Origin of the sequence: Paracandidimonas soli (genome assembly GCF_004342005.1) — a bacterium.
GTDB classification, from domain to species: domain Bacteria; phylum Pseudomonadota; class Gammaproteobacteria; order Burkholderiales; family Burkholderiaceae_B; genus Paracandidimonas; species Paracandidimonas soli.
This window is the reverse complement of record NZ_SMBX01000005.1, coordinates 57,672-277,244: the sequence shown is the minus strand read 5'-3', so window position 1 is coordinate 277,244 and position 219,573 is coordinate 57,672. Positions and strand designations below refer to the sequence as shown.

Sequence of the window (219,573 nt, the reverse complement as noted above, 5' to 3'; positions counted from 1 at the left end):
CTGTTAAATTGTTAAAGAGCAGTGACATCAAGCAGTAACACTCAACATCGTAAACTTCGCCCCAACCTTTCGGTTGGTCGCCGACAACAAACTTGTTTGTCATCAGCAGAGAAACGAGATTATGAAGGAATTTTTTTTGTTTGTCAAGTCAGCCAAACTTCAAACCGACCCGAAAACCCCTTCATAACACCGCTTCGCACCGCCGCCACAGAAGATAACTTCTAAGGCCCTCCGCCACCAAAACCGCCGAAGCAATCTCAACAACAGAGAAGCGGAATTATGAAGCATTTTTTTAAGTTTGTCAAATCCGCCGAAGCCAACCTCAAACGAACCCAACCGCAAAAAACACCCACATCCACGCTCGCAGCGCCGCAAAACCTTTCGGCTTCACTCCGGGCTTGCCGCAGCGCCGTCGCTCTTGCGATCAAGCCTGCCGGGAGGTCCCGTCTTCAGTGCCCAAGCACCAAAGGAACGAGACTATAGCACGCCTTTTTATCTCCGTGCAAACCCTAGTGCACGAAAAATCCGGAAAACCACCGCATATCCATGACAACCCTATGAATCGATTGGGGAAATATTTTTTTTGCGGCCCCTGGTTTTTTTAAAGAACGCCTGAAGATAACCCACCTGAAGAGAGTGGATGCCCTGCGTTCTTCTGGCGCATTCGTGTCGTGGCCTGCGAGGGCTACGCCATCGGGCGGCCTGGCTTTCAGCCAGGCTTCCCGCGCCTTCTTCGTCCAGGCGGGCGGCGGGCGAACTCGCGCCGGCTGCGCCGGCACTCAGACACGCCCGCCGACAACCCCCGCCTTCCCTTCAGAAGCCCGCGGCGCCCTCAAGGTCTTCGCCCTCGCAGGCCACGACACGAATGCTGGTGACTGGGACACTCGGATGAGCGCAAGGAGGAAGGCGCTCTTTTCTCGCTCCTCTTCCCTTATTAATTAGTAATTAGCACGCTGAAGCAGTTTATTGGGAGTGCTCTGTTTTGTATCATCAACACATGAAATTTATTTCTCTTATTATTTCATGGCCATATCCCGCTTCTTTGTCCTGCATCAAATCAAAATAAAGAAAGCGCATCCGTCCCGGAAATTCCGTCCCGCCCCCTGATTTATATCAACGGCACCAGACCGGCCGAGGCATAGGATGGTTTGCATTACTCACATGCGAATGGCGGGATGTAATGCGGAGCACCTATTGTTTCAGCAAGCCATGCTGGCTCAACCCGACAGCATGGCTTGCATATGCAATCCTGCTGTTCTGCATGCTGGCGCCGCCCGCAATGGCTGCGTCGCGCCTGGCGGACTTCATGCCACGGATCAACCCGGCCGAGATATTCCCGGGAGCAGACCGCCTGGGGCCGGTCGAAGGCACTCCCCCCGTCGCCCGAGCCTATGCCGGCGACCAGGCGCTGGGCTACGTCTATATCACCTCCGATGTCGTCAATACGCGCGGCTACTCCAGCTTCCCTATCGACACACTGATCGCGCTGTCGAATGAAGGCACGATCGTCGGCGCAAAACTCATGGAGCATCATGAGCCCATCGTGCTGATCGGCATCCCGATCTCCAAGGTCGAGCATTTCATCAGCGAATACATAGGCATCAGCTATCTTGGAGAAAACGCGCCGCGACCAGGCTCGCCTCCCCCTGCGGACATCATCAGCGGCGCTACCGTTACCCTGCTGGTCATAGGCGACAGCATTACCCGCTCCGCCCACTCCATCATCCGCCACCATCGCATCGGACAGCCTGAAGGCGGAACAGCCGACGCACCCTCCGTCCAGGCCGCGCGCATCATCGACATGGAAAAGCAGGATGTCGCCGGCTGGAACGAGCTGCTGGACAGCGGCGCCGTATCGCGCATGCGCCTGACCATAGGACAGCTCAACCAGGCCTTTGCCGAAAGCGGCCGTCCCGAAGCTGCGCAGAACCCTCAGCCAGGCGAGCCGGACGGTACATTCATCGATCTATATACCGCCATCGTCAGCCAGCCAGCGATCGGCCGCAGCCTGCTGGGAGATGCCGAATACGATTATCTGCGGCAGCGCCTGAAACCGGGCCAGCAGGCCATCCTGATAGCAGGCAATGGCGTCTACTCATTCAAAGGCTCCGGCTACGTGCGTGGCGGCATCTTCGACCGCATCGAAATCGTCCAGGATCTCGAAAGCTTCCACTTTACCGACCTGAATCACCAGCGCCTGGCCGACATCATGGCCAAAGGCGCTCCCATGTTCAAGGAAATCGCGCTGTTCACCGTGCCGGAAACAGCGGCATTCGATCCTGTCATGCCCTGGCGGCTGCAACTGATGGTGCAGCGCGTACTGAGCGTCAGCGAAAAAGCGTTCATCACCTTCAATCTGAACTACGCCCTGCCCGAGACCTATACCAAGCCCGATCCGGATGCCCCGCCGCCCGCTCCCGCATCCCAGGCCGTCGCCGATACAGGCACAACCACGCAGCCCGTCGCTCTTCCTGGCGACGAAGCCGATCAGGCGCCGGCGCTATGGAAACAGATCTGGGCCGCCAAGTCGGGGCAGGTGGCCGTCCTCGCCGCCGCGCTGCTTTTGCTGGTGGGGGTATTTTTCTTCCAGGACCAACTGGTCCGGCGCGAGGTGTTCTATCAACGCTTCCGCATGGCCTACCTGACGTTCGCCCTGGTGTGGATAGGCTGGTACGCCTCGGCGCAGCTGTCCGTCGTCAACGTCCTGACCTTCACCTCAGCGCTGCGCACGGACTTCCGCTGGGAATATTTCCTGATGGATCCGCTGGTGTTCATCCTGTGGATCGCGACCGCCATCTCACTGGTCTTCTGGAACCGCGGCGCCTTCTGCGGCTGGCTATGCCCTTTCGGCGCCCTCCAGGAGCTGACCAACAAAATCGCCAAATTCTTCCACGTTCCCCAAGTCAAGCTCTCGTATGGCGTCAACAATCGCCTGGCCGCATTGAAGTATGTCATTTTCCTGGCGCTGTTCGGCGTCTCTTTCTATGAGATGGCCCTGGCCGAGAAGCTATCCGAAATCGAGCCCTTCAAGACAGCCATCATCCTGAAGTTCGTGCGCGACTGGCCTTTCGTGGTCTTTGCCATCCTGCTGCTGATCGCCGGATTGTTCATCGAGCGCTTCTTCTGCCGCTATCTCTGTCCGCTGGGCGCTGCGCTGGCGATTCCGACCCGGCTGCGCATTTTCGACTGGCTGCGGCGCTATCCAATGTGCGGCAATCCCTGTCAACGCTGCGCTGTCGACTGTCCGGTGCAGGCCATCGCACCCGAGGGAGATATCCACCCCAACGAGTGCATCCAATGCCTGAACTGCCAGATGCTGTATCACCACAACACGAAGTGCCCGCACCTCGTTCAAAAAAATGCCCGCCTGCGCCGCGACAAGGCGCCGCCGCCTGAGGCCGCCATTCAGGCAACACCCGTCGCCCGCCGGCCGACAGTCCGGTCGCGCGACACCGAACCCACAGAGTCACCTTCCTCAACCTGAGGTGTTCCGGTCCAGATAACGCTGAATCGCAACACAATCTTCACACTACGGAGAGCACACCATGTCCGAGCAAAAAACCGACAAGCATGGCATCAGTCGACGGACCTTCCTTGGCACCGCAGCCGCCGGAGGGGCCGCTGTGGTCGGCGTATCCCACCTGAGCGGCACGGCGGTCGCCGCCGCCGACAAAAAGGGCGGCCAGAACATACACGTCGAGCCCGGCGACCTCGACGAATACTATGCCTTCAATTCCGGCGGGCAATCGGGCGAAGTCCGCATCATGGGCCTGCCGTCGATGCGCGAGCTGATGCGCATCCCCGTCTTCAACATCTGCAGCGCCACCGGCTGGGGCATCACCAACGAAAGCCGCAAGATCATGAATGAGGGCTTGACCCCGGGCACACGGAAATTCGTCGAATCCATCGGCGGCGTCTTCCCCAACGGCGACCTGCACCATCCCCATATGTCGTTCACCGACGGGACATATGACGGCCGCTACATCTTCGTCAACGACAAGGCCAATACTCGCGTCGCCCGCATCCGCTGCGACGTCATGAAGTGCGACAAGATCATTGAAATCCCCAACGCCGACGGTATCCACGGGCTGCGTCCGCAACGCTATCCGCGCACCGGCTACGTGTTCGCCAATGGCGAGCATATCGTACCGCTGCCCAACGACGGCTCGGTCATGGACGACCCGGAGAAAAACTTCTGGGCCATCTTCACCGCCATCGACGGCGACACGATGGAAATCGCCTGGCAAGTCATGGTGGACGGCAACCTGGACAACATGGATGCCGATTACCAGGGGAAATATGCCTTCTCGACCTGCTACAACTCCGAAAAGGGCCTGGACGTCAACAGCATGGGCGCCAACGAGCAGGACTGGGCGGTCGTGTTCAACATCAAGCGCATCGAAGAGGGCATCAAGAGCGGCGACTACAAAGAGATGAACGGCGTCAAGGTCATCGACGGCCGCAAGGGCTCCAAGTACACCCGCTACATTCCCGTGCCTAACTCGCCCCACGGCTGCAACGCAGCGCCGGACGGCATCCACGTCGTATTCAACGGCAAGCTCTCTCCGACCGTCACCATGATCGACGTGCGCAAGCTCGACGATCTGTTCGACGACAAGATCAAGGAGCGCGACGTCGTCGTCGCCGAACCGCAACTGGGCCTGGGGCCCCTGCACACCGCGTTCGACGGCCGCGGCAACGCCTACACCACGCTGTTCATCGACAGCCAGATGGTGAAATGGAACATGGAAAAGGCCATCCGCGCTTTCAACGGCGAAAATGTCGACCCCATCATCCAGAAGCTGGACGTGCACTATCAGCCAGGACACAACCATTCCACCATGGGCGAAACCAAGGAAGCCGACGGCAAGTGGCTGGTATCGCTGAACAAGTTCTCGAAGGACCGCTTCCTGAACGTGGGCCCGCTCAAGCCGGAGAACGACCAGCTGATCGACATTTCCGGCGACGAGATGAAGCTGGTGCACGACGGCCCCAGCTTTGCCGAGCCGCACGACATGCTGCTGGTGCATCGCAGCAAGGTTCGCCCACGGCAGGTATGGGACCGCAACGACTCATGGTGGGACGATGCCCGCAAGCAGGCGGAAAAAGACGGCGTCACGCTGGAAGGCGCCTCTGAAGTCATCCGCGACGGCAACAAGGTGCGCGTCTACATGGCAGCCGTGGCGCCGATCTTCAGCGTACCCAGCTTCGAGGTCAACGAAGGCGATGAAGTCACTGTCGTGGTCACCAACATGGAAATGATCGAGGACCTGACGCACGGATGGACGCTGTCCGGCTACGGCATCGCCATGGAAGTCGGCCCGCAGCAGACATCCTCCGTCACCTTCGTGGCCTCGCGCCCCGGGGTGCATTGGTACTACTGCCAATGGTTCTGCCATGCCCTGCACATGGAAATGGCGGGTCAGATGTACGTCAAGCCCAAGGGAGCCGCCTGATCCAATGACCACGCGCCAAAGTGCAAGCCTCGCCGAGAACGGCGAGGCCAAGCGAGGCAAATTCGACTTGAAGCCGAAGACTTCCCCGTCTTGTGGCGAAGAAGCTTCGGCCTTCAGGCCGAAGCTCTTCACACGCATCGCCTCCCCTCTACGGCCGGCCCTGGCTGCCCTGTCGTTGATGGCTGCCGTGACAAGCGGGGCGGCGCATGCGGCCATTGTTCAGGTCATGCCCGGCAATGATCTGCAGTCCACCATTGCAGCGGCCGCCCCAGGCGACACGCTGCAATTGGCGGCCGGCGAATATCCGGGCAACATCGTCATCGATAAACCCCTGACGCTCCAGGGCCCGGACGACCGCGCGGCCGTCATCATCGGCGAGAGGCGGGGCCGCACCATATGGATACAAGCGCCGGATGTCGCCCTGCGGCAGTTGACGGTGCGCCACTCGGGCCTGAGCCTGCCCGACATGGATGCAGGAATTTTCCTGGACAAAAGCGCCCACCAGGCGCTGATAGAGCACAACGACATACTTGACAACTTGGTCGGTGTTTATGTCTGGGGCCCAAAGAACGCCATCGTGCACTCCAATCGCATCGTAGGCCAGACAGGCCTGCGCGTAAACGAACGCGGCAACGGCGTCACCATATGGAATTCCCCCGGTTCGAAAATCATCGGCAACGACATATCCGAAGGAAGGGACGGCATCTATTCGAATGCCAGCCGCCAGAATATCTTCAGCGGCAATACCTTCACCAAAGTGCGCTATGCGGTGCACTACATGTACACCGACAACAGTGAAGTCAGCGACAACATCTCCATCGGCAATGAAATCGCCTATGCGCTGATGTTCTCCCGCTTTCTGACCGTGCGCAACAACATCGGCATGGGCAACATGAACCAGGGCCTGCAGCTTAATGGCACTCAGCAATCCACCATCGAGAACAATGTGATCGATGGTGGGGAGAAAGCCGTTTTCCTCTACAACTCCAATTTCAACCGCATTGCCCACAATATCTTCAAGAACAGCGATATCGGCGTGCACTACACAGCGGGCTCGCAGGGCAACGAAATCACCGGGAATGCATTCATTTCCAACCAGAACCAGGTCAAGTATGTCGGCACGCGCTACCTTGAATGGTCCGTCGACGGCCACGGCAACTACTGGAGCGACCACAGCGCATTCGATCTGGACGGCGACGGCATAGGCGATACGGCCTACCGGCCCAACGGCATCATCGATCAGGTTCTCTGGCGCGCCCCGTCGGCCCGCCTGCTGCTGAACAGCCCGGCCGTGTCGATCGTCCGTTGGGCCCAAACCCAGTTTCCCGCCATTCTTCCCGGAGGAGTCATGGATAGCGCCCCCCTGATGGCGGTACCCGACACCCCCACATTGAAAAAGTACGAGTCCCTGAAATGAGCGCACGCCCCGACATGCCGTCCCGCAGCACAGGACCAGAAATCACCGGAGATCCGTTCACGCACACACAAACCGGTCATGTCGTCCGAACATCCTCCCGCACGCCGGCGTCCTCTCCAGCCCCGGTATCGCTGCAGGCAGTCACCAAGATATACGGCGATCAACGCGCGGTCGACGGAGTCAGCTTCGATCTGCACCCAGGCGAATGCGTGGCGCTGGCCGGACACAATGGCGCCGGGAAAAGCACTCTGATCAAACTGATCCTGGGCCTGATCCGCGCCGACGAAGGTCGTGTAATGGCGCTGGGCCACGACACCTGCAGCCCGGCCGCGGCGCAGCAGCGCCGCCATATCGGCTACCTGCCGGAGACCGTCGCGCTGCACCCGTCGCTGACCGGTATCGAAACCCTGGCTTTCTATGCAAAGCTCAAAGGCCTGCCAACCAAAGACAATGCCGCGCTGCTGTCACGCGTGGGCATTGCGCAGGCTGCCAAGCGTCGCGTGGGCGGCTATTCGAAAGGCATGCGCCAGCGCCTGGCCTTGGCGCAGGCGCTGCTCGGCCAGCCGCGCATATTGCTGCTAGACGAACCCACTACCGGCCTGGATCCCGCCTCGCGCCTGCTGTTCTACGAAATCCTGGACGAACTGCGCAGCCACGGCGCCGCCATCCTGCTCAGCACCCATGCCCTGGCCGAACTCGGCAGCCAGGCCGACCGCGTCATCGTCATGCAGAGCGGCCGCAAGATCGCCGACGGCTCGCTGGGAGACCTGCGCCGGCAGGCCGGACTGCCTGTGCGGATACGCGTCACGCTGGATACCGATCTCGATCCTTCCGTCATTCCCAACGGCTGGCGCCGCCTCACGCCACACCGCCTGGAATGCAGTTGCAGCGAAGCCGGCAAGCTGCCTGCACTGCGCGATGCGCAAACGCTGCCCGGCCTGATCGATATCGAACTGGAAGCCCCCGGGCTGGATGAAATGTATGCGCATCTCCTGCGCCGCGAGGACGTCTGAACATGAATCCCACCCTCATCATCATCGAAAAGGAAATACGCGACGGCCTGCGCAACCGCTGGGTGCTTGCAGTCACCCTGCTGCTGGCCGCGCTGGCCCTGTCGCTGGGGTTCCTGGGCAGCGCCCCCACAGGCACCGTCAAGGTCGACCCCCTGACCGTCACCGTCGTCAGCCTGTCGAGCCTCTCCATTTTCCTGGTGCCGCTGATCGCCATGCTGCTGTCCTACGATGCCATCGTCGGAGAGATCGAGCGGGGAACCATGGCATTGCTGCTCAGCCATCCCGTCGCACGCTGGCAGGTGGTCGTGGGGAAATTCTTCGGCCATCTGGCCATCCTGGCCATCGCTACCTTCTTCGGCTACGGCCTGGCCGGCCTTGCCCTGCAGATGGCGCATGGCGGCGTCGACTTCAGTACCTGGATGCCCTTCCTGTTCCTTATCCTGGCCAGCATCCTGCTCGGCGCCTGCTTCCTGTCGATCGGCTATCTCATCAGCGCAATCGTGCGCGAACGCGCAACCGCCGCGGGCATCGCCATCGGCGTATGGCTGTTCCTGGTCGTCATCTACGACATGGTCCTGCTTGGCGCACTGGTGGCGGACCAAGGCAAGCTGATCACCGCTCCCCTGCTCAATCTGATCCTGATGTTCAATCCGACCGACGTATACCGCCTGCTCAACCTGACCGGTTACGAAAACGTAGCGATGTTCGCGGGCATGGCGGGGTTGAGCGAACAGGCCCGCATCCCCATGCCGGTGCTGTTCGGCGTGCAGTCCCTATGGATCATCGTTCCATTCGCCCTGGCCGCTCTCGCCTTTCACCGGAGGGCCTTATGATGACCATCCGCATCCGGCTGGCCGGCGTCCTGCTCGCCATGGGAACTCTCCTGGCCGGCTGTGGCGACGGCGGCGGCGAACAGCCCGCCCCGCCGCCGCAAGCTGTCATCCCGCAAGATGCGGTCGGCCACTATTGCGGCATGTATCTCTTCGAACACAAAGGCCCCAAAGGACAGATATTGCTGCGCGATCGCGAAACACCCGTATGGTTCACCACGATACGCGAAGTGTTCGCCTACATCCAGCTTCCCGAAGAGCCAAAGACCATCGTTGCCGCCTACGTACAGGACATGGCTCGCATGCAGCCGGACGGTACGTTGCCCGATGATTCGTGGATGAGCATCCGCGATGCCTGGTACGTCATCCATAGTCGCTATGCGGGCGGCATGGGAACACTGGACGCGCTGCCGTTCAGCACGCAGGAAGCCGCCCAGGCTTTCCAGGAGCGCGAGGGCGGAAAAATCGTCCGTTTTGATGACATGCCGGACAACTATATCTTCGGCCTGCCTGAACTGCCGGCTTCCGACCAGCCGACCACGGCCGGTGCGCCGCCTTCTGAATTTGAACGGGCAGACGCGCTGCCCGCCGGAGCCCCTGAATGAATACCATCAAACACAATCGCCGCCGCTTCATCGGCATCTTGGCCTCAACCGCAACCTGGGGCGCCACCCCGTGGCTGATGCGCCAGGCAGCGGCGACAGTAACTCCGCATGCGGAAACCTTGACCTCCTGGCACGGTATCGCGCTTGGCGCCGACGCCGAACTGCACATACATCATCCCGACCGAAGCTTCGCCCGGCAACTGATCCAGCGCGCCATCACCGAAGTACGCCGGCTGGAACAGGTCTTCAGTCTTTACGACAGCGGCAGCGCGCTGGTGCGGCTGAATACCGAAGGCTACCTGGATGACGCGCCTACCGATCTGATACGCCTGCTGCATGCTGCGCGCGGCTTCGGCGATATGACCAAGGGGGCATTCGACCCGACGGTCCAGCCCTTATGGACGCTGTACGCCAAGACTGCCTCAGCCGGCCTTGCCGCTCCCGATCCGGCAGCCCTGCGGCAGGCATTGCGGCAAGTGGATTACCGCGCCATTGCGCTGGACGGGCGTTCCGTGCATCTGACCCGCCCCGGCATGGCCCTGACCCTGAACGGCATCGCGCAAGGCTACATCACCGATCGCGTGACGGAACTGCTGCGCGACGCCGGACTCGAGCACGCCCTGGTAGACATGGGCGAAATACGCGGCCTGGCCCTGAATCCCGACGATCGCGACTGGCGTGTCGGTCTCGCGGGCGAAGGCAGCGACCGCACGCCGCTGCGTATCATCGACATACGCAACCGGGCGGTCAGCACATCGTCCGGCGCCGGCACTCCGCTGGATGAGGCAGGCTCCATGACGCACCTGTTCGACCCCCGCACCGGCAAGGCGCAGCCGCGCTATCGCAGCGTATCCATCTCGGCAAGCGACGCCACGACAGCCGACGCCCTGTCGACCGCCTGCTCCCTGCTGGATGAGGCCGATATTCGCCGCCTGGCGGCCAGGTTGAACCTTCAGGCATGGATATTACGCGCCGGCGAATCCAGTCTGACGGCCATTGCCTGACGTTTCCTGGTCGCTCCGCCAGACATCTGGCCGGCATACCGCCCGGCGCCGGCACCGTGACTGGGAGGCTGGCGGCGGATCTCCCGCTCAGCCATCCTGGGGCTGCAGCGGCGTTTCCAGGTTGAGCTGATAGAAAGCCACGTCCAGCCAGCGCCCGAACTTGAAGCCCACCTGAGGGAACGTGCCCGAATGGGTGAACCCCAGGCTGGCATGCAGCTTGATGCTGCCGGTATTGCTGGCGTCGATGCAGCCCACCAGCGCATGCAGTTGCGCTTCGTGCGCACGGCGGATCAGATCCTGCATCAGGAGCCTGCCCAAGCCTCGGCCGCGCTGTTCCTGGTGCACGTATACGCTGTGCTCTACCGTGTATTTATAGGCGGGGAATGCGCGAAACGCCCCCCAGCTGGCGAATCCCAGCAGCCTGCCCGAGTCGTCGACCGCGCCGACGACGGGAAATCCGTTCGCCCGCTTTGTCGCGAACCAGCTCTCCATCGACTGCGGCGAGCGGGGCACATAATCGTATAGCGCGGTCGAATGGAGAATGGCGTCGTTCAGGATATCCAGGATGGCGGCGGCATGGTCTTCTTCGCTGCAATCGATCAGACGCACATCACCGCCGAGTACGACAGGCATCATGGGGGGTTCCTGGAGATTGAGAAGCAAGGGGGAAAATTTTCCGACATGGCAAAAGCGGCGTCAATACGAGATTGCCGCCGTCAGCCGCTGTTCTGGTCCAGCCAGAGATCCACCCTGGGGAAATACAGTGCGCCCCTCGCCGGCCGGCCGTCCAGTGCCGTCACCTGTTCGCAATAGCGTTCCAGCTGGCCGGCGTACCGCTCCCTCATGCGCTGGGCGAACCGGGCCTCGCTTTCGCCTTCCGCCGGCGCTCCCGTCTTGTAGTCCACCACCAGCCAGCCGGATTCGTCCGCAATGGCAAGGTCGATGACCGATACGCGGCCCGATATATCCAGCAGCGACCACTCCCGGTGGGCGTTCGCCAGCCCCAGCAGCCACCGTCCCCGTTCGCTGCGCACGGTCGCCAGCAGCGATGACATGACCAGTTCCACGCCCTGCTCCAGCGCATCTGCCACCAGCCCTGTGCGCGCCAGCTGGGTGCGCAGCAGCCCGCCGCTTTCCTGGAGCCGTTCGGGCGGCCACTGCGATACGCCGTCCCGGCCGATCCGTTCCAGCCATCCGTGCGCCACCGTGCCGGCCAGGCGCTCCAGGCCGGAGCCGTCCTGCCATTGCCATGGAACGCCATAAGCAGCAGGCAGCGGGATCTCTTCCGCCACCGGCAACAGGGACAGCGGCAGGCGTGCCAGCGGCGCAGCGGCAGGCCGCTGCGCCTGCCGGCTCTCTTCCTGCGGCGGCAGAGTCTCCGGCGAGGGGGGGTGCGGGATTTCCGGCAGGTGATCCCAAAGGCGCCCCAGCAGGCTGCCGGCGGCCGGCGGCCGGATACCGCCCGACGCGGTCAGCGCGACTTCACCCACCAGATGCAGTTGCCGCCGCGCACGCGTCGCTCCCACATACAGCAAGCGGTCCGTCTCATAGGCGCTGCGCTGCTTTTCGCGCTGCGCCAGATAGGCCGATACGGGATCGGGCGTTTCGGATGCGCGCGGCGTGATCGGGCCCAGCATGATGTCGCCGTCGCTTTGCTCGAAGCGGATCAGGGGCTGCGTGTCCGCGCGCGGCCTGCGATGCAGGCCAGCCAGAATCACTGTCTCGAACTCCAGCCCCTTGGATTTGTGGATCGTCATGACTTCCACGGCGCGCTCTGCGTTGCCAGGCGCGGCGAACAGCCGCTCCAATTGCTGTTCGAACGCGGCCAGATCCAGGTTGCCGTACGGAGCCAGGGTTTCGAGCAGGCGAAAGACCTGCTCGGTATCGGCCGCATCGCCGGGAGAAGGATAGGCTTCGCGTCCTCCCAGCCTCACCCAGCAATCCTGCAGCCAGGCAGGGAACGGGACGGCGCCGGAGGCATTGGTGCGATCCAGCAGCACCCGGCAGGCATGCCTTGCGCGCTGCGCCTCGTCTTCGTCCATCCCGCCATTGCCTTGCGCATCGCGCCGCAGCCATGCCGACAGCAGGACCGGCACCGCCGCTTGCAGATCACCGCCCGCAATCGCATGCAGGCTTTCCAGGCGCAGGCCGCACAATGGAGAGCGCAGGACGGACAGCCATGCCAGGCGGTCTCCGGGATGCGACAGCGCGCGCGCCAGCTGCACCAGGTCCGAAATGAGCTGGCGCTGGCGCAGCGGCTCGAGTTCGACGGCTCGGCAGGGGATGTTTTCTTCGGACAGCCTGCGGACGATACCTTCCAGGTGGGGACGCGCCCGGACCAGGATGGCCACGGGATGCGCATGTTCCCGGTTCTGCTCCAGCGCTTCCCGCGCAAGCTTCAGCATGATGCGCTCGGTCTCGTCCGCCGCCGCGTCGGGATCCGCCTCGTCGCCCGACATCGTCCAGACGGGATGCAGGGCCACGCCCAGGCCGTCCTCGCCCGGCTGGAATGCCTCCGAGGGCGTGTAAGTGATGGCACCCAGCACCGGATCGGACGCTGCCGGGAAGATGTGCTGGAACACACGGTTGACCCAGTCGACCACATTGGCCTGGGAGCGGAAGTTGGTAGTCAGTTGCAGCGCCGTCAACGGAAGTTCGCCCAACCCCTGCGACTGCACGCGCAGGAACCAGCCCACCTCCGCCTTGCGGAAGCGATAGATGGACTGCATGGGATCGCCCACCAGGAAAAGCGTCCTGCCGTCTCCCGGCATCCAGCCGGAAGTCAGCAAGCGCAGTAGTTCGATCTGGGACTGGCTCGTGTCCTGGAATTCGTCGACCAGGATATGGCGCAGTCGCGCATCCAGTTTCAGCAGCAGGTCGCCCGGATCGTCCGCCGAGCCCAGGGCCTGTGTCGCGCTTTGCGCGATCTCGATGAAATCTACCTCTCCCGCCTCGCCGAAACACAGCTTCAGTTGTGCCGCAGCCAGTTTCAGCACCTTGAGCAGCGCCCGCAGCGTGGCCCGTTGCACGGCGTCATATCCCTGGGGCGCCTGCCTTGCGCGGGCCAGAGCAACCACCCAGCCGGCCTGCGGATCGGCCGATTGCAGCCACTCCGTAAAGGCTTCCTTGTGCGCGGATTTCGCCTCGAAGCCCAGGGTTTTCGTCACCTGCTTGCGCAGGTCGTTCTGGCTCGTCAGCAATACATGGGCAAGCGCCTGCCAGCGCGGCAGATCCTCGATGGCTGCCGCGAACGGCGCTCCGTCCCAGCCCAGCAATGGCTCCAGCGCATGCGATGCCTGCTGCGCGGACAGGACTGCGGCCGCCGTGGACACGGGTCCCGCCAGCGAGACCGCCCATCCCCTCGGCATGAGAGCAGCCAGGCTGCGCAGGTCGGCTTCGACCGCATCCTGCAGGATATGCTCCAGGTAGTCGATGTCCTCGCCCGCGCCCAGCAGCGGCATCCATTGATCGCGGCTGCCCAGCATATCGGCGATGAGCGACTCCGCGATACGCATGTCCACGTCCAGATGCGCCACCAGTTCGGCCACTTCGGGGAATTCGTCGATCAGTTCCAGCGTGGCGCGCGCCGCCGCTTCGTAGTGGCCGCGGGCATCGTCGGTGACCGAGGGCATGCCGCCCAGCGCGCTGAGCCACGGCATGGAGCGCACCAAGTGCGCGCAATAGGCATCGATGGTGCGGATGCTCAGGCGCACGGGATGCTGCAGCAACTGCCATCCCTGCTGCTCGTCCCGCGCCAGCGCGGCGCGGGCGAGCTCCCAGCTGCGCATGCGGTGCGCCTCCTGCGGCGCAGGGCCCATGCCCGCCTGCAGCTTGCTCATGACGCGCGCATGCATCTCCGATGCCGCCTTGCGCGTAAAAGTAATGGCGACGATTTCCTCGGGCTGCCCGACGGTCGCCAGCAGGGCCAGAATGCGGTCCGTCAGCAGTTCCGTTTTCCCGGAGCCCGCAGGCGCCTGGATCAGGAAGGATTGCGCCGGGTCCAGCGCCTGCGCGCGCACATGGCTGTCGCTTGGTTGCCTATGCGTCATTTGCTTCGGATTCCTTCAATCGCAGAAACGGCAGTACATCGCAATAGTCCAGGTCGGACGGATTCCATATCCGGTTGGCGGCATGGCCGGCCGCATACTCGTCAGCCAGCGCCTCGATGGTATTGCGCCATTGCCGCATGACATCGGCCCAGGCGCTTTGCGCGTACATGGGCCAGTCGGCCAGCTGCGCCAGGCCTTCCATCCCCGTATCCGCATCGGCCAGGCCGCGCACCTCGATCTTCCTGGCATGCAGCCGCACCAGCGCCAGCGCATCGACCGAGGACTCGCCGCTGTCGCCAAGGACAGCGGCATAGAACGGCAACTGCAAATTGACAATCCGCTCGCGCATCCAGTGGCTCTTGGGGTCGATGGGTCCTATCCCCGTCTTGTAGTCGATGACAACCAGGCTGCCGTCGTCCAGCCTGTCGATGCGATCAAGGCGCACATTCAGCTCCAGGGCGCCATGCCGCCAGTTCGCCTCCCGCTCCAGGTCCTGCACATGGAACGGCCTGCGCTGCAACTCCGCGCCCAGCCATGCCTGGAGCACATCCCGCGCCCGCAAGGACTCGAGCCTGCGCAAGGTTTCAGGATAGCCGGATAGATATTCTTTGGCCGCCTGCTCGACAGCCTGCTGCAACAGTTCGTCCAGGCTATTGCGTTCGACCGCCGCTTTCAAAGCCTCCTGTCCGGGCAGCATGCGCCAGACCAGTTCGATGCAGCGGTGCAGGAAGCTCCCCCGGATGTTCGGATCGCTGGCTTGCGCGTAGGCGGGCAACTGGCTGGCTCCGAGGCGATACTTGACGAAGGCCCACAAGGGATTGCGCGCCTGCGTGTCCAGCACGCCAATGCCGCCGCGCACCGCCGCATGCGGGCCGGAAGCATCGTCGCGCTCCGGATCCGGCGCGGAACGGCCCGCCAGCAGCGCCGGCCCCCACTCGTCCTGCAGAGTTTCCAGCGCGGGCGACACGCCACCGTTTTCCCGAGCCAAGTCCATTTCCTGAACGGGCAGGCCTTGCAGAAAGGGACTTGGCCTCAGCATCTGCTCGCCCTGGAGCCGGGCATGGCTGAACCACATGTCCGGCGCGCAGCGCAAGAGGGCCGCATACATGGCCTGCGCCCATTGAAGCTCGCGCGCAGGCGTGGCGCGCGGCGCATTGGCCTGGCGCAGCACCTGCAATGGCAGCAGGGGATTCGGCTTTGCCATGGCCGGCAGCACATCGTCGGTCAGGCCCAGCACCCATACGCCGTCCCAGCGACCTCCTTCCGCCTCCAGCATGCCGAGCACATCCAGCCGCGACTGCGGATCGCGCTGAGGCTGGAACAGGGTTTGCGCCAGCAGGCGCTCCAGCGCCGACAGCGCGGCATCCCTGCGTATCCGGCCAAATACGAATGCCTGCGCGACCAGCCCGTCCATAGCCTGGTCCAGGGCTTCCAGCGTCTGATGCGCCGCGCTGTCCTGCACGCCCTCCCCCGGAAAACCCAGCAACGCGAGGCCTTGCCGGAAGCGATCCATCCAGGCGTCCAACGTGTCGGCGCGCGCTTCGGACTGCGCATGCCCGAAAGACTGCTCCCATGCCTGGGCCAATGCCGGCGCCATAAGAGACAAGCGTTCCTGCCATTCGGCCAGCGTCATGCGCAGGATGCCTCGCCTGCGCAGCCAGACATCCAATGCCGCCCTGCCCGACGCCTCGCCCAGGCTGCCTGCGCAAGCGCCGCCCAGCAAGGCCTGCCCCAGCGCATCCGCGCCGCATGCGCCCTGCCGCAGGAATTCGGACTGCACGCGCAGCCATGCCATGGCCGCGCGCACCAGCGGCCACTCCGACAAGGGCCGGGCGACAGCGATGTTGTATTGCGCGGGCGCATCCGGCCAGGCGAGCTTCCAGGCCTCGCGCAACACGCGATGCGCGAACGGGACGCTGGACTCCAGTTGCGCGGCAATGATGGCAAACCGCCCCTGGGGATTGCTTCGCAACTGCGCCACCGCCCATTGGGCGGCAAGCCGCCATTCCGCATCGGGGTCGGGCGCTTCCACCCGAACCGCGCTCCGCGCCTCCGGCTGCCGGTGCTCCAGCACCCGTACTTCGACGCCCCGCCGCTCCACCATGTCCGCCAGCGCTTGCAGGCGCGGAGACAGTTCCGCGAATCCCGACAGCAGCAGCATCCGGCAGGACAGATCCAGCCGTCCATCTTGCACCGCCTCGCAGACACGCTCGAACATCTGGTTGGCATCCTGCGCGTCCAGTTCGCGAAGCCGTTCATGGTAGGCCTGCCTCCAGACCAGCAGGCGTTCGTACTCCGCCGTGGCCATGGCCTGGGGCACGTCCAGGCGCCAGTCGGCCATCAGGCGGTCGGCATCCATGGCCAATGCCGCGGCCTGGCCCACATCCAGCAGGGGCCTGTGCGACTCCTGCTGCGCGATCACCTGCCGCCACAATTGCCGGGCGCCGAATCCATCGAGCACGTGCGCGGGGCCATCGTCCTGCGACAGGAAGGTCAGCGACTCTTCCGCCTGGCGTATCCAGGCGGACAGCGGCAGAATGCGGGGAGCCTGCCGGACGCGACGCTCTTCGGACAGTTCCGCCGCCAGATCGGTGATCAAGCGCCGCGACTGGCGGTTGTTGACCGTCAATACGAGCACATCCTGGCCCGGCAGGCTGGCGAATTCGGCAAAGGAAATTTCCGGGAATGGCATTTGGTTCTTGGAATCCGGGGATACGACGCTTACACTTAGGGCCTGTCAACAGGACCTAAGCCAAGGCTAGCGGCACGATTATGGACAATCCAGCATGAAGAAGAAAGAAGAGACCGACGACTCTCTGCAACTCGAAGGATCCATCTGGTTTCGCTCCGGCCAGCAGAACTGGGGAAACCCGCGCCGCATGGCGCTGCTCGCCGCCATCGACAGCCAGGGCTCCATCACCGGAGCCGCCAAGTACGTCGGCCTGAGCTACAAGGCAGCGTGGGATGCCGTCGACGCCATGAACAACCTTGCGGGCGAACCCCTGGTGCAGCGTACCACAGGCGGCCAGCGCGGTGGCGGAGCGCGCCTGACGGAGCGCGCCAGGGAACTGCTGGAGTTGTACCAGTCCCTGAGCCACGAGCACGAACGCTTCGTCGCCAAGCTAGCGGCCATCGAAAGCAGCCACAGCCGCAACCTGGAGCTGATACAGCACATGATGTTCCAGGTCTCCATCCGCAACAAGCTGACGTGCGCCGTGGAGTCCATAGCCGAAGGCAAGGTCAATTCGGTCGTCACGCTGGCGCTGGGAGACGCGCTGCGCATCCGCGCTTCGATCACCCAGGCCAGCGTCCACAATCTCCGGCTGGAGCCAGGCCGGCGCGTGATCGCGCTCATCAAGGCGTCGTCCCTTGCATTTGGCCTGCCCGACAGGAAAAAACCGAAGGCCGGCCAGAACCGCGTCAGCGGCCGCGTGTCGAACATCGTCCTGGACGACAGCTACGCCGAAGTCCAGCTCTCGCTGGATGAGGGCCGCACCCTGACGGGCACGATTCCGCGCGCTGACTTCGATAAGCTCGGTCTCGAAGAAGGCGACCAGGCCATCGCCCTGTTCGAGGAATCCAACGTCATGCTGGGAGTGCTGGATTGAACGTCGCGCCGGGACAGCTCGAAACCACGCTGCCGTCCACCAGTTCGAAAACCGTGTCGGCCAGCAGGCGCACATCCTGGGGATCGTGCGTAATGAGTACGGTAGGCACCGTCAGCCTGGCCTGAAGCTCTGCCAGCTCTTCGCGTAGCTTGCGCCGCAAGCTTTCCTGCAAGGCAGAGAATGGCTCGTCGAGCAGCAGGATGTCCGGCCTGGTTGCCAGGGCGCGCGCGAGCGCGACGCGCTGGCGCTGTCCTCCGGAAAGCTGGTCTGGGTAATTTCCCAGCAGCGGCTCCAGTTCGAAAGTACGCACCCAGTACATGGCCTCGTCCGGCAGGCCGGACCTCTTGCCCGGATTACATATCCCCGTGCTCAATCCGAAGCCGATATTCTGGCCCACGGTCAGGTGCGGGAACAAGGCATATTCCTGGAACAGGTAAGCCAGCCGGCGCTGCTGCGGCTTCAGGCAAATGCCCTGGCTCGAGTCGAACAGCACCCGCTCGCCGACCTTGACATGGCCGGAATCGGGACGAAGCAGCCCCGCGATCGATTTCAGGGTCAGTGTCTTGCCTGCGCCAGACGGTCCGAACAGCGCGATGCGCCGCGCTTGCGATGCAAACGCCATGTCCAGGTTGAATTGCCTGCCGCCGGAAGACAGCAGGAGTTTGATGGAAACGTCGATACTCATGCCGACCGTCCTCCGCTTTTCTGCTTTCTTGCGCCAGCCTGCAGCAAGTAGCTGGACACCCAGAGCACGATCACGCAGGTGACCGAAGTGATGGTGACCAACAGGCTGGCCATGGCATCGTTGCCCGCCTGCACCGCCTCGTAAATGGCGATGGAAAGCGTTTGCGTCTTGCCCGGAATGCTGCCCGCGATCATCAGGGTTGCGCCGAATTCGCCCAAAGCACGGGCGAATGCCAGCAGCACGCCAGCCAGGATGCCACGCGAAGCCAGCGGCAGAGTAACGCGGAAAAACAGGGCGACTTCGCTGACGCCCATGACCCGGCCGGCATCCTGGTATTGCCCGTCCACAGTCTGGAATGCCGCGCGCGCCGACTTGAGTACCAAGGGGAAGGCCACCACGGAAGCCGCCACGACCGCCCCCTGCCAGGTAAACACGAGCTCGATGCCGAAGTCGGCCAGGAACGGCCCCAGCCAGCCGCGCCGCCCCAGCAGCACCAGCAGGTAATAGCCGATGACCGTGGGCGGCAGCACCATGGGCAAGGTCAGGATGGAATCGATCAGGTCGAACCAGGTCGATTGCTTGCGCGATAGCCAATAGCCGATTGCCACTCCAAATACCGTGGCAAAGAAAGTGGCCCAGAGGGCCACCTTCAACGAGAGTAGCAGGGGTGTTGCTACACCAGACATGCGAAGCTTCCGTTTTTATGAGGTGTGAGAAATCTCAGGGCTTCTGAAAGCCGAAGCGCGCCAGGATCTCCTGGCCCTTGCCGGACAGGACGTAGTCCTTGAATTCCTGCGCTTTTTCGCTGCGCTTGTCGCGCGTGGTCAGCGAAATGGGATACAGCACGGGCTCGGGTGTTTCCACGCTGAGTACCTTGTTGACCTTGTCTGCGGCCACGGCGGCGTCGGTACCGAACACGAAGCCGGCATCGACTTCGCCGCGCACGACATAATCCAGGGCCTGGCGCACGTTTTGCGCCATCAGCAGCTTGGACTCTACCGCAGCCCAATCGCCGGATTTTTCGAGACTGGCCTTGGTGTAGCGGCCGACCGGAACGGTTTCCGGATTGCCGATGGTGATTCGGGTGACCTTTTCGTTCTTCAGGTCGGCCAGCGATTTGATTTCGACACTGGCATCCTTGGGAGTGATGAGAACCACTTCGTTGCGGACGAAGTCGGTGCGCGTGGCGGGATCGATGGCCTTGCCTTCCGCGGCCTTGTCCATGGACTTCTGGTCGGCGGAGGCGAAGATATCGATGGGCGCGCCGTTCAGGATTTGCTGCAGCACAACGTCGGAAGCGCCAAAGGTCAGGTTGACCTTGACATCAGGGTTCTCGGACTCATACTGCTCGGCCACGGCCTTGAAGGCATTGGTCAGGCTGGCGGCTGCGCCGACAGTCACTTCGGCGGCATGCGCCGCGGTCAGCGCGGCGAAGCTGAAAACCGTGGACAGTGCAAGACGTTTGAAATTCATGATTTTTCCTTTGCCCAAAACCGGGCCTTGTAAGCGCCATCCCTCGGACACGGCAGGCGGCATGTCTGCGAACATCGACGGGACGACCATTGAAAGCGATGCGGCATCGATCGAACAGACTCAAAATATATATACATACATAACGATAGTCAATGAAGCATATCAAGAAACCGGCGATAGTGTTCCGGCCGGCACTTTAGCCGGTGCCTGGATACAGACCGGTACATGCGCTAAGATGCCCAGAGCCTCACTCGCACTACGTATACGCATGCCCTCCTCCCCTGCCCCCGCCAAGCACGCATTGCAGCCATTCCTCGATGCGCTCTGGCTGGAAGACGGGCTGGCCGCCAACACCCTGCAGGCCTACCGGCGCGATCTGAGCGCATTTGCGGAATGGCTGACGGCGCACGGCGGCAAACAGCTGAACGACGTCCAAACCGCCGACATCCAGTCATGGCTGGCCGACGAGCACAAGCGCACAAAAGCATCCACGGCCAACCGTCGCCTGGCCGCGCTGAAACGCTACTACCTGTGGGCGCTGCGGCAGGGACACATCCATGCGGACCCCTGCCTTTCCCTGCATACCGTCAAGCAGGCCGCGCGATTCCCGAAGACACTGTCGGAAGGACAGGTCGAGGCCCTGCTGCAGGCGCCCGACACATCCTCCACCCTGGGCCTGCGCGACCGGGCCATGATCGAAACCCTATACGCCACGGGGCTGCGCGTCAGCGAACTGACGGGCCTCGGCATGGCCGACGTCAGCCTAACCGAAGGCGTCGCCAGGGTCGTCATGGGAAAGGGCGGAAAGGATCGCCTGGTTCCGCTGGGCGGAGAGGCGCTGCACTGGATCGAACACTACCTGGAGGAATCCCGGCCCGGACTGCTGGGCGCCAGGCGCTGCGACGCATTGTTCGTCACGAGCCGCGCCAGCGCAATGACGCGCCAGTCCTTCTGGCTGATCATCCGCAAATACGCCCTCGCAGCCGGCATCCATACTCCCCTGTCCCCGCACGTGCTGCGGCACGCCTTCGCTACCCACCTGCTCAACCACGGCGCGGACCTGCGCGTGGTGCAGATGCTGCTAGGCCATGCGGACATTTCCACCACCCAGATCTATACTCACGTGGCCCGCGAGCGGTTGAAACAACTGCACGCCACTCATCATCCACGCGCTTGATCGCACCACAGAACCCGTCATGGCCAAGGCAAAACACGTCTCGGAAACCCCGGCAACCAAACTACTGAAGCAGCACGGCATCGCTTTCAGCGAGCATCCGTACGACTATGTCGACCACGGCGGCGCCATGGAAGCCGCGCGTCAGCTCGGCCTGGACCTGCATGCCGTGGCCAAGACGCTGATCATGGAAGACGAGAATCGCCAGCCGCTGGTCGTGGTCATGCATGGCGACAAAGAAGTATCCACCCGCAACCTGGCCCGCCAGATCGGCTGCAAGCGGGTGGAGCCCTGCAAGCCGGAAACGGCCCAGCGCCACTCAGGCTATCTCGTCGGCGGCACGTCTCCTTTCGCCACGCGCAAGACCATGCCGGTGTGGATCGAGGAGGAACTCCTGCAACTGCCCGAGATCCACATCAACGGCGGCCGGCGCGGCTATCTCATCAGCCTGTCGCCGCAAGCGCTGGTGGATCTGCTGGACGCCAAGTCGGTTCAGGCCGCGCTGGATCGATAACCACGCGCCAAAGCGCAAGCCTCGTCGTTCAAGACGAGGTCAAGCGAGGCGGTGTTCATATGGCGCCGCAGGCGCCCCCGTATAGTGGCGAGGAAGCTCCCGGCTTCAGGCGGGAGTGACTCACAAAACAAGGCATAAATACAAATGGACAAGCCAAACTCATGGGCCACAACGGCCATACAGAAAATCGAACGCGATTTTCGCCGTTCCGCGGATACCCATCTCATCCCCCTGGAGCTTCCCGCGTTCCGCGACATTTCCCTGTATATCAAGGACGAATCCACCCACCCTACCGGCAGCCTCAAGCACAGGCTGGCGCGTTCGCTGTTCCTCTATGCCCTGTGCAATGGCTGGGTGACCGAAGGCACGACCATTATCGAAGCATCGTCCGGCAGCACCGCCGTTTCGGAAGCCTATTTCGCCCGTATGCTCGGACTGCCATTCATCGCCGTCATGCCGCGCAGCACTTCCGCGGCAAAGGTGGACCTGATCAAGTTCCACGGAGGGCGTTGCCACTTCGTCGACCGCTCGGACGAGGTCTACGAGGAGGCCAGGAGGCTGGCCGCGCAAACCGGCGGCCACTATATGGATCAATTCACTTATGCAGAGCGGGCGACCGACTGGCGCGGCAACAACAATATTGCGCAGTCGATCTTCGACCAGCTTCAGGACGAACCACATGCCGTGCCTCGCTGGATCGTCACAGGCGCGGGAACGGGGGGCACCTCGGCGACAATCGGCCGCTATATCCGATACCATGGCTATGAGACACAGCTTTGCGTGGTCGACCCCGAGAACTCCGTATTCCTGGATTTCCACCGCACCCGCGACGCAAGCCTGACGAATCGGGGCTCATCCCAGGTGGAAGGCATTGGCCGCCCCCGCGTGGAACCTTCCTTCATCCCCGACGTCATCGACCGCATGGTCCGCGTGAGCACCGCAGACTCCTATGCGGCGATGCATCATCTCGCAGCCTTGACCGGCAAGCGATACGGAGCGTCCACAGGCACCGATTTCTACGGAACGCTGATCCTCGCCAGCGAAATGTTGGCCGCCGGCCAATCAGGGTCCATTGTCTTCCTTGCCTGCGATTCGGGTGACCGCTATCTGGACTCGTACTATGATGAAGGCTGGCTCAAATCGCAAGGCTACGCCATCGACCCGAACCTGCGAACGATTGGAGGAGTATGCGAATCGGGTGCGTGGAGCTGATGGCGAAGACTGCCGCGCTTTGGCCGCTTTCACTTTGCCATACTCCCTCCGATACTGTTAGACTTACGCCCTGCCCGGAACCTGTTTCGGCGCTGTCCCCTTAGTTAAATGGATATAACTTTCCCCTCCTAAGGGAAGATTGCAGGTTCGATTCCTGCAGGGGACGCCAGCAGCCCGATCGTTCACCGCACTTCGATGGCATCCCCCAGCCGGGTTTCCCTTCTGAGAATATCCAGGACTTCCTGCCGCCTTGCTCCCGACAGCCGGCTTTTTACAGTCGCGACGCTGATGGCGGCGATCGGTTCGCCGGCCTGGTTGCAGATCGCAATGCCTATCGCGCACACCGAAGGAATGATCAGTTCGCTGTTATAGCCATAGCCGAGCGCGCGGGACTCGCGCAAAAGACGCTGGATGGCGATCATTCTTTCGGGGCCGAAACGCTCCAGGTAAGGAGCGCTGGCCCGCATCGCCCGCTCGACCTCCGCCTCGTCCATATGCGCCAGCATCGCGGCGCCACCGGCGGAAACGCATAGCGGACGCCTGGCGCCCACTTCGACAGTCAAGGCCTTCAACGGATACGCGCCTTCGCAGCGTGCGATGCAGATCGATTCGTGCCCGCTGCGCAAATTGAAGAACGCCGTATCGCCGGTGATTTCCGCCACCTGCTCGAGGATGGGCGTGCACAGGGTTTCCCAGTCGAACTCCTTGCGCACCGCCAGCCCCAGTTCGAACGCCAGCCTGCCCAGCCGATAGCGGCGGGTATCCGGATCCTGCATGACCATGCCTTCCCGTACCAGGCCGGCCAGCAGGCGGTGCGTGGTGGAATGGTTCAGGCCGCAGTAAGACGCCAGCTCCGACAGGCGCCACCCCGAATGAGAGCGGATCGAAATAGCCCGGACCAGCGTGAATACACGCTGTATGACTTGGGTGCCGTTATCCATTTTTCCATTATATGAACAATTGATCTGTGGCAATGACCTTATTTTTCAAGGATAAATCCATAATGAACCTGGCTATGCCAAGAATATGAAGGTCATGATTTCATTATGCAAACAGAAGGGCAAGAGATGAGAACAGATCAGATGCAAGCATGGGATACGGAAGTCCTCGTGATAGGCGCCGGCGCTGCCGGCGTCGCGGCCGCAGTCACAGCCGCGCGCCGCGGGCTGGATGTGACCCTGGTCGAATCAGGCTCCATGCCCGGCGGAGAATTGCTGACCGGGATGGCGATCGACGGCGCGCTCAATGGTTGCGGAGAATGGGTCGTGGGCGGCTTCGCCACCGAACTGCTGGACGAATGCAAGCGGCTGGGGGGGTACATCGGCGCGCTGAACGATTGGCGCCTGATCCATTACGTATGCTATGACCCGGAGATCATGAAACTGGCGGTGGCCAATCTGCTGGCTCGCCATGGCGTGAAACTGCTGCTCCACACGTTCGCCTATGACGTCGAACACGAGCACGGCCGCGTGAAAGCGGTGCATATCCTGAACAAGCAGGGCCGCACGCGCATCACGGCCCCGCTGTTCATCGACGCCTCCGGGGACGGCGACATCGCCGCCATGGCCGGGGCATCGTACCTAAGCGGCGAAAACGGCCAGTACCAGCCGCTGTCCCTGATGTTCCGCCTGGCCAATGTGAATACCGGCGATCTCCTGGATTTTCTCGCCCGCGAGCCGGAGCATTTCGCGCTGGGCGAAAGCGATGCCATCCGCGGCGGGCGCAGCGACCAGGAAATCGCCCAGGAAGTGAAAAAGCAGGGCCATCCAACCGTTTTCCTCAAGGGTGACGGGCCCCTGCTGGCACGCGCGATCGAAGCGGGCGAGCTCTATCCCACGGCACTGATCATGATCCAGCCCACATCGACGGAAAAGCGGGAGGTATGCCTGAACACCACCCGCGTGGCGAATATCGACGCCACGCGCACCAGCGAACTGAGCACCGTGCTCGAACCGCTGAGCAAGCAGATAGAAATCTGCACGAACTTCATGCGCAAGCGGGTACCCGGGTTCGAACATGCCGTACTGTCGGGGCTGGCCCAGCGTATCGGCATACGGGAGACACGGCGCATCGCCTGCGACGAGACGCTTTCACAGGAGGACGTGCTGTCGGCGCGAAAACGGCGGGACGGCATCGGCAAAGGCAGCCACCACGTCGACATCCATCAGGACGGCATCGGACAATTGCGCATCCCGGTGGAGGGCGGAGGCTCCTACGACATCCCCTGGGGCTGCCTGCTGCCGAAGGGACTCGACAACCTGGCCGTTGCCGGACGCTGCCTGTCCGCCGACCGTCCGGCGCACGGTTCGGTGCGCGTCATGGGCCCATGCATGGCGATGGGCCAGGCAGCGGCCACCGCCGCTTCGCTTCTGCTCGCGGAACAGGGACGGTCCGCGGAGACCGGCTTTCGCGCCATGGATATCGCACAGCTGCGCCAGGCGCTGGCCAGCGACGGCGCCATCCTCGAAGGCACGCATTGAACCAAGGGAGACAGGCTGCGAAGCTCCCCGGAACCAGCAACCTTCGGGACGGACCGCGGTCCACGCATCACATCATCAAACCACAGAGAGGGTCAAGCCATGATCAAAGCACAATCCAGGCCCAGCGCATTGACACGCATTTTCGGGCTGTCGGCATTCCTGTTCGCTCTCCTGCCCGGCATGGCCGCCTTCGGCAGTCCGGCGCAAGCCGCAGAATACCCGGAGCGCCCCATCCGCATCGTGGTGCCCTTCGGCGCCGGCGGCCTGACCGACATCCTGGCGCGGCTGATCGCCGATCGCCTGTCGCAGGATGCCGGCTGGCAAGTCATCGTCGAGAACAAGACCGGCGCGGGCGGCAACATCGGCGCCGCCGACGTCGCTCGCAGCAAGCCCGACGGCTACACGCTGCTGATGGGCTCCATCGGCACCAACGCCAGCAACCCGTTCCTCTACCGGAACATGCCTTACGATCCGAAAAAGGACTTCGCGCCGATCACGCTCGCCGCCACAGGTACGCTGCTGCTCGTCATGAATCCGGACCTGCCCATCCACTCGACCCAGGAACTGATCGATTACGCCAAGCAGCATCCGGGGGAATTGAGCTATGGTTCCGGCGGCATGGGCGCCTCGCAGCATCTGGCCGGAGAATTGCTCAAGTCCATGGCCGGCGTCGACATCCAGCACGTTCCGTACAAGGGACTCGCCCCCGCCATTCCCGATCTGCTGGCGGGCCGCATCGCCTTCACTTTCGACATGGCCACCGCCCTTCCCTATGTCAAGGAGGGCAAGCTACGGGCCATCGCGGTGGCCAACCCCGAACGCTCCCAGGCCTTGCCCGACGTTCCCACGATCGCCGAGTCCGGCGTGCCCGGATATGCCGCCAGCGCCTGGTACGGCATGTTCGCCCCGGCCGGAACTCCAGAACCCATCATCCGCCAGTTGAACGAAAGGATTTCGCATATTCTGCGGCAGGAAGACATTCGCCAGCGCCTGCTGGCCATGGGCGCCGAGCCAGCCGTGAGCACTCCGGAGGAACTCGCGGCGTACGTGGAGGAGGAATCGGGGAAATGGGGGAAAGTCCTGAAGACGCTCAACCTGCAATTGGACTGATCCGGCTCCGGGCATGAGCAGATCAACAGCATGGCCGGCAGCCCGGCGCCGTCGGCTACGCGTCACTTTCCCAGCAGCCACCCCCTGAAGGCCGCCAGCGAAGGCAAGGTCTCGTTCCTGGGCGGGTACACCAGGCAGTAGCTTCGCTGACTGGCAATCGTCTCGCCTGCCGCCGCCAGCTCGCCCCGCAGCAGCTCATCCTCCACCAGCATCCTGGGCACCAGCCCGACGCCGATGCCCGCCCTGACCGCCAGGATCAGATGCGATGTCAGCTCGAAACTGGGTCCTATCCGCATTTGCCTGTGATCCAGCCGGTGATGCGAAAACCACTGCGCCCAGGCCTGCGGATTGCTGGCGACCGTCAGCAAGGGCTGCTCCTGCATCCACTCCAGTGTCGGCGCATGCCCGTCGCGAACCGCCTCCCTGCGCACGACGGCGACCAGCGACTCGTGGTGCAGGCGGTGCGCGACCAGGCCCGGCCACTCGCCGAACCCCACCGTAATGGCGGCATCGATATCGCCGGCATTGAAATCGATGTCGCCGATACGGGAATGGATATGTATCGTCACGCCCGGGTACGCCGCATAGAAATCATTCAGGCGCGGCAACAGCCACTTGGCCCCGAACGTCGGGAGAATGGCCAGCCGCAGCGCGCCGATGCCGGACTGATGCGACATGGCCTGCAGCGTCGCGCTGCGGATCATGCCGAGCGCATCGCTCAGATCGTCGAAGTAACGCCTCCCCGCATCGGTCAGCCTGACCGAACGCCCTTCCCTGCTGAACAGACGGATTCCCAGTTGTGTCTCCAGCGTCTGGACCTGGCGGCTGATGGCGCTCTGGCTCAGCGACAGCTCGTCCGCCGCACGGGCATAGCTCTCGTGCCGGGCGGCCGACTCGAAAATCAGCAGCAGGGACATGGAAGGAGTCAAACGCCTATAATTCATGAGTTTTATGCAACATTCCCGGTAGAAAATTCCGTTTGTCAATCAGCGCTTACTGGAAGATACTTGAGCCAATCCATGCCTGCAACACAAATCATGCAGGAAACACAAGATTCGGCAGCGAAGTCCTGACTCATGAGCCATCGTAAACCCACGCAGATCGTCCCTCTTCCGGATGCCGCCAGCCCCCTGGCGCAGTCATACCGCGCATTTCTCGATGCCGCGAAGGCCGCGGGCTTCAAGGGCGAAGTCTGTACGGATCACGCCAACCGCACCGTCATCGCCACCGACAACTCCATCTACCAACGCCAGCCCCAGGCCGTCGTATACCCCACGCACGCCGAGGACCTCCAGATACTGGCGGCCCTGTTGTCCCGAGCCGAATACCGCGACGTCGTGCTGGCGCCGCGCGGCGGCGGCACCGGCACCAACGGGCAATCGCTGACCGACGGCATCTCCGTGGATCTCTCGCGGCACATGAACCGCATCCTGGAAATCAATGCCGAAGAACGCTGGGTGCGCGTGCAGGCGGGCGTGGTCAAGGACCAGCTCAACGCCGCGCTGAAACCGCACGGCCTGTTCTTCGCGCCCGAGCTGTCCACATCCAATCGCGCCACGATCGGCGGCATGATCAATACCGACGCCAGCGGCCAGGGCAGCTGTACCTATGGCAAGACCCGCGACCACGTGCTGGAGCTGGATTTCATCCTGCCAGGCGGCGAACGCCTGCAATCTCGTACTCTGACGGAAGACGAGCTGGAACAGGCCTGTGCCCGCCAGGACCGCATCGGCAAGGTTCATCGTACGGCGCGGCGCATCATCGACGAACAGGCCGCCCTGATCGACGCCAAGTTTCCCAAGCTGAACCGCTGCCTGACGGGCTACGACCTCGCCCATCTGCGCGAACCCGATGGCCGCTTCAACCTGAACAGCGTGCTGTGCGGCTCCGAAGGCTCGCTGGGCTTCGTCGCCGAAGCCAGGCTCAACGTGCTGCCCATCCCGAAGTACTCGGTGCTCGTCAACGTGCGCTATGCGGCCTTCATGGACGCGCTGCGCGACGCGCGCGCGCTGGTCGCGCATCAGCCGCTGTCGATCGAGACCGTGGACTCCAGGGTGCTGCTGCTGGCCATGAACGACTTTGTCTGGAGCAGCGTATCGGAATACTTTCCCAGCGACCCGTCGCGCCAGACACTGGGCATCAACCTGGTCGAGTTCAGCGGCGACGACAAGGACGAGGTCGACGCCAAGGTCGCCGGCTTCATCGAGCATTTGCAGCGGGATACGACGGTGGAACGCCTGGGCCACACGCTGGCCATGGGCTCGGCAGCGGTCAAGAACGTATACAACATGCGCAAGCGCGCCGTCGGCCTGCTGGGCAATGTGGAAGGCGAGGCCCGCCCGCTGCCGTTCGTCGAAGACACCGCCGTTCCGCCCGAGCACTTGGCGGACTTCATCGCCGAGTTCCGCGCATTGCTCGACTCCCACCAGTTGCAATACGGCATGTTCGGCCACGTGGATGCGGGCGTGCTGCACGTGCGGCCCGCGCTGGACATGAAAGACCCCTCCCAGGCCGCCCTGATACGCACCATCAGCGACGGCGTGGCCGGGCTGACGCACAAGTACGGCGGCCTGCTCTGGGGCGAGCACGGCAAAGGCGTGCGCTCGGAATATTCGCCAAAGTTCTTCGGCGAGCTGTATCCCTTCCTGCAGCAGTTGAAGGCCGCATTCGATCCGCACAATCAGTTCAATCCGGGCAAGATCGCCACGCCGGAAAACAGCCGGGCGGCGCTGCTCAGGATCGACGAAGTCCCCACGCGCGGCGAGCATGATCGCCAGATCGACGAGCGTGTCTGGCAAAGCTACGGCGCCGCCATGCACTGCAACGGCAACGGCGCCTGCTACAACTTCGATCCCGACGACGCCATGTGTCCTTCCTGGAAGGCGACGCGTCAGCGCATCCACTCGCCCAAGGGGCGCGCCTCGCTGATGCGCGAGTGGCTGCGCCTGCAGGGCCAGGCCGGCGTGGACGTATTGCAGGCTGCCGGGCAGTACACGCCGTTCAGCAAATCGCTGTGGCAGCGCTGGAAGAATTCCCGCGCCGCACGGCGCGGGGATCCCGATTTTTCCCATGAGGTCTATGACGCCATGGCGGGCTGCCTGGCCTGCAAGTCCTGTGCGGGACAATGCCCCGTCAAGGTCAACGTGCCGGAATTCCGCTCGCGCTTCCTGCAGCTTTACCACCAGCGCTATCTGCGGCCCCTGCGCGACTACATGATAGGTTCGCTGGAGTTCACGATTCCCTGGTTCGCCAAGGCGCCCGCCCTCTACAACGGCATCATGGATCAGCCCTGGGTGCGCAAGCTGCTGCAGACGCGCGTCGGCCTGGTCGACAGCCCTCTGATAGACCGGACCGACCTATCGCCCGCACTGAAGGCATGGCGAGTGCGCCCAGCCACCGCCGAAGCCCTGGCAAGCCTGTCGCCGGAGCAGAAAGCCCGCAGCATCGTCCTTGTGCAGGACAGCTTTACCCGTTACTTCGAAACCGGGCTGCTGGCCGACTTCATCGAGCTGGCGGCGCGCCTGGGCTTCCAGGTCTGGATGGCGCCTCTGCTGCCGAACGGCAAACCGCTGCACGTGCAAGGCTTCATGCGCGCCTTCGAAAAGGCGGCCGTCCGCAATGCGGCGCAGCTGCGCCGTCTGGCCGGCGCAGGCATTCCCCTGGTCGGCGTGGATCCCGCCATGACGCTGACCTACCGCCAGGAGTATCTCAAGGTCTCCGGGGCCGGCCAGGTTCCCCAGGTCATGATGCCGCACGAGTGGCTGCTGCAGGCATTGCCGGAAGGCAGCCAGCCGGCTGCGGACTCTCCCTCGTATCGCCTGCTTGCGCATTGCACCGAAAAGACCAATGCGCCGGACAGCTCGAAGCAATGGGAAGGGGTGTTCGCGCGCTGCGGGCTGCGCCTGCGCGTGCAGGCCACGGGCTGTTGCGGCATGTCCGGCACATACGGCCACGAGGCCCGCAATCTGGAAACCTCGAGAACCATCTACTCCCAGTCCTGGCAGGCGCACGTGGAAACCCTGGAAGAACAGGACGAGGCCCTCGCCACCGGCTATTCCTGCCGCAGCCAAGTCAAGCGACTGTCGGAGCGCACACTGCGGCATCCACTGCAGGTACTGCTGGAGCGGATGCGCGCCGGCGCACAGCAACACGCATAGCCAGGGCGAGCCGCGCCCCGCACAAGACAGCGCCCCGGGCGGAGGCGGACTCCGGCCGGGGCGTCGATGAATACGATTGCGCGAGGAAGGCGCGGTACCGTCCAACGACGGCTCCGCGCTTCATCCGATCAGTTCAGCGTGATCTTGCGCTTGGCCACGATGTCCTTGGCCCAGTCGTACTGCTCCTTGATTTCCTTGGCAAACTCTTCCGGCGTGTTGCCCGAAGGAGCCGCGCCCTGCTTCTCCAGCGTTTCGATGACGGCGGGATCCTTCAGCGCCACCACGGCGGCGTCGCGCAGCTTCTTCACGATTTCGTCAGGCGTGCCCTTGGGAGCCAGCAGGCCGTACCATGCGGGCTGGTTCAGCTCGGGATAGCCCTCTTCCGCCAGCGTGGGGACGTCCGGCAGCGCAGCCAGGCGCTCGGGCCATGCGATGGCCAGCGCGCGCAGATTGCCCGCCTGGATCTGAGCCATGGAAGAAGGCAGGTTGTCGAACATCAGGTCGATCTGGCCGCCCACCGCATCAGTGACTGCGGGACCCGAGCCCTTGTACGGTACGTGAATGGCATCGGTGCCTGTCGACAGCTTGAAGGCTTCGCCGAACAAGTGAAGAATCGAGCAGGTGCCCGAGCTGCCATGCGAGTACTTGCCCGGATTGTCCTTCAATATCTGGACCAGTTCCTTGAAGTTCTTGGCGGGGAACTTGGGATTGGCTTCGATGACGTTGGGAACGTTGGCGAAGTTGGTGACCGGGACGAAATCCTTCAGCGGATCGTATGGCAGATCGTTGGGTCGGCAGGCCGAGTTGACCGCCATGGTGGATACTGTGGCGATCGACAGGGTGTAGCCGTCCGGCTTGGCGCGCGCTGCTTCGGCCGCACCGATGGCCCCGCCTGCGCCGCCCTTGTTTTCCACGACCAGGGTCTGGCCCAGTTCCTGCGCCATGCGCTGCGTGACGATGCGGGCCACGATGTCAGTGGAGCCGCCCGGCGCAAACGGCACGATCACGCGGATGGGCTGGCTGGGATAGTCGGCAGCCTGCGCGGCTGTCGTGCCCAATGCAGTCGCAATACCTGCAGCCATCGTCAGTACAGCAAAGTTCTTTCGAATAATCGACATGTTTTTATCTCCGAAGATTATGTGGGGGCTTGCGCGGTCGGCGCAGAACCCACGTCATACATGCTTGAGGCGCCCCGGTCGGGCGCATCAGACATCTGCGGAGGGAAGCATAACAGCAAACGATAAATTCCACATAGCAAAGTAAGGTCAAAGATCGAGGCAAATGCGGGCCTGTCCGGTAAAGATCAGGGCAAATACGGAGTGGATGGAAAACCGGGCGGCCAATCGTTCGCGCCGCAACCCCGCTGTCACGTTCCCGGGCGATAATGCCGGACTCATCCTTGCATCCCCTCTTCCTCATGTCAAAGGCACACAGTATTTCCCGTTTCGCTTCCCTCGTCTTCGATCTTGACGGCACGCTGGTCGACAGCGCCGCAGACATCACGACCGCCATGAGCATGACAATGACGGCCCTGGGGCTCCCGCCCCTGCCGCAGGGCTACATCATGCCCAACCTGCACAGCACTGCCGACACCATCATCGGCGATGTCTTCCGCGACCTGGGACATCCGCCGCCCGAAGACATGCAGGCCACGCGCGCGCTGTTCTACGATCATTACGCGCGGTTCGGCCATGCCACGTCGGTACTGTATCCCGGCGCGCGAGAGTTCCTGCGGTCATGCGCCGACAGAGGGCAGAAGCTGGCGATCTGCACCAACAAGCGGGAAAACACGGCACGCGAAGTCCTGGCACTGCTGGACGTCCTCGATTGTTTCCAGGCCATCACGGGCTGCGATACTTATGAGGAGCCCAAGCCGTCGGCGGTCCCTCTGCTCAGGACGCTGGAACGAATGGGAGTGTCGCGCGATGAGGCCGTTTTCTTTGGCGATACGCAGGCGGATGCGGAATGCGCGCAGCGCAGCCAGGTGGGCTTCGCTCTGCACCGGCCCGGCTACGGAGCGCAAGCGGCAGCACGCTTCCCGCGCCTGCTGGCCTTCGATCATTATTCCGAGTTCGGCCTGCCGGCAAACGCCTGAGCCGGGCCGGACTCAAGCCCCCTGTGCGCCGTGCTTGCTGAAAACCGCGCCGAATTCCGCGGCGATGTCCTCGTGGTTCATGGCGCGCAGGCGCATGCAGACGATCTCGACACGTGCCCACGCCCTGCGCCGGATATCCGCCTGATCCAGCCAGGAGCGCCAGCGCTGCTGGTCATGCTCACTGGCATCGTCCCGTGTCAGCCGGGCGAACCAGGCGCTGGCCTGGCTGAGGCTGTCGTCGATCTGCTGCCTGGCGTAGGGGCAATTTCCGGGGCAGCATTTATCCAGCACCAGGCTATCATCGTAGCGGCAGCGCCGGATGCAGCCCAGCATGGCTTGCTCGACGCCCTTGCCGACCGCCGCGTCGGAAACGCCGAAATGCGAGGCGATCTCGCGCCTGCGCATGCCTTCGCGCTGCTGCAGCAACAGCGCCTGCGCCAGTTGCGGCGGTGGTCCGCTACGGAACAACCTCGACAGGAATTGCATGACAGAAGGCTCCGAAATCCAGGAAGCGCGATTCGCTTTCGACTGCCGGCGGCATGGCGCCGCCATAGGAAAATATAATGAGAACGATTCCTATTTTATATTGATAGCGTGAAAAAGCAAGTTTTTGATGTTGCGAGGAAACAATGGCAGAAACCGATATGCCTGACGGCCCTCGGCCGGTACCGCCGGAGCCTCCAGGGCCGAATGAATGCTGCGAAAGCGGGTGCGATCCCTGCGTGCACGACTTGTACGCCGACGCACTGCGTGAATACCGTGCCGCGCTGTCGGCCTGGGAGAAGCGGCGCGCGGGCGCCGCGGCGCCTCCCCGGCGGGATGCCGATCCCACAGACAAAACCTAGGACCTGTTAACCTTAAAAGGAGCCTCACATGCCCACGTTCACGCAGCGCGGCGAACCCCAGGAGCACAGGCCCGCTGCGCTGAAGCGGGTCATGCCGGCCATCTATTCGCATCCAGCGCGTGGTGAGTCACTCCCGCCTGAAGTCGGGAGCTTCCTCGCCACAATACGGGGGCGCCTGCGGCGCCACATGAACACTGCCTCGCTTGACCTCGTCGTGAACGACGAGGCTTGCGCTTGGGCGCGTGGTCAATCATCCTTGTGTTCCCAGGCCGGCTCGGAAAGCGGCTCGCGGTTCATGCGCCGGATGTGATTGTCGAAGATGGGAGCCATGCGCCTGACGCCTTCGGTGTCCGGGCCTTCCAGCACGACATCCAGGCCGTCGTCCACGACCCGCATCCGGCAGCGCACCGGATCGAACCACACTTCGCCCTGGCTATCGTCAAAACTGACTTCGAAGCGATGCCCCCAGTGCTTGCACAGGCGCAGGATGAGGCGGGCGGGTTCATTCGTGATGTAGCGGGCAATGGATTGCGGCATTGATGGCTCCAGCTTGCAGGCGATATCCGGCCTGCCTCGGGACCGCACACTATAGGCCATCCTCCGTCGCGCTGTCACCTTCCTTGCCGCCGTTTTTCCGCTACTGGGCCCGTCCATGGCATATACTTTCTACACTTACTCAGTTTCACAGGCAAATCAAATGCAAGGCAATCCTGACGTCATCGACTACCTGAAGCAGTTGCTGCGCGGCGAACTGGCGGCGCGAGACCAATACTTCATCCATTCCCGCTTCTATGAGCACCTGGGCTTCACGAAGCTCTACGAGCGCATCAATCACGAAATGGAAGAAGAAACCCAGCATGCCGACGCCCTGCTGCGCCGCATCCTGATGCTGGACGGCATCCCCGACATGCGTCCCAACGCATTCGAGCCGGGCACAGACGTACCTGGCATGCTGCGCAAGGATCTCGAACTGGAATACGAAGTGCGCGCCGCCTTGCGCAAGGGGATCGAGCTGGCCGAGAAAGCCAGCGATTTCGTCACGCGCGACATCATCCTGGCGCAATTGCGCGACACCGAGGAAGACCACGCCTACTGGCTGGAACAGCAGCTAGGCCTGATCGAGAAGGTGGGCCTGGAGAACTACCTGCAGTCCCAGCAGTAAGCATCGGCGCAGGTCCCGCCCCGAAGGCGGGACCCGTCTGAAATCAGGCTTTGCCCGCCATCTTGCTCAAGGTGCCATCGCGCATGACGAAGTGATGCACCAGCGCCATCGCCACATGGCCGACGATCAATGCCAGCAATGTCCAGCCGAGCAGGCCGTGCACGGCATTGGCCGGCGCCATCATCCATTCGATCTTCTCGCCCGTCTGCTCGAAAACCCGGATACCCCAGGGCGCAAATCCTCGTCCCGAGCCGTATGCGCGCAGCAGCGCCAGCGAGGGGATCAGGATCATCAGCAGATAGAGCGCGCCATGCCCCCAGCGTGCCAGGGTGCCCAGCGCCGAGGGCTCGTAGGCTGGACGACTGTTGCGGTTGGCGAATGCCCAGACCAGGCGCAGCACGGCCAGTAACAGCAGCAGGAATCCGATCGGTGTATGCGTCCTGACAAGGGCGCTGTCGGCCGGCGAAAGATCGAGCGTCACCTTGTAGATCATGATGGAGAGTTGCCATATGAGCAGCGCCGCCATGCTCCAGTGCAGAACCCGGCTGATACGCCCATAACGTTGCGAATCATCTTGCCATGAACTCGTCACTATGCACTCCTTGAGAATATAACCATGCTTACAGTAAGTTGAATAGTACATTGTTGCTTTGTGCATGGACAAATCAAGGCAAATCGCGCATCTTCCACCACGCATCGCCAGCCATCCCCCCATCCTCATGACCGACAGCCCATCCCTGCAGAATTTTCTGGAACGCCGCCAGATTCCGATCTATCTCGCCGGCATGCTGGCGGGCCTGCCCGCGGGGTGGCTGCTGCCCGCGCCGGCATCCATGGAAGCCATCCTGAATCCCGCACTGGCGCTCATGATGTTCGCCACATTCCTGCAAATACCGCTGGCCAGACTGCCCCAGGCGCTGCGGCAGGGCAGGTTCCTGTGCGCGCTGCTGCTGGCGAACTTCGTCTTCGTCCCGCTGCTGGCCTGGCTGCTGCTGCCCATGGCGCCAGCGGATCCGCACATACGCTTCGCCATCGCGCTGGTGCTGCTCGCGCCCTGCATCGACTACGTCGTCGTATTCTCGCACCTGGGCAAGGCGGATGCGCGCCTGCTGCTGGCGGTCACTCCCGTGCTGCTGATCGCACAGATGCTGGCGCTGCCCGTGTTGCTGCATTATGTCTTCGGCATCGGCGTCGCGGCCGCGCTGGATCCTGAGCCGGTCGTGCGCGCCTTCGCCTGGATCGTCGCCCTTCCCCTGCTGGCGGCCTTCCTGGCCCAATCGGCCGAGAAGCGCTTCCGGCCTGCCCGCGCCGCCTTCCAGCGCCTTGCGCTGCTGCCGGTTCCGGCGACGGCGCTGGTGCTGTTCATCGTCATCGCGATCGCCCTGCCCCAGGCAGGCGCGGCGCTACAGTTCGCCTGGCGGATCGTGCTGGTCTATGCGATTTATGCGGCGCTGGCGCCGCTGGCGGGATGGGCGGCCGCAAGGATGCTGGCGCTGCCTGTGCAGCAACAGCGCTCCGTCGCCTTCAGCGCCGCGACACGCAACTCGCTGGTGGTGCTGCCGGTGGCCGTCGCCATTCCAGAGGCCGGCCCCCTGGTCGCCTCCGTGATCGTCATGCAAACGCTGGTGGAACTGGTGAGCGAACTTCTTTATATACGCTGGGTCCCCCGGCTGATCCGGCAACGGCAAGACTGACCGCGTCGATGCGCGGATCGTTGCGCCCGCGGCGAGACAAGACGCTGCGCTACTTGGAGATCTTCGTCACCACGTAGCGGTCGTTCTCGCGCTTGGCCGTGAACTTGATCTTGTCGCCCGGACTCAAGCCCTGCAGCAGCGGCGGCTGCGCATGATAGACCAGCGTCATGGCCGGCAACTCCAGATCGGAGATTGCGCCATGCTTGATGGTGATCCTCCCGGCTTGCGCATCGACGCGGCGTACCTCGCCGGATGCCGTGGCCTCCTGCGCCGCGGCCGGCGCGGCCACGAATGCCGCCAGGGGAGCCGCCAGCAGAACAGACAGACATATCCTTCTGACCAGACTCATTGCCATACGCTACACTCCCGTGAAACCAGCCATGCCCGTCATGGCCGTCTCTTTACTTTACTACCATAAGGCATGCGATGGCGACCCGACTTTCCATCATCACCACGCGCACGGGCGACCAGGGCTCCACCGGACTGGCCGACGGCTCGCGCCGCGACAAGGATGACCTGCGCATCGCAGCCCTGGGAGACGTCGATGAGCTGAACAGCGTCATCGGCCTGTGGCGCACGGAGCCGCTGCCCGCCGATATCGACGGCCTGCTGAAGCAGGTGCAGAACGACCTGTTCGACATGGGCGCCGAACTGGCGATTCCCGGACACGCCGCGCTGACTCAGGCGCACATCGCACGCCTGGAGGAACGGCTGACCCATTACAACGCCGGCCTGCCCACGCTGGCGGAATTCATCCTGCCGGGAGGGACGCGCGCCGCGAGCCTGGCCCATCTTGCCAGGACGACATGCCGCCGCGCTGAGCGCACCGTAGTGTCGCTGCGCCGGGCCGAGGACTTCGCTCTTGCCTCGCAGCAGTATCTGAACCGGCTGTCCGACCTGTGCTTCGTGCTGGCCCGCTGTCTGAACCGGTACGCCGATCACCCCGACACGCTCTGGCAGCGCTGAGCACGACGGGCGCCCGAATCTCCCTGCATCCGCACCGGCCCAATCTCATCCAGAAAGGAACCCAGCATGGCACGCCTTCCCTATGCAGACCTGTCCCGGCCCGACACCAAGCCCCTGGTGGACCGTATCGTCGCAGAACGCGGCAGCGTCCTGCATCTTTACCAGATGCTGCTGCACAGCCCCGACATCGCCCAGGGATGGCTGGCCCACCTGACCGGCATACGCCAGAAAAGCAGCCTGTCCGGCGACCTGCGCGAACTCGTCATCATGCGTGTCGCCATCTTGAACAACGCCCCCTACGAAGCGGACCAGCATGCTCCCATCGCGCTCAAGGAAGGCGTGACGCAGGCGCAGCTCGATGCGCTGCCCGACTGGGAGTCGTCCGATCTGTTCGATGCGCGCACACGCGCTGTGCTGGCCTACACCGACGCCATGACCTGCCACGTGCAGGTGCCGGACGACGTATTCGAGGAAGTGCGCGGCCATTTCGACGACAAGCCGCTGGTCGAGGTCACGGCGACTATCGCCACCTACAATATGGTGTCGCGCTTCCTGGAAGCGCTGCAGGTGCATTCGCACGACGAGCGCTGAGCGCGGACCGCCGCGTTCGCGCGCATCGTCCCCGGCGGCGAAGCGCTCCGGGGACCCATCCGCCCAGGCTATTGGCCGGCGATTGCCATCTGCTCGATCAGGACGGAGCCGCTGGACTTCGCACCGCGCGTGCAGACATCCGATCCCACGGCGACGATCTGGGTCAGCATCTCGGCCAGGTTGCCGGCGATCGTGATTTCCTCGACGGCATGCTGGATCTCGCCGTTCTCCACCCAATAGCCGAACGCGCCGCGCGAATAGCCGCCGGTCACGTAGTTGACGCCCTGCCCGATCAGCTCGGTTACCAGCAGGCCCGTGCCCATCTTGCGCAGCATGGCGGAAAAATCGTCCTGCGGCTGTGTCAGCCTGGATGTGAGCGTCAGGTTGTGCGACCCGCCCGCGTTACCCGTCGTCTGCATGCCCAGCTTGCGCGCGGTATAGGTCGACAGGAAATATCCCTGCAATATGCCGCCCTGCACGACATCGCGCGCCTGCGTGCGCACGCCCTCGCTGTCGAACGGCGAGCTGCCCATGGCGCCGGCGACGTGCGGATCCTCATGGACATCCAGATGGTCGGCCATGACGCGCTTGCCCAGGGAGTCCAGCAGGAAGCTGGCCTTGCGGTACAACGCGCCGCCGCTGACGGCCTGCACCAGCCCGCCCAGCAGCCCCAGCGCCAGCGGCGCCTCGAACAGCACGGGAAAGCGACCGGTGGGGATGCGCCTGGCCGACAAGCGCGACAGGGTGCGGCGCGCCGCATACTGGCCCACGGCCTCGGGCGAGGCCAGCGAGCGCCAGTCCCGCGCCGCCGTATACCAGTAGTCGCGCTGCATCTGGTCGCCATGCGCGGCGATGGGGGAAACCGACAGCCCATGGCGCGTGTAAGGGTACCCGCCCATGAAACCGCGCGTATTGGCAAGGACGAAATGTCCCTCGTAGGTATCGACGGATGCGCCTTCGGTATTCGTGATGAGCGGGCTGACCACGCCCGCCGCTCGCTCGGCGCGCACGGCCAGCGCGGCCGCGTCTTCCGTGGAAAGGCTCCAGGGATGGTGCAGGTCGAGCGGCGACATGTCGCCCTTGGCCAGCAAGGCCTCGTCCGGCAGGCCGGCCGCCGGATCCTGCGCGGTATAGCGCGCAATGTGCCAGGCCGCCTCCACGGTTTCGCGCAGCGCCTTGGGCGTAAAATCCGACGTCGAAGCCGAACCTCGCGAAGTTCCGGCAAACACCGTGATATCCAGCGACCGGTCGCGGGTCTGCTCGACCGTCTCGATATCCTGCCTGCGCACCGTAACCGACAGGCCCCGGCTCTCGGACACGTCGACGACGGCGTCCGACGCCCCCAGCGAAGTGGCATGGCGCAAGGCGTCCTGCGCCAACTCCTGGAAGCGCGCCTGGTTTTCCTGGATGGGCAAATGGGTGTTGGGCTGTGTGCTCATTGCTGCTCTTGAAAGGGTTTTTGGCCTATTGGCGCGAAAAGGGATGCCGGCCGGTTATCATAGCCAATTGGACACTATTTTTTCACACATTCAGTGATGGCAAACACTCCTGCCGATTCTCCGGACGAATTTTCCCCCGACGACTTCTACGGACGACCCAGCAAATCCCAGGTAAAGCGCGAAATGCTCGCGCTGCAGGACCTGGGCAAGCAACTGGTCGACCTGTCCTCCGACCAGCTCAAGCGCCTGCCGCTGGGCGATGAACTCCACGACGCCATCCGCCTGGCGCAGCGCACCACCAGCCGCGAAGGCCGCCGCCGCCAGATCCATTATGTCGGCAAGCTCATGCGCAAAGCGCCCGCCGAGGCCATCCGCAATCAGCTCGATATCTGGAAGAATGGCTCGCGCGCCGAGGCCGCCGCCATGCACAGGCTGGAAGCCCTGCGCGACCTGCTGCTGCGGGACGACCAGGCGCTGACACAGCTGATCGACGACTATCCCCAGGCCGACGCCAAGCTGCTGCACGGTCTGGTCCGCAACGCGCGCCAGGAAGCCAGGAAGAATGCCGCGCTGCTGCAGGGACAGGAGCCGCAGCGCAAGCATTACCGCGCCCTGTTCCAGGCGCTCAAGCAACTGGACAAGCTGGACGACGAAACACCAACGGAAGCACAATGAGCACCGACACACTGCTGGACTGCATCGAGATCGAAACCGCCCCGAATCCCACGCACGCCGTCATCTGGATGCACGGCCTGGGCGCGGACGCCAATGACTTCGCCCCCCTGGCCACCGAGCTGGGACTGTACGACAGCCCCGCCGTGCGCTTCATCTATCCCAACGCCAGGGTGCGGCCCATCACTATCAATGGCGGCATGGCCATGCGCGGCTGGTACGACATCTACACCCCCGAGTTGATCCGCCGCGAAGACACGCAGGGACTGCAGCAATCCCAGCGCGACGTGCAGGCCCTGATCGCCCGGGAAAACGCCCGGGGCATTCCCTCCGGCAACATCGTGCTGGCCGGGTTCTCGCAAGGCTGCGCCATGACGCTGCAGACCGGCCTGCGCCATCCGGAAAAGCTGGCCGGCCTGATGGGGCTTTCGGGCTACCTGCCGCTGGCATCCACGCTGGAGGCCGAGCGCCACCCCGCCAATCAGGACACCCCCATCTTCCTGGCCCACGGCACGGTCGACCCGGTCGTCACGATCGACCGCGCCGAGGCATCGCGCCGCCTGCTTGAAAATGCCGGCTATCAGGTCCAGTGGAAAACCTACCCGATGCCGCACACGGTATGCCCAGAGGAGCTGGTGGACATCGCCCGCTTCCTGCGCCACGTGCTGGCCTGAACAGGCGACGAGCCATCGTCCGCCGAAACGGTCCGCACCGGAGAAGCGCCTCTTGCTTCGTGGCGCTCCCCCGGTGTAAAAACCGCATGCAATCATCCCATACGCCTCACGGAGCCACTCTCCCATGCGCCTTCTCATCGCCCTGATCCTTCCCTGGCTGACGTTCTTCACCATCGGACGCCCGATTGCCGGCATCATCTGCCTGATCCTGCAGATCACGCTGATCGGCTGGGTGCCCGCGGCCATCTGGGCCGTCTATGCGCTGAGCCAGTACAAGACAGACAAGAAGATCGAAGCCGCGCTGGGCCGCCGCTAGGGCTGCCCGCCCGCGCCGCTCACTGGCGGCGGGTTTCCCCGAGGTCCAGCCAGACGCGGCGCATGCCCGGATCGTCGGGATCCATGTCGTTGCTGAAGCCGAGATACGCCATCAAGCCCAGCATGGGGCTGTTGCCGGCCAGCACCCAGCCGTCGATATACGTCAGCCCCTGCTCCTGCGCGGCCTCGATCAGGCCCCGCATCAGCTCGGCTCCCATGCCGCAACGCTGCCAGTCGTCGCCGATCACCAGCGCATACTCGGCGCCGCGCCCGTCGGGATTGCGCAGATAGTGCGCGAATCCGACGATGCGCTCGCGCGGATGGCCACGATTCGCGGGATTGGGCTCCTTCACCGTCGCCACCAGCGCCAGCTCGCGGTCGTAATCGATGCGCGTATAGCGCGACAGCATGTGCGGCGTCAGCTCGCGCAGCATGGAGACGAAACGCATGTAGCGCGTCTTGTCTGACAGGCTGCGCATCAGTTCCTGCAGCGGCTCCGCGTCTTCGGGACGTATCGGCCGCATCAGCCAGCGCCGGCCGTCCTTCAGGGTTTTCTCGCGCACCAGATGGCGAGGATAAGGGTGGATGGCCAGGTGCCGGTAGCCGGTCGTTTCCGGCAGCACCAGCATCGACGTCGAACTCAGCTCCATCCTGATGCCGCCGGCCGCCAGATGACGTTCATCGGCGTACAGGGGATCCAGCGTCAGCGACGCGATGGTCGGCAGCTCGCAGACCAGATCGGAAATGCACTCCAGCGTCTCCTGCAGCATATCGAATGCGGCCGGCGTCATGCTCCGGGACAGCTCGCGGCGCCACAGGCCGCTGCGCTCCACAAGCTGCCGCGCCAGGAAACGATTCAACGGAGGCAGTTCCATGCCTGACTGCGCTTCCTCGCCCGACATGGCTCCGCCGCCGCGTCCGAAGCATATGTAGGGACCGAACAGCGGGTCTCGCCTAACCCTGATGGACATGGGCGGCATGTCGCCGTATCCGTCCGGCGAGTCCGCCTCAGGCAGCCATTGCACAGGAACGTCGAAGCAGGCCAGCACCTGCCTGCACTCCCGCGGACCCAGCGCCTGCCTGTGCTGGCGCTGAGCCTCGCGGACAATAGCCCTGGCCTCGTCCACCCTGGCGGGCCGGCCCAGCGCTTCCGGCGGCAATATCTGCTGCGCCAGCATCTGGCTGTAATGATGCATCGTCAGCGTTCCGAATGCGCCGGCCGCCGTTTCCGGCGTACGGAAGGAGGGCGCGCCCGCGCTGTCCATGACGTGGCGCAGGCGGCGCATCTGGGAGTCCCCCATGAAGCAGGTGATGAGCGGCTTGCCGGCCCGTGGCGCAATCCGGGCCAGTTCATCCACGACTCCGTCCAGGTCCGACAGCGGATCCGGCGACAGCAGCACAAGGATGCCGTCGACATCGGCATCTTCCTGCAGCAGTTGCATGACGCGCGCCATGACCTGCGGCCGCAGCGGTGCGAACGACACCACGGGATTCGCCGTTTCGGCTCCGCGCTCCAGCGTTTCCTGCAATTGCTTGCGCGTCGCCAGTGAAAGTCCGGCGCGCAGCACGCCGGTAGGCCCGAGCACATCCAGCGCCAGCTGCGCGGGACCATTGCCGTTCGAGAATACGGCGATGCGCCGCCCCTTGGGGCGATGCGCATACCCCAGCACCTTCAGCGCCGAAAACAATTGCACGAAATAGGGGACCCGGACCGCGCCGGTGCGGCGCAGCACCGTATCGAATACCGCGTCGTGCTGCCCTCCTGGCTCGTCGCGGCCATGGCCGGACTTCAGCACGACGACAGGCTTCACGCTGGCGGCGGCCCGCAGCGCGCTGGAGAACTCCCGCGCCGAGGCGATGTCCTCCAGGTACAGGGCGATGCTGTCCGTGCGCGCATCCATGGCCAGGTAATCCAGCACGGCGGCCACATTGACGGAGGCCTCGTCGCCCAGGCAGACGACAGCGGAAAATCCCAGCTTCACATCGTCGGCCCAATCCATCACGGCGGCCGCAATGGAGCGGGACTGCGTGACCAGGGCCACCTTGCCTGGCAGGGCATGCGGCGTATCATGGCTGAGATTCAGGCCCAGGGACGGACGCTGCACACCGAAGGACCTGGGACCGATCAGCGCGCAGTCATGCAATCGCGCCCAGCTGCGGCAATAGGCGGCATCCTCCATCGGATCGGCCGATTGATCCGGATGCGACAGCACCACCATGCAGCGCGGCCTCAGCGGACGCACGGCATCGCATACCTGCGGCAGCCGCGTCGGCGACACGCATACCAGCGCCAGGTCCAACCGCCCTCCCGGCATGGGCAGCGAAAGCGGCTCCGGCAGCGACACCTCGCCACTCGCCTCAAGCAGCACCTGCACCAGCCTGCCGCGCAATCTCGCACCCGCCTCCCGGCCGGCGGGAAGATCGATATCGCTCAGGACAAGTACGGACTGCGGCTCGAACAATGCGGCCAGACGATGCCTCGGCATGCCATGCTCCCGAAACGGTAAAATACCCCGTTATCTTACGTGCAATCCGGCCTTGCGGGCGATCGCCCGCCGCACCGGCCATCCCGAGACCATTCATGACACAGTCAGCAGCGCCCGTCCGTACCCGTTTCGCGCCTTCCCCCACCGGCTATCTGCATCTTGGCGGCGCCCGCACCGCCCTCTTCTCCTGGGCGTTCGCCCGGCACCACAAAGGCGTCTTCGTGCTGCGCATCGAAGACACTGATCTCGAACGCTCCACGCCGGAAGCCGTGCAGGCGATTCTCGACGGCATGGCATGGCTGGAAATGACGCCCGACGAAGGCCCCTTCTACCAGATGCAACGCATGGACCGCTATCGCGAGGTGCTGGCCGAACTGCTGGAAAAAGGCCACGCCTATCATTGCTACAGTTCGCCGGAGGAAGTCGAAGCCATGCGCGAACGCGCACGCGCCCTCGGCCTGAAGCCGCGCTACGACGGCACCTGGCGCCCGGAACCCGGCAAGACGCTGCCCCCGGTTCCCGAAGGCCGCAAGCCCGTGATCCGTTTCCGCAATCCGACAGACGGCGCCACCACCTGGAACGACATGGTCAAGGGTCCGATTCGCTTCGACAACAGCGAGCTGGACGACCTGATCATCGCTCGTCCGGACGGCACGCCCACCTACAATTTCTGTGTGGTCGTCGATGACTGGGACATGAAGATCACGCACGTCATCCGCGGCGACGATCACGTCAACAACACGCCCCGCCAGATCAACATCCTGCGCGCGCTCGGCGCGACGCCGCCCGAATACGGCCATGTGCCGATGATTCTTGGACCGGACGGCGAAAAGCTGTCCAAGCGCCACGGCGCGGTCAGCGTGGTCGAGTACGACAAGGACGGCTACCTGCCGGAAGCCATGATCAACTATCTGGCGCGCCTGGGCTGGAGCCATGGCAACGACGAACTGTTCACCCGCGAGCAACTGGTCGAATGGTTCGACGTGCGCAACCTGAGCAAATCGGCCGCGCAATGGGATCCCAAGAAACTCAATTGGGTCAATGCGCACTACATCAAGCAAAGCGGCAACGACGACCTGGCCGCCCGCGTCTCGCCGCGCATCAGCTCGCTGGGCGGCGATCCCGGCAGCGCGGACCTGCCTGCCATCATGGGGCTACTGAAAGACCGCGCCGAAACCCTGAATCAGCTGGCGGAAGGCGCCATGCTGTTCTGCGCCGCATTCAACGGCCCCGACGACGAACTGCGCGCGCAGCACATCAATGCCGAGTCTCTGCCTCTGCTGCGAGATTTCCGGCAGCAGGCGGATGCGCTGGCGCAATGGGATGCATCTTCGCTGTCCGCGGCCATTAAGCAGGTACTGGAACAGCATGGCGTGAAGATGCCCAAGCTGGCCATCCCGCTGCGTGTCGCAGTGACTGGACGCACGCAGACTCCCGCCATCGATGCCGTGCTGGCGCTGCTGGGACGCGAAACCGTACTGCAGCGCCTGTCGGCCGTCACAGAATAGGCAAGCGGTAGTCCGGCGACGCGCGGCGCAGCCGGATCTCCTTCCCATGCATGTTCAGCGCCATGCCTTTGCCGTCGAGCGCGGCAATGGCATGGCGGTTGACATAGATGGGATCCTGCGCATCCACCTGCGAACCGTTGGAATGCGTAGTTCGCAGGACCAGCGTTCCTTCTTCCCTGTACCAGCACCCGGTTTCGTCAAGGCTCTGCGGCGGCCTGTTGCCGCGCTTGAGCTGTTCGACATAATGCATGCTGCCATCCGCGTGCAGCCGGATCTGCAAGCGTATTTCTCCAGCAATGCCAGGCTCCTTGCGCACCGCCAGCCAATTCCCCACGGCGGGTTCATCCTGGGCGACAGGGCTGCAACCCTTGAATGCGGCATCGTACATGCCTGCATCGACGACGGTCGAAGGCTGCCGCGTCGTCGTGGCGCAAGCCGACAGCAGCATGGCAAGGCAAGCGGCAACGGCAAAACGAGAAGGCGATCCGTGCATGGACATGGCAAAAAATCCTCTGCGAAAAACAAGCGAACGTCATTCATAACATACTGCGCGTTCGCCATGCACGACGCTTTCCTGCGCACGACTCGATGCCTGGATGTTGGTTTTATGCAAATGCATTTTTATCGCCATCGAGCAACGGCCGGCGAGCGATGCCGGCGCGTTTCTTGACGCCGTCCACACGCTCATTGCATGCAACGGCATCCTCGGGCAGGCACGCCATGCGCATGCGCCATGCATGCGGTTGCCCTCGGCAGGACTCTCGCGTAAAAATTCCATGCTATCTCAAAACCCGCATGGATACTGGGATTGCAGCGACTGAAAATCCGATGTGCAGAAATTCCATCACATCGCGGGCAACGCAATCGATATCTTTCCCACTATCGAAGCCGGCGGAAAAACGCATCGTCCGGCCGGAGTTTCAAAGTATCCGCGCGCGAACCAAGCGCGCAAATCGACGCAATTATTCGCGCAAAAAAAAGCTCGCGATACGATAAGTCGAAGTCGAGAAAGACAATTGTCGGACGCCTTGTTTTGAATAATGCTTGGAATCGCGCTATGCCTTACGTTAGACTCTAGGCGTGCGATGTTGTCAGGAGGAAAGACGCTTCGCACGCTTAGCCATTTGAGATGGGTCGCGCCATTTTCGTGGGGGCCATATCAAATGGGTGAACGCACTCTCTCTGACTGACTTCATCCCAAGGAGCTATACCATGGCAACAGCCAAGAAGGCAGCACCCAAGAAAGCCACCGCTGCCAAGAAAGCAGCACCTGCGGCAAAGAAAGCCGTAGCCAAGAAACCTGTCGCAGCCAAGAAGGCAGCACCCGCCAAGAAGGCAGTCGCTAAAAAGGCTGTAGCCAAGAAAGCGGCACCCGCAAAGAAAGCCGTAGCCAAAAAGGCAGTCGCAAAGAAAGTCGTAGCCAAGAAGGCGACGCCGGCAAAGAAGGCCGTAGCCAAGAAGGCAGCACCCGCCAAGAAGGCCGTAGCCAAAAAAGCCGTAGCCAAGAAGGCAGTCGCCAAAAAGGCAGTCGCAAAGAAAGCGGTTGCAAAGAAGGTCGTAGCCAAGAAGGCGGCGCCGGCAAAGAAAGCCGCAGCCAAGAAAGCCGCACCCGCCAAGAAGGCTGTAGCCAAGAAGGCGCCTGCCGCCAAAAAGGCTCCCGCAAAGAAGGCCGCGCCGGCAAAGAAAGCTCCCGCAGCCAAGAAAGCCGTTGCAAAGAAAGCCGCGCCCGCCAAGCGCACCGCGGCAGTGAAAACGCCTGCGGCACCCAAGGCCCCGGCAGCCAAGAAGGCGCCTGCCGCCAAAAAGGCTCCTGCCAAGAAGGCCGCGGCCCCCAAGGCAAACAAGGAAGCAACGCCCGCGGTCGACGCCAAGAAGACGGTCAACCCAGCAGCTTCGTGGCCCTTCCCCACAGGCGGCCGCCCCTAATAAGACGGCTTCCTGAACACTGCTTGCCGCACATCCGCGGCAAGCTTCAGGATCCAGGCCCCCGGCATGCCGGGGGTTTTTTCATGGCGCAACGATGCTGAAAGCATGAGCCGCGCATGCGAATGACGGCACGCAAAACAAAGCCATCTCGTGCGACAATCGGCCTTGCAGAAACTTCAAGAACCATCCCCATGCTCAGCGATATCCTCCAGTTCCTTCTTACGATCGCAGCCACGCTGATGGGCATCGCGCTTATCCTGCGCGCCTGGACGCACGCCGTGCGCCTGCATCCGTTCAATCCCTACTCCCAGGCCATCATCCGCGTTACCAACTGGCTGGTGCAGCCTGTCCGCAAAATCCTGTCACCCGGCAGCCTGATCGACTGGCCCAGCCTGTCCGCCGCCTGGCTGGTCGCCCTGGCCTATCTGCTGCTGGGCTGGATCATCGGCACCGGCTCCCTGCCCTCCGTCGGCAGTCTCGGTCCGGCGCTCATCGCCGCCATGCTGACCGTAGCCCGCTGGCTGTTCAACATCATTCTCTGGATGACGCTGCTGCAGGCCATCCTGTCCTGGGTCAACCCCATGGCTCCCGTCATGCCGCTGCTGCAGACGCTGACGGCGCCTTTGCTCGACCCCATCCGCCGTATCCTGCCCAACCTGGGCGGCATCGATTTCTCGCCGCTCGTGCTGCTGGTGCTGGCGCAAATCGCCCTGATGGTCCTGCAGCGCGTTGCTTTCGCGCTGTTCGCCGTCTGACGAAAAAAGCTGGGCTGCCATTCAGACAGCCCAGCTTTTGTGCGAACCCAGGTGAGTTCTCGAGATTTCGTGAGTCACTCCCGCCTGAAGCCGGGAGCCTCCTCGCCACCATCCAGGGGCGCCTGCGGCGCCGTATGAACACCGCCTCGCTCGATCTCGTCGTGAACGACGAGGCTTGCGCTTGGGCGCGTGGTCAGAAAGGTACGACGCGCGTCGGTCCGTTGCCGCTGATCAGCCTTACGCGTTGTCCCGCAGAGATGGCGACATCCGCTTCCTGTGCGATGACACGTGTCTCGCCGTTGTCGAGACGCACGGTGATTTCCAGGCCCGACTTGCGGTTCATCTGATTTTCCGCGGCATTGCCCAGCAGACCGCCGATGATGGCGCCGCCTATCGATGCCAGCACCTGGCCGGTTCCGCCGCCTACCGTGCTGCCGGCCACGCCTCCAAGCGCGCCCCCCGCCACCGTGCCCACGCCGGATGATTTATCGCTCTGGATGGTGATGGGCCGGACGGATTCGACCGTTCCCAGGCGCACGATCTGCTCACGTTGCGCCTGCCCATACGTATAGACGGAACTGGACGCGGACTGGTTCGCGCAACCCGCCAGGACTGCGGCTCCCGCGAGGACCGCCATTGCCGCGGCGCGGCGGAACTGCCGTGCCTGAATCTTTGGAAAATCTGCCATATGCATTTGCCACTCCTTCTTGCCAAGCGCCACGCCTGGCGAAACATCGATCGTATTCTGCATGGAAACGCAGGCGGGGAAAGCGCTCTCAGGCAAACCTTATGCCGTAGTTTTCCTGCAATGCCGCATCGACCTCGGCCAGCGACGGCTTGTGATTCTGCGGCCCCCTGGAACCGATCTTGAAGCTTCCCATGACATTGGCCAGACGGCAGGAATCTACCAGGGACCAGCCATGCGTCAGGCCGTACAGCACGCCGGCGCGATGCGCATCTCCGCATCCTGTCGGATCGACGACCTGCTTCGCAGGCACCGGCCCGATATCGACAGTTTGACCGCCTTCGTACAGCGTAGTTCCCTGCGCGCCGCGCGTCACAACGACCGCCTGCAGCGACCGGGCGATATCCTGCATGCTGCGCCCTGTACGCTCTGAAATTATGCCTGCCTCGTAGTCGTTCGCAGTAACAATGTGTGCCAGGGACAGCATCTCGGTCAGATCTTCGCCATTGAACAGCGGCATGGCCTGGCCCAGGTCGAACACAAAAGGAATGCCCTGCTCCCGCATGCGCCGGGCGTGGGCGAACATGCCCTCCTTGGCATCGGGCGCAACGATGCCCCACGATACGCCCTCGTCCCTGAGAAACGCGTTTTCGGACGAACGCAGCATGGCGCCGGGATGGAACGAAGCGATCTGATTGTTGTCCTTGTCCGTCGTGATGAAGCACTGCGGCGTATACATGTCGTCGAGCACACGCACCCAGCGCGTATCGATGCCCTGCGCCTTCATGTAGTCGAGATAATCCGCGGCATCGGAACCCACGGTGGCGACAGGCAGCGGATTGCCGCCGAGCAGGCGCAGACTGTAGGCGATGTTGCCGGCGCAACCGCCGTATTCCTTGCGCATGCTGGGAACGAAGAACGAAACGCTCAGGGACTTGATGTGGTCCGCAAGAATATGATCCTTGAAATGCCCTTCGAATACCGTGATGGTATCGAACGCTACAGAACCGCAAACCAGAACCTTATCGGACATGACACTGCCTTATGAAAAATCAGGGAAAAAACAGACTCAGCTGATAACCGTTCACATCGCCGCCCCGCACATCCAGCGGAAGCTGGACGGCCAGCTCGCTGCGCGCGGCGAACGGCTGCGGCAGCCTGTCCTTCGGCAGATAGTCGGACGGCTGGAGAATCTTGCGCACCACCACGGCTCCTGAAAAGTCCGTCAGGTCCAGCGCGATGGACGGCCATTGCTGCGGCCGCTCGGCCGCATTGCGCAGCGTCACGTGCAGCATCAGGCGACTGCCCTGCTCCGGTTTTTCCTCCCCCGCCTTGCGGACACGCAGGGAAGAACCGAGAACGGAAATCTGTTCGATGCGACGCGGATATTCGACCGTGCATCCCCACGGATGGCACAGGCGCTCGAGCACAGGGCGCAGCTCCGGCACGCTGTCGGCCAATTGCATCCGGTAGACATAGGCCGCCTGCGCGGCCAGCAGCGCCAGCGCCAGCAGACTCAGCCATACCCAGAGTGTGTGGCCCATGCGTGCGAATCGGCGCGGTCCTTCATCGAGGAACTCAGGGATGTCCGAAGCGCGAGCCGAGCCATAAGGCGAGCGCGGCTCGACGTAGATCCTGCCTGGGCCTCCGTCGCCTTCATCGTCGCTGTCGTCCTCGTCCTTCAGTACAGGATCGCGGCGCCCGGGCTGCATGGCCGCGACACCAGCGTCCTCGTCGCCGACATGGACGCGATAGGGCTCGCGGCGATACCCGGCATCGGATGCGGCAGCCGCCTGGGTGCTGAACGGTACGTGGGGTTCGTCCGCATCGGGCGGTTCCTGATCGGCATCCGCTCCGAACGTGTGCGACGCATACCCGGCACGGGCCGCATCCATGCCTCCATGCCCTGAAATCGCAGGCACGACGGCTTCATAGCCATCGAAGATATGTGCGCAGCTGATGCAGCGCACATAGCCTTTGCGCAACTGCAACTGCTCCAGGCTGGCTTGAAAAGTTTCACCGCATTGCGGGCATTGTGTCGTCAATTCCATGTCGGCAAGGCGTCTCTGGTCTACGGTAACTAGGCACGTCGCCCATGCAGGCAGACCCACCCTTCCCGCGCCTGCCAGACCTGCATTTCGATCCAGGGGGCATAGGCGGCAATGACTTCATCTGCCTGGCGTTCGAGCACGCCCGAAAGCACCAGCCGGCCTCCTTGCGCAACACGGTTTGCCAGCATGGGGGCCAGCACTTTCAAGGGATTGGACAGGATGTTGGCCACCACGACCTGCACTGTCCCTTGCGGCAAGGCATCGGGCAGCATGGCATCCAGTTCCACTCCATTGACTTCCGCATTGTACTGTGTCGACTGGACCGCCTGTTCGTCGATGTCGACGCCTTGCGTCCTGCCTGCCCCCAGCAGCCTGGCGGCGATGGCGAGAATGCCGGAACCGCAGCCATAATCCAGCACGGTCTGGCCCGGCTCCAGGTTTTCCGCCAGCCACTCCAGGCAGAGATGCGTCGTCGGATGGCTGCCCGTGCCGAACGCCAGCCCGGGATCGAGGCGGATGCGGACGATGGACGTATCGGCGCCATCTCCCAGGGACTGCGGAGCCGCATCGTCTTCATGCCAGCTCGGCGTGATCCAGATGCGGGATCCTACTTCTATCGGACCGAACTGCGACTGCGTCAGGCGCACCCAGTCGGTATCGGGCACCTCGCGCTGCGTCCAGTCGTTGGCGGCGGCCAGCCAGCCCTGCCGGTGCGCCTGCCGAGCCAGCGGCTCCGGCGCGAGATCGTCGGGCAACAGCGCCACGACGCGGTTGCGGTGCCAGGCCTGTACCTCGGGCTCGAGGCCAGGCTCGCCGAACAGGGGCACCTCCGCCTCGGTATCTCCGTCCGCGTCCTCGACTGACACCGACAGTACGCCCTCTTCAAGCAAAAAATCCGCAAGCGCTTCTGCATGCGCCTGCGGACACAACAGTACGATTTCCCGCATGCCGTATTCCTAAGGAAAATGCGCGCGCCGCACGGCCGCGGCGCGCGTGCCCCGCATCAGGGGCGCTGGGACAGTTTGTGTTCCAGGTAGTGGATGCTGGTGCCGCCTTCATGGAAGCGCGCATCCTGCATCAGTTCCCGATGCAATGCGATATTGGTGGATACGCCCTCGACCACCATCTCGGACAGGGCGATATGCATGCGTGCGATCGCCTGTTCGCGCGTATCGCCGTACGTGATGAGCTTGGCGATCATGGAGTCGTAGTAAGGAGGGACACGATAGCCCGTGTACACATGCGAATCCACACGCACGCCGGGGCCTCCCGGCGTGACCCAGTTCGTGATCAGGCCGGGGCTGGGCGTGAACTTGAACGGATCTTCGGCGTTGATGCGGCATTCGATCGCATGGCCCTTGAGCTCGACGTCGCGCTGGCGCAGCGTGAACTTCTCGCCTGCGGCAATGCGGATCTGCTGCTGGACGAGATCGATACCGGTAATCATTTCGGTAACCGTATGCTCAACCTGGATGCGCGTGTTCATTTCGATAAAGAAGAACTCGCCGTTCTCGTACAGGAACTCGAACGTGCCCGCGCCACGGTAGCCCATGCGGCGGCAGGCCTCGGCGCAACGCTCACCGATGCGCTCGATCAGCCTGCGGGGAATGCCAGGCGCCGGCGCCTCTTCGATGACCTTCTGGTGGCGGCGCTGCATGGAGCAGTCGCGCTCGCCCAGCCACAGGGCATTGCGCCCGCCGTCGGCAAGCACCTGGATTTCGATATGGCGCGGGTTCTCGAGGAACTTCTCCATATAGACTTCCGGATTGTTGAATGCCGCGCCGGCTTCCGTCTTGGTCATGGCCACTGCATTGAGCAGCGCAGCTTCGGTATACACCACGCGCATGCCGCGCCCGCCGCCGCCGCCGGCGGCCTTGATGATGACCGGATAGCCGGTCTCGCGGGCCATGCGCAGAACTTCCTGCGAATCGTCCGGCAGCGCGCCTTCCGACCCAGGCACGACGGGTACTCCGGCTTCGATCATGGCGCGCTTGGCGCTGACCTTGTCGCCCATCGTCCGGATGGACTCCGGCGTGGGGCCGATGAACACGAAACCGCTTTTCTCGACGCGCTCGGCGAAGTCGGCGTTTTCCGCCAGGAAGCCGTAGCCGGGGTGAATGGCCTCGGAGTCTGTAACTTCAGCAGCCGAGATCAGGGCCGGCATGTTCAGGTAGCTGTCGCGCGACTGCGCCGGACCGATGCAGACGGATTCGTCGGCAAGACGCACATACATGGCGTCGCGGTCGGCCTCGGAATGCACCACGACCGTCTTGATACCGAGCTCCCGGCAGGCACGCTGGATGCGCAGGGCGATTTCGCCACGGTTGGCGATCAGGATTTTTTCGAACATACCTTAGCCGATGACAAACAGGGGTTGACCGTATTCGACGGGTTCGCCGTTCTCCACCAGGATTTCCTTGATGACGCCCGCCTTGTCGGCTTCGATCTCATTGAGCAGCTTCATGGCTTCGATGATGCACAGCGGCTCGCCTTCCTTGACCGACTGGCCGACCTCCACGAAAGGCGCGGCGCCGGGATTGGGCGAGCGATAGAAGGTGCCGACCATCGGCGCCTTGACAGTATGGCCTGCAGGCTGCGCCGGTGCGGCCGGCGCAGGGGCGGCGGCCGGCGCGGCGGCTTCCGAAGCGACGACGACCGGCGCCGCGGCTGCGGCCGGAGCGCTGGCAATGATCTGCGGCGCCTGCGAGAATTTGACGATGCGCACCTTGTCGTCGCCTTCGGTGATCTCCAGTTCGGCAATGCCGGAGTCTGCGACCAGATCGATCAGTGTTTTCAGTTTTCTCAGATCCATACAACCTTCCCATCAAGTTCACGCAACATGCTTGCGCGCAACAACAGTGATTTAAAAAATACCTCTACGCCACTACCCGCCAGCGGCCCGCGTTCGCCTTCAGGCACGCAGCGCGCTGAGCAAAGCGGCCTCGTAGCCGAAAGCCCCCAGTCCGGCAACGACGCCTTTCGCCGTCGAAGACAGGAAGGAGTGGTGCCGGAACGCTTCTCTCCGGTAGACATTGGACAAATGGACTTCGATGAAGGGGATATCCACCGATGCCAGCCCGTCGGCCAGCGCAATGCTGGTATGCGTATAAGCACCCGCATTGATGATGATGAAATCCGTGCCGTCCTGACGCGCCGCATGGATGCGGTCCAGCAGTTCGCCTTCGTGGTTGCTCTGGAAATGGCTGCACTGTGCGCCATGTTCCGCGGCGACACGCTCAAGATGCGCATTGATGTCGGCCAGTGTTTCATGCCCGTAGATTTCGGGCTGTCTGGTGCCAAGCAGATTGAGATTGGGACCATGCAACACAAGGATATGTCGCGCCATCGAGGTACTCATAGAAGAAAGACCGCTCTTTTTACGCCAAAAAGCCGTCTTTGTCCATTAATTTTCACCTAAATGTAACCCTGGGACAGGGTCCGGGCATACGTGCGGGCGATGGGTGCAAAGCCGCAAGCCCTTCACCGGAATCGCGCATGTTTGCATCAGGATACCGCAAGATCGCGGATATAGCCATCAAGAACGTCCGGATCTACCTGACCGAGAATGCGCTGCGATACGCGCCCCCTGGCATCGAACACCAGCGTGAACGGCAAGCCGCCCTGGCGGTTGCCTAGCTCGCGCATCAGGCGCATGCCGCCCTTGCCCGCCATCATGACATCGTAATCGACCGGAATCTTTTCCAGGAACTTGCGCACATTGCTTTCGGTATCGATCGCGAGCCCGAGGAAGGCGACGCCGGGATGCTTCGCGTTTAGCGCATTGAGATCCGGCATCTCCTTGACGCAGGGCGGGCACCACGTGGCCCAGAAATTCAGCACCAGCGGCTTGCCCAGGAACCGGGCCATATCTTGCGAAACACCGTCAAGATCCTCGAACGCGTGCGTATAGAACGGATCGGGCACCTTGGCCGGTTGCGCCAGCGCCGGACGCCACGGAGCAAGAATCCCCGATGCCGTTGCGCCCAGCGCCATGCCCAGCAATCTGCGCCTGGAATGGAAAGAATTCGATTTCATGGAAAACGCCTGTACCTTGGATGACACCGATGATATCACCCGGCCATCCGGCCGCTCTTTGATCTACGTTGAGCTTGCGCTTGGGCGCGTGGTCAAGGAGCGGAAGTTTCCGGCTCCTGCCCCAGCAGGGAAACATCCCATCCACCGCCCAGCGCCGTGATCAGTTGCACGCTGTTGACCAGCCGGTCCGCCTGCAGGCTGATGGCGGTGCGCTCCGCGCTGAGCGCGGACGCCTGCGCCTGCACCACGCTGAGGTAATCGACCATGCCCGCTTCGTACTGATTCGTGATCAGGCGCAGCGTTTCGCGCGACGCCTCCAGCGCGCGCGCCTGGGTGGCCTGCTCCTGTTCTTGCACGCGCAGGCTGACCAGATAGTCCTCGACCTCGCGCAACGCCGTCAGCACGGTCTGGCGGTAGGCGGCGCTCTGCGCCTCGTGCGCCGCCCGGGCCGAATCGACCGAGGCCTGGCGCGCGCCTCCGTCAAACAGCGCAAGCGCGAGCGCCGGCCCCAGCGACCAGAACTGCGATGGCGCGGACAGCCACTGCGCCCACTGGCCGCTGCTGTACCCGCCTTGCGCCGACAAGGTCAGCGAAGGGAACCACGCCGCCTGCGCCACGCCGATGCGCGCATTGGCTTCCGCCACCCGGCGTTCCGCCGCCACGATGTCCGGCCTGCGCTGCAGCAACTGCGAAGGCACGCCAGCAGGCACCACCGGCACTATCCCCAGCCGCATCGTTTCATCCAGCGAGAAATCCGACGGAGGCCGCCCCGTCAGCACGGCCAGGGCATTTTCATGCACGGCGCGCTGGCGCTCCAGCGCAAGGCGCTGCGCCCTGGCGTTTTCCAGCTGCGAGAGCGAGGCCGCCACGTCCGTCTGCGCCGACACGCCCGCCTGGTAGCGATTTTCCGTCATCTGCAGGGAACGCTCGTAGGCGGTTATCGTCTGCTCCATCAGGCGTTTTTCCGCATCCAGCGACAGCAGCCGGAAATAGGTCTGCGCCAGCGTCGACTGCAGGCTCAGCTGCGTCGCGGCCAAGTCGGCCGCGCTGGCCTGCGCCGAGGCCTCTCCCGCCTCGACATTGCGCCGCACACGCCCCCAGACATCGACCTCCCAGCTTACGTTGCCGCTGAGCGAATAACGATTGCCGGCCTCCCCATCGCCGCCGCCCGAGCGCGTGGCGGAGGCATTGCTGCCCACCGTGGGGAACAGCCCCGCCTGCGCGCCGCGCAATCCGGCTTGCGCCTGGCGATAGCGCGCCTCGGCTTCCCGCAGCGTCAGGTTTTCACGCAGCAGCTGCGCCATCAGGCCGTCCAGCCTGGCATCGCTGAACGTCGTCCACCAGTCGCGGGCCATCTCCGCCTGCGCGGCCGCATCCACCTGCACCCAACCCTCGGCATGGCGATAGTGATCACCCATCTCCTGGTCCGGACGCTGGTGATCCGGCCCCACGGCGCATGCCGAAAGCGCCGCCGCCAGAATGCCGGCCGCCGCCAGCTTGCCTGTTCTTCTGATCATTCCGTCTTTCCTTTGCTCCAGCCGCATGCCTATGCCTATTCCTTGCGTCCGCGCCGGACTCTTGTGCGAAGCCGGTCGAGGTATAAATATACGACCGGTGTCGTGTACAGCGTCAGCACCTGGCTGACCACCAGGCCTCCGATAATGGTCACCCCCAGCGGACGGCGCATCTCCACGCCCGCGCCAGTTGCCAGGATAAGCGGCAAGGCTCCGAAAATCGTCGATACCGTCGTCATCATGATGGGCCGAAATCGTATCAGACAAGCCTGTACGATGGCGTCCCGCGAGGACAGCCCCTGAGACCGCTGCGCGCTCAGGGCGAAATCCACCATCATGATGGCGTTCTTCTTGACGACGCCGATCAGCAGGAAAATACCGATCAGCGCCACCAGCGAGAACGGCTCATTCGCCATCATCAGGGCCAGCAATGCGCCGATACCCGCGGAAGGCAGGGTGGACAGGATCGTCAGGGGATGCACATAGCTCTCGTACAGGACGCCCAGCACGATATACATCGTGACCAGCGCAGCCAGGATAAGCAAGGGCTGCTGCGCCACGGTCTGCCGCATCTGCTGGGCCTCGCCCAGGAAGCCCGCCTGGATTTCCTGCGTCGGCAGGTTCGTGGCGGCCACCGCCCGCTCAACCGCGATGACAGCCTGCTCCAGCGACACGCCCGGCGCCAGGCTGAACGAAATGCTTTCCGACGCAAACAACCCCTGGTGCCTGACGGTCGTCGGCGCGCTCTGCATTTCGAAGCGGGTGAATGACGACAGGGGGATGCGGCTGCCGTCGGCCGTGATGACCTGCACCTGCTGCAAGGCCTCGATATCCTGCGCATAGCGCGGATCCACTCCCATCACGACGCGGTACTGGTTCAGCGGCCGGTAGATGACGGATACCTGCCGTTCGCTGAAGGAACTGTTCAGGGTCGAGGCGATCAGGCTCATGTCCACGCCCAGGCGGGTGGCCGCATCGCGGTCGATATGCAGTTGCACGCGCTGGCCCTTGTCTTCGATATCGGTATCGACATCGACCAGCTCCGGCAAGCCCGCCAGGGCCTGCTGCACGCGCGGCAGCCAGGTCTTGATAAGATCCAGCTCGCTGCCAAGCAAGGAGTATGAATACGAAGCCGAACCCTGCGGGCCGCCCATGAAGATATCCTGCTGCGGCACCAGCGTCAGCCTGGCACCGGGCACGCCCTGGAACTGGCCCCGCAACCGGTTCACCACCTCGGCGGCGGTGGCGCCGCGCTCGGCCACGGGCTTGAGCTGCACCATCAGCATGGTGCTGGTGCCGCTGCGGCCGCCGGCGAAGCCCGCCACGCTTTCCACCGCCGGATCCTTCATGATAATGCGCCGGAACTGGTCCAGCTTGGGCTCCATGGCCTGGAACGACGTCCCCTGGTCGACACGGAAAAATCCCATCAGCTGCCCGGTATCCTGCTGAGGCAGCATGCTTTTCGGCACGACGACGTACAGATAGGCGTTCAGCCCCACGGTTGCGGCCAGCAGCAGCAGCATGAAGCGACCATGCGACAGCGACCATGACAGCGAGCTTTCATAACCGCGCTGGATGGCAGAGCCGATCGCGCCGATCATGCGCGACAGCCTCCCGGGCTGTCGCAGGACGCGTGCGGAGGGCAACAGCCTGGCGCACATCATCGGCGTCAGCAGCAGCGACACCACCATGGATACCAGGACGGCCGCCGACAAAGTGACGGCGAATTCCCGGAACATGCGCCCCATCATGTCGCCCATCAGCAGCATGGGCACAAACACCGCCACCAGTGAGAAGCTCATGGCCAGCACCGTGAATCCGACTTCGCGCAACCCGCGCATGGCGGCCCGCATCGGCGTCATGCCTTTCTCGATATGCCGCATGATGCTTTCCAGTACCACGATGGCATCGTCCACCACGAAACCCGTCGCCGCGATCAGGGCCATCAGCGACAGCGTATTCAGGGAGAATCCGAACCACCACATCACCGTGAACGTGACGATGAGCGACACCGGCACCGCCACGCTGGGAATCAGCGCCGCGCGCGCATTGCGCAGGAACACCAGCACCACCGCCACCACCAGCAATACGGCGATGACCAGTGTCTTTTCAGCTTCGAGCAACGACGCCCGGATGCTGGGGGAGCGGTCCATGGCCACGTCCAGCGTGACTTCCGCCGGCAGCATGGCCTGCAATTGCGGCAGTTGCTCGCGGATGGCGTCGACCGTGGCGATGATGTTGGCGTCGGGCTGGCGGCGCACCATCAGCACCACTGCCGTCCTGTCGTTGAAGAAGCCGGCGTTGAAGCGATTCTCCACCGAATTCTCGACCGAGGCGACATCGCTGAGCTTCAAAGGAGAGCCGTCCTTCCAGGCCACGATGAGCTCGCGGTACTCCGACGCGTCCTCGAGCTGGCCGCCGGCATCGAGCTGCCACTGGAACTGCGTATTCTCCACAATGCCGGTCGGACGCATGCTGTTGGCGCCGGACAAAGCCCTGCGCACATCGTCCAGCGCCACGCCCGCCGCCGCCAGCGCGTGCGGATTCAGGCTGACGCGCACGGCCGGCAGCGAGCTCCCTCCCACGCTGACCTCGCCCACGCCCGCTACTTGCGACAGTTTCTGCGCGATGATGGTGGAGGCGAAATCGTACAGTTCCCCCTTGGTGGCCGTCGCCGAACTGAGCGCCAGCGTCATGATGGGCGCGGAGGAGGGGTTGATCTTGTGATAGGTGGGATTGCTGCGCAGGCTGGACGGCAGCATGGGCCGCGCCGCATTGATGGCGGCCTGCACGTCGCGCGCCGCGCTGTTCACATCGCGCCCCAGGTCGAAGCGCAGGGTGATCTGCGTCGACCCCTCGGAATTGCGCGAGCTCATCTCCGTCAGTCCCGCGATTGCGCCGAGCGACTGCTCCAGCGGCATGGCGACGCTGGACGCCATGGTTTCCGGACTGGCGCCCGCCATGCTGGCCGACACGGAGATCATGGGAAAATCCACCTGCGGCAGCGGCGCCACCGGCAACTGCCGGTAGGCAAGCAGCCCCATCAGCACCACGGCCAGACACAGCAACGCCGTGCCGACCGGCCTCAGGATGAACAGTCCCAGGCCTCTCATGCCCCGCCCGCTCCCGCATGGCCCGCCCTGCGCCTGACGCCCACGCCCAGGCGGTCGAACATCAGATAGATGACCGGCGTCGTGAAGATCGTCAGCAACTGGCTACACAGCAGGCCGCCCACCATCGCCAGGCCCAGCGGCTGGCGCAGCTCGGCGCCGGATCCCGTCGCCAGCATCAGCGGAAGCGCGCCGAACAAGGCGGCCAGCGTCGTCATGAGAATGGGCCGGAAACGCAGCAGCGCCGCCTCGTGGATCGCGGCCAGCGGCGACAGCCCGCGCGAGCGCTCGGCATCCAGCGCGAAATCAATCATCATGATGGCGTTCTTCTTGACGATACCGATCAGCAGGATGATGCCGATCAGCCCGATCATGTCCAGCTCGTGACCGGCCAGCAGCAAAGCCAGCAGCGCCCCCACGGTCGCCGACGGCAGCGTCGAGAGAATAGTGACCGGATGGATGAAGTTTTCGTACAGCACGCCCAGCACGATATACATGACCACGACCGCCGCCAGCAGCAGCAACAGCGTGCTTTGCTGCGATTCCTGGAAGGCCTTGGCCGCGCCCTGGTAGTGCATTTCTATCGACGCCGGCATGCCGATTTCCTGCGGCAGGCCGGCAATCGCGTCCACCGCATCGGAAAGCGCCGTGCCGTCGGCCAGGTTGAACGACACCGTGGCGGCGGGAAACTGTCCCATGCGCTCGATGGACAGCAGGGCGCTACCCAGCTCGATGCGCGCCAGGTTGCCGAGGGAAACGGGCTCGCCCGAGGACGAAGGCACGTAGATCCCTGCCAGGTCTTCGGGCGTGCTGCTCTGCCCGGGCGGCGCTTCGAGCACGATGCGGTACTGCGAGGACTGCGTGAAGATCGTCGATACAAGCCGCTGGCCGAAGGCATCGTAGAGCGCCTCGTTGATGGTGGCGACCGATATGCCCAGGCGGGCCGCCGCATCGCGGTTGATGACCAGTTGCGCCTGCAGTCCGCGGCTTTGAAGGTCGTCGACCACATCCGTCAGTTCAGGCAGGCCGCGCATGGCCTGCACCAGCGCCGGCGTCCAATCGATCAGCCGCTGCTGGTCCGGGTCGGACAGGGTGAGCTGATATTGCGTACGGCTGATGCGGTCTTCGATGCTGAGATCCTGCACCGGCTGCATGAACACCTGCATCCCGGCATCCTCGCCCGCGGACTCCATCAGCCGGCGGATGACTTCCCGCACGCTCGAGCCGCGCTCGCCGACAGGCTTGAGCGCAATCTGCATGCGACCGGTGTTCATGGTGGCATTGGTGCCGTCGATCCCCACGAAGGAGGTGACGGCCGCCACGTCCTCATCCTGCAGCAGCCGCTCCGCCAGCCCCTGCTGGCGCTGCACCATGGACTGGAATGATACGGTCTGCGGCGCCTGGCTGATGGCCTGTATCAGGCCTGTGTCCTGCTGCGGGAAAAACCCCTTGGGCACCAGCAGATACAGCATGACCGTCAGCGCCAATGTTCCCAGGGCGATCAGCAGCGTCAGCGGCTGGTGCGCCAGCACCCAGCGCAGCGCCCGATCGTATGCCGCGGCCAGGCGCTCGAGATGCACGCCCATCCATTGCTGCAGCCGCCCTTCCTGCATGACTCCCGCGGGCTTGAGCAGGTGCGCGCACATCATGGGCGTCAGCGTCAGGGAAATCAGCAGGGAAATCAGGATGGCGACCGCCAGCGTCACCGCAAACTCGCTGAACAGCCTGCCGATCACGCCCTGCATGAACAGCAGCGGAATCAGCACGGCGACCAGCGACAGCGTCAGGGACACCAGCGTGAAGCTGATCTGCCTGGCGCCTTTCAGGGCGGCGGCCAGCGGCGCGTCGCCGTCTTCGATATAGCGCGTGATGTTCTCGATCATCACGATGGCGTCATCGACGACGAAGCCTGTCGCGATCGTCAGCGCCATCAGCGTCAGCGTATTGATGCTGAACCCCAGGAAATACATGATGGCGAAGGTGCCGACCAGCGACAGCGGCACCACGACGCTGGGGATCAGCGTCGCCGTCCAGTTGCGCAGGAAGACGAAGGTCACCAGCACGACCAGCCCGATGGCGATGAACATTTCCATCTGCACATGGTGGATGGCATCGCGTATGGTCTGCGTGCGGTCGGTGGCCACCATGATATCGATGCCGGCGGGCATGGCCTGCTGCAGCGACGGCAGCATGGCCATGACGCGGTCCACTACCTCGATCACGTTGGCGCCGGGCTGCTTCTGTATATTCAGCAGGATGGCGGGCTGCCTGCCGATCCAGGCGGCCTGGCGGATGTTCTCGGCGTCGTAGCGTATCGTGGCGACGTCGCCCAGCCTCAGCGTGGCGCCGTCGGCATAGGACAGGATCAGGTTCTCATAGTCCTGTATGGAGCGCAGCTGATCGTCGGCATTGATGGAAATGGAACGCTGCGGGCCGTCCAGGTTGCCCTTGGGCTGGTTGACATTGGCCGCGGTGATGGCGGAACGCACGGACGACAGGGTCAGGCCGTGCGCCGCCAGTTGCTGCGGGTTGGCCTGGATGCGCACGGCGGGCCGCTGCCCGCCCGCAATGCTGACCAGGCCCACGCCATTGATCTGCGACAGCTTCTGCGCCACGCGCACGTCGATCAGGTCGCGCACCTGGTGCAGCGGCAGCGTGGGCGAGGTCACGGCCAGGCTGACGACCGGCGCATCGGCCGGATTGACCTTGCTGTAGATGGGAGGGGCGGGAAGATCGCCGGGCAGCAGGTTGGATGCCGCATTGATGGCGGCCTGCACTTCCTGCTCCGCCACATCCAGCGACAGGTCCAGGTCGAACTGCAAGGTGATGACGGACGAGCCGCCGGAACTCGACGAGCTCATCTGTGTCAGCCCCGGCATCTGGCCGAACTGCCGCTCCAGCGGCGACGTCACCAGCGCGGTCATGACCTCCGGGCTGGCGCCGGGATACAGCGTCGTAACCTGGATGGTGGGGTAATCCACCTGCGGCAGCGCCGATACCGGCAGCAGCCGATAGGCCAGCAGGCCGGACACCAGCAGCGCCAGCGTCATCAGTGTCGTGGCGACCGGCCTCAGGATGAACAAGCGCGACAGATTCATGCGCCGTCATCCTGCCCTGGGCGGACGGGCGCCACCGCTGCCCTGGCGCGCGCCATCCCTGGGCCGCGCGCCCTGTGCCGGCGGAACGCCGTTGGCTTGCGCCTCCTGGGCATCCTGGCCCGGCACGATGATCGTGGAGCCCTCCCGCAGGCGATCGGTGCCTTCCAGCACGACCCGTTCGCCGGCCTCCAGCCCCGAGCTGATCGCGATGCGCTCTCCGTTGCTGCGCCCTGTAACGACGCGCCGGACCGTGACGGTGCTTTCTGGCGTCACGACATAGACGAACGCGCCGATGGAGCCGTGCTGCACCGCCCCCACGGGGACCGTGACAGGCGCATCCTCGACGCTGACCCTCAGGCGCACATTCACGAACTGATTGGGAAACAGCGATTCATCCTCGTTGCCGAAGCGCGCCTTGAGCTTCAGCGTGCCGGTTCCGGCATCGATCTGGTTGTCCAGGGACATGAGCTCGCCCGAAGCCAGCTTCCGGCTGCCTTCCTGGTCGTAGAGATCCACGGTGAGCGCATGCCCCTGGCGCAACTGCGCCATGACATCGGGCACCTGCGCCTGCGGCACTGTGAACAGTACGGAAATCGGCTGTATTTGCGTGATCGTCACCAGACCGTCGGCATTGGCTGCGGAAATCAGGTTGCCTTTGTCGAGACGGCGCAGACCCAGCCTGCCGCTGATCGGCGCCGTGATGCGGGTGTACTCCAGCTGCAGGCGCGCGTTGCTGACGGCAGCCTCGTCGGACCGCTGCCCTCCCAGCAACTGCTGCACTTGCGCTTCCTGGGTGTCAACCACCTGCCTGGCGATGGAGTTCTGCTTGTAGAGCTGGCGGTAGCGCTGCAGATCGCGCTGCGCATTGAGCAGCTGCGCCGCATTCTGCGACTGCTGCCCGAGAGCCTGGTCCAGCTGTACCTGGAAGGGACGAGGATCGATCTGCGCCAGCAGATCGCCTTCGTTTACGTATTGCCCGTCCTCGAAGACGATCTGCTGCAGCTCGCCATCGACCCGGCTGCGCACCGCCACGGTATTGAATGCAGTCACGGTGCCGATGGCACGTATCGTATAGTCGATGCGCGCCGGCTGGACGTCGGCCACCTGCACTGGAACCGCCATGCCCGACATCCCCCGCATGCCGAACATGCCGCCGGGAGCCTGCGGCGCGGCGGGCTTGTTCACATACCAGGCCACCGCTCCCACAGCCAGCAGGATTAGCGCGGCCCATATCCACGGACAGACCCGGCAAGGGGGTTTCCCGGGCGGACGGCCATTGCCGGGATGCGGTCCAGGGTTTGTCTTCGTGACGGCGAGGTCGGAACGGGAGCCAGGGTTTTCCGGCATACAGCGATCTCCAGGGCAATACCTGCGTGATGTTCGGTTGCCCGACATTCTCGCTGATTGCGCCGTCGCAAGCTACGGATTCTGCCAATTTGAAATGGGGCGCAACAACTATCTGCCTCCCTGCCGCAGCAGGACGCGGCTACCCCGGCCTGAGCTTAGATATTGCAGCGCGCCAGGCGGAAAGGGATGTCCGAGGAGACCGGTTGCGGCTTGCTCGTTCCTTCCTGGCCGGAAAAACGGATCCAGATCACGTATTTGTTGGCGCTCATTTCCGGGAATACGCCGGATTCGGGAGATACCCAGACCCGCAGCAGCTGGAAAGTCTTCCCGCTCAGCATTTCCTGGTAGGCGCCCTGGCTCGCCACCAGGTCGACGGCATCGCCGGAATCACGCAGCGAGCGCAGGATCAGCGCAATGCCTTTATAGAGAGGCAGAAATGGGCGCACCCACTGGGCAATGTCTTTTGCCCTGACCTCGACCGGCTGGATCTGCCAGGAATAATACGAGGGGCTGTCGACTTGCGAGGAGCCGCCAGGAACCGTCAGGCGGCCTCGCAGGCCGGAAAGCCATTCGTTTTCGCGGAGTTCCTGCGCGATGCGGCCGCTCGAGCCCAGTTCCGCCGCGGCGGCCTGGAGCTCATCGAGCATGCCTGCCAGGCGCTGTTCGTCCACGCCCGGGTGCTGTCGCAGGGCAAGCAGCGACGATCGCAGGCGTTCGAGGTCCTGCAGAACGGCGCCGCGAAGATCTGTGCGGTCACAGATGTCCAGCAGGTCGAACAACGTGGCAATGGCTATCTGGTGATGCCGGACTTCGCCCGAGTCGGCGAAGAAGAACAGGCGATCGAACAGATGCTCCACCCGGAGCAAAGCCCTGACGCGCTCATTGCAGGGATACTCATAAAGAATCACGCGATCAAAAACCTTTTTAGTGACGTGACAGGAACTTGCGGACCCGCCGGAACCTGCCATGCACGGACCGCATCGACTACCGCTGCGCGGCGAGCGCCAGCCATTTGTCATGCAGCGCATCGACGCTGGCCGCCAGTTCGTCGAGAGAAGTGTCCGCACCATTGAACACAACATCATCCGCCGCAGCCAGACGGTCGTCCCGCGTTGCCTGTGCTGACATGATACGCTCAATCACTTCGGGCGTCAGCCCGCTGCGCACTTGCACGCGGGCCACCTGGGTAGCTGGCTCGCAATCGACGACGCAGATGCGCTGTACCCTGTGCCGCCAGCGCCCCGACTCCACCAGCAGGGGGACAGCAAAGACAGCGTACGGTCCCTGCGCAAGAGCGGCCTGCCGTTTCATTTCGTTGTATATCATGGGATGCAGAAGCGCCTCAAGGCGAACCCGCAACGACTGGTCACTGAATATCAGCGAACGCATCACGTCCCTGTCCAGGGCGCCATCCGGGCGGATGACGGTATCGCCGAATGCCTGGCGAATGGCCGGCATGGCGGCCCCGCCGGGCGCGGTCAGCGCATGAGCGACGGCGTCGGCATCCACGACCGGCACCCCGCGCCGCATCAGCAAATCCGCCACCAGGTTTTTTCCAGACCCTATGCCACCGGTCAGGCCGATACGGAACATGATGCTTCGTCTCCTTGGTGAACCAAAAATTACACTTTACCTTAGCCGGTACAGTGCCCGGGGAGGTGATGTCCGAGGGAAGTGCGAGTATCAACGTTTGGGGGAGCCGGTACTGCCCCGCACGATCAAACTGAAAGGAATCGACATCGCAGGCAAGGTCGGACGTCCTTCAATACGAGCCAGCAGGTATTCAGCCGCATGCATGCCTACCTCGCTGACAGCCAGCCGTACCGTTGTGAGGGGGGGCGTCAGGTGCGCGGCAAACTCAACATCGTTGATCCCTGTCACCGAAAGGTCTTCAGGTACACGAAGCCCTTGCGCCTGAGCCTCGACGAGTACGCCGAAAGCCAGGGTATCGGTTCCGCAAATGATTGCCGTCGGGCGATCAGGCAAGGCAAGCAACATACGCAATCCATGCTGCCCATCCATGATGCGGTGGGATCGATCGATGACGTACTCGTGCGGAACATATCCGGCGCGTTCCTGCAGCGCTGCGCGAATGCCCGCCAATCGACTGGCCGCACGATCACTGCGCGGCGAACGTTGGGCCACCACGCCAAAGCAGGTGTGGCCCAGATCCAGCAAGTAATTTGCAACGGTCCGGCCGATCTGATAGTTGTCGAAGCCAACACTCGGGTGCCCCTTATCCAATACCCAAGTGTTCACGAAAGGAATATTTCGGGTTTCCAGCAGATCATAAACCTGGGAACTATGCTGCGCCCCAACCAGCATCATGCCGGCGATGCCATGCGCAGCCAGAGCCCGTACCTGCCGGAGTTCTTCCTCTTCATCGTAATTGGAGTTGGCAATCAGCAGCGTATAACCCTCTACTGTCAATGCTTGCTGGAGCGCTGATACCCCGACTGCAAAATTCGGATCCTCAAGCGAAGGCACGACGGCGGCGATTGTGTGCGATCGCTGAGAAGCCAAAGCTCGTGCCGCGGCATGAGGTGTGTAGCCAAGATCATCGGCCACCCGTTCCACGTGCTTGCGCAATTTTTCATCAACGCGATCATTGCCGTTGAGGACCCGCGATACTGTGGCAGGCGACACTCCTGCCGCCTTGGCGACATCCCGAACGGTTAGCGAGTTGGCGCGAGGACGCGATGCTCGCTTTGTCGAAGAGCCGGGCAGCTCTGAATCAATAGTCATACGTATCCAAAAAACAATCGCGCATGAAGGGTATCCCCTTCCTGACCGCTGCACACTGAAATTTATACCGATCATAAGGAAATATAAAGCGCAGCCGAGTGATGGGGGCGACAAGAAGGCGCCTTCAAGGCAATGCATTCTGAAAACTGCCTCCCTTGACGGCCTGCCACGCCACCTCCTGTTCCCATGACCGACTGCCAAGGCTATCAAAACCTATTGCAAGAAACCGGTTTCTTAAATTAAACTATAAAAAACATGGAACATTAAATTCATTAATCGTAAAAGAGAAACCGCTTTCTAATAGAAACGGATTCAAGCAAAGGAGACATCATGGATCTGGGGCTTTCCAACAAGACAGCACTTGTTTTTGGTGCAGGCGGCGGCCTGGGTGGAGCGATTGCATCGGCCCTGGCTCGCGAAGGCGCACGCGTTGTGGTCGCAGACATCAATGAAGAGGCGGCAGCCACTACCGTGTCCACGATCAGACAGGCGGGCGGTACCGCTACGGCGCTGGCCTGGGACTTAGCCGACATCAACGGTATTCCCAAACGCCTGGATCAGGTACGAGAAGAGGTCGGAACAGTAGATGTTCTGGTCAATAACACGGGGGGACCGCCGCCTTCGCCAGTCCACGGACAGGACATGACAACATGGCGCAAGCATTTCGAGTCCATGGTCTTATCGGTGATTGCCATTACCGACGCTGTACTGCCTGCGATGAAAACGCAACGCTGGGGGCGAATCATCACAAGCACCTCCTCCGGGGTCGTCGCTCCCATCCCCAATCTAGGTCTGTCCAATGCCCTGCGGATATCTCTGCTCGGCTGGTCCAAAACACTCGCACGAGAAGTGGGACGCGACGGCATCACGGCCAACATCATCCTGCCCGGCCGCATCGCTACAGGCAGGATCACGTATCTGGATGAAGCCAAGGCCAAACGCGAGGGCCGCCCTGTGTCAGACGTCCAGGAAGAAAGCACCGCATCCATCCCGCTGGGCCGCTACGGCCACCCCGAAGAATACGCCGACGCAGTGGCCTTTCTTGCCAGTGAACGGGCGGCGTACATCACAGGCTCCACGATTCGTGTGGATGGCGGACTGATCGCCAGCATCTGACTACCAAATACCAAAGGATTTTCCATGCTGCTGACTTCCAAAGCGCGGGGAGTATTTCCCATCGCGCCCACCCCCTTTCTTGATGACGGCGCGATCGACACGGCGTCGATTGATCGAATTACCGATTTCTACCTGGAATGCGGCAGTACAGGCTTGACTGTACTGGGTCTGCTCGGCGAAGCACCCAAGCTGGAACATGCCGAGGCTGTGGCGGTGGCCAAGCAGATGATCAGCCGCGCAGCATCCATTCCCGTAATCGTCGGCGCCACCGCCCCTGGCTTTGCCGCGATGCGTGCCCTCACACGGGAAGTCATGGACCTTGGCGCAGCAGGCGTGATGATTGCACCGCCCAACACACTGCGCACTGATGAGCAAATCCTCAATTACTACCATCAGGTGGCCCAAGCGATTGGCACCGACGTTCCCATCGTCGTACAGGACTTTCCGCAAGTATTCCAGGTCCAGATGAGTCCGTCCTTATTGCGGCAGATGTTCCAGGAAATCGGCTCGCTCGCCATGCTCAAGCATGAGGACTGGCCGGGCCTGGACAAGATATCCACCCTGCGCCGCTACGAACACGAAGGCTCCATGCGCCATATTCCCATCCTGTGCGGCAGCAATGGCATATTCTTGGACTATGAAATGGCTCGCGGCGCGGACGGCGCCAACACAGGCTACTGTTTCCCGGACATGCTGTGCGAATTCCTCTCATTGCGGGAAAGCGGCAATGTCGAGGCCGCCCAGGATCTATTTGATGCACATCTGCCACTGATCCGCTATGAGCAGCAACCTGGTGTCGGCCTGGCAGTACGCAAGCACGTGCTGATGCGGCGCGGCCTGATCACTTCGGCCGCGCAACGCAAACCCTCAGGAACATTGAGCGCAACCGCCCGCGACGAGGTAGAGCACTTGCTGCGTCGCCTGGCGCGCAAAGACCCTCGCGCGCAGCTTTAGCGCCAAGCCAATAAGAGAGATCCTGCGTGAACACACCATTGAACCTGCACGATCTGGAGCAGGCCGCACGTCGCCATCTGCCGCGAGCCATCTTTGGCTACGTCGCCAGCGGCAGCGAAGACGAAATAACGCTGCGTCGCAACCGAGCCGTGTTCGAAGGGTATCAGTGGTTGCCGCGTGTGCTGACGCAAGCCTCTTCCGTCTGTACCAGCGTCGATCTATGGGGCCACCGCTATGCGCTGCCTTTCGGCATCGCTCCGCTGGGCATGAGTGCCCTGATTGCCTACAGGGGCGATCAGATGCTGGCACGGACTGCCGTAGAAGCAGGACTGCCGATGATCATCAGCGGCTCATCCCTGATTCGTCTTGAAGAGATAGTCCCGGCCTGTCCGCACGCCTGGTTTCAGGCATATCTTCCCGGCCAGTCTCCACAGATCGACGCTCTGCTCGACCGCGTAGCGGCTGCCGGCATCAATGTCCTGGTCGTAACCGTGGACACCCCTGTAGCAGCCAATCGGGAAAACCATATCCGCGCTGGCTTCAATGCGCCACTGCGCCCCGGCCTGCGCCTGCTTGCCGACGGCCTGCTGCATCCGCGCTGGACGTTCGGCACTTTCCTGCGCACGCTGGTACGCCATGGCATGCCGCACTTCGAAAACAATTATGCGACGCGTGGCGCACCAATCGTGTCACGCCACGTACTGCGCGATTTTTCGGATCGCAGTCACCTGGGCTGGCGGCACCTGCAGCACATCCGCTCACGCTGGAAGGGGAAACTGATTATCAAGGGCCTGCTCAACCCGCTGGATGCAGATATCGCTGTTGCCGAGGGAGCAGATGCCTTGATCGTCTCCAACCACGGCGGCAGGCAACTGGATGGGGCGGCATCGCCGCTGACAGTACTGCCCCAGATAGCCAGGCGCAGTCCAGTGCCGGTGATGTTCGACAGCGGCATACGCCGGGGCGGCGACGTACTCAAGGCATATGCACTTGGTGCCCGGATGGTGTTCGTAGGCCGGCCTTTTATCTACGCCGCAGCAGTCGCAGGACAGGCCGGCATTGCGCAAGCCGTCGAATTGCTGCATGCCGAGATCCGACGCGATATGGCAATGCTGGGCATAAGCCGACTGGAGGATCTCGATCCGCGAATCCATCTGCACCAGCGGGCCGGGGTACTGTCGGGCACCGGAGATCCCGCATGAAAATTCCACTACTCGTTACCGATCGGCTATGGGCGCCACTGCAGAACGATCTGGACGCTGTTTACGACACCCGCATCCTCTCCGAAGTCGACAACCGCGAAGCATTCCTCAAGGCAAATGCGGACCGATACGAAGCGCTGGTCTGCGCCTCTCGCACAGGCTTGAGCAAAGCTCTGATCAACGCATTGCCACGCCTGAAGGTGATTTCCAATTTCGGTGTCGGACTGGATACCTTGGATGTCGGCCATGCTCGCCGGAGTGGCATTGCATTCGGCTATACGGCAGGCGTGCTGACCGATTGCGTGGCCGACCTGGCATTCGGCCTCATCATCGACGCCGCCCGGCGCATATCCGTCAACGATCGCTACGTGCGACGTGGAGACTGGAGCATCGGCAAACCGGTGCGCCTGTCGACCAGGGTCAGCGGCAAGAATCTGGGAATCGTCGGTTATGGCCGTATCGGCCAGGCTGTGGCGGAGCGGGCCGCAGGCTTTCGCATGGACGTCCGTTACCACAGTCATGCACCGTCAGCCGCAGCCCCCCATACCCACATGGACCGGCTCGACGCGCTGGCGGAATGGGCCGACTTCCTTGTGGTGGCAGTCCCGGGCGGAGACGATACGCGGCACTTGATATCGCGCGAGGTGCTCGCCTCCCTGGGCCCACAGGGGTTACTGATCAATATCTCGCGCGGCAGCGTGGTGGACGAGGACAGCCTGATTCAGGCGCTGCAAAGCGGAGATCTGGGTGGTGCGGGCCTGGATGTCTACCAACATGAGCCACAAGTTCCCGCCGCCTTGATCGCGCTGGACAACGTCGTGCTCTCGCCTCATCAGGCAAGCAGCACCCTGGAAACCCGCTACGCCATGGCCGGCCTGGTGTTGCGCAATCTGGAGAGTTTTTTCAAAACCGGCTCCGTCGTCTGCGGAGTCGACTGAAGCACCGTAGCGGTACCCATCGACAACAAGCACTTAGGAGACAACGATGAAACGCATCTTGATGAGCACTCTGATCATTCTGTGCAGCGCTGCCATGACCGCCAAGGCGGAATATCCCGATCGCATTATCCGGCTGGTCGTCCCGACCGCACCCGGCGGCGGATCTGACACTGTAGGCAGGCTGTTGGCGCAAAAGCTCGGCGCAGCGCTCAACGGCAATGTGGTCGTGGAGAACAAGCCCGGCGCGGGAGGCCTGATCGGCACGCAGGATCTGCTTCGGGCTCCCGCCGACGGCTATACCTTGCTGCTGGCGACCAGTTCCACGCACGGGATCAACCCATGGCTGTATCCCGAGGCAGGATATGACGTGAAGAAAGACTTTACGGCCGTCTCCATTCTGGCTACGACCGACTATGGGCTGGCCGTCCAAAAATCATCGCCTTACCAGTCCCTTGGAGACCTGCTCGCCGCAGCTAAAAAGGACCAGGTGAATTATGGATCTTCAGGCGTAGGCAATACAGGCCACTTGGCAACCGAACTGTTGGCCAAGGACAGCGGGTCGAAGTTCGACCACGTACCATATCGCGCTGCCATGCCCGCCCTCAACGGCCTGCTTGGCGGGGAAATCACATTCATCTTCGAGAATACCAGCCTGTTCACGCCTTATGTCAAAGACCAGAGACTGCGCTTGCTGGGCACCACGGGCGCCGAGCGATCCCGTATTACTCCGGATGTTCCTACGATCAAGGAGACCGTCCCCGGCTATGAGGTGATTGGCTGGTTCGCCCTGGTCGCGCGCTCGGGCGCTCCCGCACCCGTCATCGAACGCCTGAACCAGGAAGTCGTGAAAATCCTGCAAATGCCTGACGTCATCGAGCGCCTGCATTCTCTTGGATACGAGCCTGCTCCACGTTCGGTCGCCGACAGCAATGCATTCGTCGCCTCGCAGCTGGACACTTTCGGCGCAATGATCAAGCGCGCCGGAATAACGGCGACAAAGGCCAAGTAACACAACTCTGCAGACTCACCAGGAAACACGTATGTCAAACGAAAAGCACGGCCTCGCCCGCGGCCTGACTAATTACGGCGATATTGATTTTTCCCTGTATCTACGGCGCACTTTCGCAAGCGCGGCCGGCTATTCCAGGGAGATGATGGACAAGCCTGTCATCGGCATTGCCCAGGCTCCCAGCGGATTCAATCCCTGCCATCGCAACTTCCCCGAACTGGTCGAGGCGATCAAGCGCGGCGTCCTGGCCGCGGGCGGACTGCCGCTGGACTTTCCGACGATTTCACTGGGCGAGGCTTTTCTCAATCCAACCAGCATGAAGTTCCGCAATCTACTATCCATCGACATAGAGGAGATGATTACAGCGCAGCCCATGGATGCCGTGGTCATGCTGGGCGGATGCGACAAAAATGTGCCGGGGATGCTGATGGGGGCGGCATCTGCCGACGTGCCCGCCATCCAGCTCGTGCCCGGCCCAATGCTTCCCATGCCGTTCGAGGGCGAGCGGCTGGGTGCGTGTACGGATTGCCGGCGCTTCTGGGGGCGATATCGGGGCGGCGAAGTCAGTGAGCAGAAGATCAAGATCATCGAAGGCAAGCTCGCTACCACGGCAGGCACGTGCGCAGTGATGGGCACGGCAAGCACGATGGCTGCCGTCGCCGAAGCGCTGGGAATGTCGCTGCCAGGCACAGCGGCAATCCCAGCGGTGCATGCGGACCGCATCCGGGCAGCCGAAGCCAGCGGCCGCCGCGCAGTGGAACTCGCCCTGCAACCTATTCGTCCCAGTCAGATCATTACAGAGAAGTCTGTGGAAAACGCCTTGCGCGTTCTGCTGGCGATCAGCGGCTCGACCAATGCCATCATTCACTTGACGGCCATTGCAGGCCGCCTGGGCATCCACGTCTCTCTCAGGAAGCTGAACGAGCTGAGCGATACCACGCCGGTCCTGGTCAATCTCAAGCCTACGGGCGAGCACTACATGGCCGACTTGCATGCAGCAGGAGGTTTGGGCGCGGTCATGCGCGAAATCAAGCATCTGTTGCATCTGGACTGCCTGACCATCACAGGCCAAACCCTGGGAGAACGGCTGGAAGCTGAGTCTCCATGGGTCGACCGCAGCGTCGTTCGCGCTTTCGACGATCCCATAGACCCTGTGGGAGGCTTGATATCGCTGTTCGGGTCGCTGGCCCCCAACGGCGCTATCCTGAAACGAGCAGCCGCCAATCCGGCGCTGTTCGAGCGTACGGGGCGTGCCGTAGTCTTCGAGTCCCTGCAAGACCTCGCAGATCGCATCGATAGCCCTGACCTGGACGTCAATCCCGAAGATTTCCTGGTGCTGAAGAATGCAGGGCCGAAGAGCGGGGCCGGCATGCCCGAGGCAGGGTACCTACCCATCCCGGCCAAACTCGCCCGCCAGGGAATTCGCGACATGGTTCGGATCTCCGACGCGCGGATGAGCGGCACCGCTTTCGGGACCGTCGTGCTGCACGTCTCGCCAGAGGCTGCCGTAGGAGGACCGTTGGCTCTGGTGCGCAACGGCGATCAAATATCGCTGTCGGTCAAAAACCGCAGGCTGGATCTACTGGTCGATGAAGCCCAGCTGGAGCTTCGCCGCGCCGAACTCGCGCCACCAGCCGAATTGCCCGATCGCGGCTATAACCGGCTATTCCTGCAAAGCACGCTACAGGCTGATGAAGGATGTGATTTCGATTTCTTGAGACCTTCCAGGATGGGCAACAGGCACTCGTGTTGAGCCTCCCCCCGCTCCTAAGCAAACCGTGGCGCAAATGCGTAAAATCAAAGGCATCAAAAAACACCGACAATGGATCACGCCATGCGCCCGACAGCCTCCTTTCCCTCCCGTTTCCAACGCTCCGCCCTGGCAGCCGTCACCGCTTCGCTGCTGGCGCTGGCGGGCTGCGCGAACGAGGGCGTCTCCAGGCAGGCATCGTCCTCTCATATCAATCCCACGCTGGAAGACGCGCAACGGCAGGCGCGAGGCACTGCCAGCGCCCGCGCACCGTCGCAACTGAGCCTGGGCTTCGGCGAAGGCGTGCAACAGCAGCGGGCCGAACAGGAAGCGCAGGCGCAGGCAGCGAACGAGCCGCAGCGTGAAACCACCCTGCGCGCCCTGGCCGAACCGAGAACCTTCCTGGGCACGATCCCCTGCCAGAACGCCAACTGCGCCGCTTCGCGCATCAGCCTGACGATGTCTCCGGGCGGACACTGGCGGGCGCGCATCACGCCGCTGGGCGGCAGCGGACAGCAGCAGTCCACCACTGCGCAGGGCTGCTGGAGTGTCGTCAGCCACGAGCCGCCCCGCATCATCCTGCTGCAGGAAAAGGACGTAGTCCTGGCCAACCTGGGCTTCATCAACGACAACGTGATGCGCGTCAACCAGATCCATGGCACGCAGCCCACGCTGGAATACCGCCTGACGCGCCAGGCGGAAATCGATCCCGTGGATGAACTGAAGGGCAAGCCGCTGCCCGCGTGTTCGCCCAACTGAACCAAGAGGCAGGCTGCCCGGAATCTCTCCGGCAGCCTCGATCGAAGGCCGGCGCACGTGCAGGGTGATGGAAACCGTCCTGCCCGCCTGCGCACCCGGGGAATGCGTTACGTGCTGCGCGAACGCTTCTTGCGATAGGCATCGGCCGACGCTTCCGCCACGCAATGGCGCAGGCCGCCCGGCGCATACATCATGCTGACCAGTCCCACGATATTGCGCACCCGCATTTTGCGGAAAAGCCGCGCGCGGTGACTCTCCACCGTGCGTTGTGAGATTCCCAGCTCGGCCGCGATGACCTTGTTCGCGGCACCGCGTAGCAGGTAGGCCATGACTTCCTGTTCCCTGCGTGTCAGATGCGCCATGCGCGCATCGCAATGGATATCCGTTTCTTCCGTTTCGGGCATGGCATCCTCCAGCGAAAACACCATGCTAGCGATACGCCGCGCGCCTGCCTACTGTCAGAAAAGGGAGGCCGGAATGATCACGGACACAAACATCCTGTGCTCGTGTCGGTGAATCGGCGACCACGCCAACGGCGCCTGCAGATACCGCGAGATACCGCCCCGCCGCAGCCCCGAAACCGCTCAGATTTCCAGGTTATCGATCAGGCGGGTGCGGCCCAGCTTGGCGGCGGCCAGCGCCACCAGGGGCTCGGCCGCCGCTTCGGCGGGCTCCGGCGCATGCAGGTCGCGCTGGCGACGCACGGAGATGTAGTCGACATCCCAGCCCCTGCCCGTCAGGGTGCGCACAGCCTCGTGCTCCAGTTGCGCGATGTCGCTCCTGCCGGATTTCAGTGCATCCTGCAGTTGCTTGAGCACGGCATACAGCTGGGGCGCCTCGGCGCGTTCCGCCGGACTCAGATACGCGTTGCGCGAGGACAGCGCCAGCCCGTCGGCATCGCGCACGGTCTCGTGCGCCAGCACTTCGACCGGCAACTGGAACTGGCGGCACATGGAGCGCACGATCATGAGCTGCTGATAGTCCTTCTTGCCGAAGACGGCCACGCGCGGCTGGACGCAGGAGAACAGTTTCATGACAACCGTGCTGACCCCGGAAAAAAAGCCCGGGCGGAACTCGCCTTCCAGGATGTCCCCCAGGTCGGCGGGCGGCTGGATGCGGTAGCTTTGAGGCTCCGGATACATTTCTTTTTCGTTCGGCGCGAACAGCACGTAGACATCGCGCCGCTTTTCCAGTTTTTCGATGTCGGCCTGCAGCGTGCGCGGATAGCTCGAAAAGTCTTCCGTAGGACCGAACTGCAGAGGATTGACGAAAATGCTGGCGACCACCGGATCGCCGTGTTGCCTTGCCAGCTTCATCAGGGCCAGGTGGCCGTCATGCAGATTGCCCATGGTCGGCACGAACGACACGCGCATCTGCCCGCGCAACTGGTCCCGCAGTTCTTCTATGGTGTGTACGACTTTCAAAAGGGTCTCCGTTTCGGACTCGCCCGGCGCCGAACGGCTCAGGCCACCGCCTGCACGTAGGACAGGCGGACGTAAATCGGTGCGTAGGGTTCCGCCTGCGTGATGTCCAGCAGGGACTCGCGGGCAAGCTCGAGCAATGCCAGGAAATGCACCACGACGACGGCGACGGAATCGCCGCTGCGCACGCGCTCGATGAACAGTTCGGTGAACTCCATGAAGCGCACGTCGCTGAGCCTGCGCAGGATACGGCTCATGTGGTCGCGCACCGACAGTTGCTCGCGCGTGATGCGGTGATGCTGGTTCAGGCGGGCCCGGCGCATGATGTCCTGCCAGGCCTGGCGCAGGTCGTCCGGGCTGACGTCCGGCAGCGCCTGCTCTATGCTCATGTCGGCATAGGCGTGCGCGCGGAAGAAGTCGCGCCCCAGCTGCGGCATGGCATCCAGCTTCTGCGCCGCCAGCTTCATCTGCTCGTATTCCAGCAGACGTCGCACCAGCTCGGCGCGCGGATCGTCAGGCTCCTCGCCGGTATCGGTCTTTTTCAACGGCAGCAGCATGCGCGACTTGATTTCGATGAGCATGGCGGCCATCAGCAGGTATTCCCCCGCCAGCTCCAGGTTGTGGCGGCGGATCTGCTCGACGTAGGAAAGGTACTGCTGCGTCACTTCCGCCATGGGAATATCCAGGACGTTGAAGTTCTGCTTGCGGATCAGGTACAGCAGCAGGTCCAGCGGCCCCTCGAACGTCTCGAGAAAGACTTCCAGGGCGTCGGGCGGAATGTAGAGATCCTGCGGCAACGCGAACAGCGGCTCGCCGTACAGGCGAGCCAGGGCCACGCTGTCGATGACATCGGGCGTACTGTCGACGGCAGGCTCGACCAAAGCGGTCAGTTCACCCTGTACCGACCGGCGAGCAGACATCAGGCCTGCGTGTTCTGGTAGTACACGTAAGGCTGCTGCGGCACTTTGGCGGCGCGATAGCCTTCCTGCAGTTCGGAATCCAGAGCCTTGTCCCACAGGCGGGCGCGGCCTGCCAGCTGGCGGCTCTCAAGAGCGGGATCCTTTTCCTTGAGCTGCTTGAGGAATTGCGTGACTTCAGATTCGTAATTCTTGGCCATATTGCGGTCATCCAGGAGGAATGCATCGATAATTCGAGAGTTTACTTCACCAGGCCCTGCTTGTGCTCCGGGCGGCCCGCGGCGTCTTCAGCATGCGCGGTATCGTCTTCCAGCCCTTTCCTGACCGCGGCGCGGACAGCGGCGTGCATGCGCTCCGCCACTTGCGCGCGCCCCAGCGCCTGGCACTGCGACGCGTCGAGCAGCGGCAGGAACTCCGCCTCGACCACGGACTCGCCGGCGCTCAGCAGGCACCAGACGTTGTGCGCGAGGGTCTGCTCGCCCACGAACGCAATGCGGTCGCTGCGCGTTCCGCGATGGTAGAAACGCAGGGCGACCGGCTGGATGTCCACGCCCGCGCGGATGGCCGGTTCAAACAGGCTGGTATGGAAGTACGATACATCGAAGCCAGGCGAGGTGGTCCCTTCCGGAAACAGGCCCACGACCTCGCCGCGCGCGAAGCGCTGCTTCATCTGCTCGCCCACCGCCCGTATGGCGTGACGCTGCCCGCGGGCGATGAACACGGTGCCCGCTCCGGCCACCAGCCACCCGATGACCGGCCAGCTGCGGATATCGCTCTTGGCCACGAAGGACGTCGTGCGCACACTGTTGAGCACGAAGATATCGACCCACGACACATGGTTCGCCACCCAGAACACGGGATCCCGCATGACGGGGCTTCCCTGGACCACGATGCGCACGCCGCAGAACCACATCAGGCATCGGGACCAATGATGGTTCATCCACAGGCGCCATTTCAGCGGCAGGAGAGGAAACAGGCATACGCCGATCAGGCCAGCGGGAATCCAGAGGATGATTGCCATCATCCGCAGGATGAATCGTACAGGGTTCAGCAATTCACGGTTCCGGGTGAGGGGGATGCGGCATTGTAATCCAGACACAAGGCCCGCCTGCCCCATGCGTCCGGCGCAGCCTCCGCTCCATGGCCGGCTCCCGCCGTGAGTCACTCCCGCCTGAAGTCGGGAGCTTCCTCGCCACTATACGAGGGCGCCTGCGGCGCCGTATGAAAACTGCCGCGCTTGACCTCGGACTGACGTCCGAGGCTTGCGCTTGGGCGCGTGGTCACTGCTTCTCCGCCGGCTTCGCGTCGCCGGCCGCCCTCCAGACGCGGTACTGCAGCTCCACCTCTTCCGGCGCGTAGAAGACGATCGGCAGGCGGCTGTTGTAACGCTGCAGTTCGGGCATGGAGCCCACGGGGATGAAGCGATTCGTCTTTTCCTGCCCCGGGCATGCCATCATGGTGGACGCCACCTGCCCCACATCCTGCATGACATAGTAGCTGTAGCCCCAGCCCTGCAGCGAGCGCTGCTCGATGACGGCGCCCGCCCAGTGGCGGTTGCAATCCACCATCATCCATTTGCCCGGAAGCAGTTCGATTTTATGATCGTCCTCGTCGGGAAGGGCCGGCAGATCGATGGCCCAGCGCACATGGCCGGGCTCCGGCGCGGGAAACGGCTCCAGCATGCGCGCGACGCTTTCCTTCTCGGACACGACGCGTTCGAGAATCCAGCGTATCGAAGGCGCGTCCGCCGGGGGATTGTCGATCTTCTCGGTTTTCACCCGCAGCAGATAGGTGCGTCCTTCTTCATGCGTAAAGCCCTCGATGGCGCCGTAGAAATGCTGCCATTCCTGCGAGCCAAAGGGACGCACCTGCATGCATTTCTGCGGCCCGACGCCGACGCAATCGCGCAGCTCGGGGCCGACTTCCAGATATTCCGCAGGCTCCTGGCCCGCCTGGGCCGCCCCAACCGAACATGCGGCGGCCAGTCCCAACATCGCCAAACGATTCATGCATGATCCTCCTGAAAGATTCCGGCCTGGGCCGGGCAAATCGAAACATCCTCCTCGGCGGCATACGGGAAGCGCCGCGGCCTATCCTATGGCTTGCGCAATGCTTCCGGCAAGGCGCGCGCCAGCGCCACCGGCACGACGGAGCCGTGCGTCTCGCCGGCATGGACGCGAAAAGACACATCCAAAGCCCCGTGCTCAAGCCCGCGCAGGCGATTCGCAAGAAATTCCGCCGCGGACTGCCGGCCATCCGGCGCCAGGGACCGGCCGCCCTGTTCCCTCTCTCCCAGGCTGATCTGCACCCTGGGCCGGGCCGGCGCATGCTTCTGCCGCTCGGCGAACCGTTCCGCCTCTTTCAGCAGATGGCGATCATTCCACCAGATGGAAGGGCTGACGGCGACGTAAGACTGGAAAGCCTGCGGCCGCGTGAACAGCACATGCAGGACGAACAGTCCTCCAAAAGAATGCCCCATCAGGATCTGGTGAGAGCGATCGATCGGAAAATCCGCCTCGATGGCGGGCTTGAGCGTTTGCTCGATGAAATCGAGGAACAGATCCGCCCCGCCCTGCCGCGAGCCGAGGCGCATGCCTCCCGCATCCGCAAACTGTTCCGCCGGCGGAGTGTAGTCGAATGTGCGCCGCTCGCGATCGATGCCCGTCACCCCCGGATAGCCGATGGCCACGACGACAGGGGCGGGCAGTCCTTTGTAGTCGGGGCCATAGGGCCGCGTCAACCGCCGCGCGGTTTCCGTCAGCGTGCCGAATACCGCATTGCCGTCCAGTACATAAATGACGGGAAAGCCGCCGGGCGGCGCATCGCCGTCCGGCCACGAAATCATGATCTGGTAGGTATCGCCCCGCGCCGATGCGAGCTGGCGCTGCTCGCTGCGCGGCACGGCGTACGGGCTGGCGGTTGTCGGAGGCTGCCAGTTGACGCCCGTCGACGCCTCAACCACCGTGAAGGGCAGGCAGGCGGACACCAGCAGCACGCCGGCGCCGAACGCCAGCCATTGCCGGCTCAACCTGCTCACTGCACGAAAACCACTGGAATTGCGTTCCTGCATGTTGCTCCTGGCTCGAATTCGCTGCGGCAGGCCACCGCATGTTTCGCATTCCGGCCTGCGCACGCCTGCATCATAGCAAGAACCATTCAGAGCCGACGCAGCGCTCCGACCCGAGCAAGGATTTCAGCCCCCTAGTCCAGGGCCTTGAGGACCATCCAGATCAGCAGCAGCGGCCCGCCGTTGAACATGGCATGCAGGATAATCGCGTCGGCGATGCCGCGCCTGACGCGCAGCCAGCCCAGCACCAGCCCGGTCACGAACTGCGGCAGCACCAGAAGGGGCAGCAGCCACCAGGGCGTCTGGTTGAGATTGAAGTTGTGCAGGTGAATGACGGCGAACAGCAGCGTTGCCAGATAGAACAGGTGCGGAAACCATTCGCGGTATTGCAGGCGCGCATGCCAGGACAGCGGCCTGCGCCGCGCCGAGGCATGCTCCCGCCAAAGCAGAAGCAGGACAATGCCCACCAGCAGGATCGTCGCCGCCTGCGGCCCCGTGAACAGTACATAGGCGATGACCGGCACTACCAACAGCGCGTGGCCCGGACGCCGCAAGCCATAGCGAAACAGCAACTCTTCCACCAGCGGCGCCCACAGCAGGGCCTGCAGCCAGGGAATGCGGTCGATGTCCAGCCGGTGCTGCGCCCCGCCCGCCTCCGCCGCCATGACGGCAAGCGGGCCCAGGAAGACGATGTTCACCAGCCAGAGCAACGCCGCCCATTGCAGCAATCTCAACGGACCTGCGCCGGGCCGCCAATCGGCGGCGATGCCGTTGCCGGATCGCCCATCGGGCAGGCGGGGGCCGAATCGAGGATGCCTGAGGAAGCGCAGGAAGTCCTGCAGTTCCGTGCGAAAGCGGAGCGCTGTATTGCGGCCGCCCGCATCAGCCACGGTTGCCCTCGTGCAATTGCGCCACGGCCTGGTCGTACTCGCCCTTCAGCAACGCGGGCGCGACGGCCCGGCACCGGTCGATGACGGCTTCGATTTCGTTGAGTTCTTCGCGGCGCGGCGCATTGAGAACGAAAGCGGCCACGTCCTGCGCCAGCCCCAGCGTGCGCGGATGGCCGATGCCGATGCGCAGCCGCCAGAAATTCGGACTGGAAAACGCCGACTGTATGTCGCGCAGGCCGTTGTGGCCTGCATGGCCTCCCCCCTGCTTGAGCTTGACCTGCCCCGGCAGAAGATCGAGTTCATCATGAATGACGAGCACCTGTTCCGGCGTCAGCTTGTAGAAGCGCATCAGAGCGCCAGCCGCCTGTCCGGAGCGGTTCATGAAGGTGGTGGGCTTGGCAAGCACCACGGATTCGCCCGCAAGCCGCGCCTTGGCGACCCAGGAAAAAAAGGCCTTTTCAAGTGAAAAGGCCGCGCCCAGATCGTCGGCCAGGTGATCCGCCAGCCAGAAACCCGCGTTATGCCGCGTGGCTTCGTATTGCGGGCCAGGATTTCCAAGGCCGATGATCAGGCGTATGGGCGGTTTGCCCGACACGCCTGGCGCCCCCGATTACTCGGCAGCGGCTTCTTCGCCGTCGGCGGCTTCTGCAGCGGCGCCACCCTTCTTGCCCTGGGCGATGACCAGGACAGGATTGGTTTCGGCAACGTGAGCAGCCAGCTCGACGCCCTTGGGCAGCTTCAGGTCGGCAGCATGAACCATGCCGCCGACTTCGATGCCGGCGAGATCGATTTCGATGTTCTGCGGCAGGTCTGCGGGCAGGCAGGTGATTTCCAGTTCGGTCTGGACGTGGCTGATGAGCGCGCCACCCAGCTTGACTGCGGGCGAGACTTCAGCGTTCAGGAAGTGCAGGGGCACCTTGGTCGTCAGCGTCTGCTTGCTGTCGACGCGCTGGAAGTCGACGTGCAGGACCTGCTGCTTGTAGGGGTGCCATTGCGCGGCGCGCAGCAGAACGGTTTCCGACTTGCCGCCTTCCAGTTCCATGGTCAGGATGGAAGCGTGGAATTCTTCCTTGCGCAGGGCATGGTAGATTTCGTTGTGGTCGAGTTCGACGTTCAGCGGCTGTGCCTTGCCACCGTAGACGATGGCGGGTACGCGGCCGGCGCGGCGCAGGCGGCGGCTCGCACTCGAACCCTGAACGCTACGCGGTGTTGCGTTGAATTTCATGGATGACTCCAAAAGCATGGGGCTTGCGCCCCGATAACAAAGAACGGTGCCCGAAAGCGCCGTGAGAAACACTGCCCGCCGCGACCAGCGGACAGTGGGAAAGCGAGATTATTCCACGAACAGCGAGCTGACGGACTCGGCGTTCGAGATGCGCAGAATGGTTTCGCCCAGCAGCGATGCGCACGACAGCTGGCGGATCTTGCCGCAATTGCGGGCGGCTTCGGACAGCGGGATGGTATCCGTGACGACGAGTTCGTCGAGCTCGGATTCCGCAATGCGCTCGACCGCGCCGCCGGACAGCACCGGGTGCGTGCAATAGGCCAGGACCTGCACGGCGCCGCGCTCTTTCAGCGCCTGGGCGGCTTTGCACAGGGTGCCTGCCGTATCGACCATGTCGTCCATGATGATGCAGGTGCGGCCATTGATTTCGCCGATGATGTTCATGACTTCGGACACATTGGCGCGTGGACGACGCTTGTCGATAATGGCCAGGTCGGCTTCCAGCTGCTTGGCCAGCGCGCGGGCGCGCACGACGCCGCCGATGTCGGGCGACACCACGACCAGATCCTTGTAGTTGCGGCGCCAGATGTCGCCCAGCAGCACAGGGCTGGCATAGATGTTGTCGACGGGAATATCGAAGAAACCCTGGATCTGGTCGGCATGCAGGTCCATCGTCATGACGCGGTCGACGCCCACGACCTGCAGCATGTTGGCCACCACCTTGGCTGAGATGGACACACGCGCCGAACGCGGACGGCGATCCTGGCGGGCGTAGCCGAAATAGGGAATGGCGGCGGTGATGCGGCCGGCGGAGGCGCGGCGCAGCGCATCGACCATCACCATGATTTCCATGAGATTGTCGTTGGTTGGCGCACAGGTGGGCTGCAGGACAAAGACGTCCTTGCCACGCACATTTTCATTGATTTCTACCATGACCTCGCCATCGGAGAAGCGACCGACGGTCATCTTGCCCAGCGACATGTCGAGGTGATTGGCCACATCCACTGCCAGACGCGTATTGGCAGTGCCCGTAAAAATCATGAATTTGTCATGTGCCATGATGGTGGGGGTAGTTTTTTGCACAGCATAAAACGACAAAGCTGTTGAACAGAACACCCCGGCAGGGGGCCGACTCAACAGCTTGGCGCGTGACAGGCATTGCGCATGCCTTGAAAAGTGGCTGGGGAAGAAGGATTCGAACCTTCGCATGCCGGAATCAAAATCCGGTGCCTTAACCAGCTTGGCGATTCCCCAACTGACTGCTAATCGATCCAGTACCGTAATGGATGATCGTTCAGGCCCTGGCATACCCAGGTATTTTCGATCAACGCATCGCGTTTTCCGGTTTCCGCTATTTTAGCGGCAATTTTTTGCTGACACATCCTTGCCTGGGCAAGCGTTGCAAATTCAACAAAAAAGCAGGCGCCGGATCCGGTCATGCGCGACTGGAAGCCCAGTTGACCCAGAAACAGACGAACCCGCCTTACGCCGGGATTTTCCGCCAGGACAACCGGCTCGAGATCATTGCGGCCAAAGTAAGCGCAACCAATCTTGCCGTCGCTGCAAATCGACCCCGAAGGATTCTCTCCAGAACCCTCTCCGAAATCATTCGCCGCTTTATTTGCCATAAGCCAATCAGCAAAGACCGACATTATGAAGGAAGGAGAATTTCTTGTCAAATCCGGATGCGAAAAAACCGATGCCGTCGCAATGGCCGCAGCCGGTTTGATAATGACATAGGCACGCTCTAGCATCGGCAGCGCGGAAAGCCGCTCTCCGATGCCTTCCGCGAAGGCCGGCCGCCCGAATACGAAAATGGGTACGTCCGCGCCCAGCGGCAACGCCAGCCGCAACAACTGGTCGCGCGTCAGGCCTGTGCGCCAGAGCCGGTTCAGCGCAATGAGCGTCGTCGCTGCATCGCTGGAGCCGCCTCCCAGGCCGCCGCCCGCCGGTATGGTCTTGCGGCAGCGTATGCTCGCCCCCTGACGTACGCCGCACGCCTCGCGCAAGGCGGTCGCCGCCCTGAAGATCAGGTCGTTTTCAGGCGCGACACCGGGCAGCGTGTTTTCGCAGACGATCCGTCCGTCGTCGCGCAACGCAAAATCCAGCCGGTCGCACAGATCGACGAAACGAAACGCCGTCTGCAGCAGATGGTATCCGTCGGCGCGGCGCCCCACCACATGCAGGAACAGATTGATCTTGGCCGGGGCCGGCACATCCAGCAGCGCGTCTTCCGCCCCGCCGCCGTCGCGCAGACCGAACACTTCCTTCCCGCTCACTGGCTGTCTATGACGATGCGCATCTGGACCCGGCGCCCGCCGTCCTGGCGGCTCAGGCGCAACAGGCGCGGACCGAGTTCGTCATAGCGCGACAGCTGGATCTCCCAGCCCTTTTCCCGCAAGGATTCCGGCTGGGACGCGCCCTCCCCGGTTCCGGCTCGGCCTTGCAGCCAGTAGCGCAAGCCCGATACCGGTATGGCCTCTCCGAGGACGCTTGCCGCGAGGGCATCCGGATCCTCGGCGTATTCGCGCTCGCCGTTGCTGCGCTCCAGGATGGCGGCGCCGGGCTCTACGCGCACTCGCGCCAGCACGCTGCCCATTGGATTGCTGAGGTCGAACCTCAGGGAACGGCCGTCGTCGCGCCATGCAAATCCGCCCTGGACCGCCTCAGACTGCCGCCCCGGCGATTCCGCCGTCAGCGAGAAGCGGCCGGTGCGCTCGAACGCCTGCCCCGCATCGCCGGCGATGCGGCCCGGCGCCGCGCAGCCGGCGAGCACGAGCAATACAACCGCCAGCAGCGGCAACAGCCACGCAGCCACGCCGTGCCGGGCCAATGCCATGCCTTCTTTACCATGCCGCGACATCATTTGAACTCCACGCCAAAGCGCCGCAAGGTCTTCAGCAGGGTTTCGTTCTCGGGATCCTCCCGCCATGCCTCGTGCCAGATTTTCCGCGCCTCGTCGCGGCGCTTCAGTGCCCACAGCACCTCGCCCAAATGGGCTGCGACGTCGGCCGCCGGCATGCGCTCGTAGGAGCGCTGCAGATAATCCAGCGCCTCGTGCAGATTGCCCATGCGGTAGTGATACCAGCCAACGCTGTCCAGGATGAACGGGCTTTCGGGATCCAGTTGCAGCGCAGTGTCCAGCAGCTCGCCCGCTTCGTCCAGTTGGCGGTTCCTGTCGGCATAGGTGTAGCCCAGCGCATTGTAGGCATTGGCGTTTTCCGGATCGATCTCGATGATGCGCCGCATTTGCTTCTCGAACGCATCCAGCCTGCCCTGCCGCTCGTACAGCATGGCAAGGTCGTACTTGATCTCCACGGTGTCCGGCAGTTCGCGATCCGCCTGGGCCAGGACATCGACGGCATCGTCGGTGCGGCCGGAATCACGATAGATGCTTGCCAGCGTCAGCGCCACCACCGTGCGCTCCCTGTCGTCCTGGGGACTCAGGCGCCCCAGGGTGTCGCGCGCCTGATTGATGCGACCCTGCCTGGCCATCAGCACCGCCTGATGGATCCTGGCCTGGAACTGCAGCGCGGGATCGTCGATCTGGCCGAGCTGGGAGATGGCGTCGTCCAGATTGCCCTCCTGCTCGGCAATGCGCACCAGCAGCAGGCGCGCGTCGGAAGCGTCGGCCAGCGCATTGCTGACGCTGTCGTTGGCAATGCTGCGCCTGCGCTGCGTCTGCACATTGATGTATTCGTTCAGCAATTCCTTGGCGCGGTCATAGCGCTCGCCACGTATGTTCACCTCGGCCTCGACATAAAGCAGGTCGAAGTCCTCGGGCGCTTGCGCCTGCATGGCGTCGATGCGCGCCAGGGCCTCGTCGAGCCTGTTGTCGGCCGCCAGCCGGCTGACCAGCATCAGCTGCAGCTTGCGGGACCGGGGATGGGCATCGGCGAATGCCGCCGCCCTGGCCAGCGCCGCCTGCGAATCGACCGCCATGCCGTACTCCAGGGCCCGCTGGGCAGCCGCCTCGGACGAGGGATCGATCTTCTGCGCCTGCATCGCCGACTCCAGCGCCCTCGCGGCATCCCGCGCCGCCCACGCAGCATCGGCGAGCGCCAGATGCGCAGCCATTTCTTCCCGCAAGTGCGGCAGCAGCGCCTGCTCCAGCACCTGGAGCGCAAGCCGCTTGTCGCTCATGCGATCGACGACGGCCGCCGCCTGCGCAATGGCCTGCTCGCGGTTCTCGGACTGCAGCACGCGCTTGCGCAGCGCCGATGCCAGCCCTGCTGTCTGCCCATGGGACGCGGCCAGCGCCATGACGGCGGCTTCCGCCTCGGGATCGTCCGGCGCCAGCAAGGACCATTGGCGGGCCGCCTCCTGGCTGCGTTGCGAATTGCGGTCGGCCATGGAAAACTGGAAAGCCCTGCGCGCCAGGCGCGCATCCAGCGTATCCCTGGCAAGATCCAGCAGCGTGCCGCTGGCCAGATCGTAATAGCCGCGCTGGGCGGCGATTTCAGAGGCCAGTATGCGATACAGGATGTCGGCTGTCAGGTTGACCTGAGGCAACTCCCCCGGCCGCAAATGGATGCGCTCGACCTGGCTGCGGGTAATGACTTCGGGCGGCAATGGCTGGACAATATCCGCGGCCGAAGCCGCGCTTACCGACAACGATGCCATCAACAGGGAGAATATGCGTTTCATTCAAGAAAAAAACTGCGGCGCTGCGCCAGCCGGAAAGACCGCTCGCCTGATTGCAGATACGATAATGTTATCCAACTGCCGATGTTAGCACCCCCTCATGCCTGAATTGCCCGAAGTCGAAACGACGCGTCGTGGAATTGCGACGGTCATCACCGGCCAGCCCCTGCTGCGCATGGTCGTGCATGAGCCCCGCATGCGCTGGCCCGTACCGCCGGACCTGCCCGCGCGCGTGCAGGATCTTCCCGTGCTGTCCTGCGGACGGCGCGGAAAGTATCTGCTGCTGGAGTTTCCCGGCGGCACACAGATCGTGCACCTGGGCATGTCCGGATCCCTGCGCAGCGCCCCCATGGACAGCCCACGTCGCAAGCACGACCACATCGAATGGATCTTCCCTTCGGCGCGCCTGCTGCTGCACGATCCGCGCCGCTTCGGCGCGGTCCTGTGGCACGACGGGCGGGACGGTCCGATCGAGCAGCACCCCTTGCTGCGCCAGCTAGGCGTCGAGCCTTTCGATCCTGTATTCGACGGCGCCTTCCTGCACCGGCACCTGGCGGGCAAGTCGCAGCCCATCAAACTGGCGCTGCTGTCGGGGCGGCCCGTCGTCGGCGTCGGCAATATCTATGCCTCCGAAGCGCTGTTCAAGGCGCGCATCCACCCCCAGACACCGTCGGGGACGCTGTCGGCGCGCCGCTGCCAGCGGCTGGCCGACGCCATCCGCGAGACCCTGGCCCAGGCGCTGGACTCGGGCGGCAGCACGCTGCGCGACTATGTGAACGCCTCGGGCGAGCCCGGCGCCTACTTCGCCATCCACGCCGCCGTCTACGAGCGCGAAGGCCAGCCCTGCCGCGTTTGCGCCTCGCCCATCCGCCGCATGACGCAGGGACAGCGTTCAACGTACTATTGCTCCCGTTGCCAACGGAAGACCCCATGACACCGCGCAAGAACCGAACCGCCCCGCGCTTCTACTGCCCCGCCCCCCTGGAAGCCAATACCGTGCTGACCCTGCCCGAAGACCTGGCGCACCATGCGATACGAGTGCTGCGCCTGCGCAGCGGCACGGCCATCACACTGTTCGACGGCTCGGGCGGTGAATATCCCGCCACCCTGGAGCTGCAGGGAAAAACCGCGGCTGCACGCCTGGAAAGCCGCAGCGATACGGAAAACGAACTGTCGACTCCGCTGGTGCTGATCCAGGGCATTCCCGCCAACAGCAAGATGGACTGGATCCTGGAAAAAGCGGTAGAGCTGGGCGTCCATGCGCTGATTCCCGTCATTGCCGAGCGCAGCCCGCCGCAGCCGGAAGGCGGCCGCCTGGAAAAACGCCGCCAGCACTGGCAGCGCATCGTTCAGTCGGCCAGCGAGCAATGCGGCAGGAACCGGCTGATGCAGGTCGGCCCGCCCGTGACGCTGGCGCAGGCATTCGCCGCGCAGGCCGACGACAACCGGCAGACCCTCCTTTGCCATCCCAGCGGCCTGGCATTGCGTGAAACGCTGCGGACCGACGCTCCCTCGGTAGCCCTGGCCATCGGACCGGAAGGCGGCTGGAGCGAGCAGGAGTGTCAACTGGCGGAGCGGCAGGGCATCGCCAGGGTCTGCTTCGGCAGCCGGGTCCTGCGCACGGAAACCGCGGGCATCGCCCTGGTTGCCGCTGCCACCGCCCTGCTGGGACTGGATTGAGGATTCCCACGGTCCTCTCCCCGAAGCCGCCGGCAGGCAAAAACGCAAATGGGCGTCATTACAGGCGCCCATTGGTTTTCTTGCCCCTGGCAGGGAAAGCGGGAATCAGGACTCGTCCGCCCCCGAATAAGGCGTGGGCGCGACGCCCGGCTCGGGATCGGGGTGCTTGCCCGCATGATCGACCGCATAGACGAAGACACGATCGTTGCTGACGGCGAACTCGACCACATTGGCGGCGACTTCCAGGATCGCCTCGGCATCTTCCTGCAGGGTGGGATCGCCCGAATGCAGGCGGCTGAACCACAGCAGCAGGCCCGACTTCTGGTCCAGCACTGTATCGCACAGGCAATCGTAGAAGGCATCCAGGTCGCCGCCGAAGAACTCGGGGAAATCGACGGCCTTGACCACGGCGCGCAACACCGCGGAACGGCTGCGCGCCCTGTCGCACTCGACCATGCAAAACGCCAGGCCGGCCTTCTGCGCGGCCGCCGCGGCTTCGTCCTGCCTGACCTTGGACGCATCCAGCATGCCGCCGTCCTGGAGAATCATCTGCAGTGATTGCGCTTGAATCATTCTTGCGCCTCCTTGAAAAACGCCTTGACCTCTTCCATACGACTCAGGCAATCAGCGCGACCAAGCTCGATCAATTCCCGCGTGTAGGCAGCTTCAAACAAAAGATAGGATATCAGGGCGCCGCCTCTCTGGGCCCCTTTGGCAGCCGAAACGCCCAGCACCCTGAACAGGGCGCGGGCGGCTCTCGGCAACTGCGACAAATGCCGTAGTGCAATGGCGTCCAGCGACTGGCTGGGCGTCACGGCAAAAGTCGATATGGGCCGCAGCGACTCGATTTTTAAACCATTTTCAGAGGTTTGCGCAAGCAGTTCATTGACCTTGTCGACACGCTCGATATCCATCGAAATACTATCGAGGAATATATTCGCCAGCGCATGCCCGCCAATCTGTGCAAGAGAGGGATAATCCGGTGTCTGTTCTCCTTCTTCGGGGTGCGTTTCGTCGCGGAAACCGGTTCCGATGACGAAGATTTTCTCGGCCCCCAGGTGGATTGCGGGGCTGATGGGCGCCAGCTGGCGCATGGAGCCGTCGCCGCACCAGTACGCGCGCTTGCGCGCCATCAGCGACTGCGCCGGAAACACGAACGGAATCGCGCTGGAGGCCATCAGATGGTCCACCCCGATCACCGCCGGCTCCGCATGGCGCAAGGTGCGCCGCCAGGGCTGGATGCGCTTGTGCGACTGATAGAAAGTGATGTGCTCGCCCGTCGTATAGGCGCTGGCGGTCACGGCCAGCGCCGTCAGGTGCCCCGCATCGAAATTGCGGGCCAGGCGGTCGAAATTCAGGGAATCCGCCAGCAGGTCGCGCAGCGGGCTGTTGTCCAGCAGGGAACGCGGGCTGCGCTGCCGCAACCCCGGCGCCATCCAGCCGAATGCCAGCAGGGACAGCCACCGGACGCCGGTGCGCAGCAGGCGCGCGGCGTCGCCGTGATAAATCTGCCCTGTGCGCAGGTTGCTCCACAGCTGCACCAGCCTGTCGGTCGCCAGGTGCGGATCGTGCGCCCTGCAGCCCAGGGCCGCGGCATTGATGGCGCCCGCCGATGTCCCGCATATGATGGGAAACGGATTCGCCATGCCGGATTCGCGCCGCGGGTCGAGGATGTCCATGACGGCGGACAGCACGCCGACCTGATAGGCCGCGCGAGCGCCGCCGCCTGTCAGTATCAGCCCGACCGGGCCGCGCCCGGGCGGGGATGCCTCAAGTGCGCGGTGTGTTGGCATCGACCACCGTCAGTGCCGTCATGTTGATGATGCGCCGCACCGTGGAGCTGGATGTCAGGATATGGACGGGCGCCTTGCATCCCAGCAGGAACGGGCCTACCGCCACATTGCCGCCGGCCGCGGTCTTGAGCAGGTTGTAGGCGATGTTCGCCGAATCCACGCTCGGGCAGACCAGCAGGTTGGCCGAGCCCTTCAGCGTCGTGGACGGCAGGATGCGTTCGCGCAGCACTTCGTCCAGCGCGCAATCTCCGTGCATTTCGCCATCGACCTCCAGGCCCTGCGCCTGCTCGCGGATCAGGCGCAGGGCCTCCCGCATCTTGCCGCCGGATCGCGCACTGTCCGTGCCGAAATTGGAGCGCGACAGCAGCGCCGCTTTCGGCTCGATGTTCAGGCGGCGCATTTCCTGCGCGGCGGCGATGGTGAACTCCGCGATCTGCGCCGCGTCCGGGTCGTCGTTCACGTGCGTATCGACCAGGGCCAGCACATGCTCCGGCAGCAGCAGGATGTTCATGGCCGCATATGTCTTCGCGCCCTCGGTATGGCCCAGCACCTCGTCCACGAAGCGCAGGTGCCCGTCGTAGGAGCCCACGGTGCCGCAGATCAGGCCGTCCGCGTCGCCCATGCGCAGCATCATGGAACCGATGAGCGTCAGCCGCCGACGCATTTCCACACGCGCCATTTCCTTGCTGATGCCGCGCCGGCACATGATTTCCCAGTACGTGGTCCAGTACTTGTGGAAGCGCTCGTCGTTTTCCGGATTGGTGACATCGACATCCACGCCCAGCCTCAGGCGCAGGCCGAAGCGCTTGATGCGCGCCTCGAGCACGGCGGGCCGCCCGATCAGGATGGGACGCGCCAGTTTTTCATCGACCACGACCTGTACAGCGCGCAATACGCGCTCTTCCTCGCCTTCGGAGAAGACGATGCGCGACTTGCCGCCGTCGCGCACAAGCTGGCGCGCAATGGAGAATAGCGGGCGCATGAACGAGCCCGAACGATAGGTGAACTGCTCCAGTTGCTGGGTATAGGCCTCGATGTCGCCGAGCGGACGCGTAGCCACGCCGTCGGCCATGGCGGCCTTGGCCACCGCCGGGGCGATCCGCATGATCAGGCGCGGATCGAAGGGCTTGGGAATCAGGTAGTCGCGCCCGAACGACACGTCGTAGGTGCCGTAGGCCGCGGCCACCATATCGTTCTGCTCTTCCTTGGCCAGATTGCAGATGGCATGCACGGCGGCAATCTCCATGCCGCGCGTGATGGTGGTCGCGCCCACATCCAGCGCTCCCCGGAAAATGTACGGGAAGCACAGCACATTGTTGACCTGGTTGGGGTAGTCGGAGCGCCCGGTCGCCATGACAATATCGTCGCGCACGGCATGCGCATGCTCCGGCAGGATTTCGGGATTGGGGTTGGCCAGCGCCATGATCAGCGGATCGGGCGCCATGCGCGCGACCATTTCGGGCTTGAGCACGCCCCCGGCGGACAGGCCCAGGAAGGCATCGGCCCCGTCGATGACGTCCGCCAGCCGGCGCGCATCTGTCGCCTGGGCGAACCTTGCCTTGGCCTCGTCCATCAGCACCGTCCGGCCCTGGTAGACTACGCCCTCGATGTCCGTCAACCAGACGTTGCCGGGCTTCAGCCCCAGGTCGACCAGCAGGTCGAGGCAGGCCAGGGCCGCGGCGCCCGCCCCCGAGACCGCCAGCTTGATTTCGTCGATCTTCTTGCCGACGACGTCCAGGCCGTTGATGAAGGCGGCCGCCACGCAAATGGCGGTGCCGTGCTGGTCGTCGTGGAATACGGGGATCTTCATGCGTTCGCGCAGCTTGCGCTCGACCTCGAAGCACTCCGGCGCCTTGATGTCCTCGAGGTTGATGCCGCCGAACGTCGGCTCCAGCCCGGCGATGATGTCCACCAGCTTGTCGGGATCGGTTTCGTTGATCTCGATATCGAACACATCGATGCCCGAAAACTTCTTGAACAGGACAGCCTTGCCCTCCATGACAGGCTTGGAAGCCAGCGCCCCGATATTGCCCAGGCCGAGCACCGCCGTGCCGTTGGTGATGACGCCTACGAGGTTTCCGCGCCCGGTGTAGCGGAACGCATTCTGGGGATCGGAGACAATTTCCTCACAGGCGGCCGCCACGCCGGGCGAATACGCCAGCGCCAGGTCACGCTGGTTGGAAAGCTGCTTGGTGGGGGTGACGGCTATTTTCCCCGGACGGCCATGCTCGTGATATTCCAGGGCTGCTTTGCGAAAATTGGATTCCATTATTTTTCTCTGGCTGCGGGTGAATCGAACGGCGGCGCCGGGAGAGTCTCGCTGCCGCGCCATGTCCCGCAGCCATTCTAGCCCTCAAATTCCGTTTGCGGCACCCGGGCTCACCCTCGCAAGGGTTATCCATCTGCGAGGCGCGGACCTACCCGGGATAGAGAGCCATCTCATCGAACAAGGACTTCACCTGGCCATCCAGCGCTTCCGCCTGGGCGCGCAGGCCGGCCTCGCGCGCGCCGAGCCATTCGCGTCCGATGGTGGGCACGTCTGCCTGGGCCCCGAGCAGGCGCTCGTCCAGCACCACCCATTCGATCCAGCCCAGGCGGCCGCCATGGCCCAGCATCAGGTGCGACAGATTGATGCCCTGCTCGTCCGGCGGCGTCAGGGCATCCAGGCGATAGCGGCAGGGCCACTGCGCCAGCTGCCTGCAGGTCTGCGCCTGCGGGCCGGCGGAAAGCTGGAACAGCCCGGAAACCAGCCGTCGCAGCGCCGGCGTCAGCGGTTGCTGCTCCTGGGCGCCGAACGGCCCGAGCACGACCGAATTGCCATCGGACAGCAGGACGGACATATGCGTCACGCCGGACAGCAGCGTACGCCCCGTGGGCCAGTCGCACATGGAGCGGTCCGCCAGCCAGGACGCCACGTTCATGTGAAACGGCATTTGCCCGAAACCCGGCAGCTGCCGCTCGGCCAGCTGCCCCAGCGTGCAGCCGGGCTGTACGAACCACTTGGGGCTGCCGCTCTCCAGGCGCTCGCAGGAGCCGACCTCCATGCCCGGCTCCACCCACAGCACAGGCGCGCCGCTTCTCGTCGCGCCGTGATCCACGCCATCGAGCAGAAGCACGACACCGTACTGCGCGCACAGGGCGCGCGCATGATGCACGTCGCCGGCCGCGCCGGGCACCAGACGCGCGCTGCAAGCCCCGTCCTTTTCCGACAATACCTGGAAGCGGCCGCTGACGGCTTGCGCTGCGCGCTGGCAGAAAGACTCCCAGCCTGTGGCCGGGAGCCGGCGTCCGCGCAGAAATGCGCGGCGTGATGAGGACTGCATGTCGGCTCTCCCGCCGTTACAATGATTCTTTTTTATCCAGACACTGAAACCAGATCATGTCCCGCCTTGCACTGCGCACAGAAGAAATCCAGCCGTTCCACGCCGTCGAAGTTCTCAAGCAGGCGCAAACACTGGCGGCGCAGGGGCGCGACATCATCAGCCTCGGTATCGGCGAACCCGATTTTACCGCTCCGCCGCAAGTCGTCGAGGCATTGAACCGGGCCGCCTCCGCCGGACTCAGCGGTTATACGCCGCCCATGGGACTGTCTCCGCTGCGCGGCGCCATCGCCGATTATTACGCGCAGCAATTCTCCGCCCCGGTCGATCCTTCGCGCATCATCGTCACCTCCGGCGCGTCGGGAGCGCTGCTGCTGGCGGCCATGGCGCTCATCAACCCCGGCGACGAAGTCCTGATGCCGGATCCCTCCTATCCGGCCAACCAGACCTTCATCCGTTCCGCCGGCGGCATCCCCAGGCTGATCCCCTGCCAGGCGAAACAGCGCTTCCAGCTCAACGCCCAGGACATCCGCGAACACTGGGGCCCATCCACGCGCGGCGTGCTGATCGCCTCGCCCAGCAACCCCACGGGCGCCACCATTTCACGCGAGGCGCTCAAGGATCTCATCGCCGAAGTCAGGCAACGGGACGGCTTCATCATCCTGGACGAAATCTATCTGGGCCTGTACTACGACGAAGCGCCGGCCAGCGGACTGGCGCTGGACGACGATATCGTCATCATCAACAGTTTTTCCAAGTACTTCCACATGACGGGCTGGCGGCTGGGCTGGATGATCGCGCCGCCCGCGCTCATCCCCGCCCTGGAAAAGATAGCCGCCTCCCTGGCCATCTGCGCCCCCTCGCTGGCGCAGCATGCGGCATTGGCGTGCTTCGACCCCGAGGTCATGCGCATTTTCGACAAGCGCCGTCTCTCCTTCAAGCAGCGCCGGGACTATCTCGTTCCCGCGCTGGGCTCGCTGGGCCTGGAAATTCCCGTCGTGCCTGACGGGGCCTTCTACATATTCACCGATATCCGCCGGCACAGCCAGGACAGCGACGCATTCGCCCGCGACCTGCTGAACCAGGCCGGCATCGCCACCGTTCCCGGGCGCGACTTCGGCTCGGCCCATGCGAAACATACGCTGCGCCTGTCGTACGCCACGAGCATGGACCGCCTGGAAGAAGCGATCGAGCGCATGTCGAAATTCCTGGGCCGCCAGGCAGGCTGAAACTCACCCGAACGAGCCCCGGCCTCCGCTTGACGCGGCCCGCAAGCCGCCTGGATTCGCCCGCCTCACCCTGGCGCGACCGCGATTCCCGAAGCCAGCGCAATACGCCTGCGCTCGGCCAGCACCTTGGCGCCGTATCCGCCGTCGCTCGGCCCGGTGGCGCCCACATAGCAGGCCAGGCCGCGCTGCACCGAGCCGCGACGGTTGATGCAATCGGACAGGATCTGCATGCCGACCATCACGTTCGGTATGGGATCCAGCGCGGCGGCCGGCCCCCTTCCCAGCGCCTCGAACTTGTCGCGATGCACTCGCGTCATGACCTGCATCAGCCCTTGCGCTCCCACATGGCTTTCGGCGAACGGGTTGTAGCGCGACTCAATGGCGATCACGGCCAGCAGCAGCTGCGGATCCATCCCGCGCTCGCGCCCCTCCTTGAACACCACATAGATCAATGCCCCCGCCACGTTCTGGGCGATGCGGTACTTGCGGGTCAGGTAGCTGCGCAGCGCCTGGAACTGCGCGGGGGAAATGTCCGCCAAAGGCAGCCTGTCGGGATTGTCGAGCAGCATCTGGTCGAACTGGCGCTGCAATGCCTCCAGCCTGGCGCCAGGACCGCTGTGGCGGCGCTCGGCAAACAGCTGCTCCATCCCCGGCGGCTCGCTGCCGGGCACGGTGCCCGGACGCAAGCCCTCTTCTTCCTCGGCAGGCACTGTACTGGCGCCGGGAGCGGAGCGCTGGTCCCCGTCCGGATGCAAGGCATACAGCGTCGCCACATAGGCCTGCCTGGCCTGATCCTGCACGGAAGGCAGCACCAGGACGGCCATCAACGCCACCAGAACCGCGATTCCCAGGTAAATGGCCGAAACATGCACGACCTCGCCGAGCTGACTGACCAGCCCGCGCGCCCAGCGCCTCAGCAAGGAATCGAATTGAGTGTCTGACATGCGTCCGTTTGTATGTCGAAGAGGCGCATCGCGCAATGTTAAGCTACCCTCTTCCGCACAGCCTCCCTTACTGTAACCCGATTGGCGATTTATCGTGAAATACCGCGACCTCAGAGACTTCATCGCGCAGCTGGAAGCCGCCGGACAGCTCAAGCGCATCACCCAGCCCGTCTCCACCCGGCTGGAAATGACGGAAATCAGCGACCGCGTGCTGCGCAGCGGCGGCCCCGCCCTGCTCTTCGAAAATGCCATCCATGATGGCGCGAAATCCGGCATGCCCGTGCTGGCCAACCTGTTCGGCACACCGCAGCGCGTGGCCTGGGGCATGGGCGCGGACGATGTGACCGCGCTGCGCCAGACCGGCGAGTTGCTGGCCACGCTGCGCGAACCGGAGGCGCCGCACGGCCTGAAGGATGCCTTCGCCAAAGTATCCATGCTCAAGTCCGCCCTGTGGGACATGAGCCCCAAGACCATCAAGAACCCGGCCTGCCAGGAAGTCGTCATCGAAGGCGACGACGTGGACCTGGGCACGATCCCCCTGCAGCACTGCTGGCCCGGCGATGCCGCCCCCCTGCTGACCTGGGGCCTGGTCATCACGCGCGGCCCCAAGGCGCGCCGGCAGAACCTGGGCATCTACCGCCAGCAGTTGATCGGCCGCAACAAACTCATCATGCGCTGGCTGTCGCATCGCGGCGGCGCGCTGGACTTCCGCGACCATGCGCTGGCCAACCCCGGCCAGCCCTTCCCTATCGCGGTCGCGCTGGGAGCCGACCCGGCCACCATCCTGGGCGCCGTCACCCCGGTGCCCGACAGCCTGTCCGAATACCAGTTCGCGGGGCTGCTGCGCGGCTCGCGCACCGAGACCGCCTCCGCCATCGGCAGCAAGCTTTCCGTGCCGGCCTATGCGGAAATCGTGCTCGAGGGCCATATCCTGCCCGCCGGAGACCCGCGCGCGCTGCCGCCTTCCGCGCCCGCAGGCGTCTCCATCCCCGCGTCCGGCTACGAAATCGCGCTGGAAGGTCCTTACGGCGACCACACCGGCTACTACAACGAAAAAGACTGGTTCCCGGTCTTTACCGTCGAGCGCATCACCATGCGCCGCAATCCCATCTATCACAGCACCTATACCGGGAAGCCGCCCGACGAGCCCGCCGTGCTGGGCGTGGCGCTGAACGAGGTCTTCGTGCCGCTGCTGAAACGGCAGTTGCCGGAAATCGTGGACTTCTACCTGCCGCCGGAAGGCTGCAGCTACCGTCTTGCCGTGATCTCGATCCGCAAGCAGTATGCCGGGCATGCCAAGCGCGTCATGTTCGGGCTGTGGAGCATCCTGCGCCAATTCATGTACACCAAGTTCATCGTGGTGGTGGACGAAGACGTGGACGTGCGCGACTGGAAGGAGGTGGTCTGGGCCATGACGACGCGCATGGATCCCGTGCGCGACACGGTGCTCGTGGAAAACACGCCCATCGACTACCTGGATTTTGCCTCGCCGGTCTCCGGCCTCGGCGGAAAGATGGGCCTGGATGCCACGAACAAATGGCCAGGCGAAACCAGCCGCGAATGGGGCACGCCCATCCACATGGACGATGACGTCAAGCAGCGCGTCGACCGGATGTGGGACTCACTGCGACTGTAGGCCCGATCAGTTGCCGCCCTTGCCGGCCTTGCGGGCGATCTGCCAGCTGAGCAGCAGGCCCGCCCCCAGGCGCAGCAAACGCTTGCGCCTGCCCAGCATGGGAATCAGCGATGTCAGGCCAGACAGCAGCATGGGATAGCGCCTGCCCAGGCTAACGGCGTGCGCGATCCAGTCGCTCGGCCTGCTGGAGCCCAGCGACTGCAGGCCGGGAGGAATGATTCCACGCACCAGCTCCGCAGGGCTTGCCGCCTGCGCCAGGCGTTCTGCGCCGCGCAGCAGGCGTCTGCGTTCCAGAGCGGCGCGCGCCCTGACCAGTTCGATACGCACCTCCCGCTCAGCGGAAGACATGCTCTTGCGTTCCGTGCTCATTCGCCCGCCCTCCCCGCGCCATCGGCGATTTCGTCGTCATCGTCATCGGAACTGCGCAGCCTGTCCAGCAGGGCGAGATCCTGGCGCAGTTCTTCGAGCGTTGCGGAAAAGGGCGCCGGCTGCTCCAGGAACGACTTCCGGACATGCAGCAGAATGCATGCGCCGCTGACGGCATAGGCGGCCGTCAACAAGCCCAGCGCCCAGTAGCGATAGTCGGTCTGCCAGAACAGCAGCGCGATCGTCAGCGTGAATACCAACAGCGCCAGCGTCAACAGCAGGCCGCCCACCAGCACCAGCGCCAGGGAGCGCGTGAGGTGCACACGCTGCCCCGCGGCCTCGAGGGAGAAAAGTTCAAGGCGGGTACGCAGGATGCATCCCAGCGTACTGACGACATCGCCGATGGATTCTCTGAGCGCCATATGGTTCCCCCTCTGCGTTGTTCATGCCGGGCATGGATTCCGCGCGGACGGCGAAACCTGCCCGGTCTTGAAGACAATCTTAGCGGCGGGTGATCAGCACACCCAGCAGCAGCCCCGCCACACCCGCCAGGCCGATGGCCTGCCAGGGATTGTCATGGACGTATTCGTCCGTGGCGCGTGCGGCCTGGCGCCCCTTTTCGACCAGGGCGTCCTGCGCATCGTGCAGGCTGTCGCGCGTGCGGCGCAGCGAGCGCAGCGCATTCTCGCGCAACTCTTCCGCCTTGTCGCCCGTGGCTTCGGCCGCCTCGCGCAGCAGCTTCTCCGCATCATCCAGACTGGTTTTCACGCTTTCGATGAAATCATCTTCGGTTTTTTGCACTCGTTTCCTTGTTGCCATGCCAGACTCCTGATGTGGGGTTTCAGAAACCCGAAAAAATTCCGGGAACACACTTCCATACTACCCTAGTTCCGGCATGTTTTTCTGCATGAAAATATGAGGAAACATGAATAAGGTAAAGAACTGCTGCCTGTCGGTCTCCTCGCCCCGGTACGGAGGCGCCTTCGGCGCCGTATGGATTGCCTCGCTTGACCCCGGCCTGAAGTCCGGGGCTTGCGCTTTGGCCCGTGATCAGCCGTCTTTCTGCCGTGTGCCGAAGATCCGGTCGCCGGCGTCGCCCAGACCGGGGATGATATAGCCATCCTCGTTGAGATGGCTATCGATGGATGCTGTATAGATATCCACATCGGGATGCGCGCTCTCCACGGCCCCGATGCCTTCCGGCGCCGCTACCAGCACCAGTGCGCGAATATGGCGGCAGCCAGCCTTTTTCAGCATATCGATGGTGGCGACCATCGAACCGCCTGTAGCCAGCATGGGATCCACGATCAACGCCAGGCGCTGGTCAAGCTGGCCCACCAGGCGCTCCAGGTAGGTATGCGCCTGCAGGGTCTCTTCGTTGCGCGCGATGCCGATCGCGCTGACCTTGGCGCCCGGAATCAGGCTGAGCACGCCATCCAGCATGCCGATGCCCGCGCGCAGGATAGGCACCACGGTGATCTTCTTGCCCGCGATCTTCTCCACTTCGAGCTCGCCCGCCCAGCCATCGATCTTCGTTGGTTCGAGCGGCAGATCCTTGGAGGCTTCGTAGGTCAGCAGGGCGGCAACCTCCTGCGCCATTTCGCGGAAATTCTTGGTGCTGAGATCGGCCCTGCGCATCAGCCCCAGCTTGTGGCGGACCAGGGGATGGCGTATTTCATGAACAGGCATGGCAATTCCAGAAGATTGAATACGTGAAAATCGATCGGATCGGATACGGCACGGTAACCTCAGCGCGCCGCCAGCCACCGGATGACGGCATCGTCGAACGAGCGTACAGCCGCAGCCTGGTCGCCGTTGACCATGCTGACGAGAATATAGCGCTTGCCGCTGGCGCCCAGCACATAGCCGGCCAATGCCCGCGCATCGCGCAGCGTACCCGTTTTCAGGTGGGCCATGCCCCGGACGTCGTCGTCGCGCAAGCGCCTGCGCACCGTGCCGTCGACCCCGGAAATCGCCAGGGACGAAATGAATTCCGGCATCAGCGAGGAATGCCATGCCGCGTCCAGCATGCCGCCAAGCCCCGATGCCGTCAGCCTGCCTTCCCTGGACAGCCCCGAACCATTGCCGATGACCCAGCCCGAGGTATCCACTCCCTGGCCCTGCAGCAGCTGTAGCACGGCACGTTCTCCCGCCGGCACCGTGGCTCCCGGGCCAGACGTTTCCGCCGCGAGCGTCAGCAGCAGGTGGCGCGCCATGACGTTATTGCTCTGCTTGTTCACGATGCGGATCTGGTCCGCCAGGGGACGGGAGTCATGCCAGGCCACGGGCTTGGCTTCCGGAGGCACCTTGCCGGCAACGATGCCGCGCGCCAGGGTGCCGCCCAGCTCGCGCCAGAGCATGCGAAACAGGTTGGAGAAATGCTCCGGCTGCGACAAGGCCAGGCGGTACACGCTGAACTCGCCGCACTCTCCGGGCGCGTTGCCGCTCAGCAGGACCTCGACGCCGCTCGCCGTGCCTTGCACCTGCGTTCCCACCGTGGGCGACCCCGTGCAGCGGGCATCGCTCCACGCCACTTGGCCGGTGATGCGCAGGCCGGGCACGGGAGGATCAACGATGGGAATCCACTGCTTCGCGCGGGCATCCGGCTGGAACAGCAGCCGCGTCGCCCCCAGGCCGACCATCATGGCGTCCGGGCTGGCGTTATAGGGCCGGTCGGGAGAATTGTCGAACGCGCCGGGATCGATGGCGACATTGCCGAAACGGCTGCGGTCCACCACGACCTCGCCGAGGTTCTTGATGCCGCGCAGGCGCAGCTCGCGCAGCAGCAGCCAAAGATCCTGAACAGTAAAAGAGGGATCGCCCGCCGCCTGGATATACAGAGGTCCCGACAGAGTGCCCTGCTCGTCCACCACCCCGCCGCCGCGCGCCAGCAGATGCGTGCGCCAGACATATTCGGGCCCCAGCCCGGACAGTCCGGCCCAAGTCGTGACCAGCTTCATGACGGATGCGGGATTGCGCGGCGTGGCGGGGTTGACGGCGAGCAGCACCGGGCCGCCGACCTCCTGGACGAACAGGGACAGGGATTGTTCCGGCAGCTTCGTCGCGCGCCAGGCCCCCTGGAGCTCGGAGGGCAGGGACTGCGCGCCCGCGACGGCGGCCGCAAGCCCGAGCGCGGCGACGGCAAGCCCGCGTCCGACGGATCGCGCTACTTTCCGGGCGGAAACAGCAAGGTGCGAAACAGGCATGGAGGCAACCACAGACGTGAAAAGCATGAGCATACCCAAAGACCGGCATGCCTGTGTAGACTTCCCGGCCGATTGATACAGTTATGCGCGACTCCCGGGGCCCGGAAAACCGCCTTACCGTAAAATACCGGGTTTTCCCTTTGCGGAACCTGTTCGGCGCCCAAGTGTCGTAGAGGTTCCCCGGATCCCGACGTGACCCCTTCCCTGGATATTTCCCAGTTCGACTACGAACTGCCCCAAGAGCTGATCGCCCAGTCGCCTCCGCCGCAGCGCGGCGACAGCCGCCTGCTGCACCTGGACAGCCGGGGCCAGTTGCACGACCTGCAGTTCCCCGACCTGCTGTCGCTGCTGCGCCCCAACGATCTGCTGGTATTCAACGACACCCGCGTCATCAAGGCCAGGCTGCTCGGCCGCAAGGCATCCGGCGGCAAGGTGGAAGTGCTGATCGAGCGCATCACCCGGTCCGACCAGGCGCTGGCCCACGTCAGATCCAGCAAGTCGCCCAAGCCCGGCACGGTGCTGGATCTGGCCGACGCCTTCCAGGCCACCGTGCTGGGACGCGAGGGCGAGCTCTTCCTGCTGGCCTTCCCCGAACCGGTGCTGGACCTGCTGGACCGCCACGGCGCGACTCCGCTGCCTCCTTATATAGAGCACGCGGCCGGCCAGGAAGACGAAGAACGCTACCAGACCGTCTACGCCCGCGAACCCGGCGCGGTGGCCGCGCCCACGGCCGGCCTGCACTTCAGCGACGCGCTGATGGAGAAAATCGACGCGCTGGGCGTACAAAAGGCCTTCGTGACCCTGCATGTCGGCGCGGGCACGTTCCAGCCGGTGCGCGGCGCCATCGAAGACCATGTCATGCATTCGGAGCGATTCCGCGTTCCCGCGGATACGCTGCGCAAGGCCCAGGCCGCCCGGCAGGCCGGCGGACGCGTCATCGCGGTGGGCACCACCAGCGTGCGCTCGCTGGAATCCGCCGCGGCCGTCTGCAGTCCTGAGCAGCTCGCCGCCGGCGCGGCGCTGCCCGACAGCATCGAAGACGATACCCGGCTCTTCATCACGCCGGGCTACCGCTACCAATGGGTCGATGCGCTGATCACCAACTTCCACCTGCCGCAATCCACCCTGCTGATGCTGGTATCGGCATTCGCCGGCCTCGAACCGATACGGCGCGCCTACCGTCATGCGGTACAGTCGCGCTACCGCTTCTTCAGCTATGGCGACGCCATGTTCCTGGAATCACCCGACACAATCTTATGACCGGACTCGATTTTTCCCTGCTGGCCACCGACGGCGCCGCGCGCCGCGGCCGCATCACGCTCAACCACGGCGTTGTCGAAACCCCGATCTTCATGCCCGTGGGCACCTACGGCAGCGTCAAGGCCATGCTGCCGCACGAGCTTGACGACATCGGCGCGCAGATCGTGCTGGGCAATACTTTCCACCTGTGGCTGCGTCCCGGCACGGAAATCATGGAAAAGCACGGCGGGCTGCACGGTTTCATGCAATGGAACAAGCCCATCCTGACCGATTCCGGCGGCTTCCAGGTCTTCAGCCTGGACGGCCTGCGCAAGATCACCGAGGAAGGCGTGAAATTCGCCTCGCCCATCGACGGCTCGCGGCTGTTCCTGACGCCCGAGGAATCCATGCGCATCCAGCGCGCGCTGAATTCCGACATCGCCATGGTGTTCGACGAGTGCACGCCCTACCTGATCGACGACCGCCCCGCCACTCCGGAAGAGGCGGCCAGGTCCATGCGCATGTCGCTGCGCTGGGCGCGGCGTTCGCGCGATGCCTTCCTGCAGTCGGAAAACCCCAACGCCCTGTTCGGCATCGTCCAGGGCGGCATGTTCGAATCCCTGCGCGACGAATCCCTGGCCGGGCTGACCGACATCGGCTTCGAGGGCTATGCCATCGGCGGCCTGTCGGTCGGCGAGCCCAAGGAAGACATGATGCGCATCCTGTCGCACGTCGCGCCCAGGCTGCCCGAAAACGCACCGCGCTACCTGATGGGCGTCGGCACGCCCGAAGACCTGGTCGAAGGCGTGGCCCGCGGCATCGACATGTTCGACTGCGTCATGCCCACGCGCAACGCCCGCAACGGATGGCTGTTCACGCGCTATGGCGACATCAAGATCCGCAATGCCCGCTACCGCGACGACACCCGGCCGCTGGATCCGTCCTGCGGCTGCCACACCTGCGGCCATTTCTCCCGCGCCTACCTGCACCACCTGCAGAAAGCCAATGAAATCACCGGTGCGCGCCTGAACACCCTGCACAATCTGCATTTCTACCTGACGCTGATGACGGAAATGCGCCAGGCGATCAAAGAGCAACGTTTCCAGGCCTGGCGCGCCCGCTTCCTGGAAGACCGCGCGCGCGGCATTGCCTGACGACGGAAAGCCGGCATCACCCTATGCGGCAGGCTGCCGTTCGCGAAGTTCACCGGCTGCACTGCGGACAATCATGCTACGGATCTCCGGCAAACATGAACCGCAGCCCGTGCCGCAACTCAACGATTGTTTCAGCCCATCCAGATCCAGGCCTTCGGCAATACCGGCCAGAATCGCCTGATCGCTGACACCCGCGCAAACGCAGACCGTGCGCGCGCGCGCACCCGCCGCCTCACGCCCCATCAGCAGCGCTGCCGCGCTGGCCGGCGCCGGACCGCCGTCGGCCCACGCCATCAGCGCTTCATGCGCCCGCGAATCGCCCGCCAGCAGGAATGCGGACGGACGGCCATCGGTCAGCGCAACGCGGCGCAACACGCCGCGCGCCGGATCGTCGAATACGATGCCAGGCGCTTCCACGCCGAGATCGCGCGCCAGCGCCGCCAACACCGAAGAGTCCGGCGAGGATGGCGCGGCCAGCCGCAGACGTACACCGCCGCCGCCCACCGCCGACGGCAGCACCACTACATAGTCGGAAAATTCCAGCCATGCCGCCAGCCGGCGGCGCAGCTGCGCCGCATCGCCTGCGACCCAGCCCATGGCCTGCCACGGTAATCCGGCCGCCGCCACAGCCACAGCGGCATGCTTCAGTTCCGGCTGATGTGACTGCGGGTCGCACACCGGATTCGTCAGCGCATTGACACCTTGTCCCGCCATGAATGCGCCGCCCCAGTGCATGGGCAAGAAGGCATGCCCCGGGCGCACCGACGCATCGTCGCGCACAGGCAGCACCACACCGCCGCGCCGCGAGCGTATGCGGGCCAACGTGCCTGACGCCAGGCCCATGCGCGTCATGTCCGACGGATTCAGCGACAGCCAGGGTTCCTCGACATGGCGCGTCAGCCCCAAAGACAGGCCAGTGCGCGCCATCGTGTGCCAGTGGTCGCGCAGGCGTCCCGTCGTCAGGCGCAGCGGGTATTGCGCGGATACCGGCTCGGCCACGGGCACATAGGGCACGTCCACGAACCGCGCCCGGCCATCCTGCGTGGCAAACCGTCCGTCCGCATACAGACGCGCCACGCTGTCGCCGTTCGGCCGATACGGCCATTGCCTCGGCCCCATCGCCTCCAGCACAGCATAGTCCAGCGCGCTGTAGTCCAGATCGCGGCCCGCCGTCATACGCGCATGTTCCGCGAATATCTCGCTCTCCCCCACATAGCTGAACAACGCCGCCTTCTCCGGCGCCACGCGCGCCGCCAGGCGACGCGCTACCTCGCAGGCCAGACGCCAATCGGGCAGCGCATCACCCGGTGGCGGCACGGCAGCGCGCACGCGGCTGATGCGGCGCTCGGAATTCGTCACCGTGCCGTCCTTCTCCGGCCAGGTCGCCGCCGGCAGCACCAAGTCGGCATAAGCCAGTGTCTCGGTGCCGGCAAATGCTTCCTGCACGATGACGAACTCCGCCTTCTCCAGCGCCGCGCGCACACGCGCCTGATCCGGCATGGACTGCGCCGGATTGGTCGCGGCGATCCACAGCACCTTGATGCGTCCCTCCAGCACCGCATCGAACATCGCCACCGCCGGCAAGCCGGGCTCCACGGGCAGCGCGTCCACGCCCCACAGCGCCGCCACCTCGGCGCGGTGCGCCGGATCGGAGGGATCGCGGTGTCCCGGCAGCAGGGTAGCCATGCCGCCCGCCTCTCGTCCGCCCATGGCGTTGGGCTGGCCGGTCAGGGAGAACGGCCCGGCCCCAGGACGGCCGATCTGACCGGTCGCCAAATGCAGGTGGATCAACGCCGCATTCTTCGCCGTACCGCTGGACGACTGATTCAGCCCCATGGTGTAGAGCGACAAGGCCGCGCGCGACTGGCCGAACCAGCGCGCCGCCTGGATGATGTCCTGCGCGGGCACTCCGCACACATCCTGCGCCGCACGCGGCGTGAACTCGTGGATGCGTGCCTTCAGCCCAGCAAAACCCGTGGTGTGGCGCTCCATATAGTCGGCGTCCACCAGACCATCCCACACCATCACGTTGAGCATTGCATGAAACAACGCCACATCCGTGCCAGGCGCAATGGCAAGATGCAGATCCGCCATCGCTGCGGTGTCGGTGCGCCTGGGATCCACCACGACGACCTTCATTTCCGGGCGCAACGCCCTGGCCGCCTCCAGTCGCCGGAACAGCACCGGATGCGCGTAGGCCATGTTCGAACCTGCGATCAGTACCGTGTCGGCCAGATCCAGATCCTCGTAACAGGCCGGCGGCGCATCCGCGCCCAATGTCTGTTTGTATCCCGTCACGGCACTGGACATGCACAGCCGCGAATTCGTATCGATATGATTAGTGCCCACAAGCGCACGAGCCAGTTTGTTGAAGGCCGCGTAATCCTCTGTCAGCAACTGACCCGACAGGTAGAAACCGATGGCGTCCGGCCCATGCCGCGCCAGCGTGTCCGCCAGACGATCGGCAGCCATATCCAGCGCATCCGGCAGCTGCAGCGGCTGGAGCTGCCGGCCACGCTTCGGGCGCCACTGCGCCCGAAGCACGCGCGCCTCGTCGCGCCGTACGGTGTCGGCCAGCGCTCTGCCCTTGCTGCACAGGGCCCCGCGGCTGGACGGATGATCCGGATCGCCTCGCACCGCCAGCACACGGTCGCCGCCGGCCTCGACCAGCACGCCGCAGCCGGTGCCGCAATAACAGCAGACGGAAGCCACGCTGCGCACCATGACTACTCCGCGTTCCCGTCAATCGCCGATCCGGACCCCGCCAAGTAAACCCAGCCGTCATCATCCACACGCACGGGCACTCGCCGCGCACAGCCCTCGTCCGGAGCCCGCGCCTGCCCTGTCTCCAGATCGATCACCCAGCCGTGCAGGGGACATGTCACAGACATGCCGTGCACTAGTCCCTCGGACAACGGCCCGCCCTTATGCGGGCAGCGATCCAGCACCGCGAACACCCGATCGTCGTGCGTGCGAAACACCGCCACGTCATCCTGCCCGAAACGGCGAACGACGCGCGATCCCTGCACCGGCAGATCGTCCAGGCGGCAGACGGCCAGCCACTGCCCACGCCCGGCCGGGACAACCGCATCCCGTCCCTTTACCCCCGGCTCCCGGGATGGAACACTTGTATTTCCGTCTGGCATCATGATTCTCTCCTCATGCCGTGATAGGTTCGAATTCGCGCGCGGCATCGGCTTGCGGGCGCCTGTCCATCCAGGGATCCTGCTCGAATGCCAGAGCGAACTTCAGGCGCGCATACAGTTCCGCGCGGCCGGCCTCATCCTCCACGACCCGGGTCTTGGCGTAATCCAGCCCCACGCGCGCCAGATAATGCACTGTGCGCTCCAGGTAGAACGCCTCCTCGCGGTACAGCTGCAGGAACGCACCGGCATGCTCCAGCACCTCGGCGGCGGTGGACACCTTGACGAAGAACTGCGCCACTTCCGTCTTGATGCCGCCATTGCCGCCCACATACAGCTCCCAGCCGGAATCCACGGCGATCACGCCTACGTCCTTGATGCCGGATTCCGCGCAGTTGCGCGGACATCCCGACACCGCCAGCTTGACCTTGTGCGGACTCCACATGCCCGCCAGTTCTTTTTCCAGCGCAATACCCATGCTGGTGGAATCCTGCGTTCCGAAGCGGCAGAATTCGCTGCCCACGCAAGTCTTGACCGTTCTCAGGCTCTTGCCATAGGCATAGCCGGACGGCATGTCCAGATCGGCCCAAACGGACGGCAGATCCTGCTTGCGCACGCCCAGCAGGTCGATGCGCTGACCGCCCGTAACCTTGATCATCGGAATCTCGTACTTGTCGGCCACGTCGGCGATGCGCCGCAGTTCGCTGGCGTTGGTCACGCCGCCCCACATGCGCGGCACCACCGAGTATGTGCCGTCCTTCTGAATGTTGGCGTGCACGCGCTCGTTGACCAGGCGCGCCCGGCCATCGTCGCGCGCCTCTCCAGGCCAGGTGGAGATCAGGTAATAGTTCAGCGCCGGCCGGCAAGTGGCGCAGCCGTCAGGCGTGCGCCACTGCATGGTGCGCATAGCCTGCGTCAGGCTTATCAAATGCTGGTCGCGGATGGCCTGACGCACCTGCCCATGCGTAAGATCGGTGCAGTCGCACACCGGACGCTCGGACTTCGGCTTGACGTCGGCGGCTCCGCCGACACAGTTGATCAGTATCTGCTCCACCAGGCCCGCGCACGACCCGCAGGAACTGGCCGCCTTGGTGTGCTTCTTGATCTCGTCCACCGTGAACAGGCCCTGGTCGCGGATAGCCTTGACGATCGTTCCCTTGCATACGCCATTGCAGCCGCACACCTCGGCATCGTCGGGCATGGAGGCCGCGCGATTTTCTCCCGCGTGCCCGGTATCGCCGACGGCGTGCTCGCCCAGCATCAGTTGATCGCGCAGCGCATCGACCGGGCTGCCCTCGCGAATCAGCCGGAAATACCACGCGCCGTCGGCCGTGTCTCCATACAGGCAGGCGCCCACCAGCTTGCCTTTGTCGACCACCAGTTTCTTGTAGACCCCGGCCGACGGATCAGACAGGGTGATGGCCTCCGTGCCCGGCCCGCCCAGGAAGTCACCCGCCGAGAACACGTCGATGCCGGTCACCTTCAGTTTGGTGGAGGTCACGCTGCCCTGGTAGCGCGCAATGCCGAACATGGCAAGGTGATTGGCCGCCACCCTGGCCTGCTCGAACAGCGGCGCCACCAAGCCGTAGGCCGTGCCGCGATGGCTGACGCACTCGCCCACCGCATAGATCAGCGGATCGAAGGTCTGCATAGTGTCGCTTACCACCACGCCGCGATTCACGTACAACCCGCAGGATTCGGCCAGCACGGTGTTGGGACGGATGCCCACCGCCATCACCACCAGATCGGCGTCGATCTGCGTTCCGTCGGAGAAGCGCAGCGCGCGCACACGCCCCTGTTCATCTCCGATCAGCGCCTCCGTCTGGCGCGGCATCAGGAACTTCAGGCCTCGCTCCTCCAGGCTGCGCTGCAACATCAGCGCAGCCTGCGGATCCAGTTGCCGGTCCAGCAGACCGGAGCCCAGATGCACCACCGATACGTCCATGCCGCGCGCCACCAGTCCGCTGGCAGCCTCCAGACCCAGCAGCCCGCCGCCGATAACGACTGCATGCCGGTACTTACGCGACGCCTCGATCATGCGGTTCACATCATGGATGTCCCGGAACGTCACTACACCGTCCAGATCATTGCCAGGCACGGGCAAGATAAAGGGATTGGATCCGGTCGCCAGCAGCAATCGATCATAAGGCGTCTGCGTGCCGTCATGCGAATGCACGATGCGCTTGGCGCGATCGATGCGATCCACCGTGCAGCCCATGCGCAGGGCGATGCCGTTGCTTGCGTACCAATCCTCGTCGTTCAGCACGATGTCGGACAGTTTCTGCTCCCCAGTCAACACCGGAGAGAGCATGATGCGGTTGTAGTTGGGATAGGGCTCCGACCCGAATACCGTGATGTCGTATTGGTCGGGAGCCAGTTTCAGCAGCTCCTCCAGGGTGCGCACACCGGCCATGCCGTTGCCCACCATGACTAGCCTGGGTTTCTGTTTCATGATGTCTCTCTGCTGTTTCTCGAATGAATGTTCGTGGTCCACCTGCATGGCATCCGGATCAGGCAACCTGGCGCAGCGCCCGCTCGTCGTCGGACGGCTCGGCGACGCACGCTGGACTGGACGCGGCTTCCACCGCACGCTCCGTACCCTGGTTCGGATTGCCGTAGCGTCGATGCAGGAAGTCCACCACCGCCGCGCGGCAGGCCTGGTAGCGCGGGTCGTTGGCCAGCTTCACCCGGTCGCGCGGCCGCTCCAGGCCGACCTCCAGCACATCGCCAATGGTGGCCGCAGGCCCGTTGGTCAACATGACGATGCGATCGGACAGCAACACGGCCTCGTCCACATCATGCGTCACCATGATCGTGGTGCTGTGCGTCAAAGCCACGATGCGCGACAGTTCGTCTTGCAGATGCGCTCGCGTCAGCGCGTCCAGCGCGCCGAACGGCTCGTCCATCAGCAGCACCTTGGGTTCGATGGCCAACGCACGCGCAATGCCCACGCGCTGCTTCATCCCGCCGGAAATCTCGCGCGGCAGCTTATCGCGAGCATGCTCCAGCCCCACCATGTCCAGCGCGCGCAGCACGCGGTCGGCCAGTTGCGCCTTGCTCTCCGTTGCGCCGAACACCCGCTGCACGCCCAGGTAGACGTTCTGGAAACAAGTCATCCACGGCAACAACGAATGGTTCTGGAATACCACTGCGCGATCCGGCCCCGGACCGGTGATTTCGCGCTCCTCGCACAATAATGCACCAGCCGTTGGAAGCGCCAGACCGGCCACCAGGTTAAGAAGCGTCGATTTGCCGCAGCCGGAATGCCCGATCAGCGAAATGAATTCGCCGCGCGCCACATTCAGATTGACGTCGCGCAACGCGACGAACGGGCCTTTGCGGGTGTTGAACGTCTGTCCTACGTTCTCGATACGCACGAAATTCTTCATGATTGTCACTCCTCAGCGTAGGCAAAGCGGCGCGCCAGTCGCACCATGCAGAATTCCAGCACCAGTCCCACGATACCGATCACGAAGATGGCGATCACGATGTGCTCCACCTTCAGGTTGTTCCACTCGTCCCACAGCCAGAACCCTATGCCCGTGCCTCCGGTCAGCATTTCGGCCGCCACGATCACCAGCCAGGCGGTGCCGATCGAAAGCCGCACGCCGGTCAGGATGTACGGCAGCGCCGAAGGCAGCAGCACGCGTGTCAGCACCTGCCATTCCGGCAGATTCAGCACGCGCGCCACATTCAGGTAGTCCTGCGGCACACGCGCCACACCCGCGGCGGTATTGATAACCATGGGCCAGATCGAACAGATGAAGATTGCCCAGATGGCCGCCGGATCGGCGGCGCGGAACAGCAGCAGCCCCAGCGGCAGCCAGGCCAGCGGCGACACCGGCCGCAACAGGTTGATGACAGGCGACAGCATGGCGTTGACGACGGCATAGCGGCCAATAATGAAGCCGGCGGGGATGCCCACCAACGCTGCCAGACCGAACCCCAGGCCCACGCGGCGCAGCGAGGCAAGCACGTTCCAGCCAATGCCCTTGTCGTTCGGGCCGTTGTCATAGAACGGATCGGAGAACAGGGCGGCGGCCGCGTCCCAGGTCACGCCCGGAGACGGAATCTCTGGCACCAGGATGGTGATGAGCTGCCATACCAGGATGAAAATTGCGAAGCCGAATACCGGCCCGGCGACGGCACGCGCGGCGGCCTCCAGACGCGGCAGCCAGACTGGCTGCCGCGACGCATCGACGGGAGGGGAATGTTGTGAGGTGTCCATCAGAAACTCCGTGAAGCCCCGCCGCCTCTGACGAGGGAAAAAGCGGGATCATGTTCTTTAGCAATACGTCTCATGCCTTGATGGCGAAGCCGTCGGCATAGGCGGCCGCATCCGTGCCGTCCCAGACCACGCCGTCGATCAACGTGGACTTGCGCAACTCAGCGTCCGGCACCGACACTCCCGCCGCCGCCGCGGCCTGGCGGTAGACATCGATGCGGTTCACCTGTCGCGCCACCGCCAGATAATCGGGGTGTTCCCGCAGCAGCCCCCAGCGCTTGTGCTGCGCCATGAACCACATGCCGTCGCTCAGGTAAGGGAAATTCGCCGCGCCGTCGCCATAGAAGCGCATGGCATGCGCGTCATGCCACGACTTACCCAGGCCATTGTCGTAGTCGCCCAGCATGCGGCCCATGATGGCATCGGCATTTGTATTCACGTAAGACTTGGCGGCGATGGTTTCCGCCGTCTTTCTGCGGTTCTCGGGCGAGGCGTCGATCCACTTGCCGGCCTCCAGCACCGCGGCCGTCACCGCGCGCGCAGTGTTCGGATAGCTGGCCACGAACTCGGCGGTCGCGCCCAGCACTTTCTCCGGATGGTCGGGCCAGATGTCCTGCGATGTGTTTGCGGTATAGCCGATGCCGTCCAGAATCGCGCGCGCATTCCACGGCTCACCGACGCAAAAGCCGTCCATATTGCCTACGCGCATATTGGCCACCATCTGCGGCGGCGGCACGGTAATGACCTTGGCGTCCTTCATTGGATGAATGCCATGGGCGGCCAGCCAGTAATACAACCACATGGCATGCGTGCCGGTGGGGAAGGTCTGCGCGAAGGTGTAGGTGCGTGGCTTGTCGCGCATCAGCGCCGCCAGCGTCTCGCCGCTGGTCACGCCCTCGTCGCGCAGCTTGGACGACAGTGTGATCGCCTGCCCATTCTGGTTCAGATTCATCAATACCGCCATGTCTGTGCGCGGCCCGCCCACGCCCAAGTGCACGCCATACATCATGCCGTACAGCACGTGGGCGAAATCCAGCTCGCCATTGATCAGCTTGTCGCGCACCCCCGCCCAGGATGCCTCTTTGGTCGGTACGATGCGCACGCCGTATTTCTTGTCGATGCCCAGCACCGATGCCATCACCACCGACGCACAGTCGGTCAGCGGGATGAAACCAATGCGGACCTCGGTTTTCTCCGGAGCGTCGGTGCCTGCCGCCCAGGCGCCGGCGCGTACCAGCGGATCGATCACTCCCAGAAGCCCGGCGCCGGCCAGAGCGCGCGATGCGCTGCACAGCCAGGCACGACGCTGTCCGTCGACGCCGGCGGACACGGCCGCCGGCTGGCAAGGGGAGGCAGTGGATGAATGGCTGACGGTCTTCATTCTCGTTCCTTAAAAAAACCAAAAAAAAAATCCCGCACGCCAGGCGGTCGCCTGGTGTTGCGGAACTTCGTTGTCCCTGGCCGCGCTACGGTGCGGTACGACGGTCGCCGTTGACCGTCACTGCTCATCAAGCAAGTCTCGTGCCAGCCGGACTCGCGGCTGCCGCGCCCGTGAAATGCCTGCTTCGGCGGGAATGAAGCGCCATTCTGGTGCGTCTCCATGGTGCGCCGCATCATGATCGCACCGCGTCGGCGTCGGAACAGCGGCCTGTTCCAGCGCTCGTGGACGCGTGAACCGGCAGGTTCGGCATGGGCGCGCGACAGTCTCCGCCGGACACGGCCGGATGCGGCTTTCCTTCTCATGGCACACAAATTGCTTTCTGTGAATAGAGGGAGACGACCATGCTGAAGATCATGTTGCTTAACGATGGAGAAGGACACGCCGCCGGCCTGCGCCAGACCCTGACGCAAGCCGGCATCCGGATCGTTGCTGAATCGCCCCCAGACGGCGATCTGGCCAACGCCATCACACGCGCCAATCCGGACGTCGTGCTCATCGACACAGACGCCCCTGGCCGCGACACCCTGGAAAACCTGTGCATCACCAGCGCTTTCAGCGAGCGACCGGTCGTCATGTTCACCGGCGATGGCAGCCGCGAAGCTATGCGCACCGCCCTGCGGGCGGGCGTAGCCGCCTACGTCGTGGGCGACGTGCCGCCATCGCGCATCGCGTCGCTACTGAATGTGGCGGTGGAACGCTTCGCCGTCGAACGCGCGCGACGCGAGGAACTGGCGCTCGTGCGTCAGAGGCTGGAGGATCGCCAGTCGGTGGAAAAGGCCAAGGGACTGCTGATGCGCATGCGCGGCCTGTCCGAGGAGGAGGCCCATGGCCTGCTGCGCCAGCGCGCCATGCAGCAGCAGAAACGCCTGGGCGCAGTCGCCAGTGAAATCGTGGAGATGGCCGAATGGCTGAGTGGCGCCTGACACTGCCGGACGCGCTATCCGACCCCGGTCTCCCGGCCGCACAACATTTCTTGCCGGCATTCGTGCCGGAACTTTCCCGGAGTATGCAATGAACCTGTTTCCCCTATTTGCCGATCTGCGCCACCGCCCCGTCCTGGTAGTCGGCGGCGGCACGGTCGCCGCCCGCAAAGCAGGCGCGCTGCTGGAGGCCGGAGCGCATGTGACGGTAGGCTCCCCCGTCCTGGGTTCAGAGCTGACTCAACTGACGGACGCCGGCCGCGTGCGGCATATCTCGGGAGAGTTCTCGCCCGACTGGCTGGACGACGTCTGGCTGGTGGTGGCGGCAACGGACGACACCGGCGTGAACGCTGCCGTGTTCGCGGCGGCAACGGCGCGGCATATGTTCTGCAACGTGGTGGACGATCCCGTTCGCTCCTCGTTCCAGGTACCGTCGATCGTGGATCGTTCGCCCCTGATCGTGGCCATTTCCTCGTCCGGCACTGCGCCGGTGCTGGCGCGCCGTATGCGCGAGCGTATCGAAACCTGCCTGGATCACTCTATCGGCCAGTTGGCGACGCTGGCGGCGCGCTACCGTCCTGGCATCCGCCAGCGTCTGCCCGACCTGAGAGCACGGCGCCAGTTCTACGACTGGCTGCTGGACGGCCCGGTGGCCGCTTGGCTGCGTCGCCAGCAACCTGCCCGCGCGGAAGCGGCTCTGCAGCAAGCGTTGCGCCGCGACGAACCCGTTCTCCCGGGCCGCGTCACACTTGTCGGCGCCGGCCCGGGAGACCCAGGCCTGCTGACACTGAAGGCGCTACGCGCCCTGAATGAAGCAGATGTCATCCTGCACGACAGGCTGGTCAGCGATGCCGTGCTGTCCATGGCTAGGCGCGACGCCGAACGCATCTCCGTCGGCAAACGGCCCGGAGAAGATCACGAAGCCACCCAGGCGCGCATCCACCGCCTGATGGTGGCGCATGCGTGCGCCGGCCGGCACGTCGTCCGCCTGAAGGGGGGCGACCCATTCATCTTCGGGCGCGGCGGCGAGGAGCTGGCCTACCTGCGCGCCCATGGCGTGCATTACGACGTGGTTCCCGGAATCACCGCCGCGCTGGCTTGCGCCGCGCACGCCGGCATCCCCCTGACCCACAGGGACAGCGCCCAGTCCGTCACGCTGACCACGGCGCACGTACGGGAGAACGGGCAAGGACAAGACTGGGCCGGACTGGCGCGCGGCCGGCAGACCCTGGCAATCTATATGGGCGTTGGCCAGTTGGCCGAGCTATGCCGGCTATTGATCGTCCACGGCCGGCCGGCCGATACCCCGGCGGCACTGATAGAAAACGGCAGCCGGCCCGGACAGCGCGCCCTGCACGGCACGCTGGAAACTCTGGCCGCCCAGGCGCAGGCCCACAACATCGCGGCCCCGGCGCTGCTCATCATCGGCGAAGTCGCCAGGCTGGGCGAAACGCTGCACTGGTTCGGCAGCGTCGTTCCTGCTGTGGATAAGCATGGCACGACGCCGGAACCAGCCGCGCGAGATGCCGGTATAATATTTGATTCACCGAAACCAATCCGGAGCCATCCAACATGACTATGGTCGACACCCTGACCCTGACCATCGCCCAGGCCGCCGCCGGCGGCGAGAACGCACTGGTGGGTATGCTGCCCATCATCCTGATGTTCGTGATCCTGTACTTCCTGATGATCCGTCCTCAGATGAAGCGTCAGAAAGAGCACCGCAACATGGTCGCAGCGCTGGCCAAAGGCGACGAAATCATCACTTCCGGCGGAGTGCTGGGCCGCATCACGAAAGTCAGCGACAGCTACATCACCATCGAAATCGCCGTCTTGGCCGATAAACCGGTGGAAATCCTGGTTCAGCGTCCAGCAGTCACGTCCGTGCTGCCCAAAGGCACGATCAAGTCGCTGTAATCCCCCGCCGGCCAACGCGCCGCACGCGGCCCGTCCATCAGGACAGGCCGCGTCCCTGTTCCGGACTGCCGAATCACCATGAACCGCTATCCCCTCTGGAAGTACCTGACCGTCCTTGCAGCCCTGGTCATCGGCCTGCTCTATACCCTGCCCAATTTCTTCGGCGAATCGCCGGCGGTGCAAGTGGCGGCCGCCAAATCCACAGTCAAGATCGACAACCAGACACTGGAGCGCGTTCAGTCCCTGCTCGGCGAAGCCAATCTGCAAAGCACTGGCGCATTCTTCGAGCAGAACGGCCCGATCGGCACGGTGCGCGTGCGCTTCGAATCCACCGACGTCCAGCTGCAGGCCAAGGACGTCATCGAGCGCCACCTGAATCCCGATCCGGCCAACCCCGACTATACCGTCGCCCTCAACCTGCTGCCCGCATCACCCAACTGGCTGACCGCGATCAGGGCCTACCCCATGTACCTGGGCCTGGACCTGCGCGGCGGCGTGCACTTCCTGATGCAGGTCGACATGCAGGGCGCGCTGACCGGCCGCTATGACTCCATGGCCGCCGATATCCGCAACACGCTGCGCCAGGCCAAGATCAAGGTCGCCAACGTGGAGCGCAGCAATCTTTCCATCGTCGCTTCCTTCGACGATGCCGAAAGCCGCGACAACGCGCAGTCCGAACTGCGGCGCGCCATGCCCGACATGACGTTCACCGGCGGCAGCGACGGTACGCGCCAGACCCTCACGGGCCGCCTGTCGGAAACCGCCATCACGCAGGTGCAGAACAACGCCCTGCGCCAGAACATCACCACCCTGCACAACCGGATCAACGAGCTCGGCGTGGCCGAGCCCGTCATCCAGCAGCAAGGCGCCGACCGCATCGTCGTCCAGTTGCCCGGTGTGCAGGATGTCGCCAAGGCCAAGGAAATCCTGGGTCGTACAGCCACGCTGGAAATCCGCATGGTCGACGATTCCCCGGCCGCCATGGCAGCCCTGGCATCCAATACGGTGCCTTTCGGCCTGGAACGCTACTCCGACCGCGATGGCCGCTCCCTGCTGCTGCGCCGCCAGGTCATCCTGACCGGCGAAAACCTGCAGGACGCCCAGCCCGGCCGCGACCAGCAGTCCCAGCAGCCTTCGGTCAACCTGACGCTCGACGCCAAGGGCGCCCGCATCTTCCGCGACGTCACGCGCGACAACATCAACCGCCGCATGGCCATCGTGCTCATCGAGAATGGGCGCGGCGAAGTCGTTACCGCCCCGGTCATCCGCAGCGAAATCCCGGGCGGCCAGGTGCAGATCTCCGGCAGCATGACGGCCCAGGAGGCCGCCGACACCGCGCTGCTGCTGCGCGCCGGCGCGCTCGCCGCTCCCATGAGCATCATCGAAGAGCGCACCATCGGCCCCAGCCTGGGCGCCGACAACATCAAGATGGGCTTCAACTCGACGCTGTACGGCTTCATCGCCATCGCGATCTTCCTGATCCTGTACTACCGGCTGTTCGGCGTGTTTTCCACTTTGGGACTGGCGTTCAACGTACTGCTGCTGCTGGCCGTGCTGTCCATGCTGCAGGCCACGCTGACCCTGCCCGGCATCGCGGCCATCGCCCTGACGCTGGGCATGGCCATCGACGCCAACGTGCTCATCAACGAGCGCATCCGCGAGGAACTGCGCGGCGGCGCATCGCCGCAGCAGGCCATCAATACCGGCTTCGAACGGGCCTGGGGCACCATCCTGGACTCCAACCTGACGTCGCTGATCGTGGGTATCGCCCTGCTGGCCTTCGGCACCGGACCCGTGCGCGGCTTTGCCGTCGTGCACTGCATCGGCATCCTGACCTCCATGTTCTCGGCTGTGGTCGGCGTGCGCGCCATCACCAACCTCTGGTACGGACGCCGCCGCAAGCTGCAGTCCATCTCCATCGGCCAGATCTGGAAACCCAAGCAGGACTAGGAATCGCGCACCATGGAATTCTTCCGCATCCACCGCACCATCCCCTTCATGCGCCACGCCGTGGTGCTGAACCTGATCAGCCTGATCACCTTCCTGCTGGCGGTATTCTTCATCGTCACGCGCGGCTTTCACCTGTCGGTGGAGTTCACCGGCGGAACGGTCATGGAAGTCACCTATCCGCAATCCGCCCAGGTGGAGGATGTCCGCGGCATCGTGCAGTCGCTGAACTATACCGACTTCCAGGTGCAGCACTTCGGCACTTCGCGCGACATCATGATCCGCCTGCCCGTGCGCGAAGGCCAGACGTCCGCCGCCCAGAGCGAAATCGTGCTGAAAGCGCTCAAGGCCCAGCAGCCCGACGTCGAGCTGCGACGCGTCGAATTCGTCGGCCCTCAGGTGGGCGAGGAGCTCGTCCACAACGGCATGATGGCGCTGCTCTTCGTGGTCGCGGGCATCATGATCTACCTGGGCTTTCGCTTCGAATGGAAGTTCGCCGTCGCGGGCGTGATCGCCAACCTGCACGACGTTGTCATCATCCTGGGTTTCTTCGCCTTCTTCCAGTGGGAGTTCTCCCTGGCGGTGCTGGCCGGCGTGCTGGCCGTGCTGGGGTACTCCGTCAACGAATCCGTGGTCATCATGGACCGGATCCGCGAGAATTTCCGCAAGCAGCGCAAGGCCGAAGTCCGCGAAATCATCGACAGCGCCATCACGCAGACCATCTCGCGCACGATCATCACCCACGGTTCGACCCAGATGATGGTGCTGTCCATGTTCTTCTTCGGCGGGCCCACCCTGCACTATTTCTCGCTGGCGCTGACCATCGGCATCTGGTTCGGCATCTACTCCTCGGTGTTCGTGGCTGCCGCTCTCGCCATGTGGCTGGGCGTGAAGCGCGAAGACCTGGTCAAGCCCGTCATCAAAAAGGAAGGCGAAGACAGCACGGAAATCGAGCTGGGCTGATCCTCTCCTCCCGTCCCCCCTTGTCTTTCAGGCCCCTTTTCCAGGGGCCTGTTTGCATCCGCACGCGCCTTCACTCCAATCTTCATTTTGTGTCAATCGCGGCACAAGCGGGCTCCCGCAGCCACCGGCATTCCTGTATCCTTTCCTCCTGATCGTAAGGAGACTTGCCCATGTCGTCGCCGGCATCCCCTCTGGCGCCCTTTCGCCACCTGATATTCCGCAGGCTGTGGACAGCCACGCTGCTGTCCAACCTGGGCGGCCTGGTACAGGTCGTGGGCGCGGGCTGGCTGATGACCTCCCTGAGCGACTCCAGCGGCATGGTCGCCCTGGTGCAGGCGTCCACCACGCTCCCCGTCATGCTGTTCTCCCTGGTGAGCGGCGCGCTGGCCGACAACTTCAACCGGCGCGACATCATGCTGGGCGCGCAGGTGCTGATGATGGCGGTCTCGCTGCTGCTGGCCATCTTCACCTTCGCCGGCTGGCTCTCCCCCTGGCTGCTGCTGCTCTTCACCTTCCTGATCGGCTGCGGCACCGCGCTGCATAATCCATCCTGGCAGGCCTCGATGGGCGACATCGTGCCGCGCGACGACCTGCCCGGCGCCGTCACGCTTAACAGCATGAGCTACAACATCATGCGCAGCCTGGGCCCGGCCATCGGCGGCATCATCGTGGCCACGGCCGGCGCCGCTTTCGCGTTCGCGCTGAATGCCGCCAGCTACGTCGCCCTGATCCATGCGCTCTATCGCTGGCAGCCTCCCCGCGTCTCGCGCACCCTGCCGCGCGAAGCGCTGGGCAGCGCCGTCGTGGCCGGCCTGCGCTACGTCGCCATGTCGCCCAACCTGCTGAAAGTCATGGGCCGCAGCGCAATATTCGGCTTCTCCGCCGTCGCCCTGCTGGCCCTGCTGCCCCTGGTCGCCAGGGACCTGATCAAGGGCGGGGCCTTCACCTTCGGCATCCTGCTGGGCTGTTTCGGCGCGGGCGCCATCATCGGCGCGCTGCTCAACAACCGCATCCGGTCCATCTGGCGCAACGAAACCATCGTGCGCGCCACATTCCTCGGGTATGGCGCCGGCACGCTGATACTGGCCTTCAGCCACAACCTGTGGCTCAGTTGTCTGGCGCTGCTGCCCGCCGGCGCATGCTGGGTCATGACCCTGTCGCTGTTCAATGTCACGGTGCAGCTGTCGACGCCCCGCTGGGTCGTGGGCCGCTCGCTGGCCATGTACCAGACATCCACCTTCGGCGGCATGACCGTGGGCAGTTGGCTCTGGGGCGTGCTGGCGGATCTGCGCAACGTGGAACAAGCGCTCATCGTCGCCAGCGCTGTCCTGGCGCTGGGCGCCGCCATCGGCCTGCGCTACGTCCTGCCGGAATTCAGCAAGCTGAACCTGGATCCCCTGAACCGCTTCAACGAGCCCGAACTGCAACTGGAGCTATCTCCGCGCAGCGGCCCCATCATGGTCATGATCGACTACGAAATCGACCAGGACGACATCCCTTCCTTCCTGAACCTGATGGCCAGCCGCCGACGCATACGCCTGCGGGACGGCGCCCGCCAGTGGGGCCTGCTGCGCGACCTGGAAAACCCGCGCACCTGGACGGAGTCCTACCACGTGCCGACATGGGTGGAATACGTGCGCCACCAGCAGCGCCGCACCCAGGCGGACGCCTACGTCAACGAAAAGCTCAGGGCTCTGCATCGCGGCAGCGCGCCGCCGCGCGTACATCGCATGATCGAGCGCCAGACAGTGCCCATCCGGGACGATACGCCGCTGAAACAGACCCACATGGAACTGCCATAAAGCGGATCTCGCGCTCCGGCACAATATGTAACACCTCAAACACCCATTCCGCCGCCATAACGACCCCGCGGCGCGTATGATTGCGCGCACTGTTTTTCATATGGGTAGCACCTCACCATGCTTGCATTCTTCGAACAAAAACTCCTGACGCTCTCGCGCATCGCGCTTCTGGTTCTGGGCATCATCTTCCTGGTCTTGTCGATCTGGTGGCTGGCCTTCAGCATCCCCGCCATCGGCTCAAAGAAAGACGAGGCCCAGGAAACTCCCTCTCTCTCGAACCTGGACAAGAACGTGATGGATCTCTCCGAGCTCAAGGAGTCCGTCTGGTCCGCCAGCGCCTATGAAATCGACGCGGAGTCGTTCGGCCAGCAGGACATCGCCCGCCTGACGGCCAAGGATCCCCAAGCGGCCGCCGCCTATGACGAGATCATCAAGAGCATTCGCGCCTTCCTGGAGCGCGATCCCAAGAAGCGCGAGGCGATCGAAGCGCAGGCCAGGGAAAACTACACCACGCTGCTGGCTCCCGTCGAATGGGAAGCGCTCGATAAGCTGTCGCAGCAGTATTGCGACGAAACCCAGGACGGCGCCGCCGATGAGGTCTCCAGCGCCGGCCGGCTGAGCGACAGCGAAACCGCCGAGCTTGCCATTGCCGCGGCCGAGGCCTCCGGCGACGCGGTGGCTGCGGCCATCGCCGCAGCGGAAGCAGCAACCGCCGCCAACGAAGCGTATGGCTACGAAAACTACCAGTCCTGCGACTACACGACAATCCGCCAGTCCATCGTCAACCGCATCTCGGGACTGATGCACTACACCAAGGTCGATGAGCGCGCGCAAATGCACAAGGCCTACGTCCAGGGACTGGCGCAAAGCATCAAGCCCCTGCTGGCGAACGAGGACATGGCGGCACGGATGGCGACCCTGCCGGCATCGCGCGTCGTCAACATCCTCCTGGATTCCTACAACAACTGGTTCGAGCCCAAGCTCTATTCCTCCTCGTACGACGATGAAGAGCGCCTGCTGTCCGACGCCAGCCCGCTGCGTGTCTTCAAGAATCCATATTTCGTCGGCATCATCGGCTTCTTCTTCATGTTCTCGTACCTGATGCTGATGCTGTCGCTGTCGCGCATCGAACGCCACCTGCGCCGCCCCGAATAATCCCGGCAGGGCCCGGACGCCATACGACGCCCCGCTCCGCCATCGGCGGGCGGGGCGTTTCACGTTCGGGTTAGAATGACGGGTTCCCCCAATTTCCAGGCCCACGGGACATAAACCCGCCACGGCAGACCATCATGCAAGAAATCACCATCGCCCGTCCCGGCGGCGCAAGCGCGCCCGCCCCTCAAACAGACACCGCGCAGCAGCCCAGGCCCGCCGCTGGCTCCGGAAAACGAACCCGCAAGCTCTTCATCCGCACCTTCGGCTGCCAGATGAACGAATACGACTCCGCCAAGATGGCCGACGTGCTGGGCGCCGGCCACGACCTGGAGCTGACCCAGACGCCGGAAGAGGCCGACATCATCCTGTTCAACACCTGTTCGGTGCGCGAAAAGGCGCAGGACAAAGTGTTTTCCGACCTGGGCCGCGTACAGCACCTCAAGCAGCTCAATCCCGACCTGGTCATCGGCGTGGGCGGCTGCGTCGCCAGCCAGGAAGGCGAGGCCATCGTCAAGCGCGCGCCGTACGTCGACGTGGTCTTTGGCCCGCAGACGCTGCATCGACTGCCCGACCTCATCGCCAGGAAGCGCCAGTCGGGCCGCTCGCAGGTGGACATCAGCTTTCCGGAAATCGAGAAATTCGACGCCATGCCGCCAGCCAGGGTCGAAGGCCCGACCGCCTTCGTCTCCATCATGGAAGGCTGCAGCAAATACTGTACTTTCTGTGTCGTGCCCTACACGCGCGGCGCCGAAGTATCCCGTCCGTTCGACGACGTGCTGCTCGAAGTTGCCGATCTGGCCGACCAGGGCGTGCGCGAAGTCACGCTGCTGGGCCAGAACGTCAACGCCTATCGCGGCGCCATGGGCGATACCGACGAAATCGCCGACTTCGCCATGCTGCTGGAATACGTGCACGAAATCCCCGGCATCGAACGCATCCGCTACACCACGTCGCACCCCAAGGAAATGACCACGCGCCTGATCGAGGCGCACGGCAAGCTGCCCAAGCTGGTGCCTTTCCTGCACCTGCCCGTGCAGGCGGGCAGCGACCGCATCCTGGCCGCCATGAAGCGCGGCTATACCTCGCTGGAATTCAAGTCCATCGTGCGCCGCCTGCGCGCCGCGCGCCCCGGCCTGACGCTGTCGTCCGACTTCATCGTGGGCTTCCCCGGCGAAACGGAAGACGACTTCCAGAAGACCATGAAGCTGATCGAAGACGTGGGCTTCGACACATCTTTCTCATTCGTTTATTCGCGCCGCCCCGGCACGCCCGCCGCCGACCTGGAAGACAACAGCACCAAGGAAGAAAAGCTCGAGCGCCTGCACCGCCTGCAGGCCCTGATCGACCGGCAGGCCGCCGCCATCGCCCAAGGCATGGTCGGCACCGTGCAGCGCGTGCTGGTCGAAAAGCCCTCGCGCCGCGATCCCGGCGAGCTGATGGCCCGCACGGAAAACAACCGCACGGTGAACTTCGTGGGCTCCCCGCGCCTGATCGGGCAGATGATAGACGTCCGCATCACCCACGCCTTCACCAACTCGTTCAAGGGCGAAGTCCTCACCTCGGACATCGTCCTGCAAGGAAACGCATGACACGACTGCGCCAAGCCAAGCCGCTGACCCTGCGCCTGGACGCCGACAATACGCATCTCGCCAATCTGTGCGGGCCGCTGGACGACAATCTGCGCCAGATCGCCGACGGTTGGAACGTCGGTCTGGCGCGGCGCGGCAACCAGTTCACCATCACAGGAGAACGCGCGCAGGAAGCCGCGCGCGCACTGCGCTGGTTCCACGACAAGGCCCGCGAGCAAACACTGTCCATCGACGACGTCCAGCTCGGGCTGGTGGAGCTGGGCGCGAGCCGCGTCCATGACGCCTCCGGGCAGGAGTCCTCGTCCGACGAACTGCCGTCGCTGGAAGAGCTCGGATTCAGCCTGCGCACGCGCCGCTCGGACCTGCGTCCGCGCACGCCGCGCCAGCGCGATTACCTGAACAACATGCTGCGCCACGACATCACGTTCGGAGTCGGGCCAGCCGGCACGGGCAAGACCTGGCTGGCCGTAGCCTGCGCCATCGATGCGCTGGAGCGCGAATCGGTACAACGGCTGGTGCTGACGCGTCCCGCCGTGGAAGCCGGCGAACGCCTGGGATTCCTTCCGGGCGACCTGACCCAGAAAGTGGACCCCTACCTGCGCCCCCTGTACGATGCCCTGTACGATCTGATGGGCTTCGAGAAAGTGCAGCGCCTGTTCGAAAAGCAGACCATTGAGATCGCGCCGCTGGCCTATATGCGCGGCCGCACGCTGAACCACGCATTCGTCATCCTGGACGAAGCCCAGAACACCACGCCGGAACAGATGAAGATGTTCCTGACGCGCATCGGTTTCGGCAGCAAGGCCGTCATCACGGGCGATCCCTCGCAGGTCGACCTGCCGCGCGGCCAGCGCAGCGGCCTGGCCCATGCGGTCGAAATCCTCGAATCGGTCCAGGGCATCGCCTCCACCCACTTCACCAGCCGCGACGTGGTCCGCCACCCCCTGGTGGCGCGCATCGTGGACGCCTACGAGCAGGCAGCCGAACGTGACAACTGATCTTTCCCTGTCCATCCAGTACGCAGTCCCCGTTCCCGAACTGCCCCGCTGGCGCCTGCGTCGCTGGGCGGCCCTGGCCCTGGACACCGCGCTGACGGAGCCCGGCTTCGCAGTCAGCGGCGACGCCCCGGCTGGCGCCTCCCTGACCCTGCGCCTGGTGGACGCCGAGGAAGGCCGCGCCCTGAATGCCTCCTTCCGCGAGCGCGACTATGCCACCAATGTACTGACCTTCGAGTACGGACAGGACCCCGACGGCATCCTGCACGGCGATATCGTGCTGTGCGTGCCGGTGCTGCAGCGCGAGGCCGAGGAGCAGAAAAAGACGCTGCACGACCATGCCGCCCACCTGGTCGTACACGGCGTGCTGCACTCCCTGGGCTACGATCACCTGGACGAAGAAGAGGCGGCGGCGATGGAGTCGCTGGAAACGCGCATCCTCGCCAGACTGCGGATTTCCGACCCCTACGCCTGATTCCGCTGTCAGATCGAGCGTGAACGCGAAGGCGAAGCGCAGACATTACAAACGTAAGGCAAGCGCAGCCGACAAAGTGCACACTCGATCTGACAACGGAATGATTGGCCATTTTCATCCCGCGCATCTGTCCGAGATTCCGATTTCGGTTATGCTAAGGACTCAACCAACTCGTCCCTCGGACAATGTCAGACCCTTACCCTGCAGACGCGGAGCCTCGACAGGCTGCCGCAACGAAAAAGCCTTCCATTATTGCCAGGCTCCAGCGCTATGTGCGGCCGGAACTGAGCGACCGCGACGACATCAAGACAGTGCTCGAACAGGCGCGCGACAAGCAGGTGCTCGACAGCCAGTCCTACGCCATGCTGTGCGGCGCGCTCGAGGTCGCGGAGAAAACGGCGGCGGACATCATGGTTCCGCGTTCCAAGATCGATATGCTGGACATCGGCAAGCCGCTGTCCGAATTGCTGGCCGAGATCATCGAAACCGGCCATTCGCGCTTCCCCATCTACGAAACCGACCGCGACAACATCATGGGCATCCTGCTGGCCAAAGACCTGCTGCTGTCCATCTCCAATCCTTCCATCGACCTGCGCCCGCTGATCCGCCCGGCTGTATTCATTCCGGAAACCAAGCGGCTGAACGAGCTGCTGCATGAATTCCGCAGCAGCCGCAACCACCTCGCCATCGTCATCGACGAGCACGGCGGCACGTCCGGCCTGATCACCATGGAAGACGTGCTCGAACAGATTGTCGGCGACATCGAAGACGAATACGACGAGGACGACGAGCAGACCATCTTCCAGACCAGCACCAACAGCTGGCGCGCCATGGGCGTCACGGAAATCGAAGACTTCAACGAAGCCTTCGGCACCAGCCTCCCCAACGAAGACTACGACACGCTGGGCGGCTGGCTTGCCGCGGAACTGGGCCACATCCCGCGACGCGGCGAGCACCGGGCCATCGACCTGGAAGACGGACATACGCTCAAGCTCACCGTCGTCGGCGCCGATGCCAAGCGCGCCCTGTGGCTGCATATACAGCGCGATGCGCCCGCCGCGCAGGACTCTTCCGCACCTGCGGCCGACGCCGAAGATGCGCCGTAACCCGTCCGGCACACTGTCCCCGTCCGTCCAGCGGACCGGACTGCTCCTGCTGGCGGGCCTGATCCACACCCTGGCATTCGCCCCGGGCCCTCTGCCGGCATGGGCGCTGCCCTTTGTGCAATTGCTGACGCTGTCCGTCCTGTGCATCCACGTCTGGCGCAGCGCCGGTCCGCGCCAGGCCGCATGGTCGGGATTCGCCTTCGGTCTGGGAAATTTCGCACTGGGCCTCTATTGGCTGCACACCAGCATGCATGTCTACGGCGGCATGCCATGGGCGCTGGCGGCCGTCGCCGTACTGCTGCTTGCGGCATTCGAAGCCCTGTTCATCGCCGGCGCTTCGGCGCTGGCCTACTGGCTTGGCCGGTCTTCACATATTGCTCCATCCCCGGAACGCCCCCAATCTCCCGGGCGACTGCGGCGCCTGGCGCTGTTTCTGCCCCCCCTGCTCTGGGCATGCGCCTGGACCGCCGCGGAATGGCTGCGCGGCACGCTGTTCACCGGCTTCCCCTGGCTGAATATCGGCTACGCCCATGTCGATGGCTACCTGGCCGGCTGGGCGCCGGTGCTGGGCACGTACGGCGTGGCATGGCTGGCCGCCTATTCGGCCGGCGCCCTGGCCGCGCTCTACCTGCAGTCCGACGGCAAGGATGCCCGCAACGGCCTGCCGCCGTTTGCGCTGGCCGCGCTGCTGGGCATCGGCGGCCTGCTGCTGGCGCAAGTCCGCTGGTACAGCGATCACGGCGAACCCATGGTGGTTCGCCTGGTGCAGGGCAATATTCCCCAGTCGCAGAAATTCGATCCCCTGCTGATACAGCAGGGCATGAACACCTATCATCACCTCGCATCCCTGCCGCCACGGCAGGAAAGCCATGTGCCGGACCTGATCGTCTTGCCGGAAACCGTCATTCCCATGCCCCAGGACCGCCTGCCCGCGGAACAGTGGCAACGCTGGCTGGACATCGCGGCCGCCAGCGACGCTACGCTGATGCTTGGCGTTCCCCTGCACGACCGCTCGCAGGGAATCGACCGCTATACCAACAGCGTCATCGCCTTCGACGGCGGCAGCACGCCGGACGAACTGCAGCAGGGCCAGACCGCCATGCGCTACGACAAGCACCACCTGGTGCCGTTCGGCGAATTCATTCCGCCCGGGTTCCGCTGGTTCGTGGAAACCATGCAGATACCGCTGGGCGACTTCGCCAGGGGTGAGTTGCGCCAGGAGCTGTTCCCGATCAAGGGCCAGGTCGTCGCGCCCAATATTTGCTATGAAGACGTATTCGGCGAGGAGATCCTGCACGCCGTGCGCCCCAGCGAAACGCTGGGACCCGGCGCCAGCCTGCTGATCAACCTGAGCAATCTCGCATGGTTCGGCGACTCCTGGGCGCTGCGGCAGCACTTGCAGATCGCCCGCATGCGCTCGCTGGAAACCGCCCGCCCCATGCTGCGCGCCACCAACACAGGCGCCACGGCGGTCATCGCCCCGGACGGCGCCGTGCGCATGGCGCTGCCCGCCATGACGCCTGGCGTCATCGATGCCGAAGTACAGGGGACCCAAGGCCTGACACCTTACGTACGTGCAGGCAACCTTCCCATACTGCTGCTGAGCTGGGGCGTGCTGGCTGCGTTGCTGGCCCGGCGCCTGCGCGCGAGGTCCCGTCAGGGAGCACCCTTTTCCTGAGCCCGACGTCGACCGGGCCAGCGGCAAAACTCAATCGGCGGGAAAAATGGGAGGCGATTCCGCCTGGGCTTCATAATACGCGTAATGGCCGGGGCCCAGTTCCTTGGCCTTGTACATGGCCATGTCGGCATGGCGAAGCAATTCGTCAGCATCTTCGCCATGCACAGGATAGAGCGCCACTCCCACGCTGGCCGACAGCTTGGCGGTATTCCCGCCCAGCAACGGGAAAGGCTCGGCCAGACACTCCTGCAGGTTAGTGCAGATGCGATCGACGATCAGGCGCTCTCCCAGTTCGCCCAGCACAATGGTGAACTCGTCTCCACCCAGGCGCGCCACCAGGTCGGTTTCACGCACGCAGCGCTGCAGGCGCCTGGCCACCTGCTGCAACAAATCGTCGCCCACTTCGTGGCCATAAGAGTCGTTGACCTGCTTGAAAAGGTCGAGATCCAGGAAGATCAGCGCCAGCGAATGCGCCTTGCGATGCGCGCGCACGATTTCACTGCGCAGATGGTGCATGAACAGGTGCCGGTTCGCCAGACCGGTCAGATCGTCGTAGTTGGCCTGGCGCCACAGCAGTTGCTCGGACTCTTTGCGCTTGGTGATGTCCGAGAACACGCCGATGTGGCAAATGACGGATCCGTCGTCATGGAAAGCCGTATCGATCACCAGCCGCTGTGCATATTCGTCGCCGTTCTTGCGCCGGTTCCAGATTTCTCCTTTCCAGCGGCCTTTCTCGCGGATGGCGCTCCACATGGAACGATAGAACTCGGCATCGTGCTTTCCGGAGCCGAGGAAGCCCATGTTCTTCCCCAGCGCCTCGTCGCGTTCGTAGCCGGTGATTTTCGTGAACGCCGGGTTCACATCACGCACAAGGCCGTTTTCATCCGTAATCACCATGGCCTCGCTGCTGCTCTGATAGGCGAGAAATGCCAGGCGCTGCGTCATGAGCTGGCGATTGCGGTCCGTCATGTCGCGCACCACGCCCATGATCGCCCGACGGCCATCCAGTTCCATGCGGATCAGGAGCAGCTCGGCCTCGATACCGCTGCCGTCCCGCCGCCGCAGCATGCATTCGTAGCGCAGGCTGCGTGCATCATCGTCGTCCGCCTTGTTCGGAATGCCCGCCGTGCGATCCTTCGCCAGGCTGAAGATGTCCGCAACCACACTCCGGGACCCCGTCAGATCTGCCGGCTCGTATCCCAGCATGCCGGCCAGCACGGCATTCGCATACTGGAACATGCCATCCTGGAAGATGTAGACGCCGGCAACCGTATTATCCGCGATGCCGCTGAACATGGCTTCGGCGCGCGCCAGATGGCGCTGCTTGCTAGTCAGGCTGGAGACCAGGGCGCCGATCCGGTCGGCCGAATGGTTGAACGCATCGACGACTTCTCCGATCTCGTCGTTCGAAGCGTGCAGCAGCCTCACCTGGCAATTGCCCGACGCCAGCTCATGGCAGCCGGCAGCCAGTTCGCGCAACGGTGTCACGACCTGGCTGCGCATCCATGCATAGGCGGCAATCAGCACGATCACATCGAACAGCAGCAGGAGATACATGTGGTCGAGGGTGCGCTTCTGCTCGCTCTCGGCGCTGGCCACGATATGATCCAGCAGGCTTGCAGACGTGCGCAGCACCTGGCCCGCATCGCGCCGCAGGCCGTCATGCCAGGCCGCCATGCCGGCGGCGTCCGTGGCAATTGATACGGCGCCATCCAGCACCGGCTGGATATTCGTCTTGATGACGTCCCACTCTTCGTTCAATTGAATCAGATGCGGGATCAGGACATCGCTCAAAGGCTGGATTCTGATGCCATATACCACCCCGCCATTGAGCAATGCCCCGGAAGCCTGGTCGAACTCTTTCATGACCTCCAGGACGATACGCCGTCCGGCGTCGCCGGCAAACGGCAGCGACATGGCTTCGAACGCCGTTTTCTGGCTGAGCATGCGCAGCTTGCCCGACACATTGACCGTAGCGCCGATGTCGTGAAACTGCTCCATCATGGAGCGCACCATCAATACATTGGAAACGGCCAGGGCGAGTATCAGGCCAAGCAGCGCCATTGCCTTGCGACCAACACTGAAACGTCGCTGCCTGCGTGGTGATGGCGTCGATCTGGATGTCATGGCGTAGAAGACCCGAGAAAGTCGTGCCGAGCTTCCCGCACGCCCATACTCAGGCCAATGAAAGGGGAAGCAGCGCCCGCCCTTGATGCGGCAGGACCAAACTGGAAATGGCTGTGGAAACCGCGCACGGCATCGCGACGATGGTAAGCAGTTATTTTACTATATTGTCATATTTTATTTCAAATGTAATCAACATTGGCCATGACAAAATATTCCACAAATCTCCAATCCAAAAAAATATCAATCCGAAGTTGACACGCTATTTTTTCTTGTGCATAATCTCGTTTCTTCACTTGTTGAAGCCGGTTTTGGGGGTATAGCTCAGCTGGGAGAGCGCTTGCATGGCATGCAAGAGGTCAGCGGTTCGATCCCGCTTACCTCCACCAAAAAAACCGACGCGCACATAAGTGCAGAAAATCGTGCTAGAATGCACGGCTTGTCCAAAGTCCCCTTCGTCTAGAGGCCTAGGACACCACCCTTTCACGGTGGGTACAGGGGTTCGAATCCCCTAGGGGACGCCAGTATCCTGGCATGGCAAAAATACCGCTGCGGAGCGGTAGTTCAGTTGGTTAGAATACCGGCCTGTCACGCCGGGGGTCGCGGGTTCGAGTCCCGTCCGCTCCGCCAAAGAATCTGAAGGGCCAGCACTGAAAAGTGCTGGCCCTTTTCTCATTCCAGCCACGCATCTCGACCGCCTGATCAAGCGCCAGGATCGCGATGATCCCAGACACTCATCGTCCGGACCGCGCTCGCCCTCGAGAAAATTGGGTATCCTGTCATCCCGCATCCAATAAACAATAAACGACATGGACTACCTCCCGCAACTGCTCACGCTTTCGGGGATCATCCTGCTGGCCTGCGCCAGCCCCGGCCCGGACTTCGTGGCGGTCACTTCCCATGCGCTCCATGACAGGCGGGCAGGCATGTTCGTAGGGCTAGGCATCGCCTGCGCCGTCATCTTGTGGGCCGCCCTGGCCATCCTCGGCTTCGGCCTGCTCATCAAGGAAATGTTCTGGCTTTATGAAACCATCCGCGTCGCGGGCGCCGTCTACCTCAGCTACCTGGGAATCCGCATGCTGGCCTCGGCCCTTAAAAAATGCCCCCACGCTGCGCCTTCGGCTTGCAGCCACCCAAGGGGGCGCTTTTTGCCTAGGGAGCGGCCCGGCGGCAAAAAAACGCCTTCCGAAGGAGACATCGTCCGGGCATCCGCCGCAAGCGCGGGACAAGCCTGGCGGCGCGGCCTGCTGGTGGGACTGACCAACCCCAAGACCGCTACGTTCTTCGCCACCCTGTTCGTGACCCTGCTGCCAGCCGGGGCGCCTGCCTGGGTCTACATCTCCGTTGTAGGGCTGACTGGCGCAATCACAGGCATATGGCTTGGCCTGCTGGCCGCCTTCTTTTCGGTGAAGGGAGTGCAATCCGTCTATATGCGCATCCGCCGGCCCGTCGATGCGCTGATGGGCGCTGCCTTGCTCGGCCTTGGCATGCGAATGGCCGCCAGCCGCTGATATACCGGCGGATCGACGGCAGCCGCCAACGCAACAAAGCACGCAAGAAGCAACGATCCGGCACCAGACTCTCCTCTGGCACTGATGCAGCCCACGCACGAATCGTGAACGACAATGCAATAGCCTCGAACAATATCTTGGCGCAGAATCGGAAACCGGTTGCACACAGTTTGCAGTTCAAAAATGGAACAGGAGACAAGAATGTCGAAGATCATCCGGTTACTGTCGGTTGCCGCTATCGCGGGAATCTATTCCTCCTCGGCGCCAGCGGAACCCATCGTCCTGAAAGACATGGGTTCTTTTCACATCGGCGGAAAAATCTTCAAGATAGAGGGCCAGCCGGTCGAAACCGTCAAATTCACCCCCAATGGCGTGCCCGCCAAGATCGACCCCAACGGGGAATATGCGATAGAACAGATGTACGTCCAGTACTTTATTCCGCAGGATCAAAAAGGCGCGCTACCCCTGCTCCTGTGGCATGGAGGCGGCCTGACGGGCGTCACATACGAGACCACGCCGGACGGCAGGGAGGGCTGGCTCAACTATTTCCTGCGCAAGGGATGGCCGGTATACAACTCCGATGCCGTCGAGCGGGGCCGTGCAGGATGGCCCGCGACGACGCCATCTCCCTGGATGGGCAAGCCGGTGCTGGTTACTGCGGCGAATGCCTATGAAAGATTCCGCATCGGCGGCGACAAGTCCTGGAACGACGACCCGGAGAAACGCAAGCTTCTGCCGGGCAATCAGTTCCCCGCCGATTCCATAGAACAGTTTGCCAAGCAGTTCTCGCCACGCTGGACCACGACGGACGAACCCGTCATGCAGGCATACCTGCAGCTTGTGGACAAAGTATGCCCTTGCGTTTTGCTGGTCCACAGCCAGTCCGGCAAGTTCGGCTTCCAGGCCGCGCAGATGCGCCCCGACAAAATCAAGGCGCTTGTCGCCGTCGAGCCCGCCGCGGTAGGAAACGACCAGGATGTAGCGATGCTGAAAGACGTGCCGACGCTGATGGTCTATGGGGACTATATCGAACAGGATTCGCGCTGGCCCAAGATCCGCGCGACCGGGGCGCAGTTCGCCGAAGCAATTCGCAAGGCGGGCGGGAAAGTCGACGAAGTCGACCTGCCCAAAGTCGGCATCAAGGGCAACTCGCATATGGTCATGATGGATAGAAACAATATGCAGGTTGCCGATCTGATCAATAACTGGCTGGGCGAACAGGGGCTATATCGATAACGACTGCGGGAAGGTGACCCCGCATCAGCGCATTGCGGGCTTCAACACATAGCCGCCCTGCAAAGGCAGGCGTATGGACACCAGCGCGGCGATGATCAGCAGGACGCCTGTACTGCCGAAGGCGATCCAGTGGGTGCCGAAGCGCTCATAGGCCCAGCCGCCCAGCCATGAACTGATCATGCCGCCCACCTGGTGCCCCAGGTAGGCCCAGCCGTACAGCACGCCCACCAGACGCACACCGTAGATATCGGCCAGGATGGCCGAAGAGAGCGCGACGCTGCCGGCCCATACAATGCCGCCGATCACGGCGACGGTATATAGCTGGGCCGGAGTGGCCACTATCAGCAGCCCGAAGAAACCCAGCCCCCGGATGAAGTAGATGAGGGCCAGCAGATTGCGCCGGGGCATCCGGTCGGACATGCGGCCCAGCACCAGCGAACTGAAAATGGCGGTAAAGCCGATGAGACCGATGCCGAAGGCCGCCACCAGGCTTTCATAGCCGTGGTCGACCAGCATGGGGACGCCGTGGATGCCCAGCAGGTTCATGCTGTAGCCGCAGGCGAACAGTCCCAGGACCACCTTCCAGAACGGAGCGCTGTGCAGCGCGTCCGCCACGCACAGCGAGGAAGACGCCGCCGCGCTGGCCGGGCGGCGGCCACCGGGATCCGGCGTCGGCAAGGCATCCGCGCCTTCGGGCACGTCTTCCCGCATCACCCACAGCGCCAGGGGGATCGTGATGACCGTCAGCAATATGCCATAGGCGATCAGCGTCGTGCGCCAGCCCCAGGTCTCGATCAGCCAGCCCAGCGCCGGCGTCAGCACGGCGATGCCCGCCATGGAGCCCGTGGAAAGAAAGAACAGGGCCGCGCCCCGCTGCCGCGTGAACCAGCGGGCGATCACGGGGGTGAAGGTCACGGGACTGATGAATGCCAGCCCAAGCGACAGGAGAATGCCGAAGGACAGCAGGAAGCCGATAGGACCGGTCGCCACTACCGCTCCGCCCAGCGCGACATCAATGAACAGCACGCCCAGCAACAGCACATGGCGGGTGCCCCACGAGTTCACCAGTTGCCCGACGATCGGCATGCCCAGGCCATAGCACAGCATGCCGATGGCCACGATGCCGGCCAGCAGGCTGCGGCTGAAGCCGAGGTCCTGGGAAATGGGCAGGAAGAAGGGGCCGATGCCCATGCGCAGACCCACTGTCAGCAATGTGAGGACAGTCGCAGCCGCGACGATGTTCCAGCCGAAATACCAACGTCCCGCGCGGGCCATGCGTGTCTCCAGTGTTGCTCTATGCGCTCGTCATGCGTGCAACCCGGAATCGCAGCAGCACGATCCCATGGATGATACCACCGCGGACTAGGGCCTGATCGCCATCGCCTTCAGCGCGGACCTGCCGCCCAGCACTTGGCTGCCATCCTGCTTGCGCACTTCGGTTTCCAGCACCAGGATCTGCTTGCCTGGCTTCTTCTCGACGACACGCACGGAAACTTCCAGCGTGTCGCCGATGAAGACCGGCCCCATGAATTTCAGCTCCTGGCCCACGTACACGAAACCGGGGCCCGTCAGCAAGGTATGCGCCGTCGACACCAGCGCCCCGGTGAACAGCCCATGCACCACCCGCTGGCCGAACGGCGTGCGGCGAGCGAACGCCGTATCCATATGCAAGGGGTTCAGGTCCCCGCTGAGATGCCCGAAGGCGTCCACATCCGCTTCCGGCACTTCACGGCGCAAGCGATATTCCTGGCCGACATCCAGGTCATCGAGACCACGAATTGCATAATCCTGGGCCTGCGTCATGCCGTCTCTCCTTTTTTCACCGCCCCGCTGGACAGCAGGCGTTCGATATCTGCCTCGGCATAGCCCGCCTCGCGCAGGACTTCGACCGAATGCTCTCCGATCTCCGGCGGCAGGCGCCGCAATCCGGGCGGCTGGCCGTCATAGCGGACCGGATGCGCCAGAACGCGCACTTCGCCTGCCTTGGGATGCTCCATGCTCAATACAACCTTGTTGTGCCTGACCTGGGGATCCTCGACCACCTGTGCATAATCATTGACCGGCGCAAACCAGATCTCATGCTCGTCGAAGACTTTCATCCAGTCTTCCGTCGTGCGGCGAAGCAGCGCCTCGCAAGTCAGGGCATGCACTTCGGAACGCCGCTTGACCTGGTCGCCCGCGGCGAATTCGGCAAAGCGCGGCTCATCCAGCGCCACCGCCAGTTTTTCCACGGGAGTCAGCGAAACGGCAATCCAGCCGTCCCGGGTCTGGTAGACGCCATAGGGAGCCGGGTGAAAGCGGCTGCCCGTCGCGGGCTCCATCCGGTCCCACAGGGGTCCGTTGTTCATGTAGTAGCAGAACGGCTCGATCTGCAGGTCGAGGGCGGCATTGAGCAGGTTGCTCTCCACATAGCGCCCCTTGCCGGTGCGCACGCGCTCGAACAGGGCACCGAGCACGCCGAAGGCCGCCAGCACCGCCGCATGCTGGTCGACGATGGCCGAGCCCACGGGCGTGGGGGGCGCATCGGCGCCGCCCGACAGATAGGCCATGCCGCTCATCGCCTGCAGCAGCAGGTCCTGTCCCGGCCGCTTGACGTAGGGGCCGCTGGAGCCATAGCCTGTGCATGAGCAATAGACCAGGCCCGGGTTCGACGCCTTCAGCGTTTCGTAGCCCAGGCCCAGGCGGTCCATGACGCCGGGCCGGTAATTCTCGATGATGACGTCGGCTTCGCTGGCCAGCTTGCGGGCCACGGCCAGGCCGTCCTCATGCCGCAGGTTCAGGCTCAGGCTGCGCTGGTTGCGGTTGGCCAGCATGAAGAACACGCTCTGCCCGTTCAGGAAGGCATCCTTGCCCGCCCAGCTGCGCTCCCAGGCTCCCTGGGCCGGCTCCACCTTGACGACGTCCGCGCCCAGATCGGCCAGCATCTGCACTGCGGAAGGCCCTTGCAGGAAATGTGTGAAACTCAGAACTTTGATACCGGAAAGCATAAGTACCTCAGGATTGCGACAAGACGTGCCGCGCAATGATCATCCGCTGGATCTCGGAAGTTCCCTCCACGATCTCCAGAACCTTGGCATCGCCGAAGGCGCGCGCCACGGGGTATTCGCCCATGATGCCGTAGCCTCCGTGAATCTGGATGGCCTGATGCGCGGCCTGCATGGCCTGCTCGGTGGCGAACAGCTTGGCCATCGACGCCTGCACATCGAAGCCCTCCCCCGCATCCTTGCGGGCCGCCGCATCGTGCAGCATCAGGCGCGCGGCGTGGGCGGCCACCGCCATGTCCGACAGCTTGAACTGCAAGGCCTGAAATTGCGACAAGGGGCCGCCGAAGGCCTGGCGCTCATTCATATAGCGCTCGGAGCGCTCCAGCGAGCCTTGCAGAATGCCTAGCGCCAGCGAACCGATGAGGATGCGGCCGGTACTGATCTGGGCCAATGTCTGGCGCAGTCCCGCGCCGCGCTCGCCCAGCAAGTTGGCCTCGGGGACGCGGCACCCCTGGAAGGAGAGCTCATGGGTGCTGGAGGCGCGCCAGCCTATCTTGTTCAGCTTGCGGCCCAGTGTGAAACCCGGCGTATCGGTAGGCACGATGAAGTTGGAGATTTCCTTGCGCCCATCGGGCCGCTTGCCGGTCACCGCGGCGATCACGACCAGATTGTTGTGCCGCACGCCGGTGTTGCTGATGAAGATCTTCGAACCATTGATTTCCCACTGGCCATCGCGCAGGACAGCCGTGGTCTGGATATTGCCGGCATCCGATCCCGCATTCGGCTCGGACAGCCCGATGGCGCCGATATGCGATCCATCCAGAATGGGGCGCAGCCACCGCTCGTTCTGCGCATCCGTGCCATAGCGCGACAGCAGGCTGGCGACCGTGGAGTTGGCCATCAACGAATTGGCAATGGCGCAGTCGACGCGAGCCAATTCCTCCAGCACGATTACATAGGACAGCCAGTCGCCACCGCCGCCGCCCCAGCGCTCGGGATAAGGCAGTCCGCTGAAGCCCAGCTCCCCGCATTGCCGCCAGACTTCATAAGGGAAGCCCTGCTCTTCCCACAACTGTTCCGATACCGGGGCAATCTCGGCTTCCGCAAAGCGGCGCACGGCGTCCCGAATACTGTCGTACTGGCTGTCCGCCGATATGCTATTGCCTATGAAACACTTCATGTCACCATCATCCTTGTCGATTCATATTTTCTGTATGGCAGTCGCCTGTCGGCGGCTGTGCAATCCTACTTGCGCTTCGCCGCGCGGCGAAGCAGGAAATCCTGCAGGCCCGAGCGCGCATGCGGCATGCCGAAGTTGCTGGCATACAGCGCCGCCTCGAATTCCATGCCGCTATGCAAGGGCAGCTCCGCGGCGCGGTTCAATGCCGTCTTGGCCAGTCCCAGCGCCAGGGCAGGATGCGCACTGATGCGCTGCACAAAGCTGTCCGTCGCCGAACGCAGTTCCGCGTGCGCCGCCAGACTATGGATGAACCCGTAATCCATGCATTGCCGCGCACTGCGATGCTCGCCGGACAGGACCATGTCCTTGGCGCGCGCCAGGCCCATTTTCATGACGGCCAATTGCGTTCCGCCCCAGCCCGGCATCGTGGCCAGCGTGATTTCCGGGAAACCGAATACCGCCTGCTCCGAAGCCACGATGAAATCGCAAGCCAGCGCCAGTTCAAACCCTCCGCCCAGCGCATAGCCATTGACCATGGCGACCGTGGGCTTCATCGACTCGTGCAGCGCCTGGACCACTTTCTGCCCCATGCGCATGTCCTGGTGCGCCTGGGCCACATCCATGCCTGCCAGGCGCTCCACGTCGTTGCCGGCGGCAAAGGCTCGCTCGCCCGCCCCCGTCAGCACGATGACTGATACCTGCTCATCCGCCTGCGCCTGCTCCAGAGCTTGCGCCAGCATTCCCATCATCTCCGGCGTCAGCGCATTGAGCCGCTCGGGCCGGTTCAGCGTCAGCCACAGGACCGGCCCCGCCCTCTCCTGCAACAAGACATCGTTGGCGCCGCTCATTACAGAACCTTCAGATAGGTCTTGCCTTCCGCCACCAACTCGCCATTCTGATTGCACACGGTTGCGCGGAAGATGCAGGTATTGCGGTCCTCTTCCTTCTCGATCAGTTCGAGTTTGGCAGTCACGGTATCACCCAGGTAGACCGGTGCCTTGAAAGTCACGTCATAGCGATAAGAGACTGCCCCCGGCGACGGCGCCTTGGCGGCCATGTGTCCCATGACTGTGGCCAGGAACCCGACCGACAGGGCGCCCTGTGCGATACGTTTGCCGAAGCGGGTTCCCTTGGCATACTCCTCATCCAGATGCACGCCATACATATCGCCAACGATGCCGGCAAAACCGTAAACATCGTATTCAGAGACCGTCTTGGAGAACTGACTGCCGTCGCCTATGGCGTAGCAGTCCATATGCGGACGCTTGGCCATTACTTCGCCTCCTGTACGGCCTTATACAGCGCTTCGCCATCGGGAATCTGCTTCAGCAGCGACTGCACCACCCCGCGGGTCGACTCGCGCAATGTGTCCAGGTCGGAGTCCACCACAGTCACACCTTCCGCCTTCATCCGCGCGATGGAGCCATCATAGGATTTCTTATAGTAGTCCCGGGCATAGGCCAGCGCATCGTCGGCCGACTCCTGCAGGATTTTCTGCTGCTCGGGCGAGAGTTTGTCCCAGCGGGACTTCGATATGATGAGCAGCGCCGGCAGGTAGTGCACGCGCGTAATGTTGTAGAACTTGGAGACCTCCAGGAACTTGTCCATCACGAACTGGTCCGGCGAGGTGTCGCCGCCATCGACCACGCCTTGCTGCAGCGCCAGATAAAGGTCGCCGTAAGCCATTGGCGTGGGCAGCGCGCCCAGCGCCTCGTAGGCGGAGACGTAGCCCGGAGACTGCATGACGCGCAGCTTCATACCTTTCATGTCCGGCTGACCATTGATGGGCCGCGAAGAAAACACATTGCGCTCCATTGCGGACAGGAAGCCCAGCCCCACCAGGTTGTACTTGGGCAGCATATCCATGAACTGCCGGCCGACAGGGCCTGTCAACACCTTGTTGGCCTGACTCAGGTCATCGAAAAGATAAGGCACATCGAAAAGGCTGTACTCCCTGACGGTGTTGACCATTGGCGCCTGCGCGGTGATAAACATGTCCAACGCACCAGCGCGCGCCGCCTGGATCATCTTCACCTCGCCCCCCAATTGCGATTGCGGGAAGAGATTGATCTTCATCTCGCCGTTCGAGCGCTCGGCCACTTTCTCCGCGAGCTGCTGTCCTGCTATCTGGTAATGGCTGTCCGGAGCCAGCGTATGGCCCAGATTGAGAGTAACGCCTTGAGCGGCGCCAGCGCCGACCGACAAGGCAATGGCCGACAATGTCGTAAGTATTGCTTTCTTCATTTCCATGATCTCCATATCTATTTATGTGTGTGCTTCAGGGAGCCTCGGGGGCGCAAGTCTGGAACGGCCTGCTTCTGCTTACCTGAACCAAGTGGTCAGGAACGGGATATAGCTGATGACGATCACATTCATGAGCAGCACCAGCAGGAAAGGCACGAGCGGACGTATGATCTGCTCCAGGCGGATATTGGCCACCTGGCAGGCCACGAACAGGTTCACGCCCACGGGAGGGGTCACCATTCCCACGGCCAGGTTGATCACCATGACGGCGCCGAAGTGGACCGGATCGATGCCGAACTGGATGGCCGCGGGAGCCAGGATCGGCGCCAGGATGATGATGGCGGCCAGCGTCTCCATGAACATGCCCAGCAGGAACAGGGCGATGTTGACCAGCAACAGGAACACTACGGGGCTGTCCGAAATTCCTGTCAGGAAGGCTCCCAGCTTGTGCGGCACCTGATTGACCGTGAGCACGTAGGCGAAGATGGCCGCGAAACCGACGATCATCAGAATGATGGCCGACGTCACCGCGGACCGCCCGAAAATTTCCGGCAGGTCGCGCAAGCGAAGCTGCTTGTAGGCGAACTTGCCCACCAGCAATGCGTACAGTACGGCCACCACAGCGGCTTCCGTCGTCGTGAACAACCCGCTGTAGATGCCGCCCAGGATCAACACAGGCATCAGCAGGGCCAGCGATGCATCGGCCAGCGTGCGCATGACCTCCCGGCGCCATTGGCGCAACGTGATGCGGGTCACCGGATCGAAACCCTTCAAGCGCGCCATTAACCAGACCAGTCCTATGAGCGAGCAGGAGATGAGGATCCCCGGCAGGATGCCGGCCAGGAACAGCGCAGCCACCGACACATTGGCCGATAGGGCGTAAATGATCATCGGCACCGAAGGCGGCAGGATGACGCCCAGTTCGCCCGACGATGCCAGCACGGCAGCGGCGAAGGGACGCGGATAGCCCTTCTTTTCCATGGCGGGAATCAGGATCGAGCCAATCGCCGCAGTGGTCGCAGACGATGACCCCGACATGGTGGAAAAGAACATCGAGCTGAGCACCACGACCGCACCCAGGCCGCCCTTGATCCAGCCCATGATGGCGTTGGCCAGGTTGACCAGACGCTGCGCCATGCCGCCCGAATACATCAGGCTACCGGCCAGAATGAAGAAAGGCACGGCCATCAGGCTGAAGGAGTCAAGCGCCTCGTAGACGCTTTGCGCCATCAGGACCAGCGGCACGCCGTTGAACTGCAGCGCCAGCACAGCGGAGAAACCCAGGGCTATGGCGATGGGCACGCTCAATACCAGCAGGCCCGCGAAAGAAAGCATCAATACCCAGATCATTGTTGCTGCTCCTTGGCCTGCTCCAGCGCAGTTTCCATTTCATCGTCCACGTTCGCGTGGCGGATGTCCCTTCCGGTCAGACGCACTTCCAGCACCAGGGCGGCCGTATTCAGGATCAGCAGCATCGCGCCGCACAGCATGGCCGTGTTCACAACGGCCAGCGGCACCTGCATGACCGGCGAAGTTTGCGACTGGCCGAACTCCAGCCATTGCCAGCCCACCCAGCAGAGAAGGATGTAGAAGGCGACCGACACCACATGCGAGACATACTTCACGCTCCGGCCCAGCCAGGCCGGCAGCACCAGCATCAAAGCCTCCACGCCGATCAGCTTGCCCGTGCGGGAGGCGACCCCCGCACCGATGAACACGGTCCAGATCATCAGATAGCGGGACACTTCTTCCGTCCATGGCGCCGACACCCTCATGGACAGATGACTGAAGATGAACCGGATCAGGATGCCGACCGTGACCGAAACCACCATGGCGATCATTGCCAGCCCGCACAGCTTGACGAGCCAGCCATTCAAACGATCCATGGACCGGATGAACCAGTGAGAGGGACGTCTCTCTCCATTATTTGCCAGAGCATTCAAGGCTCTTTCCTCCTATCAATCATTCTTTTCATCAGGAGACGCTCAGCCGATACCGCTCGCGATATCCCACGCGGGAACCGGTCGCATCATGCCGTCTTCAATTTGCCGCGCCGCGCCAGGTTGTACAACAGCGACCGGATACCGAACGTCCACGGCTCTATGGCAGTGGACAACTGCACCTCATTAATCAGAGCCCCCAGGCTGGGGGTGAAAATCGTGACGATATCGCCCAGATGATGGGTAAACCCCTGTCCCGGCCCGTTGCGGTCCTGGCTGGGCGAGAACATCGTACCCAGGAACAGCATGAAGCCGTCCGGATACTGGTGATGCGCTCCGCACGCCTGGCTTACCAGATCTTCGGGATCGCGGCTGATCTGGCTCATATGACTGCTGGCATTGAGCTCGAAGCCGTCGTCTCCCTTGATATTCAGCCTGACCTCCGCGCTGCGGACCGTATCCATGGTGAACGTTTCATCGAACAGGCGGATGAAAGGCCCGATGGCGCACGAGCCGTTGTTGTCCTTGGCACGCCCCAGCAGCAAGGCGCTGCGCCCTTCGATATCGCGCAGGTTCACGTCATTGCCCAGCGTGGCGCCCACCGCGCGCCCCGTGCTCGCCACCGCCAGCACGATTTCAGGCTCGGGGTTGTTCCACTGCGAATCGGGATGCAGGCCCACGGGGCAGCCGAAGCCCACTGACGACAGCACCGGCGCCTTGCTGAAGATTTCGGCGTCGGGGCCGATGCCGACTTCCAGGTATTGAGACCATTCATTGCGGCGGATCAGTTCCTGCTTCAGGCGCTCGGCTTCGGGCGAGCCCGGCTTGATCGCCACCAGATCCACGCCCACCACATCTCTCAAGCCGTTGCGGATCTCATGGGCGCGCTCGGGATTGCCGCCTGCCCGCTCTTCGATCATGCGTTCCAGCAGGCTGATCGTGAACGTCACGCCCGAAGCCTTGACCACCTGCAGATCGCAGGGAGCCAGCAGGCGCACGGCGCCTTCGCCGGCGGGCCCGCCATTTGCACTCTTCAGGGCCGCTTCCACCACAGGCTCGACCCGCCCCAGCGGCTCGCCCTGGACATGGCGCGCAAATTCCACGACGTCCGGCCTGTCCAGCAGGTCGGACACAGTCGGCGCATGCGCCGTGACATCGAACAATTCGCCACCTCGCACGATCACGACGGCGGGACCTGGTTCAGGCGTCTGGCGCCAGACCCGGCCCACCAGCACAGCGCGGGACAAATCATGGGGAAGGCAGGAAACAGATGCAGCAGTCATTGCAACAGCCATGTAGGTGAAAGACGAGCGCAGTATATTGGCGCGTTTTTCGATTGTCCAGTAAAATAATATTAAGTCCAATATTTTGGAAAATAGGATGAAAGACAAACAATCCAAATACGAAGTGCCGGCCATCCTGCGCGCCGACCTGATCCTGCGCACGCTGACCCGCCAGTCCTCTCCCATGTCCTCCAGCGATCTGCAAAAGGCTTGCGAGCTGCCGCGCAGCACGCTGTACCTGCTGCTGGATTCGCTGGAACAGCGGCGCTGGATCGAGAAGGTCGACGATGGCTATATCATCGGCATCAACCTGTACAGCCTGGGCATGGCCTACCTGCGCCAGGACCGGCTGCAGGCAGTGTTCCGCATGAAAGCCCAGCAGTTCGTCGAAGAGCACAACGAAGTGGTCCAGCTGGCCATGCTCGATGGCAGCGATGTGGTTTATCTGGGCCGCGAAGACGCCAAGCGCCCCGTACGCCTGGTCTCGGACATCGGCTCGCGCCTGCCAGCCCACGCCTGCGCCCTGGGCAAGGTTCTGCTGGCCCAGATGAAAGACGACGAGGTGCGCGACCTGCTGCCGGAAAAACTGGAACCCATCACCTCGCGGACCATCGCCTCGCGCCAGCAGCTTCTGAACGAACTGGCGCGCGTACGCCGCGACGGCCTGGGCCTGGACCTCGAAGAAGTCGCTGCGGGGCTGAACTGCTTTGCCGCCTTCATCGGCCGCACGCACCTGGGCCAGAGCGTGGCGGTCAGCACCTCGATCCCGACCGACCGCCTGGATGCCACGCGCAGCCAGAAGATCCAGCACGCCATCGTTCAGTTGGCCAAGGACATTGCCCAAGGCATTGGGCGCTGAACCCGGGGCAAGAACACAAGGCATCCCCCGACACCATCATCACCGGCTTTTTATGGAGACACCTATGCCGCACACCCCCACTCCCAGGTCTTTCGACCTGGATGCCGACACACGCGCGCTGTTCAGCCAGACACTGGATCGAACCGCGCAAAAGGTCGCCGAAGACGAGCCTGCGCTCGGCGTCGAATTTCCGCACGTGACCGCGCCGGACGGCAGCTGGATCACCGTTCCGGCCAGTGTTTCCGCCGGCTACACCGGCGACGCCTGGAGCCACGGCAACTGGCTGTGCGGCTTCTGGGTCGGACTGCTGCTGGCCTCGTACCTGCAAACCGGCGACGCCCGGTTCCTGACATGGGCGCGCGAGCGCATGCGCCTGGTCGCCCAGCGCGCCGACGATCCCAATACGCACGACATCGGTTTCATTTTCGACAGCAGCGCCATTCCGGGATACCTGGTCACAGGAGACGCCTGGTTCGCCGGCATCGCGAAACAGGCCGCCGACCGTCTGCGCGCACGCCTGGTCACGACCCCGGCCGGCGCCTATATCGCTTCATGGGGCCCCATCAGCGACCCACGCGGCCGCTGCAGCTCGGCCATCGACACAATGGCCAACCTGCCCTTGCTGTACTGGGCTTCGCACTATACCGATGATGCCAGCTACCGGTTGGCCGCCGATGCGCATGCCGCCATGACGGCGCGCGCCTTCTTCCGCAATGATGACTCCACCTACCACGCGGTCCAGTACGACATCGCCACCGGCGAGCGCGTGCGAGGCTATACCTTCCAGGGCGCGGGCGATGAAACCGCCTGGTCGCGCGGCCAGGCCTGGGCCATCTACGGCTACACGCGCTCGGCCCTGGAAACGCGCAACCCCGCCTACCTGGAACTGGCCGAGCGCTCAGCGCGCTACTATCTGCAGCGGCTGGGCGACCGGGTCATTCCTCCCTATGACTTCGACGCCACCGGCGAGGACGCCAAGATCCGGGACACCGCCGCCGCCGCGATCGTGTCCTCCGCCCTGATCGAACTGGGCCAACTGCATCCGGATGCGTCCAAGGCGCAGGAATGGCATGCGCTGGGAGTCGACATGCTGGCCGGCCTGTGCCGCGAAGGCTTCGCCAATGAAGACAGCCATCGCGGCCTGCTGCGCGAGGGCTGCTACTCCAGGCCTCACGGCGAAGGCGTGGTCAGCGCAACCATGTTCGGCGATTTCTACTTCGTGGAAGCGCTTTGCCGCGTCCTGCATCCGGGACGCTTCCGCCTGGCCAACGCCCCCATCGCATTCTGATTTCCGCCTGGGGCGGCTCTAAGTAAAAAAGCATCCCGCCGGCTTCGCGCCGGAGGGATGCAAAAACGACACTGCGTCATATCGCTGCCAGCCGGACACCCCCGGATTTCCGGGGATGTCCCTCCCGGCGGCGATCATCGGACATGCGCACGACAAGTCCCGCAGTGAATGCATGCATGCAATTTACGTGCCACGGCAGCGCAAGGGCGAACAAGGCATGCCATCGAATGGTCGTGCACCAATAACATGCGAATGAGTGTGCAAAGCGCACCAGCGCCGGGCGCGTGGTCAGAACGGCGAACGGAAGATGACGAAGGCGCCCAGCGCAATGAGCGCAAAGCCCAGCAAGTGATTGATGCTCAGGCCTTCCTTCAGGTACAGGACCGAGAAGCCGGCGAACACCGCCAGTGTGACGACCTCCTGGATCGTCTTGAGCTCCGCCGCGCTGTAGACGGCGTGGCCCATGCGGTTCGCGGGCACCGCCAGGCAATATTCGACGAGCGCGATGCCCCAGCTCAACAGGATCACCTTGACCAGGGGAGCGCCCGGAAACTTCAGGTGGCCATACCAGGCGAACGTCATGAAAACGTTCGACAGCACGAGCAGCAGTACGGGCAAGGTCTTTTGCATCATGATGAATGAGTGCCTGCGGCATCCTGCGCCACGGCCGGAACGACGCACACCGCCCGCTCCGGCTTCAGCGCGGCCCGAAGCATCCGGGCAAGAAAAAGAAAACCCGGCGGAACGCCACGGGCCAGCGGCGCATCGTAGCACCATTCGACCATCCGCAGGCTTGCCCGCGGCCATTGCGCAACAACAGCGCGCATATCCGGATTCGAGTCCTACCTAGGGTTGTCACTAGCCTCATAATGTCGCTTCACTCATATATACTAGTACGTATGAATCAACAAAGAAGGGCCGGATGCGCAGCGCCAGAGGCGCCAGGCAAACCTCTCCCTTCTCCTCAATGAACCAAGAATGAAGAATCACCATCTGTTCGAAGCCGCTCTCTTACGATCCGCCGTCCACGAAGTCATACGCGGCTTTGGCTGCGACGAGGAGCAATGCGCACTCATTGCGGACAATCTGGTGAGAGCCAATCTGACCGGCCACGATTCCCATGGCGTCGGCATGCTGCCGCGCTATGCGCGCGCCTACCGGGAAGGCAGTCTGCAACCGAAGGCAAGCCTTCAGCAGACCAAGGATGCGGGCATCCTGCTCACCCTGGACGGCCAGATGGGGTTCGGGCAGTCCATCGGCCGCCAGGCCATGGATCTGGCCATCTCGCGCACGCGGGAACACGGCGCGTGCATCATGGCGCTGGGCAATACGCATCATTTGGGACGTATTGGAGAATGGGCGGAAATGGCCGTTGAGCATGGACTGGTGTCGATCCATTTCGTCAATGTCATTTCGCGCCCCATCGTCGCTCCCTGGGGCGGCAGCGACGCCCGCTATGGCACGAACCCGTTCGCCATCGGAATACCGCTGCGCTCCGGCGACAGGTTCATCCTCGATTTCGCGACCAGCATCATTGCCCAGGGGAAGACACGGGTCGCATACAACCGCGGCGCTTCCCTGAAGCCCGGCCAGATGCTCGACGACCGGGGGCAGCCGACCACTGATCCCGTCTACGGCGTACTGAACCCGCTGGGCGCCCTGCTTCCATTCGGCGAACACAAAGGCTTCGGGCTCGCCATGGCGTGCGAGCTTCTCGGCGGAGCGCTTGCCGGCGGATGGTCGGTCAATGGCCCCGCCGATGGCAAGCAGCGCGTCGTCAACGGCATGCTCTCGATACTGTTCGATCCCTCGAAAATTGCCCAGCCCGAAAACTTCGAGGAATACGCGCAACGCACCATCGCCTGGATCAAGGCATCTCCTCCGCAGCCGGAAATCGATCGCATCGTCCTGGCAGGTGAGACGGAACGCGATATCTGCCGGGAAAGAACCCATAACGGCATCCCCGTGGATACCCAGACCTGGCAGGATATTCTGCAGTCGGCAAGCGAACTCGGCGTCGACAGTCAACGGATCAACCGCTGCGCGGGAATGTAATCGCCAGTGCAATCCGATGACTCCCGGCACCATCCCACATACCCACGCATCCGAACATGGACAGGCGCACCAGCCTATCCCAGGAGACCTTAGTGAACGCGCCCTCGCATCATTCTGAACAGGCCACCGGGATTCTGTATCTGGCCATCGGCAATACCTCGCTGTATCGGGAGGTCGAAACCTATCTGCCGGCGGGCACCCGGCTCATTACCCTGGAAAGCGGCGGCGAAGCCGAAATCCTCGCAAAAATCGCCGACTGCCATATCGTGGTCGCGGGAACGATAAAGCTGAGCCGGGCAATGATCCAGGCAGCGCCGGCATTGCAGCTTGTCGTGCACCAGGGCGTCGGCTACCACGACACGCTGGATGTCGCCGCATTGGACGAACGCGGCATCCCCATCGCCATTACGCCGGACGGCACGCCGACCACGGTCTCCGAACACGCCATCATGCTGATGCTGACTGCCTGCCGCCACACGGCCTTCGCCGACAAAGAGCTGCGCGACGGCCGCTATCACGTCAATGCCTTGCGCCTGAAGTCCCGGACGCTATCGGGCAGCGTCGTCGGCATCATCGGCATGGGAAGAATAGGCAAGGCGACCGCCGCCCGCCTGCGTGGATGGGGCGTCACCTGCCTTTACACCGACCCTGTCCCCCTGAGTCCCGATGACGAAATCCTGCTGAACGCCAGGCGAGTGGATCTGGATACATTGCTGTCGGCATCGGACATCGTCAGCCTGCACGTTCCCCTGACGGACCAGACGCGCGCCATGATCGATGCTCCCCGCCTCGCCCGGATGAAGGCGGGCAGCATTCTGGTAAATACGTCCCGCGGCCCCGTCGTCGATGAAAGCGCGCTCATCGACGCCCTGCGCATCGGGCACCTGGGAGCGGCGGGTCTAGATGTGTTCGAGCGCGAGCCCTTCTCCGAAGGCAATCCGCTGGCCGAACTCCCCAATACGGTATTGACACCGCATATCGCCGCGGCGACCCGAGACACGTTCAAGCACAAGATGAGCGGTGTTTTCAACAATATCGCCCGACACCTGGAAGGGCTCCCCCTGAACAACCGAGTCTTGTAAGTTCGAAACCGAGACAAGCACGAAACACACAGGAGACAGACATGACATACAGACATCCCTCCAACGACACACCCCAGGCCGGCCGACGCCGCGCCCTGACCGCCATGCTTGCAGGCCCTCTTGCCGCAGCCCTGCTCGCCACGGCGCCGCAAACCGCGACGGCAGAGGGCAACTACCCGGACAAGCCCGTCACCATCGTCGTGCCATTCGCCGCCGGCGGCGTTTCCGATACCCAGGCAAGGCTCCTGGCGCAGAAGCTGTCCGAAACCTGGGGGCAGCCTGTCATCGTGGACAACAAGCCAGGAGCGAGCACCGTCATCGGCATGAGCTTCACAGCCCGTGCGAAGCCGGACGGATATACCCTGGTGTTCAGCGACCTCGGCACCCTGACCATCGCTCCGGCCCTGCGCAAGCTGCCTTACGACGTAGTGAAGGATTTCGCGCCCATCTCCGTACTGACCTATTCCCCCTACCTGCTCACCTCCCATCCATCGATGCCGTTCAACACGCTGCAGGAGCTGATCGATTACGGGCGGGCCAATCCCGGAGAGCTCAACTACGGCACCAGCGGCCTGGGCACGACGCCTCACCTGGCGGGCATGCTGTTCGCAAGCCAGCTCGGCATCCAATGGACCGACATCCCCGCCAAAGGCGGCGCGCAGACCATACAGGACATCATCAGCGGCCAGGTCGACCTGCAATTCAACAGCGTCTTCAGCACCGGCGGGCATGTGAAATCAGGCAAGCTGAAGGTTTTCGCCATCAGCAGCGAACAACGGCGGACGGACATGCCTGACGTTCCCACCGTATCCGAAGTCCTTCCCGGCTTCATTGCCGGCGGCTACCAGGGCTTGCTGGCGCCGGCGGGCACGCCCGAACCCGTCATCAGAAAGATCAGCGACGACGTGATACGCATCATGCGGTCGCCGGAGGTCGCGTCGCGCCTGGAGGAAATGGGAGCGGAGCCGCTGGCCGGCACACCCGACGAAATGCGCGAATTCATCCAGACAGACATGCAGCGCTGGGCAAAGCTGGTCAAGGAGCAAAACCTGAAACTGGAGGAATGATCCCATTTCCCGCCATCGGCGGCGATATGCCGGCTCCCGCGCCATCGAGCCCGGAAGCCGGCGGGAAAACAGGAAGGGGAAGCCGATGGCTTCCCCTTCCTGTTTTCTACTACGGAATACTGCCGGTCAGGAGCCGCTTTCCATCGCCTTGGGTTCGATCCCCGCATCGCTTGCGACTTTGCCCCACTTGACCATCTCGTCCCTGATGAAGGTGTCGAAGTCTGCGGACGCGCCGCCGCGAACGACGATGCCGGTACGGGTGAGCTGGTCGCGGACCTCTGGTTCCTGCAATGCCTCATTGATCCATGCGTTCAGTTTTTCCACCACATCCGGCGGCGTTCCCGCCGGAGCGAGAATCCCTCCCCATGTTTCCGTTTCATACCCTGCGACCCCCGCCTCCTGCATCGTCGGGATATCCGGATCGCTGGCGGCCCTCTCCTTTGTCGTTACGGCCAAAGGCTTGAGCCTCTTGCCGTCCAGGGGCGCCCGCAATGCGGCCAGCGTATCGAACATGAGATGGGTGCGGCCCGAAACGAGATCGGCATGCGCGAGCGTGCTTCCCCGATAGGGCACATGCAGGATGTCCAGGCCTAGGCTGTGCTTGAACAGCTCGCCCGACAAGTGCGGCGCCCCTCCCAGTCCACTGGAGGCGAAGGACAACGTACCCGGGTTCTGCCTGGCATAGCTGATCAGCTCTTGCACATTGTTGACCGGCAGCGAATCCGTCACCACCAGCATGAGCGGCACCGAATGCGTCAGGACAACCGGCGCAAACGCGGTCAGCGTGTCGTACGGCAGCTTGGTCATGGAAGGATTGATGGAGTGCGCGCTGGAGGCCAGCAGAATCGTATGGCCGTCCGGCGCGCTCTTGGCCACATAGTCCGAGCCGACGATTCCCGTCGCCCCCGGCTTGTTGCTGACCACCATGTTCACGCCATGCTTCTGCCCCACCTGCTTGGCCACCAGCCTGGCCACCATGTCGATGGCGCCGCCCGGAGAGGACGGGACGACGATATTGATGGGCTGAACAGGAAAATTCGCGGCGGCGGACGCCTGGCCCAGCCCCATGCCACACAGACTCAGCACACCAACGGCAATACCCAGTTTTTTCTTCATGAATGTCTCCCTTCTTATGAATGAACCTACGGATCAGAACAGCAACACGTCTTCTTCAAGCGATCGTTTCAATCGTGGCTGCGCAGGGTCCAGGGAATGAACTCGCTGGCTCCGACACCCAGCGCTTCGCTCTTGGTCATTTCGCCTGACGCGTGCCGCAGCAGTTGTTCGAATATGCGCTCTCCCATTTCCGGAATCGTCAGGTCGCCATCGATCACCTGACCGCAATTGATATCCATGTCCGCCTGCATGCGCATGAACATCGGTGTATTGCTGGACAGCTTGACCGTAGGCGCCGGGAACGACCCGAAACACGATCCGCGCCCTGTGGTGAAGCAGACGAGATTCGCCCCGCCCGCAATCTGGCCGGTAACGGATACCGGATCATTGCCCGGCGTATCCATGAAGACGAACCCATGCGCACGCAAGCGTTCTCCATAGGCGAGCACGTCCATCAGGCCGGTGCTGCCCGCCTTTTTGGCGCCGCCAAGGGATTTTTCGATGATGTTGGTAATGCCTCCGGCATTGTTGCCCGGTCCCACCTTGCCATTGATCTGCGTATCCCGGCCCGCGTTGTCATCCAGCCACCACTGGATGCAATCCACCAGGCGCTTCCCGACTTCCGCAGTCACCGCGCGCGCCGTCAGCATGTGCTCGGCCCCGTAGACTTCGGATGTCTCCGACAATATGGCGGAGCCTCCGTGGCGAACCAGGATATCCATGGCGGCGCCAAGCGCAGGATTGGCGGACAGGCCCGAAAAGCCGTCGGATCCGCCGCACTGCAAAGCCACGGCCAGATGGCTCGCATCGGCGGGTTCGCGCTGCGTGTCGCCCATCCGGGACAGCATGTCTTCTACCTGCCGCCTTCCCAGCATGACGGCATCTTCGATATCCCCGACGGTGCGCAACTCCAGCACCCTCAGCGCATCGCCCTCGTGCAGCCCCTGGCTGCGCAGGAAATCGTCCAGGCCATCCTCTGCGCGGTCATAGACAACCAGCAGCGCGCCGCCGATATTGGCATGCCCGATATATCCGCCAAGCGTGCGATACAGCAACGACCTGGAGGCATCATCCAAGTCCACTCCACGGCCTTGCGCATGCGCGAACGGCACCACGCCATCCACACCCGGGTACCGCTGCCGCACGTCCGTTCCGAAGCCCCGGGCAATGCGCCGCACGGCCACTGCGCCGGCGCCTCCCAGCATGAACACACCGACATAATTGCGGGTGCCCACCCTGCCGTCCCCACGCCGGTACCCCATGAACCTGGCGCGCTGCGCTTCGGGCACCAGCGGCGTAGGAACATAGTCCAGGCCGAAGCGATAATCCTTCTCCACATCGCTGAAGACGATGTTGTGATTGTGCAGCCATGCGCCGGGCTCGATATCGCAGCCCGCATACCCCAGGACGGTGTTGTATTTGCGGATGGCATCTCCGCGCGCAATAGCGCGGGTTGCAATCTTGTGGCCCGCGGGAACATCGTCCAGCAGCGTCAGGCTCTCGCCGGCAACCTGTGTCCCGGCAGGCGTCGCATCACGGGCGACGATGACATTGTCCCTCTGGTCGAGACGAATGAAGTGATAGCTGTTCTGCATTGCGCCGCCCCTCATACAAGCACGCCCACAGGCCATGGGATGAACTCGGCGTCTCCCGCCGCGGCCTTTTCCGCCAATGTCGGCTGCCCCGAGGCATAGCCTTCGAGCATCCCGGGCAATACATCCCGCAGCGCCTGTTCCTTTGCGCACGAGGCCATGTCCATATCCATCCCGACCCGACTCCAGCTGCGCTCGGCCGTCGCCAGCTTGATGCACGGGACGGCAGTCGCGCCGACGTCCGTTGCATGATCGAACGCGGCAAGGACAAGGGATGCGCCGGCGGCCAATTGCCCCGTCGTTGCAATGACAGGATTTTCCGGCGCCTGCATGACCGTTACCCGTTCTTCTCCGGCAAGCTCGCCATAGCGGCGATATGCGCCGGGGGATACGCCATAGACCGGATGCGGTCCAGCCTCCCGTCCCGGCCCACGGGAATCCGCCAGAATCAGCCTTGCGCCTGTCTCCGACAGGGCCTGGGCCGCATCGCGGATCGCTTTCTCCGCTCCGGTGCCGTAATGCTGCAAGCCCACCGTCAGCGCCGAGAACGGAACCTCGACGCGGTGCTGGCTGTTGGCCACAGGCAGCATTTCCAGCAATGCCTCGCGCGCCGCCTGCACGGCGCCGGCGGTCCCTCCCGATTCCTGCAGCACGATGGCCCTGAGCATCCGGCTTTCCTGCAACCCCTCCTGCTTGAAAAAGGCGCGCACGTTGTTGCGCTCACAGCCCAATGCCAGGACGACCGCTCCGGCGATATTGGGATGCCTGATGGTGCCGGAGAGGGTCCGCCGCAACAGATCCATCGGCTCGCCGGTCATTTCCATGCCGCATCCCACATCGTGGACCAGCGGCAAAACGCCGTCGACCTGCGGCCACTCCGCCATGCGGTCTTCATCGAACCACTCGGCGGCAAAACGCGCGGCGCTCGCGGCGCAATTGCTGGCGATCAATACTGCGAGGTAATTGCGCGTTCCCACGCGCCCGTCCTGTCGCGGTATCCCCCTGAATGTGTATTGCATGGCGCCGGAAGCCGTCAGCGGTTTCGTTGCTCGGATTGTCCCCATGAATGCTTTCCTTCTTGATTTTCAGACCGCACTATTATTCTTGTACTGTAGTATACAAGAACAAAACAAAAATACGTACAAACCTCCCCCGTATAATGCGTCCGAGAACCTGCTAACCTCTGGTGGACTATCCGTGAAATCCCCACGCTCTCCCATCAACCGGCGATCCATGCTGGTTCAGCATATTTATGACACGCTTGTCGACGAGATCGTGACGGGCGTATTGCCTCCGGGATCCTCCGTCATGGAAGCCGAACTGCGGGAACGCTTCCAGGTCAGCCGGACTCCCGTCAGGGAAGTCCTGCTCCGGCTTTCCGAAGTCGGCCTGGTGGAAATCTACCCCCAAGTCGGGAGCTACGTCGCTCCAATACGCCTGCAGGAAGTCTACGATGCCCAGTTCGTACGGGAACACCTGGAATGCGCGCTTGTGCGCGAGGCGGTTGCGAAGCTCACCCAGGATGACGCCGCCGAACTGCAAGCCAACCTGAAGATGCAGGAAGACGCGCTGCGTTCGGGCGACCACCGCCGATTCATGGCCGCGGACGAGGCCATGCATGCCCTGATCGCAAGGATTGCCGGACGGCCGGGCGTGTGGCAAGTCGTTCTGCAGAGCAAGATCCATCTGGACCGCGTGCGCATGCAGGCACTGCAGCAATTGACTCGCGGCTCCTATGCATTCGAAGGCCACCAGAAGGTCTGCCAGGCAATCATCGCCCATGACGCCGACGCCGCAGTCCTGGCCATGAAGCAGCATCTGAATTTGTCGCTGGAATCCATCGGGCTATTGCACCTGTCCGAGCCCGATGCGGAAAAGTAACATGCCCATCCGTGCACAGGCCATGGATGGACATGCGGACCGGCGGGCTGCCTCCCCGCCGGCAACAGCCTAGCCCTTCAACGCCGCATCGATGGCGGCTGCCAGACGCGCGTCGTCCGGAGCCACGTCCGGCGAGAAGCGGCCGATGACCTTGCCTTCGCGGTCGACCAGGAATTTCTCGAAATTCCACAGCACTTCCGGCGCCGGGTTTCCCTGGATGCCGAAGCCGGCCAGCTTTTCGCGCATGGGCCCCTCGCCCGTCGCCGCGGGCTGCGCGGCGGTCAGCGTATCGTAAAGCGGATGCCGGTCGTCGCCCGCCACGGAGATTTTCGAGAACATGGGAAAGCTGACGTCATAGTTCGTCGAGCAGAAACTGCGGATCTCGGCATCGGAGCCCGGCTCCTGGCCCTTGAAGTTGTTGGCGGGAAAGCCCAGTACGACGAGACCGTCGTCCTTGCGGGCGCGGTACAACGCCTCCAGGCCTTCGTACTGCGGCGTCAGCCCGCACTTGGAGGCCACATTGACCACCAGCAGGACCTTGCCCCGGTAGTCCGCCAGGGAGCCCGGCTTTCCGTCGATGGAAGCGAGCGGAATATCGTACAGAGGTTTATTCGTCGTCATGATCGTTCCTTGTCGTGAGGTTGCCACCATCCTATCTCCCTGCCCGCCCGCTGTAAACTGTCGCCACTATGAGCACACCCGTATTCCGCATCGCCATCGCCATTACGGCGGGCCTGCTCGTCTGGGCCGCCGGCTATCGGTTTTTTCCCGCGCTGGAAAGCAACACGGCCCTGGGCGAGCAGTCCATCCCGGCCTATGCCAATACGTCCGTCCCCGACGCGCAGCGCGCGCAATTGATCGATGGCCGGGCGCTGTACGCCGGCGCCTGCCAGTCCTGTCACCAGCCCTCGGGACAAGGCCTGGGCAAGGTGTTTCCGCCGCTCGACGGCACGGACTGGGTCACCGGCGACGCCCGGCGGCTGGCCCTGGTCGTGCTCCAGGGCATGACGGGCGCCGTCACGGTCGACGGACAGGTCTACACCAGCGTCATGCCGGGCTTCAAGTCGCAGTTTTCCGACGAGGAAACGACCGCCGTCCTGAACTATATCCGCTCCGCCTGGAGCAATGCCGCCCCGCCGGTTTCGTCCGACCTGGTCCGGCGCGCCCGTGACGAGGTTTCGGACAGGATCGATCCGTGGCGCGGCGAGCAGGAACTGCACGGCTTCCTCCAGGCCTTGCCCGGCAGCGGGCAGGAGAATACGCCATGACAGCCCCGCAGAAGACCTCCCTGTCCCTGGCGCTGATCCTGCTGCTGTTCCTGGCGGCGCTGTATCCCGTGACCCATGGCTTCCGCGCCCTGTCCGCCGATACAGCCAGGCGCATCGCGCTGGCCGACGCCCCCCGGCCCCTGCCGGACCTGCCGATGATCGATGCGCAGTTCCGCCAGTTTCCGCTATCCGGGCTTCCCGGCCCGTCCGGACGCTGGACCATCGCCACGCTGGCCTATACGCGCTGCATCGACATCTGCCGCACCAGCGCATCCGGCCTCGCATTCCTGCAGCAGGCCATCCTGGAGAGTCGGCTGCGGGACCGCGTCCAGTTGCTGACGCTCAGCTTCGATCCCGCCTTTGACACACCGGAACAGTTGCGGCGCTATGCCGACCAGTTGGGAGCCCAGCCCGCGCATTGGAGATTCGCCACCGTGACCCGGTCGTCCGCCCTGAAGCCCATGCTGGATCTGTTCGACGCCATCGTCCTGCCGGACGGCATGGGCGGCTACGATCATAATGCCGCGCTGTTCCTGATCGACGGAGCCAGCAGGCTCATGCGCGCCTACGACGTCAACCAGCCCGATCTGGTGCTGGACGACCTGCTTGCCATGGAGGCGCTGCAATGAAGACCGCCCGTCTCCCGCATCTCGCCCTGCCCACGGGACTATTGCTGGCCCTCGCCCTGCTGCGGCCCTGGCTGGAGGCCTCGATGGCGCTGCACATGGCCCTGGAGATTCCGGCGCTGTTCCTCGCCGGGTGGCTGTTCTCCCTGCACGTCAGGCCGGACGCGCGCCAGGCCTTCTCCGCGTGGAACCAGGCGGGACTCGCCAATCTGATGCTGTCTTCGCTGTGCCTCATGTGCTGGATGCTGCCCGTCGTATTCGACGCAGCCGTCCTGGACTGGCGCGTGGCCATGCTGAAAGTCGCCAGCCTGCTGCTGGCCGGCGGCCTGGCGGGCTGGGCATGGCCGCGGCTGCACCCGATCGTGCGCTTCGCCTTCGTGCTGAACCTGTCGGGCATGAACATCCTCATGGGCGTGCTGTACCTGACCGCGCCGCAACAGCTCTGCAGCGCCTACCAGTCCAACGAACAGGTACTGGCCGGCATTGCCCTGCTGGCCTGGGGCGCCGGCATCCTTTTCATCTTCCTTGCCTGGTGGCTGCGCAAGCTGGCACAATCATCGCTGCCTTCCGGCACCACAACGACACCGACAAACGAGCCATGAGACAAATCCCCGCCCCCCTCGCACTGCTGCTCTGCGCCTGGCTGGCCACTCCGGCAGTACAGGCCCGCCAGCATGCGGACCACGCGCATGCGCACACGCATGCATCCGGCCACGCGCACGGCGCCGGCGACGCATTTCCCGATCCCGCCTCGGCAACGGCGCCCGAGGGCCTGCTGATCCGGGACTGCTGGATACGCGCCATGCCCGCGGGCCTCCCCTCGGCGGCCTACTTCCGCATGGAAAACACTGGCGACAAACCGCTGACCCTGCATGCGGCGCGCAGCCCCGTTTTCGGGCACGCCATGCTGCATACGAGCCAGGGCGGCGGGATGAAGACCCTGCCCAGCCTTCCCATACCCGTCGGCGGCGCGCTGGATTTCTCGCCCCGCGGCAACCATGTCATGCTGGAGCAGCCGTCCCGCCCCCCCCAGCCCGGCGAAACACTGCCGCTGTCCTTCTGGTTCGGCGGGTCACTGGTCGCCACAGCGGACTGCGCCGTCAAGCCCGCCGGCACGCTGCAATAGAAACACAGCGCGCGCCCATATGCCGCCCGGTTTCGCCGGGCATTTCACCGCAAGCTTGCGCCAGCGCATTGTTGCCGCCCTCCCGCTTACGCTAGAATCACTGCATGTCCACACCCATTGTCATGTCTCGCACGCGTCCCCGCGCCTGGTATCTGGCAGCCTGCCTGATGCTGGCGGCCTTCGCGCTGCGTTCGCTGATACCCATGGGTTTCATGCCTGCCGGCAACGCCGGCATCGAGAACGGCATTGCCCTGGCCATGTGCCAGTCGGGCATCTACCATGCCGCCGCCCCCGATACGGACAACGCTCCGGCCCAGGAAGCGACGGATACCTGCCCATTCGGCCTGTACAACGCCACATCTGCGGGGCTGCCCGCGCATCTTCCCCACGTCCTGCCCGTGCCGCCCCTCTTCGCGGCGGCGCGGCTGCCGGCCTATCCTCATCTCCACGCCTCGCGCATCGACGGCCCGCCCGTCGGTTCCCGCGCTCCTCCCGCCCAGGCAGCTTCCATCGGCTGAACTGCGGTACGCGCCACTGCCATCCTTCTTGCATGCTGCGCGGCATATCCGCAGGCCCATTCATCGTTCTGCACCAGGAATCCCACATGAGCCTTCCGATCCTTCCGCATGCAATCACCCGCCGCCGCCTGCTGGTCGGCGGCACGGCCGCCATGGCGCTGGCGCTGGCCGGCTGCGACGCCAGTCCCAAGCTGGAAAACCTCAACGGCCTCGACCTCAGCGACGTCGACTTCGGCGCCGACTTTCAGTTGACGGACCACAAAGGCCAGCGGCGCACACTGGCCGACTTCAAGGGCAGCGTCCTGCTGGTGTTCTTCGGCTTCACGCAGTGTCCCGACGTCTGCCCCACGGCGCTGTTCCGCGCAACGGAAGTCAAGGAGCTGCTGGGCGAAGAAGGCAAGCGCATCCAGGTCGCCTTCATCACCATCGATCCGGAACGCGACACGCCCGACGTGCTCGAGGCCTACGTCACGGCATTCGACCCGGAATTCGTCGGGCTGTACGGCTCGCTGGAAGAAACGCAGAAAACGGCGCGCGACTTCAAGGTGTTCTACGCCAAGGTGCCGACCGGATCGTCCTACACCATGGACCACACGGCCCTTACCTACGTCTACGACGCCAAGGGCAAGCTGCGGCTCGCATTGCGCCACAATCAGACCGCCGAGGAATACGCCGAGGACATCCGCCAGGTCCTCGCACTCGGTTGAACACAAAACATCACCAAGACTGTCGTCAAAGGAATCCCATCATGAAAACCCTCGTCAAGACATTGCTGCTCGCCAGCGCCCTGGCCGCATCCACGGCATTCGCCCAGGTCAAGGTGGAAAACGCATGGGTGCGCGCCACCGTGCCCAATCAGCAGGCCACCGGCGCATTCCTGAACATCACATCAGACAAGGACGCCAGGCTCGTCGGAGCAAGCTCTTCGCTGCTGCCCAATGTCGAAATCCACGAAATGGCCATGGAAAACGACGTCATGAAGATGCGGCAGGTCCAGAGCATCGACCTGCCCGCGGGCAAGACGGTGGAGCTCAAGCCGGGCGGCCACCACATCATGTTCATGGGCCTGACGGAGCAGGTCAAGGAAGGCGGCGCCGTCCCGCTCACGCTGGAGATCGAAAACAGCGATGGCTCGAAAGAGTCCATCGAAATCCAGGCGCAGGTACGCGCGCTGGCCAGCGGCGGGAAAGGCCATGGGCAAGCACATTCGCACGGCGGCCATGGCAGCCGCGATAACGGCGCGCACAAACGCTGACGCTATTGCTGCAACACGCTAGCCCGAGGTCGCATTGCTGATCGGAACATACCGTCTCGCCAAGCGTTGTACCGCATGGTTCGTCTGCCTGACGATCCTGATGGGCGCGCTTTTACCCTCCGCCGGGCACATGCTGTCCCGGTCAGGCGGGAGCGCGACGCTGATCGAGCTGTGCTCACCCTCCGGAACACGGCTTATCGCCCTTGATACCGGGGACGAGCCCAGTCCCGCCGAGAAGACCGCCTATGCGCACTGCATCTGGTGTTCCCCGCATGCCAGTGCGCTGGGCCCGCTGCCATCATCCGACACTCCGGTATCGACCCTCTATCCACGCATCCTGATACTTCCGCCGCGTGCATTCCACGATACGCCTCACCCGTTGCCTATCTGGACGACGACCGCGGCGCGAGGCCCCCCTCTCTTTTCCCGATCCCGGCCACGCGAGCCATTCATATCCTGATCTCCGGCATCGCCGCTGGATCCGGATCTCTTGCTAAATATGCCTGCCCGCGTTGGCCTCTTGGTCTTTATACAAGCCGGGCCGCATTCTTGCGCCTATTCGGATTGACCTGCCTTGACTCACTATTGCACTGGAGTCAGGCAACGACAGGAAAAGATAATCATGATGACTCACGCCTATCAGATGCATCAATCACCATATCGCCATATAACGCCCGGCGAGCCCGCCCCCGTGGCTATGATTCACGTTGTGCGCGGCGATACGATTTTCCTGGCCGGCAAGCCTGGACACGCCTGGCGGCTGAGCGAAGGCTGCGTCCGCCTGGATCGCAAAACCTATCACGAGGCAAGCTGGGCGGGGCTCGCCATTGCAGGTGACATCATCGGCATGGAAACGCTGATCGACAGTCTTTACACATACACTGCATCCGCAGTTACCTCATGCACCTTATGCGCATGGGCGCCACGAGCCCCCAGCATGACCGACGCACGACTGACGCATGCGCTGATCCGTTCGGAGCAGCGCATGGCCGAGACGCTTGCCTTGCGCGTCGGCCGCGCGCAGGACCGTATTCATCGATTCCTCCATCTGCTTGGGTGCGCTCCGCTGGAGCTGCCGAAGCTGCAAGACATCGCCGACATTACCGGCCTGACTCTGGCCACGGTATCAAGAACGCTCACCGCCATGAGTCTTGCCGGAATCCTGCGACTGGAAGGCAGGCAGAGAGCGCAGCGCATCACCCATATTCAAAGGCCGATGATCAATTGAACTACGTTTGCACAAGCCGCATGCCGGCCTGCGAAGCCGGCATGCGGGGGAGCCGCTCCTGGCCCGATGCCAGGCTCTATTTCAGCGACAGTATCCATTCAGCCAGGATTTTCGCATCGGCTTCCGACACTGCGCCATTGGGCGGCATGGGAATCGGTCCCCATACGCCTGAACTGCCTTTGCGGATATGGTCGGCAAGCCGTTGCGCCGCATCTTCGGCGCCAGCCTCCTTTGCCGCTACGTCCTTGAATGCGGGGCCAATCAGTTTGCGCTCGACCGTATGGCAGGCGAGACAGGCCTTGCTTTGCGCAAGCGCCAAAGCATCTGCCTGCACCGGCAGGGCCGCAGGCATTGCCAGCAAGACAAACGCACAACGCACGACAATCGGAAAACAACGACGGGACTTGGACATAAGCGCCTTCCTTGAATAGGAAATGAATATAAATGGACGGAGATGCACACTTCCCCGGCAAAAGCAGGAATGCCGCAACGCGCGCCGCTCATAGGATGCAGCCGATGACATTCCGAAGCTGGCTGGGACGCATGGATTCTCCCATGGCGCGCCGCGCCGCAGTTTGCCGGTCAACAAGCTGCAAACCGCGATTGCCTGTTTGTTTGCGCTAGATCATCTGTTCCTCTCTTGCCGTCGCCCAGTACAATTGCAGCAGCGGCGCATTCCCGGTTCTCTTTTTTCTTCCGCGCCAGCAAGACACGATCCCATGCCACCATTGCTTCGCGGTCTAACGGCCAGCATCTCCATTGCCGCCGGCTACCTTCCCATCGCCTTTTCCTTCGGGCTGGCGGCGCACCAGGCTGGGCTGGATGCGCACGTCATCCTCATGAGTTCCGTCATCATCTACGCCGGCGCCAGCCAGTTCGTGCTGATCGCGCTGCTGGCGCCCGGCGCCAACCTGCTGGCCGCCATCCCCACCGTACTGCTCATGAACGCCAGGCATCTGTTCTACGGCCCGGCGCTGCTGGGCCGGTTCACCGATCCGACGCATCGCCTGGCTTCCCCGCTGCTGGCCTTCGGCCTGACCGACGAAGTATTCGCCGCGGCCATGAACAAGCTGGAATCGATCGCGCCGCCGGAGAAAGAGCGCTGGTACCTGGGCCTGCAGATCGGCGCCTATGCCGCATGGATCCTGGGCACGCTGCTCGCCATCGTACTGGGCGGCGAGTTCCGCGACCCGCCGGTCTTCCTGGGCGAGGCGCTCTCCTTCATCCTGCCGGGCCTGTTCTTCGCGCTGCTGCTGGACCTGAACCTGAGCCGCTGGGCGCGCATCGTGGTATTGACCGCGGCCATCGGTATCATCCTGCTGCAGTTCCTGCCGGTCCATCACACGCTGGCGCTGGCCATGGTGGGCGGCGCCGCCTTCAATCTGCCGGAACGACGCCCATGACCCTGTCTCCAGAACTCGTCATTGTGTTGTGCGGCGCCGGCACCTTTTTGCTGCGCTTCGTGCCCCTGTGGCGCAGCCGCTCGCGGCAGCAAGCGACCGATGCCGCCCCGGACAGACCATCGGCGCTGCACCGCTTTTTCCAGGGCATCGGCCCCGCTGCCATCACGGCGCTACTGCTGGTGTCGCTGTGGCCGTTCTTCGTTGCCTCGGGCTCATGGCAGAAGGCCTTGTCCGCCGGCCTGGCCCTGCTGGTCATCTACATCGGGAAACGCCTCACACACGGCCTTGCCGGCCCCACGCTGCTGGGCGCCGGCGCCTACGGGCTGCTCATGCATCTGCTGCAAACCGCCTGAACGCCATGGATTCCCTGACCCAGATCGTACTCGGAAGCACCGCCGCCGCGCTCTCCGTCCCGGCCGCCCACCGGCGCAAGGCCCTGCTTGCCGGCGCGGTCATCGCCACGCTGCCCGACCTGGACTCGCTGCCCATGCTGCTGTTGACGGACAGCGATCCCGTCGCGCTGATGACATCCCATCGCGCCGCCAGTCATTCCCTGCTGGCGCTGCCCTGGGCCGGACTGTTGCTGTGGCTGCTGCTGCGATGGTGCTGGCGTCCGGTGCGCGAAGCCCCGCGCGCCTGGCTGCTGGCGATACAGCTCACGCTGCTGACGCATCCACTGCTGGACGCGCTGACCGTCTACGGCACACAGCTGTTCTGGCCCCTGCCGTTCTCTCCAGTCATGTGGGCAAGCCTGTGGATCATAGATCCGCTCTATACGCTGCCTTTACTGGCCGGAGTCATCTCAGCCGCGATATATGGGCCGCGCCTTCCCGCCCGGCGCTGGCTCTGGACCGGCGCCCTGCTCAGCAGCGCCTACATCCTGTGGTCGCTGGCGGCGAAGGCCGTGGTGGAGCGCGATGTACGCTCGGCGCTGCGGGAACACGGCCTGCAAGATGCGGCACATTTCTCCGTACCCATGCCGCTGAACACGCTGCTCTGGCAGGTGGTCGTCATGACGGACGACGGCTATCTCATGGCGGAGCGCTCCCTGCTGGCCGATCGCAAACCGCTGCGGTTCCGCCGCTACGCTTCGGAAACGCAGGCAATGTCGGAAGCCCTGCCGGACGTACCCGCCCTGCAGCGCCTGCAATGGTTCAACCACGGATTCATGGGAGCCCGCATCGATCCGCAGGGCCGCCTGATTGTCGCCGATCTGCGCATGGGCCTGGCGCCCGATTTCACGTTCCAGTTCGCCGTGGCGCGGCGCGAAGGCGATGCCTGGGCCGCCATCGTTCCTGAGCAGATCCGGGTGCCGATGCGAGAGAACCTGACACGTGCGCTGCCGCGCATCTGGCACCGGATATTCAATGAGCCGCATGACTCCCAATAGGCGCCGGCACGGCGGAAAGCAGCGCATCGGCCTGTTGGCCGTTGTGTTCGCGCTCTTGCTGCAGGCCGTCGCCTGGGCGCACATACCGGTAGTCTCCATCTCCGGAGACGATGAGATCATCGTTCTTTGCACCAGCAGCGGCATGAAGACCATGTCGCTGGCGGAGCTCGATTCCCAGTTGGACCCGGACCAAGACCGGCAGGATCCCGGCCTGCAAACCTCGAGTGGCTTCTGCGCTTTGTGTTCGCTGGCGCACGGCCTGGCGATCCTGCCCGAGACATGCACGCTGCCGTCGGCCGACTCCATCGCACGCATGGTGCGAACACCACCCGCCGAGGCCTTGGTCCTCGAACGGTTCCCGACCTCCCACCAGGCGCGCGCGCCGCCTGGGCGCGCCTGACGAATTCTCCGTTCGTGTCGCCGCCGTCTCACCCGAGGCGGCACGGCTTTTCAGAATAGTCAGCCAATCGATAAGCAAGCCCGGACGCCGAACGGCCGCCGGCTGCGCGTCGATGCGCATATCCCGGGAACAGATCCATGTCTTTCATCCTTTCCGCAACACGGCGCTGCCTGCGCGACGCGGCAGTGCCGCTGTCGGCAAGCCTGATCGCCGCACCCGTATTCGCCCAGCAGGAAACCGCCACGCTGGCACCCATCACCATTACCGGCGGACAAAGCGCCACGCTGGCCACGCCCGCGTCGACCGGCTCCAGCCTGGGCCTCACCCCCATGCAGACGCCGGCAAGCGTGGAAGCCATCAACCGCGACCAGCTGGAGGAGCGCGGGGACTCCCGCGTGATCGACGCCGTTACGCGGACCGCCGGCATCAGCGCTTCTCCCCATCCCGGCAATGGCCTGAGCGAACTGTCGGCGCGCGGTTTTTCCGGCGGCTCGTCGGTCATGTGGCTGTACGACGGCACGCGGCAGTACGGCGGCACAGGCATTACTTTTCCTTTCGACACCTGGTCGGTTGAGCGCATCGAGGTGCTGCGCGGTCCGGCCTCGGTGATCCATGGCGACGGCGCCATCGGCGGCGCGGTCAACGTCATCCCAAAGAAACCCGCACAGGATCCGATCCAGAACGAGCTGCAAGCCACCATCGGCACCGACGACACGCAGCGCCTGGGGCTGGGCAGCGGCGGCGCCATCAACGATCGCCTGTCCTATCGGTTCGACCTGAGCGGCAACCGCAGCGAGGGCTGGGTGGACCGCGGCAAGCACTACAACGCCACTTTCTCGGGCGCGCTGCAGTTCGAAGTCACGCGCGACCTGAGCCTGAAGCTCAGCCACTCCTATGGCTACCAGCGGCCGATGCGCTACTTCGGCACGCCATTGGTCGAAGGCCGCCAGCTCGACGCCCTGCGCGAGAAGAACTACAACGTGGAGGACAGCCTCATACGCTTTCGCGACCACTGGACCGAACTGGCCGCGACCTGGACGCCCAGCGACGCAACGAAGGTGCGTGCGCGGCTGTATCACATAGGCAGCCGGCGAGACTGGCGCAATGCCGAGTACTACGACTACAACCCCGCCACCCATTTGATCGACAGGTCGGGAAATACGCAGATCTCGCACGATCAGAAGCAGACGGGCCTTGCCTCTGACGCGATCTTCAAGGGCAAGCTCGCCAGCCTGGACAATACCCTGGCGATAGGCTTCGACGTCAACCACAGCAACTTCCGCCACACCAACAACACCTATGCCGGCAGCTCCGGTCCGGTCGATCCGTACGACCCGGACCCCGGATACTTCCAGAGCGACTTCCCCTTCATCCCGCGCTATCGCAACGAGGCCGGACAGTATGCGCTGTTCATGGAAAACCGCATCGCCTTCACCTCCAAATGGTCGGTGGTGGGCGGACTGCGCTACGACCATGCGCGCGTGAAGCGCGAGGATCTGGTGACGGGACAACGCAACTTCACCCGCACCTTCTCCGACCTGGGCTGGCGCCTCGGAACGGTCTATGACATGACGCCGGACCTGGCGCTGTACGCGCAGTACTCCGAGGCCGCCGATCCGGTTGGCGGCCTGCTCATGCTCAGTCCGGCCAACGCCGCTTTCGACATGGCCAAGGGCCGCCAGGTCGAGATCGGCCTGAAACAAGCCTTCTGGGACGGGCGCGGCGAATGGACTCTGGCCGCCTACCATATCCGCAAGACCAATCTGATTACCCGCGACCCGCTCGACCCCAGCCGCAGCGTACAGGTGGGCCAGCGATCGTCGCGCGGCATCGAGGCGACGCTGGCGCTGGACTTCGCGCCAGGCTGGAGAGTGGAGGCCAATGCGACGATGCTCCGGGCCAAATTCGATGATTTCTCGGAATCGGCCGGCGGCGTGGCGGTTTCCCGCAACGGCAAGGTGCCGCCCAACGTGCCGGAGCGCCTGGCCAATGCATGGCTGAGCTGGAATTTCCAGCCGAACTGGACGGCGATGGCGGGCTTGCGCTACGTGGGCAAGCGCTACGCCGACAACGCCAATACCCTGGAGCTGCCATCCTACGCCACAACCGACCTGGCGCTGCGCTGGGATGTGAACGGGGATACCTCCATCACTGCACGCGGCTACAACGTGTTCGACAAGGCGTACTTCACGAGCGCCTACTACAGCCCGACCCAATGGCTGTACGGCCCGGGACGGCGGTTCGAGCTGACGCTGAACCATCGCTTCTGAACACGGAGATCCTGCAATGACTATCCGGACACGCGCGAAAAGACTCGTCTACCTCGTCCACCGCTGGACGGGAGTTGCCGGCTGCGTGCTGATGGCGCTGTGGTTCATCAGCGGCGTGGTCATGCTCTACGTCGGCTACCCCAAGCTCACGCCTTGGGAACGGCTGGGCCCGCTGCCGGCCCTGGCGGCGACGGATTGCTGCACGCCGCCCGACGCCATTCTGGACGATGTATCGCCATCAGCCGCGGGGCTGGTCTTGACCTCCGTCGGCGGCGAGCCCAGCTACGTACTGCGCGATGCCCGGAATCGCCTGCGCGTACTGGTCGCCGCCGATGGCGCGCCCCGGCAGCCCGTCACGCCCGAGCGCGCCCTTGCCGAGGCGCGCGTTTTTGCGCCGACGGCAACGCTACGCCATGCGGGCGAAATCCACGAGGACAGATGGACGCACTCGCGAGGCCTGGACGCCCACCGGCCGCTGCACCGCATCCAACTCGGCGGCGATTCGCCGGGCCTGCTGTACATCTCCTCCACGACCGGGCAGGCGGTCATGGATGCGCCGCTGGCGCAGCAGCGCTGGAACTACGTCGGCGCCTGGCTGCACTGGCTGTACATGTTCCGCGACCGCCCGGTCGATCCGGCCTGGTCGTGGCTGGTGATCGCACTCTCGGCCATGTGCACGGTAACCGCCGTCACTGGCATGACGGTGGGCCTGTGGCGCTGGAGATTCCGCGGCCGCTACAAATCGGGGGCGCGCACGCCTTATCAGGAAGGCTGGATGCGATGGCACCATATCATCGGCCTTGCGTTCAGCGCCTTCGTGTGCACCTGGATCTTCAGCGGGCTGATGTCCATGAATCCGCTTGATATCTTCTCGCCCGCGCATGGACGGCCGGACGTTGCCGCATACCGCGGCTATCCCGCCGTTGCTGCCGATGCGCTGAAGCAGCCGGCCCGTATCATCCATACACTGGAACAGACGGGATTCAGCCCTGTGGAGCTGCATTGGCGCAGCCTGGGAAGCGAGGAGTATGTGCTTGCCTACGATGCGAGCGTCCGTACCCGCGTGGTGAGAGCGGACATGGACGACACGCTGAGCGTGACTGACGCATGGCAACCCGGCGCGGTCATGTCCGCCGCGCAACGTTTGTTTGCCTTTCCGCCTGCGGCCAGCCGGATGCTGACCGAATACGATATCTACTACTATCAACGTCATCCGGAAGCCATGAACGGCGCCCGGCTTCTTGGACTGCCGGCGTTGCGCCTAGATTATGAGGATGCGGGAGGAGCACGCGTCTACATCGATCTGCGCACCGGGGAGGTGGCCATGAGCCTGGATCGATCGCAGCGGGCCAGCCGCTGGCTGTTCTACTTCCTGCACAGCTGGGACACGCCGGCATTGCTGCGCATGGGTCCGGCGCGCGACCTGGCCATCATCGCGCTGAGCGTGGGCGGGCTGGCCATCTCGCTGACCGGCGTGGTGATAGGCTGGCGACGATTGCGCGGCAAGCTGCCATGGCGCCAGCGAATCGGACGATGACGATGGCCTTCATATGAAAAGGCCTGCTCGCACGAGATTCCGTTAGGCTGACGCAGGAAGCCCACCAATCCGCCGTGAACGTTAGGTTTCCTGCGTCAGCCCAATCGCATTTGAGTCAATTTTGTCCTATCGGAGCGCCATTCAGTGGTAACATTTTGATAGTATTCGCAGTGACGCAGGCAGCCATTTGAAGGAGAAACAGATGCAGCTCAATCGTGAAGGATGGGATGACTAATGGAATACCAACAAATCGCTAAGGCGATAGGTTGGCTTGGTGAAACATGGGGCTTCTGGATACAAACAGGAGCCTTTTTCTTGACCGCCATTGGGGCGATAGCAGTTATCTACTACAACGGCAAACAAGCCCGGCTGCGCGCACTGATTGACTTGGTAGTGCACCAAAAGACTCATCAAGAACTAGTGGATGCCACACGCAGAGTAAACGCGCTACACAAAAAGGGAGGTTCGTGGACCAAGCACCTAGACCCGGACTGCCAAGAGCGCAAGGATATCCTGATGATCCTCAATAACCAGGAATTTATCGCCGTGGGTGTCCGTCTTGGATCCTTCGATGAGAACACCTACAAACAGATGCAGTACACCAATGTCATGCGTCTCTGGGAGGCTTCGAAGGGCTTCATCGAGGAAATCAGACGGGAGCACAAAAAGGATACGCTTTTCCAGGACTTTGAAAAATTGGCGCTACGCTGGAAAAAGAAACCGATCAGGCAAATCGTGTAAGCGCCCCGGCATAGCGAAACATCCCCTGGAAGTCCGCATACGCGACTTGCCGATCACCCGCGACCGCATTGCTGCGGCATTCTGAGCGCGATCAGCCGAAGCGGCCCGTGATGTAGTCTTCGGTTTCCTTGCGCGCGGGCTTGACGAAGATCTGGTCGGTCTCGCCGTATTCCATCAGCTCGCCCAGATACATGTAGGCCGTGTAGTCGGAACAGCGCGCCGCCTGCTGCATATTGTGCGTCACGATGACCACGGTGTAGTCCGCCTTGAGTTCGGCGATGAGTTCCTCGATCTTGGCCGTCGAGATGGGGTCCAGCGCCGAGCAGGGCTCGTCCAGCAGCAGCACTTCGGGCTTGATGGCGACGCCGCGCGCAATGCACAGGCGCTGCTGCTGGCCGCCCGACAGGCCGTTGCCGCTCTGGCCCAGCTTGTCCTTGACTTCGTTCCACAGCGCGGCCTTGGTCAGCGCCCACTCGACGCGCTCGTCCATTTCGCCCTTGCTGAGCTTCTCGAACAGGCGCACGCCGAAGGCGACATTGTCGTAGATGCTCATGGGGAACGGCGTGGGTTTCTGGAACACCATGCCCACCTTGGCGCGGATCAGGGAAATATCCAGCCTGGAGTTCAGCAGGTCCTCGCCGTCGAGCAGAATCTGGCCCTCGGCCCGCTGGCCCGGATACAGCTCGAACATGCGGTTGAGCGTGCGCAGCAGCGTGGATTTGCCGCAGCCGGAAGGCCCGATGAAGGCGGTGACCTTGTTTTCCTTGATGGAAAGGTTCACGTTCTTGATGGCGTGGAACTTCCCGTAATAGAAGTTCAGGTCCTTGACTTCAAGCTTGATGCGATCGGCAGGTTTCGAGTTAGGCATGTCTTTCATTCCAGCCGGACGGCATCCGCCGCCGGCGCAGGGTGTTATTTACGATTTGCGGAAAAGCGTGCGTGCTGCGATATTGATGCCGAGCACCAGCAATGTAATGAGGACCGCGCCCGCCCAGGCCAGGCGGTTCCAGTCGACATACGGGCTGGCCGCATACTGGTAGATGACCATGGGCAGGTTGGCCATGGGGCCGTTCATGTCCAGCGACATGAACTGGTTGTTCAGCGCCGTGAATAGCAAAGGCGCCGTTTCGCCGGAGATGCGCGCTACGGCCAGCAGCACACCGGTGATGATGCCGGACTTGGCCGCGCGGTAGCAGATCATGGTGACGATGCGCCATTGCGGGCAGCCCAGGGCGGCGGCGGCCTCGCGCAGGCTGTTGGGCACCAGCATGAGCATATTGTCGGTGGAGCGCACCACCACGGGAATCACCAGGATGGCCAGCGCCAGCGCGCCGGCCCAGCCTGAGTAGTGCTCGACCTGCGCCACGTACACGGCATAGATGAACAGGCCGATGATGATGGAAGGCGCCGACAGCAGCACGTCGTTCAGGAAGCGCGTTGCGGGCGCCAGCCAGCCGCGCTGGCCGTACTCGGCCAGGTAAGTGCCCGCGAGAATGCCGATGGGCGTGCCGATGGCGGTGCCGACGGCGGCCATCATGACGCTGCCCACGATGGCGTTGAGCAGGCCGCCGTCCGCGCCCGGAGGCGGCGTGGGGGACGTCAGCAGCGTGAGCGACAAGGCGCCGCCGCCCTTGACGATGAGCGTAAGAATGATCCAGAACAGCCAGAACAGCCCCGACAGCAGCGCCGCCCAGGACAGCCCGAGCATCAGTTTGTTGAAGGCGCGCCGGCGGCGATAGACCGGGTTTTCCAGGTTGACGATGGAATCTGATGTGAACATGTCTGTAAATATCCTGATTTAGCGCGAAGTGCCTTCATTTTTGGACAGGCGGAGCAGCAGCAGCTTGGAGAATGCCAGCACGACCGTCGTGATCAGGAACAGGATCAGGCCCAGTTCCAGCAGCGCGGATTTCTGCATGCCGCCCGCTTCGTTGAACTCGTTGGCAAGCGCCGAGGCGATGGAGTTCGACGGGGCGAAGACGGAGGACGGCAGGTTGAACGAGTTGCCGATGACGAACGTCACCGCCATGGTTTCGCCCAACGCGCGCCCCAGGCCCAGCATGATGCCGCCGATGACGCCGTTCTTGGTGAAGGGCAGGACCACCTTCCACATGACTTCCCAGGTCGTGCTGCCCAGGCCGTAGGCAGACTCCTTCAGCATCGGAGGCACCAGCTCGAACACATCGCGCATCACGGCGGTGATGAACGGAATGATCATGATGGAAAGCACCAGCCCGGCGGTGAACACGCCGATGCCGAACGGAGGGCCCGCGAATATCTGCTCCAGCACCGGCACGCCCCGGAAGGCGGAAATAATGTGCGGCTGCACGTATTCCTGGAACAGGGGCACGAAGACGAACAGGCCCCACATGCCGTAGATGATGGAAGGAATGGCGGCCAGCATCTCGATGGCCGTGCCGATGGGCCGGCGCAGCCATACCGGCGCCAGCTCGGTCAGGTACATGGCGATGCCGAAGGAAACCGGCACGGCGATCAACAGGGCGATAAAGGATGTCAGCAGCGTGCCGACCACTGGCACCAGGGCGCCATAGACGTTGTTGACCGGATCCCACTCGTTGGTCCAGAGGAAGGCGATGCCGTGCTCCATGATGGACTCGCGGCTGCCGTAGATGAGCGAAGCCATGATCGCCGCCAGCAGGATGAACACCAGGAAGGCAAAGGATCGCGTCGTGTTCTTGAACAGGGCGTCGTACAGCGCATTCCGGTTGAATGTTTGCGTATGGTTTTTCATGACTATGGCTGCGAGTGTTCCAGACTGACTGCGCTGTAGGAAGCTGAACGTCGGCGTGCCGGCATCATTGCCAGACCGCCGAGCCGTCCGCGGTATGAATTTGGGTTTTCCAGAGTTCCCGGACCTGCTGAGCGACATCCTCCGGCAGAGAGACATAGTCGAGCGCTTCCGCCGTGGCTCCGCCCTGACGGAACACCCAGTCGAAGAACGCCAGGACTTCGCGGGCCTTTTCGGGGCGGCGCGGCGTCTTGCGCATCAGGATGAAGGAAGCCGAAGTAATGGGCCAGGACTGCGCTCCCGCCTCGTTGGTCAGTACCACGCCCATGCCCGGAACGCTGTTCCAGTCGGCATTGGCCGCCGCCGCGGCGAATGTCGCCTGGTCGGGCTGCACGAATTCGCCGTCGCGGTTCTGCAGTTGCGCCCAGGACAGATGGTTCTCTTTGGCGTAAGCGTATTCGACGTAGCCGATGGAGTTGCGCAGCTGGCGCACGTAGGCGGCCACGCCCTCGTTTCCCTTGCCGCCCTGCCCCGTCGGCCATTTGATGGCCTTGCCTTCGCCGACGCGGCTCTTCCAGTCTTCGGAAACCTTGGACAGATAATTGGTCCAGCCGAACGTGGTGCCTGATCCATCGGCGCGATGGATGACGATAATGTCGCGATCAGGCAGGCTCAGATCAGGATTGAGCAATTTAATGGCAGAATCACTCCAGTTGGTGATTTTTCCAAGGAAGATATCAGCAAGAACCGGACCGGACAGGCGCAGCTCGCCCGGCGCGATGCCCTCGATGTTGACGACGGGCACCGTGCCGCCGATCACGGCGGGAAACTGTATAAGCTTGTGTTCCGACAGATCGTCCCCTTTCATGGGGTCGTCCGAAGCGCCGAAATCGACTGTGCCCGTGATGATTTGCTGCTGCCCGCCGCCGGAGCCGATGGACTGGTAGTTGACCTTGTTGCCCGTTGCCTTGTGGTACTGATCGGCCCATTTCGCGTAGATGGGGAACGGAAAAGACGCCCCGGCCCCGGTCATGTTCGCGCCCGCGGCGGCCTGAGCGGCCACGCTCCAGGCGGCAACTGCGAACAACGTCTTCAAAACGCGCTTGAACATCGAGAATCCTTGTGATCTGTGCCGTTTCGGCATGGCTTTCCTGGCACGTTCGAGATCATAAAACACGAATATGACAGGTTAATGACACAGAATTATCGCATCAAGCGCCAAGCTGGCGCATCAGGTGAGCATGCAGGCTGAACGGCTCGCGGCGGCTTTTCACCCTGGCGTATTGGCCGTTCGGCAAGGCCTTCCAGGCCAACTGGTTGTCGCGCAGCGCATAGGTGAACGCCTCGCTGATGACCCGGCGTTTCAGCGAGCGGTCGAGGATGGGCACGCCCAGTTCTACCCGGCGGAAGAAGTTGCGATCCATCCAGTCGGCGGAAGAAATATAGACATGCTCGGCGCCGCCGCCATGGAAATAGAACACCCGCGAATGCTCCAGGAAGCGTCCGACGAGGGAGCGGACCTGGATGTTTTCAGACAGGCCGGGCACGCCCGCGCGCAGCGCGCAGGCGCCACGTACGATCAGATCGATCCTGACGCCGGCATTGCTGGCGTCGTACAGGGCCTGGATGACCCTGGGTTCGAGCAGGGAGTTCATCTTGGCCATGATGCGCGCCTTTTTGCCCGCCCTGGCGTTGTCCGCCTCCGCCTGGATGCGCTCCAGCATCGTGTCGTGCAGGCTGAACGGCGACTGCAGCAGCAGCTTCAGCGAACGGCGCGCTCCGAGGCCGGTCAGTTGCGAGAACACCTTGTCCATGTCTTCACAGATATCCGGATTTGCGGTCAGCAGGCCGAAATCGGTGTAGAGCCGGGCGGTGCGCGGGTGATAGTTGCCGGTGCCCAGGTGGCCATAGCGCTTCATGCCGCCGTTTTCGCGGCGCAGCACCAGCGCCATCTTGGCGTGCGTCTTGAAGGCTACGACGCCGTAGCTGACATGCGCCCCCGCCTCTTCCAGCTTGGCGGCCCAGTTGATATTAGTCTGCTCGTCGAAGCGCGCCATCAGTTCCACGATGACCGTCACTTCCTTGCCCGCCTTGGCCGCGGCCACGAGCAGGCGCATCAGCTCGGAATCCTCGCCGGTGCGGTAGATGGTCTGCTTGATGGCGACCACCAGGGGATCGCGTGCTGCCGCGCGCAGGAAATTCAGGACTGGCTCGAACGACTGGTACGGATGGTGCAGCAGACGATCCTTGGCGGCAATGGCGGGAAACAGTTCGTCTGGATTGTCGTCCGCGTGGTCGAACGGCGCGGGAATCCCCGGACGGTACTCGGGAAACTGCAGGTCGTGACGCTGCACCATATTGCACAGCTGCATCAGGCGCGCCAGGTTCACCGGGCCGGTGACGCGATAGGTATCCCGCTCCTCCAGATTGAATTCCCTCTGCAGGAACGACTCCAGGTCCTCGGGCATGGAATGGTCGATCTCCAGCCGCACGGCCGCGCCGAAGTTGCGCTGCGACAGCTCCCCCTGCAGCGCCTGGCGCAGATTGGTGATTTCTTCCTCGTCCACGTACAGGTCGCTGTTGCGCGTCACCCGCCACTGGTAGCAGCCCCTGACCTCCAGGCCGGGGAACAGCTCGCCGACGAAGGCGCTGATCAGCGCCGTCAGCATGATGTAGCCCTCGTCCAGGCCCGCCACCTCGGCGGGCACCTTCATGATGCGCGGCAAGGCGCGCGGCGCCTGCACGATGGCGATGGTGCCGCGGCGGCCAAAGGCGTCCTTGCCCGACAGCGACACGATGAAATTCAGGCTCTTGTTGTAGACGCGCGGGAATGGATGCGCCGGGTCCAGGCCGATGGGCGTCAGCATGGGCATGACATCGCGCAGGAACACCTCGTACGCCCAATCGCGCTGCTCCTGCGTCCAGGAGGAAGGCCGCAGGACGGCGATGCCTTCCTCGCGCAGCGCCGGCATGACGTGATCCATCAGCAACTGGTTCTGCCGGTCGACCAGCGCATGCATGGCAAGCTGCACCCGCTCGAACGCTTCGTCCGGCGTGAAGCCGTCGGGGCCGACCTGGGCCGGGCTCTGGTGCTGCTGCTCCTTCAGGCTGGAAATACGGATTTCGAAGAACTCGTCGAGATTCGAGCCCACGATACAGAGATAGCGCAGCCGCTCCAGCAGCGGCGTATCGGGATTCTCCGCCATGGCCATCACACGCTCGTTGAACTTCAGCAGAGACAATTCACGATTCAACAAGACGGGATCGACAGAAGATGGCAGCATGAAAACACCCATTCAGTAGCAAGCCGCTGTTTTACTCCAGACGTATGACGGCAATATGACAATATTGCAGTATGACATCTTTCATCTGATCCATGGCAGCTTGTCCGCATTTTTCCAGCCTTCCGGCCGATATGGCCGCATCGCTTCTTTATAATCCCGGCATCAGACACAAAACCCTCCCGCCGATATGGATCATCTACTAGCCGCCGTCGACCTCGGTTCCAACAGCTTCCGTCTTTCCATCGGCAGAGTTGTCCAGCAGAACGGCGTCGCCCAGATCTACGCCACCGACCGACTGCGCGAATCCGCCCGCCTGGCCGCAGGCCTGGACGACGACAACCGCATCAGCGACGAAGCCATCGAACGCGCGCTCGTCATCCTGAAGCGGTTCGGCGAGCGCCTGGCGGGCTTCCGCCACGACCAGGTGCGCGCCGTCGCCACCAATACCTTCCGCATCGCCACCAACGCAGCCGACATTCTTCCCCTGGCGGAGCAAGCCCTGGGTTTTCCCATCGAGATCATTTCTGGCCGCGAAGAGGCCCGCCTCATTTTCTCGGGAGTGGCCAACGAATTGCCGCCATCGGACGACAAGCGCCTGGTCATCGACATCGGCGGCGGTTCGACGGAAGTCATCATCGGCTCGGGATTCAAGCCCATCCGGCTGTCGTCGCTGTTCATGGGTTGTGTCAGCCATACGCGCCAGTTCTTCCCCGACGGGAAAATCACGGAGCTGCGCATGCGCCAGGCCATCCTGGCGGCCAGGCGCGAGTTCGAAGGCATCTCGCGCCAATACCGCAAGACCGGCTGGGACACCGCCTACGGATCTTCCGGAACGGCCAAGGGCCTGATCGCCATCCTGGGCGAGAACCAGTGGTCCCCCAAGGGCATCAGGCTGGATGGCATGGAAAAGCTGAAGGACAAGCTGATCCGCGACGGCAAGGTCATCATGAGCGAACTGCCCGGCATCAAGGCCGACCGCGCCCCGGTGCTTGCCGGCGGCCTGGCCATCATGCTGGCGGGATTCCAGGAGCTGGGGATCGACCAGATGCTCGCGGGCGAAGGCGCCTTGCGCGTGGGCGTGCTCTACGATCTGCTGGGCCGCGACTCCAAGCACGACAAGCGCGAGGAAACCGTGCGCCAGTTCATCAAGCGCTACCAGGTCGATCCTCACCAGGGTACACGAGTGCGCAAACAGGCGCAGGCCTTCATGGAGCAGCTGGAGCTGCCGGACGATGGAGAAAAGCGCGACCTGGAGCTGGCGCTGGGGTGGGCCAGCGAGCTGCACGAAATAGGCATCAGCGTGGCGCATGCCGATTACCACAAGCACGGCGCCTATATCCTGGAGCATGCCGACATGCCCGGCTTCTCTCGCGACGACCAGCAGTTGCTGGCGCTCCTGTGCCTGGGCCACCAGGGCAAGCTGGCCAAGCTGCGCCCGCTGTCGCCCAGCCGCAACCGCTGGATGACGCTGCTCTGCCTGCGCCTGGCGGTGCAACTGCTGCGGCGGCGCCAGAACTCGGGCGTGCCGGTCAAGCTGAAGCCCAGGAACGGCGAGATCCGCATTTCCGTGCCGCGCGCATGGCTGGACACGCACCCGCTCAGCGAATACTCGCTGCAGAATGAAATCAAGGAATGGGGCAAGGCAGGCTTCGTGCTGACGCTGCACGAAACCTGAACGGCTGGCGGCGGACATCCGCGCCGACCTGTCCCCGGACGGCATCCTCGTCATGCCATGAAAAACCGGCCCTCGGGCCGGCGGCTACATCAGGCCGAAGTGCTTGCGGTAACGCTCGTCCATGCGCTCCATATCGAGCAACACGGGAAAATCGGCTGTATTGAAGTCAGGATCCCAGGCGGGCTCGCCGCAGATGGTCGCGCCGACGTTCAGGTAGCCCTTGATCAGCGGTGGCACCCGCGCAGGCAGCACGCTGGAGAGCTTTTCCACCGGATAGCGGTGCAGCGGCGTCAGCTGCGGAACCTCGGGGTGATCCGCCATGGACTTCTGCGCCACCCGCCAGACCTCCGCCGCCGTGGCGCCATCGTCGCGCAGGCTGACGCTGGCGCAGCCCAGCAGATAGCGGTAGCCGCCACGCCACATGAAGCGAGTCAGGCCGGTCCAGAGCAGCATGATGACCGCGCCCGAGCGGTAATCAGGGTGCGTGCACGAGCGCCCTGTTTCGACGCACTCGTGGCGGATGTTGCCCAGCGTGCTCAGGTCGAATTCGGATTCCGAATAATAGCCGCCGGCCCTGCGGGCGTTTTCCGGCGTCAGCAGCCGGTAGGTGCCGACCACCTGCCCCGTGCTGGTTTCCTTGACCATGATATGGTCGCACCAGGGATCGAAGCGGTCGATATCGAGCCCGTCCACCGCCTCGGGAAACACGGCATTCATTTCCGCGGTAAATACCTGATAGCGCAAGCGTTGAATCGCTTCAAGGTCTTCGTTGGTTCGTGCGAAACTCATGGCGAGGTTTCCCGCCGAAGCGCCAAGTATGGCGCCGCGCACCACGGTTTCCGATTTCAACCTTGCAAGCTCTAGCATACGGCGCCTCCGCAAATGTCCTGCCATTTTGCACGCCAAATATTTCAGGTTTTCTTCCGCAACATTACTGCGTTGTTAAATTTACCGCAACCAATTGCTCGACCCCTTGTTGCGCCAGATCATGCGCTTCGGCCTCTACCATCAGGCGCAGCTTGGGCTCGGTGCCCGACGCGCGGATCAGCACGCGGCCGCGGCCGTCCAGCATCTGCTCGACCTGCCGGGTGGCGTCCTTCAGACCGGCATGGGACTTCCAGTCGACGCCCGGCTGCAGCGGCACGTTCACCATGACCTGGGGATACATGCGCAGCCCTTCTGCCGCCTGCGCCAGCGTGCAGTCCATGCGGCGCAGCGCCGTCATCACCTGCAGCGCGGCAATGATGCCGTCGCCCGTGGAGTGGCAGTCCAGGCAAAGCAGATGTCCCGAGCTTTCTCCGCCATACAGCCAGCCGCGCTCCATCATGGCTTCCAGCACATAGCGGTCGCCCACATTGGCGCGATGGAAATCCACGCCCAGTTCGGCCATGCGCTTTTCAAAGCCGAAGTTGGTCATCAGGGTGCCGACGACGCCATCGACCGTGCCGCGCGACATGCGCTCGCGCACGATCACGTAGAGCAGTTCGTCGCCGTTGTAGAGGCGGCCGTCGCCGTCGACCATCTGCAGGCGGTCGGCATCGCCGTCCAGCGCAATGCCCAGGTGCGCGCCGCGCGCCTTGACCTGGGCCGCCAGGTTCTCGGGATGCAGCGCGCCCACGCCCTCGTTGATGTTCAGGCCGTCGGGCTCGCAGCCGATGGCATGGACTTCGGCGCCCAGCTCGCGGAACACATAGGGCGCGATCTGGTAGGCGGCGCCGTGGGCGGCATCGACCACCAGTTTCAGCCCGGACAGGTCCAGCTCATTGGGGAAGGTGCTCTTGCAGAATTCGATATAACGTCCGGCCGCGTCGCCGATGCGCCTGGCCTTGCCCAGCGCGGCGGAACTGACGCAGCCCAGGGGATCGTCGATGGCCGCCTCGATGGCCGCCTCGACCGAGTCCGGCAGCTTCATTCCCTGCGAGGAAAAGAATTTGATGCCATTGTCCTGGTAAGGATTGTGCGATGCGCTGATGACGATGCCCGCATCCAGGCGCAGCGCGCGCGTCAGGTAGGCCACGGCCGGCGTGGGCACGGGCCCCGCCAGCAGGACATCCACGCCCGCGGCCGAAAGGCCCGCTTCCAGCGCCGACTCCAGCATATAGCCGGAAATGCGCGTGTCCTTGCCAATCAGCACCTTGGGACGGCCGCGCGACGCGGTCTGCGCACCCAGCACGCGGCCCGCGGCATAGCCCAGGCGCAGCGCGAACTCCGCATTGATCACGGACCCGCCGACTTCGCCGCGGATGCCATCGGTCCCGAAATATTTACGCTGACTCATACTGTTGCTCCATTGTTCTTGACGGCATCCCACACTTTGAGAGCGTCGCAGGTTTCAGCGACATCGTGCACCCTGAGGATGCGCGCGCCGCGCTCGAGGCCTGCCAGCGCCGCAGCCAGGCTGCCGGCCAGCCGCTCGCTGGCGGCGCGCCCGGTCACGGCGCCGATCATCGATTTGCGCGACAGGCCCAGCAGCACGGGGAGCTCGTCGAATACTACCTGGTCCAGACGGCCAAGCAGCTCATAATTGTGCGCAGCGGTCTTGCCGAAGCCGAACCCCGGATCCAGCACGATGCGCCGCCCCGACACGCCGGCCTCGCACAGCGCCCGGACACGTTCCCGCAGGAACTGCCGCACTTCGGCCGCCACATCCCCGTAGGACGGCGACTGCTGCATGGTGCGCGGTTCGCCCTGCATATGCATGACGCAAAGCCCGCATTTCGAGCCGACCACCGCTTCCACGGCGCCCGGCTGCCTGAATCCGAAGATGTCGTTGATCATGTCGGCCCCCGCGTCCAGCGCCTTGCGCATGATCTCCGGCTTGAACGTATCCACCGACAGCGGCACGCCGCAATCGCGCATGGCCTCGAGCACGGGCGCGACGCGCCTCCACTCTTCATCGGCATCGACCGGCTGAGCCCCGGGCCGCGTGGATTCTCCGCCGATATCCAGGATATCCGCCCCCTGCGCCAGCAGCAGCCGCGCATGCGCGATCACGGCATCCGGGTCGAGACCGCCTCCAGGAGCGGCGGAATCCGCCGGAACGGATGAAAACGAGTCGGGAGTGGCATTGACGATGCCCATGACAAACGGACGCCCGAGATCCAGCTCGAAGCGTCCGCAAAGCAGTGTGAAGCTCATGAGAGAGAACGCCACGGGCCTGCGCCCGCGGCTTTTCCGTTAGACCGGCGTGGCCGCCGTATCGCTGCTGTCGGTCGACGACACGCCGGCCGAAGGCGGCGTATTGTCGGTGGGCGAGGGAGGCGTGCCGTCGACAACCTTGGGAGGACGCGGCGGCTTGCCCTGCATGATGTCGTCGATCTGGTCCGCGTCAATGGTTTCCCACTCGAGCAGGGCCTTGGCCATGGCGTGCATCTTGTCGCGGTTGCCTTCGATGAGGTCGCGCGCCACCTTGTACTGCTCGTCGATGATGGAGCGGATCTCGGCGTCGACCTTCTGCATGGTCGCCTCGGACACATGCGTCGTCTTGGTGACGCTGCGGCCCAGGAAGACCTCGCCTTCATTCTCGGCATAGACCACGGGGCCGAGGGAGTCGGTCATGCCATAGCGCGTGACGATATCGCGGGCGATGGCCGTGGCGCGCTCGAAGTCGTTCGAAGCGCCGGTAGTCATCTGGTTCATGAAGACTTCTTCGGCGATGCGGCCGCCGAACAGCACTGCGATCGTGTTCTGCAGTCGCTCCTTGTCCATGCTGTAGCGGTCGCCTTCGGGCAACTGCATGGTCACGCCCAGGGCGCGACCGCGCGGAATGATGGTGACCTTGTGCACGGGGTCGGTCTTGGGCAACAGGCGGGCGACCAGCGCGTGGCCGGCCTCGTGGTAGGCCGTGTTGCGGCGCTCTTCCTCGGGCATGATCATGGAACGGCGCTCGGCGCCCATGATGATCTTGTCCTTGGCCTTTTCGAAGTCGCTCATGTCCACGGTGCGGCCGTTGCGGCGCGCGGCGAACAGGGCGGCCTCATTGACCAGGTTGGCCAGGTCGGCGCCGGAGAAGCCGGGCGTGCCGCGCGCCAGCACCGTGGCGTCGACATTGGGCGCCACCGGCACTTTGCGCATGTGGACTTTCAGGATCTGCTCGCGGCCGCGGATGTCGGGCAGGCCCACCACGACCTGGCGGTCGAAGCGGCCCGGACGCAGCAGCGCGGGGTCGAGCACGTCGGGACGGTTGGTGGCGGCGATGACCAGCACGCCCTGGCCGGTCTCGAAGCCGTCCATTTCGACCAGCAACTGGTTCAGCGTCTGCTCGCGTTCGTCGTTGCCGCCGCCCAGGCCTGCGCCACGCTGGCGGCCGACGGCGTCGATTTCGTCGATGAAGATGATGCAGGGCGCCTGCTTCTTGGCGTTCTCGAACATGTCGCGCACGCGGGCCGCGCCCACGCCCACGAACATTTCGACGAAATCGGAGCCCGAGATGCTGAAGAACGGCACCTTGGCTTCGCCCGCGATGGCCTTGGCCAGCAGCGTCTTACCCGTACCGGGAGAGCCGACCATCAGCACGCCGCGTGGAATGCGGCCGCCCAGGCGCTGGAATTTGGTGGGGTCGCGCAGGAAGTCGACCAGTTCCTGCACGTCTTCCTTGGCTTCGTCGCAGCCGGCAACGTCAGCGAACGTGACGTTGTTGGTGTTCTCGTCGAGCATGCGGGCGCGCGACTTGCCGAAGCTGAACGCCCCGCCCTTGCCGCCGCCCTGCATCTGGCGCATGAAGAAGATCCAGACGCCGATCAGCAGCAGCATCGGGAACCAGGAAATGAAGATGCTGGCCAGGAAGGACGGCTCTTCGCGCGCCTTGCCGGAGACCTGCACGCCGTTGTTCACCAGCTCGGGCACCATCCAGAGATCGCCCGGCGATGTCAGCGTGTAGGGGCGGCCGGCATCCGGCGTGACATACAGGGTGTCGCCCTGGATATCCACCTTGCTGATGCGCCCCGAGCGGGCATCATTCATGAATTGCGTGTAGGACACCGAATCCGTGGTGGCAACGCGTCCGTCGAACTGCTTGAACACAGTGAACAGGACCAGCGCAATCACCATCCAGATCGCGACCTTGGAAAACGAGTTGTTCAAGACCAACCTCCTGGTTACGTCAGCCAGCTTTACCGCGCACTGCGGCAGTCAAGCTGGCATGTCAATACATTCTACCTGAACACGGAAGAATCCGTCGCAGCCGCAGCGCATGCCGGATGTCTTGGCCGGCATGCCTGTCCTCAGCGTCCTTTCAGCCCCCGGCTGACGATGAAAGTTTCCGAAGATTTGTCTCGCGACGCCTTGGGCTTGCGCTCGGCCACGCGGACGAAATGCTGCTTGAACAACTTTACGATCTGGGAAAATCCGCTGCCATGAAAGGCTTTGACAATCAGGGCGCCGTCAGGTTTCAGGTGCGCCAGCGCAAATTCCATCGCCAGTTCGCAAACGTGCTGGATGCGCGCGGAATCGGCGGCGCTCACACCTGACAGATTGGGCGCCATGTCGGAAATCACAAGATCCACCGGCTGATCGCCCAGCAACTGTTGCAATTGTTGCAATACGGTATCTTCCCGGAAGTCGCCCTGCAGGAATTCCACGTCGGCCACCGGCTCCATGGGAAGGATATCCAGCGCCAGGATGCGTCCGTCGATGCCGCCGCCGGGCGCGGCCAGGCGTTCGCGCGCCACCTGCGACCAGCTGCCGGGCGCGGCGCCCAGATCGACGACGACATCTCCGCGCTTGAGCAGTTTCTCGGCATCCAGGATTTCAGTCAGCTTGAACGCCGCCCGAGCCCGGTACCCTTTCTGTTGCGCCATTTTGACGTATGGATCGTTGATGTGATCGTGAATCCATTGTTTTGAAAATTTTTTTTTGGCCATCCCGTACAATTCCACTATGCCAAAACTCGAAATCACATCCCAAGAGCGTAGCGCCCTGCGCGCCGCCGCCCATTCCCTGCGTCCGGTCGTCATGATCGGCGACAAGGGCCTGACCGATGCCGTCCTGAAGGAAATCGACAGCAACCTGACGGCCCACGCGCTGATCAAGGTACGCGTCGCCGGCCAGGAGCGCGATGTCCGCGAGGACATGCTCGTCAGCATCTGCGACCAGCTGTCCTGCGCCCCGGTGCATCACCTGGGCAAGATCCTGATCCTGCATCGTCCGCAAGCCGCCGAACCGGCCCCCGTCATGGAAACGCGGGCGGTACGCAAGCCGTCGGAGCCCTATACGCCCAAGAAGCAGGCCGCCTCGGGCGCCAAACGCACCCGCAAGGACGAAAAACAGCAGCGCGCCGCCCGCAGGAAGGCCGCGGATACCGATGCGAAGCCTGCGCCGCTGGCCCGTTCTCGCACTACCATTCCGTCGAGCATTCCCCGCCGCAGCGGCAGCGCCCTTTCATTGCGCGCCGGCGCCAGGCGCACTACGCCGCGCTCCCGCTGATACGGCCCAGACCGCCTTGCCAGGAAGCTCCGACCAGGAGGTTGGAGCTTCCTTTTTCATATGGGCCGGTATTCACCAGCCGCTGACGCAAAATCAGGTGCCGCAGCCATCAGCCCGCGGCACCTGATTTGAATTCTTCCGTCGGCGAAACAGTTTATCAGAATCGGACGGGCTTCCTCTGCGAAACCGGCAGCCCATCCAGGGCTGCCCGCCCTTTCTCAGACATACTGGATGGAAAGAATCTCGTATTCGCGCACGCCGGCGGGCGCGTTGACCTCCACGACATCGCCCTCGGTCTTGCCGATCAGCGCCCGTGCGACCGGACTGGAGATGGAGATGCGGTTCTCGCGGATGTCGGATTCGGCATCGCCCACGATCTGGTAGGTGACGCGGCCGCCCGTTTCCAGTTCTTCGATTTCAACGGTGGCGCCGAACACGACGCGGCCATCGGCATCGAGCGAGGCGGGATCGATGATCTGCGCATTCGACAGCGTGCCTTCCAGCTCCTGGATGCGGCCTTCGATGAAGGCCTGGCGCTCTCGCGCGGATTCGTATTCGGCGTTTTCCGACAAATCGCCCTGCGCGCGCGCCTCGGCGATGGCGTTGATAACGTCGGGGCGTTCCTTGGTTTTCAGACGTTGCAATTCGGCTTCGAGGCGTTCTGCGCCAGCAGCTGTCAAAGGGATCGCAGCCATAGGTGTTCCTGATTCAAAAGTAAAAAGACGCCCTGCCATGCGAGAGCGCCCGTTGGTGATTCGTAAGTTTTGTCTGCCAGGCATGCCGTCATGCCCGTGCTTTATATGCGGGGCGCGGCAGGCGCAGGCTGTTAGCGATGAAACAGCGGCCTTTTCCGGCCCAAAAAATGCCCCCACGCTGCGCCTTCGGCTTGCTGCCCCCAGGGGGGCGCTTTTTGCCTTGGGGCGGCCCGGCGGCAAAATAAAACCCCGGTCAAACGAGTAAACCGGGGAGTTGAGACTATTGTCGGCAATGTCGGAGCAAATTGCAAGCCCCTTGCCTGTTCCGCAGGGCAATACCCGGAAACACCGGGCATCGCCCTTCACAAGCTGCAGTTTCTTGCCTACAACCAGGCTTGCGCTTCGGCGCGCGGTCAGGCGAGCCTGCCGCGGCCCCGCAGCAGGGCGTGCAGCAGGATCGCGCCGAACGTGGCGGTGCCGATGCCGTCCAGGCGGAAGGCGCCGATGTCGATGGAGAAGTTGCCCGCGCCCAGCACCAGGGTGACCGCCGCGATGATCAGGTTGCGGTTGTCGCTGAAATCCACCTGGTTCTGCACCCAGATGCGCGCGCCGGCCACGGCGATGAGGCCGAACACGACAATGGACATGCCGCCCAGCACGGGGCCGGGTATGGTCTGGATCAGCGCTCCGAACTTGGGAGAGAAGCCCAGCACGATGGCGATCAGCGCGGCCACGACGAAGACCAGCGTGGAATAGATGCGCGTGACGGTCATGACGCCGATGTTCTCGGCATAGGTAGTGACGCCGGTTCCGCCGACCGCGCCCGAAACCATGGTCGCCACCCCGTCGCCGACAAAGGCGCGTCCGAGGTATTTGTCCAGGTTGCGGCCCGTCATGGCGCTGACGGCCTTGATGTGCCCCAGGTTTTCCGCCACCAGGATGATGGCCACGGGGACAATGACTGTCATGGCGCTGACGTCGAAGGTGGGGGATGTGAACCGGGGCAGGCCGAACCACGGCGCGGCGGCGACACGGGAGAAGTCGATGGGCGCGCCCATTCCCAGGCCGTTGGTAAGCAATGCGTAGATGGCCCAGGCCAGCGCCAGTCCGAACAGGATGAGGAGGCGCTGGATGACGCCTCGGGTGTAGACGGCGATGCCGCCGACGCACAGCACGGTGACGAGGGCCATGGCGGCTTCGAAGGTGGAGCCGCCCATGGCGCCCTTGGCGGCGATGGGTGCAAGGTTCAGGCCGATGACGGCGACGATGGCGCCGGTGACGACGGGCGGCATCCAGCGGTTGATCCATTCGGCACCGTCGCCGGCCGACCGGGCGTTGAGCCACCAGACGAGCAGGCCGATCAGGGTATAGACCAGGCCGCAGGCGATGATGGCGCCCAGCGCTACGCCGATGTTGGCGTTCGCGCCCGCCCCCGCGTAGCCTGTGACCGCGATGACGCCGCCGATGAAGGCGAAGCTGGAACCGAGGTAGCTGGGAACCCTGCCGCCGACGAAGAGGAAGAAGATCAGGGTTCCGATGCCCGACATGAGGATGGCGACGTTGGGGTCGAAGCCCATGAGCAGCGGCGCCAGGATGGTGGAGCCGAACATGGCGACCACGTGCTGGGCGCCCATGGCGATGTTCTGCGGCCAGGAAAGGCGTTCTTCCGGCTGGACCACGAGCGGGCCGCCGGCGTTGCCCTGTACCAGGCGCCAGCGTGGGAAATAGGTTTTGGACATGGAGGTCGGGCCTTTTCTAGTGTTTGCCTGCGGACGGCTTATTGCTTGTTCTATGGCGGCGGAACGGCAAGCCGCCAGCCGGCGCAAAGTTTACGGTTCCGGGAGTTTGTCCGCAAGGGGCGGTGCAGCAATGGGCGTGGATCGCGCCATGGGGAACACGCCTGCGTGATAGTCATTTCCGCCGGCGCATGAGCAGCAGCAGGACGCACAACAGCGCACCCGCCGTCAGAATCGCAGCCAGGCTATACCAGGCTGCCGTGAAATCATCGGTACGCGCCAGCAGCCACCCGAATGCGGGAGGACCGAAGGCAAACCCGCCGAAAAAACCCGCCGACAGCATGCCCGCCGAGGCGGCGGCGGCGCCAAACCGCGCGTCGTGCAACAACATGCTCATGGCGATGGCATTGCTGGCCGCGACGGTAAGGCCCATCCCGACAACCCCCAGCCACAGCGGCCAATGCTGCTGAGGACTGGCAAGCCGCATGATCATCAATGCCAGGCCCGCGAGCACGAACAGCACACCAAGCAAAATGGAGGCATCGGGCAGCCTGGCGCCGACCGGCGTGAGCAGCACGCGCGAGAGAATGCCCATGATGCCAAAGCCGCTGACCATGGCCCCGATGGCCTGCGCGGAGACTCCTTGCTGATCGGCGTAAACCCCCAGAAAGGTCATGAAGGAGGACAGCGCCAAACCCGCGCAAAGCTGAATGGCCATCAACATCCACAGCCACCGGTTCGGAGCATGCACGCGTAATGAAAAGCGCTGCTCCGCCGTGACGCGGGGCGGCACCCAGCGTACCACCAGGGCAGCCATTAGCAAGGCAACCGGCGCCCAGGCCGCCAATGCCGCACGCCACCCCCAGGCCAGTGCCATCGGCGGCAGCGCCGCTCCCGCCAGCAATGCAGCAGCCTGGACTCCGGACTGCTTGAGGCCGACGATGCCCGCCTTGCTGGGCGCGGGAACCTGCTGGGCAATGAGCTGGTTCGTGGCCGGATTGGCCAGCGATTGGGCGACCCCGCAAAACAACAGCGCCGTGACCAGCCCGCCAAATCCCGGCAAGGCGCCCATCAGGGCGAAGGAGACCCCCACCAATAGAAACAGCCCCACCATCCCCTTGAAGGCGCCTACACGCTGCACCAGTGCGCCGGCCCAGGGCGACAGGACGGCGGCAAACCCGAATGTGCTGGTGATCAGCCACCCCAGTTGCTGGCGGGATATATCCAGATCGAGGATCAGGGCCGGCCCGAGGATGCCGATGGCATAGAAGATCATCATCGGCATGCCCATGGCCATCACCAACAGGAAGGACAGGCCGGCCAGCGAATCAGAGTGTCGGCTTTCAGTGTTCATGACACGCCCTTGTACAAATGCGCCGGCATGCATGCCTTGCGCAATCCCCCCGCGAGGGGAGCATAAAAAACTATGCGCTCTCATCCCGCCCCGCCAGCATCGGCTGCGTGGAGCGCGCCACTGTTTCACGCACGCGGCAGGCGATGCCAAAGGCGGCCAGCACACCCAGCGTAAGCACCATCAGCATGCCGCCATAGCCCAGCACATCGAGCAGCATGCCCGCAAACACCGGTACAGCCAGCCGGGACGCTGTGAACAGCGTGACCTGCAGACCGTAATCCATCGCATTGCGCTGGCGCCTGGTGAAAAACATCGTCAATCCGAACATCAACGCCGACACCATGCCCATGCCTGCCGCAACAAGGATCGCGCAAGCAATCAGCCAGGCTTCTCCTTCCAGCGGGGTCCAGATGCTCAGCGTCAGCAGGATCAGCGCGCCCAGCGCCACCAGCAGATACAGCACGATGGCGCGCGCAATCCCCAGCAACGGGATCAGCCGGCCGCCGATCAGGCTGAACAACGCGCCGGTCAGGCCCCCCACGATGCCGACGATGAAGGCGACACGCTCGAGTGCCATGCCCTGGTCCAGCATCAGAGGCTTCAGATACAGCCACACCGCCCCGATGAAGGGGAAACTGGTCAGCAGCAATAGCGTCCACTGCCTTGCGCCGGGCTGGCTGAAAAACCCCTTCCAGTCCGCCAGCACGCATGGCTCTGGCGCATCGTCCTCGTCCATCGCCATCCTCGGCGCAGTCCAGGAACGCAGCGCCAGAAACGGCAGCATCCCCAACACCAGCCCGACGCCCATCAGCCAGAACGGCGCCTGCCAGCCCTGGCGCGCCTGTATGACGATCAGGACGCCGCCGCCCACGATCGCTCCCAGGAACATCGCCGCCGAACGGATACTGCCCGCACGCAGTTGTTCATCGCGCGGCAGCCACCGCACCGCCAGCGCGTTCAACGGGATATCAGCCCAGGTGGCCGCGATGCTGATTGCAAACGTCAGCGTGAACAGCATGAGGCGATCGTCGATCAGATTTTCCCTGCCCAACTGCCAATACAGCGCCAGCAGCACCGCGCACAGCATCAGCAGCCAATGCGCGAAGTGCCCGCTCCCCAGCCGCACGCGCTGCACCGGCACGGCAAACAGGAACTTGAAGAGCGCCGGCAGCGCCGCGAGTTGAAACAGCCCGATCTCCGTACCGCTCCAGCCATGCTGGCGCATTACCACCGGCATGCCGAACATCAGGTAGATCGCCGGCACAGCCAGCGCCAGATTCATCCATCCAAACAGCAACTGCAGTCCAAGCAGACGCATCCTGGTCATGAGGACCTTCCCTATTCCATTCAATGGCTTCAAGTGTGCCCCTGCCGTCGGCGTCGTGGCGCCGAATTCAATGAATCGCATAGGAATGACATCTCTTTTCATAGAAATATGAATCTCAAGCATTTGCATTCGTATCTATCATGACCAGAAGCCTCCATACGCCTATCAACCGCCACGGATAAAGGAACGTACCCGAGATGGAACACACATCCCGCACACATGCTCTGAGCCACAGATGCCCCCACCTGCGCACAGCCACGGCAATGTGCGGGGTAGCCCTCATCCAGATGGGCCTCCTTGGCCAGGCGCAGGGGCAATCCTGGCAGGACCAGCAACCAACGAGCCGTCCTTCGGAAATCCATCAGGCCGCCGGACTGTCCCCCATCATCGTTCGCGCGCAAAAGCAGGATGAGGATCTCCTGACCGTGCCCGCATCCATCACCGTCGTCGATGGACAGGCGCTCGAAGAGAAAGGCGCACAAAGCCTGGACGTGCTGCCAGGCATGGTCAGCGGCCTGAGTTTTCAGTCCATGGGGCAGTCGGGCCTGATGCCACCCGTCATCCGCGGCCTGAATGCCAATGTGACCTCCTTTTCCTCCTCCGTCGCGCTGATCGTCGACGGGGTCGCCACATTGCGCGGACAAGGGTTCGACGACCCGCTGCTGGGCGTTGAACAGGTAGAGGTCCTGAAGGGGCCTCAATCGACTCTGTACGGCCGCAACGCGGAAGCGGGGGTCATCAGCATCACGACGCGCAAGCCGGATAACGCACCATACGCGTTCATCTCCGCCGAGGCCGGCAACTACGACCGGCGGGCCGTCCGGTTCGACCTCAGCCATCCGGTGGTCCAGGATCAGCTGTTCCTGGGAGTAGCGGGATCCTTCAGCCGCAAGGACGGCTTTCTGGAAAACACGTGGCTGGGCCAGAAGGACGGCGGCCAGCTGCGGCGCAGTGGCCGGTTCGCCTTGCGCTGGACGCCCGGAACCCGCACCGACGCCATTCTGCGTTATACGCAAAACGAGTACCGCGACCAGGCCTCGCTATGGGGTTCTCCCGCCTCGCCGGAACGCACCGAAGTACGCTCCGGCACCGAAGGCTGGAACCGCTCCACGTCGCGCGCTTGGTCGCTGGACATCACGCACCGCTTCGACTCCGGCATTCGCCTGCGCTCGACCACCGCGCGCAACACCTATTTGGACGATCTGCAGCAAGACACCGATTTCCAGCCCGCCGACATGATGCACATCGGACGACGGCACGAATTCACCACCCTGTCGCAGGAATTGCGCCTGGAGGGAGGCGAAGCGGGCGAGACGCGCTGGCTGGCCGGACTGTACCTGGACGACGACGAGCAGGATCTGTCCTTCAGCCAGAAAACCCCCATGGCCCTGATTCTGACGTCAGGACTGCAGAGGCAGCGCACTTCCGCCCTGTTCACGCACTGGACGATCCCGCTGTCGGGGCCCTGGTCTCTGGTTGCAGGGGGCCGCCTGGAACATACCCGCATCCACTTCGACATGCCCGGCATGGACCGACAATCACGCAACTATACGCAGTTCTCTCCAAAGCTGGCCATGCAGTATGCCCTGAATCCTGACACCCATCTGTACGCCAGCTTGTCGGAAGGCTACCGTGCCGGCGGCTTCAATGCTTTTTCGCCTCCCGCCTATCGCGATTACGAGCCAGAAAAGGTATGGGCGTTCGAGCTCGGCGCCAAGGGCACCGTACTGGACAACACGCTGCGCTACAGTGCCGCGCTGTACGCCATGAACATCCGGCAAATGCAGGTACAGCAAATGGGAATGCCCGGCCAGGTCTTCATCACCAACGCTGCCACCGGACGCTCCATCGGCGCGGAATTCGACGTCGACTACCAGTTGGCGCCCGGCTGGAACCTGCAGGCTGGCCTGGCTCTGAATCGCAGCACGTTCCGCGAATTCCAGGACGGCGCCAAGAGCTACGACGGCAATGACAACGCCTTCTCGCCCCGCGTCAGCGGCTACGCCGGCCTGCGCTACCAGGACGCGCGCGGCTGGTATGCGCAGGCGCGACTGCACGGCGCCAGCAAGATCTACCTGGATGCCGCCAATGAATATTCACGCAACGGCTTTGGCGTCCTCGATGTGAGCGCCGGCTATATGTTCAAGGACGTCGAACTGAGCATCTACGCCAATAACGTCGCCAACCGTCACTACGACTCGGTCGGCTTCCTGAACGGCCTGGTCACTATCTACAGCCCCCCCAGGGAGATCGGCGTGCGCGTGAGCTGGAAGCTGTGAAGCCAGCGGGCGTGCCCGCCCCCCCAACCAGAGAGGTTCCAATGAACACCACATTACCGAAACGACACACACTGGCCGCCCTCGCGGCCGCCGGGCTGGGAGGCGCCCTGCCGCCCATCGCCAAGGCGCAGGGACGAGGAATGCCAGAGGAGCACATAATGCAATACCCCGATTTCTTCACCCAGGCGCCGGTCATCACCATGCGAGACCCGCTGGCCGAATTCCTGGGCGCCACCGCAAATGGCATCATGCAATATACCTATCTGGACGCGGTCAAGATGGCGGGCCACTCTTGCGCAGTGGTGGCCAGTTCCTACCTGCTGGCGCGGCGGGGACTCAAGCGCCTGTATGGCGACGATACGCCAGTGCGCGGCGACATCCAGATTGCCATCCGCAACGGAGGAACCGAAGGCACCACGGGGGTCACAGGGGCCGTGCTGACCCTGATCACCGGCGCTGCCGGCGATACCGGCTTCCATGGCATGGGCAAGAGCCGGCGCTTCTCGCGCCAGGACCTGCTGATGTACAGGCAGGAAGTCGACGACTTCCTGACCCTGCGAAGACGCGATACTGGCAAAACTGTCGGCCTGTCGCTCGACATCGAGGCGGTCCCATTCCGTCCGGAGATGCAGGATCTGCTTCCCCAGGCCATCGCGGGCACCCTGCCCGAGCAGGAGCGCGGACGCTTCGCCGATTTGTGGCAGGATCGTGTCAGGCGGATACTGCTGGAGCACGCGGAGGACCCAGCGCTAATCCAGGTCCGGGATATCTGAGCGTGCGTCACTCCCGCCTGCAGTCAGGAGCTTCTTCGCCACCATGCAGGGGCGCCTGCGGCGCTGCATGAACACTGCCTCGCTTGACCTCGGACCGAAGTCCGAGGCTTGGCTTGGGCGCGTGCTCAGGCAGGATCCTTGCTCTCGCCCTTCCGGGCAAGCAGCACGGCGACAGGCGCCATCGGAAAACACACGCCATCGATCTGCTCGACGCGGGCAAACCCCGCATCCCGCAGCAGCGATGCCAGTCGGCCACGCGGCAGCACATGCCGCCCCTGCATGCGCAGATGCAGGTAATACTGCAGTACTGGCCGCGCCTGGCGCACATCGCCGCCGATCTCGGCATGGCAGCAGACCAGCAGCCCGCCAGGCCGCAAGGCCGCATGCAATCTCGCCAGCACCGCAGGAATGTTCGGTACGAAATGCAGCACGGAAGAGCACCAGATAAAGTCGTAGCCGCTGCCGAAATCGGCCGCCGCAAGGTCGCCGCCTCGCGCCTGCAGGCGGCCGGCCAGGCCAGCGCGCTCGATGGCGTCCTGCGCGACCGCCGCAACCGGCGGATACTCAAAGACAACGCCCGACAGACCCTGCCGCAGCTTCGCCAAGGCAATCGCCACCAGACCGGGGCCGCCACCCAGATCCAGCATCCGGCGCGCCTGCGCGAACTCCGGCTGCCGGCCCAGGATGTCGCAGGCCACCTGGGCCGTGACTGCCTGCTGTTCCTGGGATATCTGGATCTTGGCAGCCCGCGCCCAGCCCTGCTGCATTGCCACCGGATCCACAGTCTTGGGCTCAGGCACGCCATTGCGCAGTTCCTCCTGCAGTTGCATGCCCACCCGCCGCAAAACCTGATGGCGGAACAACAGCGCATCGCCACAGTACTGCCCGGATGCCGGGTGCAGATACGGCCGCAACGCCACATGCATGCGGTACTCCATCCCACCCCCCTCCCGCGGTCTGCGCTCCAGCATTTCCATGCCCCACAGCAGTTCCAGGAAATAGCCCGTATTCGCAGGTTCCAGCCCCAGGCATCGCGCCAGTTCAGGAGCGCTGACAAACTCTTCCAGATGCGTGAACATCCCGGCTTCCAATGCCATGCGCAAGGCATCAGCCCCCAGGCCCGCCAACTGCATGTCCCAACAGGGCTGCAGGGCATGAAGCGACATCAAGGCCGAAGGCGAACGCGCGGAAATGTCTGTGCAACGCATTGATTTTCCTCCTGTTTAACCACTCACGACATCAGGGTTTTCTGGAATTCGACATCCTGTTTATCTATAATATTAAGAATCATTCTCAAATTCCTATGCGATGCGCACGCATTCCTATGCAAGATGCGTCTTGCAGCGGGAAAGCCGGAGGTAAAACGTGAGCACGAGCAAAAGCTGCTGCCGCTTATCGGTTGACGAACCCCGTATCCACAGCAGCCTGGGAGACGGCAAGACCCGGCAGCAGTTGCCCGACGACCTGGGACATTGCTATCAGGACTTGCTCGAACTGGAACCCGGACTTCGCCTCAACCGGCTGCACTACCACCCCCGCATCCCGCTGATCGAAGAAACCAACGGCCAGCACAAGGGCCGCGTCATGGTCATCACCCTCGGCATGAAAGGCCGCTCCCGCTATGTATGCCGGGACGCCACTCGTCTCGAATTCCAGAAGGGTCACACCACCATTACATCGTTTTGCGCCATCCCGGGCGACCGTCACTACGAAGCCGGGCACTGCGTCTCCCAGTTGCGCATCATCGTGAGTGAGGCCCTGATCGCCAAATACGTCGGCCAGGAACGCGCCAGCCGGATTCTGGGCAACCACCAGCTCAACTGCCTGGCGTCTCGCGCCAGCACTCCCTCGGCGCTGGCGCACGCCAGGGCCTTGATCAGCCACCTGCTGCCCGGCCAGGGGCAGCTACCCCGCCTGGACATGCACATCCACACGCTCAGCCTGCTCAGCGAACAATTCAATCTGCTCGCCCCCCAGCACCGCGCCTGCGCATCGCCCTTCTCTCCTTCGGAGATCGAGCGCATCGAACAAGCCCGGCAGATGATGGGCGAACATCTGGACAAACCTCTCACGCTCGAATACCTTGCCACCACCGTTGGCATCAACAAGAACAAGCTCAAAGACGGCATGATCCATCTGTATAACGGCACGCCCGCGAGACTGCTGCTGGATTTGCGTATGACCAAGGCGCTTGCCCTGCTGGAGTCCGGCTATCAGGTTGCGCAGGCCGCCTGGCAAGTTGGCTATCAATATCCGAACAACTTCACGGTTGCCTTCACCCGCTATCACGGAAAATCCCCCAAGGCCATGTTCGGCAAACGCGCCATGGAACATTAGGGCCTGTTAACCCTAAGGGGTCCAGCAGGTGCGCAAAGCGCCGCATGTGTGAGAACACATCCCTGTCGTATCATTGAGAGCCATGACTCATAGCAAAAGGGATACGCAAGCGATGGATACGCACTTCTGGCTGATACGGCACGGAGAGACCGACTGGAATGCCATGCGGAAACTGCAGGGATGGCGCGACATCGCCCTGAACGAGACCGGCATACAGCAGGCGCGGGTGCTGGCGCAAACGCTGCAGACGGCGGCATTCCGTCATCGGATCGATACCGTCTACAGCAGCGACCTCGTGCGCGCCAGCGAAACCGCCCGCATCGCCACGGCGCACTTCGGCTTGCCCGTGCGAACCGACGCGGGCCTGCGCGAACGCGGTTTCGGCGTGATGGAAGGCTCGGACTGGCAGTCGCTGAAACACAGTGCGGACGTGCCGGGCGCTTTCAACATACGCGATCCCGACACGCCGATACAGGACGGTGAAACGCTGCGCGCCTTCCAGCAGCGCATCGTGGATACGTTCCAGTCCCTGGCGCAGCGGCTGCCCGGCAATAATGTCATGGTGTTCTCGCACGGCGGCGTGATCGATGCGGTCTGGCGCCGGCTGAACGGTGTCGCCCTGGAGGCGCCGCGCCCATTCGACATCCAGAACACCAGCATCAATTGCTTCAGCATCCGCGCCGGCAGCGACTGGATCCCGGGCGAATGGGGAATCGTCGACCATCTGGAACAGCCTGCGCTGGACGAGCTGCGCTGACCACGCGCCGAAGCGCAGGCGCCGGCCCTGGCGGCGCTTCTGGCGTAATCAGCCCTCAGGCCTGTGCAGCCATCGCCTCAGCAGCGCCGCCGTCTCTTCCGGCATCTCCAGCGGCGGCAGGTGGCCGCATGCGGGAAGGACATGGAATTCCGAGCCTGCGATGCCTTGGTGGATAGCCAACGATTCATCCACGGGGGTGAGCTGATCGCTGTCTCCGACCACCACCATCGCGGGCACATCGATGGATGCTAGGCCAGGGCGCGAGTCCTGGCGGCCCATGATGGCTTTCTGCTGCTGCAGGAAAACTTCCGCGCCCACGCGCTCCGCCATGCGCATCACGGTTTCGCCCACCGGGCCATGGACTCTGGACTCATGGATCAGCGTCGGCAGCATGCGGTGGGTCACGCCCGCAAAGCGCCCCGAGTTCAGCGAATGAATGGCGGCACGGCGCTGCCGGGCGCGCACGACGTCGTCCGGAGATGCGCTGGTGTCGAACAGCGCCGCGCGCATGACGCGTTCCGGCGCCTGCCGGAAGATCTCGAACGCGACGTAGCCACCCATGGACAGCGCCGCCAGGGCGAAGCGCGGCGGCGCGGCGTCAAGCAGGCGGCTGGCCATACCGGCAATGCTGTCGTCCCTGGCAAAATCCGCAATGAACGGATCGGCGATATCCGACAGGGCGTCTGCCTGCTGTTGCCAAAGCTCGGCATCGCACAGGAGGCCGGGCAGGAAAACAAGGGGAATACGACTCATCACATGTCCTTTTTCACTGCGCGCTCCTTCAGGTCTTCGTGCAGGATACGGCGTATTTCCAGGATGGCTGTGGCCGTTTCCTGCACACTGTGTCCGGACACAATGACCTTCTCCGATACCGCTCCCGGCAAATGCGCGCTGCGGTAAGGCACCAGGCCGTCGCCGGAATCCTCGAGCGATCCCCTGGCGTTCTCGCGTGCGATGATCGAGTGATAGCGCACCTCCGGGGAAATGGGCAGATCGGCCGCGACTTTCACGAATGCATCGTCGGCGCTCAGATTGTCGATACTGTTGGGCAGCGCGAGCGTGCGCCTCGGCTGTTCGTCCCGGCGCCCCGCATCCCCGCCCGACAGGGTTTCCACCACATCGTCGAAGCTTTCCAGCAAGCGCAGCGGCAGGCGGATCAACTGCGATATCCAGCGAACCAGCCGCTCGCCGGCGACAGCCGTGCCCCTGTGCGGAGCGGCAATGAAGATGGCCCTGGCGGCATTCGGCATGGGAGAAAAGCGCAGCATCGGATCCAGCCGCGCATGCAGCCTTTCCAGGCGATCCGCACTGATGTCGCGTCCTTCCAGCACCCAGCGCCACAACTGCTGGTCGGCGGACGAAACCATCAGGCGGGCGATCATGCCGCCCATGCTGTGGCCGATCAGCACCATGTCGCTGGAGGCGGGCGCGGCGCCTTCCGGATCGAAGTGATGCAGGGCCTGTGTCACCAGTTGCCGTATCTGCGCATGGTTGATCGCGACGGGCACGCTGGTCGGATAGTAGACCTGCCAGACCTGGAAGGCCTCGCGCAATTCGGCATCGCCGAGAATCTCGTTGGCAACGTTGACCCAGGCTTCCGGGCTGCTGGCCAGGCCATGCAGCATCAGGATGATGCGGCGGTCCGGATCGAATGGCTGCATCATGTAGAGGTGCGGCTTGTCGATGCCCTGCTCGCTTCCGAACAACGTGCGCAGCGACTGCCTGCTGAAATCCGAACGGGCCAGCCACAATCCGTAGCCCGCCGTGAAATTGGCCGCCAGCGGCACGCGCTGCCCATGCAGCATGACGTCGCTGTCCTCATAGGGATCATGGATGACTACGCGGGCTTCGCGCGTCCGCAAGGCGTCCTTCAGGCCATCGCCGTCGAACAGGAACAGCACTGTCAAATTGGGCGACGGCATTTCACTCCATTCAGCCGGCCGCCGCACGCGGCTTCGAGGCTTGTCCGGATTCCGGCCCGCCTGCCAGTCGGATACGACGGCGACCGGCGCATCCTCCAGCACCGCGACCAGTTCGGCGCCTATGCCATCGCGCCGGTAGATGCTTCGCAACCCGTGAAACGCCAGCGAGGAAGCCGGCAGCAGTTCCTGCGGAACATTGTCCGCGCTTACGCTGCGCACACTCGCCATCTGGACCTGCATGGTCCAACCGCCGTAATCGAGGACGCCAGGGTCATTGCCGCCCAGGGAATCGTCCGCGCGGCTCCTGGCATCGAACAGTTGCGTGGAAGCCAGCTGCACCGCCGTGTTGTACCAGTCCCTGACCTGCGTCTGCCGGTCTTCGAACGCCCTCGCCACCGGATCTCGCGGGATGAGGAACAGGTAGGCATAGGCGTACCGCGCCGCCTCCATGGCCGCCTTGAACGCCTGCCGTTCGCCGAATTCTCCGGCGCGCACCTTGAAAGCGGACAGTGCCTGGCGCAGCCAAAGCTCGGCCGCAGCCGACAGGCGCTGCTCCATGGAAACGCCCTTGGCCTCGGCCAGCGCAGCCAGGCAGTCCGGCATCGCGCCGGCACATGCCCCCGTATCCAGCCCGGTCACCCGGATCGTCTGTTCCGTGGCGGCGCTGAGCCGCCCCGTCGTCAGGATATCGCCGCGCTGAAACGCGATGTATTCGCCGGGCGACATCGGCTCGATGCCTACCATCGGCTGGAAGCTGTTCAGCAGCGAACAAGCGGACAGCCCCGCAAACGCCATCGCCGCCAGAGCCAGCCGCAGCAGCCGCGCAAGCTCCGCGACGCCCGGAATGAGGATAGTCGTGCGCATCACGGCGCCTTCAGCAGGGCGCGCATCATCTGCCGGTGCGCCTCCCGGAAACTTGCCGCGCCGCCCGGCACGGGATTGCCCTGGTACGCGATTTCCATGATGGCCGCATACACCGCAGGCGCATAGGCCAGCGCGAAGTTGTCGGTCAGGGCACTGCGCCTGATGGCGCCCCTGTCGATGGCATCCTGCAGAATGCGCGCCTGGGCGTGATGATAGGGCAGCACGACTTCCCGATACCACCGCTGTATCAGCCCCGGCATGCGCGAGCTTTCGGCAATCATCAGCCGCAGTGTAGACACGATGGCGGGATCGGACAGCCGCGCATATGCCGTATCGATGAAGCGGTCCGCGACCGCCTCCATATCGGCGTTTTCCGGGATGGTCAGAAGGTCGGCCTCCAGCGGGCACAGGGCGCGATCCAGCAGGGCCTTGAAGATTTCCTCCTTGCTGCCATAGTGCGCATAGACGCCGCTCTTGGACAGGCCCTCGCGGCGGGCGATGTCCTCGATCCGGGTCGCCGCGTAGCCGCGCTGCGAGAACTCGATCAGCGCCGCATCCAGCAACTGGCGCGAACGGACTTCGGGAGACAGGCGCACCCGCTTGCGGCGTCTCGATGAAGCGTCGGTTTCGGCGGCGTTCGCCGCCCGTGAATTCGTCGTCATGATGGCGTCCGTCCGGATGCGGAACAGACTGAAAAGAAGAAAAAACCCCTGTGCATTGCACCTCGGCTCGAGACTCTATTCTAACAAACGTCCGACGGGTCGTTATCGCCTATAATGGAAACCTAGGGTCCCATCCGTGTCTGGACTCATCCCACCGGAAGATCATGACTGAAACCACCCGCTCATCTCCCATGACCCGTCGGCTGGCGGCGGGCATGCTGGCGGCGGCCCTGGCAGGCTGCGCATCCATGGCTCCTCCCACCCAGACGCCGGAATTGCCCGTGCCCGACGCCTGGCCCCAGGGTGCGCAAGCCGGCAACGGCATGCAGGCAAGCGCCCTGCCCTGGCAGGCATACTTTACCGACCCCGTATTGCAGCAGTTGATCCGCACCGCGCTGGACAACAACCGCGACCTGCGCATCGCGGCCCTGCGCGTCGAAGAGGCCCGGGCCGCTTTCCAGATACAGCGTTCCGATCAGTTCCCGACCGTGGGCCTGAGCGGGCAAAGCGCGCGCGCGCGCGTGCCGGGGGATCTCAATCCTGCGGGGCAAGCGGTCGTCGGTGGTGAACACCGCGCCGAAGTGGGCGTCATGAGCTGGGAGCTCGATCTCTGGGGCCGCGTGCGCAGCCTCCACGATGCCGCGCTGGAACAATGGCTGGCGACCGAAGAGGGACGCCGCGCCGTCGAGCTGTCGCTGATCACCCAGGTTGCCGAAGGCTACCTGGGCGTGCGCGAACTCGACGAAAGAATTGCGCTGGCCAGGCGCACGGTCGATTCCCGCGAGGAATCCCTGCGCATCTTCAACCGCAGGCATGCCTTGGGCGCAACGTCCAGACTGGACCTGCAGCAGGTGGAAATCCTGCTCACGCAGGCGCAATCGCTGCTGGCCCAGTTGGAACAGGCGCGCGCCACGCAAGTCTATGCCCTGGGCCTGCTGCTCGGTGCGCATCCGGGCCCGCTGCCCGAATCCGTTCCCTTCGACGAAGCCACCGTGCTGGCGCCGCTGTCTCCCGGCCTGCCTTCTGATTTGCTGACGGCCCGCCCGGACATCATCGCCGCCGAGCACCGGCTGCGGGCCTCCAATGCCAACATAGGCGCGGCGCGCGCCGCCTTCTTCCCTCGCATTGCATTGACCGGCAGTTTCGGCAGCGCGAGCGCCGAGCTGGACGGCCTGTTCGCGTCCGGCAGCCGGGCCTGGACCTTCATGCCCACGCTGTCGCTGCCGATATTCGACGGCGGCCAGCGCCGCGCCAACCTCGACCTGGCCGAAGTCCGCAGCCACATCGCCGTAGCCGAATACGAAAGAAGCGTGCAGACGGCATTCCGCGAAGTTTCCGATGCGCTTTCCGCCTACCGCTGGCTGGCGCAGCAGCGCGATGTCCAGCGCACCGCATTATCGGCAACCGCTGAACGCGCTCGCCTGGTGCAACTGCGCTACGAGCACGGCTCGGCCGCCTACTTCGAGGTGCTGGACGCGCTGCGCGACCTGCTCGTCGCCGAGCAGCAGATGGTGCAGACACGCAGGGCACTGCTGTCCAGCCAGGTCGCGCTCTATGCCGCCCTGGGCGGCGGAACCTCCGCAACAACTCACTGACCACCGGAATATCCCATGGCAGCCTTCTCTCTACAGAACAGCAAAAAACTCCTGCTCATATCGGCAGCCGCAATCGCCGCGTTGCTGGCCTGGTGGGCCTGGAACCAGTTCTCCGACACCGGACCCGGCGAAGGCTTCGTCAGCGGCAACGGCCGCATCGAAGCCACCGAAGTCGATGTCGCGACCAAGCTGCCCGGCCGGATCGAGGAAATCCTGGTGCGCGAAGGCGATTTCGTGCAGGCGGGCCAGCCGCTGGCGCGCATGCAGATCGACAGCCTGCAGGCGCAATACGACGAAGCCGCCGCAGGGCTCCAGCAGGCGCAGCACAGCGTGGCAGTCGCCGAGGCGCAGGTCGCGCTGCGCCAGAGCGACCTTGCCGCCGCCCAGGCGCTGATCACCCAGCGCGAAGCCGAGCTGGACGCGGCCAAGCGCCGCCTGTCGCGTTCGCAGACGCTGTCGCGCGAAGGCGCAGCCTCGGTCCAGGAGCTGGACGACGATCGCGCCCGCACGCGTGGCGCTGAAGCGGCGCTGGCTGCCACGCGCGCCCAGGCAGCAGCAGCCCAGGCCGCCGTCAAGGCTGCCGAAGCGCAGTTGATCGGCGCGCGCTCGGCTGTCAAGGCGGCCGAAGCCACTGTCGCCCGCGTGCAGGCCGACCTCACCGACAGCGAACTCAAATCGCCGCGCGACGGTCGTGTCCAGGTGCGCGTGGCGCAACCCGGAGAAGTGCTGGGCGCCGGCGGCCGCGTGCTCAACCTGCTCGACCTCTCCGACGTCTACATGACGTTCTTCATCCCCGAGACCGTGGCGGGCCGCGTCGCGCTGGGCAGCGAAGTCCGCATCGTGCTGGACGCCGCTCCCGATATCGTGATTCCCGCACGCATCTCCTTCGTCGCCAGCCAGGCGCAGTTCACCCCGAAAATGGTCGAAACCGCCAACGAACGGCAAAAGCTGATGTTCCGCGTACGCGCGCAGATTCCGCCGGAACTGCTGCGCCGCCATCTGGAGCAGGTCAAGACGGGCGTGCCCGGCGTGGCCTGGCTGAAGGTGGCCCCCCAGGCCGAGTGGCCCGCGTCGCTGGCGCTGACTGAGTCGCTGCGGCAATACGCGGCGGACCAGGGCCGCTAGGGCCTGTTAACACTAAAAGGAGCCCGCATGGAAGCCCTGCCGCCAGTCGTCAGCCTGCGGGGAGTGCGCCTGCGCTACCGCGCCACCGAGGCATTGGCCGGCATAGACCTGGACATACCCGCGGGCCGCATGGTCGGCCTGATCGGACCGGACGGCGTGGGCAAGTCCAGCCTGCTGTCGCTGGTTTCGGGCGCCCGCAAGATGCAGGAAGGCGAAATCCAGGTCCTGGACGGCGACATGTCCCGCCTCAGCCACCGCGAAGACGTCTGCCCCCGCATCGCCTACATGCCGCAAGGCCTGGGCAAGAATCTTTACCCTACGCTGTCCGTCGAAGAAAACCTGCAGTTCTTCGCCCGCCTGTTCGGCCACGAAGAGGCCGAACGCCGGCGCCGCATCGACGACCTGACCCGCGCCACAGGCATGCACCCGTTCCTGTCGCGACCGGCGGGCAAGCTGTCCGGCGGCATGAAGCAGAAGCTGGGCCTGTGCTGCGCCCTGATCCACGATCCCGACTTGCTGATCCTGGACGAACCCACGACCGGCGTGGACCCCCTGGCGCGCGCCCAGTTCTGGGACCTCATCGCACGCATCCGCCGGCAGCGCCCCGGCATGAGCGTGATCGTCGCCACGGCCTACATGGACGAAGCGCAGCGCTTCGACTGGCTGGTCGCCATGGACGCGGGCAAGGTGCTGGCGACCGGAACGCCGCAGGAACTGCTGGAGCGCACGGGCTCCAGCTCGCTGGAAACGGCCTTCATCGGGCTGCTTCCCGAAGAGCGCAAGCGCGGCCACGTCCCGGTGGAGATTCCCGCGCTGCAGGTCGACGAGGACGACATCGCCATCGAGGCGCAGGACCTGACCATACGCTTCGGTGATTTCGTCGCTGTCGACCATGTCAGCTTCCGCATCCGCCGAGGCGAAATCTTCGGTTTCCTCGGGTCCAACGGATGCGGCAAGACCACCACCATGAAGATGCTGACCGGCCTGCTGCCGGCCAGCGAGGGCCAGGCATGGCTCTTCGGTCGCGAAGTGGATCCGCGCAACATCGACACGCGTCGGCGGGTGGGCTATATGTCCCAGTCGTTCTCGCTCTACAGCGAGCTCACCGTCCGCCAGAACCTGGTGCTGCACGCGCAACTGTTCAATGTCCCCGAGGCCGACATCCCCTCGCGCGTCGCCGAGATGGCCGAACGCTTCGGCCTGGGCGACGCCATGGACAGCCTGCCGGCGGGCATGCCCCTGGGCATGCGCCAGCGCCTGTCGCTGGCCGTGGCCATGGTGCACAAGCCGGAACTGCTCATCCTGGACGAACCAACTTCCGGCGTGGACCCGGTGGCGCGCGATGCTTTCTGGCGGCTGCTGATCGAGCTGTCCCGACGGGACAAGGTCACGATCTTCATTTCCACCCACTTCATGAACGAGGCGCAACGCTGCGACCGCATGTCGCTCATGCATGCCGGCAAGGTGCTGGACAGCGACACGCCCGCCCGATTGACGGAAAAGCGCGGCGCGGGGACGCTGGAGGAAGCCTTCATCGGCTACCTGCGCGAAGCGTCCGGCGCCGACCCCGAGCCAGAAGACGACGGCGCCGCGCAAGCCGCCGCCCCGCAGCCTGACTCCCACGCGAAACAGGGCTTCAGCCTGCTGCGCCTGCTCAGCTATATGTGGCGCGAGGCGCTGGAACTGCAGCGCGATCCCGTACGCGCCACGCTGGCGCTGGGGGGATCGCTGATCCTGATGTTCGTCATGGGCTTCGGCATCAGCATGGACGTCGAAGACCTGCGCTATGCCGTGCTGGACCGCGACCAGACCACGCTGAGCCGCGACTACGCCCTGCAGTTGTCCGGCTCCCGCTATTTCATCGAGCAGCCCCCGATCGGCGACTACGACGAGCTGGACCGCCGCATGCGCAGCGGCGAACTGTCGCTGGCGCTGGAAATCCCGCCGGGCTTCATGCGCGACGTGCTGCGCGGCGGCAATGCGCAGATCGGCGTCTGGGCGGACGGCGCCATGCCGCAGCGCGCCGAAACCGTCCTGGGATACGTACAGGGCATGCACCAGAATTGGCTGAACGCGCAGGCCCGCGAGCGCGGCATCGCAATGTCCATGCCCGCGAACATCGAAACCCGCTTCCGCTACAACCCCGACGTGCAGAGCCTGAAGGCCATGGTGCCGGCGATCGTGCCCGTCCTGCTGCTGATGCTGCCCGCCATGCTGACCGCGCTGTCCGTCGTACGAGAGAAAGAAACAGGATCCATCATCAATCTGTACGTCACACCGGTGAAGCGTAGCGAATTCCTGCTGGGCAAGCAGTTGCCGTATGTCGGACTGGCCGTGGTCAATTTCCTGCTGATGAGCCTGCTGGCCGTCACCGTGTTCGGCGTTCCCATCACCGGCAACTATCTGGCCCTGCTGGCTGCGGCGCTGATCTTCAGCTTCGTCGCCACCGGCATGGGGCTGCTGGCCTCGTCGCTCACGCGCAGCCAGGTGGCGGCCATGTTCCTGGCCATGGTGGGCACCCTGATCCCCGCCACGCAATTCTCCGGCCTGCTCAACCCGGTCCCCTCCCTGGAGGGCATGGGCCGGCTGATCGGCGAGATCTACCCCGCCACCTACATGATCACGATCAGCCGCGGGGTCTTCAGCAAGGCGCTGGGCTTCGGCGAACTGGGCAGCGCCTTCTGGCCCATGCTGCTGTCGGTGCCCGTCATCATCGGCGCGGCGATCATGCTGCTCCGAAAACAGGAGAGCTGACATGGGCATGCGCAATCTGGCCAATATCTACCGCCTGGGCGTCAAGGAGCTGTGGAGCCTGTGGCGCGACCCGATGCTGCTGGTCCTGATCGTCTATGTCTTCACCGTCGCGGTCTACTCGGCGGCCACCGCCATGCCGGAGACGCTGCACCACGCGCCGATCGCCGTCGTGGACGAGGACTCGTCCCAGCTGTCGCAGCGCATCGTGTCGGCCTTCTATCCCCCGCAGTTCACAAAACCCGCCGTGGTCGGCCTGGCCGAAATCGACCAGGGCATGGACGCCGGACGCTATACGTTCAGCGTGGTCATTCCACCAGGATTCCAGCGCGACGTCCTGGCCGGACGCGCGCCAGACCTGCAGTTGAACGTGGACGCCACCCGCATGAGCCAGGCCTTCGCCGGCAGCGGCGCCATCCAGCAGATATTGATGGGAGAGGTCGCGGAATTCATGCAGCGCGAACGGGGAGCCGCCGCATCGCCCGTGGACCTGGCGGTGCGCGTGCGATTCAATCCTTCCCTGGAAAACGCCTGGTTCGGCGGGCTGATGCAGATCATCAACCAGATCACGATGCTTTCCATCATACTGACTGGCGCCGCCCTGATACGCGAGCGCGAGCACGGCACGATCGAGCATCTGCTGGTCATGCCGGTCACGCCCGCGCAGATCATGCTCTCCAAGATCTGGTCCATGGGACTGGTGGTGCTCGCCGCCGCCTGCCTGTCCCTCAACCTGGTCGTGCGCATGCTGATCGGCGTTCCCGTCGAAGGCTCGCTGGCGCTGTTCTTCGCCGGCGCGGCGCTGTGCCTGTTCGCCACCACGTCGATGGGCATTTTCCTGGCCACGCTGTCACGCAATATGCCGCAGTTCGCAATGCTGCTGATCCTGGTGCTGTTGCCCTTGCAGATGCTGTCGGGCGGCTCCACGCCGTACGAAAGCATGCCGGAAATCGTGCAGACCGTCATGCTGGCCGCGCCCACCACGCACTTCGTCGAACTGGGCGGCGCCATCCTGTATCGCGGCGCCGGCATCGACGTCGTCTGGAAGTCCTTCCTGTGGCTGGCCGTGATCGGAACCGTGCTGTTCATGCTGTCGCTGTCGCGGTTCCGCAAGACAATCGCGCAGATGGCCTGAACGGGCAGCCGGGAGCTTCCCCGCCACAATACGGGGTCGCTTGCGGCGCGCCGTATGAACACTGCTTCGCTTGACCTCGGGCTGAAGTCCGGGGCTTGCGCTTGGGCGCGTGGTCAGAACGTCGCGCCCTCGAACCGTTTCGCCAGGAAATCGACGAACGCGCGTGTCTTCGCCGTCAGGTGCTGGCGCGTGGGAAAGACCGCCATGATGTCCGCTGGCTTGCTCGCCCAGTCCGGCAGGACATGCACCAGGCGGCCGGCGCGCAAGTGGTGCGCCACGTTCCATCGCGAGCGCAGGGCGATGCCCTGGCCGTCCAGCGCCCAGGACAGGACGACCAGGCCGTCATTGCTGCTCAGGCGCCCGCGCACCTTGACCGTTTCCGTGCGCGTTTCCGCCGTCAGCTTCCAGACGCCGTGCGTTTCGTCATTCTCGCGGATGATCAGGCACCTGTGCGACAGCAGATCGTAGGGGCGCACAGGACTGCCGTGCCGGCCCAGGTAGGCGGGAGAAGCGCACAGGATGCGCTCGTTCAGGGCAATCCGGCGGGCCGCCAGCGACGCGTCCGGCAGTTCGCCGATGCGGATGGCCACGTCGAAATCCTGCATGTCCTGGCTCATGGGACGATCGCTGAGATAAAGCGCTACCTCGACTTCCGGATAACTGTCGCAGAACTCCGAAACCGCGGGCGCGATGTGCTCCCTGCCGAATCCCATGGTGGCGCTCACGCGCAGCAGGCCGCGCGGCACGGCGCGCGCGCCCGCCAGCGTCTGTTCCAGCTCCCTCAGGTCGGCGGCCAGCCTGCCGCCCTGGGAAAAGTAATGCTCTCCTTCCACCGTCAGGTGCATGCGCCGCGTGCTGCGGTTCAACAGCCGCACCCCCAGGCGCGCCTCGATTGCCGCCAGCCGCTTGGAAACCGTCGATGCCGCCACTCCGTATTCCCTGGCAAGCGCCGTCAGGCTGCCCAGGCGCACCAGCTTGAGGAAGAACTCCAGGTCCGTGAGCTTGTTCATCGCCTTATTATTTCCTGTAGGGAAAAGATATCTTCATTTTAATTCAACCATTTCCAATAAATAAAAAAATAGAATGACCACACGCCAAAACGCGAGCCTCTCCGTTCAAGGCAAATTCGATTTGAAGCCGAAGGCTTCCCCATATTGGGGCGGAGAATCTTCGGCCTTCAGGCCGAAGTTCTTCACCAGGCAGTATCCGGCAAGGCGTCATCCGGACGCCCTGGCCAGACATGCATCAACGATAGGGGACGGCGCGCGCCGTCCCGGATAAAGACACTCACGGAGGAGACTTTGACATCCTCCCTGCCCTAAAGGACGGGGATTCCCACGACTGGCGCTCGATGTCCCGAGCGGAGAAGGATATTTACAGCAGCATTTACGTCACGATCATGCACCGTACCGCACTCACTGCAAACCCATTCTCTTATTCGCAGACCTGCGATACCTTTCGGCCTCGACTCGGGCAACGCGCCGCAAGCCGAGCAGGTCTGGGAGGAAAACGCTTCGTTCACTTCTTCAACGGTTGCGCCGTGCGTCATCGCTTTGTAGCGGAGCATGTTTCGGAAGGACGACCAAGCTGCGTCATTGACGCTTTTTGCCAGATTGGTTTTGGCAAGCCCTTTGCTGTTCACGTTGCCGACCGCGATGTAGTCGAATTCGCGGATAAGGCGTGTGGACAGTTTGTGCAGAAAATCAGATCGGGCGTTTCTGATCTTCGCGTGAATGCTTGTCGCCTGGCGCTTCTTCCTGGCGCGCTGCGCCTTGGCGAGTTTTTCTTCGAGCACCCGAAAGTGCCGGGGGTTGTCGATCTTCTCGCCGGTGGAAAGAGCCGCAAAGGAATCCAGGCCAAGGTCGATGCCGACACCACTCTTGATCGGGCGAGCAGCCGCATCCGCAACCTCGATCACGATGTTCAGGTACCAATTGCCCTTGGCGTCCTGGGCAAAGCAGACGCCGTCCTTGATCTTGCCTTCCGGCAAGGCTCTGGCATTGAACACCCGGAAGGTGTTGCCTGCGAACCGGAAGGCATCGCCATGGCGTTTCAAGTCCCGGCCCTTGAGCGGCACCCAGCCAAGCGAACGCTTGCCTCGGTAGCGAAGGAACGGGCGATGGAATTGCTTGCGAGACTTCGCGTATTGCTCGCACGCGGCATTGATCGTGCCGGAGTGGATGCCAAGCGCTTTGCTGCTGCCGGTCGTCAGGACGTTCAGATCAAAGCCGGTCGGCCAGCGCTTGCGCCACTTGAGCGCGTGTTTCTGTGTGTCGTTGCAGAAGTTCCAGACGAAATTCACCGCCCGCGCCTGCTTGTTCAGCAGCCCGTTCAAGGACTTCACGCGATAGCGGTAAACCTTCGTGTTCATTGGCGTTTCAGGGACTCGTCAATGGTATGGCGGATGTGTTCGGCAACTGGAAGCCCGGTCTTTTCCGGCAGGGCTTTGCGTGCAGCAACAACAGGCTCGGGTAGAAATATAGGTGTGTTTTTCGCACACATATTTTACCTGTTTATTTATACAGTAGCGTGGCTTATCGGCTGCGCTTCTTTCCTCCCCGGCCTGAACGCCGGGGTTTCTCGGAGCATCTGATGAAACACCCTTTCCACTGGATCGCAGCCGGCCTGTTCTGTTCGCTGCTCGCCCCCGTATCCTCGGCTCAGGCCCAGGAATTTCCATCGCGGGCCGTGCGCCTGATCGTTCCCTATGCGCCCGGCGGCAGCGCCGACATCACGGCGCGGCTGATCGGCGATGAATGGTCGAAGCAGCTGGGCCAGCCCATCGTCATCGAAAACCGTGCCGGAGCAGGCGGCAACATCGGCGTGGATGCCGTGGCCAAATCCGCGCCCGACGGCTACACGATAGGCCTGCATACCGTTTCCCTGGCCATCAATCCGGCCATTTTCCCTTCCATGCCCTTCGACACGCTCAAGGACCTGGCACCCATCGGCACGGTGGCCAGCTCCCAGCACGTGCTGGCGCTCAATCCGTCCGTCAAGGCCGATTCGGTGAAATCGCTGATCGCGCTCGCCAAGGCCAATCCCGGGCATCTAACCTACGGTTCAGCGGGCGCGGGCAGCACGTTCCACATGTCGGCGGAACTATTCAAGGCCCTGGCCGACGTCGACATTCTGCACGTTCCCTATCGCGGCGGCGGCCCCGCCATGGTCGACACCATTGCGGGACAGGTGGACATGAGTTTCCCTGTGCTGTCGGCCGCGCTGCCGCACATCCAGGCCGGCACGCTGCGGGCGCTGGGCGTCACTGGTCCGCAACGCTCATCGCTGCTGCCCGACGTTCCCTACATCGCCGAAGCCGGCGTGCCGGACTACAGCTTCGAAACCTGGTTCATGACATTCGCCCCGGCGGGAACGCCCGGGCCGGCCATCGAAACACTGAACCGGACACTGAACGCGGCGCTGACGTCCGATGCGTTGCGCAAGCGCATGGTCGAGCAGGGCTTCGACCCGCTGCCATCGACAGCGGCGCAGGCGCGCGAACGCCTGGAAACCGAACTGCCGGCCTGGTCCCGCCTCGTGCAGGAACGCGGCATCAAGATCGAGTGAGAGCTGTAGCCATGCAAGCAAAGACGCTTTACCGGAAGCTGATTGATACCCATTGCGTCCGCCAGTTGGACGACCAGCACGTGCTGCTGTTCTGCGATCTGCACCTGATGAACGAGTACACCAGCCCGCAAGCGTTCGCGGGGCTGGATGCCCGCGGCGCAGGCGTGCTGGCGCCCGGGCAGAACGTAGCGGTTGTCAGCCATATCATCCCCACGCATCCGGCCAGTCCGCGCGTCATCCAGGACCCGGCCTCGGCGCTGCAAGCGTCCAACCTGAAGCGCAACTGCGACCGGCACGACATCCTGCTGTTCGACACGAACGACGCCATGCAGGGGATCGAGCACGTCGTCGCGCCGGAGCACGGCCTGATCCGCCCGGGCATGGTCGTCATCTGCGGCGATAGCCACACGACTACCTACGGTGCGCTGGGAGCGCTGGGCTTCGGCATCGGCACCACAGAGGTCGAGCACGTCCTGGCGACGCAGACGCTGGTCTACCGCGTGGCGGACAATATGCGCATCCACGTGGACGGCACGCTGCCGCGCGGCAGCACGGCCAAGGATCTCGTCCTGATGATCCTGCGGCGCATCAGCGCCCAGGGCGCCCGGGGCCATGTCGTCGAGTACACGGGCAGCGCCATCGAGGCCTTGTCCATCGAAGCGCGCTTCACGCTCTGCAACATGACGGTAGAGGCGGGAGCGCGAGGCGCATTGATCGCGCCGGACGACAAGGCTGTCGACTATGTGCTGGCGCACGCGCCCGACCTGCAAGGACCGGTGCGCGAGCAGGCGCTTGCCGCATGGCGGGAACTGTATACCGATGAGGGCGCCATTTTCGACGTGGAGCATTATTTCCATGCGGCGGACGCCGCCCCGCACGTCACCTGGGGCACCAGCCCGGACCAGGTCGTCGCCATCACGGATCCCATTCCCGACCCTTCCCTTAACCCTGATCCGGTCGGCAGGAAGAGCGCGGAGCGCGCCCTCGGCTATACCGGGCTGCGGCCCGGGCAGTCACTGACCGGGCTGCCGATCCAGCATGTGTTCATCGGCTCGTGCACGAATGCGCGCATCGAGGACCTGCGCGAGGTGGCAAATGTCGTCCGCGGACAGCACATCGCGCCCGGCGTGCGCGCCATGGTCGTCCCGGGATCGGGCGCCGTGCGCGACCAGGCCGAACGAGAAGGCATCGCCGCGCAACTGCGCGACGCCGGCTTCGAATGGCGCAAGCCCGGCTGTTCGATGTGCCTGGCCATGAACGACGACGTGCTGGAAGAGGGCGTGCGCTGCGCCTCGACCACCAACCGCAATTTCGAAGGCAGGCAGGGGCGGGGCGCCATCACGCACCTCATGAGCCCGGCCATGGCCGCGGCGGCTGCCATCGCCGGCCGCATCATCGATATCCGCACACTGGAGAACTGAATGTCAGACCAAGGCATAATTTCGGGCCTGGCCGCTCCCCTGCCCCTGGAAAACCTGGACACGGACCAGATCATGCCCAAGCAGTTCCTGCGCGGCATCGACAAGGCTGGCCTGGACAAGGGCCTGCTCTACGACCTGCGCTTCGACGGCCTGGGCCGGCCGCGCCCGGACTTCATCCTCGACCGTCCCGGCTATGCAGAAAGCGACATGCTGATCGCCGGCGCGAACTTCGGCTGCGGCTCCAGCCGCGAGCACGCGGTCTGGGGGCTGATGCAGTTCGGCATCCGCGCCATTATCGCCCCCAGCTTCGGCGAAATCTTCTATTTCAATGCGCTGAACAACGGCCTGGTCCTGATCACGCTGGAACCGGCCGCCGTCCGGACGCTGATGGAACGTTCGACGGCATCCGGACGCAGCCTGCCGGTCGATATCGATCTGCACGCGCAGCGGCTGTCCGCGCAGGATATGCAGTATCCGTTCACGATGGCCGCCCGCCACCGCGGCATGTTCCTGCAGGGCACGGACCTGACGGGCTCCACGCTGGCGCGGCTTCCCGAGATCGAGGCATTCGCCCATACTTACTGGGAGCGCTTTCCCTGGAACAGGAACGTCGCGCACGTCGCCAGGGAATACCTGGCCGCCCAGCGCGCGGCATCTCCCGCCGCATGAAGAACGACTCACAAGGAGCAATCATGTTCGAAGGTTTCCGGCAACGCACCGTCTCCGTCAACGGCATCGACATTTTCTGCCGCACGGCGGGCGATGGCCCGGCGCTGCTGATGATGCACGGCCATCCGCAGACACACGCCATGTGGCACAAGGTGGCGCCGACGCTGGCGCGGCACTTCACCGTCGTGCTGCCCGACCTCCGGGGCCAGGGCGGCAGCGGCAAGCCGGGCGCATCCGAAAGGCATGAGGCCTACGCCAAGCGCACGATGGCGCTGGACATGCGCCTGCTGATGGACGAAGTCGCGCCCGGACCGTTCGCCGTCCTGGCGCACGACCGCGGCGCGCGCGTCGCGCACCGCCTGGGCATGGATCACCCGGACGCCGTCTCGCGCATGGTGCTGCTGGACATCGCCCCGACGCTGTCCATGTACCGCCAGACCAGCGAGACATTCGCGCGCGCCTATTGGCACTGGTTCTTCCTGATCCAGCCCTCCCCCTTGCCCGAATCGCTGATCCAGGCCGATCCCGAGCAGTACCTGCGCTCCGTCATGGCCAAGCGCAGCGCCGGCATGAAGCCGTTCACCTCGGAAGCCTTCGCCAGCTACATCGCCAACGTGTCTCAGCCCGGCGTGGCGCAGGCGATTTGCGAGGACTACCGGGCCAGCGCGGGCATAGACCTGGAGCACGACCAGGCGGACCTCGATGCGGGGCGCAGGCTGGAAATGCCGCTGCTGGCGCTATGGGGCGCCCAGGGCACCGTCGGCCAGTGCTTCGACCCGCTGGAAGAATGGAGCAAGGTCGCCGCCGACGTCCAGGGCCGCGCCCTGCCCACCGGCCACTATATTGCGGAAGAAGGACCCGATATCTTGCTGGAACACTGCCTGCCGTTTCTGCAGGGAAGCTAGATAATGGCCTGCAGGCCTTTGTCGGCAATCACATTGAGCAGCTTGAGCGCGGGACCGGTAGGACGGGTCTCGCCCTGCTCCCACTTACGCACCGTCGAGGCCGTGGTGTGCAGGTAAAGCGCAAACACCGGCTGGCTGAACTTCAGGGTTTCGCGCAGATGTTTGATATCGGCCGCAACGAACTCGCGCACTGGCGGCGGGCAAATCGCATCGAACTCACGCATCGTTACTTTATCGATCGCTCCAGCTTTATAGAGCGCAGCCAAATCTCCACGCAACGATTCAATGATCTTGCTCACAATAAACCTCCAGTAACACCCCGGCCTGCAACGCCTTCGCCAGGGCCGCGTTGGAAAGCTCCAGAAAAACCTTGCCGGAAAATTGCAGTGCCTTCTTCTCGTTCTGCGTAATGTTCTCCCTCGCATTTTTAGGGAATCCATACAGGAACACATAGCGGCTGCCAAGCCTGGCTGACAGCAACGTACGGTAACCGTCGCGCTTGCCGCCGCCAGGACGGGCCACCCGCATCTTGTATAGAGAAGCACCCAGATCCGCATCGACCAGGCCGTCTTCCATGTTTTTGACTGCCCTGCACAAAGCTGTATCAGGCAATCTCTCGCCCGTCTGCCACCGCGCGAAATGTTTCCGCTTCAGGATGTGCTTCATTTCGTCTCCCAAAATATACCCGATACGGGTATATTTATCCACGCTTTTGTACAACACTCCACGAGAAATGCCGTACACCGGATCGGCTCAGGCGTGAACATAACGTACGCACGCCACCGCTGTCTTGCCGACCGGGAGCATCATGTCCACCCTGTACTTTCCGAACCTTCTGATCCGTTCTTTCCTGGAGGCGCTTGGAATGAAAGCGTGAGGACGGCGCCCGCGATTGGATCGAATTCCCCAAGTACCCTAGAATCGACACTCTTGCATGTTGTGGTGATTCAATGGACGACGAGAAACACAAGGGCCCCTCCTCGGGCGCCGCCGCGGGCCCATTCGTCATGTCGAAGCGCTTTCTGCTGATGCTGGTCGCCGTGGCGGCGGTCAGTCCGCTGGGCATCAATCTGTATCTTCCCTCGATGCCGGGCATGACAGCGGCGCTGGGGGTGGATTACGCCGCGATACAGTTCACCCTGTCGCTCTACTTGGCTTCGGTGGCGCTCGGCCAGCTCGTCATCGGCCCGATCTCCGACCGCTACGGGCGCCGTCCGGTATTGCTGGGCGGCCTGGCCATATTCGTGGCCGGGTCCGTTGTCTGCACGCTGGCGCCCAGTATCAGCGTGCTGAATGCGGGCAGGGTGCTGCAGGCGCTGGGCGGATGCGCAGGCATCGCGCTGAGCCGCGCGATCGTCCGCGATCTGTACGAGCGCACGCAGGCGGCAAGCATGATCGGCTACGTGACCATGGGGATGGCGGTCGCGCCCATGGTGGCGCCCACCATAGGCGGCGTGCTCGAAGCCTGGCATGGCTGGCGGGCGTCTTTCGGCTTTCTTGCGTTATTCGGCTTCGGCACGCTGGCGGTGGTGTATATCCTGCTGCACGAAACGAATCCGTGGCGCGGCGATACGGCGCAATCGCAATCGCTGCTCAAGGGCTACGGCAAGCTGCTGCGCATACCCGCATTCTGGGGCTTTGCACTGACCGCGGGTTTTTCGTCAGCGGCGTTCTTCGCCTTCGTCGGCGGGGCGGCCTATGTCGTGATCAATCTCATGGAACGCACGCCAGTGGAGTACGGGCTGTATTTCGGGCTCGTGTCCCTGGGCTACATCGTCGGCAACTTCCTGTCCGGCCGGTTCGTCGCCAAGGTGGGGCCGCAGCAGATGATCAGGCTGGGCGCCACGCTGGCATTCGCCTCGGTGCTGCTCACGGCCTTTCTGTATGCGCTGGACGACATGCGGCCGCTCTTCCTGTTCCTGCCCACCACGTTTCTCGGCATGGGCAACGGCCTGGTCATGCCCAGCTGCATCGCGGGAGCGGTCAGTGTCAGGCCGGAAGTGGCAGGCGCGGCTTCCGGCCTGGCGGGCAGCATACAGATAGGTTTCGGCGCGGTGGTGGCCCCCATCGTGGGCGCGCTGGTGACCACGTCGGCCTGGCCCATGATCGTGGTGACCGGCCTCTGCACGCTGATGGCCATGCTGAGCATGCAGCTGGTATCGAAGTAAAAATAAATATCAAAAAACCCGCGAATCCTGGTAGCGGGCCTGGAGTCGAGCCAGGTTCGCGTACTGAAGCAGCTGCAAAACGAGAACGAGCGGCTCACCAGGCTGGTTGCTGAGCCCGGCCCTCACCCCGGAATCGGGCAATTTACGTGTCCCAGAGCCGGACAGTTCATGAACTCCTGGCAGCGGCCTTCCAATCCCTGGACAGAAGAGAGAAATCCGGATAATATGAAAATTAGTTGCTACAGCAACTATAAATCCTTGACATGCCATTGGATAATCATGAAGCATCTCTCTGTCGATTTCCCCCCACGGATTTCGTTGTCCGGACCGTCTCCGCTGATTCCCCTCGAGCGCCTCAGCGCAGTCCTTGGATTAGATATCTTCATCAAGCGGGAAGATCTGGGTGCCATAGGAGGCGGCGGCAACAAGCTCAGAAAACTCGAATGCCTGGTCGCAGAAGCCAACGCTCGCGGATGCGATACCTTGATTACATTTGGCGCCCTGCAGTCAAATCATGCCCGAATGGTCGCTGCCGTGGCAGCCCGGCAAGGACTCAACTGCGAACTCGTCTTAAGCAGAAAAGTCCCTCGTCAAGGGCTTCACTACGAACAGGGCGGGAACCTGGCGCTCGATCGGATCTTCGGCGCATCGTTGCATGTGCTCAGCGCCAATGAGGACGCTATTGCCTTCGCCGGTATGCGTGCAGGGAAACTCGCGGCTGAAGGCCATGAGGCATACATCATTCCGTTTGGCGGTTCTGACGCATTGGGTGCGATTGCCTATTCGGATTGTGTCAGGGAATTGCTGGAACAAGCCAGGAACATCGGCATCGACTTTGATCATCTGTACCACGGCAGCGGGAGTGGAGGCACACAGGCGGGATTGGTTTTAGGAGCAGAGCTCTATGCGAGCAATGTTCTTGTGCAAGGCATCAGTGTCCTTCATCAAGAAGCGCCACTGACAGCCATCGTTGAAGAAATTTTAAAGAAGGCCCGGGACCGGCTCGGCGTCAATGCCCCTGACGCTGTTTCCCCTATCCTTGTTGATTCCGCTTTTGTCGGGCCGGGTTACGGTATCCCCGACGCACGGACGCTCGAGGCGATAGAGGTCATGGCTCGAACGGAGGGAGTCATTCTCGACCCCGTGTATACGGGCAAAGCCTTCGCAGGCCTCCTCGATCATGTCCGACGCGGGCGAGTCAAGAAGGGAGAAAAAATCGTCTTTCTGCACACAGGGGGCGTACCAGGGCTTTTCGCATATGCCGATGCCTTCGGGCCAGCGGTTTGATCAAACCCGATTTTCAAGAACATAATGACATTCTCATCGCATAGGATCGCGCGTAGCAATCGCGCTGTAGTGGTCTCCGGCCATCACCTCGCCACGAAAGCCGCAACTGAGTTGCTCGAAGCCGGCGGCAGCATTGCCGACGCCGCCATCTGTGGAGCCAGCCTACTTTCCGTGGCGCTTCCGCAAGCATGCGGATTGGGTGGCGACGCATTCATTCTGGTACACGATGCGAAAAGCGGACGCACAGAAGGCATCAATGCATCGGGAATGTCTCCCGCACTCGCAACACCTGGGGAGTTTTCGTCCAGAAAGCTCCAAGAGCGCGGCTCGCGAAGTGTGAATGTCCCTGGCATGGTAGCTGGCTGGGATCTGCTCCATCAACGCTATGGCCGCACAGACTGGTCAAAGTTGCTCTACCCGGCCGTGACCGCCGCTCGCGACGGTGTTCCTGTTTCGCGAGTTCTCGCTCGATCGAGTGAACTCTATCGCTCTATGCTGGAGTCTGATCCAGGCAGTCGCAGTCTCTTCCTTGACAACGGGCAGCCGCTGCAGGAGGGAGCAATCTGGCGTCAAGAAGCACTCTCAAAGACATTGGAGCAGCTAGCGCTGGAAGGCGCCGGTCCTTTCTATAGAGGCGACATAGGACGCAGCATCGCCAGTGCCTGCGAAAAGGCTGGCGGACTGCTTCGTGCATCCGACATGGCGGCATATCAACCCGAGTGGGTCGCCCCGCTGTCCATTCACTATCGTGGGCATGAGGTCCGCGCCTTGCCGCCCAACTCATTCGGCCTGTACCTGCTACTCCAGCTTCTGGCGCTTGAAGACAGCGATTTCCCGGGTCGGGAAAATAGGGCTGGAAGACTCAACCGGCTTATCCGGGCGGCTCGCGCCGCCTTCGAGATCGGCAACCGCGCGGTCGCCGACCCCTCTGCTCGTTATGGAGCGGAGTCGGCAGAGATGCTGCTCGGCGCCGTAGGAAGGGAGCGCATGCGCTCTGCATCGGCGGGAACTCCGCCGAATTTGGGCGGAACCGCAGTCATCGCTGTGGCAGATCACTCAGGCAACTCAGTCATCATCATTCAGAGCGTCTTCCTCGTGTTTGGCAGCGGAATATCAGACGAAAGCACGGGAACGTTGCTGAACAATCGTCTGTTTGGCTTCTGCGACTCTCCAGGACATCCCAATCAAGTAGGCCCCCATAAAAGACCCGCCCACACCTTATGCCCCGCAATGGTGTTCAAGGACAACGAATTCAGGTACGCAGTTTCCACGCCTGGCGGCCCAGGGCAAACGCTGACACTGGCGCAAGTGCTCGAAGGCGTGATTGAAGGTGGCGAATCGCTTGCCGATGCCGTAGCCACGCCACGCTGGAGCATGAATCTCGCAGGAACGCCTTTGTCGGAGTCCTCGATGCCGTTGCACTGGATCGAACGCCTGCGTGAGTCAGGCATCGACCTGGCCTCCGCGGAAGAAGGATCCCCGTTCTTTGGGTCGGTCAAAGGCATTGCTCGCGATCCGAACGGGACGTTGACCGGCGTCGCCGATTTTCGTCGAGACGCAACCGCTGCTGGAGTCTGATATGACACGAGGCGCAGACTTGATACTAACAGGCGGCAAGATCGTCACGGTCGATCCCCAGTTCAGGCTGGCGGAAGCGCTGGCTGTCACTGACGGCCGCATCAGCGCGGTCGGCAAGGCCGCCGAGGTTCTGAATAATGCGGATCAGTGGACGAAAGTTGTTGATCTGGAGGGTCGGACGGTCGTGCCGGGCCTGATTGACGGGCACGCCCATCTGGATCGTGAAGGATTGAAGGGCGTTTTTCCGTCACTTGGCCCAACACACAGCATTGCGGACGTACAGGCGGCTCTTGCACATTTGGTCGAGTGCACGCCTGTCGGCGAGTGGATCGTGACTATGCCGCTTGGCGATCCTCCTGCCTACCGGAATGTGGAAGCGCTGTTCAGTGACGGCCGCTTGCCCAATCGACACGATCTTGACGCTGTCGCACCTGACCATCCTGTCTACATTCGCGCCATCTGGGGCTATTGGCGACACTCCACACCACTGATCTCCATTGCGAACACCAAAGCTTTGCAGGCAGCAGGTATTGACGCGAGCACGGCTTCACCAGCACCAGAAGTCACGATCGAAAGAGATGAAGAAGGCTTTCCGACCGGAGTATTTCGGGAAGAGACCCTGATGCCTATCGTAGAACTCGCATTTTTCCGGGAAGCAACCGGATTCGCGCCGGAAACCCGGGCGAAAACGCTTCCCACATCCGTGGCAGCCTACCATCGCTACGGTACTACCAGCGTGTTCGAAGGACATGGCGCGGCCTCTGAACTCATACAAGCATACCGTTCGGCTCATGCCAGCGGCGAATTGAAGATTCGGACGACACTGGCCATAAGCCCGAACTGGAAATCGGTTCCAGACACGAATATCCCACTGTTTGTAGAGGCATGGTGCGGGTGGCTGAGCGGCGCAGGGATAGGCGATGATTTTTTGCGCATTGCCGGTCTTTTCGCTGACATAGATCCCAGCCCCAGCAATGCCGTGCGCGCAAGCGCATACCCCAGGACGGGTTGGGCCGGCTTCAATTACGACACCGCATTATCAAGAGAACGGGCGATTGAACTGCTGACGGCGTGCGCCCGCCAGCGCATTCAGGTCATTGCGATCTGGCCAAACATGCTGGACCTGTTCTATGAGGTTCACAAGAGTGTCCCGCTCACAGGGTTACGCTGGGTCTTCAGCCATATCTCTCTTCTGAATGCAGCGCAAGTCGAAATGATTCGAGAAATGGGCTTGATCGTCACCACTCATACGAATCGCTACATATACAAGGAAGGGCAGCTTTTGCTTGAGCGCGTCGGCAAATCGCGCGAGAACGAAATTACGCCTCTCAGGACACTGGTTGAAGCCGGCGTTCCGGTCGTGCTTGCAACTGACAACGTTCCAGTGTCTTTATTTCATCCGTTCTGGCACGTGGTTGCCAGACGGACTCGAACCGATGGAACTCTAGTGGCGCAGACACAGGCGCTCTCTCGCGAGCAAGCGCTTCGCGCGATCACCAGCACAGCAGCCCTGCTGACATGGGATGAGGACAAGAAGGGGACCATCGAGGTAGGAAAGCTTGCTGATCTTGCCGTCCTGGACCGCGATCCTCTGACTTGCCCAGAAGATCAGCTTCCAGACATCCAATCCGTGCTCACAGTCGTCGGCGGCGAGATCGTATACGCGTCAATGCGCGTCTGATAACCTGGGCGGGGCTGGGAACCACAAAGCCGGGATACATTTTTTGAACTAAAATGCCACTCTATTTCCTCACCATGGAGCCTCTTCGAGCGGCCTGTCAGGGCGATGCCGAGGGGGCGGAAACACAACGAACGTTCTCGTGGCCGACATCGATCCCCGCAGCCTTTTGGCATACCGCATTTTGTCGCTGAGTTCATTACTGAACCGTGGGATCGAGTCGATACTGCAGACTGAAGTGGGCCTCTCGGTGCGACAATGGCGAGTTCTTCTATACCTCGGAAGCCGCGGTCCAGACTCAGTTCAACGTATTGCCGATTTCTGGCGTTACGACAAGAGCCAGGTAAGTCGGGCAGTGACCGAGCTCCAAGCGCTATCGGCCGTTCAAGTCAACCCGGACAAGCACGACCGACGCAGCGTAGTAGTAAGCCTCACCCGTACGGGGCGCCGCTTGTACGCGCGCGCGCTGCCATTGAGTCTTCACCGTCAGGCGAGGCTTACGAATTGTGTCTCCGACAAGGAGATTGCCATCTTCGATAGAACCTTGGACGCGCTTACCCATCAAGCGGAGATGCTCCTTGAGGAGGCTCAGGGCAAGAGCGATTCAGTCTAGCTTGATTTGAAGGTCCTCGATCAGCCTCTTCATTCGCACAAGGTCCGCTTGCACAAACGCTTCCGCAGTTTTGCCATCCCCAGGTACGACTCACGCGGTGATGTTGACGCCAGTGAAAATAAGTTGCTACAACAACCAAATAGCGCCAGAATTAGTCTTTTTGGGAGCCCTGTCATGCCCATCGTAACCATTCTCGTCTTGCAAGGCCATGATCCTGCCCGTAAGACTGAACTATTGCGCGCAGCCGGCCAGGCTATCGAGGACTGCATCGGCTCGCCACGCTCCGGCGTGCGCGTCATGCTCCAGGAACTGGCTCCCGAGCATGTGCTGCTCGCCGGTCAAATCGGCGAGCAACTGGTGCAGTATCAAGTCTTCCTGATCGAAGGCCGCCCGCCATCTCCCAAAGCCGCCCTGATCGCGGCCTTGCACACTGCAGCCCGCGAGATCCTCGGTGTGCGAGGAGATCAGGTCCGCGTGGTAATCTCCGAAATTCCCAAGACTGACATAGGTCTAAACGACGGAATCACCGCGCTGGCGGCGGGACGCTAGGCTGCCGGCCAGACTTTGCGCAAGGGTGTTTTATCACCCTGCGCGCCACCCACATTCGACAAAAAAATGCCCCCACGCTGCGCAGGCTGGCGCCCGCTTGCGCTCCACCGCGCGGCCTGCATGCCGCTTGGATTCGCCAGGCATCCGACAGTCCGCAGTGGACTGTCGGATGTCCGGGCTCATCCCCGAGGGGGCGCTTTTTGTCTAGGGGCGGCGGCGACAAAAAAACCCGCGAATCTTGCGAGACGCGGGTTTTTCTTTGCCAGCAGTACCGTGCACAACGCGGTACGGTACGCAGGAATCAGCGCTTGCTGAACTGCTTGCGGCGACGTGCCTTGTGGAAGCCGGTCTTCTTGCGCTCGACTTCGCGGGCGTCGCGAGTTACCAGGCCAGCCTGCTTCAGCGAGCTCTTCAGGGACTCGTCATAGTCGATCAGGGCACGCGTGATGCCGTGACGGACTGCGCCGGCCTGGCCGCTTTCGCCGCCGCCATGCACGTTGATGTGAAAATCGAACGACTCGACGTGGTTGGTCAGCACCAGGGGCTGACGCACGACCATGCGGCCGGTCTCGCGAGCGAAGTATTCGTCGACGTTCTTGCCGTTGACGACGATCTTGCCCGTGCCTTTCTTGAGGAACACACGCGCCACCGAAGTTTTGCGACGGCCGGTTCCGTAATTCCAATTACCGATCATGATCGCTTTCCTTAGATATCCAGCTGTTTGGGCTGTTGAGCCGTATGGGGATGCTCGGCACCACCGTAGATCTTCAGCTTCTTGGCCATGGCGTAGCCCAGCGGACCCTTGGGCAGCATGCCCTTGACGGCCTTCTGCAGAGCACGGCCCGGGAAACGCTGTTGCATCTTCAGGAACGTCGTTTCGGTAATACCGCCGGGATAGCCCGAGTGGCGATAGTAGCGCTTGTCTTCGGCCTTGTTGCCGGTAACGACGATTTCTGCGGCATTGATGATGACGATGTAATCGCCCGTATCAACGTGAGGCGTGTATTCGGGTTTGTGCTTTCCGCGCAAACGGCGTGCGACTTCGCTGGCCACACGACCCAGGACTTTGCCCTTGGCGTCGATCACAAACCAGTCACGCTTGACTTCATGCGGCTTGGCCACAAATGTCTTCATGATTGGATTTCCTAGATAAAAATGGCTTGCCGCACCTGCGACAGCCCGTGGTTTCCGGCCTGCTCGCGCCAAAGCGTTGTGCCTCGCCCGTGCGCAATAAGCCAGAAAAGCCCATCACTATAGCATAGCCATGGCAATTTTGCTATTTTTCCGCTGCGCGATACCTGCTGATGCTCATCAGCAGGCCGCTGGCCACCCCCAGCGTCAGCAAGGCCGTGCCGCCATAGCTCATGAACGGCAGCGGCACGCCCACCACCGGCAGCATTCCGGTCACCATGCCGATGTTCACGAATACGTAGACGAAAAACATCATACTGATCGCCCCGGCCAGCAGGCGTCCGAACTGTGTGTGCGCCTGCAGCGCGATCGTCAGCCCGCGGAAAATCAGCAAGGCGTAGAGCGCCAGCAGCATGATGCCGCCGTACAGGCCGAACTCCTCGGCGAACACCGCGAACACGAAGTCCGTCGTCCGCTCGGGGATGAAATCCAGGTGCGACTGCGTGCCCTGCAGGTAGCCTTTGCCGTAGATGCCCCCCGACCCCACCGCGATCATGGACTGGATGGTATGGAAGCCCTTGCCCAGCGGATCGCTGCTCGGATCCAGCAGCGTGCATACCCTGTGCTTCTGGTATTCGTGCAGCAGCACCCAGTCCACGCCGGGCTGGCAGATCTGATCCTCGAAATACAGCACCGCCACGATCCCCGACACCACGATCACCGTCGCCGGCAGCAGCAGCTTGAACGACAGGCCGCCGAAATAGATCACGCAGAAGCCTGTGCCGAAGACCAGCAGGGCCGTCCCCAGGTCGGGCTGCTTCACGATCAGCAGGAACGGAATCAGCAGCAGGACGCTGGCCGCGAGAATGTTTAGCAGGCGGCTCCCTCCCTGGTTGCGGTGGAAGTACCAGGCCAGCATCATGGGCACGGCGATTTTCATGAATTCCGACGGCTGCAGGCGCACGACGCCCAGGTTCAGCCAGCGCGTCGCCCCCTTGCTGGTCTCGCCGACCAGTTCCACGCCCACCAGCAGCGCCACGCCGCACAGATAGGCCGGCAAGGCCAGCCGCATCAGCAGCGGCGGCGGCAGCAAGGCGGTGATCCACATGGCGGCGAATGCGATCAGGAAGTTGCGCGACTGGTCCGCGAAGCGCCAGTCCGTTCCGCCGACGGCGGAGTGCATGACCGTCAGGCCGAGAATGGTCATCAGCATCAGCAGGACCAGCAGAGGCCAATCGAATGCCGTCAATGCGCGTAATACCCATTGCCAGACGCGCTTCATGGCTGCTCTCCATTGATGTCGGACAGCGGCCTGGCGGAATCCTCGCGCAACTCCTCAGGCAGGTCTTCGGGGCGCACCGCCGCATCGGGAGACTCGCCCGCCTCGACCGGCGCGTCCTCATCCGCCGATGCGGCAAGCGCCGCATGCGCCTGTTGCTGGCGCTCATCCACGCGCGAGGGAGACAGCCAGTAATCGAATACGCTGCGGGCGACAGGCGCGGCCGCGGTCGAGCCCCAGCCGCCGTTCTCCACGATCAGGGCAAGCGCGATCTGGGGATCTTCCACCGGCGCGAACGCCATGAACAGCGCGTGATCGCGCAGGCGCTCGGAAACGGCGCGCGCATCATACTTGGCGCCGCGCAGGCTGAACACCTGGGCCGTGCCCGTCTTGCCCGCCGCGCGGTACGTGGCGCCCTGGAATGCCCGCCGCGCCGTGCCGCTGGCAATCACATCCTCCATGGCCCGATGGATGATAGCCACGTTGTCCGGCTTCAGGTCGATGACGTGCGAGGGGGCCGTCACCGTGGGCCGCACCTCTCCCGTGCGGGAATTGCGCACCAGGCTGACCAGATGCGGCTTCATGTAGGCGCCGCCATTGGCCAGCACGGCGGTCGCCTGCGCCAGTTGCAGCAGCGTGAATGCGTTGTACCCCTGCCCCACGGCCACCGATACCGTTTCGCCCGCATACCAGCGCTGCTGCTCGGGCTTCTTGTACGCCTGGCGCTTCCACTCCGTGGACGGCAGCACGCCGCGCCGCTCGCCATCCAGGTCGATGCCCGTCTGCTGCCCGAAGCCGAACTGCTTGCTGAAATCATGCAGGGCGTTGACGCCGATTTCCGGGCCCAGCGAGTAGAAATAGGTATCGGACGACACCACGATGGCGCGATGCATATTGGTCGGCCCGTACGCCACGCTGCCCGCGTTGCGGAAACGCTGCCCGCCCAGCTCGAAGTAGCCAGGATCGGGGAAGCGCTGCGCCGGATCGCGCTTGCCCATCTCCAGCGCCGCCAGCGCCACGAAAGGCTTGTACGTGGAGCCGATGGGATACGTGCCATACAACGGGCGGTTGATCAGCGGATGGTCCGGCGACTCGTTCAGCGCCTTCCAGCTTTCCACGTCGATGCCGTCGATGAACAGATTGGGATCGAACGACGGGGCGGAAACGAAGGCGAGCACTTCCCCGGTCTTGGGCTCGATGGCGACCAGCGCTCCGCGCTTGCCCTCGAACTGGCGCTCGGCCTCCTTCTGCAGCCCGATATCCAGCGACAGCCGCAGATTGGCGCCGGGCACGGGATCCGTGCGGCGCAGCGTGCGCACCGGCCGGCCCGTTGCGGTGACTTCGACTTCCTCTATCCCCGTGCGGCCGTGCAGTTCGCGCTCCCAGGTCTTTTCGATGCCTTTCTTGCCGATGACCTGCGTGCCGCGGTAATTGCCCAGTTCGCCGTTTTCTTCGAGGCGCTCGATGTCCGCTTCGGAAATGCGGCCCACATAGCCCAGCACGTGCGCCGCCGACTCTCCATGCGGATATTCGCGCACCCAGCGCGCGCTGAGCTCCACCCCCGGGAAGCGATAGGAATTGCCGGCGAACCACGAGGCCTCCGTTTCGTTCAGGCTGTTGCGCAGCGGCACGGAACTGTAGCGGCCCGACTGGTTGAGCCCCTGGCGAAAGCGCCTGCGGTCGGTAGGACTGAGATAGACGACCTCTCCCAGGGCGTCCAGCATTTCCTGCATATCGCCCTGGACCTGCGCGGGCACGACCGACAG

Annotated in this window: 200 protein-coding genes and 5 tRNA genes (1 of these 205 cut by a window edge); 99 read left to right on the top strand and 106 right to left on the bottom strand. The window is 63.5% G+C overall.

The window, feature by feature from the left end; translation table 11 throughout:
• The first annotated feature begins 1,180 nt into the window (after window positions 1-1,180).
• The 7 genes from EV686_RS12200 to EV686_RS12170 all read left to right on the top strand — a co-directional run bounded on the left by EV686_RS12200 (window position 1,181) and on the right by EV686_RS12170 (window position 10,325).
• Window positions 1,181-3,484, top strand: coding sequence for a 4Fe-4S binding protein (locus EV686_RS12200; protein WP_377748226.1), 2,304 nt, complete (start codon window positions 1,181-1,183; stop codon window positions 3,482-3,484).
• Between the two features lie 61 nt (window positions 3,485-3,545).
• Window positions 3,546-5,456 carry a TAT-dependent nitrous-oxide reductase gene (nosZ, locus tag EV686_RS12195; protein ID WP_132477209.1) on the top strand — a complete coding sequence of 637 codons (1,911 nt, stop codon included), beginning with the start codon at window positions 3,546-3,548 and terminating at the stop codon, window positions 5,454-5,456.
• 4 nt (window positions 5,457-5,460) lie between these two features.
• On the top strand, window positions 5,461-6,873 hold the full coding sequence (locus EV686_RS12190) for a nitrous oxide reductase family maturation protein NosD (protein ID WP_243650872.1): 1,413 nt from the start codon (window positions 5,461-5,463) through the stop codon (window positions 6,871-6,873).
• Window positions 6,870-7,886 carry an ABC transporter ATP-binding protein gene (locus tag EV686_RS12185; protein ID WP_243650871.1) on the top strand — a complete coding sequence of 339 codons (1,017 nt, stop codon included), beginning with the start codon at window positions 6,870-6,872 and terminating at the stop codon, window positions 7,884-7,886. The genes EV686_RS12190 and EV686_RS12185 overlap by 4 nt, the downstream gene beginning before the upstream one ends.
• Window positions 7,887-7,888: 2 nt before the next feature.
• Window positions 7,889-8,719 (top strand): ABC transporter permease, encoded by an 831-nt coding sequence (locus tag EV686_RS12180; RefSeq protein ID WP_132477208.1) that lies wholly within the window; start codon window positions 7,889-7,891, stop codon window positions 8,717-8,719.
• Complete coding sequence (locus EV686_RS12175; RefSeq protein ID WP_132477207.1) at window positions 8,716-9,321, top strand: nitrous oxide reductase accessory protein NosL; 606 nt, start codon at window positions 8,716-8,718, stop codon at window positions 9,319-9,321. The genes EV686_RS12180 and EV686_RS12175 overlap by 4 nt, the downstream gene beginning before the upstream one ends.
• A complete protein-coding gene (locus tag EV686_RS12170) occupies window positions 9,318-10,325 on the top strand; it encodes an FAD:protein FMN transferase (RefSeq protein ID WP_132477206.1) in 1,008 nt (335 codons plus the stop codon). The genes EV686_RS12175 and EV686_RS12170 overlap by 4 nt, the downstream gene beginning before the upstream one ends.
• An 87-nt stretch (window positions 10,326-10,412) precedes the next feature.
• Here the strand turns inward: EV686_RS12170 and EV686_RS12165 are convergent, their stop codons facing one another.
• From EV686_RS12165 to EV686_RS12155, 3 genes are all read right to left on the bottom strand, one after another.
• Window positions 10,413-10,961: a GNAT family N-acetyltransferase gene (locus EV686_RS12165; RefSeq protein WP_132477205.1), complete on the bottom strand. Its 549-nt coding sequence runs from the start codon at window positions 10,959-10,961 to the stop codon at window positions 10,413-10,415.
• An 80-nt stretch (window positions 10,962-11,041) separates the two neighbouring features.
• Complete coding sequence (locus EV686_RS12160) at window positions 11,042-14,374, bottom strand: UvrD-helicase domain-containing protein (protein ID WP_132477204.1); 3,333 nt, start codon at window positions 14,372-14,374, stop codon at window positions 11,042-11,044.
• Window positions 14,364-17,066, bottom strand: a complete 2,703-nt coding sequence (locus tag EV686_RS12155; RefSeq protein ID WP_132477203.1) for a PD-(D/E)XK nuclease family protein — start codon at window positions 17,064-17,066, stop codon at window positions 14,364-14,366. The genes EV686_RS12160 and EV686_RS12155 overlap by 11 nt, the downstream gene beginning before the upstream one ends.
• 94 nt (window positions 17,067-17,160) lie before the next feature.
• On the opposite strand from EV686_RS12155, the gene EV686_RS12150 reads away from it, so the two are divergent.
• Entirely contained in the window at window positions 17,161-17,982 is an 822-nt protein-coding gene (locus tag EV686_RS12150; protein ID WP_132477202.1) for a TOBE domain-containing protein, read from the top strand.
• Here the strand turns inward: EV686_RS12150 and EV686_RS12145 are convergent.
• The 3 genes from EV686_RS12145 to modA are packed head-to-tail and all read right to left on the bottom strand — an operon-like array spanning window position 17,960 to window position 20,140.
• Entirely contained in the window at window positions 17,960-18,667 is a 708-nt protein-coding gene (locus EV686_RS12145; RefSeq protein WP_132477201.1) for an ATP-binding cassette domain-containing protein, read from the bottom strand. The genes EV686_RS12150 and EV686_RS12145 overlap by 23 nt on opposite strands.
• Complete coding sequence (gene modB / locus EV686_RS12140) at window positions 18,664-19,353, bottom strand: molybdate ABC transporter permease subunit (protein WP_132477200.1); 690 nt, start codon at window positions 19,351-19,353, stop codon at window positions 18,664-18,666. The genes EV686_RS12145 and modB overlap by 4 nt, the downstream gene beginning before the upstream one ends.
• A 34-nt stretch (window positions 19,354-19,387) precedes the next feature.
• Window positions 19,388-20,140, bottom strand: coding sequence for a molybdate ABC transporter substrate-binding protein (gene modA / locus EV686_RS12135; protein ID WP_132477199.1), 753 nt, complete (start codon window positions 20,138-20,140; stop codon window positions 19,388-19,390).
• 268 nt (window positions 20,141-20,408) lie between these two features.
• On the opposite strand from modA, the gene xerD reads away from it, so the two are divergent.
• The 4 genes from xerD to EV686_RS12115 all read left to right on the top strand — a co-directional run bounded on the left by xerD (window position 20,409) and on the right by EV686_RS12115 (window position 23,209).
• On the top strand, window positions 20,409-21,317 hold the full coding sequence (gene xerD, locus EV686_RS12130; protein WP_132477198.1) for a site-specific tyrosine recombinase XerD: 909 nt from the start codon (window positions 20,409-20,411) through the stop codon (window positions 21,315-21,317).
• 19 nt (window positions 21,318-21,336) lie between these two features.
• The gene (gene ybaK / locus EV686_RS12125; protein ID WP_132477197.1) at window positions 21,337-21,828 is read left to right on the top strand and encodes a Cys-tRNA(Pro) deacylase; all 492 of its coding nucleotides are present in this window, start codon (window positions 21,337-21,339) and stop codon (window positions 21,826-21,828) included.
• A gap of 144 nt (window positions 21,829-21,972) precedes the next feature.
• Window positions 21,973-23,040, top strand: coding sequence for a PLP-dependent cysteine synthase family protein (locus EV686_RS12120; RefSeq protein WP_132477196.1), 1,068 nt, complete (start codon window positions 21,973-21,975; stop codon window positions 23,038-23,040).
• A 94-nt stretch (window positions 23,041-23,134) separates the two neighbouring features.
• Window positions 23,135-23,209, top strand: a tRNA-Arg gene (locus EV686_RS12115).
• A 13-nt stretch (window positions 23,210-23,222) separates the two neighbouring features.
• On the opposite strand, the gene EV686_RS12110 is transcribed toward EV686_RS12115, so the two are convergent.
• Window positions 23,223-23,981 (bottom strand): IclR family transcriptional regulator, encoded by a 759-nt coding sequence (locus tag EV686_RS12110; protein WP_132477195.1) that lies wholly within the window; start codon window positions 23,979-23,981, stop codon window positions 23,223-23,225.
• 141 nt (window positions 23,982-24,122) lie between these two features.
• On the opposite strand from EV686_RS12110, the gene EV686_RS12105 reads away from it, so the two are divergent.
• On the top strand, window positions 24,123-25,520 hold the full coding sequence (locus EV686_RS12105) for an FAD-dependent oxidoreductase (protein WP_165972590.1): 1,398 nt from the start codon (window positions 24,123-24,125) through the stop codon (window positions 25,518-25,520).
• Window positions 25,521-25,619: 99 nt separating this feature from the next.
• Entirely contained in the window at window positions 25,620-26,630 is a 1,011-nt protein-coding gene (locus tag EV686_RS12100; RefSeq protein ID WP_132477193.1) for a Bug family tripartite tricarboxylate transporter substrate binding protein, read from the top strand.
• A gap of 62 nt (window positions 26,631-26,692) precedes the next feature.
• On the opposite strand, the gene EV686_RS12095 is transcribed toward EV686_RS12100, so the two are convergent.
• Complete coding sequence (locus tag EV686_RS12095; RefSeq protein ID WP_132477192.1) at window positions 26,693-27,574, bottom strand: LysR substrate-binding domain-containing protein; 882 nt, start codon at window positions 27,572-27,574, stop codon at window positions 26,693-26,695.
• Between the two features lie 132 nt (window positions 27,575-27,706).
• On the opposite strand from EV686_RS12095, the gene ydiJ reads away from it, so the two are divergent.
• Window positions 27,707-30,787, top strand: a complete 3,081-nt coding sequence (ydiJ, locus tag EV686_RS12090; protein WP_132477191.1) for a D-2-hydroxyglutarate dehydrogenase YdiJ — start codon at window positions 27,707-27,709, stop codon at window positions 30,785-30,787.
• A 128-nt stretch (window positions 30,788-30,915) separates the two neighbouring features.
• On the opposite strand, the gene EV686_RS12085 is transcribed toward ydiJ, so the two are convergent.
• On the bottom strand, window positions 30,916-31,869 hold the full coding sequence (locus EV686_RS12085; RefSeq protein ID WP_377748312.1) for a tripartite tricarboxylate transporter substrate binding protein BugE: 954 nt from the start codon (window positions 31,867-31,869) through the stop codon (window positions 30,916-30,918).
• A gap of 335 nt (window positions 31,870-32,204) precedes the next feature.
• Here EV686_RS12085 and EV686_RS12080 point away from each other — a divergent pair, with 335 nt between their 5' ends.
• Complete coding sequence (locus tag EV686_RS12080; RefSeq protein WP_165972589.1) at window positions 32,205-32,882, top strand: HAD family hydrolase; 678 nt, start codon at window positions 32,205-32,207, stop codon at window positions 32,880-32,882.
• A gap of 12 nt (window positions 32,883-32,894) precedes the next feature.
• On the opposite strand, the gene EV686_RS12075 is transcribed toward EV686_RS12080, so the two are convergent.
• Window positions 32,895-33,368: a DUF4880 domain-containing protein gene (locus EV686_RS12075; RefSeq protein WP_165972588.1), complete on the bottom strand. Its 474-nt coding sequence runs from the start codon at window positions 33,366-33,368 to the stop codon at window positions 32,895-32,897.
• A gap of 143 nt (window positions 33,369-33,511) precedes the next feature.
• Here EV686_RS12075 and EV686_RS12070 point away from each other — a divergent pair, with 143 nt between their 5' ends.
• A complete protein-coding gene (locus EV686_RS12070) occupies window positions 33,512-33,727 on the top strand; it encodes an oxidoreductase-like domain-containing protein (RefSeq protein ID WP_132477187.1) in 216 nt (71 codons plus the stop codon).
• 246 nt (window positions 33,728-33,973) lie between these two features.
• On the opposite strand, the gene EV686_RS12065 is transcribed toward EV686_RS12070, so the two are convergent.
• On the bottom strand, window positions 33,974-34,264 hold the full coding sequence (locus EV686_RS12065) for a DUF2218 domain-containing protein (RefSeq protein WP_165972587.1): 291 nt from the start codon (window positions 34,262-34,264) through the stop codon (window positions 33,974-33,976).
• A gap of 160 nt (window positions 34,265-34,424) precedes the next feature.
• Here EV686_RS12065 and bfr point away from each other — a divergent pair, with 160 nt between their 5' ends.
• A complete protein-coding gene (gene bfr, locus EV686_RS12060; RefSeq protein ID WP_132477185.1) occupies window positions 34,425-34,889 on the top strand; it encodes a bacterioferritin in 465 nt (154 codons plus the stop codon).
• Window positions 34,890-34,932: 43 nt separating this feature from the next.
• Here bfr and EV686_RS12055 read toward each other — a convergent pair whose 3' ends face one another.
• Window positions 34,933-35,481 (bottom strand): cytochrome b, encoded by a 549-nt coding sequence (locus EV686_RS12055; RefSeq protein ID WP_207901755.1) that lies wholly within the window; start codon window positions 35,479-35,481, stop codon window positions 34,933-34,935.
• A gap of 127 nt (window positions 35,482-35,608) precedes the next feature.
• Between EV686_RS12055 and EV686_RS12050 the strand changes: the two genes are divergently transcribed.
• Complete coding sequence (locus EV686_RS12050) at window positions 35,609-36,583, top strand: arsenic resistance protein (RefSeq protein ID WP_132477184.1); 975 nt, start codon at window positions 35,609-35,611, stop codon at window positions 36,581-36,583.
• A 49-nt stretch (window positions 36,584-36,632) separates the two neighbouring features.
• Here EV686_RS12050 and EV686_RS12045 read toward each other — a convergent pair whose 3' ends face one another.
• Window positions 36,633-36,932 carry a copper-binding protein gene (locus EV686_RS12045; RefSeq protein ID WP_132477183.1) on the bottom strand — a complete coding sequence of 100 codons (300 nt, stop codon included), beginning with the start codon at window positions 36,930-36,932 and terminating at the stop codon, window positions 36,633-36,635.
• Between the two features lie 77 nt (window positions 36,933-37,009).
• Between EV686_RS12045 and EV686_RS12040 the strand changes: the two genes are divergently transcribed.
• Both EV686_RS12040 and EV686_RS12035 read left to right on the top strand, forming a co-directional pair.
• A complete protein-coding gene (locus EV686_RS12040) occupies window positions 37,010-37,549 on the top strand; it encodes a cob(I)yrinic acid a,c-diamide adenosyltransferase (protein ID WP_132477182.1) in 540 nt (179 codons plus the stop codon).
• A 66-nt stretch (window positions 37,550-37,615) separates the two neighbouring features.
• Entirely contained in the window at window positions 37,616-38,140 is a 525-nt protein-coding gene (locus EV686_RS12035; protein ID WP_132477181.1) for a carboxymuconolactone decarboxylase family protein, read from the top strand.
• A gap of 68 nt (window positions 38,141-38,208) precedes the next feature.
• Here the strand turns inward: EV686_RS12035 and pmbA are convergent, their stop codons facing one another.
• Window positions 38,209-39,579 (bottom strand): metalloprotease PmbA, encoded by a 1,371-nt coding sequence (pmbA, locus tag EV686_RS12030; RefSeq protein WP_132477180.1) that lies wholly within the window; start codon window positions 39,577-39,579, stop codon window positions 38,209-38,211.
• Between the two features lie 96 nt (window positions 39,580-39,675).
• Between pmbA and yjgA the strand changes: the two genes are divergently transcribed.
• From yjgA to EV686_RS12015, 3 genes are all read left to right on the top strand, one after another.
• Entirely contained in the window at window positions 39,676-40,254 is a 579-nt protein-coding gene (gene yjgA, locus EV686_RS12025) for a ribosome biogenesis factor YjgA (RefSeq protein ID WP_132477179.1), read from the top strand.
• Window positions 40,251-40,925, top strand: coding sequence for an alpha/beta hydrolase (locus tag EV686_RS12020; protein WP_132477178.1), 675 nt, complete (start codon window positions 40,251-40,253; stop codon window positions 40,923-40,925). The genes yjgA and EV686_RS12020 overlap by 4 nt, the downstream gene beginning before the upstream one ends.
• 124 nt (window positions 40,926-41,049) lie before the next feature.
• Window positions 41,050-41,241, top strand: coding sequence for a YqaE/Pmp3 family membrane protein (locus EV686_RS12015; protein ID WP_132477177.1), 192 nt, complete (start codon window positions 41,050-41,052; stop codon window positions 41,239-41,241).
• 19 nt (window positions 41,242-41,260) lie between these two features.
• Here EV686_RS12015 and EV686_RS12010 read toward each other — a convergent pair whose 3' ends face one another.
• Window positions 41,261-43,726, bottom strand: coding sequence for a bifunctional acetate--CoA ligase family protein/GNAT family N-acetyltransferase (locus EV686_RS12010; RefSeq protein ID WP_132477176.1), 2,466 nt, complete (start codon window positions 43,724-43,726; stop codon window positions 41,261-41,263).
• 95 nt (window positions 43,727-43,821) lie between these two features.
• Here EV686_RS12010 and gltX point away from each other — a divergent pair, with 95 nt between their 5' ends.
• Window positions 43,822-45,234: a glutamate--tRNA ligase gene (gltX, locus tag EV686_RS12005; protein ID WP_132477175.1), complete on the top strand. Its 1,413-nt coding sequence runs from the start codon at window positions 43,822-43,824 to the stop codon at window positions 45,232-45,234.
• Here gltX and EV686_RS12000 read toward each other — a convergent pair.
• On the bottom strand, window positions 45,224-45,733 hold the full coding sequence (locus EV686_RS12000; protein ID WP_132477174.1) for a hypothetical protein: 510 nt from the start codon (window positions 45,731-45,733) through the stop codon (window positions 45,224-45,226). The genes gltX and EV686_RS12000 overlap by 11 nt on opposite strands.
• Before the next feature lie 713 nt (window positions 45,734-46,446).
• On the opposite strand from EV686_RS12000, the gene EV686_RS11995 reads away from it, so the two are divergent.
• Both EV686_RS11995 and EV686_RS11990 read left to right on the top strand, forming a co-directional pair.
• Entirely contained in the window at window positions 46,447-47,160 is a 714-nt protein-coding gene (locus EV686_RS11995) for a histone H1 (protein ID WP_132477173.1), read from the top strand.
• A gap of 191 nt (window positions 47,161-47,351) precedes the next feature.
• The gene (locus EV686_RS11990) at window positions 47,352-47,915 is read left to right on the top strand and encodes a YggT family protein (protein ID WP_132477172.1); all 564 of its coding nucleotides are present in this window, start codon (window positions 47,352-47,354) and stop codon (window positions 47,913-47,915) included.
• 193 nt (window positions 47,916-48,108) lie between these two features.
• On the opposite strand, the gene EV686_RS11985 is transcribed toward EV686_RS11990, so the two are convergent.
• The 15 genes from EV686_RS11985 to EV686_RS11915 form a co-directional block, all read right to left on the bottom strand.
• A complete protein-coding gene (locus EV686_RS11985; RefSeq protein ID WP_377748313.1) occupies window positions 48,109-48,552 on the bottom strand; it encodes an outer membrane lipoprotein in 444 nt (147 codons plus the stop codon).
• A 139-nt stretch (window positions 48,553-48,691) separates the two neighbouring features.
• Complete coding sequence (locus tag EV686_RS11980; protein ID WP_132477170.1) at window positions 48,692-49,633, bottom strand: carbohydrate kinase family protein; 942 nt, start codon at window positions 49,631-49,633, stop codon at window positions 48,692-48,694.
• A gap of 19 nt (window positions 49,634-49,652) precedes the next feature.
• Window positions 49,653-50,651, bottom strand: coding sequence for a zinc-ribbon and DUF3426 domain-containing protein (locus EV686_RS11975; protein ID WP_132477228.1), 999 nt, complete (start codon window positions 50,649-50,651; stop codon window positions 49,653-49,655).
• Between the two features lie 29 nt (window positions 50,652-50,680).
• The gene (prmA, locus tag EV686_RS11970) at window positions 50,681-51,598 is read right to left on the bottom strand and encodes a 50S ribosomal protein L11 methyltransferase (protein WP_132477169.1); all 918 of its coding nucleotides are present in this window, start codon (window positions 51,596-51,598) and stop codon (window positions 50,681-50,683) included.
• A gap of 56 nt (window positions 51,599-51,654) precedes the next feature.
• On the bottom strand, window positions 51,655-53,001 hold the full coding sequence (gene accC, locus EV686_RS11965; protein ID WP_132477168.1) for an acetyl-CoA carboxylase biotin carboxylase subunit: 1,347 nt from the start codon (window positions 52,999-53,001) through the stop codon (window positions 51,655-51,657).
• A gap of 3 nt (window positions 53,002-53,004) precedes the next feature.
• Complete coding sequence (gene accB / locus EV686_RS11960) at window positions 53,005-53,463, bottom strand: acetyl-CoA carboxylase biotin carboxyl carrier protein (RefSeq protein ID WP_132477167.1); 459 nt, start codon at window positions 53,461-53,463, stop codon at window positions 53,005-53,007.
• Window positions 53,464-53,562: 99 nt separating this feature from the next.
• Entirely contained in the window at window positions 53,563-53,997 is a 435-nt protein-coding gene (gene aroQ, locus EV686_RS11955) for a type II 3-dehydroquinate dehydratase (RefSeq protein ID WP_132477166.1), read from the bottom strand.
• A gap of 158 nt (window positions 53,998-54,155) precedes the next feature.
• The gene (locus EV686_RS11950) at window positions 54,156-54,686 is read right to left on the bottom strand and encodes a TlpA family protein disulfide reductase (RefSeq protein WP_132477165.1); all 531 of its coding nucleotides are present in this window, start codon (window positions 54,684-54,686) and stop codon (window positions 54,156-54,158) included.
• Window positions 54,687-54,778: 92 nt separating this feature from the next.
• A complete protein-coding gene (locus tag EV686_RS11945) occupies window positions 54,779-56,203 on the bottom strand; it encodes an efflux transporter outer membrane subunit (protein ID WP_132477164.1) in 1,425 nt (474 codons plus the stop codon).
• A 35-nt stretch (window positions 56,204-56,238) separates the two neighbouring features.
• Window positions 56,239-59,313, bottom strand: coding sequence for an efflux RND transporter permease subunit (locus EV686_RS11940; RefSeq protein WP_132477163.1), 3,075 nt, complete (start codon window positions 59,311-59,313; stop codon window positions 56,239-56,241).
• Window positions 59,310-62,408, bottom strand: coding sequence for a multidrug efflux RND transporter permease subunit (locus tag EV686_RS11935; RefSeq protein ID WP_132477162.1), 3,099 nt, complete (start codon window positions 62,406-62,408; stop codon window positions 59,310-59,312). The genes EV686_RS11940 and EV686_RS11935 overlap by 4 nt, the downstream gene beginning before the upstream one ends.
• Window positions 62,409-62,414: 6 nt before the next feature.
• Window positions 62,415-63,755 (bottom strand): MdtA/MuxA family multidrug efflux RND transporter periplasmic adaptor subunit, encoded by a 1,341-nt coding sequence (locus tag EV686_RS11930; protein WP_165972586.1) that lies wholly within the window; start codon window positions 63,753-63,755, stop codon window positions 62,415-62,417.
• A 155-nt stretch (window positions 63,756-63,910) separates the two neighbouring features.
• Complete coding sequence (gene zapD, locus EV686_RS11925) at window positions 63,911-64,663, bottom strand: cell division protein ZapD (protein WP_243650870.1); 753 nt, start codon at window positions 64,661-64,663, stop codon at window positions 63,911-63,913.
• A 76-nt stretch (window positions 64,664-64,739) separates the two neighbouring features.
• Window positions 64,740-65,348 carry a dephospho-CoA kinase gene (coaE, locus tag EV686_RS11920; RefSeq protein ID WP_132477160.1) on the bottom strand — a complete coding sequence of 203 codons (609 nt, stop codon included), beginning with the start codon at window positions 65,346-65,348 and terminating at the stop codon, window positions 64,740-64,742.
• Window positions 65,349-65,438: 90 nt separating this feature from the next.
• A complete protein-coding gene (locus tag EV686_RS11915) occupies window positions 65,439-66,500 on the bottom strand; it encodes a LacI family DNA-binding transcriptional regulator (protein WP_165972585.1) in 1,062 nt (353 codons plus the stop codon).
• 330 nt (window positions 66,501-66,830) lie between these two features.
• Here EV686_RS11915 and EV686_RS11910 point away from each other — a divergent pair, with 330 nt between their 5' ends.
• From EV686_RS11910 to EV686_RS11880, 7 genes are all read left to right on the top strand, one after another.
• On the top strand, window positions 66,831-67,616 hold the full coding sequence (locus EV686_RS11910; protein WP_132477158.1) for an SDR family oxidoreductase: 786 nt from the start codon (window positions 66,831-66,833) through the stop codon (window positions 67,614-67,616).
• Window positions 67,617-67,640: 24 nt separating this feature from the next.
• Window positions 67,641-68,570, top strand: coding sequence for a dihydrodipicolinate synthase family protein (locus EV686_RS11905; protein ID WP_132477157.1), 930 nt, complete (start codon window positions 67,641-67,643; stop codon window positions 68,568-68,570).
• A 26-nt stretch (window positions 68,571-68,596) separates the two neighbouring features.
• Window positions 68,597-69,772, top strand: a complete 1,176-nt coding sequence (locus EV686_RS11900) for an alpha-hydroxy acid oxidase (RefSeq protein WP_132477156.1) — start codon at window positions 68,597-68,599, stop codon at window positions 69,770-69,772.
• Window positions 69,769-70,710, top strand: a complete 942-nt coding sequence (locus EV686_RS11895; protein ID WP_132477155.1) for a 2-hydroxyacid dehydrogenase — start codon at window positions 69,769-69,771, stop codon at window positions 70,708-70,710. The genes EV686_RS11900 and EV686_RS11895 overlap by 4 nt, the downstream gene beginning before the upstream one ends.
• A gap of 46 nt (window positions 70,711-70,756) precedes the next feature.
• Window positions 70,757-71,719, top strand: a complete 963-nt coding sequence (locus EV686_RS11890) for a Bug family tripartite tricarboxylate transporter substrate binding protein (protein WP_132477154.1) — start codon at window positions 70,757-70,759, stop codon at window positions 71,717-71,719.
• Window positions 71,720-71,750: 31 nt separating this feature from the next.
• The gene (locus EV686_RS11885; protein ID WP_132477153.1) at window positions 71,751-73,472 is read left to right on the top strand and encodes an IlvD/Edd family dehydratase; all 1,722 of its coding nucleotides are present in this window, start codon (window positions 71,751-71,753) and stop codon (window positions 73,470-73,472) included.
• Between the two features lie 81 nt (window positions 73,473-73,553).
• Window positions 73,554-74,228, top strand: coding sequence for a hypothetical protein (locus tag EV686_RS11880; RefSeq protein ID WP_132477152.1), 675 nt, complete (start codon window positions 73,554-73,556; stop codon window positions 74,226-74,228).
• A gap of 107 nt (window positions 74,229-74,335) precedes the next feature.
• On the opposite strand, the gene EV686_RS11875 is transcribed toward EV686_RS11880, so the two are convergent.
• The 15 genes from EV686_RS11875 to EV686_RS11805 all read right to left on the bottom strand — a co-directional run bounded on the left by EV686_RS11875 (window position 74,336) and on the right by EV686_RS11805 (window position 86,395).
• On the bottom strand, window positions 74,336-74,632 hold the full coding sequence (locus tag EV686_RS11875) for a response regulator transcription factor (protein ID WP_132477151.1): 297 nt from the start codon (window positions 74,630-74,632) through the stop codon (window positions 74,336-74,338).
• 180 nt (window positions 74,633-74,812) lie between these two features.
• Window positions 74,813-75,652, bottom strand: coding sequence for a pantoate--beta-alanine ligase (panC, locus tag EV686_RS11870; RefSeq protein WP_132477150.1), 840 nt, complete (start codon window positions 75,650-75,652; stop codon window positions 74,813-74,815).
• Between the two features lie 38 nt (window positions 75,653-75,690).
• A complete protein-coding gene (locus EV686_RS11865) occupies window positions 75,691-76,569 on the bottom strand; it encodes a segregation and condensation protein A (protein WP_132477149.1) in 879 nt (292 codons plus the stop codon).
• Window positions 76,569-76,766 carry a DUF3460 family protein gene (locus tag EV686_RS11860; protein ID WP_132477148.1) on the bottom strand — a complete coding sequence of 66 codons (198 nt, stop codon included), beginning with the start codon at window positions 76,764-76,766 and terminating at the stop codon, window positions 76,569-76,571. Before EV686_RS11860 ends, EV686_RS11865 begins: the two co-directional genes overlap by 1 nt.
• 41 nt (window positions 76,767-76,807) lie before the next feature.
• The gene (locus EV686_RS11855; protein ID WP_243650869.1) at window positions 76,808-77,590 is read right to left on the bottom strand and encodes a lysophospholipid acyltransferase family protein; all 783 of its coding nucleotides are present in this window, start codon (window positions 77,588-77,590) and stop codon (window positions 76,808-76,810) included.
• 256 nt (window positions 77,591-77,846) lie between these two features.
• Window positions 77,847-78,575 (bottom strand): serine protease inhibitor ecotin, encoded by a 729-nt coding sequence (gene eco / locus EV686_RS11850; RefSeq protein WP_132477147.1) that lies wholly within the window; start codon window positions 78,573-78,575, stop codon window positions 77,847-77,849.
• An 86-nt stretch (window positions 78,576-78,661) separates the two neighbouring features.
• Window positions 78,662-79,636, bottom strand: a complete 975-nt coding sequence (locus EV686_RS11845; protein WP_132477146.1) for an alpha/beta hydrolase — start codon at window positions 79,634-79,636, stop codon at window positions 78,662-78,664.
• Window positions 79,637-79,767: 131 nt separating this feature from the next.
• Window positions 79,768-80,523 carry a CPBP family intramembrane glutamic endopeptidase gene (locus tag EV686_RS11840; protein ID WP_132477145.1) on the bottom strand — a complete coding sequence of 252 codons (756 nt, stop codon included), beginning with the start codon at window positions 80,521-80,523 and terminating at the stop codon, window positions 79,768-79,770.
• On the bottom strand, window positions 80,516-81,118 hold the full coding sequence (pth, locus tag EV686_RS11835) for an aminoacyl-tRNA hydrolase (protein WP_132477144.1): 603 nt from the start codon (window positions 81,116-81,118) through the stop codon (window positions 80,516-80,518). Before pth ends, EV686_RS11840 begins: the two co-directional genes overlap by 8 nt.
• A 15-nt stretch (window positions 81,119-81,133) precedes the next feature.
• On the bottom strand, window positions 81,134-81,748 hold the full coding sequence (locus EV686_RS11830) for a 50S ribosomal protein L25/general stress protein Ctc (RefSeq protein WP_132477143.1): 615 nt from the start codon (window positions 81,746-81,748) through the stop codon (window positions 81,134-81,136).
• Window positions 81,749-81,856: 108 nt separating this feature from the next.
• On the bottom strand, window positions 81,857-82,807 hold the full coding sequence (locus tag EV686_RS11825; RefSeq protein ID WP_165972584.1) for a ribose-phosphate pyrophosphokinase: 951 nt from the start codon (window positions 82,805-82,807) through the stop codon (window positions 81,857-81,859).
• Between the two features lie 118 nt (window positions 82,808-82,925).
• Window positions 82,926-83,002: transfer RNA gene (locus tag EV686_RS11820), tRNA-Gln, on the bottom strand.
• Between the two features lie 8 nt (window positions 83,003-83,010).
• The gene (ispE, locus tag EV686_RS11815; protein ID WP_424451477.1) at window positions 83,011-84,003 is read right to left on the bottom strand and encodes a 4-(cytidine 5'-diphospho)-2-C-methyl-D-erythritol kinase; all 993 of its coding nucleotides are present in this window, start codon (window positions 84,001-84,003) and stop codon (window positions 83,011-83,013) included.
• 20 nt (window positions 84,004-84,023) lie between these two features.
• The gene (locus tag EV686_RS11810; RefSeq protein WP_132477224.1) at window positions 84,024-84,587 is read right to left on the bottom strand and encodes an outer membrane lipoprotein LolB; all 564 of its coding nucleotides are present in this window, start codon (window positions 84,585-84,587) and stop codon (window positions 84,024-84,026) included.
• Window positions 84,588-84,610: 23 nt separating this feature from the next.
• Window positions 84,611-86,395, bottom strand: a complete 1,785-nt coding sequence (locus EV686_RS11805; protein WP_132477141.1) for a tetratricopeptide repeat protein — start codon at window positions 86,393-86,395, stop codon at window positions 84,611-84,613.
• A gap of 97 nt (window positions 86,396-86,492) precedes the next feature.
• On the opposite strand from EV686_RS11805, the gene mutM reads away from it, so the two are divergent.
• Entirely contained in the window at window positions 86,493-87,326 is an 834-nt protein-coding gene (gene mutM, locus EV686_RS11800) for a bifunctional DNA-formamidopyrimidine glycosylase/DNA-(apurinic or apyrimidinic site) lyase (protein ID WP_132477140.1), read from the top strand.
• Window positions 87,323-88,072 carry a 16S rRNA (uracil(1498)-N(3))-methyltransferase gene (locus tag EV686_RS11795; RefSeq protein WP_132477139.1) on the top strand — a complete coding sequence of 250 codons (750 nt, stop codon included), beginning with the start codon at window positions 87,323-87,325 and terminating at the stop codon, window positions 88,070-88,072. The genes mutM and EV686_RS11795 overlap by 4 nt, the downstream gene beginning before the upstream one ends.
• Before the next feature lie 105 nt (window positions 88,073-88,177).
• Here the strand turns inward: EV686_RS11795 and EV686_RS11790 are convergent, their stop codons facing one another.
• The 4 genes from EV686_RS11790 to EV686_RS11775 all read right to left on the bottom strand — a co-directional run bounded on the left by EV686_RS11790 (window position 88,178) and on the right by EV686_RS11775 (window position 93,188).
• The gene (locus EV686_RS11790; protein WP_132477138.1) at window positions 88,178-88,645 is read right to left on the bottom strand and encodes a barstar family protein; all 468 of its coding nucleotides are present in this window, start codon (window positions 88,643-88,645) and stop codon (window positions 88,178-88,180) included.
• Window positions 88,642-89,865, bottom strand: coding sequence for a patatin-like phospholipase family protein (locus EV686_RS11785; protein WP_132477137.1), 1,224 nt, complete (start codon window positions 89,863-89,865; stop codon window positions 88,642-88,644). The genes EV686_RS11790 and EV686_RS11785 overlap by 4 nt, the downstream gene beginning before the upstream one ends.
• Window positions 89,843-92,134: an NADP-dependent malic enzyme gene (locus EV686_RS11780; protein ID WP_132477136.1), complete on the bottom strand. Its 2,292-nt coding sequence runs from the start codon at window positions 92,132-92,134 to the stop codon at window positions 89,843-89,845. The genes EV686_RS11785 and EV686_RS11780 overlap by 23 nt, the downstream gene beginning before the upstream one ends.
• 148 nt (window positions 92,135-92,282) lie before the next feature.
• Window positions 92,283-93,188, bottom strand: coding sequence for a hypothetical protein (locus EV686_RS11775; protein WP_132477135.1), 906 nt, complete (start codon window positions 93,186-93,188; stop codon window positions 92,283-92,285).
• A 56-nt stretch (window positions 93,189-93,244) separates the two neighbouring features.
• Between EV686_RS11775 and EV686_RS11770 the strand changes: the two genes are divergently transcribed.
• A complete protein-coding gene (locus tag EV686_RS11770; protein WP_132477134.1) occupies window positions 93,245-94,414 on the top strand; it encodes a pyridoxal phosphate-dependent aminotransferase in 1,170 nt (389 codons plus the stop codon).
• Window positions 94,415-94,479: 65 nt separating this feature from the next.
• Here EV686_RS11770 and EV686_RS11765 read toward each other — a convergent pair whose 3' ends face one another.
• Window positions 94,480-95,358 (bottom strand): lytic transglycosylase domain-containing protein, encoded by an 879-nt coding sequence (locus EV686_RS11765; RefSeq protein ID WP_132477133.1) that lies wholly within the window; start codon window positions 95,356-95,358, stop codon window positions 94,480-94,482.
• A 94-nt stretch (window positions 95,359-95,452) separates the two neighbouring features.
• Between EV686_RS11765 and EV686_RS11760 the strand changes: the two genes are divergently transcribed.
• Window positions 95,453-96,994, top strand: a complete 1,542-nt coding sequence (locus EV686_RS11760; RefSeq protein WP_132477132.1) for a UbiD family decarboxylase — start codon at window positions 95,453-95,455, stop codon at window positions 96,992-96,994.
• A gap of 6 nt (window positions 96,995-97,000) precedes the next feature.
• On the opposite strand, the gene EV686_RS11755 is transcribed toward EV686_RS11760, so the two are convergent.
• The 5 genes from EV686_RS11755 to dacB form a co-directional block, all read right to left on the bottom strand.
• Window positions 97,001-97,363: a hypothetical protein gene (locus EV686_RS11755; protein ID WP_132477131.1), complete on the bottom strand. Its 363-nt coding sequence runs from the start codon at window positions 97,361-97,363 to the stop codon at window positions 97,001-97,003.
• On the bottom strand, window positions 97,360-97,782 hold the full coding sequence (locus EV686_RS11750) for a phage holin family protein (RefSeq protein ID WP_132477130.1): 423 nt from the start codon (window positions 97,780-97,782) through the stop codon (window positions 97,360-97,362). The genes EV686_RS11755 and EV686_RS11750 overlap by 4 nt, the downstream gene beginning before the upstream one ends.
• Window positions 97,783-97,861: 79 nt before the next feature.
• Complete coding sequence (locus tag EV686_RS11745) at window positions 97,862-98,179, bottom strand: ElaB/YgaM/YqjD family protein (RefSeq protein WP_132477129.1); 318 nt, start codon at window positions 98,177-98,179, stop codon at window positions 97,862-97,864.
• 231 nt (window positions 98,180-98,410) lie between these two features.
• Window positions 98,411-99,049: a uracil phosphoribosyltransferase gene (upp, locus tag EV686_RS11740; protein WP_132477128.1), complete on the bottom strand. Its 639-nt coding sequence runs from the start codon at window positions 99,047-99,049 to the stop codon at window positions 98,411-98,413.
• A gap of 59 nt (window positions 99,050-99,108) precedes the next feature.
• On the bottom strand, window positions 99,109-100,566 hold the full coding sequence (dacB, locus tag EV686_RS11735) for a D-alanyl-D-alanine carboxypeptidase/D-alanyl-D-alanine endopeptidase (RefSeq protein WP_132477223.1): 1,458 nt from the start codon (window positions 100,564-100,566) through the stop codon (window positions 99,109-99,111).
• A gap of 192 nt (window positions 100,567-100,758) precedes the next feature.
• Here dacB and queA point away from each other — a divergent pair, with 192 nt between their 5' ends.
• Both queA and tgt read left to right on the top strand, forming a co-directional pair.
• Window positions 100,759-101,826, top strand: coding sequence for a tRNA preQ1(34) S-adenosylmethionine ribosyltransferase-isomerase QueA (gene queA / locus EV686_RS11730; protein ID WP_132477127.1), 1,068 nt, complete (start codon window positions 100,759-100,761; stop codon window positions 101,824-101,826).
• Window positions 101,823-102,959 (top strand): tRNA guanosine(34) transglycosylase Tgt, encoded by a 1,137-nt coding sequence (tgt, locus tag EV686_RS11725; RefSeq protein ID WP_132477126.1) that lies wholly within the window; start codon window positions 101,823-101,825, stop codon window positions 102,957-102,959. The genes queA and tgt overlap by 4 nt, the downstream gene beginning before the upstream one ends.
• Window positions 102,960-102,980: 21 nt before the next feature.
• Here the strand turns inward: tgt and EV686_RS11720 are convergent, their stop codons facing one another.
• The 6 genes from EV686_RS11720 to EV686_RS11695 form a co-directional block, all read right to left on the bottom strand.
• Window positions 102,981-105,683, bottom strand: a complete 2,703-nt coding sequence (locus tag EV686_RS11720) for a nitrate reductase (RefSeq protein WP_132477125.1) — start codon at window positions 105,681-105,683, stop codon at window positions 102,981-102,983.
• Between the two features lie 2 nt (window positions 105,684-105,685).
• Window positions 105,686-106,108: a nitrite reductase small subunit NirD gene (gene nirD / locus EV686_RS11715; RefSeq protein ID WP_243650866.1), complete on the bottom strand. Its 423-nt coding sequence runs from the start codon at window positions 106,106-106,108 to the stop codon at window positions 105,686-105,688.
• A 10-nt stretch (window positions 106,109-106,118) separates the two neighbouring features.
• Window positions 106,119-108,554 carry a nitrite reductase large subunit NirB gene (nirB, locus tag EV686_RS11710; RefSeq protein WP_132477124.1) on the bottom strand — a complete coding sequence of 812 codons (2,436 nt, stop codon included), beginning with the start codon at window positions 108,552-108,554 and terminating at the stop codon, window positions 106,119-106,121.
• Window positions 108,555-108,612: 58 nt separating this feature from the next.
• Complete coding sequence (locus EV686_RS11705; RefSeq protein ID WP_132477123.1) at window positions 108,613-109,491, bottom strand: ABC transporter ATP-binding protein; 879 nt, start codon at window positions 109,489-109,491, stop codon at window positions 108,613-108,615.
• Window positions 109,492-109,496: 5 nt separating this feature from the next.
• Complete coding sequence (gene ntrB / locus EV686_RS11700; RefSeq protein ID WP_132477122.1) at window positions 109,497-110,330, bottom strand: nitrate ABC transporter permease; 834 nt, start codon at window positions 110,328-110,330, stop codon at window positions 109,497-109,499.
• Between the two features lie 70 nt (window positions 110,331-110,400).
• Window positions 110,401-111,708 carry a CmpA/NrtA family ABC transporter substrate-binding protein gene (locus EV686_RS11695; RefSeq protein ID WP_132477121.1) on the bottom strand — a complete coding sequence of 436 codons (1,308 nt, stop codon included), beginning with the start codon at window positions 111,706-111,708 and terminating at the stop codon, window positions 110,401-110,403.
• A gap of 401 nt (window positions 111,709-112,109) precedes the next feature.
• Here EV686_RS11695 and EV686_RS11690 point away from each other — a divergent pair, with 401 nt between their 5' ends.
• The 12 genes from EV686_RS11690 to lnt all read left to right on the top strand — a co-directional run bounded on the left by EV686_RS11690 (window position 112,110) and on the right by lnt (window position 126,315).
• Window positions 112,110-112,691: an ANTAR domain-containing response regulator gene (locus EV686_RS11690; protein WP_132477120.1), complete on the top strand. Its 582-nt coding sequence runs from the start codon at window positions 112,110-112,112 to the stop codon at window positions 112,689-112,691.
• A gap of 88 nt (window positions 112,692-112,779) precedes the next feature.
• Window positions 112,780-114,264 (top strand): siroheme synthase CysG, encoded by a 1,485-nt coding sequence (gene cysG, locus EV686_RS11685; RefSeq protein ID WP_132477119.1) that lies wholly within the window; start codon window positions 112,780-112,782, stop codon window positions 114,262-114,264.
• Complete coding sequence (yajC, locus tag EV686_RS11680; RefSeq protein WP_132477118.1) at window positions 114,261-114,605, top strand: preprotein translocase subunit YajC; 345 nt, start codon at window positions 114,261-114,263, stop codon at window positions 114,603-114,605. The genes cysG and yajC overlap by 4 nt, the downstream gene beginning before the upstream one ends.
• 78 nt (window positions 114,606-114,683) lie before the next feature.
• Window positions 114,684-116,555 carry a protein translocase subunit SecD gene (gene secD, locus EV686_RS11675; RefSeq protein ID WP_132477117.1) on the top strand — a complete coding sequence of 624 codons (1,872 nt, stop codon included), beginning with the start codon at window positions 114,684-114,686 and terminating at the stop codon, window positions 116,553-116,555.
• Window positions 116,556-116,567: 12 nt separating this feature from the next.
• Window positions 116,568-117,515 carry a protein translocase subunit SecF gene (gene secF, locus EV686_RS11670; protein WP_132477116.1) on the top strand — a complete coding sequence of 316 codons (948 nt, stop codon included), beginning with the start codon at window positions 116,568-116,570 and terminating at the stop codon, window positions 117,513-117,515.
• 170 nt (window positions 117,516-117,685) lie between these two features.
• Window positions 117,686-119,317, top strand: a complete 1,632-nt coding sequence (locus tag EV686_RS11665) for an MFS transporter (protein ID WP_132477115.1) — start codon at window positions 117,686-117,688, stop codon at window positions 119,315-119,317.
• Between the two features lie 117 nt (window positions 119,318-119,434).
• Window positions 119,435-120,472, top strand: a complete 1,038-nt coding sequence (locus tag EV686_RS11660) for a hypothetical protein (protein WP_132477114.1) — start codon at window positions 119,435-119,437, stop codon at window positions 120,470-120,472.
• Window positions 120,473-120,606: 134 nt separating this feature from the next.
• The gene (gene miaB / locus EV686_RS11655; RefSeq protein WP_132477113.1) at window positions 120,607-122,061 is read left to right on the top strand and encodes a tRNA (N6-isopentenyl adenosine(37)-C2)-methylthiotransferase MiaB; all 1,455 of its coding nucleotides are present in this window, start codon (window positions 120,607-120,609) and stop codon (window positions 122,059-122,061) included.
• The gene (locus EV686_RS11650) at window positions 122,058-123,059 is read left to right on the top strand and encodes a PhoH family protein (protein ID WP_132477112.1); all 1,002 of its coding nucleotides are present in this window, start codon (window positions 122,058-122,060) and stop codon (window positions 123,057-123,059) included. The genes miaB and EV686_RS11650 overlap by 4 nt, the downstream gene beginning before the upstream one ends.
• Window positions 123,049-123,531, top strand: coding sequence for an rRNA maturation RNase YbeY (gene ybeY, locus EV686_RS11645; RefSeq protein ID WP_132477111.1), 483 nt, complete (start codon window positions 123,049-123,051; stop codon window positions 123,529-123,531). Before EV686_RS11650 ends, ybeY begins: the two co-directional genes overlap by 11 nt.
• A 185-nt stretch (window positions 123,532-123,716) precedes the next feature.
• Window positions 123,717-124,637 carry an HlyC/CorC family transporter gene (locus EV686_RS11640; RefSeq protein ID WP_132477110.1) on the top strand — a complete coding sequence of 307 codons (921 nt, stop codon included), beginning with the start codon at window positions 123,717-123,719 and terminating at the stop codon, window positions 124,635-124,637.
• Window positions 124,627-126,315 (top strand): apolipoprotein N-acyltransferase, encoded by a 1,689-nt coding sequence (lnt, locus tag EV686_RS11635; protein WP_132477109.1) that lies wholly within the window; start codon window positions 124,627-124,629, stop codon window positions 126,313-126,315. Before EV686_RS11640 ends, lnt begins: the two co-directional genes overlap by 11 nt.
• Window positions 126,316-126,345: 30 nt before the next feature.
• Here lnt and EV686_RS11630 read toward each other — a convergent pair whose 3' ends face one another.
• Window positions 126,346-128,442, bottom strand: a complete 2,097-nt coding sequence (locus EV686_RS11630; protein ID WP_132477108.1) for a diguanylate cyclase domain-containing protein — start codon at window positions 128,440-128,442, stop codon at window positions 126,346-126,348.
• Between the two features lie 310 nt (window positions 128,443-128,752).
• Between EV686_RS11630 and EV686_RS11625 the strand changes: the two genes are divergently transcribed.
• From EV686_RS11625 to EV686_RS11605, 5 genes are all read left to right on the top strand, one after another.
• Window positions 128,753-128,828 (top strand) — tRNA-Ala (locus tag EV686_RS11625).
• A gap of 59 nt (window positions 128,829-128,887) precedes the next feature.
• A tRNA-Glu gene (locus tag EV686_RS11620) sits at window positions 128,888-128,963 on the top strand.
• A 29-nt stretch (window positions 128,964-128,992) separates the two neighbouring features.
• Window positions 128,993-129,069, top strand: a tRNA-Asp gene (locus tag EV686_RS11615).
• A gap of 179 nt (window positions 129,070-129,248) precedes the next feature.
• Window positions 129,249-129,950, top strand: a complete 702-nt coding sequence (locus EV686_RS11610) for a LysE family translocator (protein ID WP_132477107.1) — start codon at window positions 129,249-129,251, stop codon at window positions 129,948-129,950.
• Window positions 129,951-130,151: 201 nt separating this feature from the next.
• Window positions 130,152-131,186: an alpha/beta hydrolase gene (locus tag EV686_RS11605; RefSeq protein ID WP_132477106.1), complete on the top strand. Its 1,035-nt coding sequence runs from the start codon at window positions 130,152-130,154 to the stop codon at window positions 131,184-131,186.
• 24 nt (window positions 131,187-131,210) lie between these two features.
• Here the strand turns inward: EV686_RS11605 and EV686_RS11600 are convergent, their stop codons facing one another.
• The 10 genes from EV686_RS11600 to EV686_RS11555 form a co-directional block, all read right to left on the bottom strand.
• Window positions 131,211-132,461: an MFS transporter gene (locus EV686_RS11600; protein WP_132477105.1), complete on the bottom strand. Its 1,251-nt coding sequence runs from the start codon at window positions 132,459-132,461 to the stop codon at window positions 131,211-131,213.
• Between the two features lie 87 nt (window positions 132,462-132,548).
• Entirely contained in the window at window positions 132,549-132,989 is a 441-nt protein-coding gene (locus EV686_RS11595; RefSeq protein ID WP_132477104.1) for a MaoC family dehydratase, read from the bottom strand.
• The gene (locus EV686_RS11590) at window positions 132,986-134,173 is read right to left on the bottom strand and encodes a CaiB/BaiF CoA transferase family protein (RefSeq protein ID WP_132477103.1); all 1,188 of its coding nucleotides are present in this window, start codon (window positions 134,171-134,173) and stop codon (window positions 132,986-132,988) included. Before EV686_RS11590 ends, EV686_RS11595 begins: the two co-directional genes overlap by 4 nt.
• A gap of 7 nt (window positions 134,174-134,180) precedes the next feature.
• Complete coding sequence (locus EV686_RS11585; protein ID WP_132477102.1) at window positions 134,181-135,350, bottom strand: acyl-CoA dehydrogenase family protein; 1,170 nt, start codon at window positions 135,348-135,350, stop codon at window positions 134,181-134,183.
• A 65-nt stretch (window positions 135,351-135,415) separates the two neighbouring features.
• Complete coding sequence (locus tag EV686_RS11580; protein WP_132477101.1) at window positions 135,416-136,198, bottom strand: enoyl-CoA hydratase/isomerase family protein; 783 nt, start codon at window positions 136,196-136,198, stop codon at window positions 135,416-135,418.
• Window positions 136,198-136,623, bottom strand: a complete 426-nt coding sequence (locus EV686_RS11575) for a MaoC family dehydratase (RefSeq protein WP_243650865.1) — start codon at window positions 136,621-136,623, stop codon at window positions 136,198-136,200. Before EV686_RS11575 ends, EV686_RS11580 begins: the two co-directional genes overlap by 1 nt.
• Entirely contained in the window at window positions 136,623-137,594 is a 972-nt protein-coding gene (locus tag EV686_RS11570; RefSeq protein ID WP_243650864.1) for a TRAP transporter substrate-binding protein, read from the bottom strand. Before EV686_RS11570 ends, EV686_RS11575 begins: the two co-directional genes overlap by 1 nt.
• Before the next feature lie 78 nt (window positions 137,595-137,672).
• Window positions 137,673-138,929, bottom strand: a complete 1,257-nt coding sequence (locus EV686_RS11565) for a TRAP transporter large permease (protein ID WP_132477220.1) — start codon at window positions 138,927-138,929, stop codon at window positions 137,673-137,675.
• Between the two features lie 11 nt (window positions 138,930-138,940).
• Window positions 138,941-139,480, bottom strand: a complete 540-nt coding sequence (locus EV686_RS11560) for a TRAP transporter small permease (protein ID WP_132477099.1) — start codon at window positions 139,478-139,480, stop codon at window positions 138,941-138,943.
• Window positions 139,481-139,623: 143 nt separating this feature from the next.
• On the bottom strand, window positions 139,624-140,817 hold the full coding sequence (locus EV686_RS11555) for a fumarylacetoacetate hydrolase family protein (RefSeq protein ID WP_132477098.1): 1,194 nt from the start codon (window positions 140,815-140,817) through the stop codon (window positions 139,624-139,626).
• Window positions 140,818-140,914: 97 nt separating this feature from the next.
• Between EV686_RS11555 and EV686_RS11550 the strand changes: the two genes are divergently transcribed.
• Both EV686_RS11550 and EV686_RS11545 read left to right on the top strand, forming a co-directional pair.
• Window positions 140,915-141,676, top strand: a complete 762-nt coding sequence (locus tag EV686_RS11550) for an IclR family transcriptional regulator (RefSeq protein ID WP_132477097.1) — start codon at window positions 140,915-140,917, stop codon at window positions 141,674-141,676.
• Window positions 141,677-141,740: 64 nt separating this feature from the next.
• On the top strand, window positions 141,741-142,964 hold the full coding sequence (locus tag EV686_RS11545) for a glycoside hydrolase family protein (protein ID WP_132477096.1): 1,224 nt from the start codon (window positions 141,741-141,743) through the stop codon (window positions 142,962-142,964).
• 288 nt (window positions 142,965-143,252) lie between these two features.
• Here the strand turns inward: EV686_RS11545 and EV686_RS11540 are convergent, their stop codons facing one another.
• Both EV686_RS11540 and EV686_RS11535 read right to left on the bottom strand, forming a co-directional pair.
• Window positions 143,253-143,597, bottom strand: coding sequence for a DMT family protein (locus EV686_RS11540; RefSeq protein ID WP_132477095.1), 345 nt, complete (start codon window positions 143,595-143,597; stop codon window positions 143,253-143,255).
• On the bottom strand, window positions 143,594-143,791 hold the full coding sequence (locus EV686_RS11535) for a hypothetical protein (RefSeq protein ID WP_132477094.1): 198 nt from the start codon (window positions 143,789-143,791) through the stop codon (window positions 143,594-143,596). The genes EV686_RS11540 and EV686_RS11535 overlap by 4 nt, the downstream gene beginning before the upstream one ends.
• A 151-nt stretch (window positions 143,792-143,942) precedes the next feature.
• Here EV686_RS11535 and EV686_RS11530 point away from each other — a divergent pair, with 151 nt between their 5' ends.
• From EV686_RS11530 to EV686_RS11520, 3 genes are all read left to right on the top strand, one after another.
• Window positions 143,943-145,019 (top strand): malate/lactate/ureidoglycolate dehydrogenase, encoded by a 1,077-nt coding sequence (locus EV686_RS11530; RefSeq protein ID WP_132477093.1) that lies wholly within the window; start codon window positions 143,943-143,945, stop codon window positions 145,017-145,019.
• A gap of 92 nt (window positions 145,020-145,111) precedes the next feature.
• Window positions 145,112-146,101 carry a 2-hydroxyacid dehydrogenase gene (locus EV686_RS11525; protein WP_165972583.1) on the top strand — a complete coding sequence of 330 codons (990 nt, stop codon included), beginning with the start codon at window positions 145,112-145,114 and terminating at the stop codon, window positions 146,099-146,101.
• Window positions 146,102-146,142: 41 nt separating this feature from the next.
• Window positions 146,143-147,168 carry a Bug family tripartite tricarboxylate transporter substrate binding protein gene (locus EV686_RS11520; RefSeq protein ID WP_132477091.1) on the top strand — a complete coding sequence of 342 codons (1,026 nt, stop codon included), beginning with the start codon at window positions 146,143-146,145 and terminating at the stop codon, window positions 147,166-147,168.
• 126 nt (window positions 147,169-147,294) lie between these two features.
• On the opposite strand, the gene EV686_RS11515 is transcribed toward EV686_RS11520, so the two are convergent.
• From EV686_RS11515 to EV686_RS11505, 3 genes are all read right to left on the bottom strand, one after another.
• Window positions 147,295-148,284, bottom strand: coding sequence for a tripartite tricarboxylate transporter substrate binding protein (locus EV686_RS11515; protein ID WP_132477090.1), 990 nt, complete (start codon window positions 148,282-148,284; stop codon window positions 147,295-147,297).
• A 68-nt stretch (window positions 148,285-148,352) separates the two neighbouring features.
• Window positions 148,353-149,879, bottom strand: a complete 1,527-nt coding sequence (locus tag EV686_RS11510) for a UxaA family hydrolase (RefSeq protein WP_207901751.1) — start codon at window positions 149,877-149,879, stop codon at window positions 148,353-148,355.
• A gap of 11 nt (window positions 149,880-149,890) precedes the next feature.
• Window positions 149,891-150,940 (bottom strand): UxaA family hydrolase, encoded by a 1,050-nt coding sequence (locus EV686_RS11505; RefSeq protein WP_132477088.1) that lies wholly within the window; start codon window positions 150,938-150,940, stop codon window positions 149,891-149,893.
• A 133-nt stretch (window positions 150,941-151,073) separates the two neighbouring features.
• Between EV686_RS11505 and EV686_RS11500 the strand changes: the two genes are divergently transcribed.
• Window positions 151,074-151,757: a GntR family transcriptional regulator gene (locus EV686_RS11500; protein ID WP_165972582.1), complete on the top strand. Its 684-nt coding sequence runs from the start codon at window positions 151,074-151,076 to the stop codon at window positions 151,755-151,757.
• A gap of 69 nt (window positions 151,758-151,826) precedes the next feature.
• Here EV686_RS11500 and EV686_RS11495 read toward each other — a convergent pair whose 3' ends face one another.
• Window positions 151,827-152,378, bottom strand: a complete 552-nt coding sequence (locus tag EV686_RS11495; protein WP_132477086.1) for a glutathione peroxidase — start codon at window positions 152,376-152,378, stop codon at window positions 151,827-151,829.
• A 68-nt stretch (window positions 152,379-152,446) separates the two neighbouring features.
• On the opposite strand from EV686_RS11495, the gene EV686_RS11490 reads away from it, so the two are divergent.
• The 9 genes from EV686_RS11490 to EV686_RS11450 all read left to right on the top strand — a co-directional run bounded on the left by EV686_RS11490 (window position 152,447) and on the right by EV686_RS11450 (window position 157,778).
• On the top strand, window positions 152,447-153,025 hold the full coding sequence (locus EV686_RS11490) for a c-type cytochrome (protein WP_132477085.1): 579 nt from the start codon (window positions 152,447-152,449) through the stop codon (window positions 153,023-153,025).
• Entirely contained in the window at window positions 153,022-153,654 is a 633-nt protein-coding gene (locus tag EV686_RS11485) for an SCO family protein (protein ID WP_132477084.1), read from the top strand. The genes EV686_RS11490 and EV686_RS11485 overlap by 4 nt, the downstream gene beginning before the upstream one ends.
• Complete coding sequence (locus EV686_RS11480; RefSeq protein ID WP_132477083.1) at window positions 153,651-154,253, top strand: DUF1404 family protein; 603 nt, start codon at window positions 153,651-153,653, stop codon at window positions 154,251-154,253. The genes EV686_RS11485 and EV686_RS11480 overlap by 4 nt, the downstream gene beginning before the upstream one ends.
• Window positions 154,250-154,777, top strand: a complete 528-nt coding sequence (locus EV686_RS11475; RefSeq protein ID WP_132477082.1) for a copper chaperone PCu(A)C — start codon at window positions 154,250-154,252, stop codon at window positions 154,775-154,777. Before EV686_RS11480 ends, EV686_RS11475 begins: the two co-directional genes overlap by 4 nt.
• Before the next feature lie 104 nt (window positions 154,778-154,881).
• Window positions 154,882-155,295, top strand: coding sequence for a hypothetical protein (locus EV686_RS11470; protein ID WP_132477081.1), 414 nt, complete (start codon window positions 154,882-154,884; stop codon window positions 155,293-155,295).
• A gap of 86 nt (window positions 155,296-155,381) precedes the next feature.
• On the top strand, window positions 155,382-156,002 hold the full coding sequence (locus EV686_RS11465; protein WP_132477080.1) for an SCO family protein: 621 nt from the start codon (window positions 155,382-155,384) through the stop codon (window positions 156,000-156,002).
• 41 nt (window positions 156,003-156,043) lie between these two features.
• Window positions 156,044-156,550 (top strand): copper chaperone PCu(A)C, encoded by a 507-nt coding sequence (locus EV686_RS11460; protein WP_132477079.1) that lies wholly within the window; start codon window positions 156,044-156,046, stop codon window positions 156,548-156,550.
• 34 nt (window positions 156,551-156,584) lie between these two features.
• On the top strand, window positions 156,585-157,010 hold the full coding sequence (locus EV686_RS19120; RefSeq protein ID WP_132477078.1) for a DUF2946 domain-containing protein: 426 nt from the start codon (window positions 156,585-156,587) through the stop codon (window positions 157,008-157,010).
• 162 nt (window positions 157,011-157,172) lie between these two features.
• Complete coding sequence (locus EV686_RS11450; protein ID WP_132477077.1) at window positions 157,173-157,778, top strand: Crp/Fnr family transcriptional regulator; 606 nt, start codon at window positions 157,173-157,175, stop codon at window positions 157,776-157,778.
• A 76-nt stretch (window positions 157,779-157,854) separates the two neighbouring features.
• On the opposite strand, the gene EV686_RS11445 is transcribed toward EV686_RS11450, so the two are convergent.
• Window positions 157,855-158,190, bottom strand: a complete 336-nt coding sequence (locus EV686_RS11445; protein WP_207901750.1) for a c-type cytochrome — start codon at window positions 158,188-158,190, stop codon at window positions 157,855-157,857.
• 307 nt (window positions 158,191-158,497) lie between these two features.
• Here EV686_RS11445 and EV686_RS11440 point away from each other — a divergent pair, with 307 nt between their 5' ends.
• The 7 genes from EV686_RS11440 to EV686_RS11410 all read left to right on the top strand — a co-directional run bounded on the left by EV686_RS11440 (window position 158,498) and on the right by EV686_RS11410 (window position 165,519).
• Window positions 158,498-159,181, top strand: coding sequence for an AzlC family ABC transporter permease (locus tag EV686_RS11440; protein ID WP_132477076.1), 684 nt, complete (start codon window positions 158,498-158,500; stop codon window positions 159,179-159,181).
• Window positions 159,178-159,534: an AzlD domain-containing protein gene (locus EV686_RS11435; RefSeq protein ID WP_132477075.1), complete on the top strand. Its 357-nt coding sequence runs from the start codon at window positions 159,178-159,180 to the stop codon at window positions 159,532-159,534. The genes EV686_RS11440 and EV686_RS11435 overlap by 4 nt, the downstream gene beginning before the upstream one ends.
• Window positions 159,535-159,539: 5 nt before the next feature.
• On the top strand, window positions 159,540-160,571 hold the full coding sequence (locus EV686_RS11430; protein WP_132477074.1) for a metal-dependent hydrolase: 1,032 nt from the start codon (window positions 159,540-159,542) through the stop codon (window positions 160,569-160,571).
• A complete protein-coding gene (locus EV686_RS11425) occupies window positions 160,558-160,971 on the top strand; it encodes a DUF2946 domain-containing protein (protein WP_207901748.1) in 414 nt (137 codons plus the stop codon). The genes EV686_RS11430 and EV686_RS11425 overlap by 14 nt, the downstream gene beginning before the upstream one ends.
• Before the next feature lie 137 nt (window positions 160,972-161,108).
• On the top strand, window positions 161,109-163,241 hold the full coding sequence (locus EV686_RS11420) for a TonB-dependent receptor (RefSeq protein WP_132477072.1): 2,133 nt from the start codon (window positions 161,109-161,111) through the stop codon (window positions 163,239-163,241).
• Between the two features lie 16 nt (window positions 163,242-163,257).
• Window positions 163,258-164,778, top strand: a complete 1,521-nt coding sequence (locus tag EV686_RS11415; RefSeq protein WP_132477071.1) for a PepSY domain-containing protein — start codon at window positions 163,258-163,260, stop codon at window positions 164,776-164,778.
• Between the two features lie 234 nt (window positions 164,779-165,012).
• Entirely contained in the window at window positions 165,013-165,519 is a 507-nt protein-coding gene (locus EV686_RS11410) for a DUF4760 domain-containing protein (RefSeq protein WP_132477070.1), read from the top strand.
• A gap of 91 nt (window positions 165,520-165,610) precedes the next feature.
• On the opposite strand, the gene pstB is transcribed toward EV686_RS11410, so the two are convergent.
• The 5 genes from pstB to ppk1 all read right to left on the bottom strand — a co-directional run bounded on the left by pstB (window position 165,611) and on the right by ppk1 (window position 171,552).
• Complete coding sequence (pstB, locus tag EV686_RS11405) at window positions 165,611-166,387, bottom strand: phosphate ABC transporter ATP-binding protein PstB (protein ID WP_132477069.1); 777 nt, start codon at window positions 166,385-166,387, stop codon at window positions 165,611-165,613.
• Between the two features lie 48 nt (window positions 166,388-166,435).
• Entirely contained in the window at window positions 166,436-167,299 is an 864-nt protein-coding gene (gene pstA, locus EV686_RS11400) for a phosphate ABC transporter permease PstA (RefSeq protein ID WP_132477068.1), read from the bottom strand.
• A gap of 18 nt (window positions 167,300-167,317) precedes the next feature.
• Window positions 167,318-168,271, bottom strand: a complete 954-nt coding sequence (gene pstC, locus EV686_RS11395; protein WP_132477067.1) for a phosphate ABC transporter permease subunit PstC — start codon at window positions 168,269-168,271, stop codon at window positions 167,318-167,320.
• Window positions 168,272-168,335: 64 nt separating this feature from the next.
• The gene (pstS, locus tag EV686_RS11390) at window positions 168,336-169,379 is read right to left on the bottom strand and encodes a phosphate ABC transporter substrate-binding protein PstS (protein WP_132477066.1); all 1,044 of its coding nucleotides are present in this window, start codon (window positions 169,377-169,379) and stop codon (window positions 168,336-168,338) included.
• Between the two features lie 100 nt (window positions 169,380-169,479).
• The gene (ppk1, locus tag EV686_RS11385; RefSeq protein ID WP_132477065.1) at window positions 169,480-171,552 is read right to left on the bottom strand and encodes a polyphosphate kinase 1; all 2,073 of its coding nucleotides are present in this window, start codon (window positions 171,550-171,552) and stop codon (window positions 169,480-169,482) included.
• Window positions 171,553-171,739: 187 nt separating this feature from the next.
• Here ppk1 and EV686_RS11380 point away from each other — a divergent pair, with 187 nt between their 5' ends.
• Window positions 171,740-173,227 (top strand): Ppx/GppA phosphatase family protein, encoded by a 1,488-nt coding sequence (locus tag EV686_RS11380; RefSeq protein WP_132477064.1) that lies wholly within the window; start codon window positions 171,740-171,742, stop codon window positions 173,225-173,227.
• Between the two features lie 84 nt (window positions 173,228-173,311).
• On the opposite strand, the gene EV686_RS11375 is transcribed toward EV686_RS11380, so the two are convergent.
• The 5 genes from EV686_RS11375 to EV686_RS11355 form a co-directional block, all read right to left on the bottom strand.
• Complete coding sequence (locus EV686_RS11375; protein WP_132477063.1) at window positions 173,312-174,094, bottom strand: GNAT family N-acetyltransferase; 783 nt, start codon at window positions 174,092-174,094, stop codon at window positions 173,312-173,314.
• Window positions 174,095-174,158: 64 nt separating this feature from the next.
• A complete protein-coding gene (glmM, locus tag EV686_RS11370) occupies window positions 174,159-175,505 on the bottom strand; it encodes a phosphoglucosamine mutase (RefSeq protein ID WP_132477062.1) in 1,347 nt (448 codons plus the stop codon).
• On the bottom strand, window positions 175,502-176,365 hold the full coding sequence (gene folP / locus EV686_RS11365; protein ID WP_132477061.1) for a dihydropteroate synthase: 864 nt from the start codon (window positions 176,363-176,365) through the stop codon (window positions 175,502-175,504). The genes glmM and folP overlap by 4 nt, the downstream gene beginning before the upstream one ends.
• Window positions 176,366-176,404: 39 nt before the next feature.
• Window positions 176,405-178,309 (bottom strand): ATP-dependent zinc metalloprotease FtsH, encoded by a 1,905-nt coding sequence (gene ftsH / locus EV686_RS11360; RefSeq protein ID WP_132477060.1) that lies wholly within the window; start codon window positions 178,307-178,309, stop codon window positions 176,405-176,407.
• A gap of 140 nt (window positions 178,310-178,449) precedes the next feature.
• Window positions 178,450-179,088, bottom strand: a complete 639-nt coding sequence (locus EV686_RS11355) for an RlmE family RNA methyltransferase (protein ID WP_132477059.1) — start codon at window positions 179,086-179,088, stop codon at window positions 178,450-178,452.
• 16 nt (window positions 179,089-179,104) lie between these two features.
• On the opposite strand from EV686_RS11355, the gene EV686_RS11350 reads away from it, so the two are divergent.
• Window positions 179,105-179,650, top strand: a complete 546-nt coding sequence (locus EV686_RS11350) for a YhbY family RNA-binding protein (RefSeq protein WP_132477058.1) — start codon at window positions 179,105-179,107, stop codon at window positions 179,648-179,650.
• 218 nt (window positions 179,651-179,868) lie between these two features.
• On the opposite strand, the gene greA is transcribed toward EV686_RS11350, so the two are convergent.
• From greA to EV686_RS11330, 4 genes are all read right to left on the bottom strand, one after another.
• A complete protein-coding gene (gene greA, locus EV686_RS11345) occupies window positions 179,869-180,345 on the bottom strand; it encodes a transcription elongation factor GreA (RefSeq protein ID WP_132477057.1) in 477 nt (158 codons plus the stop codon).
• Window positions 180,346-180,758: 413 nt separating this feature from the next.
• Window positions 180,759-182,084 carry a solute carrier family 23 protein gene (locus EV686_RS11340; protein ID WP_132477056.1) on the bottom strand — a complete coding sequence of 442 codons (1,326 nt, stop codon included), beginning with the start codon at window positions 182,082-182,084 and terminating at the stop codon, window positions 180,759-180,761.
• A gap of 172 nt (window positions 182,085-182,256) precedes the next feature.
• Window positions 182,257-183,435: an MFS transporter gene (locus tag EV686_RS11335; protein ID WP_165972581.1), complete on the bottom strand. Its 1,179-nt coding sequence runs from the start codon at window positions 183,433-183,435 to the stop codon at window positions 182,257-182,259.
• 70 nt (window positions 183,436-183,505) lie between these two features.
• Window positions 183,506-184,762 (bottom strand): MFS transporter, encoded by a 1,257-nt coding sequence (locus EV686_RS11330; RefSeq protein WP_132477055.1) that lies wholly within the window; start codon window positions 184,760-184,762, stop codon window positions 183,506-183,508.
• Between the two features lie 197 nt (window positions 184,763-184,959).
• Here EV686_RS11330 and EV686_RS11325 point away from each other — a divergent pair, with 197 nt between their 5' ends.
• Together EV686_RS11325 and EV686_RS11320 are read left to right on the top strand one after the other, a co-directional pair.
• Window positions 184,960-187,041 (top strand): TonB-dependent receptor, encoded by a 2,082-nt coding sequence (locus EV686_RS11325; protein WP_243650863.1) that lies wholly within the window; start codon window positions 184,960-184,962, stop codon window positions 187,039-187,041.
• 41 nt (window positions 187,042-187,082) lie between these two features.
• Window positions 187,083-187,814 (top strand): hypothetical protein, encoded by a 732-nt coding sequence (locus tag EV686_RS11320; RefSeq protein ID WP_207901744.1) that lies wholly within the window; start codon window positions 187,083-187,085, stop codon window positions 187,812-187,814.
• Between the two features lie 125 nt (window positions 187,815-187,939).
• On the opposite strand, the gene EV686_RS11315 is transcribed toward EV686_RS11320, so the two are convergent.
• Window positions 187,940-189,022 (bottom strand): class I SAM-dependent methyltransferase, encoded by a 1,083-nt coding sequence (locus EV686_RS11315; RefSeq protein ID WP_132477054.1) that lies wholly within the window; start codon window positions 189,020-189,022, stop codon window positions 187,940-187,942.
• A gap of 157 nt (window positions 189,023-189,179) precedes the next feature.
• Here EV686_RS11315 and EV686_RS11310 point away from each other — a divergent pair, with 157 nt between their 5' ends.
• Window positions 189,180-190,151: a helix-turn-helix domain-containing protein gene (locus EV686_RS11310; RefSeq protein WP_132477053.1), complete on the top strand. Its 972-nt coding sequence runs from the start codon at window positions 189,180-189,182 to the stop codon at window positions 190,149-190,151.
• 82 nt (window positions 190,152-190,233) lie between these two features.
• Entirely contained in the window at window positions 190,234-190,908 is a 675-nt protein-coding gene (locus EV686_RS11305) for a histidine phosphatase family protein (RefSeq protein WP_243650862.1), read from the top strand.
• A gap of 48 nt (window positions 190,909-190,956) precedes the next feature.
• Here EV686_RS11305 and EV686_RS11300 read toward each other — a convergent pair whose 3' ends face one another.
• Genes EV686_RS11300 through EV686_RS11290 form a run of 3 tightly spaced genes read right to left on the bottom strand, consistent with a single transcriptional unit; the run spans window position 190,957 to window position 194,356 of the window.
• The gene (locus EV686_RS11300; RefSeq protein ID WP_165972580.1) at window positions 190,957-191,661 is read right to left on the bottom strand and encodes an alpha/beta fold hydrolase; all 705 of its coding nucleotides are present in this window, start codon (window positions 191,659-191,661) and stop codon (window positions 190,957-190,959) included.
• Window positions 191,661-193,694 (bottom strand): esterase/lipase family protein, encoded by a 2,034-nt coding sequence (locus EV686_RS11295; RefSeq protein ID WP_132477051.1) that lies wholly within the window; start codon window positions 193,692-193,694, stop codon window positions 191,661-191,663. Before EV686_RS11295 ends, EV686_RS11300 begins: the two co-directional genes overlap by 1 nt.
• Window positions 193,694-194,356, bottom strand: coding sequence for a TetR/AcrR family transcriptional regulator (locus EV686_RS11290; RefSeq protein WP_132477050.1), 663 nt, complete (start codon window positions 194,354-194,356; stop codon window positions 193,694-193,696). Before EV686_RS11290 ends, EV686_RS11295 begins: the two co-directional genes overlap by 1 nt.
• A gap of 164 nt (window positions 194,357-194,520) precedes the next feature.
• Between EV686_RS11290 and EV686_RS11285 the strand changes: the two genes are divergently transcribed.
• From EV686_RS11285 to EV686_RS11270, 4 genes are read left to right on the top strand one after another with little or no spacing between them, the layout of a single operon-like run.
• Window positions 194,521-195,951, top strand: coding sequence for an efflux transporter outer membrane subunit (locus tag EV686_RS11285; protein WP_132477049.1), 1,431 nt, complete (start codon window positions 194,521-194,523; stop codon window positions 195,949-195,951).
• A gap of 15 nt (window positions 195,952-195,966) precedes the next feature.
• A complete protein-coding gene (locus EV686_RS11280) occupies window positions 195,967-197,076 on the top strand; it encodes an HlyD family secretion protein (RefSeq protein WP_132477048.1) in 1,110 nt (369 codons plus the stop codon).
• A 27-nt stretch (window positions 197,077-197,103) separates the two neighbouring features.
• Complete coding sequence (rbbA, locus tag EV686_RS11275; RefSeq protein WP_132477047.1) at window positions 197,104-199,830, top strand: ribosome-associated ATPase/putative transporter RbbA; 2,727 nt, start codon at window positions 197,104-197,106, stop codon at window positions 199,828-199,830.
• Between the two features lies 1 nt (window position 199,831).
• Entirely contained in the window at window positions 199,832-200,962 is a 1,131-nt protein-coding gene (locus EV686_RS11270; protein WP_132477046.1) for an ABC transporter permease, read from the top strand.
• 113 nt (window positions 200,963-201,075) lie between these two features.
• On the opposite strand, the gene EV686_RS11265 is transcribed toward EV686_RS11270, so the two are convergent.
• Complete coding sequence (locus EV686_RS11265; protein WP_132477045.1) at window positions 201,076-201,972, bottom strand: LysR family transcriptional regulator; 897 nt, start codon at window positions 201,970-201,972, stop codon at window positions 201,076-201,078.
• A 308-nt stretch (window positions 201,973-202,280) separates the two neighbouring features.
• A complete protein-coding gene (locus EV686_RS11260; RefSeq protein ID WP_132477044.1) occupies window positions 202,281-203,333 on the bottom strand; it encodes an RNA-guided endonuclease InsQ/TnpB family protein in 1,053 nt (350 codons plus the stop codon).
• Between the two features lie 221 nt (window positions 203,334-203,554).
• On the opposite strand from EV686_RS11260, the gene EV686_RS11255 reads away from it, so the two are divergent.
• Genes EV686_RS11255 through EV686_RS11240 form a run of 4 tightly spaced genes read left to right on the top strand, consistent with a single transcriptional unit; the run spans window position 203,555 to window position 207,524 of the window.
• The gene (locus EV686_RS11255; RefSeq protein ID WP_132477043.1) at window positions 203,555-204,529 is read left to right on the top strand and encodes a tripartite tricarboxylate transporter substrate binding protein; all 975 of its coding nucleotides are present in this window, start codon (window positions 203,555-203,557) and stop codon (window positions 204,527-204,529) included.
• An 11-nt stretch (window positions 204,530-204,540) separates the two neighbouring features.
• A complete protein-coding gene (leuC, locus tag EV686_RS11250) occupies window positions 204,541-205,950 on the top strand; it encodes a 3-isopropylmalate dehydratase large subunit (RefSeq protein ID WP_132477042.1) in 1,410 nt (469 codons plus the stop codon).
• Window positions 205,951-206,619 carry a 3-isopropylmalate dehydratase small subunit gene (leuD, locus tag EV686_RS11245; RefSeq protein ID WP_132477041.1) on the top strand — a complete coding sequence of 223 codons (669 nt, stop codon included), beginning with the start codon at window positions 205,951-205,953 and terminating at the stop codon, window positions 206,617-206,619.
• Between the two features lie 23 nt (window positions 206,620-206,642).
• A complete protein-coding gene (locus EV686_RS11240) occupies window positions 206,643-207,524 on the top strand; it encodes an alpha/beta fold hydrolase (protein WP_132477040.1) in 882 nt (293 codons plus the stop codon).
• Here the strand turns inward: EV686_RS11240 and EV686_RS11235 are convergent.
• Together EV686_RS11235 and EV686_RS11230 are read right to left on the bottom strand one after the other, a co-directional pair.
• Window positions 207,521-207,823, bottom strand: coding sequence for a helix-turn-helix domain-containing protein (locus EV686_RS11235; protein ID WP_132477039.1), 303 nt, complete (start codon window positions 207,821-207,823; stop codon window positions 207,521-207,523). The genes EV686_RS11240 and EV686_RS11235 overlap by 4 nt on opposite strands.
• A complete protein-coding gene (locus tag EV686_RS11230; protein WP_132477038.1) occupies window positions 207,807-208,190 on the bottom strand; it encodes a type II toxin-antitoxin system RelE/ParE family toxin in 384 nt (127 codons plus the stop codon). Before EV686_RS11230 ends, EV686_RS11235 begins: the two co-directional genes overlap by 17 nt.
• 284 nt (window positions 208,191-208,474) lie before the next feature.
• Here EV686_RS11230 and EV686_RS11225 point away from each other — a divergent pair, with 284 nt between their 5' ends.
• From EV686_RS11225 to EV686_RS11200, 6 genes are all read left to right on the top strand, one after another.
• Complete coding sequence (locus tag EV686_RS11225; RefSeq protein ID WP_132477037.1) at window positions 208,475-209,692, top strand: multidrug effflux MFS transporter; 1,218 nt, start codon at window positions 208,475-208,477, stop codon at window positions 209,690-209,692.
• Between the two features lie 168 nt (window positions 209,693-209,860).
• Window positions 209,861-210,979, top strand: coding sequence for a D-cysteine desulfhydrase family protein (locus EV686_RS11220; RefSeq protein ID WP_243650861.1), 1,119 nt, complete (start codon window positions 209,861-209,863; stop codon window positions 210,977-210,979).
• A gap of 69 nt (window positions 210,980-211,048) precedes the next feature.
• Complete coding sequence (locus EV686_RS11215) at window positions 211,049-212,557, top strand: gamma-glutamyltransferase family protein (RefSeq protein WP_165972579.1); 1,509 nt, start codon at window positions 211,049-211,051, stop codon at window positions 212,555-212,557.
• 1 nt (window position 212,558) lies between these two features.
• Window positions 212,559-214,238: an amidohydrolase gene (locus tag EV686_RS11210; protein ID WP_132477035.1), complete on the top strand. Its 1,680-nt coding sequence runs from the start codon at window positions 212,559-212,561 to the stop codon at window positions 214,236-214,238.
• 139 nt (window positions 214,239-214,377) lie between these two features.
• Complete coding sequence (locus EV686_RS11205; protein ID WP_132477034.1) at window positions 214,378-214,848, top strand: MarR family winged helix-turn-helix transcriptional regulator; 471 nt, start codon at window positions 214,378-214,380, stop codon at window positions 214,846-214,848.
• 174 nt (window positions 214,849-215,022) lie between these two features.
• The gene (locus EV686_RS11200) at window positions 215,023-215,397 is read left to right on the top strand and encodes a tautomerase family protein (RefSeq protein ID WP_132477033.1); all 375 of its coding nucleotides are present in this window, start codon (window positions 215,023-215,025) and stop codon (window positions 215,395-215,397) included.
• A 301-nt stretch (window positions 215,398-215,698) separates the two neighbouring features.
• On the opposite strand, the gene rpsI is transcribed toward EV686_RS11200, so the two are convergent.
• The 4 genes from rpsI to mrdA form a co-directional block, all read right to left on the bottom strand.
• A complete protein-coding gene (rpsI, locus tag EV686_RS11195) occupies window positions 215,699-216,091 on the bottom strand; it encodes a 30S ribosomal protein S9 (RefSeq protein ID WP_132477032.1) in 393 nt (130 codons plus the stop codon).
• Between the two features lie 11 nt (window positions 216,092-216,102).
• The gene (gene rplM, locus EV686_RS11190; RefSeq protein ID WP_132477031.1) at window positions 216,103-216,531 is read right to left on the bottom strand and encodes a 50S ribosomal protein L13; all 429 of its coding nucleotides are present in this window, start codon (window positions 216,529-216,531) and stop codon (window positions 216,103-216,105) included.
• 142 nt (window positions 216,532-216,673) lie between these two features.
• Window positions 216,674-217,810 carry a rod shape-determining protein RodA gene (rodA, locus tag EV686_RS11185; RefSeq protein WP_132477030.1) on the bottom strand — a complete coding sequence of 379 codons (1,137 nt, stop codon included), beginning with the start codon at window positions 217,808-217,810 and terminating at the stop codon, window positions 216,674-216,676.
• Window positions 217,807-219,573, bottom strand: partial view of a penicillin-binding protein 2 gene (mrdA, locus tag EV686_RS11180; protein ID WP_132477029.1) — the 3' portion only. It continues 255 nt past the right edge of the window; only the last 1,767 of its 2,022 coding nucleotides appear in the window; its start codon lies off the right edge, out of view; the stop codon is at window positions 217,807-217,809. The genes rodA and mrdA overlap by 4 nt, the downstream gene beginning before the upstream one ends.

What these genes read in the sequence shown, in the direction of transcription:
- EV686_RS12075 (WP_165972588.1), bottom strand. Translation starts at nt 33,368, where the DNA reads ATGCAATTCCTGTCGAGGTTGTTCCGTAGCGGACCACCGCCGCAACTG.
- EV686_RS11930 (WP_165972586.1), bottom strand. Translation starts at nt 63,755, where the DNA reads ATGCCGGAAAACCCTGGCTCCCGTTCCGACCTCGCCGTCACGAAGACA.
- EV686_RS11640 (WP_132477110.1), top strand. Translation starts at nt 123,717, where the DNA reads ATGTCAGACCCTTACCCTGCAGACGCGGAGCCTCGACAGGCTGCCGCA.
- EV686_RS11470 (WP_132477081.1), top strand. Translation starts at nt 154,882, where the DNA reads ATGTCCACACCCATTGTCATGTCTCGCACGCGTCCCCGCGCCTGGTAT.
- EV686_RS11380 (WP_132477064.1), top strand. Translation starts at nt 171,740, where the DNA reads ATGGATCATCTACTAGCCGCCGTCGACCTCGGTTCCAACAGCTTCCGT.
- rpsI (WP_132477032.1), bottom strand. Translation starts at nt 216,091, where the DNA reads ATGATCGGTAATTGGAATTACGGAACCGGCCGTCGCAAAACTTCGGTG.
- EV686_RS11495 (WP_132477086.1), bottom strand. Translation starts at nt 152,378, where the DNA reads ATGACGACGAATAAACCTCTGTACGATATTCCGCTCGCTTCCATCGAC.
- EV686_RS12035 (WP_132477181.1), top strand. Translation starts at nt 37,616, where the DNA reads ATGGCACGCCTTCCCTATGCAGACCTGTCCCGGCCCGACACCAAGCCC.
- EV686_RS12065 (WP_165972587.1), bottom strand. Translation starts at nt 34,264, where the DNA reads ATGCCGCAATCCATTGCCCGCTACATCACGAATGAACCCGCCCGCCTC.
- EV686_RS11430 (WP_132477074.1), top strand. Translation starts at nt 159,540, where the DNA reads ATGGATTCCCTGACCCAGATCGTACTCGGAAGCACCGCCGCCGCGCTC.
- EV686_RS11880 (WP_132477152.1), top strand. Translation starts at nt 73,554, where the DNA reads ATGCGCCCGACAGCCTCCTTTCCCTCCCGTTTCCAACGCTCCGCCCTG.
- EV686_RS11650 (WP_132477112.1), top strand. Translation starts at nt 122,058, where the DNA reads ATGACACGACTGCGCCAAGCCAAGCCGCTGACCCTGCGCCTGGACGCC.
- EV686_RS11410 (WP_132477070.1), top strand. Translation starts at nt 165,013, where the DNA reads ATGGAATACCAACAAATCGCTAAGGCGATAGGTTGGCTTGGTGAAACA.
- EV686_RS11260 (WP_132477044.1), bottom strand. Translation starts at nt 203,333, where the DNA reads ATGAACACGAAGGTTTACCGCTATCGCGTGAAGTCCTTGAACGGGCTG.
- EV686_RS11690 (WP_132477120.1), top strand. Translation starts at nt 112,110, where the DNA reads ATGCTGAAGATCATGTTGCTTAACGATGGAGAAGGACACGCCGCCGGC.
- yajC (WP_132477118.1), top strand. Translation starts at nt 114,261, where the DNA reads ATGACTATGGTCGACACCCTGACCCTGACCATCGCCCAGGCCGCCGCC.
- EV686_RS12145 (WP_132477201.1), bottom strand. Translation starts at nt 18,667, where the DNA reads ATGAGTATCGACGTTTCCATCAAACTCCTGCTGTCTTCCGGCGGCAGG.
- EV686_RS11765 (WP_132477133.1), bottom strand. Translation starts at nt 95,358, where the DNA reads ATGTCAGACACTCAATTCGATTCCTTGCTGAGGCGCTGGGCGCGCGGG.
- EV686_RS11475 (WP_132477082.1), top strand. Translation starts at nt 154,250, where the DNA reads ATGAGACAAATCCCCGCCCCCCTCGCACTGCTGCTCTGCGCCTGGCTG.
- EV686_RS11435 (WP_132477075.1), top strand. Translation starts at nt 159,178, where the DNA reads ATGACCCTGTCTCCAGAACTCGTCATTGTGTTGTGCGGCGCCGGCACC.
- EV686_RS12040 (WP_132477182.1), top strand. Translation starts at nt 37,010, where the DNA reads ATGGCGACCCGACTTTCCATCATCACCACGCGCACGGGCGACCAGGGC.
- nirB (WP_132477124.1), bottom strand. Translation starts at nt 108,554, where the DNA reads ATGAAACAGAAACCCAGGCTAGTCATGGTGGGCAACGGCATGGCCGGT.
- EV686_RS12015 (WP_132477177.1), top strand. Translation starts at nt 41,050, where the DNA reads ATGCGCCTTCTCATCGCCCTGATCCTTCCCTGGCTGACGTTCTTCACC.
- EV686_RS11810 (WP_132477224.1), bottom strand. Translation starts at nt 84,587, where the DNA reads ATGGCATTGGCCCGGCACGGCGTGGCTGCGTGGCTGTTGCCGCTGCTG.
- EV686_RS11460 (WP_132477079.1), top strand. Translation starts at nt 156,044, where the DNA reads ATGAAAACCCTCGTCAAGACATTGCTGCTCGCCAGCGCCCTGGCCGCA.
- rbbA (WP_132477047.1), top strand. Translation starts at nt 197,104, where the DNA reads ATGGAAGCCCTGCCGCCAGTCGTCAGCCTGCGGGGAGTGCGCCTGCGC.
- EV686_RS11780 (WP_132477136.1), bottom strand. Translation starts at nt 92,134, where the DNA reads ATGGAATCCAATTTTCGCAAAGCAGCCCTGGAATATCACGAGCATGGC.
- EV686_RS11255 (WP_132477043.1), top strand. Translation starts at nt 203,555, where the DNA reads ATGAAACACCCTTTCCACTGGATCGCAGCCGGCCTGTTCTGTTCGCTG.
- EV686_RS11465 (WP_132477080.1), top strand. Translation starts at nt 155,382, where the DNA reads ATGAGCCTTCCGATCCTTCCGCATGCAATCACCCGCCGCCGCCTGCTG.
- EV686_RS11985 (WP_377748313.1), bottom strand. Translation starts at nt 48,552, where the DNA reads ATGGCGGTCCTCGCGGGAGCCGCAGTCCTGGCGGGTTGCGCGAACCAG.
- EV686_RS11550 (WP_132477097.1), top strand. Translation starts at nt 140,915, where the DNA reads ATGAAAGACAAACAATCCAAATACGAAGTGCCGGCCATCCTGCGCGCC.
- EV686_RS11340 (WP_132477056.1), bottom strand. Translation starts at nt 182,084, where the DNA reads ATGTCCAAAACCTATTTCCCACGCTGGCGCCTGGTACAGGGCAACGCC.
- greA (WP_132477057.1), bottom strand. Translation starts at nt 180,345, where the DNA reads ATGGCTGCGATCCCTTTGACAGCTGCTGGCGCAGAACGCCTCGAAGCC.
- EV686_RS12175 (WP_132477207.1), top strand. Translation starts at nt 8,716, where the DNA reads ATGATGACCATCCGCATCCGGCTGGCCGGCGTCCTGCTCGCCATGGGA.
- EV686_RS11350 (WP_132477058.1), top strand. Translation starts at nt 179,105, where the DNA reads ATGCCAAAACTCGAAATCACATCCCAAGAGCGTAGCGCCCTGCGCGCC.
- EV686_RS11225 (WP_132477037.1), top strand. Translation starts at nt 208,475, where the DNA reads ATGGACGACGAGAAACACAAGGGCCCCTCCTCGGGCGCCGCCGCGGGC.
- EV686_RS12170 (WP_132477206.1), top strand. Translation starts at nt 9,318, where the DNA reads ATGAATACCATCAAACACAATCGCCGCCGCTTCATCGGCATCTTGGCC.
- EV686_RS11515 (WP_132477090.1), bottom strand. Translation starts at nt 148,284, where the DNA reads ATGAAGAAAAAACTGGGTATTGCCGTTGGTGTGCTGAGTCTGTGTGGC.
- EV686_RS11575 (WP_243650865.1), bottom strand. Translation starts at nt 136,623, where the DNA reads ATGGCCAAGCGTCCGCATATGGACTGCTACGCCATAGGCGACGGCAGT.
- EV686_RS11995 (WP_132477173.1), top strand. Translation starts at nt 46,447, where the DNA reads ATGGCAACAGCCAAGAAGGCAGCACCCAAGAAAGCCACCGCTGCCAAG.
- EV686_RS11705 (WP_132477123.1), bottom strand. Translation starts at nt 109,491, where the DNA reads ATGAAGAATTTCGTGCGTATCGAGAACGTAGGACAGACGTTCAACACC.
- EV686_RS11440 (WP_132477076.1), top strand. Translation starts at nt 158,498, where the DNA reads ATGCCACCATTGCTTCGCGGTCTAACGGCCAGCATCTCCATTGCCGCC.
- leuC (WP_132477042.1), top strand. Translation starts at nt 204,541, where the DNA reads ATGCAAGCAAAGACGCTTTACCGGAAGCTGATTGATACCCATTGCGTC.
- modB (WP_132477200.1), bottom strand. Translation starts at nt 19,353, where the DNA reads ATGTCTGGTGTAGCAACACCCCTGCTACTCTCGTTGAAGGTGGCCCTC.
- EV686_RS12165 (WP_132477205.1), bottom strand. Translation starts at nt 10,961, where the DNA reads ATGATGCCTGTCGTACTCGGCGGTGATGTGCGTCTGATCGATTGCAGC.
- EV686_RS12185 (WP_243650871.1), top strand. Translation starts at nt 6,870, where the DNA reads ATGAGCGCACGCCCCGACATGCCGTCCCGCAGCACAGGACCAGAAATC.
- tgt (WP_132477126.1), top strand. Translation starts at nt 101,823, where the DNA reads ATGACCGGACTCGATTTTTCCCTGCTGGCCACCGACGGCGCCGCGCGC.
- EV686_RS11545 (WP_132477096.1), top strand. Translation starts at nt 141,741, where the DNA reads ATGCCGCACACCCCCACTCCCAGGTCTTTCGACCTGGATGCCGACACA.
- EV686_RS11605 (WP_132477106.1), top strand. Translation starts at nt 130,152, where the DNA reads ATGTCGAAGATCATCCGGTTACTGTCGGTTGCCGCTATCGCGGGAATC.
- miaB (WP_132477113.1), top strand. Translation starts at nt 120,607, where the DNA reads ATGCAAGAAATCACCATCGCCCGTCCCGGCGGCGCAAGCGCGCCCGCC.
- EV686_RS11630 (WP_132477108.1), bottom strand. Translation starts at nt 128,442, where the DNA reads ATGACATCCAGATCGACGCCATCACCACGCAGGCAGCGACGTTTCAGT.
- EV686_RS11335 (WP_165972581.1), bottom strand. Translation starts at nt 183,435, where the DNA reads ATGAACACTGAAAGCCGACACTCTGATTCGCTGGCCGGCCTGTCCTTC.
- EV686_RS11775 (WP_132477135.1), bottom strand. Translation starts at nt 93,188, where the DNA reads ATGCAGTCCTCATCACGCCGCGCATTTCTGCGCGGACGCCGGCTCCCG.
- EV686_RS11580 (WP_132477101.1), bottom strand. Translation starts at nt 136,198, where the DNA reads ATGAGCGGCGCCAACGATGTCTTGTTGCAGGAGAGGGCGGGGCCGGTC.
- EV686_RS12010 (WP_132477176.1), bottom strand. Translation starts at nt 43,726, where the DNA reads ATGCCGAGGCATCGTCTGGCCGCATTGTTCGAGCCGCAGTCCGTACTT.
- EV686_RS11520 (WP_132477091.1), top strand. Translation starts at nt 146,143, where the DNA reads ATGACATACAGACATCCCTCCAACGACACACCCCAGGCCGGCCGACGC.
- EV686_RS11415 (WP_132477071.1), top strand. Translation starts at nt 163,258, where the DNA reads ATGACTATCCGGACACGCGCGAAAAGACTCGTCTACCTCGTCCACCGC.
- EV686_RS11830 (WP_132477143.1), bottom strand. Translation starts at nt 81,748, where the DNA reads ATGAAATTCAACGCAACACCGCGTAGCGTTCAGGGTTCGAGTGCGAGC.
- upp (WP_132477128.1), bottom strand. Translation starts at nt 99,049, where the DNA reads ATGCCTGTTCATGAAATACGCCATCCCCTGGTCCGCCACAAGCTGGGG.
- cysG (WP_132477119.1), top strand. Translation starts at nt 112,780, where the DNA reads ATGAACCTGTTTCCCCTATTTGCCGATCTGCGCCACCGCCCCGTCCTG.
- EV686_RS12200 (WP_377748226.1), top strand. Translation starts at nt 1,181, where the DNA reads ATGCGGAGCACCTATTGTTTCAGCAAGCCATGCTGGCTCAACCCGACA.
- EV686_RS11300 (WP_165972580.1), bottom strand. Translation starts at nt 191,661, where the DNA reads ATGAGTCGTATTCCCCTTGTTTTCCTGCCCGGCCTCCTGTGCGATGCC.
- EV686_RS11825 (WP_165972584.1), bottom strand. Translation starts at nt 82,807, where the DNA reads ATGGCACATGACAAATTCATGATTTTTACGGGCACTGCCAATACGCGT.
- EV686_RS11265 (WP_132477045.1), bottom strand. Translation starts at nt 201,972, where the DNA reads ATGAACAAGCTCACGGACCTGGAGTTCTTCCTCAAGCTGGTGCGCCTG.
- EV686_RS11290 (WP_132477050.1), bottom strand. Translation starts at nt 194,356, where the DNA reads ATGACGACGAATTCACGGGCGGCGAACGCCGCCGAAACCGACGCTTCA.
- EV686_RS12150 (WP_132477202.1), top strand. Translation starts at nt 17,161, where the DNA reads ATGAAGAAGAAAGAAGAGACCGACGACTCTCTGCAACTCGAAGGATCC.
- EV686_RS11665 (WP_132477115.1), top strand. Translation starts at nt 117,686, where the DNA reads ATGTCGTCGCCGGCATCCCCTCTGGCGCCCTTTCGCCACCTGATATTC.
- EV686_RS11790 (WP_132477138.1), bottom strand. Translation starts at nt 88,645, where the DNA reads ATGATTCAAGCGCAATCACTGCAGATGATTCTCCAGGACGGCGGCATG.
- EV686_RS11325 (WP_243650863.1), top strand. Translation starts at nt 184,960, where the DNA reads ATGGAACACACATCCCGCACACATGCTCTGAGCCACAGATGCCCCCAC.
- dacB (WP_132477223.1), bottom strand. Translation starts at nt 100,566, where the DNA reads ATGCCTGTTTCGCACCTTGCTGTTTCCGCCCGGAAAGTAGCGCGATCC.
- EV686_RS11330 (WP_132477055.1), bottom strand. Translation starts at nt 184,762, where the DNA reads ATGACCAGGATGCGTCTGCTTGGACTGCAGTTGCTGTTTGGATGGATG.
- EV686_RS11865 (WP_132477149.1), bottom strand. Translation starts at nt 76,569, where the DNA reads ATGTCTGCTCGCCGGTCGGTACAGGGTGAACTGACCGCTTTGGTCGAG.
- EV686_RS11695 (WP_132477121.1), bottom strand. Translation starts at nt 111,708, where the DNA reads ATGAAGACCGTCAGCCATTCATCCACTGCCTCCCCTTGCCAGCCGGCG.
- ntrB (WP_132477122.1), bottom strand. Translation starts at nt 110,330, where the DNA reads ATGGACACCTCACAACATTCCCCTCCCGTCGATGCGTCGCGGCAGCCA.
- EV686_RS11375 (WP_132477063.1), bottom strand. Translation starts at nt 174,094, where the DNA reads ATGCTAGAGCTTGCAAGGTTGAAATCGGAAACCGTGGTGCGCGGCGCC.
- EV686_RS11420 (WP_132477072.1), top strand. Translation starts at nt 161,109, where the DNA reads ATGTCTTTCATCCTTTCCGCAACACGGCGCTGCCTGCGCGACGCGGCA.
- EV686_RS11200 (WP_132477033.1), top strand. Translation starts at nt 215,023, where the DNA reads ATGCCCATCGTAACCATTCTCGTCTTGCAAGGCCATGATCCTGCCCGT.
- EV686_RS11875 (WP_132477151.1), bottom strand. Translation starts at nt 74,632, where the DNA reads ATGCCCGAAACGGAAGAAACGGATATCCATTGCGATGCGCGCATGGCG.
- EV686_RS11530 (WP_132477093.1), top strand. Translation starts at nt 143,943, where the DNA reads ATGAAGAATCACCATCTGTTCGAAGCCGCTCTCTTACGATCCGCCGTC.
- accB (WP_132477167.1), bottom strand. Translation starts at nt 53,463, where the DNA reads ATGGATCTGAGAAAACTGAAAACACTGATCGATCTGGTCGCAGACTCC.
- EV686_RS12045 (WP_132477183.1), bottom strand. Translation starts at nt 36,932, where the DNA reads ATGAGTCTGGTCAGAAGGATATGTCTGTCTGTTCTGCTGGCGGCTCCC.
- ydiJ (WP_132477191.1), top strand. Translation starts at nt 27,707, where the DNA reads ATGAGCCATCGTAAACCCACGCAGATCGTCCCTCTTCCGGATGCCGCC.
- rodA (WP_132477030.1), bottom strand. Translation starts at nt 217,810, where the DNA reads ATGAAGCGCGTCTGGCAATGGGTATTACGCGCATTGACGGCATTCGAT.
- EV686_RS11980 (WP_132477170.1), bottom strand. Translation starts at nt 49,633, where the DNA reads ATGTCCGATAAGGTTCTGGTTTGCGGTTCTGTAGCGTTCGATACCATC.
- EV686_RS11510 (WP_207901751.1), bottom strand. Translation starts at nt 149,879, where the DNA reads ATGCAGAACAGCTATCACTTCATTCGTCTCGACCAGAGGGACAATGTC.
- nirD (WP_243650866.1), bottom strand. Translation starts at nt 106,108, where the DNA reads ATGATGCCAGACGGAAATACAAGTGTTCCATCCCGGGAGCCGGGGGTA.
- nosZ (WP_132477209.1), top strand. Translation starts at nt 3,546, where the DNA reads ATGTCCGAGCAAAAAACCGACAAGCATGGCATCAGTCGACGGACCTTC.
- EV686_RS11565 (WP_132477220.1), bottom strand. Translation starts at nt 138,929, where the DNA reads ATGCTTTCTTTCGCGGGCCTGCTGGTATTGAGCGTGCCCATCGCCATA.
- EV686_RS12105 (WP_165972590.1), top strand. Translation starts at nt 24,123, where the DNA reads ATGCAAGCATGGGATACGGAAGTCCTCGTGATAGGCGCCGGCGCTGCC.
- EV686_RS12100 (WP_132477193.1), top strand. Translation starts at nt 25,620, where the DNA reads ATGATCAAAGCACAATCCAGGCCCAGCGCATTGACACGCATTTTCGGG.
- EV686_RS11915 (WP_165972585.1), bottom strand. Translation starts at nt 66,500, where the DNA reads ATGACTATTGATTCAGAGCTGCCCGGCTCTTCGACAAAGCGAGCATCG.
- EV686_RS12160 (WP_132477204.1), bottom strand. Translation starts at nt 14,374, where the DNA reads ATGACGCATAGGCAACCAAGCGACAGCCATGTGCGCGCGCAGGCGCTG.
- EV686_RS11975 (WP_132477228.1), bottom strand. Translation starts at nt 50,651, where the DNA reads ATGGAATTGACGACACAATGCCCGCAATGCGGTGAAACTTTTCAAGCC.
- EV686_RS11755 (WP_132477131.1), bottom strand. Translation starts at nt 97,363, where the DNA reads ATGAGCACGGAACGCAAGAGCATGTCTTCCGCTGAGCGGGAGGTGCGT.
- EV686_RS11600 (WP_132477105.1), bottom strand. Translation starts at nt 132,461, where the DNA reads ATGGCCCGCGCGGGACGTTGGTATTTCGGCTGGAACATCGTCGCGGCT.
- folP (WP_132477061.1), bottom strand. Translation starts at nt 176,365, where the DNA reads ATGAGCTTCACACTGCTTTGCGGACGCTTCGAGCTGGATCTCGGGCGT.
- pstB (WP_132477069.1), bottom strand. Translation starts at nt 166,387, where the DNA reads ATGCCTAACTCGAAACCTGCCGATCGCATCAAGCTTGAAGTCAAGGAC.
- EV686_RS11660 (WP_132477114.1), top strand. Translation starts at nt 119,435, where the DNA reads ATGCTTGCATTCTTCGAACAAAAACTCCTGACGCTCTCGCGCATCGCG.
- EV686_RS12085 (WP_377748312.1), bottom strand. Translation starts at nt 31,869, where the DNA reads ATGGCTGCAGGTATTGCGACTGCATTGGGCACGACAGCCGCGCAGGCT.
- EV686_RS11485 (WP_132477084.1), top strand. Translation starts at nt 153,022, where the DNA reads ATGACAGCCCCGCAGAAGACCTCCCTGTCCCTGGCGCTGATCCTGCTG.
- EV686_RS12000 (WP_132477174.1), bottom strand. Translation starts at nt 45,733, where the DNA reads ATGTCCATGCACGGATCGCCTTCTCGTTTTGCCGTTGCCGCTTGCCTT.
- EV686_RS12050 (WP_132477184.1), top strand. Translation starts at nt 35,609, where the DNA reads ATGACCGACAGCCCATCCCTGCAGAATTTTCTGGAACGCCGCCAGATT.
- EV686_RS11505 (WP_132477088.1), bottom strand. Translation starts at nt 150,940, where the DNA reads ATGGGGACAATCCGAGCAACGAAACCGCTGACGGCTTCCGGCGCCATG.
- coaE (WP_132477160.1), bottom strand. Translation starts at nt 65,348, where the DNA reads ATGTTCCGTATCGGCCTGACCGGTGGCATAGGGTCTGGAAAAAACCTG.
- glmM (WP_132477062.1), bottom strand. Translation starts at nt 175,505, where the DNA reads ATGAGTCAGCGTAAATATTTCGGGACCGATGGCATCCGCGGCGAAGTC.
- pstC (WP_132477067.1), bottom strand. Translation starts at nt 168,271, where the DNA reads ATGAAAAACCATACGCAAACATTCAACCGGAATGCGCTGTACGACGCC.
- pstS (WP_132477066.1), bottom strand. Translation starts at nt 169,379, where the DNA reads ATGTTCAAGCGCGTTTTGAAGACGTTGTTCGCAGTTGCCGCCTGGAGC.
- EV686_RS11945 (WP_132477164.1), bottom strand. Translation starts at nt 56,203, where the DNA reads ATGATCAGAAGAACAGGCAAGCTGGCGGCGGCCGGCATTCTGGCGGCG.
- EV686_RS11425 (WP_207901748.1), top strand. Translation starts at nt 160,558, where the DNA reads ATGACTCCCAATAGGCGCCGGCACGGCGGAAAGCAGCGCATCGGCCTG.
- bfr (WP_132477185.1), top strand. Translation starts at nt 34,425, where the DNA reads ATGCAAGGCAATCCTGACGTCATCGACTACCTGAAGCAGTTGCTGCGC.
- EV686_RS11595 (WP_132477104.1), bottom strand. Translation starts at nt 132,989, where the DNA reads ATGACGCAGGCCCAGGATTATGCAATTCGTGGTCTCGATGACCTGGAT.
- EV686_RS11285 (WP_132477049.1), top strand. Translation starts at nt 194,521, where the DNA reads ATGACTGAAACCACCCGCTCATCTCCCATGACCCGTCGGCTGGCGGCG.
- EV686_RS11570 (WP_243650864.1), bottom strand. Translation starts at nt 137,594, where the DNA reads ATGAAGAAAGCAATACTTACGACATTGTCGGCCATTGCCTTGTCGGTC.
- EV686_RS12110 (WP_132477195.1), bottom strand. Translation starts at nt 23,981, where the DNA reads ATGGATAACGGCACCCAAGTCATACAGCGTGTATTCACGCTGGTCCGG.
- EV686_RS11860 (WP_132477148.1), bottom strand. Translation starts at nt 76,766, where the DNA reads ATGGCCAAGAATTACGAATCTGAAGTCACGCAATTCCTCAAGCAGCTC.
- EV686_RS11845 (WP_132477146.1), bottom strand. Translation starts at nt 79,636, where the DNA reads ATGCAGGAACGCAATTCCAGTGGTTTTCGTGCAGTGAGCAGGTTGAGC.
- EV686_RS11950 (WP_132477165.1), bottom strand. Translation starts at nt 54,686, where the DNA reads ATGAAATCGAATTCTTTCCATTCCAGGCGCAGATTGCTGGGCATGGCG.
- EV686_RS11905 (WP_132477157.1), top strand. Translation starts at nt 67,641, where the DNA reads ATGCTGCTGACTTCCAAAGCGCGGGGAGTATTTCCCATCGCGCCCACC.
- EV686_RS12120 (WP_132477196.1), top strand. Translation starts at nt 21,973, where the DNA reads ATGGACAAGCCAAACTCATGGGCCACAACGGCCATACAGAAAATCGAA.
- EV686_RS11315 (WP_132477054.1), bottom strand. Translation starts at nt 189,022, where the DNA reads ATGCGTTGCACAGACATTTCCGCGCGTTCGCCTTCGGCCTTGATGTCG.
- EV686_RS11940 (WP_132477163.1), bottom strand. Translation starts at nt 59,313, where the DNA reads ATGAGAGGCCTGGGACTGTTCATCCTGAGGCCGGTCGGCACGGCGTTG.
- EV686_RS11445 (WP_207901750.1), bottom strand. Translation starts at nt 158,190, where the DNA reads ATGTCCAAGTCCCGTCGTTGTTTTCCGATTGTCGTGCGTTGTGCGTTT.
- pmbA (WP_132477180.1), bottom strand. Translation starts at nt 39,579, where the DNA reads ATGAGCACACAGCCCAACACCCATTTGCCCATCCAGGAAAACCAGGCG.
- secD (WP_132477117.1), top strand. Translation starts at nt 114,684, where the DNA reads ATGAACCGCTATCCCCTCTGGAAGTACCTGACCGTCCTTGCAGCCCTG.
- EV686_RS11240 (WP_132477040.1), top strand. Translation starts at nt 206,643, where the DNA reads ATGTTCGAAGGTTTCCGGCAACGCACCGTCTCCGTCAACGGCATCGAC.
- EV686_RS11910 (WP_132477158.1), top strand. Translation starts at nt 66,831, where the DNA reads ATGGATCTGGGGCTTTCCAACAAGACAGCACTTGTTTTTGGTGCAGGC.
- accC (WP_132477168.1), bottom strand. Translation starts at nt 53,001, where the DNA reads ATGTTCGAAAAAATCCTGATCGCCAACCGTGGCGAAATCGCCCTGCGC.
- EV686_RS11355 (WP_132477059.1), bottom strand. Translation starts at nt 179,088, where the DNA reads ATGGCCAAAAAAAAATTTTCAAAACAATGGATTCACGATCACATCAAC.
- xerD (WP_132477198.1), top strand. Translation starts at nt 20,409, where the DNA reads ATGCCCTCCTCCCCTGCCCCCGCCAAGCACGCATTGCAGCCATTCCTC.
- EV686_RS11280 (WP_132477048.1), top strand. Translation starts at nt 195,967, where the DNA reads ATGGCAGCCTTCTCTCTACAGAACAGCAAAAAACTCCTGCTCATATCG.
- EV686_RS11220 (WP_243650861.1), top strand. Translation starts at nt 209,861, where the DNA reads ATGAACTCCTGGCAGCGGCCTTCCAATCCCTGGACAGAAGAGAGAAAT.
- EV686_RS12020 (WP_132477178.1), top strand. Translation starts at nt 40,251, where the DNA reads ATGAGCACCGACACACTGCTGGACTGCATCGAGATCGAAACCGCCCCG.
- EV686_RS11885 (WP_132477153.1), top strand. Translation starts at nt 71,751, where the DNA reads ATGTCAAACGAAAAGCACGGCCTCGCCCGCGGCCTGACTAATTACGGC.
- pstA (WP_132477068.1), bottom strand. Translation starts at nt 167,299, where the DNA reads ATGTTCACATCAGATTCCATCGTCAACCTGGAAAACCCGGTCTATCGC.
- EV686_RS11450 (WP_132477077.1), top strand. Translation starts at nt 157,173, where the DNA reads ATGATGACTCACGCCTATCAGATGCATCAATCACCATATCGCCATATA.
- EV686_RS11590 (WP_132477103.1), bottom strand. Translation starts at nt 134,173, where the DNA reads ATGCTTTCCGGTATCAAAGTTCTGAGTTTCACACATTTCCTGCAAGGG.
- EV686_RS11720 (WP_132477125.1), bottom strand. Translation starts at nt 105,683, where the DNA reads ATGGTGCGCAGCGTGGCTTCCGTCTGCTGTTATTGCGGCACCGGCTGC.
- secF (WP_132477116.1), top strand. Translation starts at nt 116,568, where the DNA reads ATGGAATTCTTCCGCATCCACCGCACCATCCCCTTCATGCGCCACGCC.
- gltX (WP_132477175.1), top strand. Translation starts at nt 43,822, where the DNA reads ATGACACAGTCAGCAGCGCCCGTCCGTACCCGTTTCGCGCCTTCCCCC.
- EV686_RS11610 (WP_132477107.1), top strand. Translation starts at nt 129,249, where the DNA reads ATGGACTACCTCCCGCAACTGCTCACGCTTTCGGGGATCATCCTGCTG.
- EV686_RS11585 (WP_132477102.1), bottom strand. Translation starts at nt 135,350, where the DNA reads ATGAAGTGTTTCATAGGCAATAGCATATCGGCGGACAGCCAGTACGAC.
- yjgA (WP_132477179.1), top strand. Translation starts at nt 39,676, where the DNA reads ATGGCAAACACTCCTGCCGATTCTCCGGACGAATTTTCCCCCGACGAC.
- EV686_RS11210 (WP_132477035.1), top strand. Translation starts at nt 212,559, where the DNA reads ATGACACGAGGCGCAGACTTGATACTAACAGGCGGCAAGATCGTCACG.
- EV686_RS12190 (WP_243650872.1), top strand. Translation starts at nt 5,461, where the DNA reads ATGACCACGCGCCAAAGTGCAAGCCTCGCCGAGAACGGCGAGGCCAAG.
- EV686_RS11770 (WP_132477134.1), top strand. Translation starts at nt 93,245, where the DNA reads ATGTCCCGCCTTGCACTGCGCACAGAAGAAATCCAGCCGTTCCACGCC.
- EV686_RS11320 (WP_207901744.1), top strand. Translation starts at nt 187,083, where the DNA reads ATGAACACCACATTACCGAAACGACACACACTGGCCGCCCTCGCGGCC.
- eco (WP_132477147.1), bottom strand. Translation starts at nt 78,575, where the DNA reads ATGAATCGTTTGGCGATGTTGGGACTGGCCGCCGCATGTTCGGTTGGG.
- EV686_RS12155 (WP_132477203.1), bottom strand. Translation starts at nt 17,066, where the DNA reads ATGCCATTCCCGGAAATTTCCTTTGCCGAATTCGCCAGCCTGCCGGGC.
- EV686_RS11555 (WP_132477098.1), bottom strand. Translation starts at nt 140,817, where the DNA reads ATGACTGCTGCATCTGTTTCCTGCCTTCCCCATGATTTGTCCCGCGCT.
- prmA (WP_132477169.1), bottom strand. Translation starts at nt 51,598, where the DNA reads ATGCGGGAAATCGTACTGTTGTGTCCGCAGGCGCATGCAGAAGCGCTT.
- EV686_RS11895 (WP_132477155.1), top strand. Translation starts at nt 69,769, where the DNA reads ATGAAAATTCCACTACTCGTTACCGATCGGCTATGGGCGCCACTGCAG.
- EV686_RS11745 (WP_132477129.1), bottom strand. Translation starts at nt 98,179, where the DNA reads ATGGCAACAAGGAAACGAGTGCAAAAAACCGAAGATGATTTCATCGAA.
- EV686_RS11750 (WP_132477130.1), bottom strand. Translation starts at nt 97,782, where the DNA reads ATGGCGCTCAGAGAATCCATCGGCGATGTCGTCAGTACGCTGGGATGC.
- EV686_RS11990 (WP_132477172.1), top strand. Translation starts at nt 47,352, where the DNA reads ATGCTCAGCGATATCCTCCAGTTCCTTCTTACGATCGCAGCCACGCTG.
- ppk1 (WP_132477065.1), bottom strand. Translation starts at nt 171,552, where the DNA reads ATGCTGCCATCTTCTGTCGATCCCGTCTTGTTGAATCGTGAATTGTCT.
- EV686_RS12095 (WP_132477192.1), bottom strand. Translation starts at nt 27,574, where the DNA reads ATGAATTATAGGCGTTTGACTCCTTCCATGTCCCTGCTGCTGATTTTC.
- EV686_RS11540 (WP_132477095.1), bottom strand. Translation starts at nt 143,597, where the DNA reads ATGATGCAAAAGACCTTGCCCGTACTGCTGCTCGTGCTGTCGAACGTT.
- EV686_RS11305 (WP_243650862.1), top strand. Translation starts at nt 190,234, where the DNA reads ATGACTCATAGCAAAAGGGATACGCAAGCGATGGATACGCACTTCTGG.
- EV686_RS11490 (WP_132477085.1), top strand. Translation starts at nt 152,447, where the DNA reads ATGAGCACACCCGTATTCCGCATCGCCATCGCCATTACGGCGGGCCTG.
- EV686_RS11480 (WP_132477083.1), top strand. Translation starts at nt 153,651, where the DNA reads ATGAAGACCGCCCGTCTCCCGCATCTCGCCCTGCCCACGGGACTATTG.
- EV686_RS11795 (WP_132477139.1), top strand. Translation starts at nt 87,323, where the DNA reads ATGACACCGCGCAAGAACCGAACCGCCCCGCGCTTCTACTGCCCCGCC.
- EV686_RS12080 (WP_165972589.1), top strand. Translation starts at nt 32,205, where the DNA reads ATGTCAAAGGCACACAGTATTTCCCGTTTCGCTTCCCTCGTCTTCGAT.
- EV686_RS11855 (WP_243650869.1), bottom strand. Translation starts at nt 77,590, where the DNA reads ATGATGGCAATCATCCTCTGGATTCCCGCTGGCCTGATCGGCGTATGC.
- modA (WP_132477199.1), bottom strand. Translation starts at nt 20,140, where the DNA reads ATGAATTTCAAACGTCTTGCACTGTCCACGGTTTTCAGCTTCGCCGCG.
- ybaK (WP_132477197.1), top strand. Translation starts at nt 21,337, where the DNA reads ATGGCCAAGGCAAAACACGTCTCGGAAACCCCGGCAACCAAACTACTG.
- EV686_RS11535 (WP_132477094.1), bottom strand. Translation starts at nt 143,791, where the DNA reads ATGCGCGCTGTTGTTGCGCAATGGCCGCGGGCAAGCCTGCGGATGGTC.
- EV686_RS11805 (WP_132477141.1), bottom strand. Translation starts at nt 86,395, where the DNA reads ATGAAACGCATATTCTCCCTGTTGATGGCATCGTTGTCGGTAAGCGCG.
- lnt (WP_132477109.1), top strand. Translation starts at nt 124,627, where the DNA reads ATGCGCCGTAACCCGTCCGGCACACTGTCCCCGTCCGTCCAGCGGACC.
- EV686_RS11560 (WP_132477099.1), bottom strand. Translation starts at nt 139,480, where the DNA reads ATGGATCGTTTGAATGGCTGGCTCGTCAAGCTGTGCGGGCTGGCAATG.
- EV686_RS12180 (WP_132477208.1), top strand. Translation starts at nt 7,889, where the DNA reads ATGAATCCCACCCTCATCATCATCGAAAAGGAAATACGCGACGGCCTG.
- EV686_RS11890 (WP_132477154.1), top strand. Translation starts at nt 70,757, where the DNA reads ATGAAACGCATCTTGATGAGCACTCTGATCATTCTGTGCAGCGCTGCC.
- EV686_RS11295 (WP_132477051.1), bottom strand. Translation starts at nt 193,694, where the DNA reads ATGCGCACGACTATCCTCATTCCGGGCGTCGCGGAGCTTGCGCGGCTG.
- EV686_RS11785 (WP_132477137.1), bottom strand. Translation starts at nt 89,865, where the DNA reads ATGCCAACACACCGCGCACTTGAGGCATCCCCGCCCGGGCGCGGCCCG.
- EV686_RS11935 (WP_132477162.1), bottom strand. Translation starts at nt 62,408, where the DNA reads ATGAATCTGTCGCGCTTGTTCATCCTGAGGCCGGTCGCCACGACACTG.
- EV686_RS12070 (WP_132477187.1), top strand. Translation starts at nt 33,512, where the DNA reads ATGGCAGAAACCGATATGCCTGACGGCCCTCGGCCGGTACCGCCGGAG.
- rplM (WP_132477031.1), bottom strand. Translation starts at nt 216,531, where the DNA reads ATGAAGACATTTGTGGCCAAGCCGCATGAAGTCAAGCGTGACTGGTTT.
- aroQ (WP_132477166.1), bottom strand. Translation starts at nt 53,997, where the DNA reads ATGGCGCGACATATCCTTGTGTTGCATGGTCCCAATCTCAATCTGCTT.
- leuD (WP_132477041.1), top strand. Translation starts at nt 205,951, where the DNA reads ATGTCAGACCAAGGCATAATTTCGGGCCTGGCCGCTCCCCTGCCCCTG.
- EV686_RS11270 (WP_132477046.1), top strand. Translation starts at nt 199,832, where the DNA reads ATGGGCATGCGCAATCTGGCCAATATCTACCGCCTGGGCGTCAAGGAG.
- EV686_RS11230 (WP_132477038.1), bottom strand. Translation starts at nt 208,190, where the DNA reads ATGAAGCACATCCTGAAGCGGAAACATTTCGCGCGGTGGCAGACGGGC.
- mutM (WP_132477140.1), top strand. Translation starts at nt 86,493, where the DNA reads ATGCCTGAATTGCCCGAAGTCGAAACGACGCGTCGTGGAATTGCGACG.